General features: G+C 68.3%; 213 protein-coding genes, 3 tRNA genes and 1 other RNA gene (2 of these 217 cut by a window edge). 96 read left to right on the forward strand and 121 right to left on the reverse strand.

Features of this window, described 5'->3' with window-relative positions; translation table 11 throughout:
* The 4 genes in view from MC45_RS03785 to MC45_RS03800 are tightly spaced (at most 46 nt apart) and all read right to left on the reverse strand, a layout consistent with a single transcriptional unit that may run on beyond the window.
* On the reverse strand, window positions 1–993 hold the 5' portion of the coding sequence (locus tag MC45_RS03785) for a hypothetical protein (protein WP_245640902.1). 603 nt of this gene lie to the left of the window's left edge; the window shows 993 of its 1596 coding nt (coding positions 1–993); its start codon is at window positions 991–993; the stop codon falls past the left edge of the window.
* 5 nt (window positions 994–998) lie between these two features.
* Window positions 999–2021 carry an AAA family ATPase gene (locus MC45_RS03790; RefSeq protein ID WP_038666386.1) on the reverse strand — a complete coding sequence of 341 codons (1023 nt, stop codon included), beginning with the start codon at window positions 2019–2021 and terminating at the stop codon, window positions 999–1001.
* Window positions 2022–2044: 23 nt separating this feature from the next.
* A complete protein-coding gene (locus MC45_RS03795) occupies window positions 2045–3556 on the reverse strand; it encodes an XrtA system polysaccharide chain length determinant (protein ID WP_038659709.1) in 1512 nt (503 codons plus the stop codon).
* Window positions 3557–3602: 46 nt separating this feature from the next.
* A complete protein-coding gene (locus MC45_RS03800) occupies window positions 3603–4247 on the reverse strand; it encodes an XrtA/PEP-CTERM system exopolysaccharide export protein (protein WP_038659714.1) in 645 nt (214 codons plus the stop codon).
* Between the two features lie 165 nt (window positions 4248–4412).
* Between MC45_RS03800 and MC45_RS03805 the strand changes: the two genes are divergently transcribed.
* Window positions 4413–4847 (forward strand): DUF4879 domain-containing protein, encoded by a 435-nt coding sequence (locus MC45_RS03805; RefSeq protein WP_038659716.1) that lies wholly within the window; start codon window positions 4413–4415, stop codon window positions 4845–4847.
* 13 nt (window positions 4848–4860) lie between these two features.
* On the opposite strand, the gene MC45_RS03810 is transcribed toward MC45_RS03805, so the two are convergent.
* Together MC45_RS03810 and MC45_RS03815 are read right to left on the reverse strand one after the other, a co-directional pair.
* On the reverse strand, window positions 4861–6075 hold the full coding sequence (locus MC45_RS03810; RefSeq protein ID WP_038659720.1) for a pyridoxal-dependent decarboxylase, exosortase A system-associated: 1215 nt from the start codon (window positions 6073–6075) through the stop codon (window positions 4861–4863).
* Window positions 6072–7562 carry an AMP-binding protein gene (locus MC45_RS03815; RefSeq protein ID WP_179944558.1) on the reverse strand — a complete coding sequence of 497 codons (1491 nt, stop codon included), beginning with the start codon at window positions 7560–7562 and terminating at the stop codon, window positions 6072–6074. Before MC45_RS03815 ends, MC45_RS03810 begins: the two co-directional genes overlap by 4 nt.
* An 82-nt stretch (window positions 7563–7644) precedes the next feature.
* Between MC45_RS03815 and MC45_RS03820 the strand changes: the two genes are divergently transcribed.
* From MC45_RS03820 to MC45_RS03830, 3 genes are read left to right on the forward strand one after another with little or no spacing between them, the layout of a single operon-like run.
* Window positions 7645–7917 (forward strand): acyl carrier protein, encoded by a 273-nt coding sequence (locus tag MC45_RS03820; protein WP_038659723.1) that lies wholly within the window; start codon window positions 7645–7647, stop codon window positions 7915–7917.
* Window positions 7918–7928: 11 nt separating this feature from the next.
* Window positions 7929–8591: a hypothetical protein gene (locus MC45_RS03825; protein ID WP_038659726.1), complete on the forward strand. Its 663-nt coding sequence runs from the start codon at window positions 7929–7931 to the stop codon at window positions 8589–8591.
* Window positions 8579–9349, forward strand: a complete 771-nt coding sequence (locus MC45_RS03830; RefSeq protein ID WP_038659729.1) for a hydrolase 1, exosortase A system-associated — start codon at window positions 8579–8581, stop codon at window positions 9347–9349. Before MC45_RS03825 ends, MC45_RS03830 begins: the two co-directional genes overlap by 13 nt.
* A gap of 277 nt (window positions 9350–9626) precedes the next feature.
* On the opposite strand, the gene trxB is transcribed toward MC45_RS03830, so the two are convergent.
* Complete coding sequence (trxB, locus tag MC45_RS03835) at window positions 9627–10595, reverse strand: thioredoxin-disulfide reductase (RefSeq protein ID WP_038659732.1); 969 nt, start codon at window positions 10593–10595, stop codon at window positions 9627–9629.
* Window positions 10596–10746: 151 nt separating this feature from the next.
* Between trxB and MC45_RS03840 the strand changes: the two genes are divergently transcribed.
* The 4 genes from MC45_RS03840 to fdhD are packed head-to-tail and all read left to right on the forward strand — an operon-like array spanning window position 10747 to window position 14941.
* On the forward strand, window positions 10747–11310 hold the full coding sequence (locus MC45_RS03840) for a DUF922 domain-containing protein (protein ID WP_169742518.1): 564 nt from the start codon (window positions 10747–10749) through the stop codon (window positions 11308–11310).
* Between the two features lie 57 nt (window positions 11311–11367).
* A complete protein-coding gene (locus MC45_RS03845; RefSeq protein ID WP_179944559.1) occupies window positions 11368–13662 on the forward strand; it encodes an FdhF/YdeP family oxidoreductase in 2295 nt (764 codons plus the stop codon).
* 11 nt (window positions 13663–13673) lie between these two features.
* A complete protein-coding gene (locus MC45_RS03850; protein ID WP_156143889.1) occupies window positions 13674–14162 on the forward strand; it encodes a molybdenum cofactor guanylyltransferase in 489 nt (162 codons plus the stop codon).
* The gene (fdhD, locus tag MC45_RS03855) at window positions 14159–14941 is read left to right on the forward strand and encodes a formate dehydrogenase accessory sulfurtransferase FdhD (protein WP_038659737.1); all 783 of its coding nucleotides are present in this window, start codon (window positions 14159–14161) and stop codon (window positions 14939–14941) included. The genes MC45_RS03850 and fdhD overlap by 4 nt, the downstream gene beginning before the upstream one ends.
* On the opposite strand, the gene MC45_RS03860 is transcribed toward fdhD, so the two are convergent.
* The 5 genes from MC45_RS03860 to MC45_RS03880 all read right to left on the reverse strand — a co-directional run bounded on the left by MC45_RS03860 (window position 14935) and on the right by MC45_RS03880 (window position 18440).
* Complete coding sequence (locus MC45_RS03860; RefSeq protein WP_038659740.1) at window positions 14935–15231, reverse strand: hypothetical protein; 297 nt, start codon at window positions 15229–15231, stop codon at window positions 14935–14937. The genes fdhD and MC45_RS03860 overlap by 7 nt on opposite strands.
* 102 nt (window positions 15232–15333) lie before the next feature.
* Window positions 15334–15410 (reverse strand) — tRNA-Met (locus MC45_RS03865).
* Window positions 15411–15454: 44 nt separating this feature from the next.
* A complete protein-coding gene (locus tag MC45_RS03870; protein WP_038659743.1) occupies window positions 15455–15958 on the reverse strand; it encodes a 2'-5' RNA ligase family protein in 504 nt (167 codons plus the stop codon).
* Complete coding sequence (locus tag MC45_RS03875; protein ID WP_038659746.1) at window positions 15955–17874, reverse strand: potassium transporter Kup; 1920 nt, start codon at window positions 17872–17874, stop codon at window positions 15955–15957. The genes MC45_RS03870 and MC45_RS03875 overlap by 4 nt, the downstream gene beginning before the upstream one ends.
* Before the next feature lie 122 nt (window positions 17875–17996).
* The gene (locus tag MC45_RS03880) at window positions 17997–18440 is read right to left on the reverse strand and encodes an Lrp/AsnC family transcriptional regulator (RefSeq protein ID WP_038659749.1); all 444 of its coding nucleotides are present in this window, start codon (window positions 18438–18440) and stop codon (window positions 17997–17999) included.
* 123 nt (window positions 18441–18563) lie between these two features.
* Here MC45_RS03880 and ald point away from each other — a divergent pair, with 123 nt between their 5' ends.
* Both ald and MC45_RS03890 read left to right on the forward strand, forming a co-directional pair.
* A complete protein-coding gene (gene ald, locus MC45_RS03885; RefSeq protein ID WP_038666398.1) occupies window positions 18564–19670 on the forward strand; it encodes an alanine dehydrogenase in 1107 nt (368 codons plus the stop codon).
* A gap of 58 nt (window positions 19671–19728) precedes the next feature.
* Complete coding sequence (locus tag MC45_RS03890) at window positions 19729–19947, forward strand: DUF3072 domain-containing protein (protein ID WP_038659752.1); 219 nt, start codon at window positions 19729–19731, stop codon at window positions 19945–19947.
* 316 nt (window positions 19948–20263) lie between these two features.
* Here the strand turns inward: MC45_RS03890 and MC45_RS03895 are convergent, their stop codons facing one another.
* The 27 genes from MC45_RS03895 to MC45_RS04035 all read right to left on the reverse strand — a co-directional run bounded on the left by MC45_RS03895 (window position 20264) and on the right by MC45_RS04035 (window position 47065).
* Window positions 20264–20881, reverse strand: a complete 618-nt coding sequence (locus tag MC45_RS03895) for a tetratricopeptide repeat protein (RefSeq protein ID WP_245640832.1) — start codon at window positions 20879–20881, stop codon at window positions 20264–20266.
* Between the two features lie 11 nt (window positions 20882–20892).
* A complete protein-coding gene (locus MC45_RS03900) occupies window positions 20893–21297 on the reverse strand; it encodes a cytochrome c-type biogenesis protein (protein ID WP_038659758.1) in 405 nt (134 codons plus the stop codon).
* Window positions 21294–21821, reverse strand: coding sequence for a redoxin family protein (locus MC45_RS03905; protein WP_038659761.1), 528 nt, complete (start codon window positions 21819–21821; stop codon window positions 21294–21296). The genes MC45_RS03900 and MC45_RS03905 overlap by 4 nt, the downstream gene beginning before the upstream one ends.
* Window positions 21818–23734 carry a heme lyase CcmF/NrfE family subunit gene (locus tag MC45_RS03910; RefSeq protein WP_038659765.1) on the reverse strand — a complete coding sequence of 639 codons (1917 nt, stop codon included), beginning with the start codon at window positions 23732–23734 and terminating at the stop codon, window positions 21818–21820. The genes MC45_RS03905 and MC45_RS03910 overlap by 4 nt, the downstream gene beginning before the upstream one ends.
* Entirely contained in the window at window positions 23731–24165 is a 435-nt protein-coding gene (gene ccmE / locus MC45_RS03915) for a cytochrome c maturation protein CcmE (protein WP_038659768.1), read from the reverse strand. The genes MC45_RS03910 and ccmE overlap by 4 nt, the downstream gene beginning before the upstream one ends.
* Window positions 24166–24262: 97 nt before the next feature.
* Window positions 24263–25003, reverse strand: coding sequence for a heme ABC transporter permease CcmC (ccmC, locus tag MC45_RS03920; RefSeq protein ID WP_245640833.1), 741 nt, complete (start codon window positions 25001–25003; stop codon window positions 24263–24265).
* A gap of 605 nt (window positions 25004–25608) precedes the next feature.
* The gene (locus MC45_RS03925) at window positions 25609–26661 is read right to left on the reverse strand and encodes a Glu/Leu/Phe/Val dehydrogenase family protein (RefSeq protein ID WP_038659774.1); all 1053 of its coding nucleotides are present in this window, start codon (window positions 26659–26661) and stop codon (window positions 25609–25611) included.
* Window positions 26662–26775: 114 nt separating this feature from the next.
* Window positions 26776–26852 (reverse strand) — tRNA-His (locus MC45_RS03930).
* 49 nt (window positions 26853–26901) lie between these two features.
* Window positions 26902–27615: a type II secretion system protein N gene (gspN, locus tag MC45_RS03935; RefSeq protein ID WP_038659776.1), complete on the reverse strand. Its 714-nt coding sequence runs from the start codon at window positions 27613–27615 to the stop codon at window positions 26902–26904.
* Window positions 27612–28082: a type II secretion system protein GspM gene (gspM, locus tag MC45_RS03940; protein ID WP_038659778.1), complete on the reverse strand. Its 471-nt coding sequence runs from the start codon at window positions 28080–28082 to the stop codon at window positions 27612–27614. The genes gspN and gspM overlap by 4 nt, the downstream gene beginning before the upstream one ends.
* Complete coding sequence (gspL, locus tag MC45_RS03945) at window positions 28079–29155, reverse strand: type II secretion system protein GspL (RefSeq protein ID WP_038659781.1); 1077 nt, start codon at window positions 29153–29155, stop codon at window positions 28079–28081. Before gspL ends, gspM begins: the two co-directional genes overlap by 4 nt.
* Entirely contained in the window at window positions 29152–30132 is a 981-nt protein-coding gene (gene gspK, locus MC45_RS03950; protein ID WP_038659784.1) for a type II secretion system minor pseudopilin GspK, read from the reverse strand. Before gspK ends, gspL begins: the two co-directional genes overlap by 4 nt.
* Complete coding sequence (gene gspJ, locus MC45_RS03955) at window positions 30125–30778, reverse strand: type II secretion system minor pseudopilin GspJ (RefSeq protein ID WP_081974321.1); 654 nt, start codon at window positions 30776–30778, stop codon at window positions 30125–30127. Before gspJ ends, gspK begins: the two co-directional genes overlap by 8 nt.
* A 5-nt stretch (window positions 30779–30783) precedes the next feature.
* Complete coding sequence (gspI, locus tag MC45_RS03960) at window positions 30784–31149, reverse strand: type II secretion system minor pseudopilin GspI (protein ID WP_038659787.1); 366 nt, start codon at window positions 31147–31149, stop codon at window positions 30784–30786.
* On the reverse strand, window positions 31149–31598 hold the full coding sequence (locus MC45_RS03965; protein WP_038659790.1) for a GspH/FimT family pseudopilin: 450 nt from the start codon (window positions 31596–31598) through the stop codon (window positions 31149–31151). The genes gspI and MC45_RS03965 overlap by 1 nt, the downstream gene beginning before the upstream one ends.
* A gap of 2 nt (window positions 31599–31600) precedes the next feature.
* Complete coding sequence (gene gspG, locus MC45_RS03970; RefSeq protein ID WP_081974322.1) at window positions 31601–32074, reverse strand: type II secretion system major pseudopilin GspG; 474 nt, start codon at window positions 32072–32074, stop codon at window positions 31601–31603.
* A gap of 8 nt (window positions 32075–32082) precedes the next feature.
* Window positions 32083–33306: a type II secretion system inner membrane protein GspF gene (gene gspF, locus MC45_RS03975; protein WP_038659793.1), complete on the reverse strand. Its 1224-nt coding sequence runs from the start codon at window positions 33304–33306 to the stop codon at window positions 32083–32085.
* Window positions 33307–33569: 263 nt separating this feature from the next.
* Window positions 33570–35153, reverse strand: a complete 1584-nt coding sequence (locus MC45_RS03980) for a GspE/PulE family protein (protein WP_081974323.1) — start codon at window positions 35151–35153, stop codon at window positions 33570–33572.
* A gap of 631 nt (window positions 35154–35784) precedes the next feature.
* The gene (gene gspD / locus MC45_RS03995) at window positions 35785–38022 is read right to left on the reverse strand and encodes a type II secretion system secretin GspD (protein WP_425423994.1); all 2238 of its coding nucleotides are present in this window, start codon (window positions 38020–38022) and stop codon (window positions 35785–35787) included.
* A complete protein-coding gene (locus MC45_RS04000; protein WP_038659802.1) occupies window positions 38022–38864 on the reverse strand; it encodes a type II secretion system protein N in 843 nt (280 codons plus the stop codon). The genes gspD and MC45_RS04000 overlap by 1 nt, the downstream gene beginning before the upstream one ends.
* Window positions 38865–38929: 65 nt before the next feature.
* Window positions 38930–39532: an ATP-binding cassette domain-containing protein gene (locus MC45_RS04005; RefSeq protein ID WP_038659804.1), complete on the reverse strand. Its 603-nt coding sequence runs from the start codon at window positions 39530–39532 to the stop codon at window positions 38930–38932.
* Entirely contained in the window at window positions 39522–40211 is a 690-nt protein-coding gene (modB, locus tag MC45_RS04010) for a molybdate ABC transporter permease subunit (protein WP_038659807.1), read from the reverse strand. Before modB ends, MC45_RS04005 begins: the two co-directional genes overlap by 11 nt.
* The gene (gene modA, locus MC45_RS04015; RefSeq protein ID WP_038659810.1) at window positions 40211–40960 is read right to left on the reverse strand and encodes a molybdate ABC transporter substrate-binding protein; all 750 of its coding nucleotides are present in this window, start codon (window positions 40958–40960) and stop codon (window positions 40211–40213) included. The genes modB and modA overlap by 1 nt, the downstream gene beginning before the upstream one ends.
* Before the next feature lie 68 nt (window positions 40961–41028).
* Window positions 41029–41328: a hypothetical protein gene (locus MC45_RS04020; RefSeq protein WP_038659813.1), complete on the reverse strand. Its 300-nt coding sequence runs from the start codon at window positions 41326–41328 to the stop codon at window positions 41029–41031.
* A gap of 248 nt (window positions 41329–41576) precedes the next feature.
* The gene (locus MC45_RS04025) at window positions 41577–44945 is read right to left on the reverse strand and encodes a glycosyltransferase (RefSeq protein ID WP_038659815.1); all 3369 of its coding nucleotides are present in this window, start codon (window positions 44943–44945) and stop codon (window positions 41577–41579) included.
* A gap of 405 nt (window positions 44946–45350) precedes the next feature.
* A complete protein-coding gene (locus tag MC45_RS04030; RefSeq protein WP_038659818.1) occupies window positions 45351–46337 on the reverse strand; it encodes a quinone oxidoreductase family protein in 987 nt (328 codons plus the stop codon).
* Window positions 46338–46393: 56 nt separating this feature from the next.
* Window positions 46394–47065, reverse strand: a complete 672-nt coding sequence (locus MC45_RS04035) for a spermine/spermidine synthase domain-containing protein (protein ID WP_038659821.1) — start codon at window positions 47063–47065, stop codon at window positions 46394–46396.
* Between the two features lie 165 nt (window positions 47066–47230).
* On the opposite strand from MC45_RS04035, the gene MC45_RS04040 reads away from it, so the two are divergent.
* Entirely contained in the window at window positions 47231–47581 is a 351-nt protein-coding gene (locus MC45_RS04040; protein ID WP_038659824.1) for a DUF6481 family protein, read from the forward strand.
* A gap of 116 nt (window positions 47582–47697) precedes the next feature.
* Here the strand turns inward: MC45_RS04040 and MC45_RS04045 are convergent, their stop codons facing one another.
* The 3 genes from MC45_RS04045 to MC45_RS04055 all read right to left on the reverse strand — a co-directional run bounded on the left by MC45_RS04045 (window position 47698) and on the right by MC45_RS04055 (window position 57002).
* On the reverse strand, window positions 47698–50736 hold the full coding sequence (locus MC45_RS04045; RefSeq protein ID WP_245640835.1) for a TonB-dependent receptor domain-containing protein: 3039 nt from the start codon (window positions 50734–50736) through the stop codon (window positions 47698–47700).
* Window positions 50737–50955: 219 nt separating this feature from the next.
* Window positions 50956–55074: a translocation/assembly module TamB domain-containing protein gene (locus MC45_RS04050; protein ID WP_179944560.1), complete on the reverse strand. Its 4119-nt coding sequence runs from the start codon at window positions 55072–55074 to the stop codon at window positions 50956–50958.
* On the reverse strand, window positions 55071–57002 hold the full coding sequence (locus MC45_RS04055; protein WP_038659830.1) for an autotransporter assembly complex protein TamA: 1932 nt from the start codon (window positions 57000–57002) through the stop codon (window positions 55071–55073). The genes MC45_RS04050 and MC45_RS04055 overlap by 4 nt, the downstream gene beginning before the upstream one ends.
* A 188-nt stretch (window positions 57003–57190) precedes the next feature.
* Between MC45_RS04055 and MC45_RS04060 the strand changes: the two genes are divergently transcribed.
* Together MC45_RS04060 and MC45_RS19495 are read left to right on the forward strand one after the other, a co-directional pair.
* Complete coding sequence (locus MC45_RS04060; RefSeq protein WP_038659833.1) at window positions 57191–57952, forward strand: ThuA domain-containing protein; 762 nt, start codon at window positions 57191–57193, stop codon at window positions 57950–57952.
* Between the two features lie 97 nt (window positions 57953–58049).
* Window positions 58050–58220, forward strand: a complete 171-nt coding sequence (locus MC45_RS19495; RefSeq protein ID WP_169742519.1) for a hypothetical protein — start codon at window positions 58050–58052, stop codon at window positions 58218–58220.
* On the opposite strand, the gene MC45_RS04065 is transcribed toward MC45_RS19495, so the two are convergent.
* Window positions 58221–58838 (reverse strand): LexA family transcriptional regulator, encoded by a 618-nt coding sequence (locus tag MC45_RS04065; RefSeq protein ID WP_038659836.1) that lies wholly within the window; start codon window positions 58836–58838, stop codon window positions 58221–58223.
* Window positions 58839–58929: 91 nt separating this feature from the next.
* Here MC45_RS04065 and MC45_RS19500 point away from each other — a divergent pair, with 91 nt between their 5' ends.
* From MC45_RS19500 to MC45_RS04090, 6 genes are all read left to right on the forward strand, one after another.
* Window positions 58930–59106: a hypothetical protein gene (locus MC45_RS19500; RefSeq protein ID WP_169742520.1), complete on the forward strand. Its 177-nt coding sequence runs from the start codon at window positions 58930–58932 to the stop codon at window positions 59104–59106.
* A complete protein-coding gene (locus MC45_RS04070) occupies window positions 59103–59414 on the forward strand; it encodes a hypothetical protein (protein WP_038659839.1) in 312 nt (103 codons plus the stop codon). The genes MC45_RS19500 and MC45_RS04070 overlap by 4 nt, the downstream gene beginning before the upstream one ends.
* Before the next feature lie 9 nt (window positions 59415–59423).
* Complete coding sequence (locus tag MC45_RS04075) at window positions 59424–60206, forward strand: tryptophan 2,3-dioxygenase (RefSeq protein ID WP_038659842.1); 783 nt, start codon at window positions 59424–59426, stop codon at window positions 60204–60206.
* A 126-nt stretch (window positions 60207–60332) separates the two neighbouring features.
* The gene (locus MC45_RS04080) at window positions 60333–62447 is read left to right on the forward strand and encodes a TonB-dependent receptor (RefSeq protein WP_038659845.1); all 2115 of its coding nucleotides are present in this window, start codon (window positions 60333–60335) and stop codon (window positions 62445–62447) included.
* Between the two features lie 96 nt (window positions 62448–62543).
* Window positions 62544–63728: an acyl-CoA dehydrogenase gene (locus MC45_RS04085; RefSeq protein ID WP_038659848.1), complete on the forward strand. Its 1185-nt coding sequence runs from the start codon at window positions 62544–62546 to the stop codon at window positions 63726–63728.
* Window positions 63729–63755: 27 nt separating this feature from the next.
* Window positions 63756–64895: a CaiB/BaiF CoA transferase family protein gene (locus MC45_RS04090; RefSeq protein ID WP_052075503.1), complete on the forward strand. Its 1140-nt coding sequence runs from the start codon at window positions 63756–63758 to the stop codon at window positions 64893–64895.
* Here MC45_RS04090 and MC45_RS04095 read toward each other — a convergent pair.
* Window positions 64880–65680, reverse strand: a complete 801-nt coding sequence (locus MC45_RS04095) for a DODA-type extradiol aromatic ring-opening family dioxygenase (RefSeq protein ID WP_038659851.1) — start codon at window positions 65678–65680, stop codon at window positions 64880–64882. The genes MC45_RS04090 and MC45_RS04095 overlap by 16 nt on opposite strands.
* 75 nt (window positions 65681–65755) lie before the next feature.
* Here MC45_RS04095 and MC45_RS04100 point away from each other — a divergent pair, with 75 nt between their 5' ends.
* From MC45_RS04100 to MC45_RS04110, 3 genes are all read left to right on the forward strand, one after another.
* A complete protein-coding gene (locus MC45_RS04100; protein WP_038659855.1) occupies window positions 65756–66328 on the forward strand; it encodes a (2Fe-2S)-binding protein in 573 nt (190 codons plus the stop codon).
* 91 nt (window positions 66329–66419) lie between these two features.
* A complete protein-coding gene (locus tag MC45_RS04105; RefSeq protein WP_038659858.1) occupies window positions 66420–67217 on the forward strand; it encodes an RcnB family protein in 798 nt (265 codons plus the stop codon).
* 64 nt (window positions 67218–67281) lie between these two features.
* On the forward strand, window positions 67282–67965 hold the full coding sequence (locus MC45_RS04110) for a 2OG-Fe(II) oxygenase (RefSeq protein ID WP_038659861.1): 684 nt from the start codon (window positions 67282–67284) through the stop codon (window positions 67963–67965).
* 10 nt (window positions 67966–67975) lie between these two features.
* On the opposite strand, the gene ffs is transcribed toward MC45_RS04110, so the two are convergent.
* The 14 genes from ffs to rpsB all read right to left on the reverse strand — a co-directional run bounded on the left by ffs (window position 67976) and on the right by rpsB (window position 80273).
* An RNA gene (gene ffs / locus MC45_RS18830) (signal recognition particle sRNA small type) lies at window positions 67976–68073 on the reverse strand.
* A 46-nt stretch (window positions 68074–68119) separates the two neighbouring features.
* Entirely contained in the window at window positions 68120–68440 is a 321-nt protein-coding gene (locus MC45_RS04115; RefSeq protein WP_038659864.1) for a PilZ domain-containing protein, read from the reverse strand.
* Window positions 68441–68487: 47 nt separating this feature from the next.
* Window positions 68488–68721 (reverse strand): 50S ribosomal protein L31, encoded by a 234-nt coding sequence (rpmE, locus tag MC45_RS04120; RefSeq protein WP_037535430.1) that lies wholly within the window; start codon window positions 68719–68721, stop codon window positions 68488–68490.
* A 185-nt stretch (window positions 68722–68906) separates the two neighbouring features.
* Window positions 68907–69356 (reverse strand): 3-hydroxyacyl-ACP dehydratase FabZ, encoded by a 450-nt coding sequence (gene fabZ / locus MC45_RS04125; protein ID WP_038659868.1) that lies wholly within the window; start codon window positions 69354–69356, stop codon window positions 68907–68909.
* Between the two features lie 46 nt (window positions 69357–69402).
* Window positions 69403–70140 carry an OmpH family outer membrane protein gene (locus tag MC45_RS04130; protein ID WP_038659872.1) on the reverse strand — a complete coding sequence of 246 codons (738 nt, stop codon included), beginning with the start codon at window positions 70138–70140 and terminating at the stop codon, window positions 69403–69405.
* Window positions 70140–72980: an outer membrane protein assembly factor BamA gene (gene bamA / locus MC45_RS04135; RefSeq protein ID WP_038659875.1), complete on the reverse strand. Its 2841-nt coding sequence runs from the start codon at window positions 72978–72980 to the stop codon at window positions 70140–70142. Before bamA ends, MC45_RS04130 begins: the two co-directional genes overlap by 1 nt.
* Before the next feature lie 80 nt (window positions 72981–73060).
* Window positions 73061–74194 carry an RIP metalloprotease RseP gene (gene rseP / locus MC45_RS04140; RefSeq protein ID WP_038659878.1) on the reverse strand — a complete coding sequence of 378 codons (1134 nt, stop codon included), beginning with the start codon at window positions 74192–74194 and terminating at the stop codon, window positions 73061–73063.
* A gap of 13 nt (window positions 74195–74207) precedes the next feature.
* Window positions 74208–75383, reverse strand: coding sequence for a 1-deoxy-D-xylulose-5-phosphate reductoisomerase (locus MC45_RS04145; RefSeq protein ID WP_038659881.1), 1176 nt, complete (start codon window positions 75381–75383; stop codon window positions 74208–74210).
* A gap of 1 nt (window position 75384) precedes the next feature.
* Entirely contained in the window at window positions 75385–76176 is a 792-nt protein-coding gene (locus MC45_RS04150; RefSeq protein WP_038659884.1) for a phosphatidate cytidylyltransferase, read from the reverse strand.
* Window positions 76173–76922, reverse strand: a complete 750-nt coding sequence (locus tag MC45_RS04155; RefSeq protein WP_081974325.1) for an isoprenyl transferase — start codon at window positions 76920–76922, stop codon at window positions 76173–76175. The genes MC45_RS04150 and MC45_RS04155 overlap by 4 nt, the downstream gene beginning before the upstream one ends.
* Window positions 76919–77476, reverse strand: coding sequence for a ribosome recycling factor (frr, locus tag MC45_RS04160; RefSeq protein WP_038659886.1), 558 nt, complete (start codon window positions 77474–77476; stop codon window positions 76919–76921). The genes MC45_RS04155 and frr overlap by 4 nt, the downstream gene beginning before the upstream one ends.
* Before the next feature lie 3 nt (window positions 77477–77479).
* Window positions 77480–78211 (reverse strand): UMP kinase, encoded by a 732-nt coding sequence (pyrH, locus tag MC45_RS04165; RefSeq protein ID WP_038659889.1) that lies wholly within the window; start codon window positions 78209–78211, stop codon window positions 77480–77482.
* 207 nt (window positions 78212–78418) lie between these two features.
* Window positions 78419–79354: a translation elongation factor Ts gene (gene tsf / locus MC45_RS04170; RefSeq protein ID WP_038659892.1), complete on the reverse strand. Its 936-nt coding sequence runs from the start codon at window positions 79352–79354 to the stop codon at window positions 78419–78421.
* A gap of 85 nt (window positions 79355–79439) precedes the next feature.
* On the reverse strand, window positions 79440–80273 hold the full coding sequence (rpsB, locus tag MC45_RS04175) for a 30S ribosomal protein S2 (protein ID WP_038659894.1): 834 nt from the start codon (window positions 80271–80273) through the stop codon (window positions 79440–79442).
* A gap of 336 nt (window positions 80274–80609) precedes the next feature.
* Here rpsB and MC45_RS04180 point away from each other — a divergent pair, with 336 nt between their 5' ends.
* Window positions 80610–80846, forward strand: coding sequence for a hypothetical protein (locus MC45_RS04180; RefSeq protein WP_081974326.1), 237 nt, complete (start codon window positions 80610–80612; stop codon window positions 80844–80846).
* Here the strand turns inward: MC45_RS04180 and MC45_RS04185 are convergent.
* Together MC45_RS04185 and MC45_RS04190 are read right to left on the reverse strand one after the other, a co-directional pair.
* Window positions 80785–81621, reverse strand: coding sequence for a CDP-alcohol phosphatidyltransferase family protein (locus tag MC45_RS04185; protein WP_052075505.1), 837 nt, complete (start codon window positions 81619–81621; stop codon window positions 80785–80787). The two genes, MC45_RS04180 and MC45_RS04185, sit on opposite strands and share 62 nt — an antisense overlap.
* Before the next feature lie 11 nt (window positions 81622–81632).
* Window positions 81633–82364 (reverse strand): phosphatidylserine decarboxylase, encoded by a 732-nt coding sequence (locus MC45_RS04190; RefSeq protein ID WP_038659901.1) that lies wholly within the window; start codon window positions 82362–82364, stop codon window positions 81633–81635.
* A gap of 146 nt (window positions 82365–82510) precedes the next feature.
* Between MC45_RS04190 and MC45_RS04195 the strand changes: the two genes are divergently transcribed.
* Window positions 82511–83731, forward strand: coding sequence for an NADP-dependent isocitrate dehydrogenase (locus tag MC45_RS04195; protein ID WP_038659905.1), 1221 nt, complete (start codon window positions 82511–82513; stop codon window positions 83729–83731).
* A 35-nt stretch (window positions 83732–83766) separates the two neighbouring features.
* Here MC45_RS04195 and MC45_RS04200 read toward each other — a convergent pair whose 3' ends face one another.
* A complete protein-coding gene (locus tag MC45_RS04200; RefSeq protein WP_038659908.1) occupies window positions 83767–84339 on the reverse strand; it encodes a TetR/AcrR family transcriptional regulator in 573 nt (190 codons plus the stop codon).
* A 59-nt stretch (window positions 84340–84398) separates the two neighbouring features.
* On the opposite strand from MC45_RS04200, the gene MC45_RS04205 reads away from it, so the two are divergent.
* Window positions 84399–84896, forward strand: a complete 498-nt coding sequence (locus tag MC45_RS04205) for a monooxygenase family protein (protein ID WP_156143769.1) — start codon at window positions 84399–84401, stop codon at window positions 84894–84896.
* 47 nt (window positions 84897–84943) lie between these two features.
* On the opposite strand, the gene MC45_RS19210 is transcribed toward MC45_RS04205, so the two are convergent.
* Genes MC45_RS19210 through MC45_RS04215 form a run of 3 tightly spaced genes read right to left on the reverse strand, consistent with a single transcriptional unit; the run spans window position 84944 to window position 87689 of the window.
* Entirely contained in the window at window positions 84944–85093 is a 150-nt protein-coding gene (locus tag MC45_RS19210; protein WP_156143770.1) for a hypothetical protein, read from the reverse strand.
* 50 nt (window positions 85094–85143) lie between these two features.
* Window positions 85144–86562, reverse strand: coding sequence for a hypothetical protein (locus tag MC45_RS04210; RefSeq protein WP_052075506.1), 1419 nt, complete (start codon window positions 86560–86562; stop codon window positions 85144–85146).
* 47 nt (window positions 86563–86609) lie between these two features.
* The gene (locus MC45_RS04215; RefSeq protein ID WP_038659911.1) at window positions 86610–87689 is read right to left on the reverse strand and encodes a PA0069 family radical SAM protein; all 1080 of its coding nucleotides are present in this window, start codon (window positions 87687–87689) and stop codon (window positions 86610–86612) included.
* A 56-nt stretch (window positions 87690–87745) separates the two neighbouring features.
* On the opposite strand from MC45_RS04215, the gene MC45_RS04220 reads away from it, so the two are divergent.
* Window positions 87746–88087, forward strand: a complete 342-nt coding sequence (locus tag MC45_RS04220; protein ID WP_038659914.1) for a VOC family protein — start codon at window positions 87746–87748, stop codon at window positions 88085–88087.
* 184 nt (window positions 88088–88271) lie between these two features.
* Here the strand turns inward: MC45_RS04220 and moaB are convergent, their stop codons facing one another.
* A complete protein-coding gene (gene moaB, locus MC45_RS04225) occupies window positions 88272–88799 on the reverse strand; it encodes a molybdenum cofactor biosynthesis protein B (protein ID WP_038659916.1) in 528 nt (175 codons plus the stop codon).
* Between the two features lie 3 nt (window positions 88800–88802).
* The gene (dnaE, locus tag MC45_RS04230) at window positions 88803–92303 is read right to left on the reverse strand and encodes a DNA polymerase III subunit alpha (protein ID WP_038659919.1); all 3501 of its coding nucleotides are present in this window, start codon (window positions 92301–92303) and stop codon (window positions 88803–88805) included.
* A gap of 100 nt (window positions 92304–92403) precedes the next feature.
* Between dnaE and MC45_RS04235 the strand changes: the two genes are divergently transcribed.
* Window positions 92404–92982, forward strand: coding sequence for an HdeD family acid-resistance protein (locus MC45_RS04235; protein WP_038659922.1), 579 nt, complete (start codon window positions 92404–92406; stop codon window positions 92980–92982).
* 61 nt (window positions 92983–93043) lie between these two features.
* Here MC45_RS04235 and MC45_RS04240 read toward each other — a convergent pair whose 3' ends face one another.
* From MC45_RS04240 to MC45_RS04260, 5 genes are all read right to left on the reverse strand, one after another.
* Entirely contained in the window at window positions 93044–93523 is a 480-nt protein-coding gene (locus tag MC45_RS04240) for a glutathione peroxidase (RefSeq protein ID WP_038659925.1), read from the reverse strand.
* On the reverse strand, window positions 93520–94113 hold the full coding sequence (locus MC45_RS04245; protein ID WP_038659927.1) for a GNAT family N-acetyltransferase: 594 nt from the start codon (window positions 94111–94113) through the stop codon (window positions 93520–93522). The genes MC45_RS04240 and MC45_RS04245 overlap by 4 nt, the downstream gene beginning before the upstream one ends.
* Window positions 94110–94781: an ABC transporter ATP-binding protein gene (locus MC45_RS04250; RefSeq protein ID WP_038659931.1), complete on the reverse strand. Its 672-nt coding sequence runs from the start codon at window positions 94779–94781 to the stop codon at window positions 94110–94112. Before MC45_RS04250 ends, MC45_RS04245 begins: the two co-directional genes overlap by 4 nt.
* Window positions 94774–96018 carry a lipoprotein-releasing ABC transporter permease subunit gene (locus MC45_RS04255; protein WP_038659934.1) on the reverse strand — a complete coding sequence of 415 codons (1245 nt, stop codon included), beginning with the start codon at window positions 96016–96018 and terminating at the stop codon, window positions 94774–94776. Before MC45_RS04255 ends, MC45_RS04250 begins: the two co-directional genes overlap by 8 nt.
* Before the next feature lie 659 nt (window positions 96019–96677).
* Complete coding sequence (locus tag MC45_RS04260; RefSeq protein WP_038659937.1) at window positions 96678–99167, reverse strand: TonB-dependent receptor; 2490 nt, start codon at window positions 99165–99167, stop codon at window positions 96678–96680.
* A gap of 254 nt (window positions 99168–99421) precedes the next feature.
* Between MC45_RS04260 and MC45_RS04265 the strand changes: the two genes are divergently transcribed.
* Window positions 99422–99886, forward strand: a complete 465-nt coding sequence (locus MC45_RS04265) for an Hsp20 family protein (protein WP_038659940.1) — start codon at window positions 99422–99424, stop codon at window positions 99884–99886.
* 38 nt (window positions 99887–99924) lie between these two features.
* Here MC45_RS04265 and MC45_RS04270 read toward each other — a convergent pair whose 3' ends face one another.
* The 4 genes from MC45_RS04270 to secG form a co-directional block, all read right to left on the reverse strand.
* Entirely contained in the window at window positions 99925–100263 is a 339-nt protein-coding gene (locus tag MC45_RS04270; RefSeq protein ID WP_038659943.1) for a DUF6883 domain-containing protein, read from the reverse strand.
* Entirely contained in the window at window positions 100260–100484 is a 225-nt protein-coding gene (locus MC45_RS04275; RefSeq protein WP_052075507.1) for a DUF4926 domain-containing protein, read from the reverse strand. The genes MC45_RS04270 and MC45_RS04275 overlap by 4 nt, the downstream gene beginning before the upstream one ends.
* A gap of 52 nt (window positions 100485–100536) precedes the next feature.
* Window positions 100537–102171 carry a CTP synthase gene (locus MC45_RS04280; RefSeq protein WP_038659946.1) on the reverse strand — a complete coding sequence of 545 codons (1635 nt, stop codon included), beginning with the start codon at window positions 102169–102171 and terminating at the stop codon, window positions 100537–100539.
* 89 nt (window positions 102172–102260) lie between these two features.
* Window positions 102261–102608: a preprotein translocase subunit SecG gene (gene secG / locus MC45_RS04285; RefSeq protein WP_038659948.1), complete on the reverse strand. Its 348-nt coding sequence runs from the start codon at window positions 102606–102608 to the stop codon at window positions 102261–102263.
* On the opposite strand from secG, the gene MC45_RS19215 reads away from it, so the two are divergent.
* The 9 genes from MC45_RS19215 (at window position 102601) to eda (ending at window position 110574) form a co-directional block, all read left to right on the forward strand.
* Entirely contained in the window at window positions 102601–102843 is a 243-nt protein-coding gene (locus tag MC45_RS19215; RefSeq protein ID WP_156143771.1) for a hypothetical protein, read from the forward strand. The two genes, secG and MC45_RS19215, sit on opposite strands and share 8 nt — an antisense overlap.
* Before the next feature lie 35 nt (window positions 102844–102878).
* Window positions 102879–103199, forward strand: a complete 321-nt coding sequence (locus tag MC45_RS04290) for a MarR family transcriptional regulator (protein ID WP_038659952.1) — start codon at window positions 102879–102881, stop codon at window positions 103197–103199.
* Window positions 103156–103512 carry an SH3 domain-containing protein gene (locus MC45_RS19745; protein ID WP_245640836.1) on the forward strand — a complete coding sequence of 119 codons (357 nt, stop codon included), beginning with the start codon at window positions 103156–103158 and terminating at the stop codon, window positions 103510–103512. The genes MC45_RS04290 and MC45_RS19745 overlap by 44 nt, the downstream gene beginning before the upstream one ends.
* Window positions 103509–104438 carry an N-acetyl-gamma-glutamyl-phosphate reductase gene (argC, locus tag MC45_RS04300; protein WP_038659955.1) on the forward strand — a complete coding sequence of 310 codons (930 nt, stop codon included), beginning with the start codon at window positions 103509–103511 and terminating at the stop codon, window positions 104436–104438. Before MC45_RS19745 ends, argC begins: the two co-directional genes overlap by 4 nt.
* Window positions 104439–104451: 13 nt before the next feature.
* On the forward strand, window positions 104452–105915 hold the full coding sequence (zwf, locus tag MC45_RS04305; protein ID WP_038659959.1) for a glucose-6-phosphate dehydrogenase: 1464 nt from the start codon (window positions 104452–104454) through the stop codon (window positions 105913–105915).
* Window positions 105916–106145: 230 nt separating this feature from the next.
* A complete protein-coding gene (gene pgl, locus MC45_RS04310) occupies window positions 106146–106850 on the forward strand; it encodes a 6-phosphogluconolactonase (protein ID WP_038659963.1) in 705 nt (234 codons plus the stop codon).
* Window positions 106851–107045: 195 nt separating this feature from the next.
* The gene (gene edd, locus MC45_RS04315; protein ID WP_038659966.1) at window positions 107046–108857 is read left to right on the forward strand and encodes a phosphogluconate dehydratase; all 1812 of its coding nucleotides are present in this window, start codon (window positions 107046–107048) and stop codon (window positions 108855–108857) included.
* Window positions 108858–108988: 131 nt separating this feature from the next.
* The gene (glk, locus tag MC45_RS04320; RefSeq protein WP_038659969.1) at window positions 108989–109954 is read left to right on the forward strand and encodes a glucokinase; all 966 of its coding nucleotides are present in this window, start codon (window positions 108989–108991) and stop codon (window positions 109952–109954) included.
* 14 nt (window positions 109955–109968) lie between these two features.
* Window positions 109969–110574 (forward strand): bifunctional 4-hydroxy-2-oxoglutarate aldolase/2-dehydro-3-deoxy-phosphogluconate aldolase, encoded by a 606-nt coding sequence (eda, locus tag MC45_RS04325; protein WP_038659972.1) that lies wholly within the window; start codon window positions 109969–109971, stop codon window positions 110572–110574.
* Window positions 110575–110596: 22 nt separating this feature from the next.
* On the opposite strand, the gene MC45_RS04330 is transcribed toward eda, so the two are convergent.
* On the reverse strand, window positions 110597–111466 hold the full coding sequence (locus tag MC45_RS04330) for a LysR family transcriptional regulator (RefSeq protein ID WP_038659975.1): 870 nt from the start codon (window positions 111464–111466) through the stop codon (window positions 110597–110599).
* A 92-nt stretch (window positions 111467–111558) separates the two neighbouring features.
* Here MC45_RS04330 and bla point away from each other — a divergent pair, with 92 nt between their 5' ends.
* Entirely contained in the window at window positions 111559–112428 is an 870-nt protein-coding gene (gene bla / locus MC45_RS04335; RefSeq protein ID WP_038659978.1) for a subclass B3 metallo-beta-lactamase, read from the forward strand.
* A 6-nt stretch (window positions 112429–112434) separates the two neighbouring features.
* Here the strand turns inward: bla and mltG are convergent, their stop codons facing one another.
* From mltG to fabD, 6 genes are all read right to left on the reverse strand, one after another.
* Window positions 112435–113403, reverse strand: coding sequence for an endolytic transglycosylase MltG (gene mltG / locus MC45_RS04340; RefSeq protein ID WP_038659981.1), 969 nt, complete (start codon window positions 113401–113403; stop codon window positions 112435–112437).
* A gap of 4 nt (window positions 113404–113407) precedes the next feature.
* A complete protein-coding gene (gene fabF, locus MC45_RS04345; protein WP_038659984.1) occupies window positions 113408–114664 on the reverse strand; it encodes a beta-ketoacyl-ACP synthase II in 1257 nt (418 codons plus the stop codon).
* Between the two features lie 140 nt (window positions 114665–114804).
* Window positions 114805–115041: an acyl carrier protein gene (locus MC45_RS04350; RefSeq protein ID WP_019515010.1), complete on the reverse strand. Its 237-nt coding sequence runs from the start codon at window positions 115039–115041 to the stop codon at window positions 114805–114807.
* Between the two features lie 117 nt (window positions 115042–115158).
* Window positions 115159–115899 (reverse strand): 3-oxoacyl-[acyl-carrier-protein] reductase, encoded by a 741-nt coding sequence (fabG, locus tag MC45_RS04355; protein ID WP_038659990.1) that lies wholly within the window; start codon window positions 115897–115899, stop codon window positions 115159–115161.
* Window positions 115900–115920: 21 nt separating this feature from the next.
* Window positions 115921–116337 carry a GxxExxY protein gene (locus MC45_RS04360; RefSeq protein ID WP_038666435.1) on the reverse strand — a complete coding sequence of 139 codons (417 nt, stop codon included), beginning with the start codon at window positions 116335–116337 and terminating at the stop codon, window positions 115921–115923.
* Window positions 116338–116408: 71 nt separating this feature from the next.
* On the reverse strand, window positions 116409–117368 hold the full coding sequence (gene fabD / locus MC45_RS04365) for an ACP S-malonyltransferase (protein ID WP_038659994.1): 960 nt from the start codon (window positions 117366–117368) through the stop codon (window positions 116409–116411).
* Between the two features lie 194 nt (window positions 117369–117562).
* Between fabD and MC45_RS04370 the strand changes: the two genes are divergently transcribed.
* From MC45_RS04370 to MC45_RS04390, 5 genes are all read left to right on the forward strand, one after another.
* On the forward strand, window positions 117563–117925 hold the full coding sequence (locus tag MC45_RS04370) for an RcnB family protein (RefSeq protein WP_038659997.1): 363 nt from the start codon (window positions 117563–117565) through the stop codon (window positions 117923–117925).
* Between the two features lie 153 nt (window positions 117926–118078).
* Window positions 118079–118528 (forward strand): 30S ribosomal protein S6, encoded by a 450-nt coding sequence (rpsF, locus tag MC45_RS04375; protein WP_038660000.1) that lies wholly within the window; start codon window positions 118079–118081, stop codon window positions 118526–118528.
* Window positions 118528–118752 carry a 30S ribosomal protein S18 gene (gene rpsR / locus MC45_RS04380; protein WP_007403456.1) on the forward strand — a complete coding sequence of 75 codons (225 nt, stop codon included), beginning with the start codon at window positions 118528–118530 and terminating at the stop codon, window positions 118750–118752. Before rpsF ends, rpsR begins: the two co-directional genes overlap by 1 nt.
* An 11-nt stretch (window positions 118753–118763) precedes the next feature.
* A complete protein-coding gene (gene rplI / locus MC45_RS04385) occupies window positions 118764–119366 on the forward strand; it encodes a 50S ribosomal protein L9 (RefSeq protein ID WP_038660005.1) in 603 nt (200 codons plus the stop codon).
* A gap of 166 nt (window positions 119367–119532) precedes the next feature.
* Complete coding sequence (locus MC45_RS04390; RefSeq protein ID WP_038660008.1) at window positions 119533–120000, forward strand: hypothetical protein; 468 nt, start codon at window positions 119533–119535, stop codon at window positions 119998–120000.
* Here MC45_RS04390 and mutL read toward each other — a convergent pair.
* Window positions 119909–121753, reverse strand: coding sequence for a DNA mismatch repair endonuclease MutL (gene mutL / locus MC45_RS04395; protein ID WP_038660011.1), 1845 nt, complete (start codon window positions 121751–121753; stop codon window positions 119909–119911). The two genes, MC45_RS04390 and mutL, sit on opposite strands and share 92 nt — an antisense overlap.
* Before the next feature lie 130 nt (window positions 121754–121883).
* On the opposite strand from mutL, the gene MC45_RS04400 reads away from it, so the two are divergent.
* From MC45_RS04400 to cobA, 21 genes are all read left to right on the forward strand, one after another.
* A complete protein-coding gene (locus MC45_RS04400; RefSeq protein WP_038660014.1) occupies window positions 121884–122924 on the forward strand; it encodes a rod shape-determining protein in 1041 nt (346 codons plus the stop codon).
* 42 nt (window positions 122925–122966) lie between these two features.
* Window positions 122967–123878, forward strand: a complete 912-nt coding sequence (locus MC45_RS04405; protein WP_038660017.1) for a rod shape-determining protein MreC — start codon at window positions 122967–122969, stop codon at window positions 123876–123878.
* Between the two features lie 14 nt (window positions 123879–123892).
* Window positions 123893–124417, forward strand: coding sequence for a rod shape-determining protein MreD (gene mreD / locus MC45_RS04410; protein ID WP_038660022.1), 525 nt, complete (start codon window positions 123893–123895; stop codon window positions 124415–124417).
* Complete coding sequence (mrdA, locus tag MC45_RS04415; protein ID WP_179944561.1) at window positions 124414–126516, forward strand: penicillin-binding protein 2; 2103 nt, start codon at window positions 124414–124416, stop codon at window positions 126514–126516. The genes mreD and mrdA overlap by 4 nt, the downstream gene beginning before the upstream one ends.
* Window positions 126513–127622 (forward strand): rod shape-determining protein RodA, encoded by a 1110-nt coding sequence (gene rodA / locus MC45_RS04420; RefSeq protein ID WP_038660025.1) that lies wholly within the window; start codon window positions 126513–126515, stop codon window positions 127620–127622. Before mrdA ends, rodA begins: the two co-directional genes overlap by 4 nt.
* 115 nt (window positions 127623–127737) lie before the next feature.
* A tRNA-Lys gene (locus MC45_RS04425) sits at window positions 127738–127813 on the forward strand.
* 622 nt (window positions 127814–128435) lie between these two features.
* Window positions 128436–129011: a hypothetical protein gene (locus MC45_RS04430; RefSeq protein ID WP_038660028.1), complete on the forward strand. Its 576-nt coding sequence runs from the start codon at window positions 128436–128438 to the stop codon at window positions 129009–129011.
* 182 nt (window positions 129012–129193) lie between these two features.
* Entirely contained in the window at window positions 129194–129625 is a 432-nt protein-coding gene (locus MC45_RS04435) for a hypothetical protein (protein WP_038660031.1), read from the forward strand.
* Window positions 129626–129674: 49 nt separating this feature from the next.
* The gene (locus tag MC45_RS04440; protein WP_038660034.1) at window positions 129675–130166 is read left to right on the forward strand and encodes a DUF421 domain-containing protein; all 492 of its coding nucleotides are present in this window, start codon (window positions 129675–129677) and stop codon (window positions 130164–130166) included.
* 143 nt (window positions 130167–130309) lie between these two features.
* Window positions 130310–131224: a cytochrome c oxidase subunit II gene (coxB, locus tag MC45_RS04445; protein WP_245640837.1), complete on the forward strand. Its 915-nt coding sequence runs from the start codon at window positions 130310–130312 to the stop codon at window positions 131222–131224.
* A complete protein-coding gene (ctaD, locus tag MC45_RS04450; protein ID WP_038660039.1) occupies window positions 131221–133731 on the forward strand; it encodes a cytochrome c oxidase subunit I in 2511 nt (836 codons plus the stop codon). The genes coxB and ctaD overlap by 4 nt, the downstream gene beginning before the upstream one ends.
* Entirely contained in the window at window positions 133728–134105 is a 378-nt protein-coding gene (locus tag MC45_RS04455; RefSeq protein ID WP_038660042.1) for a hypothetical protein, read from the forward strand. The genes ctaD and MC45_RS04455 overlap by 4 nt, the downstream gene beginning before the upstream one ends.
* A complete protein-coding gene (locus MC45_RS04460) occupies window positions 134102–134680 on the forward strand; it encodes a cytochrome c oxidase assembly protein (protein ID WP_038660045.1) in 579 nt (192 codons plus the stop codon). The genes MC45_RS04455 and MC45_RS04460 overlap by 4 nt, the downstream gene beginning before the upstream one ends.
* Window positions 134677–135717, forward strand: coding sequence for a c-type cytochrome (locus MC45_RS04465; RefSeq protein ID WP_038660048.1), 1041 nt, complete (start codon window positions 134677–134679; stop codon window positions 135715–135717). Before MC45_RS04460 ends, MC45_RS04465 begins: the two co-directional genes overlap by 4 nt.
* Window positions 135718–135841: 124 nt before the next feature.
* Window positions 135842–136420, forward strand: coding sequence for an ANTAR domain-containing response regulator (locus tag MC45_RS04470; protein ID WP_038660051.1), 579 nt, complete (start codon window positions 135842–135844; stop codon window positions 136418–136420).
* Entirely contained in the window at window positions 136420–137634 is a 1215-nt protein-coding gene (locus MC45_RS04475) for a CmpA/NrtA family ABC transporter substrate-binding protein (RefSeq protein ID WP_038660053.1), read from the forward strand. Before MC45_RS04470 ends, MC45_RS04475 begins: the two co-directional genes overlap by 1 nt.
* Window positions 137635–137865: 231 nt before the next feature.
* Window positions 137866–139248, forward strand: a complete 1383-nt coding sequence (locus MC45_RS04480; protein WP_052075508.1) for an MFS transporter — start codon at window positions 137866–137868, stop codon at window positions 139246–139248.
* 73 nt (window positions 139249–139321) lie between these two features.
* The gene (gene nirB / locus MC45_RS04485; RefSeq protein ID WP_052075778.1) at window positions 139322–141820 is read left to right on the forward strand and encodes a nitrite reductase large subunit NirB; all 2499 of its coding nucleotides are present in this window, start codon (window positions 139322–139324) and stop codon (window positions 141818–141820) included.
* Entirely contained in the window at window positions 141817–142155 is a 339-nt protein-coding gene (nirD, locus tag MC45_RS04490; RefSeq protein WP_171009305.1) for a nitrite reductase small subunit NirD, read from the forward strand. Before nirB ends, nirD begins: the two co-directional genes overlap by 4 nt.
* A complete protein-coding gene (locus tag MC45_RS04495; protein ID WP_245640838.1) occupies window positions 142152–144794 on the forward strand; it encodes a nitrate reductase in 2643 nt (880 codons plus the stop codon). Before nirD ends, MC45_RS04495 begins: the two co-directional genes overlap by 4 nt.
* Window positions 144784–145584 (forward strand): uroporphyrinogen-III C-methyltransferase, encoded by an 801-nt coding sequence (gene cobA / locus MC45_RS04500; RefSeq protein ID WP_081974328.1) that lies wholly within the window; start codon window positions 144784–144786, stop codon window positions 145582–145584. The genes MC45_RS04495 and cobA overlap by 11 nt, the downstream gene beginning before the upstream one ends.
* On the opposite strand, the gene MC45_RS04505 is transcribed toward cobA, so the two are convergent.
* The 6 genes from MC45_RS04505 to MC45_RS04530 form a co-directional block, all read right to left on the reverse strand.
* Window positions 145518–147308, reverse strand: coding sequence for a family 43 glycosylhydrolase (locus MC45_RS04505; RefSeq protein ID WP_038660056.1), 1791 nt, complete (start codon window positions 147306–147308; stop codon window positions 145518–145520). The two genes, cobA and MC45_RS04505, sit on opposite strands and share 67 nt — an antisense overlap.
* Entirely contained in the window at window positions 147305–147979 is a 675-nt protein-coding gene (locus MC45_RS04510; RefSeq protein WP_038660059.1) for a DUF6445 family protein, read from the reverse strand. The genes MC45_RS04505 and MC45_RS04510 overlap by 4 nt, the downstream gene beginning before the upstream one ends.
* Window positions 147980–147990: 11 nt before the next feature.
* A complete protein-coding gene (locus tag MC45_RS04515) occupies window positions 147991–151026 on the reverse strand; it encodes a TonB-dependent receptor (protein WP_038660062.1) in 3036 nt (1011 codons plus the stop codon).
* 160 nt (window positions 151027–151186) lie between these two features.
* The gene (locus MC45_RS04520) at window positions 151187–152710 is read right to left on the reverse strand and encodes a tryptophan halogenase family protein (protein ID WP_038666457.1); all 1524 of its coding nucleotides are present in this window, start codon (window positions 152708–152710) and stop codon (window positions 151187–151189) included.
* A complete protein-coding gene (locus MC45_RS04525) occupies window positions 152698–154119 on the reverse strand; it encodes a glucoamylase family protein (protein WP_038660065.1) in 1422 nt (473 codons plus the stop codon). Before MC45_RS04525 ends, MC45_RS04520 begins: the two co-directional genes overlap by 13 nt.
* Window positions 154116–155117, reverse strand: a complete 1002-nt coding sequence (locus MC45_RS04530) for a LacI family DNA-binding transcriptional regulator (protein ID WP_038660068.1) — start codon at window positions 155115–155117, stop codon at window positions 154116–154118. The genes MC45_RS04525 and MC45_RS04530 overlap by 4 nt, the downstream gene beginning before the upstream one ends.
* A 168-nt stretch (window positions 155118–155285) precedes the next feature.
* Between MC45_RS04530 and bglX the strand changes: the two genes are divergently transcribed.
* Window positions 155286–157565: a beta-glucosidase BglX gene (bglX, locus tag MC45_RS04535; protein WP_038660071.1), complete on the forward strand. Its 2280-nt coding sequence runs from the start codon at window positions 155286–155288 to the stop codon at window positions 157563–157565.
* Window positions 157566–157593: 28 nt separating this feature from the next.
* Here bglX and MC45_RS04540 read toward each other — a convergent pair whose 3' ends face one another.
* Genes MC45_RS04540 through MC45_RS04550 form a run of 3 tightly spaced genes read right to left on the reverse strand, consistent with a single transcriptional unit; the run spans window position 157594 to window position 163696 of the window.
* Window positions 157594–158814 (reverse strand): dipeptidase, encoded by a 1221-nt coding sequence (locus MC45_RS04540; protein ID WP_038660074.1) that lies wholly within the window; start codon window positions 158812–158814, stop codon window positions 157594–157596.
* Window positions 158814–160907 carry a penicillin acylase family protein gene (locus MC45_RS04545; protein ID WP_038666460.1) on the reverse strand — a complete coding sequence of 698 codons (2094 nt, stop codon included), beginning with the start codon at window positions 160905–160907 and terminating at the stop codon, window positions 158814–158816. The genes MC45_RS04540 and MC45_RS04545 overlap by 1 nt, the downstream gene beginning before the upstream one ends.
* 14 nt (window positions 160908–160921) lie before the next feature.
* Entirely contained in the window at window positions 160922–163696 is a 2775-nt protein-coding gene (locus MC45_RS04550; protein ID WP_245640839.1) for a TonB-dependent receptor, read from the reverse strand.
* Here MC45_RS04550 and MC45_RS04555 point away from each other — a divergent pair.
* From MC45_RS04555 to MC45_RS04565, 3 genes are all read left to right on the forward strand, one after another.
* Window positions 163680–164531: an RNA polymerase sigma factor gene (locus MC45_RS04555; protein WP_245640840.1), complete on the forward strand. Its 852-nt coding sequence runs from the start codon at window positions 163680–163682 to the stop codon at window positions 164529–164531. The genes MC45_RS04550 and MC45_RS04555 overlap by 17 nt on opposite strands.
* Entirely contained in the window at window positions 164440–165447 is a 1008-nt protein-coding gene (locus MC45_RS04560; protein ID WP_038660077.1) for a FecR family protein, read from the forward strand. Before MC45_RS04555 ends, MC45_RS04560 begins: the two co-directional genes overlap by 92 nt.
* A gap of 109 nt (window positions 165448–165556) precedes the next feature.
* The gene (locus tag MC45_RS04565; protein WP_038660080.1) at window positions 165557–167110 is read left to right on the forward strand and encodes a CRTAC1 family protein; all 1554 of its coding nucleotides are present in this window, start codon (window positions 165557–165559) and stop codon (window positions 167108–167110) included.
* A gap of 52 nt (window positions 167111–167162) precedes the next feature.
* Here MC45_RS04565 and acs read toward each other — a convergent pair whose 3' ends face one another.
* Genes acs through madL form a run of 4 tightly spaced genes read right to left on the reverse strand, consistent with a single transcriptional unit; the run spans window position 167163 to window position 170973 of the window.
* Entirely contained in the window at window positions 167163–169070 is a 1908-nt protein-coding gene (acs, locus tag MC45_RS04570; RefSeq protein WP_038660083.1) for an acetate--CoA ligase, read from the reverse strand.
* A gap of 18 nt (window positions 169071–169088) precedes the next feature.
* Complete coding sequence (locus MC45_RS04575) at window positions 169089–169772, reverse strand: GntR family transcriptional regulator (protein WP_038660086.1); 684 nt, start codon at window positions 169770–169772, stop codon at window positions 169089–169091.
* Window positions 169773–169774: 2 nt separating this feature from the next.
* Window positions 169775–170542, reverse strand: coding sequence for a malonate transporter subunit MadM (gene madM / locus MC45_RS04580; RefSeq protein ID WP_038660089.1), 768 nt, complete (start codon window positions 170540–170542; stop codon window positions 169775–169777).
* Window positions 170539–170973 (reverse strand): malonate transporter subunit MadL, encoded by a 435-nt coding sequence (gene madL / locus MC45_RS04585; RefSeq protein WP_038660092.1) that lies wholly within the window; start codon window positions 170971–170973, stop codon window positions 170539–170541. Before madL ends, madM begins: the two co-directional genes overlap by 4 nt.
* Before the next feature lie 175 nt (window positions 170974–171148).
* Between madL and mdcA the strand changes: the two genes are divergently transcribed.
* From mdcA to MC45_RS04620, 7 genes are read left to right on the forward strand one after another with little or no spacing between them, the layout of a single operon-like run.
* On the forward strand, window positions 171149–172795 hold the full coding sequence (gene mdcA / locus MC45_RS04590) for a malonate decarboxylase subunit alpha (RefSeq protein ID WP_038660095.1): 1647 nt from the start codon (window positions 171149–171151) through the stop codon (window positions 172793–172795).
* 13 nt (window positions 172796–172808) lie between these two features.
* Complete coding sequence (gene mdcC / locus MC45_RS04595) at window positions 172809–173126, forward strand: malonate decarboxylase acyl carrier protein (protein ID WP_038660098.1); 318 nt, start codon at window positions 172809–172811, stop codon at window positions 173124–173126.
* Window positions 173123–174025: a biotin-independent malonate decarboxylase subunit beta gene (locus MC45_RS04600; protein WP_038660101.1), complete on the forward strand. Its 903-nt coding sequence runs from the start codon at window positions 173123–173125 to the stop codon at window positions 174023–174025. Before mdcC ends, MC45_RS04600 begins: the two co-directional genes overlap by 4 nt.
* Window positions 174012–174719: a biotin-independent malonate decarboxylase subunit gamma gene (locus MC45_RS04605; RefSeq protein WP_038660105.1), complete on the forward strand. Its 708-nt coding sequence runs from the start codon at window positions 174012–174014 to the stop codon at window positions 174717–174719. The genes MC45_RS04600 and MC45_RS04605 overlap by 14 nt, the downstream gene beginning before the upstream one ends.
* Window positions 174712–175329 carry a malonate decarboxylase holo-[acyl-carrier-protein] synthase gene (gene mdcG, locus MC45_RS04610; RefSeq protein ID WP_038660107.1) on the forward strand — a complete coding sequence of 206 codons (618 nt, stop codon included), beginning with the start codon at window positions 174712–174714 and terminating at the stop codon, window positions 175327–175329. Before MC45_RS04605 ends, mdcG begins: the two co-directional genes overlap by 8 nt.
* Complete coding sequence (gene mdcB / locus MC45_RS04615; RefSeq protein ID WP_038660110.1) at window positions 175326–176159, forward strand: triphosphoribosyl-dephospho-CoA synthase MdcB; 834 nt, start codon at window positions 175326–175328, stop codon at window positions 176157–176159. The genes mdcG and mdcB overlap by 4 nt, the downstream gene beginning before the upstream one ends.
* Entirely contained in the window at window positions 176156–177076 is a 921-nt protein-coding gene (locus MC45_RS04620; RefSeq protein ID WP_038660113.1) for an ACP S-malonyltransferase, read from the forward strand. The genes mdcB and MC45_RS04620 overlap by 4 nt, the downstream gene beginning before the upstream one ends.
* 92 nt (window positions 177077–177168) lie before the next feature.
* Here MC45_RS04620 and MC45_RS04625 read toward each other — a convergent pair whose 3' ends face one another.
* Window positions 177169–180006 (reverse strand): TonB-dependent receptor, encoded by a 2838-nt coding sequence (locus tag MC45_RS04625; RefSeq protein WP_038660116.1) that lies wholly within the window; start codon window positions 180004–180006, stop codon window positions 177169–177171.
* A gap of 281 nt (window positions 180007–180287) precedes the next feature.
* Here MC45_RS04625 and MC45_RS04630 point away from each other — a divergent pair, with 281 nt between their 5' ends.
* From MC45_RS04630 to MC45_RS04655, 5 genes are all read left to right on the forward strand, one after another.
* Window positions 180288–181181: a ferritin-like domain-containing protein gene (locus tag MC45_RS04630; RefSeq protein WP_038660118.1), complete on the forward strand. Its 894-nt coding sequence runs from the start codon at window positions 180288–180290 to the stop codon at window positions 181179–181181.
* A 31-nt stretch (window positions 181182–181212) separates the two neighbouring features.
* Window positions 181213–182250 (forward strand): ferritin-like domain-containing protein, encoded by a 1038-nt coding sequence (locus MC45_RS04635; RefSeq protein ID WP_038660121.1) that lies wholly within the window; start codon window positions 181213–181215, stop codon window positions 182248–182250.
* A 523-nt stretch (window positions 182251–182773) separates the two neighbouring features.
* Window positions 182774–182971: a hypothetical protein gene (locus MC45_RS04645; protein WP_038660127.1), complete on the forward strand. Its 198-nt coding sequence runs from the start codon at window positions 182774–182776 to the stop codon at window positions 182969–182971.
* 47 nt (window positions 182972–183018) lie between these two features.
* Window positions 183019–183435 carry a secondary thiamine-phosphate synthase enzyme YjbQ gene (locus MC45_RS04650; RefSeq protein ID WP_038660130.1) on the forward strand — a complete coding sequence of 139 codons (417 nt, stop codon included), beginning with the start codon at window positions 183019–183021 and terminating at the stop codon, window positions 183433–183435.
* A 112-nt stretch (window positions 183436–183547) separates the two neighbouring features.
* Window positions 183548–184144 carry a CC0125/CC1285 family lipoprotein gene (locus tag MC45_RS04655; protein ID WP_038660133.1) on the forward strand — a complete coding sequence of 199 codons (597 nt, stop codon included), beginning with the start codon at window positions 183548–183550 and terminating at the stop codon, window positions 184142–184144.
* A gap of 181 nt (window positions 184145–184325) precedes the next feature.
* Here MC45_RS04655 and secA read toward each other — a convergent pair whose 3' ends face one another.
* From secA to MC45_RS19220, 4 genes are all read right to left on the reverse strand, one after another.
* Window positions 184326–187073: a preprotein translocase subunit SecA gene (gene secA, locus MC45_RS04660; protein WP_038660136.1), complete on the reverse strand. Its 2748-nt coding sequence runs from the start codon at window positions 187071–187073 to the stop codon at window positions 184326–184328.
* Between the two features lie 100 nt (window positions 187074–187173).
* Complete coding sequence (locus MC45_RS04665) at window positions 187174–187431, reverse strand: hypothetical protein (protein WP_038660138.1); 258 nt, start codon at window positions 187429–187431, stop codon at window positions 187174–187176.
* Between the two features lie 55 nt (window positions 187432–187486).
* Entirely contained in the window at window positions 187487–187861 is a 375-nt protein-coding gene (locus MC45_RS04670) for a type II toxin-antitoxin system VapC family toxin (RefSeq protein WP_169742521.1), read from the reverse strand.
* Entirely contained in the window at window positions 187845–188126 is a 282-nt protein-coding gene (locus tag MC45_RS19220; RefSeq protein ID WP_052075511.1) for a type II toxin-antitoxin system Phd/YefM family antitoxin, read from the reverse strand. The genes MC45_RS04670 and MC45_RS19220 overlap by 17 nt, the downstream gene beginning before the upstream one ends.
* A gap of 98 nt (window positions 188127–188224) precedes the next feature.
* Between MC45_RS19220 and argJ the strand changes: the two genes are divergently transcribed.
* Together argJ and MC45_RS04680 are read left to right on the forward strand one after the other, a co-directional pair.
* A complete protein-coding gene (gene argJ, locus MC45_RS04675) occupies window positions 188225–189451 on the forward strand; it encodes a bifunctional glutamate N-acetyltransferase/amino-acid acetyltransferase ArgJ (protein ID WP_038666469.1) in 1227 nt (408 codons plus the stop codon).
* Between the two features lies 1 nt (window position 189452).
* On the forward strand, window positions 189453–190250 hold the full coding sequence (locus tag MC45_RS04680) for an inositol monophosphatase family protein (RefSeq protein ID WP_038660143.1): 798 nt from the start codon (window positions 189453–189455) through the stop codon (window positions 190248–190250).
* A gap of 106 nt (window positions 190251–190356) precedes the next feature.
* Here MC45_RS04680 and trxA read toward each other — a convergent pair whose 3' ends face one another.
* The 9 genes from trxA to MC45_RS04725 form a co-directional block, all read right to left on the reverse strand.
* Complete coding sequence (trxA, locus tag MC45_RS04685) at window positions 190357–190680, reverse strand: thioredoxin TrxA (protein ID WP_038660146.1); 324 nt, start codon at window positions 190678–190680, stop codon at window positions 190357–190359.
* Window positions 190681–190739: 59 nt separating this feature from the next.
* Window positions 190740–194162, reverse strand: coding sequence for a double-strand break repair helicase AddA (gene addA, locus MC45_RS04690; protein ID WP_038660149.1), 3423 nt, complete (start codon window positions 194160–194162; stop codon window positions 190740–190742).
* Complete coding sequence (gene addB / locus MC45_RS04695; RefSeq protein WP_038660152.1) at window positions 194149–197115, reverse strand: double-strand break repair protein AddB; 2967 nt, start codon at window positions 197113–197115, stop codon at window positions 194149–194151. Before addB ends, addA begins: the two co-directional genes overlap by 14 nt.
* Window positions 197108–197863: a nucleotidyltransferase family protein gene (locus tag MC45_RS04700; protein ID WP_038660155.1), complete on the reverse strand. Its 756-nt coding sequence runs from the start codon at window positions 197861–197863 to the stop codon at window positions 197108–197110. The genes addB and MC45_RS04700 overlap by 8 nt, the downstream gene beginning before the upstream one ends.
* A complete protein-coding gene (locus tag MC45_RS04705; protein ID WP_179944575.1) occupies window positions 197860–198825 on the reverse strand; it encodes an aminoglycoside phosphotransferase family protein in 966 nt (321 codons plus the stop codon). Before MC45_RS04705 ends, MC45_RS04700 begins: the two co-directional genes overlap by 4 nt.
* Window positions 198822–199268 (reverse strand): tRNA (adenosine(37)-N6)-threonylcarbamoyltransferase complex ATPase subunit type 1 TsaE, encoded by a 447-nt coding sequence (gene tsaE, locus MC45_RS04710; RefSeq protein WP_081974332.1) that lies wholly within the window; start codon window positions 199266–199268, stop codon window positions 198822–198824. Before tsaE ends, MC45_RS04705 begins: the two co-directional genes overlap by 4 nt.
* 217 nt (window positions 199269–199485) lie before the next feature.
* Window positions 199486–201837, reverse strand: coding sequence for a sensor histidine kinase (locus tag MC45_RS04715; protein ID WP_038660161.1), 2352 nt, complete (start codon window positions 201835–201837; stop codon window positions 199486–199488).
* Window positions 201838–202001: 164 nt separating this feature from the next.
* A complete protein-coding gene (gene ahcY, locus MC45_RS04720; protein WP_038660164.1) occupies window positions 202002–203423 on the reverse strand; it encodes an adenosylhomocysteinase in 1422 nt (473 codons plus the stop codon).
* Between the two features lie 100 nt (window positions 203424–203523).
* Entirely contained in the window at window positions 203524–204084 is a 561-nt protein-coding gene (locus MC45_RS04725; protein ID WP_038666475.1) for a YqgE/AlgH family protein, read from the reverse strand.
* Between the two features lie 121 nt (window positions 204085–204205).
* Between MC45_RS04725 and MC45_RS04730 the strand changes: the two genes are divergently transcribed.
* The 3 genes from MC45_RS04730 to MC45_RS04740 all read left to right on the forward strand — a co-directional run bounded on the left by MC45_RS04730 (window position 204206) and on the right by MC45_RS04740 (window position 206999).
* Window positions 204206–204685: a peroxiredoxin gene (locus MC45_RS04730; RefSeq protein ID WP_038660167.1), complete on the forward strand. Its 480-nt coding sequence runs from the start codon at window positions 204206–204208 to the stop codon at window positions 204683–204685.
* A 256-nt stretch (window positions 204686–204941) separates the two neighbouring features.
* Complete coding sequence (locus MC45_RS04735) at window positions 204942–206378, forward strand: AMP nucleosidase (RefSeq protein ID WP_038660170.1); 1437 nt, start codon at window positions 204942–204944, stop codon at window positions 206376–206378.
* Window positions 206379–206459: 81 nt separating this feature from the next.
* Window positions 206460–206999, forward strand: a complete 540-nt coding sequence (locus tag MC45_RS04740; protein ID WP_038660172.1) for a hypothetical protein — start codon at window positions 206460–206462, stop codon at window positions 206997–206999.
* Window positions 207000–207232: 233 nt separating this feature from the next.
* Here MC45_RS04740 and MC45_RS04745 read toward each other — a convergent pair whose 3' ends face one another.
* Both MC45_RS04745 and MC45_RS04750 read right to left on the reverse strand, forming a co-directional pair.
* Window positions 207233–209056 carry a M2 family metallopeptidase gene (locus MC45_RS04745; protein WP_038660175.1) on the reverse strand — a complete coding sequence of 608 codons (1824 nt, stop codon included), beginning with the start codon at window positions 209054–209056 and terminating at the stop codon, window positions 207233–207235.
* Window positions 209057–209129: 73 nt separating this feature from the next.
* Entirely contained in the window at window positions 209130–209891 is a 762-nt protein-coding gene (locus MC45_RS04750) for an alpha/beta fold hydrolase (protein WP_038660178.1), read from the reverse strand.
* Window positions 209892–210081: 190 nt separating this feature from the next.
* On the opposite strand from MC45_RS04750, the gene MC45_RS04755 reads away from it, so the two are divergent.
* Both MC45_RS04755 and MC45_RS04760 read left to right on the forward strand, forming a co-directional pair.
* Window positions 210082–210357, forward strand: a complete 276-nt coding sequence (locus MC45_RS04755) for a hypothetical protein (RefSeq protein ID WP_038660181.1) — start codon at window positions 210082–210084, stop codon at window positions 210355–210357.
* 99 nt (window positions 210358–210456) lie between these two features.
* On the forward strand, window positions 210457–211080 hold the full coding sequence (locus MC45_RS04760) for a YitT family protein (protein WP_052075512.1): 624 nt from the start codon (window positions 210457–210459) through the stop codon (window positions 211078–211080).
* A gap of 53 nt (window positions 211081–211133) precedes the next feature.
* Here MC45_RS04760 and MC45_RS04765 read toward each other — a convergent pair whose 3' ends face one another.
* From MC45_RS04765 to MC45_RS04785, 5 genes are all read right to left on the reverse strand, one after another.
* Window positions 211134–211496: a type II toxin-antitoxin system VapC family toxin gene (locus MC45_RS04765; protein ID WP_052075513.1), complete on the reverse strand. Its 363-nt coding sequence runs from the start codon at window positions 211494–211496 to the stop codon at window positions 211134–211136.
* Window positions 211493–211744: a FitA-like ribbon-helix-helix domain-containing protein gene (locus tag MC45_RS04770; protein WP_038660183.1), complete on the reverse strand. Its 252-nt coding sequence runs from the start codon at window positions 211742–211744 to the stop codon at window positions 211493–211495. Before MC45_RS04770 ends, MC45_RS04765 begins: the two co-directional genes overlap by 4 nt.
* A gap of 32 nt (window positions 211745–211776) precedes the next feature.
* Entirely contained in the window at window positions 211777–212805 is a 1029-nt protein-coding gene (locus tag MC45_RS04775) for an aspartate-semialdehyde dehydrogenase (RefSeq protein ID WP_038660187.1), read from the reverse strand.
* A 63-nt stretch (window positions 212806–212868) separates the two neighbouring features.
* Window positions 212869–213585, reverse strand: a complete 717-nt coding sequence (locus tag MC45_RS04780) for an MgtC/SapB family protein (RefSeq protein WP_038660192.1) — start codon at window positions 213583–213585, stop codon at window positions 212869–212871.
* A 167-nt stretch (window positions 213586–213752) separates the two neighbouring features.
* The gene (locus MC45_RS04785; RefSeq protein WP_052075780.1) at window positions 213753–215963 is read right to left on the reverse strand and encodes a S9 family peptidase; all 2211 of its coding nucleotides are present in this window, start codon (window positions 215961–215963) and stop codon (window positions 213753–213755) included.
* Window positions 215964–216194: 231 nt separating this feature from the next.
* On the opposite strand from MC45_RS04785, the gene MC45_RS04790 reads away from it, so the two are divergent.
* From MC45_RS04790 to MC45_RS04810, 5 genes are all read left to right on the forward strand, one after another.
* A complete protein-coding gene (locus MC45_RS04790; RefSeq protein ID WP_038660195.1) occupies window positions 216195–216854 on the forward strand; it encodes a DUF6975 family protein in 660 nt (219 codons plus the stop codon).
* A 77-nt stretch (window positions 216855–216931) separates the two neighbouring features.
* Window positions 216932–217777 carry an AAA family ATPase gene (locus tag MC45_RS04795; RefSeq protein WP_038660198.1) on the forward strand — a complete coding sequence of 282 codons (846 nt, stop codon included), beginning with the start codon at window positions 216932–216934 and terminating at the stop codon, window positions 217775–217777.
* Between the two features lie 119 nt (window positions 217778–217896).
* Window positions 217897–218460 carry a CHAP domain-containing protein gene (locus MC45_RS04800; protein ID WP_038660201.1) on the forward strand — a complete coding sequence of 188 codons (564 nt, stop codon included), beginning with the start codon at window positions 217897–217899 and terminating at the stop codon, window positions 218458–218460.
* Window positions 218461–218491: 31 nt separating this feature from the next.
* A complete protein-coding gene (locus MC45_RS04805) occupies window positions 218492–219670 on the forward strand; it encodes a vWA domain-containing protein (protein WP_038660204.1) in 1179 nt (392 codons plus the stop codon).
* Between the two features lie 47 nt (window positions 219671–219717).
* Window positions 219718–219954, forward strand: a complete 237-nt coding sequence (locus tag MC45_RS04810; RefSeq protein WP_038660207.1) for a hypothetical protein — start codon at window positions 219718–219720, stop codon at window positions 219952–219954.
* 218 nt (window positions 219955–220172) lie between these two features.
* Here the strand turns inward: MC45_RS04810 and MC45_RS04815 are convergent, their stop codons facing one another.
* The gene (locus MC45_RS04815; RefSeq protein ID WP_081974334.1) at window positions 220173–221258 is read right to left on the reverse strand and encodes an anhydro-N-acetylmuramic acid kinase; all 1086 of its coding nucleotides are present in this window, start codon (window positions 221256–221258) and stop codon (window positions 220173–220175) included.
* 120 nt (window positions 221259–221378) lie between these two features.
* Between MC45_RS04815 and rimO the strand changes: the two genes are divergently transcribed.
* Window positions 221379–222704, forward strand: a complete 1326-nt coding sequence (gene rimO, locus MC45_RS04820; RefSeq protein ID WP_038660213.1) for a 30S ribosomal protein S12 methylthiotransferase RimO — start codon at window positions 221379–221381, stop codon at window positions 222702–222704.
* Window positions 222705–222764: 60 nt separating this feature from the next.
* Here the strand turns inward: rimO and MC45_RS04825 are convergent, their stop codons facing one another.
* A complete protein-coding gene (locus MC45_RS04825) occupies window positions 222765–223256 on the reverse strand; it encodes a P-loop nucleotide/nucleoside kinase family protein (RefSeq protein WP_038660215.1) in 492 nt (163 codons plus the stop codon).
* 288 nt (window positions 223257–223544) lie between these two features.
* Between MC45_RS04825 and MC45_RS04830 the strand changes: the two genes are divergently transcribed.
* Genes MC45_RS04830 through MC45_RS04840 form a run of 3 tightly spaced genes read left to right on the forward strand, consistent with a single transcriptional unit; the run spans window position 223545 to window position 226826 of the window.
* On the forward strand, window positions 223545–224954 hold the full coding sequence (locus MC45_RS04830) for a serine hydrolase domain-containing protein (protein ID WP_081974335.1): 1410 nt from the start codon (window positions 223545–223547) through the stop codon (window positions 224952–224954).
* Window position 224955: 1 nt separating this feature from the next.
* Window positions 224956–226320 carry a leucyl aminopeptidase family protein gene (locus MC45_RS04835; protein WP_038660218.1) on the forward strand — a complete coding sequence of 455 codons (1365 nt, stop codon included), beginning with the start codon at window positions 224956–224958 and terminating at the stop codon, window positions 226318–226320.
* Window positions 226317–226826: a DUF2867 domain-containing protein gene (locus tag MC45_RS04840; RefSeq protein WP_038660221.1), complete on the forward strand. Its 510-nt coding sequence runs from the start codon at window positions 226317–226319 to the stop codon at window positions 226824–226826. The genes MC45_RS04835 and MC45_RS04840 overlap by 4 nt, the downstream gene beginning before the upstream one ends.
* A gap of 6 nt (window positions 226827–226832) precedes the next feature.
* On the opposite strand, the gene MC45_RS19905 is transcribed toward MC45_RS04840, so the two are convergent.
* On the reverse strand, window positions 226833–227573 hold the full coding sequence (locus MC45_RS19905; protein ID WP_281177482.1) for an energy transducer TonB: 741 nt from the start codon (window positions 227571–227573) through the stop codon (window positions 226833–226835).
* 68 nt (window positions 227574–227641) lie between these two features.
* Window positions 227642–227707 carry the 3' end of a triose-phosphate isomerase gene (gene tpiA / locus MC45_RS04850; protein ID WP_038660224.1) on the reverse strand. 681 nt of this gene lie beyond the right edge of the window, so the window shows 66 of its 747 coding nt (coding positions 682–747); its start codon lies beyond the right edge, outside the window — the gene reads right to left on this strand; the stop codon is at window positions 227642–227644.

Consider the following 227707-nt stretch of genomic DNA (forward strand, 5'->3'; position numbering starts at 1 on the left):
CTCCGACGCCTGATAGGTCAGCAGCCCGGTATAGCTCAGCGAGCCGTAACGCTTGCCGACATGCGCCTCCGCCGACAGCCGCCGGTTGGGCCGCCACACCACGCCGGCATCGTAATAGACGCCGTCGGTACGATAGGCGATCTGGCGCGGTGCCGCCGGATCGGTGACGAACCGTCCGTCGCGATCGACCACCGGCGCGCCCGCCGCATCGGTCAGCGCCGCGCGGTTGCTCGTCTCGACCCGCTCGTACCCGACCCCGCCGGTCAGCGCGACATAGGGCGAGACCGGCAGCAGCGCGTCGCCGCGTACCCGCCAGCTCTGGTAGCGGCCGTCGAGCTGACCGGCATCCTCGCGCTCCCAGCCGCCGCTTGCGGTCAGACCGACCGGCAGCACCTGCCCCGGCCGCACGCTGGCGCTGACCCCCGCCGCCTGGCCGAACGAATCGTCGTAATAATCGAGCCGCGGCTGTCCCGCCGCCACCGCGGTGAAGCTCGGGCTCTCGACCTTGGTATAGCCCGCCTGATAGCTTGTCGCGATCGCCACCGGCCCGGCCTGCGTCGCATAGCTTGGACCGCCATAGACCGCATAGACCTGGCTGATGTTGTCGACATTGCCGACCAGCACGCCCGGCGCCGCGCCGCGGATGTCGGAGCGGCTGCGCGTCGCGATGCCGCCCGCCTCCAGCGTCAGCCCGCGCGCGACCTGCGCCGACACCCGGGCGAGCCCGGTATGGATGTCGTCGTCGCCGATGCGGTCGTCCCAGGCGATCCGCCGTTCGTAGCGATAGGACAATTGTCCCGTGAGCCGCGCGCTGCTCGCGGCGACGTCGATCCCCGCGGCGATCGTCGAATAGGTCAGCACGTCGCCGGAATTGAGATCGGCGTCGAGCACCTGACCCAGCTCGATATAGGGCACGGCATTCAGCCGCCGGCTCTGCGCCTCGGCCTGACCGGCGACCGCCAGCGCGGCCAGCCCCACTCCCACCGACAGCATCCGGATCACTTGCCGGGCTCCTGCCCGTAATAGGTGCCGTAGCGATGGCCGCCGGGGACGAAGGACACGGCGTTGAGCACCAGCGCGATCTCGTCGCAGCCGTCGAGCCGCTGCACCGCCTCGCGTAACTCGTTCTCCGGCGTGCGGTCGGCGCGCACCACCAGCACCACCTGCCCGACCAGCATCGCCAGCACCGCCGCCGGCGACGCCGCCAGCGCCGGCGGCGAATCGAAGATCACGATGCGCCGCGGATTGGCTTCGAGCAGCCGCGCGAGCACCTCGCGCGTCCGCGCCGAGGCGAGCAGCTCGGTGTCGGTCGCGGTCTTGGTCCCCGCCGGCAGGATCGCCAGCCCGCCGACATCGGTACGGATCACCAGGCTCTCGACGTCGATCCGGCTGTCGGCGAGCGCGTCGAGCAGCCCCGGCTGTTCGGCGAGGCCGAGCCGGGCGAGCACGTCGGGCTTGGCGAAATCGGCATCGACCAGCAACACCTCGGTGTCGCGCTCCGCCGCCATCGACAGCGCCAGATTGACCGCGCAGAAGGTCTTGCCGTCCCCCGGCCGCGCCGAACAGACGAGCGCAGTACGCGCCCGGTCGCGCGCCGCGGGATCGTCGCGCCCGGCCCGCGCGACGCGCTCGCGGGTGATAAGCAATTGCCGCTTGATGAGCCGGAATTCCTCGGCGAGCGGGCCGACCGGCGCGCCCGGGACGATCATGCCCGCCTCGGCGAGCATGCCGCGGTCGATCCCGGCGATATCGGTCAGCTCGGGCGTCTCGTAGAAGGCGTCGGGGAGCTCGTGGCCAACGGGCGCACGCAATTCCGCCGGAATCGCGAGGAAGGTCGGGTCCGCACCGGGATCAGCGGCGGTCCAGGCGTCGACCGGCGGCGGTGGCGGCGGCGGTGCGGCGACCGCCTCCAGCACCGGCAGGTCGAGCGCCGGCGCCCGGCGACGCAGGTGCGTGCCGAAATCATAGACGCGCGCGGCGCGCTCGAGCAGCGATTCGCCACGATCCGGCGTCGGCGTCATCTCGTCGTCCCGTCGCAACCCGTTCATGCCGCCATCCCCCGTTGCAGCACTTCGACGCCGAGCAGCAGCACATAGGCCGCGACTAGGCCGGCGGTGCCGCCGAGGAACAGCTTGAGCCGTTTGGTACGCTGGTCTGCCTGCATCCGCGTCACCACCTCGCCGATCGAGCCGATCACCGGCATGCCGGTCGCCTTCTCCAGCCGCGGCCCGGTCGCAAAGGTCGCGCGCAACTGGCCGAGCGCGAACGCCGCACCGATCCCGGCGGCGAGCCCGGCGATCAACACGCCGGTCAGCAGCAGCATTCGGTTGGGCGCGGTCGGCGCGCGCGGCATCGTCGGCGGGTCGATCACCGAGAATTTGACGTTGTCGGTCTGCGTCTGTGCTTGGCCGCGCAGCGCGATCTGCTGGCGCTGGGTCAGCAACTGGTCGTATTGATCCTTGAGCACCTGATAGTCGCGGTCGATCTGGCCCTGCTCCGCCGCCACTTCGGGATCGCCCGACAATTTGGCGTTGAGCTGGTCGAGGTCGCCCTGCAATTGCGCCTTGCGCATCTTGAGCGCCGCCACCGCCGACTGTTTGTCCGCCATCATCGACTGCAGCGAGAGGTACAAGGGATTGGGCGTACCGCCGCCACCCGCGCCGACCGGCTCGCCGCGCGCCGCCGCCTGCGCGGCCGCGAGCTGCCGCTTGAGCGCCACCACATCGGGATGCTGGTCGGTATAGCCGCGCGCCCGCGCATCGGCGAGCTGGCCCTGGATCGCGTTGAGCGCCGCCCGCGCCGGCCCGGCGGCGACGCCGCCCGCACCCGGGATCGACGCCGGCGTCCCCGCCATCTGCCCCTGCACCGCCGCCAGGCTCGACTGCGCCGCGGCGAGATCGCCGTCGACCTGCGCCATCTGGCTGCGCGACGCACCGATGCGGTCGCCGACCGATCCGGTGCCCGGCAGGGAGCCGAGGTAGCGCGTCTGGAAGTCGGCGCGCTTGGCGTCCAAGTCGGCGAGCTGCTTCTGCAACTGGTCGAGCTGCTTGTTGAGGAAATCGAGGCTCTGCGTCGTCTGGCTGCGATCGCGGCCGAGGTTCTGCTCGACGAAGATGTCGATCAATTTCTGCGTGATCGCCCGCGCCAGCTTGGGGCTGGCGGCGGTCGTCGTGATCTGGAACAGATTGTCCTGCTGGCTCTCGACCTTGATCGCGCTGGCGAGGCCGGCGACGCGATCGGCGACGTCGCGATCGCTCGACACCGTCTGCGCCAGATCGGTGCCGCGCACCACCTTCTCGAGGTTGACCGCGCTGATCAGCGTCTGGCGGATCGTGTCGACGTCCTTCTGCTGCGTCTGCGCCGGCGCGTCCATCGACGCGGGCAGGATCGACTGCATCTGCACGAAGACGCGCGCGCGCGATTCGTAGCGGCTCGGCATCTGGCTGACTACGAACCAGCCGGCGACGCACACCCCCCACGCCACCGCCAGCGCGAGCCAGCGCCGCGTCCAGATCGCATGCAGCGCCAGCCGCACCTCGTCGTAGAGGCCGTTCATCGCGCGCCGATCCCGCCGGGCCGGTTCAGGACACCCACGCCCACGCTCAGAACATCGATTCGGGGATGATGATGACGTCGCCCGGTTGCAGGCTGACGTTGGCGCTCGAATCGCCCTTCTTGAGCAGATCGGCGATCTGCAGCTTATATTCCTGCTGCTCCCCGGTCTTGCGATCGTGGCGCACCAGCTTCGCCTTGTTGCCCGCGGCATATTGGTTGAGCCCGCCCACCGCGATCATCGCGTCGAGCAATGTCATATTGGCGCGATACGGGATGGACGCGGGCTTCTCGGTCGCGCCGATCACCCGCACCTGCTGGCTGTAGGTGCCCGAGAAATTCTCGACGATCACCGAGACGATCGGGTCCTTCACATATTGGCCCAGCGCCTGCTTCATGTCGGCGGCGAGCACCGACGGCGTCTTGCCGACCGCGGGCATGTCGTTGATCAGCGGCGTGGTGATGCGGCCGTCGGGGCGCACCTGCACCTTCGCCGACAATTCCGGATTGCGCCACACGAAGACGTTGAGCTGGTCGAGCGGGCCGATGACATATTCCTCGCCCGGCTGCTCCTTGCTCGCGACATAGGTCGCCGGCGGCAGCACGGGTCCGCTGGCACTGCTCGCACAGCCGCCGAGCACCGACGCCGCGGCACCGACGGCGAGCAGGACACGGACGGGAACACCGGAACGCATAATCTTCTCCTGACCCCCAGACGCAGGACCGCATTACGATGCGGGGCGCGTGCGGCACGTCATGGGGCGGGAGAGGTGAAGATAGCGTTAGGAACGCTAGGTCAACGATTTCGCCGACATGCCGACGCCCTCCCCAAGGCCGCCGGCCTTCGTTATCATGAAGCGATGATCCGTGCTCTTCTTTTGGTGACCGCGTCGTTCACCTTCGCCGATCCCGTTTCGGCACAGTCGCTGCCGCTGCTGACCGATCTCCAGATCACCGCGGTCAGTTCCGCCACCCAGTCGGAACGGATCGCCCCCGGCCAGCAGCAGACCGCCCGCCGTCACAGCGGCCCGGTCAGCGTGGTCGTGACGGAGAGGGGCATCGGCCGCGCCCGGCTGCTTCGCATCGACGGCGAGGTCGCGGCGGCGGAAGCGACCCAGCGCCCGCTCTGCGGCGCCGCGGTGACCGCCGGCGCCTGCCACCCCGGCGACCCCGCCACCGGCATCGAGATCACCTATCACCTCGGCCCGCTGCCGTCCGGGACGCGGATCGGCGTACAGGACACGTCCGCCGCGCTTCCCGCCCGGACGCTGGGCGCGGAGATCGTGCTGCGATAGCCGCCGCGGCCGGTCAGCCCGCGACGATCTCCACCGCCGGCGGATGGCCGAGGAACCCCGCCGGGCTCGCCGACGCACCATAGGCGCCGGCGAGGAACACCGCGATCACGTCCCCCGGTTCGGCATGCGGCAGGCCGACACGATCCCCGAGCCGGTCGAGCGGCGTGCAGAGCGGCCCGACCACCGACACCTCTTCCGCCGCCGCGCCGCCGATCTCCGACGCAAGCGCCAGCGGATAATTGCGCCGCACCACCGTTCCGAAATTGCCGCTCGCCGCGAGCTGATGGTTGAGCCCGCCGTCGGTGACGAGGAAGGTCTCGCTTTGGCTCTTCTTGCGGTCGATGATCCGCGTCAGATAGACGCCCGCCTCGGCGACCAGCCACCGCCCCAGTTCGATCGCGAACCGCGCGCTGCGCAGCACCTCGGCGCGCCGGTCGAGCACTTCTGCCAAAGCCGCCCCGACCCGCTCGACGTCGAGCGGCACGTCGCCCGCGAAATAGGGGACGCCGAACCCGCCGCCGAGATTGACCAGAGGCGGCGCCGCCCCCGCCTCCTCGCCCAGCCGCGCAGCGAGCGCCAGCGTCGCCGCCTGCGTCTCGATGATCGCGCCCGCGTCGAGCGCCTGGCTGCCCGCGTAGATATGGAAGCCGCGCCAGTCCGCGCCGGCGGCGACGATCCGCCGCACCAGCGCCGCGGCGCGCGCCGCATCGACGCCGAACGGCGACGGCCGCCCGCCCATCTTCATCCCCGATCCGCGCAGCTCGATATCCGGATTGACCCGCACCGCGAGCCGCGGCGTCACGCCCAGCTCGTCACCGAGCCGCAGCGCGCGTTCCGCCTCGCCCTCGGATTCGACATTGAGCGTCGCGCCGCTGCGGATCGCGCCGATCAGCTCGGCATCGCGCTTGCCCGGCCCGGCGAAACTGATCGCCGCCGCCGGCTTGACCGCCAGCGCCGTCTCCAGCTCGCCCCCCGAGGCGACGTCGAGCCCGTCGACCAGCGGCGCCACGCGGTCGAGCAGCGCCGGCAACGGATTGGCCTTGATCGCATAATGCAGGTCGATCCCGCGAAACGCCGCACGGAACCGCTCCACCCGCGCCGTCACGATCCCGACGTCATAGACGAACACCGGCGTCTCCACCGCCCAGTCGGCGGCCGACGTCCCGGCGATCGTCAGCATGCCGGATTGCGCGGCGAACTCCGCCGGCAGGGGTCCCATCGCCTTCATGACGTCACCTCGTTGCGGATCGCGGCGCGATCCAGTTTGCCATTGGCGTTGCGCGGCAATTCGTCCCGCCACACATATCGTGCCGGCTGCATGAAGCTCGGCAGCAGCGTGCGCAACCGCATCCGCAACGCCTCCTCCTGCGCGGCATCGCCGGCGACCATCACGACGATCCCTTGCCCCAGCCGCGCGTCCGGCACGCCGACCGCGACCGCCTCGCGCGCCTCGCCGCCGGCGAGCACCGCCTCCTCGATCTCGAGCGGGCTGATCCGGTTGCCCGCGCTCTTGATCATCTCGTCGTCGCGCCCGACGAAGCGGAACAGCCCGTCCGCCCCCTCGATCACTTTATCCCCCGACCAGACCGCCAGCCCGCCGCTCGCCGACCAATCCGGTGCCGGCCGGAAACGCTGCGCGCTCCGCTCGGGATCGCGCCAATAGCCCTGCGCGACCAGCGGCCCGGCATGGACCAGCTCGCCCGCCTCGCCGATCGCGCGCGCGCCATCCGCGCCCACCGCCATCACCTCGGCGAACGGGATCGCCCGCCCCATCGCATCGGGATGCGCATCGATCAGCGCCGGATCGAGCCACGTCGAGCGGAACGCCTCGGTCAGCCCGTACATCGCCACCAGCTCCGCCTGCGGGAATCGCGACCGCAGCCCCCGCACCAACCGCTCGGTCAGCGCCCCGCCCGAATTGGTCAGCCGCCGCAACCGCGCCGCGGTCGCCGCCGGCCAGTCGACATCGAGCAACTGCACCCACAGCGGCGGCACCCCGGCGAGCGTCGTCGCTCCGATTCGCTCGACCGCCTTCACCACGTCGCGCGCAGTCAGATAGTCGAGCGGCGCCACCGCCGCCCCCGCATACCAGCTCGAAAAAAGCTGGTTCTGCCCGTAATCGAACGACAGCGGCAGCACGCCGAGCACCCGGTCGTCCGGCGCGATGCGCAGATAATGCGCGACCGACACCGCCCCGAGCCACAGATTGGCATGGCTGAGCATCACCCCCTTCGGCCGCCCGGTCGATCCCGAGGTGTAGAGGATCGCCGCCAACGCCTGTGGGTCCGCGGCCGACCGGCCCGGCCCGTCGCGATCCAGCGGCAGATCCTCGACCACCCGGCATCCCGCCGGCACGTCGCCCGCCTCCAGCGTCGCCGCCCGCGCCGCCTGCGTCACCAGCAGCGCCGCGCCGCTGTCGGCGAGGATATGCGCGACCTGCGCGCGCCGCAGCGCCGGATTGACGGGCACATGCACCAGCCCCGCCCGCGCCGCCGCCAGCGGCATGACGCAGGCGAGCGCCGTCTTGGGCAGCCACGTCGCCACCCGCTCCCCCGCCGCCAGCCCGAGCCCGCCGAGCCACCCCGCCGCGCTCGCCACCGCCGCCTCCAGTTCCGCGAACGTCCATGACCGCTCGCGCTCGATCAGCGCCGGCGCGTGCGGCGCGCCGCGCAGCAGATGGTCGATCGAAAACGGCGTGGGATCGGGCGACAGCATGGCCCCTCATAGCGTCACCCCGTTGCCGAATGCAGCCCCAGCCTCTAACGGGCGTCGATCCGCAACCGGTAAGGGCGCCGCTTTGCTTCCCGAAGGCTATGATACCGTCGAAACCACCGTCCGCGCCGTGCTGCGCGATGTGCTCGGCCTCTCCGCGGACCGCGTCGCGGGCTTCACCGCGACGACGCCGCTGTTCGGCGCGTTGCCCGAACTCGATTCAATGGCCGTCGCCGGCGTCCTGACCGAGATCGAGGACCGGCTCGGCATCCTGATCGAGGACGACGAGGTCGACGGCGACATGCTCGAGACGTTCGGCGCGCTCGTCGAGTTTGCGGCGAACAAGGCGCTCGTCTAGCGTCGCGCGGCATGGCGCCGCGCATCGATCATTACGACTGGGCCGGCGGCCGCGAGGCGATGCTGCGCTTCGGCCCCGATACCGGCCCCCTGCTAGTCGCCGCGCTGCCGCTGTTCGAGGAAGCCAATCGCACGCGCACCTTCACCGTCACGCTGCTGCGCGCCCTTGCCGCGCGCGGCATCGCCAGCGTGCTGCCCGACGTGCCGGGTCAAGGCGAGAGCATCGCACCACTCGCGACGCTGCCGCGCATGGCCGAAGCGCTCGCCGCGATCCCGCCGGAGGGTCGCCCCACCTATGCGATCGGTATCCGCAGCGGCGCGCTCCTCGACACCGCCGCGCCCCGTATTGCGCGCTGGCATTTCGCGCCGCAGACCGGCGACGACCTCGCCCGCCTTTTGCTCCGCACATGGCGGGCGGCGGGGAACAGCGCGCCGCAGCCCGACCCGATCGAGATCGCCGGCAATCCGATTCCGCAGGCGCTGCTGGCATCGTTCGGCGCGGCGGAGCCGGCCCCGGCCGATCGTGTCGTCCGCCTGATGACCGACCCCGCCGAGGCCGATCGCAAGATCGACGCCGCGCCGCTCTGGCGGCGCAGCGAGCCGGGAAACGATCTCGCGCTGGTCGAGATACTCGCCGATGACATCGCGGCGTGGCTGACCCGATGCGCAGCCTGATCGCCTTCCCCTGTGCGGGAGAGACGTTGGTCGGCACGCTCGATGCCGCCCCCGGCCGGACCGGCCTGCTGATCGTCTCCGGCGGCAACGAGATCCGCTGCGGCGCGCACCGCGGCATGGCGCTGCTCGCCGCCCATGTCGCCGCAGCGGGATATCCCGCCTTCCGCTACGACCGCCGCGGCATCGGCGATTCGACCGGCGAGAACAATGGCTACGTTTCGGCCCGCGACGACCTCGTCGCTGCCGCGACGGCATTTCGGGCGCAGGCGCCGCAGCTCATGACGATCCTCGCCTACGGCAATTGCGATGCGGCGAGCACGCTTGCGCTTTACGGCCGCACCGCGGGCATCGACCGCCTCCTGCTCGCCAATCCGTGGACGATCGAGGACACGGACGACCTTCCCCCCGCCGCAGCGATCCGCGCAACCTATCGCCAGCGCCTGACCAGTCCCGCGGCATGGGCCAGACTGCTCGCCGGCAAGATAGATTTCACCAAAGCTATCGACGGCTTGCGCAAGGCTTCTCGCACCATGCCGCAACCGCTGGCAACGCAGATGGTCACCGCCATCGAGGGATGGGGCGACGCGGCGACGGTCATCCTCGCCACCGGCGACGCCACCGCGCAAGCCTATCGCGCCGCCGCCCGCCACCTTCCCGCGCAATCGATCGAGACCGCCTCCCACAGCTTCGCCCGCGAGGAGGACCAGCGCCAGCTCCGTGCCGCCGTTCTGGCGGCGCTGGCGGGTGCCGGGATTTGATTCACGCGAAGACGCGAAGACGCAAAGATGTTGCGTTCGGGAATGCTCGGCGCGCCGTCACGTCGCTCTCCGCCCCCCAATCGTCACCCCGGCGAAAGCCGGGGCCCATGGTAACGATGGTCCAGATGGCGTGCGCAACCCCAGGCGATTGCGTGTCCATGGGTTCCGACTTTCGTCGGAATGACGAAAAGGTAGGCCGGCCGCCTCCAACAATATCCGCGCAGGCGGCCACCCCACACGAACCATCTTCGCGTCTTCGCGTCTTCGTGCGAAAATCCTATTCCGCCGCCTCGGCCATTTCCTCGAACTCCGCCGCCGCGAGGAACCGCTCCGCGTCCAGCGCCGCCATGCACCCGGTCCCCGCCGCGGTCACCGCCTGACGATAGACCTTGTCCGCCACGTCGCCGCAGGCGAATACGCCCGGCACGCTGGTCCGCGTCGAGCCCGTCTCCACCGCGATATAGCCGTCGTCGTCGAGCGCGAGATGCCCGCGGAACAGCTCGGTCGCCGGATGATGGCCGATCGCCACGAACCCGCCCTCGACGTCGAGCCGCGACTGCTCGCCGGTGACCGTATCCTCCAGCGTCAGCGCCACCAGCCCGGCATTACCGCCGCCATCGACGAACTCGCGGACTTCCTTGTTCCACAGAACCTTGACGTTGGGATGCGCGTGCAGCCGCTCCTGCAAAATCCGCTCCGCGCGTAAGGAATCGCGGCGATGGATCAGCGTCACGTCGTCGCTGTGGTTGGTCAGGTACAGCGCCTCCTCGACCGCGGTATTGCCGCCGCCGATCACCGCCACCTTCTTGCCGCGATAGAAGAAGCCGTCGCAGGTTGCGCAGGCCGACACGCCCTTGCCCTTCATCGCCTCCTCGGACTCGAGCCCGAGCCACTTCGCCTGCGCGCCGGTGGCGATCACCAGCACCTCGCCCTCATAGACGTCGCCGCCGTCGCCGATCAGCCGAAACGGCCGCTGCGACAGATCGACCTCGACGATCGTGTCCCACATCAGCCGGGTGCCGACATGTTCGGCCTGTTTCTGCATTTGCTCCATCAGCCACGGCCCCTGGATGACGTCGGCGAAACCGGGATAATTCTCCACGTCGGTGGTGGTGGTGAGCTGCCCGCCGGGCTGGATGCCCTGCACCACGATCGGCGCCATCCCGGCCCGCGCGCCATAGATCGCCGCCGACAGCCCCGCCGGGCCGGAGCCGAGGATCAGCATACGCGTGGAATGAGTGGTCATGGAAACAACGCCTGTCGGGGAAGTGGAAGATTCGGACCCTGATCTAGGGGATCGCAACGCGAATTTGAATGCCGTCGGCAAATCGCCGCCGCCCGGCCACGGCGATGGCGCGAAACGTCTATCATGAGCCTGCTGGCCGGAGCGGATGACGATGACATGGCGCTTGATCCTGTTTGCGGCAACGACGCCGGTCGATCCGGCGGCACTGGAGCGCCTGCCCGCCGTCCGCATCGTCTATTACGACGTTCACGGAACGCGCTATCGGGAGATCGATGACGATCAGCGGCGGCGGGGTCCGGTCGATCCTGCGGACGGCCAGCGTTACGACGCGTTCACCCGCCTGCGCATCCGCTGGCGCTGGCCGATCGGCCGCGACGGCCGATGCGATGTGCGACATCCGCAGGTGACCTACCGGATCACGGTGACGCTGCCCCGCCTGCACGATCGCGACCACGATCGCGACGCGGTGTCGCCCCTGTTGCGACGGCGCTGGGATCGTCGGGTCATGCATTTGCGCGTGCACGAGGCGGGGCATGTCGGGCTCGATCTCGCTTACGTCCGACGCGTGACGCAGGCGCTGCGCCACTCGACCTGTACGCCCGCCGATCCCGTCGCCGCGGCGCTCGGCGAGCAGCTCAATGCCGCCACGCGCGCCTACGATCGGATCACCGACCACGGGCGGCGGCAGGAGCGCTGGCATGGTACGGATATCTGACGGTTTCCCCTGCATCCAACCCACGCCCCGCGCGTTCCCGTTCGCGAAGCGAGAGGGATGACCGAAGTGGCCGACGACAAGATCAGTACCGAACCCTATACCGGTCCGTCCGGCGGCTGGGGGTCGATGAAATCGGTCGCCCGGATCAATCTGCGCGAGAAGGTCAATCCCGAGACGGTCCGCGAGCTCGCGCGGCAGAACAAGCCCGAGGGCGTGATGTGCGTTTCATGCGCCTGGGGCAAACCTGCGCATCCGCATATCGCCGAATTCTGCGAGAATGGCGCCAAGGCGACGGCGTGGGAGCTGACCACCTATCGCACCACGCCCGAATTCTTCACCAAGCACAGCGTCACCGAATTGCGCGGCTGGAAGGACTTCGACCTCGAACAGGCCGGCCGCCTCACCCATCCGATGAAATACGACGCCGCCAGCGACCGCTATGTCGCGGTGAGCTGGGACGAGGCGTTCCAGGACATCGGCGCCCATCTCAAGACCTACGACCCGACCAAGGTCGTCTTCTACGCCTCGGGCCGCGCGAGCCTCGAGACGAGCTATATGTGGGCGTTGATGGCGCGGATGTACGGCAGCCAGAACCTGCCCGATTCGTCGAACATGTGCCACGAGACGACGTCGGTCGGGCTCAAGTCGGCCATCGGCTCGCCGGTCGGCACGATCCACCTGTCGGATTACGACAGTTGCGACATGATCCTCTATTTCGGCCAGAACCCGGGCGTGAACAGCCCGCGCGCGCTGCACCCCCTGCGCGCCTGCGCCAAGCGCGGCGTCGAGATCATCGTGTTCAACCCGCTCAAGGAACGCGGGCTCGAACGCTTCACCGACCCGCAGAACCCGATCGAGATGGTCACCGGCAAGTCGACGCCGATCGCCAGCCAATATCATCAGGTCAAGACCGGCGGCGACATCGCCGCGATGATGGGCATCTGCAAATACGTCATCGAGGCGGACGACCAATGTCAGCGGATCGGCGCGCCCGCGATCCTCGATCACGCCTTCATCGCCGACCATACCACGGGCTTCGAGGCGTTCGCCGAGATGGTCCGCGCGACCGACTGGGAGCGGATCGAGCATGAGAGCGGCCTCACCCGCACCGAGCTGGAAGGCGTCGGCGCCATCTACGCCAAGTCGAAGCGCGTGATCTGCGTCTACGGCATGGGCCTGACCCAGCACGTCCACGGCATCGACAATCTGCACACGCTGGTGAACCTGATGCTGCTGCGCGGCAACGTCGGCAAGCCCGGCGCCGGCTTCGGCCCGGTCCGCGGCCACAGCAACGTCCAGGGCCAGCGCACCGTCGGCATCACCGAAAAGCCGGAACTGGCGCCGCTCGACCGGCTGAAAGAGCTCTACGATTTCGAGCCGCCGCGCGAAAAGGGCTGGGACACGGTCGAGGCGTGCGAGCATATCATCGCCGGCACCGCGCAGGCGTTCATCGGCCTCGGCGGCAACCTCGCCCGCGCCGTCCCCGCCACCGCCGAGATCGAGCCGGCGTGGCAGGGCATGGACCTGACCGTCAGCATCGCCACCAAGCTCAACCGCACGCACCTGCTGCCCGGCAAGACCTGCTATCTGCTCCCCTGCCTCGGCCGGATCGAGACCGACGATCAGGCGAGCGGCCCGCAGGCGGTGACGATGGAGGACAGTTTCAGCCGCATCTACGGCTCGCGCGGCAAGGCGACGCCCGCGGCGGAGACCTTGCTGTCGGAGCCCGCGATCGTCGCCGGCATCGCCAAGGCGACGCTCGATGCCAATCCCAAGCTCGACTGGGACGCGTGGGTCGGCGACTATGCCCTCGTCCGCGACGCGATCGAGGCGACCTATCCGGACAAATTCACCCGCTTCAACGAGCGGATGTGGGTGCCGGGCGGCTTCTGGAAGGGCGTCGAGGCGGCGCATCGCCAGTGGCTCACCGAGAGCGGCCGCGCGGAATTCAACGTGCCGACGACGCTCAACGCCACCGGCTTCGAGGAGGCGCCCGGCCGCTTCCGCTTGATGACGCTGCGCTCGAACGACCAGTTCAACACCACCGTCTACGGCTATCACGACCGGTTCCGCGGCATCAAAGGCACGCGCGACATCGTCTTCATGAACCGCGCCGACATGGCGACGATGGGGCTGGCGGAGCACGACCTCGTCGATCTCGTCGGCGACGCGGGCAGCAACGGCGACCGGCGGGTCAACAAATTGCTCGTCGTGCCCTATGACATTCCACAGGGGTGCCTCGGCGCCTATTATCCGGAGTGCAACATCCTGATGCCGGTGACCCACAAGGCCGAGCAAAGCCATGTTCCGGCCGGCAAATCCGTGCCCGTCCGGGTGGAGCGCACCGCCTGATCCTCGCCGCGATCCTCGCCGGCGGCCGCTCCAGCCGATTCGGACGGGACAAGGCGGCCGCCCTGTTCGCCGGGCGGCCGCTGCTCGACCATATGCGCGACCTCGGCGCGGATCGCGCCGACGCGGTGGTCGTCGTCGGGCGCGACGGCGGCGTGCCCGACCTGCCCGGCCCCGATCTCGGCCCGCTCGGCGGCATCGCCGGCGCGCTCTCTCATGCCGCCGCGCATGGCTTCGAGACGGTGCTGACGCTCCCCTGCGACATGCCGCGGCTGCCCGAGGCGCTGCTCGACGCGCTGCTGCGACGCGCGCCGAGCTATTGCAGCGAGGCGCCAGTGATCGGCCATTGGCCTGCCAAGCTGGCGCCCGAGCTGCTCGCGCATCTCGCCATATCGGAGCGTCGCTCGGTGACCTGCTGGGCGCGGGCGATCGGCGCGCTGCCCATCGCCAGCCCAGCGCCGCTCGCCAACGTTAACACCCCTGCCGACCTCGCCGCGCTGTGAGTGCCGCGCGGGCGGAAGCGACGTTGATCCTGCGCCCCGACGGCTCGGTTACCCCCGGAACGCGCGCGATCGCGGTCGAGACGCCCGTCGCGATCGAGGTCGACGGACTCGGCTATGCGGTGATGATGATGACGCCGCAGGATCTGGAGGCGTTCGCGACCGGCTTCATGCTCACCGAGCGGCTCGCCGACACCCCGGCCGACATCCTCGACATCGACGCCTATCACGCCGAGGCGGGCTGGATCGTCCGCATCGCGCTCGCCGACCGCTGCCGCGGCCGCATCCATGACCGCGTCCGCCACCGCACCAGCGACACGAGCTGCGGCCTATGCGGCATCGCCAGCCTCGAACAGCTCGCCCGCCCGGTGGCGCGCCGCCCCGACCGACCGACGGCATCGCCCGCCGCGATCTTCGCCGCGCTGGCCGCCGTCCGCGACCACCAGCAGCTCAATCGCGAAACCGGCGCGGTCCACGCCGCCGCCGCCTGCGCCGCCGACGGCGCGATCCTCGCGCTGTGCGAGGACGTCGGCCGTCACAATGCACTCGACAAGCTGATCGGCCGCGGGATGCCGGGCGCATTCACGCTGGTGACCTCGCGGATCAGCTTCGAGATGGTCGACAAGGCGCTGGTTGCCGGCACGCCGCTGCTCGTCGGCATTTCCGCCCCGACCAGCCTCGGCATCGACCACGCGCGCGCCCATGGCCTGACGTTGGTGGCGCTGGCCCGGTCCGATGCGATGCTGGTGCTGAGCGATCCCTGGTCGCTGTTCGCTCAGTGACCCCAATCCCAGACGTGCGCCGACCAGTCGCGCACGCCGGCCGCGATCCCCGCGAACCAGTCGATCACCATGTGCCGGTAGGCGCCGTCCAGAAACGCACCGTCGGCGACGATCATCACCATCACCACCGCGGCCCACAAGACACCGCGGTGCATCGGCTCGGGCTTGCGGACCAGCTTCACCTCGCTCGCGCGGCGGTCGGCCAGCCGTCGCTCGGGCAGCGCCGGACGCGCGACCGGCGCGGCGCGCCGCTCGCTGCGGCGTCGTTCGGGGGGATGGTGATAGGACATGACCGGTCTCGCTGCGCAGCACCGCCCGGCGTCGCACACCGAACGTTTACAAAGCGTTATCGCTGTCCGTATCGCTCACACCGGCGGGCGCTACCGAAGAAATGGTAGCGGAGGAGGGACTTGAACCCCCGACCCCAGGATTATGATTCCCGTGCTCTAACCAGCTGAGCTACTCCGCCCCGCCGTGTGAGGTGGCGCCTATAAGTGTGCGATGCAGCAGCCGTCAAGCGAACATATGCCGGGAAAGCGCTTCCCATGGTCCGCCGCGATACCACCAGGTCGCAAGTCCCGCGATCTCGACCTCGCGCGGCCGGAAATCGCGGCTGAGCGCGGTCAGCAGCAGCTTGGCGATATTGGGCTGCACCTTGTTCTGGATGGTGACGTGCGGTCGCCAGCCGCCCGCGTCCTGCGGCGTCAGCATCCCGACGAAGGCGTCGGCGAGTTCGGCGCGGATCGCGACCAGCTCGGGCGATTCGATGCGATAGGCGACGCCGCGCCCCAGCGAGATCAACCCGCCGACGCGCGCCACCGGCGCCGTCACGCCGCGCGTCATGCCCGTGAGCCGATGCTTCAGCTCGGCCTCCGCCGACGGCGGCAGATGATGGAACATGGTGAGATGGGCGGAGAGCTGGTTGCGCTCGGGCGGAAAATGCGCGGCGCGCTGCGCGTCGAACCAGCCCTGATCCTGCCGACCGAAGAGCGCGGTCACGATGATCGGCGCGGTCAAATCTCCACCTGACTGCCGAGCTCGACGACCCGGTTCGTCGGCAGGCGGAAGAATTCCATCGCGCTTTCGGCGTTGCGCAGCATCCACGAGAACAGTTTCTCGCGCCACAGCATCATGCCGGGCCGCTCGGAGGGCAGCAACGTCTGGCGCGACAGGAAGAAGCTGGTGTCCATCATCTTGAAGTCGGTGCCGCAGCTATGGACGCGCTTGAGCGCCGCCGGCACGTCGACCTCTTCCATAAAGCCGTAGCGCAGGATCAGGCGGAAGAATCCGTCGCCCATCTCCTCGTTGCTCGCGCGCTCGGCCTCGGGCCAATAGGGCTGCTGGACGATCTTGACGGTGAGCAGGATGACGCGCTCGTGCAGCACCTTGTTGTGCTTGAGATTGTGCAGCAGCGCATGCGGCACGCCGTCCGACGACGAGGTCATGAACACGGCCGTCCCCGGCACCCGGCTCGCCGAGCTGGCGGCGGAGGTGATGAACACCTTGATCGGCATCGCCGCCTCGCGCAGCCGGTCCATCATCAGCTGCCGCCCCTTCGACCAGGTGGTGAGGAAGGTGAAGACGATGAAGCCGACCATCAGCGGGAACCAGCCGCCATCGGGTACCTTGGTGAGGTTCGCCGAGAAATAGGCGCCGTCGACGAGGAAGAAGACCGCGAGCAGCGGCGCGGCGGCATAGATCGGCCAGTTCCACAGCCGGGTCAGCGCGACGCCGAGCAGGCAGGTGTCGATGAACATCGCCCCCGTCACCGCGATGCCATAGGCCGAGGTAAGGTTGGACGAGGTGCGGAAGAACAGCACCAGCAGGATCACCATCACCATCAGCATCCAGTTGACGATCGGAATGTAGATCTGCCCGGCGGTCGCCGCGCTGGTATGTTCGATGCGCAGCCGCGGCATGAAGCCGAGCTGGATCGCCTGTTGCGTGACCGAGAAGGCGCCCGAGATCACCGCCTGGCTGGCGATGATCGCCGCCATCGTCGCGAGCAGCACCAGCGGCAGCTGCAGGCTGTCCGGCGCCAGCATATAGAAGGGGCTCTTCAGCGCCTCCTGCCCGTCGCGGAACAGCAGCGCGCCCTGCCCCAGATAATTGCACATCAGCGCGGGCAGCACGAATACCAGCCACGACAGGCCGATCGGCTTGCGCCCGAAATGCCCCATGTCGGCGTAGAGCGCCTCGGCGCCGGTCACCGCCAGCACCACCGAGCCGAGTGCGAGAAAGGCGCGCACCGGATCGGCGATAAAGAAATGCACCGCATGATGCGGCGAGAAGGCCCAGAGCACCTCGGGCGTCTGGACGACGCTGATGATGCCGAGCACCGCGATCACCGCAAAATAAACGAGCATGATCGGTCCGAAGACGAGGCCGATCCGCGCGGTGCCGCTCTTCTGCACCCAGAACAACGCGATCAGGATCGCGATGACGATCGGCAGCACGAGCCCGGCGAAGGCCGGCGCGGCGATCGCCAGACCTTCCACCGCGCCGAGCACGGTCACCGCCGGGGTGATCATCGAATCGCCGTAGAACAGCGACGTCGCGAAGACGCCGAGCAGGATGATCCCCGCCGACCAGCGCCGGCTCTTGGTCCGCCCCGAGACGAGCGCGAGCAATGCGAGACTGCCGCCCTCGCCCTTGTTGTCGGCGCGCATGATGATCGCGACATATTTGATCGTCACCACGATCATCATCGACCAGAACATCAGGCTGAGCACGCCCATGATGTGCAGCGGATCGAGCGTCAGCTGGTGATGGCCGGCGAAGGTCTCGCGAAAGGCGTAGAGCGGGCTGGTGCCGATATCGCCGAAGACGATGCCGATCGCCCCGACCGCCAGCTTGAGCAGGCCGTCGTGATGGCCATGATCGCCCGAATCGTCCCGCGCACTCGGGACGGCGGCCGGTACGGGGCCACTCACGAGCGGTACGACCGATCCGACGCGCTGCGGAGACCGGCGCTGTTCCCAACCTGTTCCATAGACGCGCGCCTTAGCATGGGCTGAACGATGCGGGCAACGGCGTCGCGGCGCCGCCGTATCGATCAGGGACGTCTAAACACCTCGCGAATCACGAAATGCGACGCGAGCCGGGTGACGCCGGGCAACCGCGCCAGCGTCTCGCGATGGATGCGCTCGAACGTGTCGTCGCGCCGCACCTCGACGTGGAGCATATAGTCGGCCTCGCCGCTCATCAGGAAACAGTCGCGGATTTCGGGTACGTCGCCGATCTCGCGCTCGAACGCCGCCATCGTCTCCTCGCGCTGGTCGCGCAGCGTGACGTTGACGAGGACGACGCTGGGGTTGCCACGCGCCGCCTTGCTGAGCACCGCGCGGAAGCCGGCGATATAGCCGCGTTCCTTGAGCGATCCGACGCGCCGGTGCGCGGCGCTCGGCGACAGGCCGACCGCCTCGCCGAGTTCGGCGCTGGTCAGGTCGGAATTGGCGAGCAGATGGGACAGAATTTTTCGGTCGAGGGTGTCGATCATGAATCTCCCGCTACACTGCCATTCTGCGCAAGAAAATCCCGCTAGCCGTGTCGCTGTCGCAAAACATTGCGACCTTCTCCCGCCCGGTCGCGGCTATGGGTAGTCCAGAAGAGGAGAACAATGATGCGCATCGGCGTCCCCAAGGAAATCAAGAACCACGAATATCGCGTCGGCCTGACCCCGCCGTCGGTCGCCGAGCTGGTCGCCGCGGGCCATGAGGTCGTCGTCGAGACCAAGGCGGGCGCCGGTATCGATTTCGAGGATCAGGACTATATCGACGCGGGCGCGACGATCCTCGCCGATCCCGCCGCGGTGTTCGCCGCCGCCGACATGATCGTGAAGGTCAAGGAGCCGCAGGCGAGCGAGATCGCGCTGCTCGAACCGCGCCACCTGCTCTTCACCTATCTCCACCTCGCCGCCGACAAGCCGCAGGCCGAGGGGCTGATCAGGTCGGGCGCGACCTGCATCGCCTATGAGACGGTGACCGCGGCGCGCGGCGGCCTGCCGCTGCTCAAGCCGATGTCGGAAGTCGCGGGCCGCATGTCGGTGCAGGTCGGCGCGCATTATCTCGAGAAGGAACAGGGCGGCCGCGGCGTGCTGCTCGGCGGCGTGCCGGGCGTCGCGCCGGCGAAGGTCGCGATCCTCGGCGGCGGCGTCTCGGGCGTCAATGCCGCGCAGATGGCAGTCGGCATGCGCGCCGACGTGACGATCTACGACATCTCGAACGATCGCCTCGCCGAACTCGACATGTTCTTCTCCAGCCAGATCAAGACCGCGTACGCCAGCAAGGCGGCGATCGCCGCGGCGGTAAAGAGCGCGCATCTCGTCATCGGCGCGGTGCTGGTGCCGGGTGCGGCCGCGCCCAAGCTGGTGACGCGCGAGATGGTCAAGACGATGAAGCGCGGCGCGGTGATGGTCGATATCGCGATCGACCAGGGCGGCTGTTTCGAAACCAGCCATGCGACCACGCACGAGGACCCGGTGTTCGAGGTTGACGGCGTCACCCATTATTGCGTCGCCAACATGCCGGGCGCGGTCGCGCGCACGTCGGCCTTCGCGCTCAACAATGCGACGCTTCCGTTCGCGCTCAAGCTCGCCAACCTCGGCGCCGAGGCGGCGATGGCGGCCGATCCGCATCTCGCCAACGGCCTCAACGTCTCGGGCGGCAAGATCCGCCATCAGGCGGTCGCCGAGGCGCTCGACCTGCCGTTCGAGGCGTGGAACGGCTAAGCGGAACGAACGTGGAACAGGGTGGTTGAAGCCTCCGATACCAAGAGAGGCTTCAACCATGTCCGAGACCGAAAACCCCAAGACCCACCCAACCTCGAACGCCGAAAAGGATCCGAGCGACTGGACCACCGGCGACGAGACGATGACCGGCGCGCAGGCGAGCTACCTCAAGACGCTGTCCGAGGAAGCCGGCGAGGAATTCGACGATTCGCTGACCAAGGCGGACGCATCGAAGCGCATCGACGAACTTCAGGGCAAGACCGGCCGCGGCAAGTAATCACGCCGCTGGCGGAAGACGGGCCTCGGCGCTCAGGTATGAACGGACGTTCGCCTGGCGCCGGGGCCCGTTTCGCATGATCCTGCCCGGCGACGCAGACGGGACGCGCACCCGACAGGATCGCATGTGTCTCAAGCGTCTACATCCACAGCGCAAATACGCCGCGCTGTCCTACGCCACACCCAAGATGCTAGGGATCGCCGTCATTCGGCGCTCTTTCTCATTGTGATCGATCAGCACAGAATTGGAAACGATGAGGCCGGATCGTTTCCGTTCAGGTGTCCATCTTGTCCACGTTGCCACGATTTCGCCGCAATTACTGCGGGGCTTGCGTAGCCAGCAAACGGTCGAGCAAGTCGAGACGGACCGCGATGTCGCGGCGATAGGATGCCCCCTCCGGACACAAGGCCAGCGCCTTTGCCCACGCCTGCCGCGCCGCCGGATAGTCGTTGGCGCGGACATAGGCGAGGCCCAGAAAGAACAGCGGCGCCGGATGCTCGGGTGCGATCCGGACCGCCTGACGGAAGGCGAACAGCGCCGGCGGCGACAGAATATTGCCGTCATGCGTCGCCAGCGCGGTACCAAGCCCGGTCCACAGCATCAGGCTGCGCGGATAGCGGTTGAGCCCGCCGAGGATCGCCCGCACCGCCGACCGTCGGTCCCCCGACCGCGCCATCGCATCCGACGCGATCAGATAGGCCGCATCGGCGGTGAACCGGCCGAGCATCCGCTCGCGCAGGTCGACCAGCGACGGATCGTCGGCAACGCGCAAGGCCTCGGGCCGTGCCGGATTGGCCGGCAGCGTCGGCGAGCCCTGCCACGCATAGCCGGCCGCGCCGAGCATCAGTGCCGCGCCGATCATCGACCACAACAGCCTGTCGACCCGCAGCAGCACGAGCGCGGCCATTGCCGCCGCCGCGATCAGAATGAGCATCAGCCAGCCCATCAGCGCCTCCGCCGCCGAAAACTCGACCGCGCGATCACGGCACCGAGCACCAGCAAGGCGATCGGCGCGAGCCACAAGGGCCAAGTCGCGGCGCTGAGCGGCGGATCGTAGCTGACGTAATCGCCGTAGCGTTCGATCAGCCACGCGCGGACCGAATCGGGCGTCTCGCCCGCGGCGATGCGGCCGCGCACGAGCGCGCGCATGTCGCCGGCCATGCTCGCGTCGCTGTCGGCGATCGACTGGCCCTGGCAGACGAGGCAGCGCAGCGTCGCCATCAGGTCGCGCGCCTTCGCCTCCTGTGCGGGGTCGCGCAATTGCGTGTTGGCGAGCGCTGCGGGCGGCGTCGACGGATCGGCCGCGACCGGCGCCGCGATCAGCGCCAGCAGGAGCAGGGCATGCTTCATCGCGCGCTCCGGACCGCGGCGGCGATGGCGTCAACGTCCTCGGCGCGGATATCGCCGATATGCTGGAGGACGATCCGCCCCTTGCCGTCGATCACGAAGCTCTCCGGCACGCCCGACGATCCCAGCGCGAGTTGCACCGCGCTCTGCGCGTCGGCGCCGATCCGCTCATAGGGGTCGCCATAGCGCGCGAGGAAGTCGCGCAGCGCCGGCGCGGTATCGCGGATCGCGATCGCGTCGACCGGGACCCCCATCGCCTCCAGCCGCAGCAGCTGCGGCGATTCGGCGGCGCAGGGGATGCACCAGCTCGCGAAGACGTTGAGCAAACGGGGCTTGCCCCGTCGGAAGTCGGCGGTGGACAGGCCGGGCTTGCCCGCGACGATCGGCGGCAGCGCGAAGTCCGGGAGCGGCTTGCCGATCAGCGCGGACCGCACGGCGCGATCGGCGGGAGCGAACAGGCCGCTCGCCACCACCACCACGATCGCGGCGAACACCGCAAAGGGTAACCAGAGCAGCCACCGCCTCATGCATAGGCCTCGCGCGCCGCCGCCCGGCGCTCGCGGCGCCAGCGACCGACCAGCGACAGCGCGCCGCCGAGCGCGATCAGCGCACCGCCGAACCAGATCAGGGTGACGAACGGCTTCCACCACAAGCGCAATTGCCAGCGCCCCTGCCCGTCCGGCTGACCGAGCACGGTGTAGAGCTGGCCGTCCCATTCAGTGGCGATCGCGCTCTCGCTGGTGGTCGTCACCGGATCGGAGAAGAAGCGCGATTGCGGGCGCAGCACGATCCGTTCGCCGTCGCGGGTGGCGCTGAGCCGCGCTTCGAGCGCCGACCAGTTTTCGCCCACCACCGGTTTGATGCCGTCGAGCCGGACCACATAGGGCCCGACGCGCACCGGCTGGCCGACGCGCGCAGCGATCAGCGTCTCGGCGGTATAGGCGCTGTCGCACGCCATGCCGGCAAGGCTGACCGCGATGCCGAGATGCGCGACGACCATCCCCCAGGTGAACAGGGGCGTGCGCCACGGGTTGCGGCCGATCAGCGGCAGCACGCTCGCGACCGCAAGCCCGGCGGCGAGCGACAGGCCGAGCAGCGGCATCACCCCGGGCGGCGCCAGTGCGATCAGTCCGGCGCCGGTGAAGCCCGCCGCGGCGATCGGCCAGATCAGCCGGTCGAGCAGCGCGCCCGCCTCGTCACGGCGCCAACGCAGCAGCGGACCGACCGCCATCGCCACGACCAAAGCGAGCGCGATCGGCCCCGCCGCGGCGTTGAAGAAGGGCGGGCCGACCGAGAGCTGGACGCCGAAGCTCGCGGCGACGAGCGGATAGAGCGTGCCGATCAGCACGACGCCGAGGATCACCGACAGTAGCAGGTTGTTGATGACCAGCCCGCCCTCGCGGCTGACGAATTCGAAGGTCGTGCCGGCGCGCACGGTGCCGATCCGCGCCGCGAACAGCGCCAACGCGCCGCCGATATAGAGCGCGAGCAGCAGGAGGATGAACGCGCCGCGCTCAGGATCGACCGCGAAGGCGTGGACGCTGGTCAGGATGCCGGAGCGGACGAGGAAGGTGCCGATCATCGACATCGAGAAGGCGACCACCGCGAGCATCACCGTCCACGCGCGCAGGCCGTCGCGGGTGGCGAGGACGGTCACCGAATGGAGCAGCGCGGTTGCCGCAAGCCACGGCATCAGCGAGGCATTCTCGACCGGGTCCCAGAACCACCAGCCGCCCCAGCCGAGCTCGTAATAGGCCCAATAGCTGCCCGCGGTGATGCCAAGCGTCAGGAAAATCCACGCGCCGAGCACCCAAGGGCGCATCGCCTTGGCGAAGACCGGGCCGACGTCGCGGGTGATTAGCGCACCGACCGCGAAGGAGAAGGCGACCGAGATGCCGACGTAGCCGATGTAGAGCGTCGGCGGGTGGAAGGCGAGGCCGGGGTCCTGCAGCAACGGGTTGAGGCCGAGGCCGTCGCCCGCCGCCGGGCTGATCCGCGCGAAGGGGTTGGAGGCGAAGAGCAGAAAGGCGTAGAAGCCGAGGGCGATTCCCGCCTGCGCCGCCAGCGTCGCGATGAGCGTGCGTTCGGGCAGACGCCGTTCGAGAATCGCCACCGCGCCGCCGGCAAGGCCGAGGATCGTCACCCAGAGCAGCATCGACCCTTCGTGATTGCCCCAGGCGCCGGCGAATTTGTAGAGCCACGGCTTGGCGGAATGGCTGTTCTCGACGACCAGCTTCACCGACATGTCCGAGCCGAGGAACAGCGCGATCAGCGCCGCCATGGCGATCGCGGCGAGCACGCCCTGGACGATCGCGATCGGCCGTACCGCGGCGACCAATGCCCGCTGGCCGCGCGTCAACCCGAGCGCCGCCATTGCCAGTTGCAGCGCGGCGAGCGCGGCGGCGAGCCACAAAGCGGCGAGACCGGCCTCGGCGATCACGGCTTCAACGTCCGCGTCTCGTGCATCTTGCCGGCAAGTTCGGGCGGCATGTATTTTTCGTCGTGCTTTGCGAGCAAATTGGTGGCGGTGAAACTGCCATCGGGGTTGAACTGCCCCTCGGCGACGACGCCCGAGCGCTCGCGGAACAGGTCCGGGGTGATGCCGGCGAAGGTGACGGGCGTGGTGGCGATGCCGTCGCCGACGACGAAATGGACGGTGACGCCGTCCGGTGCGCGCTTGATCGAGCCTGCCTGTACCATCCCGCCGAGCCGTACCGCCCGGCCGAGTGGCAAGCCCTGCCGCGCGACGTCGGAGGGCGCGTAGAAGAAGGACGCCTGATCCTTGAGCGCCGACATCGCCAGCAGCGCCGCAGCGACCACCGCCGCGAGCGCCAGCAGCGCCAGCGTCAGCCGTTGATGCTTGGCCTTCACTTCTCGAGGCGCTTCATCGCCAGCCAGCTCGCCAGCGTGAGGGCGGCGGCGGCGCCGAGCGCGACCGCATAGGCCGCGAAGACGAACGGCCAGGCGTTCACGGCCGGGCCATCCGCCGCAGCCGCGCCTCGGCCTTGAGCCGCGCGAGCGTGGCGCGCATCCGCATCAGCACGATCGCCGCGAACAGCAAGGTGAAGCCCGCCATGGTGAAGCCCAAAGGCCAGAGGATGCTGCCGGCGATGCTCGACCGGGTGAGGCCGATCGACGGCCCCTGATGGAGCGTGTTCCACCACACCACCGAATAGCGGATGATTGGCAGCAGCACGGTGCCGGCGATGCCGTAGAGCGCCGGGATACGGCCGTCGCCGCCGCGCTCGGCATCAGCGCGGGCGAGCGCCATATAGCCGCAATAGACGAAGAACAGCAGCAACATCGAGGTCAACCGGCCGTCCCATTGCCACCACGTCCCCCAGGTCGGCCGGCCCCAGATCGAGCCGGTGACGAGGCAGACCGCGGCGAAGACCGCGCCGGGCATGGCGATCGCACGCGCGGCGACATCGGCGAGCGGATGACGCCAGACGAGGAAGGCGATGCTGCTGATCGCCAGCCCGCTCCAGCCGCCCATGCCGAGCCAGGCGGAAGGGACGTGGATGTAGAGGATGCGGACGCTTTCGCCTTGCAGATAGTCGGGCGGCGTCTGCGTCAGTCCGGCCCAGCAGCCGATCGCCAGCAGCACGATTCCCGCCCACAGCAGCACCGGCGTCGCCGGACGCGCGAGGGCGACGAAACGCGCAGGATTGGCAAGGGCATGGAGGGTCGGCACGGCTGTGCGAGCCATAGGAAACTTTGCGGGCGGCGTCACCCGTTGTCGTCGGGTGTTGGACGACATGGACAACATGGACACCTTAACGGAAACGATCGAGCCTGATCGTTTCCGAAATTGCACCGATCGTCACGATGAGAAAGAGCGTGATGTCGGTGATAGCGATGTGGCGGGGTGTAGGACAGAGGCGGGGCGATGGCGGCGTGACGTATCGCAGCATGGCGCGTGCGAAAACGCCCCCTCCATCACTCGCCTACAGCGAGCGGTCCCCCTCCCCCGCTAAAGCAAGGGAGGACTTGATCTCATTCCTCCCCCGCCGTGGCAGGGCAATCGCATATGGACGCTCGTAGGCGTCTGTCGTCTTCCAAGCCCACCCCGTCACCCCGGACTTGTTCCGGGGTCCACCCTGCGGCGAGGGGAGAGGCTTGATTCGACACCGCTCCCTTGTGGCCCGGTGGACCCCGGAACGAGTCCGGGGTGACGAATCTCATGAGGAAAGCGATCGATCCTCATCCCTGCAGCCATATGCAATTGCCCTTCACGCCAGGGGGAAGTGGCGCGGCGAAGCCGTGACGGAAGGGGGGGGATACGCGCCAACGCGCCTTTGCCCCCCCCTCACCTCACCCCCGCCCGATCAGCCGTTGGGCAATCGTGTCCGCCACTTCAGCGGCGGGACGACCGGTGCGCTCGCTTTCGTCCCAGACCTCGTCGAGGCGGGCGGGGATCTTGGCGATGCGTGCCATCACCTCGGCCTCGTCGCCCTGACCGAGATATTCGAGGCCGACGTTGATGATGCCGCCGGCGTTGATGACGTAGTCGGGCGCGTAGAGGATGCCGCGATCGTGGAGGCGATCGTAATCCTCGCGCGTCGCAAGCTGGTTGTTGGCGCCGCCGGCAACGACCTTGGCAACCAGCGTGGGGATCGTCGCCTCGGTGAGGATCGCACCCAAAGCATTGGGGCTGAAGATGTCCGCCTCGACGCCGAGGATCGCGCCGGCTGCCACCGTCTCGGCGCCCAGTTCGGCGGCGAGCGCCTTGGCGCGCTGGGCATCGACATCGGCGAGCGTCAGGCGCGCGCCGTCCTTCGCGAGCAATTTGGCAAGCCCGCCGCCGACCGAGCCGACGCCCTGGATCGCGACGTGGACGCCCTTCATGTCGTCGGTGCCGAGGCCGCGCTTCGCGGCTGCCTTGACGCCAAGATAGACGCCATGCGCGGTGTACGGGCCGGGGTCGCCGCCCGCTGCGCCGCTCGCCACCGGCAGGCCGCTGACGAACTTCGTCTCGCCGGCGATGACCTTCATCCGCGCCTCGGACATGCCGACGTCTTCGGCGGTCACGTACTTGCCGCCGAGCGATTCGACCGCGCGGCCGAACGCCTTGAGCCGGTCTTCACTGATGACCGCACCGGGTGCATCGGCGAGGATGACGCCCTTGCCGCCGCCGAGCGCGAGGCCGGCCATGGCGTTCTTGAAGCTCATGCCGCGCGACAGGCGCAGCGCGTCGGTGACCGCCTGGTCGCCCGACGCATAATGCCAGAAGCGCGCGCCGCCGGCCGCCGGCCCGAGATGGGTGGAGTGGACCGCGATAATGGCGCGAAGACCGGACTCCCGATCGGTGAAGGCGTGGACGCCCTCATGCGAATCGAAATCGGGAAGATCCCACACCGAGGTCATAGCTCACTCCGCTGCCAGAAAATTGCCCCGCCAGAAAATTGCGGAAGGCCGTAATATTATTTCTCGACGCGCTTGGCTAGTCAGGATTTGACCAGATGCCGACAGGGCGGAGAATGGGGCGACCGACGGGACTTGAACCCGCAACTTCCGGCATCACAAGCCGACGCTCTAACCAATTGAACTACGGTCGCCGCGAACGCATGCGCCCCTAGCGGGGGCGAACGCCCCGCGTCAAGGCCGTCAGAAGCTTCCTTCGACGGAAAGTCGATATCCCCCCTGCCCGCCGACGAATCCGGCGGCGGCGAGACGCTGTGCCGCAGCGGGGTCGCCGGGGGCGATGCGCAGCGCCGCGGTGTAGCGGCCGGCGCCGGTGATGCGCAGCTCGATACTCTCGGTGCCGGCCTGGCTGGCGAGCGGCAGCAGCAGCGCGCCGGCGTCGCAGCGCGCGACGCCCGACACTTCGGTCGGCAGCGGCACGCCCGCCGCCTCGCCGATCAGCCGGGCGCGGACGCGACCCTCCGCCTTGTCGCAGACGGTATCGGTGAAATGGACGGTGACGCCTTCCAGCGACAATTGGTTGACCGGCAAGGGCGCGAAGGCGCCGCCGGTGGGGAGCGTCGCCGTCATGTCGTCGATGCCCTGGCCGTGACGGCTGAGCGTGATCGCACCGTGGATCAGACCGGGGGCGCCGTCGACGGCGACGCGGGCGCGACCGAGCAGCAGGGCGAAGGGCGAGAGGCTGGCGTCGAGCGAACCGAGTGCGAGATCGCCGAACCGCGCCTCGTTGAGCCGGCCGTCCCAGACGCTGCCGGTGACGGTGCGCGCGGAAAAGCCCTGTTCGCCGAGCCCGACCGCGCCGAGCACCAGCCGCAGCGGCAGGAAGACGAGCAGCGCGAGCAGCAGCAGCGCGCCGAACAGCGCGACCGGGCCGGTGCGGAGCCGGATGCGCCTCATGCCGCGCGCGCCCGGACGACGAGGTCGGCGGCGACGCTGCCGTCCTGATTGTCGCGCCACACCGCCGATTCGACGAGGATGCCGTTCGCCTCGAGCCCGCCGAGCCAGCGGCCGAGCGCGGCGGGCTTGGCCGCCTGGATCGTGGCATGGACGCGGCCGCCGCCGGTGTCGTCGACGGTGGCGAGCGCGAGGCCGGCGGCGTCGGCGCGCAACCGCAGCGTGTCGGCGAGCGAGCCGTTGAGCGGCACGCGCCGGCCGGCGGAACGGAGCAGGTCGACCTCGTCCTGCGTCGCGGCGAAGCGGACGACCGCATCGGCATAGCGTTCGCGGGCCCCCGACAGGCCGTCGCGGACGGGCAGGATGATCCCGCCCCAGATGATCGTCACGATGAGCAAAGCGAGCATGACGAGGATCATCCGCCGTTCGCGCAAAGATCGTCCCGCGAACCAGTTGCGCAAGGACCTCATCGCCGGCTCACCGTCATCTCGCCCGTCACCCTTCCATTGGCGGACTGGAACGTCCCCGCCTCGACGGTGAAGCCGGCCGCCTCGAGCGTCCGCTTGAGATCGGTCGGCAGCGATTCGCGCGCCGCGCCGACGCCGATACGGACGCTGCCGTTCGACTGGAAATCGAGCGATGTCAGCTCGGTACCGGGCGTCGCTCGCACCGCGTCGTAGATCGCCGCGACCGTCGTGGTGAAACCGAGGCCGGGGCCGCGCACCGCCGACAGGCGTTCGGCGAGTTGGCGGTCGACGTCGGTCACCGTTTCGCCGCGGGCGAGGCCCGTGCGGCCGAGCGCCTCGGCGCGGCTTTCCAGCGCATCGGCGCCGAAGCTGTATTTGGCGATCCGGACGAGATCGATGGCGAGCGTCACCAGCAGGATGGCGGCGCCGAGCACCGCCAGCCGGCGGACCAGCGCCCAGTCGATGCCGATGCGGCGACGACGGCGGGCGAAGGCCCCCTGACGCAGGTCGAGCACCGGCGCGGCGAGCGCAGCGGCGAGCGCGGCATCGATCCCGTCCCGGTCCAGCGTGTGTTGCGGCGTGTCACCGATGACCAGATCGGCGAGCGGCGCCTCGTCGGCGAAGCCGGTGGTGCGGCTGCGTACCAGCGCCGCGCCGGCGATCGTCGCGCGGACATAGCCTTCCTCGGGACGCGGCAGCAGCAGCGGTGCGGGCAGGATCGCCAGCGGGTCGATGCCATGCGCGGTGAGGTCGGTGAGCCATTGCGCCATCTGCGCGAGCGCGACGACGGCGATCGGGCGTTCGCCCTCGCCTTCGTCGCCGACCGCGACGTGGAGTTCGGTGAGCGGGGTGGCGCTCGCCTCGGCGACGAGCAAGCGCGCGGCGGCGACCGCCTGCGCGGGCGAACGGACGGGCAGTTCGGCCCAGTGCAACGCGACCGATTCGGCAGGCGCGATCGCGATGACGGGATCGTCGCTTGCCGGCGGCACGCCGTCGCTTTCGCGGATCGCGCCATCGGCAAGTCGGAGCCAGCGATAGCCGCGGTCGCCGGACGGGAGGAACAGGAGCGTCGTCATGATTCGTCGCCCCATTGCCGCGCAACGAGCCGCGCGGGAAGCCGGCTTGCGTCGATCAGCGCCCTTTCCTGCAATTGCACGCCGCCGGTGCTGACGTCGATCGCGAGCGCGAACCAGGTCGAGGTGACGGCGAGGCCGCCGCTGCCGCTGTCGGGCGTGGCACCGTTGCCGGCGAGGTTGAGGAAGGTGCTGGCGTCCTTGAACCCTTGCGGCGGGCGGCGGAGCAGCATGCCGCGGATCGCATCGGCCGACAGATTGCCGGGGAAGAGCATTGCGATCAGCGGCGCCTGTTCGGGGGTGAGCGTGTTGATGTTGATCGCCGCCGGCTTGGCATCGGGCAAGGTGCAGATCCACGGGCGAAGCTGCGCGTAGATGTCGGGCGTGACGCCGTCGACCGCGCGCAGCTCGCTGGGGTCGGCCATCAGCGTGCCGGCGGTGCGATACGGGGTGGCGCGGGCGAGATAGACCGGGTCCTCGGCGCCATTGCCCTGCTGATCCTGATCGCTGTCGATCCAGTCGGCGGTGGCGGCGGCAATCCGTTCGGCGGACTGCACGGGGACGTTGAGCGATCGCATGAGCCGGACGAACTGGATGCGCTGCGCGATCGCCTGTGTCGAAGTGTAGACACCGGGGCCGAGCTTCGTGACGAGGCCGTTGAGGTTGAAGCAATTGCCGCCGTCGCGCACCCGCGCCACCGCGAGGCCGCCGCCGGGCAGCGGCAGGCCGAACGGGCGGTTGCTCCAGCCGCCGGCCAGCGTGACGCGGTCGCGGCTGGTGCCGAGCATGTCGGTGACCTTGGTGGTGGCGAGCGCCTCGGCGGCGCGGGCATAGCCGCGCGCCTGTTCGCCCGCGAGCGCGTTGCCGGCGAGCCGCGTCGTCAACCGCAGCCGTTCGAGCGCGGTGCCGGCGAGCACGGCGATCATCGCGACGAGCAGCAGTACGGTGAGCAGCGCGGCGCCGCGCTCGCGGTCAGCCACCCGACGTCGCCGTCGGATTGGGGGTCGGCGATGCACCCGGGAGCGGGCTCGCGCTGCTGCCCGCGCCGACGAGCAGCATCAGGCGGAAGGCGGTGCCGTCGGTGCGGCGGACGGTGATCTCGGCTGCCTGCGGCAGCGCGGCGCCCTGCGTGCCGTCCCAGCGGTCGCTCCACGCGCCCCTGTAGCGATAGCGGGCGGCGACGCCGGCGACCTTGTCGAGCAGCGTCACCGCAGGCAGCGGCACGGCGCCATCGAGCATCGGATAGGCGACGCGTAACAGCATATTGCCGTCGAGCTGATAGGCGACCTTCTGCGCGCTGGCGCGCGGCGCGGCGTCGACATTGGCCCAGCCGGTGCGGACGAAGCGGATGCGGCCGTCGCTTTCGCCGGTGAAGGCGGGGAGCATGGTGCCGCCCTCGTCGCGTGCGGGCCGGTCGATCGCCTGGCCGAGGTCGCCGGCGAGCAGCGACGCAGTGCGGTTGAGCGCTGCGATATCGTCGAAGCGCTTGCCGGTGGCGGTCTGCGCGCGGACGCTGAAGGTGAGGATCGCGACGCCGGCGGCAGCGATCAGGCCGAAGATCATCAGCGCGATCATGACCTCTACGAGGGTGAAGCCGGCTTGCGCGGTCGGGCGGGACGGCGGCATGGCGATCACGACGGCTGGTCCGGCGGGCGGATGGCGGTGGTGCGGCCGACGATCTGGCCGGCGCGGTTGGTCACCGCGACGTCGATGCGGACGATCGCGGCATTGCCGGTGCCGCGCACCTGCCGCACCCAGGTCCACGTCCGGCCGCCATTGACCTCGCTGCCCGTCGTGCGGCCGGCGACGGGCGGCTGCGCCTCGGTGACCGCATCGTTGGCGACGTTGCGCGCGACGAGGCCGGCGACGAGGCTCTCGTCGAGCGTGCGGGCGCCGCGGATCGTTGCGGTCTCGAGCCGCAGCAGCGCGAGCACCGCGAGGCTGAACACCGCGAGCGCGACCATGATCTCGATGAGCGTGAAGCCGCGCGTCCGCATCAGCTCGCCACCCGGACCGAGCCGTCGGCGGCCATGTCGATCACCGCGCGCGCGCCGCTGCGGGTCAGCGTGATCTGCGCGGGGCGGTCGGCGAGGCCGGTGGGATCGAAGACGATGCGCAAGCGGCCGCTCGCCTCGCCGGTGGCGGCGACGGTGCCCTCGGTCCAGCGTTCGACGCGCAGCGGCTTCTCCGCCATCGCCACCCACTGGCCGGCGCCGCGCCGGTCGAAGCCGTAGCCGCCGGCGGTGACCCAGATGCTGACCGGCCGGGCGTCGACGATCGCGGCATCGTGCGCGGCGCGGGCGCGCAGGGCGAAGCGCGCGGCCTCGTCCGCCACCCGGCCGCGCGGATCGGGCATGTTCCACACCGCCACGGCCGCCGCGAGGCCGATGATGGTCACCACCACCATCAGCTCCACCAGCGTAAAACCGTTGCGGCGCGGGGCCATGGTTATTGCCAGCTGGTGATGTCGGCGTTGACGCCCTCGCCGCCGTCCTTGCCGTCGGCGCCGAGGCTCCAGACGTCGGCCTCGCCGTGCTGGCCGGGCGAGGCGTAGAGATAGGGGCGGCCCCAGGGATCGGGCGGCAGCTTCTTGATATAGCCGCCGCGCTGATATTCGGCGGCGTTGACGCCCGCGGGGGCGGTGACCAGCGCCTGCAGACCCTGCGACGTGGTCGGGTAGCTGTTCATCTGGAGCCGGTACATTTCCAGCGCGCCCTCGATCGTGCTAATGTCCGATTTGGCCTTGGTGATCTTGCCCTTGTCGCCGGCGGGCAGGACGTTGAACGTCACGATCGCGGCGAGCAGGCCGATGATGACGATGACGACCATCAGCTCGACGAGCGTGAAGCCGTGTTCGGCGGAACGCCTCACGGGCGTAAAGCCCTCTTCGCGGCGGTGCGGCTTCTTCTTGGGTGTACGCATGACTTGCCTCATTGTCCTGCCAGCGTGTTGAGCTGGAGGATGGGGAGCAGGATGGATAGCACGATCGTCGCGACGACGCCGCCCATCACGACGATGATCGCGGGTTCGAGCAGCGACAAGGCGGTGGCGGTGAAGCGGTCGAACTCGCGTTCGAGATAGTCGGCGGCGCGTTCCAGCATCTCGTCGAGCCGCCCCGCCGCCTCGCCCGACGCCGCCAGATAGGTGAGCAAAGGCGGGAAGACGTTGGCGCGGCGCATCGCCGCCGACAGGCTGCCGCCGCCGCGGATGGCGTCGACGATCTCGTCGGAGGCGGCGCGCAGGCGGCGGTTGTGGATCGTCGAGGCGGTGAGCGCGAGCCCTTCGAGCAGCGGCAGGCGGCTGGCGATCATCGTGCTCAAGGTGCGCGACATGCGCGCGGCGTGGAGGTCGCGGAACAGCCGGCCGAGCAGCGGCAGGCGCAGCAAAGCGGTGTCGAAGGCGAGGCGCAATGCGGGGTCGCGCAGCGCGTACCAGCTGCCTAACGCCACTAACGCCACGCATAGAGCGATCAGCCACCAATAGCCGACGAGGAAGTCGGACAGGCCGATGACGATCCGGGTGAGCAGCGGCAATTGCTGTCCAACCGTATCGAATTGCTCGACAACTTGCGGGACGACGAACATCATCAGCGCGGTGACGACACCCATCGCCACGACCGCGAGGATGGTCGGATAGGCGAGCGCGGTAATGAGCTTGGCGCGGATTTCCGCCTGGCGTTCGAGCAGCGCGGCGAGCCGGTCGAGGATCGTCGGCAGGCTGCCCGAGCTTTCGCCCGCCGAGACCATCGCGCGATAGAGCGGCGGGAAGCTCTTGCCCTCGCGCGCCATCGAATCGGCGAGGCGGCGCCCCTCGACGACGCCGGCGTGGACGTGGGCGACGATGGTGCGGACGCTGTCCTGTTCGGTCTGGCGGGTGATCGTGCGGAGCGATTCCTCGAGCGGCGAGACGCGGTTGAGCGTCGCGAGCTGGCGGGTGAAGAGGGTGAGCTGCTTGACGCTCATCTTCCTCGACCCGAATTTGATGCCGAACAGCGGGCGGCTGGTCGCCGCGGGCGGCGCGCCGGGGTCGAGGCGGACGACGTACAGCTTGCGGCGGTCGAGCTGCGCGCGCGCGGCGTCGAGCGACGGTGCGGCGACGTGGCCGCGCTGCTCCTGCCCGCGGGTGTCGATGGCGAGATAGTCGAAGTCAGCCATGCCATTTACGCCCGCGAGGAGAGAGCGATGGCTTATGGCGCGTGTTTGCGCGGGACATGTCCTCAATTCCATCGTCACCCCGGACTTGTTCCGGGGTCCACCGGGCCGCAGGGGTGCGGCAGGCTCCTCCAGCCGTTCTCCTCGCCGCGGGGTGGACCCCGGAACAAGTCCGGGGTGACGGAATATTGTGGACGAAGCGATCGAGCCTCATGGGCGCCGCCATAGCCAATGGCGATGCCCTGCCGGGAACGATGGTCGCGCAGTTACGCATCGTCCACCACCACGAGATCGGTCGCATCCCTGCGTGACACGCGCACCGCCTCTTCCGGCGTCGTCAGGCCGCGCCGGACCAGTGCCTCGGCCGCCTGGGCGAGGCTCGGCGTGCGGGCGAAGGCGTGGGCGGCGATCGCGGTCTCGTCGGTGCCGTCGTTGATCATGCGGCGGATCGTGTCGTCCACCCGCACCGCCTCGAACACGCCGATCCGGCCCTTGAAGCCGGTGTGGTTGCATTCGGGGCAGCCGACCGATTCGTAGACGGTCGCGTCGGGCTCGATGCCGAGCAGGCCGGCGACGCCATGCGATCCGGGCACCGCATGGCGGCAGACCGGGCAGAGCCGGCGCACCAGCCGCTGCGCGATCACCGCGCGCAAGGTCGAGGCGAGCAGGAACGGCTCGACCTTCATGTCGCGCATGCGGGTGATCGCGCCGATCGCGTCGTTGGTATGGACGGTCGAGAGCACGAGATGGCCGGTCAGCGACGCCTGCACCGCGATTTCGGCGGTCTCGCGGTCGCGGATTTCGCCGACCATGACGACGTCGGGGTCCTGGCGCAGGATCGCGCGCAGGCCGGCGGCGAAGGTCAGCCCGACCTTGGGATTGACCTGCGTCTGGCCGACGCCCTCGACGGCATATTCGACCGGGTCCTCGACGGTGAGGATGTTGCGGCTGCCGTCGTTGAGCAGGCGCAGCGCGCCGTAGAGCGTCGTCGTCTTGCCCGAACCGGTCGGCCCGGTGACGAGGATGATGCCATTGGGTTCGGCGAGCGCGCCGCGCAGCAGCGCGTACATCGCCGGATCGAGGCCCAGCGCCTCGAGATCGATGCCGGCATTGTCCTTGTCGAGGATACGCAGCACGACGCGCTCGCCGGCGCGGCTCGGCAAGGTCGAGACGCGGACGTCGAGCAGCTTGCCGCCGAGGGTGAGGCCCATGCGGCCGTCCTGCGGCACGCGCCGCTCGGCGATGTCGAGCCGGGCCATGACCTTGATGCGGCTGACGACGACGGGGGCGACGTGCGGCGGCATGCGCAGCGTCTCGCGCAGCACGCCGTCGATGCGCATGCGGACGATCAGGCCGGTCTCATAGGGCTCGATATGGATGTCGGAGACGCCGTTGCGCGCGGCGTCGGCGATGATGCCGTTGATCAGGCGGATCGCTGGCGCATCGTCGGCGGTGTCGAGCAGGTCCTCGGCGGTCGGCAGCCCCTCGGCGAGGCTGTCCAGCTCGTCGCCCATGCCGACCGCGGCGAGCGCATTGGCCTGACCGTCCATCGCATAATTGTCGGAGAGCAGGCGGTCGAACTGCGGCGCCTCGACGATCGATACATCGAACGGGCGGGCGAGATAGCGGCGGATCTCGATCAGCGCCTTGGGGTTAGCGCCGGCGCGCAGCGCGACGGTGAGATGCGTGTCGGTGTCGGTATGGGTGACGACGACGCCGTGCTTGCGGGCGAAGGCGTAGGGGATGGCGAGCATCGGGAGCGGCTCGGCCGCGGCGGGGGGCTCGGGCAGGACGAGGGTCTCGGGGGCGGTGTCGGGCGCGTCGAGGGCGTCGCCGGTGCGGATGATCATTGCTGGTGCCTAACCGGGTTCGTCATTCCCGTGGTGGAGTCGATGTCCCTGACGGCCGCCTCCCCCCCTTCGTCATCCCCGCGCAGGCGGGGATCCAGACGCGCGGGTGTCGCGATGGCGCCGCAAGGTCCGCGGGTATGGATCCCCGCCTGCGCGGGGATGACGGTGTTGGGGGTGAGAGGTGCGCCCTCTTCCTTCGTCATCCCGGCTGAGGCCGGGACCCATGGGTGCGGGTCGTTGATGGCGCGCGCCGACGCCGGTTGCGCCGCGTCCATGGGTCCCGGCTTTCGCCGGGATGACGATGGGGGGAGCGTCCTCCCCGATAGTCCCGTGGCGGTGGGGAGAATCGCGACGGGCGCCTCCCCCTTCTCGTCATCCCCGCGGAGGCGGGGATCCAGACGCGCAGGTGTTGCGATGGCGCCGTAAGGTCCGCGCGTATGGATCCCCGCCTGCGCGGGGATGACAGAGTTGGGGGTGAGGCGGGCGCCCTCCCCGTTCGTCATCCCGGCGGAGGCCGGGAGCCATGGGTGCGGGACGTTGATAGCGCGTGCCGACGCCGACCGCGCCGTGTCCATGGGTCCCGGCTTTCGCCGGGATGACGATGGGGGGGTATGCGCGGCGGGCGTGTTGCTCATCGGTCCCTCGGGCGGATGACCTTCGTCGTATTGTGCTGGATCGGCACCGCGATGCGCGGGTCCTCGATGTTGCCGGGGATCGGTGCCGAGGGGATCGGCGGTGCGGCGCCGAGATAGTCGCGGACCAGCTGGTCGATCGACGGCTCCTCATTGGGCGATTGCAGCCCCTGTTGCAGGCGGATGTAGCCGTAGCGCTGCTCGGCGACCCGGCGGCTGTCGGCGGCGCTGCGCAGGATCGTCGGGCGGATGAAGATCATGAGGTTGGTCTTGTTGCGCGACTTGGCCTTCGACTTGAACAGGTTGCCGAGCACCGGGATGTCGCCGAGCAGCGGGATCTTCTCGATCGTGCGGCGCTCCTCGTCGCTGAGCAGGCCGCCCATCACCGCGATCTGGCCCTCGTCGACGGTCAGCGTCGTCTCGATCTCACGCTTGTTGAGGATGAGGTCGCTGTTGTCGCTCGACACCGGGCCGGCGATCGAGCTGACCTCGAGGCGCAGGTTGAGCTTGACCGTGCCGGACGAATTGACTTGCGGCCGCGCGGTCAGCTCGATGCCGACATTCTCGCGCTGCGTGGTGCGGAAGGTGTTGTCGAAATTGTTCGACAGCGCCTGGCCGGTGGTGATCGGAATTTCCTGGCCGACGAGGCTGTGCGCTTCCTGATTGTCGACCGTCACCAGATGCGGGACCTGCAACAGGTTCGACGTCGTATCGCTCTTCACCGCGTTGATGATCGCGCCGAACAGGACGTCGCCGATCTTGCCGCCGAAGCCGCCGAAACCGCCGGTCGAGCTGAGGATCGAATTGAGCGCCGACTGGGTGAGCGTATCGGACGCGGTATTGTTGGTCACGGTGGTGACAACGCCGTTCGCGACCGTCGTCGTGGTGTTGTTCGACAGTTCGCGCGCGCCGATCGCGCCGGCGATCTGGAGGATGTTGGGCGCGCTGTTCGAGAAGGTCGAGGCCGCGAAGGCGCCGCCCGACGGGTTCGCGAGGACGAATTGCGCGCCGAGCTTGTTGACCGTCGAATCGGAGACTTCGGCGACGATCCCCTCGATCAGCACCTGTTCGCGGCGGGTGTCGAGCTGGCGGACGACGTCGGCCAATTGCCGCTGGATATCGGCGGGCGCGGCGATGACGATCGCGTTCGCGCCCTGGAACCGGGTGACGACCGCGGCGGTACGCCCGCCCTGGGTGGTGATCGCAGGCTGGTTGGGGCCGTTGGCGCTGCCGCCGCCGCTCGGCTGCTGGACCGGTGCCTGCGTCACCTGACGCTGCTGGCTCTGGCCGCCGCTGCCGCCGGTGCTGCTGCCGAAGCCGGTCTGGGTGCGCGAAAGCTGCGTCTCCTGCACCGCATCGGGGGTCTGGCCGACGAGCTGCTGGAGCACGGGGAGCAATTGCGCGGCGTCGGCATTCTCAAGGAAGACGACGCGGATCTCGGTGCCGTTCTTCGCTTTCTGGTCGAGGTCCTGCGCGACCTGGACGAGGCGCGCGACGCTGTTGGCGTCGCCGCGGATGATGACCGAATTGCTGCTGTCGACCGCGGTGACGCTGGTGCCGACGCCGCCCTGCGCACCGCCGCCGCCCTGCCCGCCGGGCGCGCCGGTGGCGAGGCCCTGCAGGGCGGCGGCGATCTCCTTCGCGCTGGCGTTCTTGAGCGCGACGACGCGGGTCGAGGCATTGTCGGCATCGACGCGGCGCAGCACCTCGCGGATACGGCGGATGTTGTCGCCGAAATCGACGACGACGAGGCTGTTCGAGCCGCGATTGGCGCTGACCGACCCTTGCGCGCTGACCAGCGGGCGCACCGTCTCGATCGCCTGCGTCGCGTCGATCGAGCGGAGGCGGACGATCTCGGTGACGAAGCTGTTGCGGTTGGCGCCGGCCGACCCGATGCGGCTCGGCTGCGAGGCGGCATTGTCGATCGGCTGGATGCGGAAGGCACCGTTGCCGGTCGGCACCGCGACGAGGCCGTTGGCGCGCAGCGTCGACAGGAAGGTCTCGAAATATTCGGAGCGGCTGAGCGGCCGGTCGGTGACCACCGTCACCTTGCCGTTGACGCGCGCGTCGATGATGAAGGTGCGGCCCGTCACCTTGGCGGCGTCGGCGATGAAGGCGCGGATGTCGGCGTCGCGGACGTTGAGCGTGGTCTGGGCCAGCGCCGTCGTCGGCAGCGCGAGCGCGGCGGTGGACAGCAGCAGGGCGGAGGCGAGCGTCTTCATGGGAACCGTCTTCATCAATTGGGCGCGATCGTGATGGCGAGCGCAAGCGTCTGCGACCCACGTTCGACGGTGATGGGGATGTTGCCGCCGCCGGCGAAATCGGCGGTGACGCGGTCGAGGTCCTGCGGGCCGCTGACCGGCCGGCCGCCGATCGCGGTGACGACGTCGCCGTCGCGCAGGCCGGCGTTGCGGAACAGCGCGCCCGACCCCTGCGAGCGGACGACGAGCCCGGAGATGCGGCCCGAATCGATGCGCGGGATGAAGCCGATCTCGTTGCGGATCTGATTGGCGCGGATCGCCGCGGGGGCGCCGGTGCCGGGCGACGGCGGCGCGGGCGGCGTGCCGGGGGCGCCGAGCGCGGCGGGCTGGGCGCCGGCGGGCGCGTCGGACTGGACGAGGAACAGATCCTCGGCGGTGCCGCCGCGATCGATGGTGATATGGTCGAAGGCGACCGCCTTCAATCGGACGCCGGGCTGGATCTCCTCGCCGACCGCGACGCTCTTCTGGACGTTGTCGGGACCGGCGAGGATCGCCGAGCCGCGGCCCGACGCCTCGTCGACGCGGATGCCGAACAGCGTCAGCTGGAGCGAGGTGACGGTCGCCGGCCCCTGTTGCGGCCCGCCGAGCCGGAAGAAGGGATCGAACCCGGCGAGCACGTCATAGGGGCGGCCGGGCACGGTGACCGCCGCCGGGCGCCAGTCGCCGAGCGGCGACACCGGCGTGACGAGCGTCCACACCAGTCGCGCGCTCTGCGTCGCCAGTCCTGCGATCAGGATCAGCTCGGCCAGCGAATAGACGTTCACGACGGGCAAGCGGCGCAAAAGGCGCCGCGTGCGCGCGTCGAGTTTCAAGCGCATGAAGTCATCCCGTCCCGCAGCGTCCGCCTACGCATGGCATGTTACGCTTTTGCGGCAAAGAGGGATCATACGGTGACGATGCGGGTGCCGAGCCGTTCGGCTTCCTCGGGATCGTGGGTGACCATCAGGATCGGCAGGCCGGCCTCGTCGCGGACGCGGAGCAGCGCGTCCATGATCTCGCCGCGGCGCGACCGGTCGAGCGACGACAAGGGCTCGTCGAGCAGCAGGAAGGCGGGGTCGCTGAGCAGCGCGCGGCCGATCGCGACGCGGCGCGCCTCGCCGCCCGACAGGGTGCGCGGCCAGCGGTCGAGCAGGTGGCCGATGCCGAGCATCGCGACGGTGGCGGCGAGGCCGCTGTCGTCCGCGGCGCCGTAGAGGAGGTTGGCGCGGACGCGGCGATGCGGGAACAGCCGCGGGTCCTGGAAGACGTAGCCGGCGCGGCGGTGCTCGGGGGCGACGTCGATCCCTTGCGCCGAATCGAACAGCGTGCGGCCGGCGACGACTATGCGGCCGGCATCGGGGCGGAGCAGGCCGGCGACCATGTTGAGCACGCTCGTCTTGCCGATCCCCGACGGGCCGAAGAGGACGGTGAGCCCCTCGCCCGCATGCAGGTCGAGCGCGACCGAGGCCTCGCCGAGCCGCTTCTCGACGCGGATCTCAAAGGACATGCAGGCCCCGGCGGACGCGGCGGGTGAGCAGTTCGGAGATCAGCAGCGCGGCGAGGCTGAGCGCGACCGACATGGCGGACAGGCGCCAGACGGTCGCCTCGGCACCGGGCTGCTGGAGCGCGGAATAGATGGCGAGCGGCAGCGTCTGCGTCTCGCCCGGCACGTTGGAGACGAAGGTGATCGTCGCGCCGAATTCGCCGATCGAGCGCGCGAAGCCGAGCACCGCGCCGGCGAGGATTCCGGGCAGGCTGAGCGGCAGGGTCAGCGTCCAGAACACCCGCCACGGCCCGGCGCCGAGCGTGCGCGCGGCGCTTTCGAGGCGGCGGTCGACCGCCTCGATCGACAGCCGCATCGCGCGCACCATCAGCGGCAGCGCCATGATCGCCGCAGCGATCGCCGCGCCGGTCCAGCGAAACAGGACGGTCACGCCGAACCAATGTTCGAGCAGGCTGCCGAGCGGGCCGTTGGGGCCGAAGGCGAGCAGCAGCAGCCAGCCAATCACGACCGGCGGCACCACCAACGGCAGATGGACGAGCGCGTCGAGCAGCAATTTGCCGGGAAAGCGCCCGCGCGCGAGCAGCCACGCCAGCGCGAAGGCGAGCGGCAGCACCGCCGCCATCGCGACGCCGCCGACCTTGAGCGACAGCGCGACGATCGTCCATTCGGCGGGCGACAGCATCAGCGCGGGGTGAATCCGTAGCCGGCGAAGATCGCCTTACCGGGGCGGCTGATCAGGAAGCGGCGGAAGCCCTCCCCTTCCGGATTGCGCGAGGCGGCGAGGCGAGCGACGGGATAGGTGATCGGCGGATGACTGCGCGCCGGGAAGACGCCGGCGATACGCACATTTGACGACGCCCTCGCATCGGTGGCGTAGACGATGCCGAGCGGCGCGGCGCCGCGCTCGACCAGCGTCAGGGCAGCGCGGACGCTGTCGCCGCGCACGATCTTGGGGGCGACCGCGCTCCACACGCCGAGGCTGCGCAGCGCCGCCTCGGCGTAGCGGCCGGCGGGGACCGGCGCGTCGGCCATCGCCAGCGGCCCGGCGGCGAGCACCCGTGCCAGCGCGGCGGGCGGGCGGACGGGGATACGGACCGGATTGCCCTTCGCCGCGACGACGACGAGGCGGTTGCCGAGGAAGGTGACGCGGCTGCTCGCGACGATCAGCCGCTTGGCGGCGAGCGCGTCCATCCACTCCTGATCGGCGGAGACGAACAGATCGGCGGCACCGCCCGCCTCGATTTGCCGCGCCAGCGCCGAGGAGGCGGCGAAGGAGACGACGGGGCGCGGATGGCCCTGTTTCGCCCAGGCGTCGGCGGCGGCGTTCATCGATTCCTGAAGGCTGGCGGCGGCGAGTACCAGCGGCGGCTTGCGCTGCGCCGCCGCGGGCGCGGCGATCGCGAGCGACAGGAGCAGCAGGGAACGGATCATCACGGCACCTCGAACCAACGAATATATACCGTCGTATACAAGGGTTTCGTCCGGCGCGACCGGCGTTTTCAGCGCACTTCGTCGAGGCTCATCATCTCGTATCGATAGGCGGCGAGCCGCGCGCCGAGGCAGGCCACCATCGGCGCGACGCGGTCGCCGGCCGAGGATGCGCCTGGCGGCAGAATGAATTGCGCCGACGGCAATGCGGACTGACGGTCGTGGCCGATCGTCCCGCTGACCGCATGACACGCGCGGGCGATGGCTTTCGCCGCCGACGCGGTCAGGACCGGCTTCTCGCCGCGCGTCGTCGTGCACGCAGCGAGTGCGACGACGCCGAGCGCCGCGACGGTGATGCGCTTCGTGGTCATTCGCTACCCCTTCCCCACAGTCATCCGTGACCTCCGACGTGTTCGAAACCGTTGCGGGAGCCCACCAGTGCTCCTGCGAAAGCAGGAGCCGAGGAGTCCGGAACACTATAGGCTGTTGTACTGCTTGGCCCTGGGTTCCGGCTTTCGCCGGAACACTGTACTACATCGGAAGGCGAGTGGACTTTCGCGGAGGATTCAAACACGTCGGGGTGGCATAGCCACAAGATAACCATTTCCCCGCGGTCGCATCACGTCGCGCTCACCCGGCCGGTGCGCTGGAGCTTGCCCCAGCCGACCATCGGGCCGCGCAGCGCCTGGGCTATCGCCTTCAGCACGACGTAATACATGATCTGGCGATAGCCGATCCGTTGCGGGATCAGCAGCCAGAGCAGGCGCCATTTCTCGCGGCGTTCGAGCGCGAAGGCGATCGTCGCGGCGAGCAGGTCGATCGCGGTGAACACCAGCCAGAAGCCGAGCATCGTATAGACGTCGTGGCTGGTCTGCGCCCAGCCGTGCGCCTGGATGTCGAGATAGGTGACGAAGAAGCTGACGAGCAGCGCCAGATCGATGATCGGGCTGATCGCGGCGAGCAGGATCTGGAAGACGATCGCCTGCGGCAGGCCGACCCAGCCGAGCCCGCGCGGGGCACTGCGGCCGATCGCCGAGCGATGCTTCCACAGGCATTGCAGCGTGCCGAACGCCCAGCGGAACCGCTGCTTGGCGAGCGCGCGGAACGTCTCGGGCGCCTCGGTCCAGGCGATCGCATATTGGTCATATTGCACGCGCCAGCCGGCGCGCTGGATCGCGATGGTGAGGTCCTGATCCTCCGCCAGCGTGTCGTGCGGATAGCCGCCCACCGCGCGGATCGCCGCCAGCCGCCACGCGCCGACCGCGCCGGGTACGACGGTGATCGCGTTCAGGCGGGCGAAGGCGCGGCGTTCGAGGTTCTGCGCGGTGATATATTCGAGCGCCTGCCATTTGGTGACGAGGTTGACCCGGTTGCCGACCTTGGCGTTGCCGGCGACCGCGCCAAGCTGCGGATCGTCGAACCAGCGCGCGAGGCGGGCGATCGTCGTCGGCTCGAACTGGGTGTCGGCGTCGAGCGCGATGACGATCTCGCCCTTGGCCAGCTCCAGTCCGGTGTTGAGCGCGCGCGCCTTGCCGCCATTCTCCAGCGTCAGCAGGCGGACGCGGGGATCGTCGGCGAAGGTGGCGGCGACGATCGCGGAGGTCGCATCCTTCGAACCGTCGTCGATCACGATCACCTCGATCCGCACGTCGGTGGAGGCGAGCACGCCGCGCACCGCGCGTTCGATGACGCGCTCCTCGTTATAGGCGGGGATGAGCACGGTGACGAAGCGGTCGGGGTCGATGCGCGGGAAGACGGTGCGCCCCTCGCGCCGCGCCTGGATCAGCGCCAGCGCGGAGAGCGCCAGTGCGCGCAGGATGCCGATCGCGATCGCGATCGCGAACAGCCAGCGCAGGCCGATCGCCATCGCGCCGAGCATGGTGAACAGGCCGAGATCGACATTGGCGGCGAGCTGGTCGCTGGCGCTGATCGGCGGCATCGCGGCATGGCGCGACAGGCCGGCGAGCGTCGACACCGGCACGAACTGATAGCCGAGCGCGCGCAGCCGATCGATGATCACCGGCAACGCCGCGACCGTCTCGGCGCGATTGCCGCCGGCGTCGTGGAGCAGGATGACGTTGCGGCTGCAATCCGCATCCGAATCCTCGTCGCAATGGTCGGGGCCGCTGGTCACCCGGGCGATGGTGGCGTCGATGATCTGCTGGACGCCCGGCCGCTTCCAGTCGCCGGGATCGACGTGCAGGCCGACCGAGACGTAGCCGCGTTCCTGCGCCTGCAGAGCCGGCTCGATCTCGTCCGCGGTGGAGGGTTCGGCGTCGCCGAAATAGGGCGCGCGGAAGAAGCGCAGCGAATGGCCGGTGAACGCCTGGAACAGGCGCTGCGTCGCGTTGAGCTCGAACCACACCTGCCCCGGCGAGACGGTGGCGAGGTTCGGGTGGGTATAGGTGTGGCTGCCGATCTCATGCCCCTCGGCGACCATCCGCTGGAGCAGCGAACGCTGCGTCAGCGCATTCTCGCCGACGATGAAGAAGGTGGCGGCGACGTGCTTCTGCTTGAGCACGTCGAGGATCTGCGGCGTCCAGGTGCGATCGGGACCGTCGTCGAAGGTCAGCGCGAGCTGGGTCTTGCGATAGCCGGTACGATCGACCTCATAGGCCTTGGGCAGGCGATCGAAGCGCACGTCGGTGATCGCGCCACCCGGCCCCGCCACCGCATGGCGCGCGCCGGGCACGGGGGTGGCGGCGATCTTGAGGATCTCGCCCGCGCCCTCGATGTCGACGTTGGTGCCGGCGGGGATGGCGTCGATCGCCGAGGGCGGCGGCAAGGTGCGGTGATCGCGGCCGAACAGCGACCACAGGCCCGGGTCCTCCGAGCCCAGCCGCCACAAAGCGACGCTGCCGACGCCGGCGCGGTGCAGCATCTCGATCTGGTTATAGGCGGAGGCGGCGTCGAGCAGCCAGACGACGTGGCGGGTGCCGCCCTCGCTATAGGCGAAGCTGCTGTTGCCGCTGGCGCGATCGAAGGCGGGCATCGTCCCCGAATCGCGCGCCGCCTGCCACGCCTCCTCGACGCCGAGCGGGTCGCCGCTGCCGTCGTGCCAGTCATAGGCGTAGGAGCCGATCGCGACGACGAGCTTGGCGGCGGGGATGCCGCGCGCCGCATTGGCGACGGTCTCGGCGAACCAATGCTGCGAGGCGATCGGACCGGCGGGGCCGCTCGTCTCGTGCTCGTCATAGGCCATCAGGAAGATCTTGTCGGTGACCCGGGCGTAGGCGGGCAGGTTCCAGTCGGGATTGGCGACCGGCGCGGCGATCGACACACTCCAGCCACGCGGCGCGAAGCGGCGCTGCGCCTCGCCGAGGAAGGTGCGATAATTCGCCTGCGCGCTTGCCGGCAGGTCCTCGAGATCGAAGAAGGCGCCGCCGGCGCCGTTCGCCGCCAGCCACGGAATCAGCCGGTCGAGAAAGGCCGCGCGCGCTTTCGGGTCGGCGAGCAGCGCGGCGGTGCCGGCGCCGTCCCAGGTGCCGTTGGTCGCATTCTGGATCATCGGGATGACGACCGGGCGATGCACGGCGCGGTTGAGGATGGCGCGGCCGGCGGTGTCGCGGAACACGGTGAGGTGATGATCGGCGCCGGTGACCGAGACCCAGCCGGGGATCACCCAGTCGAGCTGTTCGACATGGCGTTCGAGGCTGGCGGCGCTCGACGGGTCCCAGGGGGTGTGGAAGGCGATGGCGAGGTTGGGGTTGGCCGCCGCATCCTTGCCCCGGCCGGTGCCGAGCAGCTCGCCGGCGTAATAATTGAGGCCACGCTTGGCGCGACGGATGACGCCGTGCGGGGGGGCGAGCCGGCGCAGCACCGGGCGCTCGACGTCCACCGGCAGCAGCGGCGCCGCGGGGACGGCGCCGATCGACACCGCGAACACCGCGACCGCGAGGATGACCAGCACGACGAACGCGAGGACGCCGAGCGTGAAGCGCCGCTTGCGCCGCCCGCTGGCGTCATAGAACACGGGATGTTGAGACATGATACGGCACTTCCCCCCCGCCCCACATGCGCCAGACCGGGTGCCGCTATCAAGACGCGCCGATGACAAAGCCGTCACGGGCGGCGATCATGCGCGGTGCAGGGGTCGACGTTCGGTCAAACTCCTCCCCTCTGGCGAGCAGGGCTATTGCATGTGGCTATGTTGATGGGGCTCGATCGGTTTCCACATGAGATTCGTCACCCCGGACTGGTTCCGGGGTCCACCGGGCCGAAAGGGAATGTCGTCGAATACAGCCTTTCTCCTCGCCGCAGGGTGGACCCCGGAACCAGTCCGGGGTGACGGGGTGGGTTTGGAAAACGGCGGGCTCACACGAACCTTTATATGTGAGCGTCTTACCCCGCCGAGGGGAGCAATTCCGCTCGGATCCCCCTCGTCGATGCGGCGCTATCGGTGCGGCACGACCAGCACCGTGCTGCCGTGCGTGTCGCCGGCTTCGAGCGCGCGATGCGCGTCGGCGGCCTGTTCGAGCGCGAAGCGCTGGCCGATGTGCGGGCGGATCGCGCCGCGGCGCAGCATCGCGAAGACGCGGTCGACGCCGGCGCGGCGCTCCTCGGCGGTGACGTAATAGTCGAACAGCGTCGGGCGGGTGACGAACAGCGAGCCCTTGGCGGCGAGCGTGCCGAGCGCGACGCCGGTGACCGGCCCGCCGGCATTGCCGTAACTGACGATCAGCCCGCGCCGTGCGGTGGCGGCGAGCGTCGCGTCCCACGTCGCCTTGCCGACGCCGTCGAAGACCACCGCGACGCCATCGCCGTCGGTCAGCGCGCGGACCCGCGCGGCGACATCCTCGTCGCGGTGGAGGATGACGCGGTCGGCACCGGCGGCACGTGCGTGCTCGGCCTTGTCGGCACTGCCCGCGGTGCCGATCACCGTCGCGCCGATCGCCTTCAGCCAGCCGACCAGCAGCTGGCCGACGCCGCCGGCCGCCGCCCAGACCAGCACTGTCTGCCCGGGCTGCACCCGCGCGCAGCGATCGGCCAGGCATTCGGTGGTGCAGCCCTTGAGCAGCAACGCCGCCGCGGTCTCGTCGTCGACGTCGTCGGGCAGGTGGAGAAGCTGCTGCGCGGCGACGTTGCGCGCGGTGGCGTACGCGCCGCGCGCCGGTCCGAAGGTGCCGACGCGATCGCCGACCGCAAAGCCCTCGACGCCGTCGCCGACCGCCTCGACCACGCCCGCCGCCTCGCTGCCGAGGCCGGCGGGCAGCTCGACCGGATAGACGCCGCTGCGGTGATAGGTATCGATATAGTTGAGGCCGACCGCGTGGTGGCGCATCCGCACCTCGCCGGGGGCGGGCGGCGGCAGGTCGGCGTCGACCCATTCGATCACCTCGGGCCCGCCGGTGCGGGTGATGCGTGCTACGCGTTCGCTCATCTCATCCTCCTTCGTCCACGCCTTCCGAACCGTCCGGCCGGCGCGGGGTTGCACGCTCAGCGCGGCACGGCGAACCAGATCGTGTGCATCGCGCCCTTGCCGTTGCTGCGCGCGCGGACGGTGACCTCGTCGACGGCGAAGCCGCCCTCGCGCAGGCGGCGGGCGAAGGCGGCGTCCTTCGCGGCGGACCATATGGCGAGAACCCCGCCGGGGGTCAGCGCCGCGCGCGCCGCGGCGAGGCCGCGTGCCGCATACAGCCGGTCGTTGGCGGCGCGGACCAGCCCGTCGGGGCCGTTGTCGACGTCGAGCAGGATCGCGTCATAGGTCCGCGGCGTCGCGGCGATCACCTCGGCGACATCGGCGAAGGTGACGGCGACGCGCGGATCGTCGAGACAGCCGGCGGTCAGCGCCGCCATCGGCCCGCGCGCCCAGTCGACGATCTGCGGCACGAGTTCGGCGACGGTGACCCGCGCCTGCGGGCCGAGCGCGGCGAGCGCGGCGCGCAGCGTGAAGCCCATGCCATAGCCGCCGACGAGCAGATGCGGCGCGGCCCGGCCGGCGAGCCGGTCGATCGTCATCGTCGCCAGCGCCTCTTCGGAGCCGCTCATCCGGCTGTTCATCAGCTCGTTGCGGTCGAGCACGATCATATAGTCGCCGCCGCGGCGGAACAGGCGCAGCGGCTCGCCGCCGGGGACCGGGGCGGTGTCGATCAATTCGCGTGGCGTCATGCCGGCTCGCTCCTGCTGCGCACAAAGCGCGCCTCTACCGCGACGATCGGCGCACCGCGATGGGCGTTTTTGCAGAATCGGGCGTTTTGCTTTAACGGGCGTCGCCGAGACGGCGTGCCTGCTGCGCGCCGTCCATATCGAATCGACAGGATCATCACGCCCCACATGTCAGCCTACAAGCCCCAGACGTTCCAAGAGCGCGCCGCGCTGTCCGCCCAAGCCAAGCAGGCGGCGTTGGAGAAGCTGCGCGCCAAGCCGCCGCTCGACCCGGCCGTGGTGGCCGCCCGCGTCGCCGCCGCCGAAGCCAAGGAAGCCGCGCTCGCGAAGGCGCGCGCCGACAAGCAGGCCGCGCGCGAACAGGCGATCGCGGAGAAGAAGGCCGCTGCCGAAGCCGCCGCGCTCGCAGCCGCCGAGGCCGCCGCGAAGGCCAAGCCCAAGATGCCGACCGAGGCCGAGATGAAGGCAGCGCGCGACGCCCGCTACGCCGCCCGCAAGCAGCGCGCGGGGAAGAAGTAAGGTCGCTTCGACAACCAGCGCGTTCGACATACGAAAGGGGCCGGCGAAAAACCGCCGGCCCCTTTTTTGCATCCTATCGCAACATCGTCTCCGACGAGTGACCGACCACTACGGTCCTAGAATTTCACGTTCGCCGCGGCGCGGAAATAGCGCCCGAGAATGCCCGAGAAGTATTGGGTTGTCCCACCGCCAGCCGGTGACGGATAGGGCGGCGCGCGGTCGAAGACGTTGTCGACGATGAAGCGCAGACCAAACTGCTGGTTCACCTTCACACCCACCGTCGTGTTGAATACCGTCCAGGCCCCGACGCCGCGAATGTCGCGGGAATTGGCCGCCTCGTCGATATCGAAGGCACCCTTGCCGATATATCGGCCCTGGAAGAGCAGATTGAAATTATCGCTGTCGTAGGTGAGGTTCGCCGTACCCGAGTGACGCGGATAGCCGACTTCGCCAGCGGTGTGATCGATGTCGCCGGTGCCGACCTGCGTTTCCAGCTTGTCGCGGTAGAAATAATTGGTCGATAGACCGACGACGCCGCCGTTCGTCAGACCGATCCGTTCAAGCGGCAGGCGATAGGCTGCGGTCACGGTCAGGCCGGCCATCTTGTAGGACGCCGCATTGTAATAGCCTTCCCGGATCGTCGTCAGCTGGCCGTCAGCGTCACGATCGAACGTGCCGCAAAATTCGTTCGGATAGCCCGGCGAATCATAGCAGGCGTTGAGCAGTGACGCACCGTCGAGCGAGGTGATCGCGTTCTTCAGCTTGATGTCCACCCAATCGACCGCGAGCGAGAAGCCACGGACGAACTGCGGCTGGAAGATTGCACCGACGGTCCAACTGTCGGCGGTCTCGTTTTGCAACGCCGGATTGCCCGCGATCGTCACCGGAATGGTGAAGTTGCTGAAATTCGAGTCGAACGTCGCGGTATTGATCCCGGCCGCGGCGCAATTGGCGGCGCGTACCGACGGATTGGGGCCGCTACCGACATAGCGGGCATCGCAAGGATCGTTGCCCACATCGAACGCGCGTGACGTCGGATTGAACACCTCGGTGATCGCCGGCGAGCGGATCGACCGGGTAAAATTGCCCCGGAAAGTCAGATCGCGGAAGAAGCCGAGGCGGCCGCCCGCGGTCCAGGTGAGATCACCACCCGACAGCGAATTGTCGACGTACCGTGCCGCGCCGTCGAACTCGAGCGTCTTGAGCCACGACAAGGCATTCTTGCTCGAGACGAAGGGCACGACCAATTCGCCGAAGACTTCGTCGGTATTATATTTGCCGGCGATCGGGTCGATCGGAATGGTCCGGCCGAACTGCTGCTTGGTACCGTCGGCGAGCGTCTCGCCGGCGTAATAGGTACCCGGATCGAACCGCGTCTTCTCTTCGCGATGCTCGTAGCCCGCCGAGATGCTGACGTCGTTGCCGAACAACGTGAACACCGGACCATTGATATTGGCGTTAAACACATATTGTTCGTTGACCGAACGCGGCGTGGCGATCGCGAAGATATAGTCGCGTGCTGCCTGGCTCGCCTGCCCGACACCGAAGATGTTCAGCGGCGCGCAGGTGCTGTTGAGCGTCGCGATATTGGCGTTCACGGCGCCGGGGCGACAGGTGATATTACCCGAGGCGTCACGCACCGCGTCGATCGCATTGGCGAAATTCTGCTGGACGAGCTCATAGTTGCGGCCGGTGGTCTGCGAACGGCCGTAGACGCCCGAGACTTCCCACTTGAAATCGTGACCGCCAACGTCGAGTGCGCCGTCGAATCCGGCGACGAACCGATAGGTTTCGACCGTCGCCTGCGACCGTCCGGTGGTCAGATCCGAGAGCGCGCGACCCACGTAGAATTGCTGCTGGCCGGGCGCGAGATTGGCGGCGATCGTCGCGCGATCGGCCGTCGACAGATACGGGTTGTTGATGTTGACGAGCAGGTTGCCGTCGGGGGTGCCGGCATCGTCGAACAGCGCCGTATTATAGTTGGGCTGGTCGATCAGGTTGACGCCCTTGGCGTGGACATACCAACCCTCGCCGAAGAAGCGGATGTTGTCCGTCAGCTGATAGCTCGCCTGCACGCTGCCGATATAGCGTTCGGAGTTGGTGAGCAGATTCGACTGCGCGGGCAAATCGTAGCCGTTGCCGCCGCTGCTGATATAGCCCTGACGGAGCACGGTTCCGAGATCGAGCGGCACCAGCGTGCCATTCGGCCCGAACTGCTGTAGCTGACCCGCAGCATTTCGGATGCCCGAACTTGACGCGAGATAATCGTCCTCACTGAACGGCACGCCGCCGCTGGTGAAGGCGCTGTAACGCTGCGACGGATAGAGCAGACGGGCGAATTGCGAATTGGCGGAGGCGGGGGGCGTGCCGAAGAAATTGCCGGCGGCGGTAATCGCGCGATCGCTGGCAGTCAGACCGGTGACTTTGTTATACTCGCCCGAGATCGTGATATTGCCGCGTCCTCCCGCGAAGTTCTTGCCGGCGAGCAGGCTTAGGCGGTTGTCAGGGGCATCGTCGTGATCGGACAGGCCGGTCTGCGCCTCGAGGTTCAGGCCTTCGAAATTGCGCTTGAGGATGATGTTGACGGTGCCGGCGATCGCGTCGGACCCGTAGATCGGTGCGCCGCCGATCGCGACCGTCTCGATCCGCTCGACCAGGGTCGAGGGGATGTTGTTGAGGTCGACCTGCGTACCGGCGGATACTGGACCAAAAATGCTGGCGGTGTTCGACGAGACGAAACGGCGGCCATTGACCAGCACCAGCGTACGCTGCGTACCGAGACCGAAGAAGTCGACGAAGGTCTGCGCCGGGCCGAAGGACGATTGCGCGCCGACTCCGCTGTTGCCCGGTGGGCCGAAGGCGGGAAGCTCGGTCAGTGCCTGACCGACGTTGGTATAGCCGCGGTTCTGGATCTGCGCCGCGCCGATCACCTGCGTCGGCTGCAACGTGTCGAATTCGGGCCGCGCAATGCGCGAGCCGGTGACGACGATATCAGCGCCTCCGGCCTGATCCGGCGCTGCCGGCGCCCCCGTCGTCTGGGCGACGCCAGTCTGATCCTGGCCAGGGTCCTGCGCGGCGACGTCGGCGGGTTGGGTCGGCGCTGGCGTGGCCGTCTGCGCGGCAGCCGGGCTGGCAAATCCTGCGAGAGCGAGCACGCTTGCGCCCAACAGAGCATGCGACCGGGAAGCACGGAAGATCATCTAACAGCCCCTGAACAAAGAATTTTTTAGCTCAACGCCGCTGTTAGGTTCAGGACTCTCGATGGGTCAATCTGGCTGACCAACATAACTCAAAATGTTTCTGAATGTTGCGCAAATGCTACAGTTCGATGAATAGCCCGAGGCCCAGCGAGGAAGACCGCTGCCGCAACGAGCTCAATAATCCTTCGACACGCGGACGTTGGCGCTCTGTCGGCCGAGCGTCGAGATGCTCGACAGCAGCGAGAGCCAGCGGGTCACCTGGAATTCGACCTGCGTCGCCGAATAGCCCTGACCGTCGGTGACGATCTCCGCATAGAGGCGGCGGGTCACGTATTTGCCGGCGGCGATCGAGGTGCCCTGGCCGGTCTGCGGATCGGCGGGGAGGATGCGCAGCCGGTCGAGCCCGGCGGCGCGGCGTACCGCGTTGATCGGGTTGAGGCCGTTGCCGCCGTTCTGCAACGCCGCCACCGCCGCGGCGAGCTGCAACGCCTCCGGCGCGGACAATCGCGTGATCGAGGTGCCGAACAGCAGCCGCGAGAGCAGTTCGTCCTCGGGTAGCGCCGGGGTGCTGGTGAAGCCGATCTCGGGCTTGAGCGCGGTGCCGGTGACGCGGATCGTCGCATTGAGGCCGGTGCTGTCGGCGTTCGCCTCGATATCGAGCACCGGATTGGCGGGCACCTCGCCGGCGAAGCGGATGACGCCGCGCGACAGCTGGAACTTGCGGCCGGCGAATTCATAATCGCCGCGGATCATGTTCGCCTGGCCGGTGATCGCGGGGTTGCCGGGCTGGCCGGCGATGCCGAGCTCGGCGGACCATTCGCTCGACAGGCCGAGGCCGCTGACGATGACCTTGTCGGGGGCCTTCGCCTTGATCGCCAGCGTCCACGGCGCGGGCGGCGCCTCGTCCTCCTCGCCGCCCTCGAGCAGATTGATCTCGCGGATCTTGAGCTGCGGCAATGCGCTGGCGGCGCTCGCCTGGCCGAGCCGGTAGCGGCTGCGGTCGAGGACGACGTCTCCCGCGATCGTGCCGCCGGCGCCGTCGGAAGTGAAGGTGAGCGGCCCGGTGACGGTCGCGCCGATGTCGTCGCGGTTGATCATCACCGCGTGATCGGCGCGCAGCTTGAGGTCGAGGCCGATGCCGTGCGCCGCGGCGAAGTCGAAGCCGCCGCTGCCGGTGACGCGGCCGCCCTTGCCGGCGTCGGCGGCGAACCGGTCGATCTGCAGGCGCGAGCCGCCGAAACGGCCGGTCGCCTGGACGTTGGTGAGGATGGTGCCGGTATTGGCGCTCTCGATGCGTGCGCCATTGGCCTGCAGCACGCCGCGGATCACCGGCGCGCCGATCCGGCCGCTGACGTCGGCGCCGATCGCGACCGGGCCGGAGAGGTCGAACAGTTCGAGGCCGGTCAGCCGCCAGACGGTGTCCGCCGGACCCTGGTAGCGCAATTGCGCAAACAGCGGCGCGACGGCGATGCGGCTGGCGAGATCGCCCTCCCCCAACGGCCGCAGCAACGCCTGCGCGCGGCCGATCGTCCTGCCGCCCGAGGCCATCACCGCGCGCACGCCGAGCCGGTCGGCGGACAGTACGGCGGCGAGGCCGAGATCGATCGGTCGCGACGCCAGCACCAGCCCGGCGCGGCTGAGCCCACGTACGGTGAGATCGGCCTTGCCGGTCGGCGCGGCACCGGCGGCGGTCGCATAGCTGACGCTGCCCGAGGCGGTGCCGCTGAGGCCGAGGCGCGGATAGCCGATGTCGAGGATCGCCAGCGGCATGCGGGTGAGCGAGGCGTCGACGGCCAATGCGGCGTCGCTGAACCGGCCGCCGACCTGCGCCTCGCCGCCGGCGAAGCTGAGCCGGGTCGGCGCGAGTGTCCAGCCGTCGCCGTCGCGGGTGATCTCGGCGGGCGAGAGCAGGCGCAGCGGACGGCGATCGAGCGTGCCCTGCGCGGCGACCGAGAACCGATCGGGGGCGACCTGCGTCACCGTCTGGATGTCGAAGGCACGGCCGCGCGAGCCGGCGATCGAGGCGCGCACCTCGCCGACGCCGCCGCGCAGCTTCGCATTGGCGGCGAAGCGGGCGAGGCTGAGCCGGCCCTGCCGGACGCCGGCGCCGGTCGCGGTGAGGTCGAGAGCGGTGCCGGCGGGGTCGAGCAGCAGCGCGGCATCGACATGGCCGCGGCGCAGGGTGGCGGCGCCGAGCCGCGCGTTGGTGGCGTCGAGATGCGTCTCGATGCGCTGCACGGTGCCGACCGGGCGGAACAGCAGCTCCCCCGCCAGTCCGCCGCCGGTGACGGCGAGGCGACCGGTGAAGCCGCCATGGCCCATCGCCAGCCGGCCGGCGGCGGTGGTGCCGCTAACCGCTATGCGATCGACGACGAGGATGTCGTCGACGCCGGGCGGCAGCAGCAGGATCGATCCCGCCGCGGTGAACGGCCCGAGCCGCGACCCGCCTTCGCCGCGCCAGGTGAAGCCGGTCGGGGTGGGATCGAGATGCGCGCGCACCTGCGACAGGCCGAGTGCATCATTCGGGGCGGCGAACTGGAGATCGAGCGTCGGGCGATCGATCTTGCCGTCGAGGCGCAGCGTCACCGGACCGTAGGTGCCGTGGCGGCCGCTCGCCTCGATATGGAAGGTGTCGTCGACGCGGCGATAGCCATTGCCGCGCAGCGTGAGCAGCGGCGAGGTCAGCACCATGTTCGAGAAATGAAGCAGGCCGTCGGCGCTGCGTTCGAGGTTGGTGACGATGCGCGGCAGGCCGCCGGTGAGGCCGCGCAGGAAGCCGTTGTCGAGCCGCACCACCTGCGCGGTGCCGCGACCGACGATGCGCGTGCCCCGGCCGCCCGGCCCCGGCACGACGCGCAGATCGGAACGCAGGTCGACGACGCCGAGCCCCTTGATGAACAGGCGGTTGAGCGTGCCGTTGAGCCCGATTTCGTAGCGGCCGGTGGCGAGGTCGAGCGCGACCATCAGCCGGCCGGCCAGCTTGTCGGAGCGCAGCCGCAGCGCGTCGCCGGTCAGCAGCGACCCGTTGAGCACGAGCGGCCCGTCGAGGCTGAAGTTGCGCAGGATACCGCCGGCGACGGTGCCGATGCCGGTGACCTGCGCCGCGGTGAAGCGGGTCGGCAGCGTCAGCTTGCCCGGCCCGAGCCGGCCGCTGCCGGCGAGGCGGACGGTGTCGAGCCCGGTACGGTCGATCGCGAGCCGATCCGCCTTCAGGCGATAATCGAAACGGGCGGTGCGGAAGCCGCCGTCGAACACGGCACGCAGCTCGACGCCGGTTCCGGTCATCGTCGGGATCACCGCCGCCGGGCGGAGCAGCCGCGCGCGCACTCGCACGTTGCGCCAGGCGTTGGCGCCGAGATCGACCAGCCCGACCGCATCCAGCGCGAGCGCCGGGCTGCGCAGGTCGAGCCGGCCGTCGAGGCGGCGGTCGGCGAAGGTCGCGTCGCCGCGGACGCGCATCCGCGGGCCGGCGAGGCGCAGCGCGGCGCCGGTGACGATGCCGGCGGGGGCGATCTCGCCGGACAGCGTATACCGGCCGTCGGTCGCCGCCAGCGCGAGGTCGAGCGCGCGCGCGGCACCGACGCGGCCGGTCGCCCTGCCCCGCCAGCGCGACCAGCGGCCGTCGCCGTCGATGTCGAGCGCGACGCTGCGCTTCAGCCCGAGGCTGCGCGCGAGCACGCCGCCGGCGGCGCCCGCGGCGCGGACGTCGACGTCGAAGCGGTCGCGGTCGGGCTCGGCGTCGAGGCGCAGCGCGAGCCGGTCGGAGCCGGCGATGCGCGCGTCGAGCCGGACCAGCGCGCGACCGTGGCGGATGTCGGCGCGGCCGGCGACGCGGCCGACCCGCTCGCTGCCGAGCACGCGGCGGGCGAGCACCAACCGATCGACGCCCAGCGCCCCGATGCGGATATCGAAATCCGGCAGGATCGGCCCCGAGCGCGCCGACGGTCGGGTATGGGGAACGTGAAACAGCGTCGCCTGCGCGATCGCGAGCCGCTTGATGACGAGCTGGTGCCGCGCCCAGCGCCACGGCGCCCAGTCGAGGTCGACCGCGGGCGCCTGGACGAGCAGACCGTCGAGATCGTAGACGCGCACGTCCTTGAGCCGCGACCGGCCGTAGAGCGAACCGTCGATCCGGCCGATGGTGAAGCGCAGCCCGTTGGCGGTGCGGATCGCGCCGATCCGTTGCGCCACCCAGCGATGACCAACGTCGGTGTCGACGATCAGCAGCGCCAGCGCGGCGATCGCGGCGAGCGCGACCAGCGCAGTCGCAATGCGCCGCAGCCAGCGCCTCAAAACGCCTGCCCCAGCGACACGTAGACGGCGATGCGGCTGTCGCCCGGCTGCGGATTGAGCGGGGTGCCGACGTCGAAGCGGATCGGGCCGAAGTTGGAATAATAGCGAACGCCGACGCCGGCGCCGTATTGGAAGTCGCCGAGCTTCGGGATCGCGCTGGTGTAGATCGTGCCGCCGTCGAGGAAGGGGACGATGCCGAAATTGCCGAAGGTCTTGACCCGCGCCTCGATCGAGAATTCGGCGAGGCTGCGGCCGCCGATAGGATCGTTGTTGACGTCGCGCGGGCCGATCGCCTGATAGCCGTAGCCGCGTACCGAGGCGCCGCCGCCGGCATAGAAGCGCCGTGACGGCGCGATGCTGTCGCGCGATGCGCCGAGGATCGAGCCGAGCCGGATACGCTCGGCCAGCACGACGCCGCGGTGCGCCGGCTGGTAGGCGCTGGCGTCGATCTGCACGCGCGCATAACCGAAGGCGTCGTTCTCGAGCGAGAATTCCGGGCTGAACCGGCCACCGAGGCGGAAGCCGCGGGTCGGGTTGAGCAGATCGTCCGAGCCGTCGTAATTGAGGCTGGTCGGCGCGGCGGCGATGTAGAAGGTGCGGCGGCGCGGCTCGCCGGTCGCGGCGATGACGTCGCGTTCGTCGGAGCTGAGCACCTCGCCGCCGATCGACCAGGTCCAGGTCTTCTGGAAGAAGATCGTCGTCTGCCGCTCGATATTGGCGGCGACGGTATAGGTCTTGGCCTCATAGGCGTCGCGCTGGACGTGGCTGGCGGAGATCTGCGCGGTGAAGACGCGATCGCGGTCGCCGAAATTGTTGCGGCGGAAGACGACGCTGCCGAGCTGTTCGCGGGTGCCGAGCACGCTGCGCAGCGTCAGCGCGCCTTCCGGCGGGAACAGGTTGCGATGCGTCCAGCTCAATTCGGCGCGGGCGCCCTCGCCGGTGCCATAGCCCAGCTCGCCGGCGATGGTGTGCGGCGGCGCGGCGGCGAGCTTGACGCCGATGTCGACGGTGCCGGATGCGTCGCCAGGGATCGGCTTGACCTCGACCGAGGAGACGAGCCCGGTCTGGATCAACGCGCGGCGCAGATCGTCGAGCGTCGTCGCGTCGAACGTATCGCCGGGGGACAGGCGGGCGATCTCCTGCACGTGTTCGGCGTCGAACACGCGGTTGCCGGGCAGCGCGACGAACTTGCCGAAGCGGCTCTCGGCGCCGGGCGCGACCTGGAGGTCGAGCGTCGCGCTCTTGCTGGCGTGGTCGACGACGACCTGCGGCTCGCCGACGTCGGCAAAGGGGAAACCGGACTGGCCGATCTTCGCGGTGAGGCGCGCGGTGCCGGCGACGATCGCATCGGCATTGACCGGATCCTGCGGCTTTACACCGAACGCCTCGCGCAGCGGCTGCGCCTTGGCGCCCGCTGCGGCGATGCCGCCGAGCGTCACGTCCTTGAGCCGATAGAGCGTGCCGGGCTCGGCGGCGAGCACGACGAGCGGCTTGGCGCCGGCCTCGACCCGCGTCGTCACCCGCGCGTCATAATAGCCCTCGCCGCGCAACAGCGTCTGGAGCAGGTCGGCGTCCTCGCGCGCGCGGCGGTCGAGTTGCGCGGCATTGGCGACGCTGCCATCGTTGGCATCGAGCGTCGACAATTCCTCGAAGCGCTTGCGCAGCAGCGGCGTCGCGGCGGTGTCGATACCGTCGATCCGCCAGCTATAGCGCCGTTCGGCGGCCCCGTCGGTCGCCGCCGCGGCCGCCGCGCCGGCGGGGTCGGCGCCCAGCTCGGGCCAGGCGACACCGATGTCGGGCAGCGGCGCGAGCGGTGCATTGGGATCGAGCGGCGTCGCCTCCGCCGGCATGGTCTGCGCCGCGGTTTGTCCGGGAAGAAGGAGCACGGCAGTCGCGCCAAGCCCGAACCACCCCAAACGCAACAGCATAGCGCCGTCCTAGCGCGCGTCCGTGGCTCGCAACAGTCCCATTTCCGACGCTTTTGCGCTCGAACGACCGTGCATATCGCCCGGCCGGGCGCGGTATGGCCGCGACGGCGAGCCCGACGAAGGTTGCGGTTGCGCCGTCGCGCCCGGCGCGGGCATGCGAGCGAACGTTCGCCGATGAAAGGAACGCCATGAAGGCCCTGCCCCTGCTCGCCGCGCTGGCCGTGTCGCTCGTCCCCGCCGCCGCGGTGGCGGAGGACCAGTTCAAGCTGCTCGTTATCGCCGCGCCGAGCACCTATCATTATGAATACATCCCCGTCGCGCGGGAAAATCTGGAGCGGCTGGCGCGGCTGCACGGCTTCGCCGTGACCTGGACGAGCGACGGTACAGCGTTCGACGGCGATCTCGGCCAATATGCCACGGTGATGTTCCTCAACACGCCCGCCGAGACGCTGAGCGAACCGCGACGGCGGCGGTTCGAGGCCTATATGCGCGGCGGCGGCAATGCGCTGGTGGTGCATCGCGCCGCGATCATCCCGCCGGCGGCGTGGCCGTGGTACGAGCAACTGGTCGGCCGCTCCTTCGTCAACCACCCGATGCTGCAGACCGGCGTGGTGACGGTGACCGACAAAAGCTTTCCCGCGACCTTCGGCCTGCCCGATCGCTGGATCTGGAGCGACGAATATTACGTCACCGCCAACCCCTATAAGGTGACGATCCATCCGGTGCTGAATGCCGACGAGACGAGCTACGATCCGACGCGGATCTGGCCGGGGCAGATCGGCCGGCGGATGGGCAAGGACCATCCCGAGGCCTGGTATCATTCCTACGAGAAGGGGCGCGTCTTCGTCACCCTGCTCGGCCACAATGTCGAGATGTACCGCGACGACCGTTACCTGCAACACCTGCTGGGAGGCATCTACTGGACCGCGACCGGACGCGGGCAAGGGTGAGAGGCGGGGATCGGACCGTCGAGCCACCGCCGACCACCGCGGCGCCGGCATGGAGGGCGATCTGGCGTCTCGTCGCGGGACGTGGCAGGACCGCGGCATGGCCGAAACTCCTCCTTCCGCCGCCGGCGGCATTCTCGTGGCGATCTGCTCGATCGGCGGCGCGGTCGTCGGCCTGATCCAGGGTCAGGTGACGATCGGTTTCCTCGCTGGGCTGGCGATCGGCGCGGCAGGTGCGGTCGCGGTGTGGCTGCGCGGCAGCCGCCGCTGATCAGCGCGGCTCGCGCATCAGCCAGACGACCCGGCCGATCACCTCCACTTTGCCGTCCGGCACCGGCGGCGCGGCGGGATTGTCGCTGGCGATCGTCAGCCTCTCACGGCGCCGCGCGATACGCTTGACCATGACGGCGTCGTCGATGCGGATGACGAAGACCCGCCCCTGCGCATCCGGCGTGCGACGCGCCTGATCGACGACGATCAGGTCGCCGTCGACCAGCCCGGGCTCCATCGAATCGCCGCGCACGCGGACGATCGCCGCCATCCCCTCGCGCAACCCCAGCCGCATCGCCAGCGCCGGATCGATCGCCGCCGCGCCGAGCGTCACCTCGCCATCGACGAACGCGCCCGGCCCCGCCGAGGCGGCGACGTCGAGTCGCGGCAGCGTAAATGGGCGGCGGCCGGGATCCCCGCCGAGCTCGACCTCATCGACACCGAAATAATCGGCGAGCCGGCGGCGATCGTCGGGCGCGAGCCGGCGCGGCGAGCCGCGTGCGACGAATTGCTGGAGATAGGCGGCGTTGCGACCGAGCATCGCCGACAGCGCCGCGAGGCTGTCGCCCCGCGCCGCCGCCAGTGCCTTCAGCCGCAGCCCTGCCTCGCCTTGTGCCATGCCGACAGATGTAGCGTAGGAAATTTTCCTAGACAAGTTGGATCGACCGGAACAGATCAGGAACATCACCCCAGGGATTCGGGAGGGAACGATGTCATTGCTGCTCAAGATCGACCGCTATCTGCGGCGGACCAACATGTCGCGGACGCAGTTCGGCCGGCTCGCGGTCAACGACCCGAGGCTGGTCACCGACATGGTGCGCGGTCGCGTGATCGGTCCGGCGGTCGCGGCGCGGATCACGCGGTTCATCGACGGGACGGAGGCATGATCCGCCGTTCCGACGGACAGACCCGGCTGCATCGCGCGCTGGCGGCGAGTGCCGCCTGTCATGGGCTGACCGTGCACCCCGTCACGGTGCACGAGCGGCCGTGGTCGAGCGCCACCTTCACCGGCTGGCGGCTGACGCTCGACGTGGCGGTCGCCGGTGGCGATCCCGGCGACTGGCTCGCGGCGCTGCCCGAGGAGGATTTGCCGGTGCCCGGCCGGCTGGTCGCCGATCTGGTAGTGACGCACGCCGCCGGCGCGCGCGCGACGCTGGCGGTGCTGCTGCTGGAGAGCGGTGACGGCTTCGGCTAAGCTGCTGCAATGACGATCACTTATCGCAGCTACCTGCGCCTGCCGGAATTGCTCGACCTGCAAACGCCGCTGAGCGGCGTGCATGACGAATTGCTGTTCGTGACGATCCATCAGGCGTCGGAGCTGTGGATGAAGCTCTGCCTGCACGAACTCGGCGAAGCGCGGCGGCGGATCGCGGCGGACGATCTGCCGCCGGCGCTCAAGATGATGGCGCGGGTCAGCCGCATCCAGACGCAGCTCATCCAGTCGTGGGAGGTGCTGGCGACGATGACCCCGGCGGATTATGCCGCGATGCGTGGCAGCCTGGGGCAGAGTTCGGGCTTCCAGTCCGATCAATATCGCTGCCTCGAATTCATCATGGGCAATCGCAATGCGGCGATGCTCGCGCTGTTCGTGGAAGAGGCCGTGCGCGCGCGCCTGACGGCGGAGCTTGCGGTGCCGAGCCTGTACGACGAGGCGCTGCGGCTGCTCGCGCGCCGCGGCCTGCCGGTGCCCGCGGAACGGATCGAGCGCGACTTCGCGCAGATCGCGCCGCCGTCGCGCGAGGTGGAGGCTTGCTGGGCGATCGTCTACGGCCAGCCGCACGACCATTGGGATCTCTATGAGCTCGCCGAGAAACTGGTCGATCTGGAATATCACGTCCAGCTCTGGCGGTTCGGGCATCTCAAGACGGTCGAGCGGGTGATCGGCTTCAAGACCGGCACCGGCGGCACCGCCGGCGTGCCCTATCTCGCCAAGGTGGTGGAACAGCGTTTCTTTCCCGAATTGCTCGACGTGCGCACGAGTTTGTAGCGCGACGAAGCGAGATTTCGGCACGACGAACCGCGACCGAATGCGCTTGGATATAATGTAACATATCGCCTAGATGTTTCGCACCTGCACAATCGCGGGTTCTCTATCGTGCACCGCGGAGTTTCGATGCTGAAGTTTTCCCTGCTGGCTGGCGCCGCCCTGATTGCTGCCCCCGCCCTCGCCCAGACCGACCCGGCCGCCACCCCGGCGCCGCAGAGCCGCGACATCATCGTCACCGCGGCGGTGCCGCAGAGCGAGCGCGACGTGTTGCAGGGCACTTCGGTGATCTCGGGCGAGGAACTGACCCGCAACCTGCGCCCGACGATCGGCGAGACGCTGGCGCGCCAGCCCGGCGTGTCGGCGACCTCGTTCGGGCCGAGCGCGTCGCGGCCGATCCTGCGCGGCTTCCAAGGCGACCGCATCCGCGTGCTGACCGACGGCATCGGCTCGATCGACGTGTCGAACACCAGCGTCGATCATGCCGTCATCATCGATCCGCTGCTCGCCGAGCGGATCGAGGTGCTGCGCGGCCCCTCCGCGCTGCTGTTCGGCTCGTCGGCGGTCGGCGGCGTGGTCAACGTCATCGATACGCGCATCCCGCGGACCGTGCCCGAGAACGGCTATCGGTTGAACGGCATCGCCAATTACGGCTCCGCGGCGAACGAGCGGTCGGGCGGCGCGGCGGGCGACGTCGCGGTCGGCGAGCATCTCGTGCTGCATGCCGATGGCTCGTACCTCAAGGCGGACGATCTGCGCACCGGCCGCGGCTATCTGCTGTCGCCGAGCGCGCGGGCCGCGGCGCTGAGCCAGGTCGGCCTGCCACAGGATACCGACGAGCCGATCGACTTCGCTGCCTCCGCCGGCCTGCGCAACCGCCTGCCCAATTCGGCGGCGACGACGTGGACCGCGGGCGCGGGCGCGTCGATCATCACCGACACCGGCAATCTCGGCGTGTCGTACAGCCATTACGACAGCCTCTACGGCGTGCCGATCCGCTATGCGACTGCGGTCGGGCAGGAGCAGGAGGCGCCGCGGCTGTCGGTCGTGCAGAACCGCGTCGATTTGCGCGGCGAGATCAACACCGGCGGCGAGTGGCTCGACAAGATCCGCATCCGCGCTGGCCAAGCGAGCTATCGCCATTTCGAGCTGGAGGAAGACGGCAGCGTCGGCACCGCCTTCTACAACAAGGGGCTCGAAGGGCGACTCGAGGTCGTCCAGGCGAACCGCGGCGGCTGGCAGGGCGCGAGCGGCGTCCAGTATTTCAACCGCATCTTCAACGTCGTCGGCGACGAAGCCTTCCTGCCCAAGAACGAGACCAACCAGACCGGCTTCTTCACGCTGCAACAATATAGCGCGGGGCCGTTCCGCGCCGAGGGCGGGCTGCGCTACGAACTGACCGACGTCGCCGGCCGCGTGCCCTATGGCGAGGACCGCTTCTTCGGCGGCACGCGTCATTTCGAGGCGCTGTCGGGCTCGATCGGCGCCTCCTATGCGATCGGCGACGGCATCCGCATCGGCCTCAACGGCTCGCGGACCGAGCGGGCGCCGTCGGCGGAAGAATTGCTCGCCAACGGGCCGCATGCCGGCACGCAGGCCTATGAGCTGGGCGATCCCGATTTCCGGCTCGAGAAATCCTGGGGGCTGGAAGCGACGTTGCACGCGCATGGCGACGGCTACAGCTTCGACGCTTCGGCTTATTACAACTGGTTCACCAACTATATCTCGGAGAACCGCGTCGATCCCTCGGTCTGCCTGACGCGCACCGACGAACTCGATGGCCTGCCCTGCTTCCAGTACCAACAAGGCGACGCGCGCTATTACGGCTTCGAGGCGGATGCCTCGGTGCGGCTGGCGCGGATCGGCGACTATACGATCAACGCCGACCTGCTTGGCGATTACGTCCACGCCAATATCGTCGACCTCGGGCCGGCGCCGCGCATCCCGCCGGCGCGCGTGCTCGGCGGCATCGAGGCGCAGGGCGAACGGCTCGGCGGGCGCGTCGAGGTCGAGCATGTCTTCGAACAGAACCGCATCGCCGCGTTCGAGACGCCGACCAGCGACTATACGATGGTCAACGCCTCGGCCTCGATCAGCCCGTTCGGCAAGGACAGCAAGACCAGCCTGCTGCTGTCGGCGAACAACCTGTTCGACGTGGTCGCGCGGCGCCATTCGAGCTTCCTCAAGGACTTCGCGCCGCTTGCCGGGCGTGACATCCGCGTGACGCTGCGCTTCGGGTTGTAGGGCGTTCGTATTCCTCCCCCTGGCGGGGGAGGACTTTCTCGGGCCTTGCCCTCCTGCCCCATCCCCCGTACCGCACCTTCAAAAGGAGACGATGCGATGGCCGGCATGGGCAAGTTCGACTGGGCCGATCCCTTCCTGCTCGACGATCAGTTGAGCGAGGACGAGCGGATGATCCGCGATACCGCGCGCGGCTATGCGCAGGACAAGCTTGCGCCGCGGATCGTCGAGGCGTTCCGCACCGAGCACACCGATCCCGCGATCTTCCGCGAGATGGGCGAGCTCGGCCTGCTTGGGCCGACGCTGCCCGAGGACTATGGCGGCGTCGGCGCGGGTTACGTCGCTTATGGGCTGGTGGCGCGCGAGGTCGAGCGGATCGACTCGGGCTATCGCTCGATGATGAGCGTGCAGTCGAGCCTCGTGATGTATCCGATCTTCGCCTACGGCTCGGAGGAGCAGAAGCGCGCCTTCCTGCCCAAGCTCGCGAGCGGCGAATATATCGGCTGTTTCGGGCTGACCGAGCCCGATGCCGGTTCCGACCCCGGCGGGATGACGACGCGGGCGCGCAAGGTCGATGGCGGCTACGTCCTCTCCGGCGCCAAGACCTGGATTTCGAACAGTCCGATCGCCGACGTCTTCGTCGTCTGGGCCAAGTCGGACGCGCATGATGGCGCGATCCGCGGCTTCGTGCTCACCAAGGACATGAAGGGGCTGTCCGCGCCGAAGATCGAGGGCAAGCTGTCGTTGCGCGCCTCGATCACCGGCGGAATCGTGATGGAGGACGTCGAGGTCGGCGAGGATGCGCTGCTGCCCGGCGTCGAGGGATTGAAGGGGCCGTTCGGTTGCCTCAATCGCGCGCGTTACGGGATCAGCTGGGGCGCGCTCGGCGCGGCGGAATTCTGCTTCCATGCCGCGCGCCAATATGGCCTCGACCGCAAGCAGTTCGGCACGCCGCTCGCCGGACGGCAGCTCTACCAGAAGAAGCTCGCCGATATGGAGACCGAGATCGCGCTCGGGTTGCAGGCGTCGCTGCGCGTCGGGCGGCTGATGGACGAAGGCCGGTTCGCGCCGGAAATGGTCAGCCTCGTCAAGCGCAACAACGTCGGCAAGGCGCTGGAGATCGCGCGGATGAGCCGCGACATGCACGGCGGCAACGGCATCTCGGGCGAATATCAGGTGATGCGCCATATGATGAACCTCGAGACGGTGAACACCTATGAGGGCGCGCACGACGTCCACGCGCTGATCCTCGGCCGCGCGATCACCGGGATAGCGGCGTTTTGAACCTGCGGCTGGCGCAGGAGCAGCGCGGTGGCTGACCACCCGCTGGCCGGGCTCAAGGTGCTCGAACTCGCGCGTATCCTCGCCGGCCCGTGGGCGGGACAGGTGCTCGCCGATCTCGGTGCCGAGGTCACCAAGATCGAGAGTCCTGCGGGCGACGACACGCGGACGTGGGGGCCGCCGTTCGTCGACTATGACGACGGCACGCGCGACGCCGCCTATTTCCACGCCTGCAACCGCGGCAAGACCAGCCACGTCATCGACTTCACCACCGCCGAAGGGCAGCAGCGGGTCCGCGCGCTCGCCGCCGACGCCGATGTGCTGATCGAGAATTTCAAGGTCGGCGGGCTGGTCAAATACGGGCTCGATTATGCCAGCCTGTCGGCGCTCAACCCGCGCCTCGTCTATTGTTCGATCACCGGCTTCGGCCAGGACGGCCCCTATGCGCCGCGCGCCGGCTATGACTTCATCGTCCAGGGGATGAGCGGGATGATGGACCTGACCGGCGACCCCGACGGCGCGCCGCAGAAGATCGGCGTCGCGATGGCCGATATCACCACCGGCCTGTATGCGGTGATCGCGATCCAGGCGGCGCTGGCGATGCGCGAGCGGACCGGGCGCGGCCAGTGGATCGACATGGCACTGCTCGACACGATGACCGGGGTGCTCGCCAATCAGGCGGCGAATTACTTCGCCAGCGGCGTCACGCCGGCACGCGTCGGCAACGCTCATCTCAACGTCTGCCCCTATGCGGTGTTCGAGACCGCGGATGGCTGGTTCATCCTCGCGGTCGGCAACGACGGCCAGTTCCGCCGCTTCTGCGCCGTCGTCGGCCTGAACGCCGACGATCCGCGCTATGCGACCAACGCGTTGCGGCTGGAACATAAGGTGCCGCTATTCGCGGAGATCACCGCCGCGACGCGGACCTTCGCGCGCGATGGCCTGCTCGGCGGGCTGGAGGCGGCGGGCGTGCCGGCGGGGCCGATCAATACCGTCGAACAGGCGCTCACCGATCCGCAGGTGCTGGCGCGAGGCATGGTGCTCGACCAGCCGCCGATCCGCGGGCTGCGGACGCCGATCCACTTTTCCGACGCCGCGCTCGCCACCGACCGGCCGGCGCCGCGGCTGGGCGCGGGCGACCGCGCCGATGCGGCTCAGCCGAAGCGATAGGCCGTCACCGCCCAGCCGAGCACGACGTCGCGATAGTCGCATACCGCCGCCGCCTCGCCGCCTGCACCGAGCGCGACCATCAGCGGCAGCAGATGCTCGGCCTCGGGATGGGCGAAGCGGGCGTGCGGCAAGCTTTCCCAGTCGATCACCCGCGCCGCGCGGCGGGCGGAATCGGGATCGGTGACCGCGTCGGTGAGCGCCGCGTCCCATGCGGCGGCGACCAGCGTCAGCTGCGGCCCGCGGGCACGCAGATTGTGGAAGCTCATCCCCGATCCGACGATCAGCACGCCCTCGTCGCGGAGCGGCGCGAGCGCCCGCCCGATCGCGACATGCGCCGCCGGGTCGAGGTCGGCGCGCAGCGACAGTTGCGCCAGCGGGATGGTGGCGGCGGGATCGGCGACCATCATCGGGATGAACACGCCATGGTCCCAGCCGCGCGCCGCCTCCTCGCCGACCGCATGACCTGCACCGCGCAGCAGTGTCGCGGCGCGGCGGGCGACATCGGGCGCCCCCGGCGCATCCCAGCGCAGGCGGTAGGTGTGCGAGGGAAAGTTGTGATAGTCGAACAGCAACGACGGTCGCTCGCCGACATGGACGGTGAGCTCCGGCGTCTCCCAATGGCCCGAGACCATCAGGATCGCGCGTGGCCGCTCCGGCAGCGTGGCGAGCAGGCCGGCGAGATAGGCCTGCATCGGCCGCCACATCGGATCGGGCGGCCCACCGCCCGGGTCCATGAAGAAGCAGGGGCCGCCGCCATGCGGCACGAACAGCGTCGGAAGCGTCATGCCGGCAAGGTCGCGCCTCGCGGGTCGTACCGCAATCATCTGGATCGAAACGCGGCGTTTCGCTTAAGAGGCGCCATGTCGCGCCTCACGGTCAACAACCAGCCGGTCGAATACCGGCTCGATCCCGCCACGCCCCTGCTGTGGGCGTTGCGCGACGCATCGAACCTGACCGGGACGAAATATGGCTGTGGCACCGGCGATTGCGGCGCGTGCACGGTGGATGTCGACGGGCGCGCGGTGCTGTCGTGCCGGGTCGCGATCGGATCGGTCGAGGGCAGCTACGTCACCACGATCGAGGGCCTGTCGCGCGAGCGCAACCACCCGCTGCAACTCGCCTTCATTGCCGCCAACGTGCCGCAATGCGGCTTCTGCATCCCCGGCATCCTCATGGCCGCCGCAGTGCTGCTCAAGCGCAGTCCCGATCCCAGCGAGGCCGATATCCGCGGCGCGATCCGCAACCTGTGCCGCTGCGGCATCTATCCGCGGCTGATCGAGGCGATCCAGCGTGCCGGTCGCGCCGCCCGCGGCGAGGAGACGATCCCCGCCGGCGCGCGACCCGGTATCGATCCCGCCGACGCGGCGAGCGTCGTCCCGGCGCTCGTGCCCCCGCCGGCCGACGCCGCGCGCGACAAGCTGTCGGAACGCTGACGATCCAATTCAGCTTCGTCACATCGCGTCGTCGCTAGAAGGAGTCATCATCGGAGTCGGCTCGTGCGCCGGCGGGTTGAGGACGAACAGGATGAAGACCGTGATCAAGGCGTTGCTGGCGGCATCGATGCTGATGCCGGTGGCCGCGCAGGCGCAGGACGGACGCGGCGGCTGGGACCAGCGCGGGCCGGGGCCGGACCGCGGCCCACGCCCGGATGCCGGGCCGCGGCCGGAGCCCTCGGGCGATCGCGGCTGGCAGGGCCAGGGCCGCGCCGAGCGGCCGCAGCCGGGCAACTTCGGGCCGGATCGTGGTCCGCCGCCGCCGCGCGAGCGCCGCGACGATGGTCCGGGGCGCGGCCCCGGCGATGGGGGACCGGGCTTTCGCGACGACCGTCCCGATCGCGGGCCGCGGCCGGATCGCGACGACCCGCGTCCCGACCGCGGCCCCAACGTCGGCTGGGGCAACGTCGGCCGCGGCAACGTCGGCCGTGCCGACGACGGCCGCGGCTGGGACGAGCGCCGGTTCGACGATCGCGGCCCGGCGGCGCGCGACTGGCGCGCGGGGCAGCGGGGCGGCGCCTGGGACCGGCGCTGGCGCGACGACGACCGGTATGACTGGAACCGCTATCGCGCGGTGAACCGCGGCGCCTATCGCCTGCCGCGCTATTACGCGCCGTCGGGCTGGGGCCGCGGCTATCGCCGGTTCGGGGTCGGCGTGCCGCTGTCGCCGGTGTTGTTCAGCCGCGCCTATTGGATCGGCGATCCCTATGCCTATCGCCTGCCCGAGGCCTATGGTCCGTATCGCTGGGTGCGCTATTATGACGATGCGCTACTGGTCGACCTGCGCAGCGGGCTGGTGATCGATACGGTGTACGGCATCTTCTATTGATCGGGCGGGGCGTTACCCTGCTTTGACGGTTGTCTTTGAGGCGCGGCGACGGCATTTTCCCGCCATGTTCGCCCGTCGCAAAGCGCCCGCCCCTTCCCCGCTGCGCCAGCAGGCCGGTGCCCGCGTCGCGCAGCGGCTCGACGCCAATCCCGCCGTCGTCCGGGCCGAGGTGCCGGCGATCCAGATCTATTATCAGCTCGATTTCCTCGATGCGGCGCAATGCGCGACGCTGATCGCAATGATCGACGCCAACCGCCGGCCGTCGTCGCTGCTGTCGGATCGTGCCGACCCCGGCTTCCGCACCAGCGAGAGCTGCGACATGAACCGCTATGCGCCCGAGGTGCAGCCGATCGACGAGGCGATCGCCGCACTGCTCGGCCTGCCTGCCGACCATGGCGAGACGCTGCAGGGCCAGCGCTATGCCGCCGGACAGCAATTCCGCGCGCATCACGACTATTTCCACGAGACCGAGAGCTATTGGGAGCAGATGCAGGCGTCCGGCGGGCAGCGGACGTGGACGACGATGATCTATCTCAACGACGTCGCCGAGGGGGGCGCGACCTGGTTTCCGCAGGCCGGGTTCAAGATCGCACCGCGGCAAGGGCTGCTGCTCGCCTGGAACAACATGAACCCCGACGGCACGCCCAATACGGCGACGCTGCACGAGGGGACGGCGGTGGTGGAGGGGACGAAATATATCGTCACCAAGTGGTTCCGCGAGCGTTCCTGGCTCAAGCGATCCAATTGACCCGATGCTATAGGGTGGGAGCCGGGACGACCCGCGGCGAAATCGTTGCGGCTGCTTCCTTCCGGACCTGACCGGGTTGGCGACGACCACGTCCGCCCGACTCCCGCGCAAGCCTATGGCGACGTCGGGCCGCGGGATCAAGGGGTGAGTTGGATCAACGCCCTGCCCGATTCAACGCGACGAGCTTTTCGAACACGTCGAGATCGAGCGCCTGTTTGAAGCGGCAGCCGGCCGCGAAATCCTCCGCCCAGCGAACCTCGGCGGCGATCGGCGCTTCGCCGGGCAGCGTCAGCCAGATCATGCTGTGGCGGGTCAGCGGACAATAGGTCTGGAGGCGTGCGCCGTGGATCGAGATGTCCACGACCTTGCACAAGGCGCGGTTGGCCTTGCCGATATCGCCATCGAACGAAACCGGCGTGCGCGAGGCGCGACGCCGGCCGTAGGTCAGTGCAGGTTCGAACTCTGCCGCGAACATAGCCACGGTCTATCCAGACCATGGTTATGTTCGCGTTAACGCGCTGATCAGCTCTTGCGGAGCGTGAGCCCACCGCCGAAGCGCTTGTTGAAGCGGGCGACCTGGCCGCCGGCGTCGAGCATCGTGCCGCGACCACCGGTCCACGCCGGGTGCGCCAGCGGATCGATGTCGAGCTGCATCGTGTCGCCTTCCTTGCCCCAGGTGGAGCGGGTCTCGAACACGGTACCGTCGGTCATCTGGACCTTGATCATGTGGTAGTCGGGATGGGTATCTTTCTTCACGTCACGATGCTCCGGATGCGGCTGGTTCCGACCAGCCTGGAAGGGAAGCGGCGCCCGTAGAGGAGCGCCGCGGGAAAGTCAAAATGTCATGCCTTCCCCCGTTCGTGCTGAGCCTGTCGAAGCACAGGTGGATCTCACCAGCCCTTCGACAGGCTCAGGGCAAACGGAGGGGGCCGGTCCGATGCTCAGGCTTTGGGCGGGTCAGCGATCATCGCGGTGAAATTGGCCTCGGCGACGACCTGGCCGTCGATCTTCGCGACGCCGGCGAACTTGCACACCGAGCTGCGCTTCTGGACGAAGGTCGCCTCCAGCCGCAACAGCACGCCCGGTTCGACCGGCTTGCGAAACTTGGCGCCGTCGATCGCCATGAAATAGACGAGCTTGCCCGAGCCGGCGAGGCCGAGACTCTCGACCGCGAGGATTCCGGCGGCCTGCGCCAGCGCCTCGACGATCAGCACGCCCGGCATGATCGGCCGACCGGGGAAATGCCCCTGGAAGAAGCCTTCGTTGATCGTCACCGCCTTGATCGCCGCGATCGACCGGTCGAGGATGATCTCCTCGACCCGGTCGACCAGCAGCATCGGGTAGCGATGCGGCAGGGCCGCCATGACCCGCCCGATATCGAGCGGCCCCATGGTCGTGCCCTGCTGCTGGGGTGCGTCGTCGCTCACCCGTGCAGCCTTAGCGGCCCTGCGGCGTGGCGCGCGGCGCGGCGCCGGCGGCCGGTGCCGGGGTGCCGGCGGCGGGAGCGGGTGCGCCGGCCTGCTGACGACGGGCGGCGTTCGCATAGACGAGCTGGCGATATTGCTGCAGCAGCTCGACGGTCTGCTGCTGCGGCTGCCAGTTCGCCGGCGGGGTGATCGAGACGGTCGGCGTCGAGCGGTCGAGCTCGGCGATGATGTCGCGGGTCACGTCGGTCGCGGGGGGCGCGTACTGGATCGCGTTGGGCGCGAGCACGACGGTGATCTTCTTCGCGGCGACGACGGCGCGCAGCGCGGGATCGTATTTCGCGGTGATCTGCTCGAGCGCATAGGCCTGTGCCTTGATTGCCGGACCCTGCAGCGATTCGATGTTCGGCTGCGCCTTCTGCTGCGCGGCACGGACCTGGTTGCCGATCGCGCTGTTCTGCGCCTCGGCGGCGGCGGCTTCGGCCTGGCTGACCTGACCGTCCTTGTTGGTGTCGAGCAGCGTGCGCAGCTGCGTGTTCAGCGCGGTCTGCGCCGCCGCGGCCTGATCGAGCTGGGTCTTGTAGGTGGTCGAGATCTGCTGATTGGCAGCGTCGAACGCCTTGGCGCTGAAGATCGCCGCATCGGCCTGCGCCGTGGCGATCCCGGCCGTCTGCGCGGTCGCGGCGCCGGCCGCCAGCGCGATCGAGGCGCCGGCGAGTGCCGCCAGCGAGGTCTTGGTGATCGTCTTCATTAGAACTGAGTCCCCACGTTGAAGGTAATAAGCTTGGGATCGTCACCCTTCTGCGTGACGAGCGCCTTGGCAAGGTCGATCCGCAACGGACCGAATGGCGAAGTCCAGTTGACGCCGACGCCGATGCTGACGCGCGGCGTCGCACTGCTGGCGTAATAGGTTTCCTTGAACGGCGAAATCGGCGACTGATAGGCAATCGCGTTGGTCGAACTGCCCGAGCAGACGCCGCCGAGCGTCGCCGAATAGCCGATCGCGCAGGTCGTGAAATCGGTGGCGCCGGTCGCGGCACCGGTCGGCACCTGATACAGCTGCCGCCCCGACGAATCGAGCAGCAGGCGCTGGATCGGCAGCACGGTGACGTTGCCCGCCGCATCGGTGATCGTCGGGAAGTTTGCGGTCGGCAGCGGCCGGGTCAGGCCGAACAGGCTGCCCGCCTGGACGTAGATCGACGGACGCAGGCCGAGTTCGCGCGCACCGGCGCCCAAGGGGATCTCCAGCTCGGCGCGGGCGAGATAGTAAGCACGACCGCCGAGCGCGTCGTCGACGAGCTGGTCGCGGTCGGTGACGAGGATCTGCTTACCCGTCGTCGTATCGACCGTATATTGCTGGCGCTGGACGCGCGGACCGACGCCGCGGATGTCGAAGCCGCGGAACTGCGGTTCGCCGAGGTAGAAGCGATCGGTGATGCGGATGCGGTCGACGCCCTCGCCGCGGCTGCCTTCGAGCGACTTGATATAGCCCGCCTCGCCGACCAGCGAGCCGATGAAGCCCGAGCCGACGTTGACGAACTTCGAGCCTTCAAGCCGGGTGCGGATGTACTTCACGTCGCCGCCGAGACCGGCGAAATCCTGGCTGAAGCTGAGCCGCTGACCGGCGGTCGGGCGCAGGCGGCTGTTGAGGCTGTCGTAGATCAGCGAATAGCCGACCGACGAGGTCCAGCGGTTGCCGATCGCCTCGCAGAGATAGCGGCCGGCCTTGAGCGGGTCGCAGGCGCCGTCGGTGAAATAGGTCGACTGGTCGAGTCCGACCTCGTCGTAGGACAGGCCGTAACGGCCGGCGAGCGACCAATATTCGGTCAGCGGCACGCCCATGCGGACCTGGAAGCCGGTCGACACCTGCGAATAGGTCGTCTGGCGCTGCGTGCCGATATAGTTGAACGAATTATAGTCGCGGCGGAACACGTCGACGCCGACCGCGACGTTCTTGTCGAAAAGATAGGGCTCGGTGAAGCCCAGCTCGACCGACTTCGAATAGGTCGAGTAATTGACGCCGGCACGCAGCACCTGACCCTTGCCGCGGAAGTTGTTCTGCGTGATGTTGGCCTGGATGATGAAGCGTTCGAGGCTGGAATAGCCGACCGAGAGCTGGAGCTCACCGGTGCTCTTCTCTTCGAGCGTGGTGTCGAGGATGATGCGATCGGGGGTCGAGCCGGGGGTCTGCTTGATCTCCATCTTGTCCTGGAAGAAGCCCAGCGAGTTGATGCGATCCTGCGAGCGCTTGACCTGGAAGCTGTTGAACGCGTCGCCCTCGGCGAGACGGATCTCGCGACGGACGACCTTGTCCTGCGTCTGCGTGTTGCCGTTGATGTCGATCCGCTCGACATAGGTGCGCTGCGCCTGCGCGATGTGGAAGTTCAGCCCCATCGTCAGCGTGTCGGCGTCGCGCGCATAATCGGGCTGCACGTCGGTGAAGGCGTAGCCGAACAGGCCGGCCGCCTCGCTCAACTGGTCGATCGACGTCTCGACCAGCTTGGCGTTGTACCAGTCGCCCTTCTTGACCGGCAGCGACGCCGCCAGCTTCTTGTTGTCGAAGTCGCGGATCTCGCTGTCGACGGTGACGTCGCCGAATTTGTAGCGCTTACCCTCTTCGACCACATAAGTGATGATGAAGTCGCGCTTGTCCGGGGTCAGCTCGGCGACCGCCGAGGTGACGCGGAAATCGGCATAGCCTTCGGTCAGATAGAATTGCCGCAGCTTCTGCTGGTCGTAATTCAGGCGATCCTGATCGTAGGAGGTGTTGGACGAGAGCAGGCGGAACCAGCGCGATTCCTTGGTGACCATCTCGCCGCGCAGTTTGCCGTCGTTGAAGATCTCGTTGCCGATGATGTTGATCTGGCGGACCTTGGACTTCGGCCCCTCGGTGATCTCGAACACCACGTCGACGCGATTCTGGTCGAGGCTGACCATCTTCGGGCTGATCACCGCGGCGAAACGGCCCTGGCGGCGATACAGTTCGATGATCCGCGACACGTCCTGGCGGACCGCGGTGCGGGTGAAGATCTGCCGCGGCGCGAGCTTGATCTCCTTGGTGATCTTGTCGCTCTTGAGCGCCTTGTTGCCCTCGAGGATCACGCGGTTGATGATCGGATTCTCGCGGATGCGCAGCACGATGTCGCCGGTCTCGACGCCCGAGATCGAGAAGTCGACGAACAGGTCCGACGCCTGCAGATCCTTCAACGCCTGATCGAGCGTCTCGGCGGTATAAGGGATGCCGACGCGCAGCTTGGTATAGGACAGCACCGTCTCGGGCTCGATGCGCTGCGAACCCTCGACGCGCAGCGTCTTGATCGTGCGTGCCACGGCCGGAGTCGCAGCCTGCGCCGTCGCCGGGGCGGCCGGGGCGGCGGGCGTGCGGGCGGCGCGGGCCGGCGTGCGCCCGGTGGCGGGTGCGCGGGTGGGGGCCGGAGCCGGCGTCGGTGTCGCGGCGGGCGAGTCGGCGGCCGGCGCGGCGGGCTGCTGCGCCGCCGGTTCAGGCGCGGTCTGCGCCATCGCCGGCATGCCCGACAGCATCGTGCCGGCCAGCAACGCGGCGCTCACCGGCGCGAACTTGGTACTCTTCATCGCTGTCACTCAACCCACCCCAAATACGTCAGGATACCAATATCCGCCGGGACGCAGGCGCCTGCCCTGCCCCAAGCCGGTCAGCCGATCAAGCCGGCCAGCCGCTGCCACAGACCGACTGCACTCAAATCGTTGAAGGTCACGATCAGCATCAGCGCCAATACCGCGGCGAGTCCACCACGGAATGCCCATTCCTGCACCCTGGGTTCGAGGGGCCGGCGGCGGATCGCCTCGATCGCATAGAAGAAGAGGTGTCCGCCATCGAGCATCGGTACTGGCAGCAGATTGATGAACCCCAGATTGATCGACAGCATCGCCACCAGCCAGACGAACGCCGACACGCCGAGTGCCATCTGTTCGCCCGAGATCTTGGCGATGCGGATCGGTCCGCCGAGTTCGTCGATCGAGCGGCGGCCGCTGATGATCTGGCCGAGCGTCTCGAGCGTGCCCGAGATGATGTCGACGGTCATCCGCACGCCCGCCGCCGGCGCCTCGGCGAGGCCGACCGGCGCGAGCACGGGATCGCCGCTGCCGATGCCGATCCGCCCGATGCGATATTCGTTGCCGAAGCGGTCACGCTGGTGGACGACGCCGATCGCCAGCGGGCGGTCGAACGTCGTGCCGCCGCGCACGACGCGCAACGTCACCTGCTCGCCCGGCCGGATCAGCGCATAGCGCGCGACGTCGGTGAAGGTCTGAATGGCGCGGCCGTCGATCGACAGGATGCGATCCCCCGGTTGCAGGCCCGCCTTCGCGCCGGGCGCGCCGGCGATCACCGTGCCGACCACCGCCGGAGTCCGGTCGACGCCGTAATGATGCGCGAAACCGGCGAGGATCAGCACCGCGAGGATCAGGTTGATCGCCGGCCCGGCGGCGACGATGATCGCCCGCTGCCACAGGGGCTTGGCCTGGAAGGTCAGCGCGCGTTCGGCGGCGGGGAGCGCCAGCCACGCGGCATCGGGCTGGCTCGCCGGGTTCATGTCGCCGGCGAAGCGGACATAGCCGCCGAGCGGCAGCCAGCCGAACTTCCAGCGGGTGCCGCGCGAATCGGTGATCCCCGCGATCTCGCGCCCGAAGCCGATCGAAAAGGCCTCCGCCTTCACGCCGAACAGCCGGCCGGCGAGATAATGGCCCATCTCGTGGATGAAGACGAGCGGGCCGATCGCGCAGAGGAACGCGAGTACGGCCATCAGAACGCCGGGAGACTGGATCAAGCTAGGCAATCCTTCACGCGCGAACCCTTACACGCCCCTTAGCATGGTCCCGAATACGCTCGTCCGCCATTCGTCGCGCTTCGCCGTCGATGGCGAGGACCGCCTCCAGCGTTTCCGGAGCCGGCGGATCGTAATGATCCAGCGTATCAGCGACGATTGCGGCAATTTCGAGGAAGCCGATACGCCGGTCGAGAAACGCGGCGACGGCGATCTCGTTGGCGGCGTTGAGGATGGCGGGACGCGCGCCGCCCGCCTCCAGCGCGTCGCGCGCCAGCTTGATCGCCGGGAAGCGGACGGGATCGCACGCCTCGAAGTCGAGCCGGCCGATCGCGACGAGGTCGAGCGGCGCCATCGGCGTCGCCATCCGCTCGGGCCAGGCGAGCGTATGCGCGATCGGCACGCGCATGTCGGAGGGGCCGAGCTGCGCGAGCATCGAGCCGTCGACGTAATCGACCATCGAGTGGATCACCGACTGGCGATGCATCACCACCTCGATCCGCTCGTGCGGCACCGGGAAGAGGCGCGCCGCCTCGATCAGTTCGAGGCCCTTGTTCATCATCGTCGCGCTGTCGATGCTGATCTTGGCGCCCATCGACCAATTGGGATGCGCGACCGCCTGTTCGACGGTGACGTCCGCCATCTGCTCGCGCGACCAGTCGCGGAACGGGCCGCCGCTGGCGGTGAGGATGATGCGTCGCACCCCCTCGGGCCGGGCGAAGTCGAAACATTGGTAGATGGCGTTGTGTTCGCTGTCCGCGGGCAGCAGCGTCGCCCCCGAGCGCGCCGCGGCGGCGAGGATCACCTCGCCCGCCGACACCAAAGGCTCCTTGTTGGCGAGCACCACCGTGCCGCCGTGGCGGATCGCCGCCATGACGGGTTCGAGCCCGGCACAGCCGACGATCGCGCCCATCGTCCAGTCGGCGCCCGCCGCGGCGTCGCAGATTGCCTGCCGCCCCGCGGCGACCTGCGTGACCGTGCCGGCGAGCGCGTCGCGCAAAGCAGGCAGGCAGGATTCGTCGGCGACCACCGCGAGCTCCGCCCCAGTGCGGCGCGCAGCGGCGGCGAGCTTGCCGACGTCGCCGTTCGCGGTGAGCGCGCGGACCCTGAAACGGTCGGGTTCGCGCTCGACGAGATCGAGCGTGGAGGTGCCGACCGAGCCGGTCGCACCGAGGATGGAGACGGTTTTCATATCAGAAGGCGAGCGGCACGACGACGAGCAGCGCCGCGACCGGCATCACCGGGACGACGCCGTCGAGACGGTCGAGGAAGCCGCCATGGCCGGGGATGACGCTGCCCGAATCCTTGACGCCGGCGCGGCGCTTGAGGTGGCTTTCGTAGAGGTCGCCGGCCTGCGCGAGGATCGCGAGCAGCGGCGTCGCGATCACGAAGCGCAACGGGAGAAGGTAGACCTGGCCCATCACCGCGGCGACGACCGTCGCGAGCACGATGCCGCCGATCAGGCCGGCCCAGGTCTTGTTAGGACTGACCCGCGGCGCGAGCTTGGGGCCGCCGATGCTGCGCCCGGCGAAATAGGCACCGATGTCGGTCGCCCAGACGAGGCTCAGCGCCCATAAAGCGTTGCGCAGGCCGTCGGGCTCGTGGCGGATCAGCAGCAACGCGTAGATCGGCAGGCCGCAATAGAGCACGCCGGCGCCCAGTTGCGGGCGGCGGCTGATGATCGTCAGGAAGAAGAAGGCGCCGACCAGCAGCCCGAGCGCGAAGAAATCAGGGCCGGCGGCAAGCGGACACATGATCGCAAGCGGCACCGACAGGACATATTGGCCGAGCCGCTTGGTCTTCGAATCGGCGCCGTGAAGGTCGCTCCACTCCGCCATCATGAAGACGCCGAGCGTGACGGCAAGCAGCCAGAAGACGAAGCCGCCGAGTGCCAGCGCGACCAGCGCGAACGCGATCAGGGCCAGACCGGTAAGCGTACGGGTCGCAAGCTCCGAGGGGCGCTTGCCGGCGGGCGCGTCGCTCACAGGCCGCCGTAGCGCCGCTGGCGCTGCCCGAAGGCGGCGATGGCGTCGCCGAGCGTGTCGGCGGTGAAATCGGGCCAGAGCGTGTCGACGAACAGCAGCTCGGCATAGGCCGCCTGCCACAGCAGGAAATTGGACAGGCGCTGCTCGCCCGACGAACGGATGACGAGGTCGAGCGGCGGCAGGTCGGCGGTGTCTAGCTCCGCCTCGATATGCCCGGCGGTGATCGCGGCCGGGTCGATCTCGCCCGCGGCGGCGCGTGCGGCGAGCCGGCGGGTGGCGGCGACCAGTTCGGCCTGCGAGCCGTAGTTGAGCGCGATCACCAGGATCGGACCGGTGTTGGCCGCGGTCTTGGCCATCGCATCGTCGACCAGCGCGACCAGATCGGGTGCGAAGCGGCGATAGTCGCCGATGATGCGCAGCCGCACGTTCTCGGCGACCAGCTCGGCCAGGTCGCTGCGGATGAACAGTCGCAGCAGCCCCATCAGCGCGCCGACCTCATCCTCGGGGCGGCGCCAGTTCTCGCTGGAGAAAGCGTAGAGCGTCAGCGCCTCGACGCCCATCGCGCGCGCGGCGCGCGTGACGCGGCGCACCGCCTCGACCCCGGCCTTGTGACCGGCGACGCGCGGCAGGTGCCGCGCCTTCGCCCAGCGGCCGTTGCCGTCCATGATGATCGCGACGTGACGCGGCACCGGCCCCGTGTCCGGGACCGCCGCCAGCGACGCAACCGAGGCCGCGATTGGACTCACTTTCCGAGGATTTCCTTTTCCTTCGCCGCCGCCGCCGCGTCGAGCTCGGCGACCGTCGCGTCGGTGAGCTTCTGCACCTCGGTCTCGTGGCGCTTGCGCTCGTCCTCGCTGATGACGCCCTTCTTCTCGTCGGTCTTCAGCGCGTCCATGCCGTCGCGCCGCACGTTACGGACCGCGATGCGCGCACCCTCGGCATATTTGCCGGCGAGCTTGGCGAGTTCCTTGCGGCGATCCTCGGTGAGATCGGGGATCGGCAGGCGCAGCGTCTGGCCGTCGTTGATCGGATTGAGGCCGAGGCCGGCGGAGCGGATCGCCTTCTCGACCGGGCCGACGTTCGACTTGTCCCAGACCTGCACCGACAGCATGCGCGGCTCGGGTACCGAGACGGTGGCGACCTGCACCAGCGGCATGTGGCTGCCATAGACCTCGACCGTCACCGGATCGAGCAGGGCGGTGGAGGCGCGGCCGGTGCGCAGGCCGTTGAGGTCGTGCTTGAGCGCCTCGACGGCGCCGGCCATCCGGCGCTCGAGATCGGCCTTGTCATAGGCTGCCATGGTCTACTCCTGTTCGTTCTGGACGACCGTCGAGATGCCATCACCGTTGAGAACCGCGGCGAAATTGCCGTGTTCGCGAATGTTGAAGACGACGATCGGAATGTTATTGTCGCGGCACAGCGCGATCGCGCTGGCGTCCATGACCTTGAGGTCGTCGGACAGCACCTTCGAATAGCTGACCGTGGCGTAGCGGGTCGCGGTCGGCACCTTCTTGGGATCGGCATCATAGACGCCGTCGACCGAGGTGCCCTTGAACAAGGCATCGCACTTCATCTCGGCGGCGCGCAGCGCGGCACCGGAATCGGTGGTGAAGAACGGGCTGCCGACGCCCGCGGCGAAGATCACCACGCGCCCCTTTTCCAGGTGGCGTTCGGCGCGGCGACGGATGAACGGCTCGCACACCGACGCCATCGGGATTGCCGACTGGACGCGCGTTTCGACGCCGATCTGCTCGAGCGCATTCTGCACCGCGAGCGCATTCATCACCGTGGCGAGCATGCCCATGTAATCGCCGGTCGCGCGTTCCATGCCGCGCGCCGCGCCGGAGATGCCGCGGAAGATGTTGCCACCGCCGACGACGATGCAGAGCTCATAGCCCTGCGCCTTGACGTCGGCGATCTCCTCGGCGACGCGCGCGGTCACGGCGGGATCGATGGACAGGCCACCGCCCTCGCCCATCAGCACTTCGCCGGACAGTTTCAACAAGATGCGTTTGAAGCGCGGCGCGAACGTCATAAGTTCCTATCGCTGGTGGGAGAAAGCGGGTCGGACCTTAGGCCGACGCGCGCGCCGGGGCAACCTTCGCCTGATCGGATCCGGGGTTATGTGCGCCGGTGCAGGATGCCGATCCGCCCGACGGCCACGGCAACGACAAAGGGCGCCGCGCGGGATGCGCGACGCCCTTCGCTGGATGCCGTGGCGCGCCGCAGCGCGCCGGCCGGATCAGGCCTTCTGCGCGACGCCCGAGGCGGCGGCGACTTCGGCGGCGAAGTCGGACGTTTCCTTCTCGATGCCCTCGCCGAGCTGGAAGCGGACATAGTCCTTCAGCACGATCGACGCGCCGGCGTCCTTGGCCGCCTTGGCGACGACGTCGCTGATCTTGGTCTTGCCGTCCATGACGAACAGCTGGCTGACCAGCGCATGCTCCTTGCGGAACTTGGCGATGCCGCCCTCGACCATCTTGGCGATGATATCGGCGGGCTTGCCCGATTCGGCCGCCTTCTCGGTCGCGATCGCGCGCTCGCGCTCGATCTCGGCCTCGTCGAGGTCTTCCTCGTTGAGCGCCTTCGGGAACGCCGCGGCGATGTGCATCGCGATCTGCTTGCCGAGACCCTGCAGCACCTCGTCCGAGGCGTCCGATTCGAGCGCGACGAGCACGCCGATCTTGCCGAGACCCGGCGACGCCTGGTTGTGGACGTAGGACACGACCGCACCCTGCGACACTTCGAGGCGACGCGCGCGGCGCAGCGACTGGTTCTCGCCGATCGTGGCGATGTTGTTGGTCAGCACCTCGGCGACGGTGGTGCCCGACGGCATCGCCTCGGCCTTCAGCGCCTCGATGTCGCCGCCGGTGGCGAGCGCGATCTGGGTCACTTCACGGACGAACTGCTGGAACTGGTCGTTCTTGGCGACAAAGTCGGTTTCCGAATTGACCTCGACCGCGGCGCCCTTGGTGCCGGCGGTGGCGACGCCGACGAGACCCTCGGCAGCGGTGCGGCTCGACTTCTTCTGCGCGGCGGCGAGGCCCTTGGTGCGCAGCCAGTCCAGCGCGGCGTCCATGTCGCCCGAGGTCTCGTTAAGCGCCTTCTTGCAATCCATCATGCCCGCGCCGCTCTTCTCGCGCAGGTCCTTGACCATCGCTGCGGTGATATCAGCCATGTTGCATAATCCTTGTTCTGAATGTGTTTACGGGCGAGGCAGGGCGCCGCCCTACCCCGCCCGCATGACGGTTCGACGACGGCGGTTACGCGTCGATCTGACGCTCGGCCTCGGCGCCCGCACCCTCGACCGTGCCGGCAGCCTGTTGCTCGGGCTCGGGGGTCGGGACGGTCAGCGCTTCCTCGACCGGGGCGACATCCTGCGCACCGAGATCGACGCCGCGGCGCGACTGCTGCTCCTGGTTGCCACGCGTCGCCGCGATGGCGATCGCTTCGCAATACAGGCGGATGGCGCGGCTGGCGTCGTCGTTCGCCGGCACCGGGAAGGCGATGCCGTCGGGCGAGACGTTCGAATCGAGGATCGCGACGACCGGGATGCCGAGCGTGTTGGCTTCCTTGATCGCCAGCTCTTCCTTGTTCGCGTCGATCACGAACATGACGTCGGGCACGCCGCCCATGTCGCGGATGCCGCCGAGCGACATTTCGAGCTTGTCCTTCTCACGGGTAAGCTGGAGCACTTCCTTCTTGGTGAGGCCGTGCGTATCGCCCGAAAGCTGCTCTTCGAGCGTCTTCAAGCGCTTGATCGAGTTGCTGATCGTCTTCCAGTTGGTGAGCATGCCGCCCAGCCAGCGGTGGTTGACGAAATGCTGGCCCGAACGACGCGCCGCATCGGCGACGGCGTCCTGCGCCTGGCGCTTGGTGCCGACGAACAGCACCTTGCCGCCGCTGGCGACCGACGACGAGACGAACTCGAGCGCGCGGGCGAAGAGGGGAACGGTCTGCGACAGGTCGAGGATGTGGACGCCGTTACGGTCGCCGAAGATGTAGGGCTTCATCTTCGGGTTCCAGCGGTGGGTCTGGTGGCCGAAGTGCGCGCCGGTCTCGATGAGCTGCTGCATGGTGACGACGGGAGCCGCCATAGGATGAGTCCTTTCCGGTTAATGCCTCTGGGAAGCGGATGACGCGGGCCTTGCGGCCGCACGCACCGGGCTATGATGCTTCCCATGCGGGGTTAGAGGGCTGCGCCATTAGCCGCAGCGGACGCAGAACGCAAGTCGTTCCAACCCGCTTGACAGGTAGAACGTAGGTGGAACATAAAGCGTCCAGACAGTGGACACGGTGAGTCTAACCCAGTTTAGCGGCGCTGCGGCGAAGCGAAATCGGCGAAAATGGACCCAGCGCGGAACTCACTGATTAAACAATGGTTAAGCGAGTTATCCACAGGCTGCTCGCTCGCCTGCCAGGGAGTCGGTTCGATGGTTGCAGTCGTCAGTGTTCTCGTTTTTGCCGGTGCGTTCGCGGTTGCCGCGGGCGTGATCGCCGCGACGGTCGCGCCCCAGTGGCAGCGTATCGTCCGCCTCGCCGCCGGCAACGTCGAGCCCGCCTTCGCTCCGCTGTCGCAGCTCGCCTCGGCCGAACGCCGCATCGCCGTCAGGCGCTGGGCGTCGGCTCCGGTTCCCGCTGGCGTTCGCCGCCTGCGCGCTGCCGCCTGATCTTCGCATAACTGGCGACGCTGAACGGGATCGTGATCAGGTAACCGACACAGATCGCGCTCAGCGTATGCCATGGCGCCGAGACGAGCGCCGCGCCGAGCAGGACGACGCCAGCGATCGCCTCGAACCGGATCGTCCGGCGCAGGCGCAGCGAGCCCCACGAGAAGGTGGCGACGCTCGACACCATCAGCAGCGCGATGAACGCCACCCAGAGCGCGACGAGATACGGGTTGGCGAAGATCGGCTGATCGGTCCAGAACCAGAAATAGAGCGGCAGCATCGCGAGACCCGCCCCGGCTGGTGCCGGCACACCGGTGAGGAAGCCCGCCGATTTGTGCGGCTGGTCGTCGGCGTCGATCGCCGCGTTGAAGCGGGCGAGGCGAAGCGCGCAGAACACCGCGAGAATCAGCGCGCTGATCCAGCCGAGACGCGGCAGGGCGGCGAGCGACCAGAGATACATGATGAGCGCCGGCGCGACGCCGAAGGAGATCGCATCGGACAGCGAATCGAGTTCGGCGCCGAAGCGGCTCTCGCCGTGGAGCATGCGGGCGATGCGCCCGTCGAGCCCGTCGAGCACGCCGGCGATCATGATCATCGTCACCGCACTCTGCCATTCGCCGCCGATCGCGAAGCGCACGCCGCTGAGGCCCGAGCAGAGCGCGAGCGCGGTGACGGCATTGGGGGCGACGGCGCGCAGCGGCAGCCCGCGCGGACGGCGGGGCAGGCGACGCGGCAGGCGGCGGGCGGGATCGGGGGTGGAGTCGCGCGGTTCCATTTATTTGCCGATCATTGTGCGATGCCGGTGACGGACATGCCGCCGACACGGCCGACCACCGTCTCGCCGGCGATCGTGCGTTGGCCGAGCGTCACCTGCGGGATGATGTCGTCTGGAAGGAAGACGTCGACGCGGCTGCCGAAGCGGATCAGGCCGATCCGCTGGCCGGTCGCGACCATGTCGCCCGGCTTGACGAAGGGCACGATGCGGCGCGCGACCAGCCCGGCGATCTGGGTGAAGCCGATGCGGCGGCCGTCCCGCCCCTCGACGACGATATGCTGGCGCTCGTTCTCGTCGGACGCCTTGTCGAGATCGGCGTTGAGAAACTTGCCGCTGATATAGACGACCTGGCGGATCGTACCCGCGATAGGCGTCCGGTTGATGTGCACGTCGAACACCGACATGAAGATCGACACGCGCGTCAGCGGCACCTCGCCCAGTTCGCCGACCAATTCGCGGGGTACCGCCACCCGCTGGATCATCGTGACGAGCCCGTCGGCGGGGGCGATGACGAGGCCGTCGCCGACCGGCGTGGTGCGGATCGGATCGCGGAAGAAGGTCAGCACCCAGACGACGACGGCGAGCAGCGGCCAGAACAGCACCTTGGTGATGATCGTCGCGATCAGCGTGAGCCCAAGCGCGATGGCGGCGTATTTATGGCCTTCGGGGTGGACCGAAGGGAAGCGCCACTTCACCGTGGTCGTCGGCAGCGGGCTGGTCGGTGGCTTTTCGAGCGATGGCATAACCACGGGGTGTAACCGTGTCGTTCATGCAACACAACGTTTGCCGGCGACGACGTTCACCGCGCGGCCAATCCGCCCGAGATGGTTGATCCCCTGCCCGCTTGTGCCTAGACGACGGCGCAAATCCCCTCTTGCAGGAAGCGCATATGGCCAAGATTCAGGTGAAGAACCCGATCGTCGAGATCGACGGCGACGAGATGACGCGGATCATCTGGGAATGGATCCGCGAGCGCCTGATCAAGCCGTATCTCGACATCGAGCTCGACTATTACGATCTCGGCATCGAGAATCGCGACGCGACCGAGGACCGGGTGACGGTCGACGCCGCCAAGGCGACGCAGAAGCACGGCGTCGCGGTCAAGTGCGCGACGATCACCCCCGACGAACAGCGCGTCGAGGAATTCGGCCTCAAGAAGATGTGGAAGTCGCCCAACGGCACGATCCGCAACATCCTCGGCGGCACGATCTTCCGCGAGCCGATCGTGATCAAGAACGTCCCCCGCCTGATCCCGGGCTGGACGCATCCGATCGTCGTCGGCCGTCACGCCTTCGGCGACCAGTATCGCGCGACCGACTTCCTCGTCCCCGGCCCCGGCAAGTTGCGCCTCGTATTCGAGGGCGTCGACGGCCAGACGATCGACCGCGAAGTCTTCGATTTCCCGAGCTCGGGCGTCGCGATGGCGATGTACAATCTGGACGATTCGATCCGCGATTTCGCCCGTGCCTCGATGCATTACGGCCTCAACCTCAAGTGGCCGGTGTATCTCAGCACCAAGAACACGATCCTCAAGGCCTATGACGGCCGGTTCAAGGACCTGTTCGCCGAGGTGTTCGAAACCGAGTTCAAGGACAAGTTCAAGGAAGCGGGCATCGTCTACGAGCATCGCCTGATCGACGACATGGTCGCCTCGGCGCTGAAGTGGAACGGCGAGTTCGTCTGGGCCTGCAAGAACTATGACGGCGACGTCCAGTCGGACCAGGTCGCGCAGGGCTTCGGGTCGCTCGGCCTGATGACCTCGGTGCTGCTGACGCCGGACGGCAAGACGGTCGAGGCGGAGGCCGCGCACGGCACCGTCACCCGCCACTATCGCCAGCACGAGCAGGGCAAGGCGACCAGCACCAACCCGATCGCGTCGATCTTCGCCTGGACCGGCGGCCTGAAGTATCGCGGCAAGTTCGACGGCACCCCCGAGGTGACCAAGTTCGCCGAGACGCTGGAGCGCTGCTGCATCGAGTGCGTCGAGAACGGCCAGATGACCAAGGATCTCGCGATCCTGATTGGGCCGCACCAGCCGTGGATGACCACCGAGCAGTTCTTCGAGGCGGTGCGCGCCAACCTCGAGCAGAAGATGGCGAACTGGGGCTGATCCGCTTCGCCTGAGACGATCGGGGGCTCGGAGGCTTAGGCTTCCGGGCCCTTTTTCGTAAGGCCGGCGACGAACAAGGCGAGCGCTGCGCGGGCGGCCTCCGGATCGGGCGGCAGGCGGCGATCGAGCGCGAGCGTCGCGAAGCCGTGGACCAGCGCCCAGGCCGCCATCGTCGCGGTCGGCGCGGTGCCGGGACAGAGCGTCGCGACGCGCGCGGCGAGTACGCCATAGGCATCGCCCTCGGCGGCGTGATCCGGGCTGACGTGCGCGGCGGTGGCGATCGCATCGGTGAACATCAGCCGGAACAGCGCGGGATGCGCCTGTGCGAAGGCGACATAGGCCAGCCCCTGTTCGACCAGCGCCTGTTCGGCCGCGATGGCGTTCCCCTGCGCGTCGGCGACGACGAGCCGGCCGTGCAGCATCGCAAAGCCTTCCGCCGCCACCGCGCCGAGCAGCGCCGTCTTGTCGGGAAAGTGGCGATAGGGCGCCATCGCCGATACCCCTGCGGCACGTGCGACGGCGCGGAGCGAGGGGTCGTGATCGCCGGCATCGAGCAGACGCATCGCATGCTCGACAAGCGACTGGCGCAAAGAAGGCGTCGACGTCATTCGGTGTGTTTACACTGTAAGCAGCTAGTGGTAGCTTACGCTGTAAACAAAGGAGTCGGATGATGCAAATGGATGGGCGCGCCGCCACGGCCCGTGCGACGGTGGATCTGTCGGGCTATCCCGATCTGGTCATGGTGCTGCTCGGTTTCCGGGTCGGCAGCCTGCGCGGATTGCCCGCGCTGATGCGGATCGGTCGCGGCCTCGCCACCATCAGCCGTACGCCGCCCGACGGCTTGTTGGGCAATGACGGCATGATGTTCGCGTGGAACCACGTCGGCATCCGCCATTATTGGCGCGATCTCGACAGCCTCGGCCGCTTCACCCGGTCGGCGCCGCATAGCGGCTGGTGGCGGGACTTCCTCAGCGATCGCCACGGCTGCGGGTTCTGGCACGAGGCGTATAGCGCCAAGGGCGGGATCGAGGCGATCTATGTCGGGATCGACGCTCCCGTGGGGCTCGGCACGTTCGCACCGGCGCGGTGGCCGGAGGGACCGTTCCTGTCGAGCCGCGACCGGTTGATGGCGGATGCGCGCGAACGACGGAACGGGGCGGCCTGACCCCCGTCCGTCATCCCGGCAGGTGCCGGGACGACGGTGGAGGACGATCAGGCGTTGTCGTTGACGCCGCCCTGGCCCTCGCCGTGGTTGCCGTAGCCGGCGCCCGATCCCTCGGTGTCGGTGTTTTCCGTCGGGGCGAGCGGATCGATATTGTGGTCGTTCTTGTCCTGGTCGTCGGTGCGGTCGGGGTCGGTCATCGTCAGTCCTTTTGCAGCGCGGAGGTGGAAGACCAACCGACGGTCGGCCGCTACGTTCCGTGCGTGTTTCCGGGTCTCGCCGGCGGCGCGGCGGCCGGCATGCGGCGATAGACGGTCACGCCGAGGTCGCGCGCGACGGCGCGATAATGACGCGCGAGCGCGCGGTGGACGAGGATCACGCCGGGCCGCCGGCGGTTGCGGGGGATGTCGCCGACCGCGATCACCGGCGGGCGGGCGGCGAGGATGCGGGCGACCTCCTGCGTCGGGTCGATGCCGATCGCGCGGGCCTCGCTCGCCTCGACGAGGTGGAACGGAAATGGATAGCGCGTCGGCAGGCAGCTATCGGTCGCGTCGTAGAGCACCGGCGGTGCCTGGACGAGGAACAGACAGCCCTGCCCGCGCATCCGATCGATGACCCGGGCGAGCGTGGCGACGCGCTGGCGCATGTCGGCGGTATCGCCGCGATGCGGATAGCCGCTGAACAGCAGCAATGCGCCCCCCGCGACGGCGGCGAGCGCCTGCATCGCGCGGCGGTCGAGCGCGGCGGCGGCGCAGACCGCGATCGGGACGAGCAGCGGCAGCGCGTAATGGTTGAAATAGGGCGGGACGAGCAGCCAGCCGACCACCGCGACGGCGAGCCAACCGGTCAGGAATCGATCGGGGCGCACGATCAGCCCGCGAATCGCGAGTCCGGCGGGGACGAGCAGGACGACGGCGACGCCGGCCAGCCGTGCCGCGATCGGATCGCCGGGGGTCGCCTGGCGCAGGAAGATCGATTCGATCGTGGCGAACCACCAGGCGCCGCCGTGCCCCATGCCGGCATAAGCGGCGGCGGCAGCGATCGTCGGGAGCAGCGCGCTGGCGGCATAGAGCGCTGCCGCAGCGGCGAGCCGTGCCGGGTTGCGGTGGCGTTGCCATGTAGCGCCGAGCAGCGCGATGCCGAAGAAACAGCCTTCGAAGACCGCGGTCGGCTTGATTTGCAACGCCAGCCCGGCGAGCAGCATCGCCGGGATCGCGGCGCGGCGGCGACCGGCGATCGTGTCGCGGGTCAGCAGCGCCGCCGCGACGATGGCGAGATCGTAGAAGACCGGCGACTGGCCGCCGCGGCCGCCGAGCAGCTCCAGCCAGACGAGATAGAGCAGGCCCGCCGCCAGCGCGCCGGCGGCGCCGGCATGGCGTCGGGCCATCGTCGCGATCAGGCCGGCGGTGGCCGCTGCGGCGGCGAGCGCGAGCAGATGATAGGCGACGACGGGATCGCCGGGCAGGCCCCGTGCCGCCGCGGCGATCAGGAACAGGCCGATCGGCTTGCGGTCCCAGATGTCGACATAGGGGATCGCCCCCTCCCACATCCGCTGCCCGACGAGCAGGTACATCTGTTCGTCGACATCGATCAGCGGGTTGCCGATATCCGGCAGGCGCAACGCCACCGCGGCGAGGATCAGGATCAACCAGGAAAGCCGCTGCGTCATGCGCCATGCGTCATGGCGCAAAGAGGGTTAGCGGCGCGCTAACGCGATCAGAACAGCTCGCCCTGCGGCCCGGCGGGCGGGCGGAACAGATCGGTGCGCAGAGGGGCGCCGCGATTGCCGAGGCCGTGCTTGCGGCAGGCGATACGGAAGCGGGTGCGCATCAGCTCGGCCCAGGGGCCGGCGCCCTGCATGCGCGTGAAGAAATCGGGATCGTTGTCGCGGCCACCGCGCAACGACTGGATGATGGCCATCACCTTGCCGGCACGATCGGGGAAATGTGCGTCGAGCCACGCCCGGAATAGCGGCGCGACCTCGTGCGGCAGGCGGACGGGGATGAAAAAACAGGATTTCGCGCCAGCCTCCGCGGCGCGTTCGACCAGATGCTCGAGTTCGTGGTCGGTGATCGACGGGATCACCGGCGCGATCGAGACATAGACGGGGATCCCGGCATCGGCGAGCATCCGCACCGCGCGCAGCCGCCGTTCGGGATGCGGCGCACGCGGCTCGATCGTCGCGGCGATCGTCGGGTCGAGCGAGGTGATCGACATCGCGACGCCGGCCAGTCCCTCGGCCGCCATCGCCGAAAGCAGGTCGATATCGCGCGTCACCCGATCCGACTTGGTGGTGATGGTGAGTGGATGGCGCGTCTCGGCGAGCACTTCGATGATGGCGCGGGTGATCCGCCAGTCGCGCTCGATCGGCTGATAGGGATCGGTATTTGTGCCGAGCGCGATCGGCGCGACGACATAGCCGGGCTTGCGCAATTCGGCGCGGAGCAGCTCGGCGGCCTGCGGCTTGGCGAACAGCCGCGACTCGAAATCGAGACCGGGCGAGAGATCGTGATAGGCATGCGTCGGCCGCGCGAAGCAATAGATGCAGCCGTGTTCGCAGCCGCGATACGGGTTGATCGAGCGATCGAAGAAGACGTCGGGCGAGCTGTTGCGGGTGATGATCGTGCGCGGGGTTTCGACGGTGACGCTGGTCCGCAACGGTGCGGGCGCGCCATCGATCTCGCCCTGCGCATCGAGCCAGTCGCCATCCGCCTCACGCTCGGGCAGGTTGAAGCGGCGGCTGCCGGTGTTGACCGTGGCACCGCGGATGGCGCGTTTGACGAGCGGCTTGGCCATTGCGCGATGGTAGATGGCCAACTAGAACATAGCAAGAACATGATAGGAGATATGGTATGGCGCGGCTGAACTATCTCGAACTGCCGGTGGCCGACACGACGCGGGCCAAGGCGTTCTACGGCGAAGCGTTCGGCTGGGCGTTCAGCGATTTCGGGCCGAGCTATGCGGCGACGACCAGCGGCGATACCGATATCGGCTTCCAGGCCGATCCCGCGCAGCAGACCGCGGCAGCGCTGCCGGTGATCGAGGTGGCGGATGTCGACGCGGCACTCGCCGCGGTCGCGGCGGCCGGCGGGCGGGTGACGATGCCGGTGTTCGCCTTTCCCGGTGGGCGGCGGTTCCACTTCGCCGATCCGGATGGGCACGAGCTGGCGGTGATGCAGGTCGACGCGGGTTAGGTCCGTTCTTCGCGGGCCGGATGACTCTCACGTCCGTCATGCCGGACTCGTTCCGGCATCCACTGTTCCGCAGGAGCGAAAGCTGTTGGTCCTGCGGGCCGGTGGACCCCGGAACAAGTCCGGGGTGACGGGTAGTTTGGGGTGACGTCGCCCCCCCGGCTTGCCGCTTACGGTCGCGGACCGATTACCGTTCCGTCAGCCGCGGCATCAGTTCGACGAAATTGCAGGGGCGGTGGCGGCTGTCGAGCTGGTCCTGCAGGATGCCGTCCCAGCCGTCCTTCACCGCGCCGGTCGAGCCGGGCAGCGCGAAGATATAGGTGCCGCGCGCGACGCAGGCGCAGGCGCGCGACTGGACGGTGCTGGTGCCGATCTTGGCGTAGCTCAGATAGCGGAACAGCTCGCCGAAGCCGGGGATCATCTTGGTGGCGACGCGCTCGACCGCCTCCGGCGTGACGTCGCGGCCGGTGACGCCGGTGCCGCCGGTGGTGATGACGCAATCGACGCTTTCGTCATCGATCCAGCGATGCAATTGCGCGACGATCGCGTCGGCATCGTCGCGCAGGATGACGCGACCGGCGAGGATATGGCCCGCCGCTTCGAGCCGGCCGACCAGCGTATCGCCCGAGCGATCCTCGGCGAGCCCGCGCGTATCGGAAACGGTGAGCACCGCGATGTTGACCGGGCGGAAGGCGAGGCTGGTGTCGATCGGCATGGCTCAGCCCACCGAACGAAGCTGCGAGGCGACGCGGTCGAGCGCGACGTCGCTGATGCCGGGAATCGCCTGGATCGTCTCGACCAATTCCATGTCGAGCAGGAAGTCGCGACCGAGCAGCACCGTCGCCTCGCCCTCCCCGACCGGGATATGCGCACGCACCTCGCCGCGAGCGCCACGATGATGCGCGAGCAGCGCCGACAGCGCCTCGAAGGCGGTGACATGCGCCACCCTGGCGGCGATGGTGAAGCGCGCGATCGAGGCGAGCCCCTCGAACGGCTGGATGCGCTTCACCGAGACGCGCGGCGTCTCCTCGCCGGGCCGGCGGTCGAGCTCCACGGTGATGAGGCCGCAGCCGCCGCAACGCGCGGCATCCTCCAGCTCGGCGGCGACCGAATCGTCGAAACAGGTGGCGACGAACTGGCCGCTCGCGTCGGACAAGGTCGCCATCATGTACCGCTTGCCGCGCGCCGAGGTGCGCCAACGCGCATCCTCGACCAGCACCGCCATCGTCGCGCCGGCGCGGGTGCCGTCCTCGGGGATGTTGAGCTCGGTCAGCGCGACATATTGGCGCGCGCCATGCATCTTGGCGAGATGCGCGTGGCGGTCGACCGGGTGGGCGGAGAAATAGAAGCCGAACGCCTCCTTCTCCTGCTCCATCGCATCCGCCATCGACCAGCGCACGCTGGCGGGCAGCTTGATCGCATCGCCGGCGACATCCTCGGCGCCGAACAGGCCGTGCTGGCCGCTGGTCTTGCCCTCGTGGGTGCGGGCGGCGACGGCGAGGATCGTCTCGGCGACGGCGTGAATGCCGGCGCGGTTGGGATCGAAACAGTCGAACGTGCCGCTGGCGGCGAGCGTTTCGAGCTGGCGCTTGTTGATGAGGCGCGGATCGACGCGGGTGGCGAGATCGTCGATGCTCTTGAACGGACCGTTGGTGCTGCGCTCGACGACGAGCTTCTCCATCGCCCCCTCGCCGACCGACTTCAGCGCGGCGAGCGCGTAGCGGACGGCAAGGCCGCCATCCTCGGTCGCCTCGACGTCGAATTCGGCGTCGCTCTTGTTGATGTCGGGGCCGCAGATCGTCACCCCCAGCCGGCGCATGTCGTCGACGAAGATGCAGAGCTTGTCGGTCTGCGCCATGTCGTAGCACATCGACGCGGCGTAGAATTCCTCCGGGTGATGCGCCTTCAGCCACGCGGTCTGATAGGCGAGCAGCGCGTAGGCGGCGGCGTGGCTCTTGTTGAAGCCATAGCCGGCGAACTTGTCGATCAAGTCGAACAATTCGTTCGCCTTGTTCTTGGGTATGCCGTTCACCTTGGCGCAGCCCTCGACGAAGATCGCGCGCTGCGCGTCCATCTCCGCCTTGATCTTCTTGCCCATTGCGCGGCGCAGCAGATCGGCGCCGCCGAGCGAGAAGCCGGCGAGTATCTGCGCCGCCTGCATCACCTGTTCCTGGTAGACGAAGATGCCGTAGGTCTCGGACAGGATCGGTTCGAGCAGGTCGTGGGGATAGACGATCGGCTCGGTGCCCTGTTTGCGGCGGCCGAAGCTCGGAATATTGTCCATCGGGCCGGGGCGGTAGAGCGAGACGAGCGCGATGATGTCGCCGAAATTGGTCGGGCGCACGGCGCTGAGCGTGCGGCGCATGCCTTCCGATTCGAGCTGGAACACACCGACCGTGTCGCCCTTCTGAAGCAGTTTGTAGACCGCCTCGTCGTCCCATAGCAAAGCGTCGAGATCGACGCTGATGCCGCGCTTGGCGAGCAACTGCACCGCCTTCTTGAGCACCGACAGGGTCTTGAGGCCGAGGAAGTCGAACTTCACCAGGCCGGCGCCCTCGACGTACTTCATGTCGAACTGGGTGACCGGCATGTCCGAGCGTGGGTCGCGGTAGAGCGGCACCAGTTGCGCGAGCGGGCGGTCGCCGATCACCACGCCGGCGGCGTGCGTCGACGAGTGGCGCGGCAGGCCCTCCAGCTTCGTCGCCAGATCGAGCAGGCGGCGGACCTGATTGTCGTTCGAATATTCCTTGGCGAGCTCGGGTACGCCGTTGAGCGCGCGCTTGAGGTCCCACGGATCGGTCGGATGGTTGGGGACGAGCTTGGCGAGGCGATCGACCTGGCCGTAGCTCATCTGGAGGACGCGGCCGGTGTCCTTGAGCACCGCGCGCGCCTTCAGCTTACCGAAGGTGATGATCTGCGCGACCTGATCGCGCCCATATTTCTCCTGCACGTAGCGGATGACCTCGCCACGCCGCGTTTCGCAGAAGTCGATGTCGAAGTCGGGCATCGAGACGCGTTCCGGGTTGAGGAAGCGTTCGAACAGCAGGCCGAGCTTCATCGGATCGAGATCGGTGATCGTCAGCGCCCAGGCGACGACCGAGCCGGCGCCCGAGCCGCGCCCCGGCCCCACCGGAATGTCGTGATCCTTCGCCCATTTGATGAAGTCGCCGACGATCAGGAAATAGCCGGGGAAACCCATCTGGACGATGACGTCGACCTCGAACGCGAGCCGCTTGCGATACACGTCGCGCCAGTCGGGGTCGTCGGCGGGCTGGGTGCCGAGTGCCTCGATCCGGTCGAGCCTCTTTTCCAGCCCCGCCGCCGCCTCGGCGCGCAGCATCGCCGCCTCGCCCTCGCGATCGCCGGCGAGGCTGGGCAGGATCGGCTTGCGATAGGGCGCCATCACCGCGCAGCGCTGCGCGACGACCAAGGTGTTGTCGATCGCCTCGGGCAAGTCGGAGAAGAGTTCGCGCATCGTCTCGGCGGGCTTGAGCCATGCGTCGGGGCAGGAGCGGATGCGGTCCTCGCTCTCGACATAGGTCGAGTGCGCGATGCACAGCATCGCATCGTGCGCGTCGAGAAAGGCGCTGTCGGAGAAGCAGCAGGGATTGGTCGCGACCAGCGGCAGGTTGCGATCATAAGCGAAGTCGACCAGCGCCTGTTCGGCGGTCTCCTCGATCACGTCGCTGCGGCGGGCCAGTTCGATATAGAGGCGGTCGGGGAACAGCGCCTGCAACCGGTCGAGATAGGCGGCGGCGCGATCCGGCTGGTCCTCGTGGATCAATCGCGCCAGCGCGCCCTCGCCGCCCGCGGTCAGCGCGATCAGGCCGTCGGTGCGCCCCTCCAGCGCGGCGAAATCGACATGCGCGGGCAGTTCGATCGGCCGTTCGAGATGCGCGAGACTGACCAGCGCGCACAGATTGTCATAGCCCGTCGCATCCTGCGCATAGAGGGCGATCCAGTCGAGCGGGACGGCGACGCCGTCGGGCATGCCGGGCCGCGCGACGCACAGCATCGTGCCGATCACCGGCTGGACGCCGTCCTTCTTGGCGGCATCGGAAAAGGCCATCGCCGCATAGAGGCCGTTGCGATCGGTCAGGCCGGCGGCGGGGAAACGCATCGCCTTTGCCTGTTTGGCGATCGCCTTGGGCTCGATCGCCCCGTCGAGCATCGTGTAGGACGAGAAAATGCGGAGCGGTACGAAACCGGAATGAGCCATTGCGGAGACTTAGCCGCTCAACCCCGATTCGAACAGGGCGGGCCAAGGAACCTGCGGTGGATAACTCCGTTACGCGGGCATAACGGAGGAGGTTACGTCAATGTCGGACACTGTATTCACCGATCCGCTCGCGCCGCGTGCCGCCGGTGCCGGCTGGGGCTGGATCCTCGCTTATGGCGTGCTGTCGATCGTGCTCGGCGTGCTCGCCTTCCTCAATCCCTTCGCCGCGACCTATGCGGCGACGCTGGTGATCGGTGCGTTCTTGATCGCCGCCGGGCTGGTGTCGATCGCGGCCGGATTTGCCGGCAGGGATCACGAAGGGCGCGGCTATGCGATCGGCTTCGGCGTGCTGTCGCTGGTCATCGGGCTGCTGATGGCGTTCGCACCGGCGACCGCGGCGATCTCGCTGACCTTGCTGGTCGCGATCTGGCTCGGCATTCGCGGGGCGCTCGAGATCGGGCTCGGCGCGCGGTTCAAGCGCGGGCGCGCGCTGATGATCGTGCTCGGCGTGGTCAACATCCTGCTCGCGATCTACGTGCTCGCGACCCTGCCCTGGTCGGCACTGACGCTGCCGGGCTTCATCCTCGGGATCAGCTTCCTGCTCGGCGGCGTCGCCTCGGTGGCGGCGGCGCTGAACCACAAGACGGGCGCGAAGCCCTTCGCCGCACCGGAGGTGTGAGCGGCCCCCTCGCGCAAAACCAGTACCCCGGCGGAGGCCGGGGTACTGGAAGTTGCAAGCGTTACAGCAGCGCCTCGATATCGGCGGCGATCTCCTCGGGCTTGGTCGTCGGCGCGTAGCGATGGACCACCCTGCCCTCGCGGTTCACCAGAAACTTGGTGAAATTCCACTTGATCGCCTTCGAGCCGAGCAGGCCCGGCGCCTCGGTCTTCAACCGCGAGAACAACGGATCGGCCCCTGCCCCGTTGACCTCGACCTTGCCGAAGACCGGGAAAGTCACGTCATAGGTCAGTGAACAGAAATTGGCGATCTCGGCGGCGTCGCCGGGCTCCTGCGCGCCGAACTGATTGCACGGGAAGCCGAGCACCTCGAAGCCGCGCTCGGCAAAGCGGCGATGCAGCGCCTCCAGCCCCTCATATTGCGGGGTGAAGCCGCATTTCGACGCGGTGTTGACGATCAGCAGTACCTGCCCCGCCCAGCGATCGAGCGGGATCGGCGCGCCGTCGGCGCCGGTGACGGTGAAATCAGTGATCGCGGTCATGCGTGCCTCGCGAGCAGGAAGAGGAGGTTCTGCTTCACCCCCGGCCATTCGCGGTCGAGGATCGAATAGACGACACTGTCGCGCAGCCGGCCGTCCGCCATCTGCTGGTGACCGCGCAGCACACCGTCCTGCTTCGCGCCGAGCCGCTCGATCGCCGCCTGGCTGCGCTTGTTGAGCGAATCGGTACGGATCTGCACGCACTGGCAGTCCAGCGCCTCGAAGGCGTGGGTGAGCAGCATGAGCTTGGCCTCGGTGTTGACGCCGGTACGCTGCACCGCCTTGGCGTAGAAGGTGCCGCCCAGTTCGAGCCGGCGATGCGCCGGCGCCATGCGCATATAGCGGGTGGTGCCGACCACCTGCCCTGCCGGATCGCAGACCGCGAACAGGCGGGCACGGCCGAACGCCTGCTGCTCGAACGCCGCGTCGAGCCACCGGTCCGCATCCTTGAGCTGCGAGACGTTGGCGTAGAAAGTGTCCCACAGATCGTCCGCCGCGGCGACCGCGACCAGCGCGTCCCGGTCGGCGCGCTCCAGGGGCCGCAGCGTGACGTGACGGCCGACGAGCGTCGGCGTCTCGGCCCACGCGGTCACGTCAGCACGCCTTCGTGCAGGCGGACGACGCGATCCATCTTCTGCGCCAGCCGCTCGTTATGCGTCGCGATCAACGCCGCCGAGCCCTCGCCGCGCACCAGCCGCAGGAACTCGGCAAGCACCACGTCGGCGGTATGTTCGTCGAGATTGCCGGTCGGTTCGTCGGCGAGCACCAGCGCCGGCCGGTTGGCCAGCGCGCGCGCCACCGCGACGCGCTGCTGCTCGCCGCCGGAGAGCTGGCTCGGCCGGTGCGTCAGCCGGTGGCCGAGGCCGAGCGCCGTCAGCAGCGACACCGCGCGATCGTCGGCGGGCTTGCGCTCGGCACCGTGGACGAGCTGCGGCAGCACGACATTCTCGGTCGCGTTGAAGTCGGGCAGCAGATGGTGGAACTGGTAGACGAAGCCGAGCCGGTCGCGGCGCATGATCGTGCGGCCATGCGCGTCGAGCTTCGCGGCTTCCTCGCCGCCGATCATGATCGAGCCCTGAAAGCCACCCTCGAGCAGGCCGACTGCCTGTAGCAGCGTCGACTTGCCCGAACCCGACGGGCCGACCAGCGCGACGATCTCGCCCGGCGCGACGGAGAGGTCGACGCCGCGCAGGACGTGGATCGTCTCCTCGCCCTGACGGAAGCTGCGGGTCAGGCCGGTGGTGCGGAGGACGTCATTCATAGCGCAGCACCTGTACCGGATCGGTGCTCGCCGCCTTCCACGCCGGATAGAGCGTGGCGAGGAAGCTGAACACCAGCGCCATCAGCGCGATGATGACGATCTCGACCGGGTCGGGCTTGGAGGGAAGCTCGGTGAGATAGCGGATCGACGGATCCCACAGATTCTGCCCGGTGACGAGCTGGACGAGGTTCACCACGGCCTGGCGATAGAAGAGGAAGACGAAGCCGAGCACGAGGCCGGCGAGCGTGCCGAGCGCGCCGATCGTCGTGCCGACGACCATGAAGATGCGCATCAATCCGACCCGCGTCGCACCCATCGTCCGCAGGATCGCGATGTCGCGCGTCTTGGCACGGACAAGCATGATCAGCGACGACAGGATGTTGAACACCGCGACGAGGATGATGATCGACAGCACGGTGAACATCGCGACCCGCTCGACCTCGAGCGCCTGGAACAGCTGCGCGTTCATGCTGCGCCAGTCGGCGATGACCGCGCCGCCGCGCAGACGGTCGGCGAGCGGCGCGAGGATCGGCGCGACCTTGTCGGGGTCGACGGTCTGCAATTCGATCTGGCTGACGTTGTCGCCGAGCAGCAGCAGCGTCTGCGCATCCTCGATCGGCATGATGACATAGGCCTTGTCGTAATCGTACAGGCCGATCTCGAAGATGGCGCCGACCGTATAATTGACGATACGCGGCACGGTGCCGAACGGCGTCGCCTGCCCCTGCGGGTTGAATAGCGAGATCTCGCTGCCGACCTGCGCGCCGAGCGCCTCGGCGAGCCGCGATCCGATCGCGATCCGGCCGCTGCCCGGCGTGATGCCGGCGAGCGTGCCCATCACGAGCTTGTCGCCGATCACCGGCTTGACGTCGGCGAGGCGGACGCCGCGGACCAGCACCCCTTCGGCGCGGCCGTTATAGGTCGCGGCGAGCGGCTGTTCGACCATCGGCGTGGCGGAGGTGACGCCGGGCGTCTTGCGCGCCTCGGCGACGATCTCGCGCCAGTCGGGCAGACGGCCGCCGACGCCCTGGATCACGGCATGGCCGTTGAGCCCGACGATCTTGTCGAACAGCTCGGCACGGAAGCCGTTCATCACGCTCATCACGATGACGAGCGCGGCGACGCCGAGCATCACCGCGACGAGGCTGATCGAGGCGACCAGGAAGATGAACGCCTCGCCCTTGCCCGGGAGCAGGTAGCGCCGGGCGATCATCCGTTCGTAGCGTGAGAGGAGCATGGCCGGACCTCTAGGTGACGTGCGAGTCACAAGCAACAAATGTTGCGGATTCGACACAGGTTTCGGTCAATCGATTCCGCCGCTCCACATAGCCGGTGACAAAGCCGGCAGTGCTGCCTAGCAAAGACTTACTGAGACACAGGCAACGGCCGTGGTTCGGGGAAGAGCGGAACGACAGCGCAGCGAAATAACGCGCGATTGTCGGAAAGCGACCTAAGGGGGCTGACGGGTTTTCTCGTCACGCAGGCGCCCGGATCGGCAACGGTCCGGGCGTTTGCTTGTCCGCCGCAGATTTAGACCAGAGTAGCCGGGCAGAGGGTGGGAGCTTCCAGGTCGCGCCCCCTGTCCGGCGACCGTCTTTATTGCCGATCAATCCTGAACCGGGTCATAACGCGGACCGAAGTATCTGCGACTCCGAACCGTTTGGCACGCACAATGCGGGCGTGGCGTCATCCCTCCCCCGCTCCATCATCCCGGCGAAAGTCGGGACCCATGGATGCGACGGCGACAACGGTATGCGCTGCCTTTGACATCACCGAAACCATGGGCCCCGGCCTTCGCCGGGGTGACGAAACTGTGGGTAGCTCAGGCGGTTGGCAGACCGGCCGAACGTGTCGCGACATTGTCCGATCCCCGCCCTTCCTGAACGTATCGAACGCCTAGAACCGCTTCGACACCGTCAGGCCATAGGTGCGCGGATCACCCGGCTGGCCGACGATCAGGCCGGTGTTGCCCGACTGCGTTGACAGCAGTTCGAAGTAGTTCTGGTCGAACGCATTGCGCACCCAGCCGAAGACGTTGAAATCGTTCTTGCGATAGCCCGCGCGGACGTTCGACAGCGAATAGCCCTCGATCCAGGTATAGGCCGACGGCGACGGGTTGGACGAGAAGCGCGACCGGTAATTGCCGTCATAGCCGACATAGACTTCACCACCCGCGCCATCGACCGGGAGGTTATATTCGCCGCCGTAGGAGAAGGACCATTTCGAGATGCCCGGCAGGCGCTGGCCGGAGATGTCGCAAAAGGCCGGGCTACGCCCGCCGGGCGTCCCCGCCGGATCGGTCACGCCACCGGGCGCAGTCGCGGTGCCACCCGACAGTTCGGGCGGGCACGGCGCGTTCTTGAAGTCGACATATTTGGCGTCGGTGAAGGCACCGCTGACGTAGACGCTGAGCCGCTTGCTCGGGCGGAAGCTCGAATCGAACTCGACGCCACGTGACCGCACCTTGCCGGCATTGGCGAGATAGCCGCGGATCACGTTGATCGCATTGTTGTTCACCGTCGCCTGATAGTCGGACACGTCGGTCCAGAAGCCGGCGAGGTTGAGCGTCAGCCGCCGGTCGAGGAACTGCGTCTTGAGGCCGATCTCGTAATTGTTGACCTTCTCGGGCTTTACCGTCTGCGTCGTCAGATCGACGCCGGTGCTGGTCGAATTGAGCGGCAGGCCGGATAGATTGATCCCGCCCGATTTGAAGCTGCGCGCATAGGTGGCGTAGCCGTGAATCTCGGGCGCGAAATCATAAGAGACGGTGATATCGCCCGACGTATTCCAGGCGCTGAACCGCGGGCTGTAACGCTGCGGTGCGAGTGTATTGATCTGGTTCTGGAAGGTCGTGCGCGCCGCCGTGGTGGGCTGCGCGGCCAGCAGCGTCGCGACGTTATCCGCCGTGGCGGTAAAATTATACTGGCTGTTGGCGATGCTGACGACCGATTCGTAGAAACCCGACTTGCGGTCGTAATTGACGCGCAGCCCCGGCTGGATGTGGAGCGCATCGGTCAGCGCCCAGTTGAGCTTGCCGAACACCGCGAAGCTCGTGTTGTCGAAGCTGATCGTATTGGTCGAGGTCAGGCCGTTGAGGACGTTGGGATTGTTGGCGTCGGTGCCCGACAGCAGGAAGCGGCTCGCCGCCGATCCCTGCACCTGCGACCCCTGGGTATCGATCGTCTGGTGGAACAGGAAGGCGCCGACCGTGTAGTCGAGCCGGTTGGTGCCGTTCGAGGCGAAGCGGAATTCCTGCGACACCTGCTTCTGCTGCGACGGATTCTGCGAGACGGTGGTGATCGGCAGGCCGGTGAAATCGCGATCGTTCTGCGGCTGCCAGTCCCAGTAGCGCCACGCACTGACCGAGGTCAGCGTCGCCGGGCCGAGATCCCAATTGGCGACCAGCGAGGCGCCGCCGACCTCCTGCCGCGAATTGATCGCCGCATCGAGATCGGTGCGCCGATCGAACGGGTCCCTGCTGGGCGGCGTATAATTGAGCGCCGCCGCGAGCGCATTATATTGCCGTGCGAGCGGCCGCTGCGTGGTGCCGACGCGGGCATAATATTGCACGCAGCATTCCGGGTTCTGGACGTTGAAATCGCCCGACAGCGTGAAATTGAGCGACGGACTCGCGTTCCACAGCAATTGTCCGCGCACCCCCAGATTGCGCTGGCGATGCAGGTCCTCGCCCGAGGTGACGTCGCGGATCGTCCCCTTGCGCGTCGTTGCCGAACTCGACAGCCGCAGCGCCACCGTGTCGGACAGCGGCCCCGACACCGACGCCTTGGCCTGGACGAAATTGTAATTGCCGACGCTGACCTCGGCCCTCCCCTCCGGCGTGAAGCTCGGCGGGCGGGTGGTGACGTTGAGCGCGCCGGCGGTGGTGTTCTTGCCGTACAGCGTCCCCTGCGGGCCGCGCAGCACCTCGACCCGGTCGACGTCGACGAAATCGAAGGTCGAGGCGCCGATCCGGCCGATATAGACGCCGTCGACGTAGAAGCCGACACCCTGCTCGATGCCGTCGTTGGTCAGGCCGAATGGTGCGCCGAGGCCGCGGATATTGATCGCCGAATTGCGCGGGTTGCTGGAGAAGAATTGCAGCGAGGGCTGCTGCTGCTGGAGGCGATTGACGTTGAACGCGCCGGTCTTGTCGATGTCGGCGCCGCCGACCACCGACATGGCGATCGGCACGCGCTGCACCGATTCGGCGCGCCGGCGCGCGGTGACGAGGATGTCGCCGCCGCCCGGTGCCGAAGCCGCCGGACGGGCGTCTTCGCTTCCCCCGGCGGTCACCGGCGCGGGTGCGGCATCGTCCTGCGCTGCGGCGGGTGCGGTGGCGGCAGCGGCGGTCTGGCCGGCGAGAAGAATGGCGAGCGTCAGCGACATGCGGTTTCCCTGATGTTATTTTCGCCGCAAACTCCACTGGTTCGGGGGATGTTCAAAGATGGAGATGCTTCGCGGCGACAAAGCGGGGCTTCGGCGCCAACCCGAAAATTGCGGATCGGGCGAACAGAGGCCCTCTTGAACCGCGGCCGGAGCAATCCAAAATCGTGGCTGCACGGCGCCGATCACGGGCCGTGCACCGGCATCGCACGCTCGTGGATGCCGTCGTTCAACTCGCTTCTCGCGGAGGATTTGACATGCGACTCGACCTGACCCCCTATCGCCGCTCGACCATCGGTTTCGACCGCCTGTTCGACATGCTGGAAAGCAACGCGCGCGCCGCCACGGCGGAGAATTACCCGCCCTTCAACCTCGAACGCCTCGCCGAGGATCGCTATCGCATCACGCTCGCGGTCGCCGGCTTCTCGCGCGACGAGATCGAGATCACCGCGCAGCAGAACCTGCTGCTGGTCTCGGGCAAGAAGGACGACAAGGCCGGCAACGCCAACTTCCTGCACGTCGGCATCGCCAACCGCAGCTTCGAGCGCCGCTTCGAGCTCGCCGATTTCGTCTTCGTCGAGGACGCCCGTCTCAACGACGGCCTGCTCGTCATCGACCTGGTCCGCGAAGTACCCGAGGCGATGAAGCCGAAGACCATCGCGATCAAGACCGGCGCACCGCTCGCCGCGGTGGAGAACAAGGACGTGGCCGCGGCCGCGTAATCCTCGGGGCGTCCGGGCCGATCGGTCCGGGCGCTCTGTTAACGGTGATCGGCCGGATAGGCGGTAACCAGGCGGCAGCCTGCCTCGCCGTCCGGCTGGAGCCAGATCGTCACGATACAGGGGTTGCGCCCGTCAGGCGTTTCGAGGCTGCATCGCACCTCATGTTTTATACCGTAAGCGTTGCTCGACGTTCGCACGATCGGCCGTGTCGCCCCATGCCGATCCAGCGCCACCGCAAAGGCGATTGGGTCGGACGAATCATATCCGAAGCGTCCGAAGAACGTCGCCTTGGCACGCCCGGTCGGATGATCGCGATTGAGCAGATACGCCTCGACTTTCGCGATCTCGACGACGCGAATGCCGGGAAGGCCGATCATATCACGCGGGCAAGATCGCCATTGCGCAGGGTGACGACGATGGCGACCGGTTCGACGAACTCCACCTCATAGGCCTCGCCGCCATCGTGCCGGTGTACGATTGTCCCAATTGTTCCCGGCAACAAAATCCCTGCGTCGGTGCCGACGACAGAGCGCAGCCTCACCAACGCATAATCGTCGAACGTCGGATCCGCGGGCAGCCTTGGTGATGATGTCGCCATATCGATGCTCCACCGCCATCATGCCGCAGTCGCGCGGATCCGCGCAAGAGCGTCAGACCAAGCGGCTCTTCGTCAGCGCCGCCTGGATGAAGCTCGCGAACAGCGGGTGGGGATCGAACGGCTTGCTCTTCAGCTCCGGGTGGAACTGGACACCGACGAACCACGGATGATCCGGCCGCTCGACGATCTCGGGCAGGGTGCCGTCGGGCGACATGCCGCTGAACACCAGCCCGCCCTTCTCCAGCGCGTCCTTGTAATGCGTGTTGACCTCGTAGCGGTGGCGATGGCGCTCGTGGATCACCGTATCGCCGTAGATCGACGACACGACGCTATTGCCGTCGAGCGATGCCTCATAGGCGCCGAGCCGCATCGTGCCGCCGAGATCGCCCTGCTCCTCGCGCTTCTCGAGTCCGTCGCGACCCATCCATTCGGTGATGAGGCCGACGACCGGCTCGTCCGTCGGTCCGAATTCGGTCGACGAGGCATTGGCGATGCCGGCGAGGTCGCGGGCGCCCTCGACGCAGGCCATCTGCATGCCGAAGCAGATACCGAAATAGGGGATCTCGCGCTCGCGGGCGAATTTGACCGCCTTGATCTTGCCCTCGGCACCGCGCTCGCCGAACGCGCCGGGGACGAGGATCGCGTCGCACGGCTCGAGCTGGCTGACGATCTCGCCATTGTCGTTCTCGAAGATCTCGGCGTCGATCCAGCGGACGTTGACCTTGACCCGGTTGGCGATCCCGCCGTGGACGAGCGCCTCGTTGAGCGACTTGTACGCGTCCTGCAGGCCGACGTATTTGCCGACGACGCCGACGGTCACCTCGCCCTCCGGATTGGTGAGCCGATCCATGATGTCGGTCCAGCGGCTGAGGTCGGGCGCCGACGACGGCGTGATGCCGAAGGCGCGCAGCACCTCCGAATCGAGACCCTCGCCGTGATATTGCAGCGGCACCGCATAGATGCTCTTGGCGTCGAGCGCCGGAATGACCGCCGTCTCCGGCACGTTGCAGAACAGCGCGATCTTGGCGCGCTCCGACGGCGGCAGCGGATGCTCGCAGCGGCAGACCAGCACGTCGGGCTGCACGCCCAAGGCGGCGAGTTCGCGCACCGAATGCTGCGTCGGCTTGGTCTTCAGCTCGCCGGCGGCGGCTATATAGGGAACGAGCGTGACGTGGATGCTGATCGCATTGCCGCGACCGACCTCGTTCTTGAGCTGGCGGATCGCCTCGATGAACGGCAGCGACTCGATGTCGCCGACCGTGCCGCCGATCTCGCAGAGCACGAAATCGAGGTCATCGGTCTCGGCGCGGGCGAAGGCCTTGATCGCGTCGGTGACGTGCGGGATCACCTGCACGGTGGCGCCGAGATAGTCGCCGCGCCGCTCGCGCTCGATGATCGTCTTGTAGATGCGCCCCGAGGTGACGTTGTCCGACTGGCGCGAAGCGACGCCGGTGAACCGCTCGTAATGGCCGAGATCGAGGTCGGTCTCGGCACCGTCGTCGGTAACGTAGACCTCGCCGTGCTGATACGGGCTCATCGTGCCGGGATCGACGTTGAGATAGGGATCGAACTTGCGAATCCGGACGCGGTAGCCGCGCGCCTGGAGCAAAGCTGCGAGAGAGGCCGCCATGAGGCCTTTGCCGAGCGACGAAACCACGCCGCCGGTGATGAAGATGTACCGCGCCATGGGAGAAATCGCCTAGCGTGTTATGGGGTCGAACGACAAGAGCGCGCGGGTCGGCCCCGCGCGCGATTCACGATGAACGGATCAGCGGGTTAGCGCTGGAGCGGCACCGCGCCATTGTCGGCGGGAGCGTTGGGCACCGCATCCTGCGCGGGCGCAGGGGCGGGTGCGGCCGCCGGGGGCGTGCGGGCGAGCGAGGTGTCGATCGTCTGCGTCTGGCGATGCGCCGCGATGAAGGCGAGCGCGATCGACATGCCGACGAACACCGTCGCGAGGATCGACGTCATCCGCGTGAGGAAATCGGCCGCGCCGCGCGCCGACATCAGCCCCGACGGGCTGCCGCCCATGCCGAGGCCACCACCCTCCGACCGTTGCATCAGGATCACCGTCACGAGCGCCGCGGCGATGATGGCATGAACGACGAGGAGGAAGGTGAACATCTATGGTCCCGGAAACGCGTATGAAGGCGCGCACATAGGCGAGGGCTGCGAAACGATCAACCGTGCGGGTGCGCGCGACGATCACGGCATCGATGCCGGAGGCCACCCGCCGGTCCGCAACCGTACCCAGGCCACTTATTCACCCTACCCGTCCGTTTACCGGAAACCTGCACCGTGCGGGGGCGTTATGACCGCGAAACAAAGCCCCGAAAACGGCGCAGAAACGGATATTTGAACGTGGGAACTGCCGCGCAATCACTCGCGACGTGGATGACGGCCCTGGTGGATTACGTGCGCTCGGGCGAACCCGATCTCACCAACCGGCAGATGGCGCTGCTCCTCCTCGTCTACCTCAATCCCGGCCCGCATACGGTGCGGGGCCTGGCCCGGGCCCTCAACGTATCGAAGCCCGTCGTCACGCGCGCCTTGAACAGGCTGGGTGCGCTCGGCTATCTGCGCCGGCAACGCGACGACAGCGACAAGCGCAACATCTTCGTCGCGCGTACTTCCGAAGGGGCAGAGTTTCTTGAAGAGTTCGGGCAATTCCTTGGCGAAGGCGACGCCCGGTCGCGCCAGCCAGCCCTCGCGTAGGGCGTTCGCGCTCACCGGCCCGTCGGTCACGCTCGATCCCCGGACGCATGCGGTGCGCGGCGATCTCGCCGACGTCCGCCTCGCCGAACAGGTGTTCGCGCCGCATTATGCCGCGCCGATGGCCGCGGTGGCATTGGGCGACGCCGGCCTCTTCGCCGATCGCAATCTAAGCGAGCCGATCGCGACGCTCGCCACCGGTGACGTGTTCGAGGTGCTCGAACTCGCCGGGCGCCATGCCTGGGGCCGGGCGATCGGCCAGAATCTGGTCGGCTATGTCGACCGTTCCATCCTCGACAAGGCGAGCGCAGCATGAGCGTCACCGTGTTCATCGACGGCGCGGTCGGCACCACCGGCATCGACATCCGCGAGCGGTTGAGCGGCCGCACCGACATCGCTGTCGTGACGCTCGACGACTCGCGCCGCAAGGACGCTGATGCTCGCGCCGAGGCGCTCAACGACGCCGATATCGCCATCCTCTGCCTGCCCGACGAGGCGGCACGCGAGGCGGCCGCGCTGGTGCGCAGCGGCACGACGCGGCTGATCGACGCTTCGTCGGCGCATCGGGTCGCCGACGGCTGGACCTATGGCTTTCCCGAACTGACCGAGGGTCAGGCGGCGCGGATCGCCGCGGCGCGCTTCGTGTCCAACCCCGGCTGCTATCCCACCGCCTTTCTCGCGCTGGTTGCGCCGCTGGTGCGCGCGGGACTGATCCCCGCCGACTGGCCGCTGACCTATAATGCGGTGTCGGGCTATTCGGGTGGCGGCAAGGCGATGATCGCGGAATTCGAGGGCGGCGGGGTCGATACGGCGCTGCGCGCCTATGCATTGACGCTGTCGCACAAGCATCTGCCCGAGATGCGCGCGCATGCCGGCCTCGCCCATCCGCCGGTGTTCGCGCCCGCGGTGGCGCGGCTCAACCGCGGCATGCTCGGCGAGGTGCCGCTGGCGCTCGCGCAGCTACCCGGCCGGCCGAGCCTCGCCGCGGTCGAGGACACGCTCGCCGCGGCCTATGCCGACAGCGCGCTGATCTCGGTCGCGAGCGGCGACGTCGCCGCGGTGACGATCGAGGAGAATAGCGGCACCGACCGGATGACCTTGCGCGTCTGCGGCAATGCCGACAGCGGCCAGGTGCGGCTGATCGCCACGCTCGACAATCTCGGCAAGGGCGCCGGTGGCGCCGCCGTACAGAATCTCAACATCATGGCCGGGCTCGATCCCCTGGCCGGCCTGATCGTTTAACAGAAGGACCGTCATGCAGCGCAATCCCGTCGGCAAGCTGCTCCTGTTCGGAGCGACCGGTGACCTCGCCCAGCGCATGCTGTGGCCGTCGCTCTACGGATTGCACGCCGACGGGCTGCTGCCCGAGGCGTTGACGATCGTCGGCTCGGCGCGAGGCGAGCAGAATGACGACGCCTTCCGCGCCTTCGTGCAGAAGGCGCTCGGCCAGTTCCTCGCCGCCGACCGCAAGGACGACGACAAGATCGCCAGCTTCCTCGAACGGTTGTTCTTCCAGCCCGCCGACCTGTCCGATCCGGCGAGCTTCGCCGGCCTCGCCGAAAAGATCGGCGACGTGTCGGGCGGGCTCGCCATCTATCTGTCGACCGCGCCGTCGCTGTTCGAGCCGGCGGTCAAGGGCCTCGAAAGCGTCGGCCTCGCCGGCGAGACGGTGCGGATCGGGCTGGAGAAGCCGCTCGGCTACGATCTCGCCTCCAGCCGCGAGATCAACGACACCGTCGCCTCCGCCTTTCCCGAGGAGCGGACCTTCCGCATCGACCATTATCTCGGCAAGGAAACCGTCCAGAACATCCTCGCGCTGCGCTTCGGCAATTCGTTCTTCGAGCCGGTGTGGAACGCGCAAGGGATCGACAACGTCCAGATCACGATCGCCGAGACGGTCGGGCTGGAGGATCGCGCCGGCTATTACGAGGGCGCGGGCGCGTTGCGCGACATGGTCGCCAACCATATGCTCCAGCTCGTCGCGCTGATCGCGATGGAGCCCCCCGCCCTCTACGACGGCGCCGCGATCCGCGACGAAAAGGCGAAGGTGTTCCGGTCGCTGCGCAAGATCGCGCCCGAGGACGTGCCGATCTGCACCGTCACCGGCCAGTATGAGGAGGGCGCGGTCGGCGGCAAGGTCGTCAAGGGCTATGACGACGAGCTGGGCTATGACAGCAACGTCGAGACCTTCGTCGCGATCAAGGCGCATATCGACAATTGGCGCTGGCAGGGCGTGCCCTTCTATCTGCGCACCGGCAAGCGGATGGCGAAGCGGCGCAGCGAGATCGCGATCCAGTTCAAGCCGGTGCCGCATTCGATGTTCTCGGGCCGCGGCGGCATCCTCCAGCCGAACACGCTGGTGATCCGGTTGCAGCCGGAGGAATATGTCCAGCTGCTGGTGATGGCGAAGGAGCCGGGGCTCGACCGCGAGGGCATCCGCCTGCGCGAGGTGCCGCTCAACCTCAGCATGGACGCCGAATTCGCCGGCTCGCGGCGGCGCATCGCCTATGAGCGGCTGCTGCTCGACCTGATCGAGGGCGACCAGACGCTGTTCGTCCGCCGCGACGAGGTCGAGGCGCAATGGACGTGGATCGACGCGATCCGCGCCGGCTGGGATGCCAACCAGACCAAGCCCAAACATTATGCCGCCGGCACCTGGGGCCCTGCCGGCGCGATCGCGCTGACCGAGCGCGACGGCGTGACCTGGCAGGACGATTGAGGCTTCAGGCCGAGCCGTTCACCCCCGTCACCCCGGGCCTGACCCGGGCTCCCGCTTCTCCCGCGGTCGGCCAATAGCGGGACCCCGGGTCAAGCCCGGGGTGACGGGATATGGGGTGCGTTTTGGGTCACCGACCTGTCGATTCCACCGCTCATACGTATGCGCGGCCTCTTACCTTGCGCGTCCGCCCGGTCTATCGGGCAGGACGCCGACCGAACGAAAGCAAAGACATGACCGAGATCGAATGGTGGGAATATGACGACGCCGCCGAGATGGCCCAGGCGGTCGCCGGCGACATCCAGTTCATCATCGAGGCGGCGATCGACGCACGCGGCGCGGCGGTGATCGCGCTGTCGGGCGGCAAGACGCCGATCCCGATCTACGACACGCTGTCCAAGGCGAAGCTCGACTGGAAGCGGGTGACGATCGTCCCCACCGACGAGCGTATCGTGCCGCTCGGCGACGCTTTGTCGAACGTGACGATGATCGCCAAGACCTTCCTGCCCAAGGGCGCGCGGGTGATGCCGATCGTGCCGCAGGCGACCGCCGACTATAAGTCCGCCGGCCGCTCGGCGGATGCGCTGATGCAGGACCTGCACTGGCCGCTCGACCTGTGCCTGCTCGGCGTCGGCGGCGACGGCCATACCGCGTCGATCTTCCCCGGCCCCGATTTCGACGAGGCGCTGTCCGGCCCCAAGGAACGCCGCGCGCTCGGCGTGATGCCCGAACCGCTGCCGCCCGAAGCGCCCGTTGCCCGCGTGACGCTGTCGCGCGAGGGCATCGTCACGGCGCGCGCGCTGATGATCGCGGTCACCGGCCAGGCCAAGCGCGACGTCATCGAACAGTCGATCAAGCAGGGGCCGTCGTCGCCCTATCCGATCGGCCGCGTGCTCGCCGACGCCGAATTGCCCGTCGATATCCACTGGGCGCCGTAACGCCGGTGACGGAGCGGGAATGAGACCCACCGTGCTTCGACAGGCTCAGCACGAATGGTGAAGGGGAATCGCTCCCGCCCCGTTTGCCCTGAGCCTGTCGAAGGGCCTGTGTCCCGATCCGCTTCCGTCGTTCGTCCCGATATGGTTTATGGTGACACCTCAGGCACCTAACGCCCCCTCCCCAGGATCCGCGTCATGAACCCCGAAGTCTCCGCCGTCACCGACCGCATCATCGAACGATCGCGGGAGCGCCGTGCCGCCTATCTCGCGCTGATCGAGCGCGAGCGGGAGAGCGGCGCGCGCCGGCCGCAGCTCGGCTGCGCCAACCTCGCGCATGCCTATGCCGGCACCGAGGAGGATCGCGACACGCTGCGCGCCGATACCGGCATGAACATCGGCATCGTCACCGCCTATAACGACATGCTGTCGGCGCATGCGGTCTATTACCGTTATCCCGAACTGATGAAGGTCTGGGCGCGCGAGGCCGGCGCGACCGCGCAGGTCGCCGGCGGCGTCCCGGCGATGTGCGACGGCGTGACGCAGGGCTATGCCGGCATGGAGCTGTCGCTGTTCAGCCGCGACACGATCGCGCTCGCCACGGCAGTGGCGCTCAGCCACGGCACGTTCGAGGGCGCGGCGCTGCTCGGCATCTGCGACAAGATCGTGCCGGGCCTGCTGATGGGCGCCTTACGCTTCGGCCATCTGCCGATGGTGCTGATCCCCGGCGGGCCGATGCCCTCGGGCCTGCCCAACAAGGCCAAGGCGGCGGTGCGCGAGGCCTATGCCGAGGGCAAGGCGGGGCGCGAGGAGCTTCTCGACGCCGAGATCCAGGCCTATCATTCCAAGGGCACCTGCACCTTCTACGGCACCGCCAACACCAACCAGATGATGATGGAGGTGATGGGCCTGCACATGCCCGGCGCGGCCTTCGTCAATCCCGGCACCAAGCTGCGTCAGGAGTTGACCCGCGCCGCGGTGCATCGCCTTGCCGGCATGGGCTGGCGCGGCAACGACTATCGCCCGCTCGGCCATTGCGTCGATGAACGCGCGATCGTCAACGCGGCGGTCGGGCTGCTCGCCACCGGCGGCTCGACCAACCATCTGCTTCACGTGCCCGCGATCGCGCGCGCGGCGGGGATCGTGATCGACTGGGAGGATTTCGATCGGCTCAGCCGCGCGGTGCCGCTGATCGCGCGCGTCTATCCCAATGGTGCCGCCGACGTGAACGCGTTCGAGGCGGCGGGCGGCATGCCCTTCGTCATCCGCGAATTGCTGTCGGCCGGGCTGCTGCACGGCGATATCACGACGGTCAGCGGCGACAGCCTCGCCGCTTATGCCGACAAGCCGGCGATCGTCGACGATCGGCTCACGTGGCAGCCGGTCGGCGACAGCGGCGACACCAGCATCCTGCGTCCCGTCGGCGAGGCCTTCTCGCCCGATGGCGGCATGCGCATCCTCGCCGGCAACATCGGCCGCGCCTGTATCAAGGTGTCCGCGGTCGACAAGGAGCGCTGGGTGGTCGAGGCGCCGGCGCGCGTCTTCCACGACCAGCTCGACGTGCTAGAGGCGTTCAAGCGCGGCGAGCTGGAGCAGGACATGGTCGTCGTCGTCCGCTTCCAGGGGCCGCGCGCCAACGGCATGCCCGAACTGCACAAGCTGACCCCGCCGCTCGGCGTGCTGCAGAACCGCGGCTTCAAGGTCGCGCTGGTCACCGACGGCCGCATGTCGGGCGCGAGCGGCAAGGTGCCGTGCGCGATCCACTGCTCGCCCGAGGCCCTCGGCCATGGCGCGATCGGCAAGATCCGCGACGGCGACATCATCCGCGTCGATGCGGTCAACGGCACGCTCGACGCTTTGGTCGACGCGGCGGAATGGCTGGCACGGCCGCTGTGCGACGCCCCCGGCGCGGCGAGCGGCACCGGCCGCGAGCTGTTCGCGATGTTCCGCGGCCTTGCCGACGAGGCCGAGAAGGGCGCATCGGGCATGCTCGCGGCGGCGGGTCTATAGCAACACCAACCACCCTCACCCTTCCCACCGCCTGCGGCGGCGGGCCCCTTCCCTCTCCCGCCGGGAGAGGGAGAGACGGCGAAGCCGGCGATGGGGTGGGGGTGAGAGCGGAACGTCAGGAGAGAACAGAAATGCAGCTCGTCAGCGTCGATATCGGCGGCACCCATGCCCGCTTCGCCATCGCGGAGGTGGAGGACGGCCATGTCGTCGCGCTCGGCGAACCGGTGACGCTCAAGACCGCCGAACACGCCAGTCTGCAGACCGCGTGGCAGGCGTTCGCCGCCCGCCACGGCGCGCCGCTCCCCAAGGCGGCGGCGATCTCGGTCGCCTCGCCGATCACCGGCGACATCATCCGCCTGACCAACAATCCCTGGGTGATCCGCCCGTCGCTGATCCCCGAGCGGCTCGGCGCGGACATCTATACCGTCATCAACGATTTCGGCGCGGTCGGTCACGCCGTCGCGCAATTGCCGCACGACGATTTCGAGCACCTTTGCGGCCCCGACATCGCGCTGCCGACCGAGGGGGTGACGACGGTCTGCGGCCCCGGCACCGGCCTCGGCGTCGCGCAGGTGTTCAAGACCAAGGGCCGCTATCACGTGCTGCCTACCGAGGGCGGCCACGTCGACTATGCGCCGCTCGACGGCATCGAGGACGCCTTCGTCAAGCGCCTGCGTCGCACCTATACGCGTGTCTCGGCGGAGCGAATCTGCTCCGGCCCCGGCATCGTTGCGCTGTACGAGACGCTCGCCGAACTCGAAGGCCGCGCCGTTCCCAGCCGCGACGACAAGACGATCTGGACCGAGGCGCTCGACGGCACCGATTCGATCGCGCTCGCCGCGCTCGACCGCTTCTGCCTCGCGCTCGGCGCGGTGGCGGGCGACCTCGCGCTGGCACATGGCGCCAAGGCGGTGGTGATCGCCGGCGGGCTCGGCCTGCGCATCAAGGACAAATTGATCCGGTCGGGCTTCGACCAGCGCTTCGTCGCCAAGGGCCGGTTCCAGAACATGATGGCGGGCATCCCCGTCAAGCTCATCACCCATCCGCAGCCGGGCCTGTTCGGCGCCGCCGCGGCCTTCGCCCAAGAACACGCATAAGAGGCTCCTGCGTCATGACCGACATCGCCACCATCATGCAGACCAGCGCCGTCATCCCGGTGCTGGTGATCGACGACGCCGCCACCGCGCGGCCGCTGGCCGAGGCGCTCGTCGCCGGCGGGCTCAAGGTGCTCGAGGTGACGCTGCGCACCGGCGCGGCGATGGAGGCGATCGCCGAGATGAAGACGGTTCCCGGCGCGATCGTCGGCGCCGGCACCGTGGTGAACGAGAGCCAGGCACGGCAGGTGATCGACGCCGGCGTCGAATTCATCGTCTCGCCGGGGCTCACCGAGCGGCTCGCCACGCCGATCCTCGACGCGGGCGTCGCCTATCTGCCCGGCACCGCGACCGCGGGCGACATCATGCGCGGGCTCGACCTCGGCCTCACCCATTTCAAGTTCTTCCCGGCCGAGACGTCGGGCGGGCTGAAGGCGCTGAAGGCGCTGGCGGCGCCCTTCTATCAGTGCCGCTTCTGTCCGACCGGCGGCATCACCGAAGCGAGCGCGCCCGACTGGCTGGCGTTCGCACCGGTGCTGTGCGTCGGCGGCAGCTGGGTGACGGGCGGCTCGATGGCCGAGGTCGAGGCCAAGGCCCGCGCGGCGAGCGGCCTGCGCCGCTGACGGCAGGGCGGAGGCGGGGGGATCAGTCCCCCGCCTCCGTCACCAGCCAGTCCCGGAACGCGCGCATCGCCGGCGACGGCTTGCGCGACAGCAGATGCGTCAGCCAGTAGCGGCCGGCATCGATCTCGATCGCAAACGGCTGGACGAGCTGCTCCGCGGCGAGTTCACGCAGGAACATCGCGCGCGGCGCCAGCGCGACGCCCAGCCCCGCCATCGCCGCGCTCGCCATGACCGCCGAACTGTCGAACAGCGGCCCACGCAGCGCCGGCGGCGACAGCCCCGCATCGGCGAACCACCCTTCCCACTCGCTGGTCCGGTACGACCGCAGCAGAGATTCGCGCAGCAGATCGGCCGGCTCACGCAACCGCGCGGCGATGCGCGGCGCGCAAAGCGGTGTCAGCGGCGCGGCGAGCAACGGCTCGGCCTGCGTGCCGTGCCACGCGCCGTCGCCGAAGCGGATCGCGCCGTCGAGCCCCTCGCCCGCCAGATCGACGCGGTTGTTGTTGATCGACAGGCGGACATCGACGTGCGGATGACAAGTAGCGAAGCGATCGAGCCGCGGCAGCAGCCAGCCGGTGGCGAACGTGCCCACCACGCCGAGCGCGAGGGGATGTTGCAGGCGTCCGCCCTCGAACCGGTCGAGCGTGGCGCCGATCCGGTCGAACGTCTCGGCGAGGACCGGGACCAGCGCCTGCCCCTCGTCGGTCAGCGCCAGTCCGCGCGGCAGGCGCCGGAACAGCTTCGTACCCAGCCTCTCTTCCAGCGCAGCGACCTGATGGCTCACCGCCCCCTGGCTGACGAACAACTCGCTCGCGGCGCGGGTGAAATTGAGATGCCGTGCCGCCGCCTCGAAGGCGCGCAAAGCGTTGAGCGGGAGCTGGGCGCGATCCATCGGCCATGAGTAAACCTCATGGCTAAGACGAGGGAAGATGGTTTGTATGGCATTGCCGTGACGGGCATTCCGGGAACGAAGGAGACCCGTCCATGATCGCCAGCCTCGTTGCCGCCATGCTCGCCGCGCAGACCACGCCCGCCGCAACAGTGCAGCGGGATGATCCCCTCACCCGGCCGATCGTCGGCGAGCATGTCGCCGAATGGCTGGCGCCGCGGCCGCCGGTGCGGGTGTTCGGCGACAGCTATCTGGTGGGCTTCGGCGGCCTCAACGTCGCACTGATCGACACGGGCAAGGGGCTGATCCTGATCGACGGCGCCCTGCCGCAAGCCGCGCCGGCGATCCTCGCCAATGTCAGAAAGCTTGGCTTCCGGCCGCGCGACATTCGCTACATCCTTAGCACCGAGCCGCATTTCGATCATGCCGGCGGCATCGCCGCGCTCGCCCGCGCCACCGGCGCGACGGTGATCGCCAGCGCCCGTGCTGCCGAAGGGCTGCGATCCGGCCGCCTCGCCGCAGACGATCCGCAGCGCGGTTACGACAGCCGCTTTCCCGCCGTTTCCGCGGTGCGGGTGATCGGGGACGGCGAGCGGCTGACGCTGGGGCGCACCACGGTGACCGCGCATGCGACGCCCGGCCACACGATGGGCAGCACAAGCTGGAGCTGGCGGTCCTGCGCGCGCCAAGGGTGCAGGACGATCGTCTTCGCCGCCAGCCTCAATCCCGTCTCGAGCGAAGGCTATCGCTACACCGCCACTACGAGCCGCCCGATCGTCGCCGGGTTTCGCAAGAGCTATGGGGTGATGCAGGGCCTGCCGTGCGATCTGCTGATCACCGCGCATGCCGATCAGGACGGCGCCACCGATCGCTTCCGCACGACACCCGGCGCCTGCCGTGCCTATGCCGCCTCGTCACGTCGCAAGCTCGACGCGCGCCTGCGCGAGGATCGGGCGACGCGCTGACCCGCGCTACATCTCGCCGCGCTGGCGCCGGATCGCATACCATTTCTGCACATTGGCGTTGTGCTGCGCCAAGGTGTCCGCGAACACGTGCCCGCCGGTGCCGTCGGCGACGAAATATAGCGCCTTCGACGATGCCGGGTCGAGCACCGCATCGATCGAGGCACGCCCGGGATTGGCGATCGGCCCGGCGGGCAGACCCGCTTCGGCATAGGTGTTATAACCGTTCTTCGCATGCAGCTCCGAGCGCAGGATGCGCCGGCCGAGCGGCCGACCCTTGGTGATCGGATAGATCACCGTCGGATCCGCCTGCAACGGCATCCCCTGCCGCAACCGGTTGCCATAGACCGCCGCCACCGTGCGCCGCTCGGCGGGCTTGCCGGTCTCCTTCTCGACGATCGAGGCGAGGATGATCGCCTGTTCGGGCGTCGTCACCGCGATCCCCGGCTTGCGCTTCGCCCAGGCGGCGGCGAGATAGTCGCGCATCGCCGTCTGCATCCGCGCCACCACGCTCGCGCGGGTATCGCCGCGCTGGAAGGCATAGCTGTCGGGCAGCACCGAGCCCTCGGCAGGCACCGGCACGTCGCCGGTCAATCCGTCAGCCTTCATCAGCGCGTCGTGGACGAGCACGGACGGATAGCCCTCCGGCACCACCACCAGCCGCTGCAACACCTTGCCGCCCTGCAGCATCTTGAGGATGTCGGCCGGGCTGGTGTGCGCCGGGATGCGATATTCGCCCGCCTTGATCGGCTCGCCCGAACCGAACACGCGGGCGAGCAGGCGGAAGCGCCCGGCCGAGCGGATCGCCCCCGCCTTCTCGAGTTCGCGCGCGGCGGAGGCGAGACTGCTGCCCTCCGCGACCTGCACGGTCAGCGTCCGCGGCGCCGGACCGCTGCCACCCCAGCCCTGCACCACCAGAAACGCCGCGACGATCGCGACGAGGCCGATCAGCAGACCGAGGCAACCGACCTTGCGCATGGAATCAGATCGCCTTCATCACCAGCGAGGCGTTGGTGCCGCCGAAACCGAACGAATTGTTGAGCACCGCGCGCACCTCGCGCTTGCGCGCGACGTGCGGGACGAGGTCGACGCCCTCCGCACCTTCCGACGGATTGTCGAGGTTGAGCGTCGGCGGCACGATCTGGTCGCGCATCGCCAGGATACAGAAGATGCTCTCCACCGCGCCGGCACCGCCGAGCAGATGGCCGATCGCCGATTTGGTCGAGCTCATCGACAGGCCGCCGATCGCATCGCCGAACAGGCGCTTGACCGCGCCCAGCTCGATCATGTCGGCCATCGTCGAGGTGCCGTGCGCGTTGATATAGTCGATGTCGCCGAGCACGAGGCCCGAGCGCTTCATCGCCATTTCCATCGAGCGGAACGCGCCCGATCCCTCGGGTTCCGGTGCGGTGACGTGATAGGCGTCGCCCGACAGGCCGTAACCGACGACCTCGCAATAGATTTTCGCGCCACGCGCCTTGGCGTGCTCATATTCCTCGAGCACGACGACACCCGCGCCCTCGCCCATGACGAAGCCGTCGCGGTCGCGGTCATAGGGGCGGCTGGCCTGTTCGGGCCGGTCGTTGAAGCTGGTGTTGAGCGCGCGCGCCGCGGCGAAACCGGCGATGCCGATCGGACAGATCGTGCTTTCCGCGCCGCCCGCGAGCATCACGTCGGCATCGTCGAGCGCGATCATCCGCGCCGCGTCGCCGATCGAATGCGCGCCGGTCGAACAGGCGGTGACCACCGCATGGTTCGGCCCCATCAGACCGTATTTGATCGAAACCTGACCCGAGATCAGGTTGATGAGCCGGCCGTGGACGAAATGCGGGCTGACGCGCTTCGGCCCCTTTTCGGCGAGGACGAGCGATTCGCTCTCGATCCCCGGCAGGCCGCCGATGCCCGATCCGATCGAACAGCCGGTGCGGAACCGCTCCGCCTCGCTCATTTCGGTGAGGCCGGCGTCCTCGAGCGCTTGGCCGGCGGCATCGATGCCATAGACGATGAACGGATCGACCTGACGCTGGACCTTGTGGTCGACGCGCTTGTCGGGGTCGAAGCCGTAAGGATGATCCGCCGGCTTGACCTCGCAGGCGATGAGGCATTTCTGGTCCGACGCGTCGAAGCGCGTGATCGGGCCGGCGCCCGACTTGCCCGCGATCAGGTTCGCCCAGGCGGTTTCGACGTCCGCGCCAAGCGGGGTCACCAGACCCAAACCGGTTACGACAACGCGCCGCATACCCTTACTCCATCCAGTCCAAACAGGTCGCCGACCGACGGAAGCGGGCGGCTGTTACGAAAAACGGCCCCCCGCCCTCACAATCGGGGACGGGGAGCCGTTCAGATCCGGCCCTTAGCGGGCGCGGGCAAGCCGAAGGCTCAGCCCTTGTGCTCATCGATATAGGTGATCGCGTCCTTGACGGTCGTGATCTTCTCGGCGGCATCGTCAGGGATTTCCACCCCGAACTCTTCCTCGAACGCCATGACGAGCTCGACGATGTCGAGGCTGTCGGCACCCAGGTCGTCGATGAAGCTCGCGTCCTCGGTCACCTTGTCGGCTTCGACGCCGAGATGCTCGACGACGATCTTCTTCACGCGGTCGGCGGTCTCGCTCATGGTATAGTCCCTCTTCGCTTTGGGGGGTGTTTGTCAGTTACCAAACGCCCGTAGAACGGGGCGGTTCGGGTGGCAAGCGTCTGTTAAGGTCGATCGTTGTGATCAGCCCCAACCCGCCTAGATCATGGCCATGCCGCCGTTGACGTGCAAGGTCTGGCCGGTGACATATCCGGCTTCGCGGCTGGCGAGGTACACGACGGCGGCACCGATATCCTCGCCGGTGCCCAGATCGCCGGCCGGAATCCGCCCCAGCAGCGCGGTTTTCTGCGCCTCGGGCAGCACGTCGGTCATCGCCGAGCGGATGAAGCCCGGCGCGACGCAATTGACCGTGATGTTGCGGCTGGCCAGCTCCTGCGCCAGCGCCTTCGACATGCCGACGAGGCCGGCTTTCGATGCGGCATAATTCGCCTGGCCCGGATTGCCGGTCTGCCCGACCACCGAGGTGATCGACACGACGCGGCCGAAGCGCTGCTTCATCATCGGCTTGGCGGCGGCGCGGACGAGGCGGAACGCGGCTTCCAGATTGACGCGGATCACCTGATCCCATTCGTCGTCCTTCATCCGCATCGCCAGATTGTCGCGCGTCACGCCGGCGTTGTTGACGAGGATGTCGAGCCGCCCGCCGAGCGCCTGCACCGCCTGCGGCACCAGCGCGTCGACCGCGGCGGCATCCGACAGGTCGCACGGCACCGCGACATGCGCGCCGCCAAGCCCGGCGCGAAACGCCTCGAGCTTCTCCGCATTGGACCCCGACACCGCCAGCGTCGCCCCCTGCCCCGCCAGCGCCTTCGCGATGGCGGACCCGATACCCCCCGAAGCGCCGGTAACCAGCGCAGTCATGCCTGTGAGATCGAACATTCTAGTCTCCAAAACAGCTAATTATTTTTCGCGCAGAGGCGCAGAGGGCGCAGAGGGGCGGTGGTTGTTTACGAGACGCCGCACGCCTTCCTTGAGCGTCTCGCCACCAAAATTGATCAGCAGCCCGACGGGCCGTTTGGTTAACCGCAGATAGGTGAGCAATTGTTTGGCATGAACCGGCAGCAGCCGTTCGACGGACTTGACTTCAACGATCAATCGCCCGTCGACCAACAGATCCATCTTGAAAGCCCCGCCTATGCGGACGCCTTCGAACTCGATGTCAACGGGCTGCTGCCGGACCACAGCGTAGCCCATCTGGCCCAGCCGCACGGCAAGCACGGCTTCGTAAACGCTCTCAAGCAGTCCAGGCCCCAGATCGCGATGCAAACGAAGTGCGACGTCGACGACATCTCCGCTGATAGCATCGATATCCCGCACGTCTTCTTCCTCTGCGTCCTCTGCGCCTCTGCGCGCAAAAAAACTGTTTTCGCGAACCGCTCCCGCGATCATCACACCTTCTTTAGCAAATCCTCGATGTCGTCCATCGTGACGACGCTGATCGCCTCGACGTCGGGGGCGATGCGCTTGACCATCGGGGCGAGGACCTTGCCGCCGAATTCGACGAAATGCGTCACCCCCGCTTCGGCCATCGCCAGGACCGATTCGCGCCAGCGCACCATGCCCGTCACCTGACGGACCAGAGCGGCGCGGATCGCATCGGGGTCGGCGATCGGCACGGCGTCGACATTGGCATATACCGGCACCAGCGGCGCGGCGATCCGTGCATCGGCGAGCGCGGCCTCCATCGCCTCGGCGGCGGGCTGCATCAGCGGACAGTGGAACGGCGCCGACACCGGCAGCAGCAGCGCGCGCTTGGCGCCATGATCCTTGGCAAGCGCCACCGCGCGCTCGATCGCGACGCGGTGGCCGGAGATCACCACCTGCGACGGATCGTTGTCGTTGGCGACGGTGCAGACGAGGTCGCCACCACCCTCCGCGGCGATCGCCGCGACGGCGGCGGAGGCGATCGCCTGCGCCTTGGCGAGATCGGCACCGAGCAGCGCCGCCATCGCCCCCTCGCCGACCGGCACCGCCGCCTGCATCGCCTCACCGCGCAGCCGCAGCAGCCGCGCGGTGGTGGCGAGGTCGAACGCGCCCGCCGCGCACAATGCGCCATATTCACCCAGCGAGTGGCCCGCGACGTAGTCGGCCTTGTCGGCGAGACGGAGGCCGCCCTCGCGCTCGGCGACGCGCAGCGTGGCGATCGCATTGGCCATGATCGCCGGCTGCGCATTGGCGGTGAGCTGCAGGTCCTCGCCCGGCCCCTCGGCCATCAGCCGGAACAGATGCTGGCCGAGCGCCTCGTCGACCTCGCCGAACACCTCGCGCGCGACCGGGCTCGCCTCGGCCAGCGCCTTGCCCATGCCGACCGCCTGGCTGCCCTGGCCGGGAAAGATGAATGCCCGCATCGCGCGTCTCCTCTGAACAACAGGAGCGCGCCACTAGGACCGCTGCGGCCCTCACGCAACCTGAACGAACCTCCCGGAGTTGCGACACCTTGCGACCGTTTTCCGGGATCGACGAGAGAGGTGTGCGACAAGTCGCCCCTATCTCTCGTATCGACGCCGGACACGGCGCCGGTATGCAAATGGGAGTGATTACAATGAAGAAGCTGATCCTGAGCGCGATCGCCGCGACCCTCGTCGCCAGCCCGCTGGCGGTCGCCGCCGCCGACGCCGCCCCCGTGCAGCGCGAGCGCACCGTCACCACCGTCAAGGAGCGTCCGAACGGCCGCACCGTCGTCACCCAGCGCACCACCGTCCGCAACAACGGGCCGCGCGCCTGGCGCGCCGGCCAGCGCTTCGATCGCCGCTATGCGACCAACTATCGCGTCGTCCGCGACTATCGCACCTATCGCCTCGCCGCCCCGCCGCGCGGCCAGTATTGGGCGCGCTCGGGTAACGACGCGGTGCTCGTCCGCGACAACGGCACCGTCGTGCGGGTGATCGAGCGCTCGTTCCGCTAAGCGCCAAGGCTTGCCTTTTCGCCCGCAAGGCGTATGAGCATCGATACCCGGGGTGGAGAGCCAGTCTCTCCGCCCCGGTTTTTATGTTTGAGACGACAGTCGGAGGGGCGTCGCATGGGGCGGCGTCAGCGATCGGCCAACGAAGGACAAGGCATGGCTCTGTACGAGCACACGTTCCTTGCGCGCCAGGATCTGGCACAGGCGCAGGTGGACGCGCTGGCGGAAACCGCCACCAAGATCATCGAAGACAATGGCGGCAAGGTCGTCAAGACCGAGACCTGGGGCCTGCGCAGCCTCGCGTATCGCATCGCCAAGAACCGCAAGGCGCATTACGTCATGCTCGAGATCGATGCCCCCGGCACCGTGATCGCCGAGCTGGAGCGCCAGACGCAGATCAACGAAGACGTCATCCGCTACATGACCGTCAAGGTCGATGCGCTGGAAGACGGTCCGACCGTGATGATGCGCAAGCAGGAGCGCGATCGTGAGCGTCGTGGCGACCGCGAAGGCGGCCGTGATGGCGGCCCGCGCGGCGACCGTGGTGATCGTGGCGATCGTCCGGACCGTGCCCCCCGTCGTGACCGTGAAGAGGAGGCCGCATAATGGCTCGCCCGTTTTTCCGCCGCCGCAAGTCGTGCCCGTTCAGCGCCAAGGATGCGCCGCGGATCGACTATAAGGACGTCCGTCTGCTCCAGGGCTTCGTGTCCGAGCGTGGCAAGATCGTGCCGTCGCGCATCACCTCGGTGAGCGCCAAGAAGCAGCGCGAGCTCGCCCAGGCGATCAAGCGCGCCCGCCACCTGGGCCTGCTGCCCTACGTCGTTAAGTAAGGAACGGACACATGGACGTCATTCTGCTTGAGCGCGTCGAGAAGCTCGGCGCCATCGGCGACGTGGTGAAGGTCAAGGACGGGTTCGCCCGCAACTTCCTGCTGCCGAACAAGAAGGCGCTGCGCGCCAACGAAGCCAACCGCAAGGTGTTCGAGGCGAACCGCGCCCGCATCGAGAGCGACAACGCCAACCGTCGCGGCGAGGCCGAGAAGGAAGCGGGTTCGTTCAAGGACGCGAGCGTCACCCTGATCCGTCAGGCGTCGAACACCGGCCAGCTCTACGGTTCGGTCGCGGTTCGCGATCTGATCGAGGCGCTCGTCGCCGACGGCCACAAGGTCACCAAGAGCCAGGTGGTGCTGGACAAGCCGATCAAGTCGATCGGCCTGTACACCGTGCGCGTCGCGCTGCACCCCGAGGTCACCGTGACCGTCAAGGTCAACGTCGCCCGCTCGCCGGAAGAGGCCGAGATGCAGGCATCGGGCGTCGACGTGATGTCGTCGATGTTCGAGCGCGACGAAGCCGGCTTCGTCGAGGATTACGATCCCAACGCCGAGCCGGGCGCGACTGCCGAAGTGCAGGCCGACACCGCGGAGGAGGCACCGGCGCAGGGCTGAGCCCCGCGTTTGCCTGCCCGAAGACAAAGAGGCCGTCCGGAGCGATCCGGGCGGCTTTTTTCATGGTATCGGACGCCGACGGCAGCATTCCCAGCCGCGGCAGAATGGTCAGTGCTAATCAACGCGTTAACACACGCGAAAGACCTAGACCATTATGGACTGATTCATGCCAGCCCGTTTCAGCATCGCCGTCGACCCCGTCCGGCATCTCGTTACCGTCACCTCGGCGGGGTTCTTCCTGGTGGAAGACGTCGCGGCGTTCCGCGAGTCCTATCGCGATGCGCTCGAGCTGCTGCATTGCGGTCCCAACCAGCATCTGACGCTGACCGATGCATCGGGAATGCGCATCCAGAGCCGCGAGGTCGTCGAGGCGTTCATGGCGATGACGCGCGATCCCACGCTGCGCTCGCGCCGCATGGCGTTCGTCGTCGGCATGTCGCTGTCGCGCCAGCAGATGCGCCGCCTGCCCGAGCCGGGCCGCGAAGGCGTCGGCTATTTCTCCGAGCGCGCCGCGGCGGAGGCCTGGCTGTTCGAGGACTCGCTCACCGGCGGCCGAACAGTTTTTCAATATCGCCATGCGCCAGCTTCACCCAGGTCGGACGACCATGGTTGCATTGGCCAGAGTGCGGCGTAGCCTCCATCTCGCGGAGCAGCGCGTTCATCTCGGTCACGCCGAGCACCCGGCCGGCGCGCACCGAGCCGTGGCAGGCCATCGTCCCCGCCACCGCGTCGAGCCGCTCGCGCAGCGATAGCGCCTGATCGAAGGCGGCGAGTTCGTCGGCGAGGTCGGTGACCAGCCCGGTCGGGTCGGCCTGACCGAGCAGCGCCGGCGTCGCGCGCACCAGCATCGCGGTCGGCCCGAACCGTTCGAGGTCGAGGCCGAGTTCGGCGAGTTCTGCGGCCCGCGCCTCGAGCCGGTCGCAGGCGGGCTCCTCCAGCTCGACCACCTCGGGAAGCAGCAGCGCCTGCGAAGCGACCCGCCCGCCGGCGAGCGCGGCGCGCATCCGCTCGAGCACCAGCCGTTCGTGCGCGGCATGCTGGTCGACCAGCACCAGCCCGTCCTCCGCTTCGGCGACGATATAGGTCTTGGCGACCTGCCCGCGCGCGACCCCGAGCGGATGCGACGCGGTTTGCGGCGGCGGCGCCCAGGCGGGTTCGGCCCGCGCGGCCGGCGGCGCGGTGAAGAAGGTCGGCCGATAGTCGCGCACACCCCCGTAAAGCCCCGTCCCGCGCGACGCGGCGTCGAGGGCCGCAGACACCTCACCGATACCGACCGTCTCCGGCAGCCCCCAAGCTCGCCCCTCCGCAGGAGGAGCGGGGCTTTCGGGCTGCCACATCGCCAGCGCATCCGCGCTCGGCCGCTGCACGCTGCGATGCCCGGCGGCATCCAGCGCCCGCCGCAGCCCCGACACGATCAGTCCGCGCACCATGGCGGGATCGCGAAAGCGCACCTCGGTCTTGGCGGGGTGGACGTTGACGTCGACCTCGCTCGCCGGCACGTCGAGGAACAGCGCCACCACCGCATGGCGGTCGCGCGGCAGCATCTCGGCATAGGCGCCGCGGATCGCGCCCATCAGCAGCCGGTCGCGCACCGGCCGGCCGTTGACGAACAGATATTGGTGATCGGCGACGCCGCGATTGTAGGTCGGGATGCTCGCCACCCCGCCGAGCACCAGCGGCCCGGCGTCCGTCGGCCGCTCGAGGTCGATCGCCACCGCATTGTCGGCGAGCGCGCGGTCGGTCAGCGCCGCGACGCGCTCCGGCCGCTCCTCCGCCTGCGTCACCGCCAGCGCGCGGCGGCCATCGTGTTCGAGCGTGAAGGCGATGTCGCAGCGGGCCATCGCCAGCCGCCGCACCGCATCGAGGCAGGCGGCATATTCCGCGCGCGGCGAGCGCAGGAACTTGCGCCGCGCCGGCACCCGGCCGAACAATGCCTCGACGATCACCCGCGTCCCCGGCGGCAACGCGGCCGGCCCCTCGCGGAGCAGCGCACCATTGTCGATCGTCCGCGCCCAGCCCTCGCCCCCCGCGACTCGGCTTTCGATCGTCAGCCGCGCGACGCTGGCGATCGACGGCAGCGCCTCGCCGCGGAAGCCGAGCGTGGCGACCATTTCGAGCGCGCCCTCGTCGCCGACCAGCGAATCCGGCAGTTTCGACGTCGCGTGCCGCTCCAGCGCCAGTGCCATGTCGGCGGGGGTCATGCCGCACCCGTCGTCGGCCACCTCGATCCGTGAAAGGCCGCCCTCCGAGAGGGTTATCGCGATCCGCCGGGCACCCGCATCGATCGCATTCTCGACCAGCTCCTTCAACGCGCTGGCGGGCCTTTCCACCACTTCACCGGCGGCGATACGGTTGACGAGATGTTCAGGCAGACGGCGTATTGACACCGCGCAAGCTCTATACCAAGCGAACGCATCCCGCGAGCCCCTCCGCCAGACGTGACGAACTTCGTGACCGACACGGTCTGCGGCGGGTCTCCTGGAACTCCCGCGTCCCGCATACGGAACCTAGCGCTCGATGGCATTTCCTCGCTTCTTCAAATTCATGTCCCATGACATGGCGATCGATCTCGGCACCGCGAACACGCTGGTCTACGTCCGCGGCCGCGGCATCGTGCTCAACGAGCCGTCGGTGGTCGCGGTCGAGACGATCAACGGCGTGCGCCGGGTGAAGGCGGTCGGCGACGACGCCAAGCTGATGATGGGCAAGACGCCGGGCTCGATCGAGGCGATCCGGCCGCTGCGCGACGGCGTCATCGCCGACATCGACGTGGCCGAAGAGATGATCAAGCATTTCATCCGCAAGGTGCACGGACCGCGCAAGTTCGCGCGCTGGCCCGAGATCGTGATCTGCGTGCCGTCGGGTTCGACCAAGGTCGAGCGTCGCGCGATCCGCGACGCCGCGTCGAACGCGGGCGCGAGCCAGGTCTATCTAATCGAGGAGCCGATGGCGGCGGCGATCGGCGCCGACATGCCCGTCACCGAGCCGATCGGCTCGATGGTCGTCGACATCGGCGGCGGCACCACCGAGGTCGCGGTGCTGTCGCTGCGCGGCCTCGCCTATACCACCTCGGTCCGCGTCGGCGGCGACAAGATGGACGAGGCGATCGTCAGCTACGTCCGCCGCAACCACAATCTGCTGATCGGCGAGGCCACCGCCGAGCGGATCAAGCAGGAGGTCGGCATCGCGCGACCGCCCGCCGACGGCATCGGCAAGATCATCTTCGTCAAGGGCCGCGATCTCGTCAACGGCGTGCCCAAGGAGATCCAGATCAACCAGGGCCAGATCGCCGAGGCGCTGAGCGAGCCGGTCGCGACGATCGTCGAGGGCGTCCGCGTCGCGCTCGAGAATACCGCACCCGAACTCGCCGCCGACATCGTCGACCAGGGCATCGTGCTCACCGGCGGCGGCGCGCTGCTCGAGGGGCTGGACGAGGTGCTGCGCGACGAGACCGGCCTGCCGGTCACCGTCGCCGAGGACCCGCTGACCTGCGTCGCGCTCGGCACCGGCCGCGCGCTCGAGGATCCGATGTTCCGCGGCGTGCTGCAGACCGGCTAAGCCGCGAACGTTCTTTCACACGAGACGGGGGGACATCGGCGCATGGCGCCTGCCCGCGACCGTCGCACGGGTTTCTCGCGGCGACGGCAGTATAGTACGTTCTTCGGCTACGTGCTCGCAGTGGCGGGCGCGGTGGTCGGTGCCGCGCTGCTCGCCGCCTCCATCTTCAATCCGCCCGCGTTCAGCGCGGCGCGGATGGCGGTGGCGAGCGTCACCGCGCCCGTCGCCAGCGTGCTCGACGCCGGCGTCGACGCGGTCGCGTCGGTGCCAGAGGCGATCGGCACCTGGTTCCACGTCCACGGCGAGAATGCCACGCTCCGCGCCGAGGCCAAGCGCCATCGCGCGCTGCTCACCAAGGCGCGGGTCATCGCCTATGACAACCGCCGCCTGCGCGCGCTGCTCAGGGTACGCGACCGCACGCCCGAACCGGTCGTCGCGGCGCGGCTCGTCGCCTCGACCGCATCGAGCGGCCGGCGCTTCGCCTTGCTCGACGCCGGGCGGGTGCAGGGCGTCACCCCGGGCATGCCCGTCCGCGGTCCCGAAGGGCTGGTCGGCCGCGTGCTTGAATCCGGGCCGTTCGCCGCGCGCGTGCTGCTGATCACCGATCCCGACAGCCTGGTGCCGGTACGCCGCACCCGCGACGGCATGCCGGCGATCGCCGCCGGCCGCGGCGACGGCCGCGTCGACATCCGCTCGGTCAACGCCGCCAACGTCCGCTTCGCCGCCGGCGACATGTTCGTCACCTCGGGCACCGGCGGCCTCTACGCGCCGGGCGTACCCGTCGCGCAGGTCGAGGCGACGGGGTCGGACAGCGTCCTCGCCATTCCGTTCGCCGCGCCGGACTCGCTCGATTTCGCGTTGGTCGAACGGCCGTTCATGCCGCTGCCGCCGCCCCCGCCGCCGCGTGCCGCCGCCCCTCCCGCGACGCCGTCCGCGCCCGCGCCAGCCCGTTGAGCGGGGTGACGCCCATGTCCCGCTCCACGATCGACTATCGGCCCTTCGAACCGCCGCTGCCGCCCGGCCGGGCGCGGGCGGTGCCGTGGATGAGCGTCCTCGGCGGCTCGGCGCTCACCGCGGTGCTGCCGGTCGTCGCCAGCCTCGCGCTGGTGCCGCCGCTGGGGCTGCTGATGCTGCTGACCTGGCGGCTGCTCGCGCGCTTCGCGCTGCGCCCCTGGGCCGCGGCGCCGCTCGGCCTGTTCGACGATCTCGTCAGCGGCCAGCCGCTCGGTTCTGCGGTGCTGCTCTGGTCGCTCTGCTTCATCGCCATCGATCTCATCGAGCAGCGACTGGTGTTCCGCGACTTCTGGCAGGACTGGCTGATCGCCAGCGGCGCGCTCGCCTTCTGCCTCACCGTCGGGCGCTGGATCGCGCTTCCGCTCGGCGCGCACGTCGATCCCGTGCTATTGGCGCAGATCATGATCGCGGTGATGCTCTTCCCCCTCTCGGTCCGCTTCGTCGCCTGGATCGACCGCAAGCGCGGACCGGCGGCATGATCCGCCGCTCGCCCCGCATCGTCACCGAGGCGATGCAGACGTACAGCTTCTCGCGCCGCGCCTGGCTGCTCGGCACCGCACAGGCGGGGGTCGGCGTGCTGCTCGCCGCGCGGATGGGCTGGCTCGCGATCGCGCAGAACGAGAAATACAACCTTCTCGCCGAGAGCAACCGCGTCAATCTGACGATGATCCCGCCGCGCCGCGGCTGGATCATCGACCGCCACGGCGCGCCGATCGCCAACAACCGCACCGACTTCCGGATCGACATCATCCCGGATCGCCTCGAAGGCGGCGACGCCGGTCGCGACCGCGTGCTCGGGCTGCTCACGCGGCTGCTCGATCTGACCCCGGACGACGTCGAGCGGATCAGGATCGACCTCAAGGGCGCGGCCGGCTTCCAGCCTGTCCAAGTCGCCGAGAACATCAGCTGGGACCGGTTCGCCGCGATCAGCCTGCGCCAGCCCGAATTGCCCGGCGTCGCGCCGACCCGCGGCTTCGCGCGCGCCTATCCCGCCGGTGCCGCGGTCGCGCATCTCACCGGCTATGTCGGTGCCGCCAACGCCGAACAGTTCAAGAAGACGCGCGACCCGCTGCTCGTCACCCCCGGCTTCAAGCTCGGCAAGGACGGGCTGGAAAAGCAGCTCGAGACGCAATTGCGCGGTACGCCGGGCGCCAAGCGCGTCGAGGTCACCGCGCGCGGCAAGGTCGTCGCGGAATTGCCGACCCGCGCCGACGTGCCGGGCAAGACGCAGCGGCTGACGATCGATGCCGGCTTGCAGGAATATGCCGCGCGCCGGCTCGGCACCAATTCGGGTTCGACGGTGGTGATGGACTGCCGCACCGGCGAGATGCTGGCGATGGTGTCGATGCCCGCCTACGACCCCAACAGCTTCTCCGACGGGATCAGCCATCTCGAATGGAAGATGCTGTCCGACGACGACCACGTGCCGCTGATGAACAAGGTGACGCAGGGTCTGTATCCGCCGGGGTCGACGGTGAAGCCGATGAACGGCCTCGCCTTGCTCGCCGCGGGCGTCGGCGCGCACGACCGCATCGTCTGCTCGGGCGCCTTGCGCGTCGGCACCGGCATCTTCCACTGCCACAAGAAGGGCGGCCATGGCCCGCTCGACCTCAAGGGCGCGATCGAGCAGAGCTGCGACATCTATTTCTACGAGATGATCCGCCGGCTCGGCTATGACAAGATCGCGCCCATCGCCCGGATGGTTGGGCTCGGCCAGAAGTTCGATCTGCCGATCGCCACGCAGCGCTATGGCACGGTGCCGGATTCCGAGTGGAAGCTGCGCAAGTACAAGCACAATTGGACCGTCGCCGACGGCCTCAACGCGTCGATCGGCCAGGGCTATGTGCTCGCCAACCCGCTCCAGCTCGCGGTGATGGCGGCGCGCATCGCCTCCGGGCGGACGTTGCAACCGAGTCTGCTCGCCAACCACGTCCACCTCGACGCGCCCGCCCTTCCCGTCGCCTCGGACCATCTCGCGATCGTCCGCGATGCGATGTACGGCGTGATCAATCAGGGCGGGACCGGTGCCGCCGCGCGGATGCTGGTGCCTGGCGTCGCCATCGCCGGCAAGACCGGCACCGCGCAGGTCCGCCGCATCACCATGGCGGAACGGCGCAGCACCGGCGTGATCAAGAACGGTCAATTGCCCTTCAAGATGCGCGACCACGCGCTGTTCGTCGGCTTCGCCCCCGCCGACAACCCGCGCTACGCGATCGCGGTGGTGCTCGAACACAATGGCCACACCGTCCGCAACCTCGATACGCCGATGATCGGCCGCGACATCATGACCTATCTGTTCGATCGCGACCGCGCGATGAAGAGCCTCGCCGACGTCGAGCCGACCTGGGGCGGCGACATCGGCACGCGCATGACGGCGCAGGCCGCCGCCTATCGCGCCGCACAATCGCCACCGCCCGCCGCCAACGCCACCAAGACCGACGCGACCGTGCCGAGCGATTCCGATGCGGTGGAGGCGGCGACCGATCTCGCCAACCAGACCCAGGCGGCGCTTGCCACGCCCGGTCCGGTCGGCAACACCGTCGCCGAAGACGGCACGACCGAACGAAGCGAACCATGACCCGCAGCCGTATCGTCCCCGATCCCATCGCCCGCCAGCCGTGGCGCGTCATCCTTCTGGTGGTGGCGATCGGTGCGTTCGGCCAGATCGTGCTCTATTCCGCCGCCGGCGGCTCGCTCCAGCCTTGGGCGCTCTCGCAGGGTATCCGCTTCTTCGTGCTGCTCGGCGCGGCGCTCGGCATCTCCTACGTCCCCGAGCGGATCTGGAAGGCGTCGGCGCTGCCCGCTTATGTCGTGATCGTCGTCGCGCTGGTGCTGGTCGAGCTGGTCGGCGCGGTGCGCGGCGGCAGCCAGCGCTGGCTCGACGTCGGCATCAAGCTACAACCTTCCGAATTCATGAAGCCAGTGATCGTGCTCGCCTGCGCGCGCTTTTACGACATGCTGCCGCCCAACGAGACGCGGCGGTTCGGCGCGATCTGGCCCGCCGCGCTGCTGGTCGGCATCCCCGCCGCGCTGATCGCCAAACAGCCCGATCTCGGCACCGCCTTGATGGTCTGCGGCGGCGGCGTCGTCGTCATGTTCCTGGCGGGCGTACCGATGCGGCTGTTCATCGGCGGCGCATTGGCCCTGGCGGTCGCCGCGCCGATCGCCTTCAACTACGTGCTGCACGATTATCAGCGCAACCGCGTGCTGATCTTCCTCGATCCCGAGAGCGACCCGTTGCGCACCGGCTATCACATCAGCCAGTCGAAGATCGCGATCGGCTCGGGCGGGATCTGGGGCAAGGGCTTCCTCAACGGGACGCAGAGCCATCTCGATTATCTCCCCGAAGGCCACACCGACTTTGTCTTCGCGACGATGGCGGAGGAATGGGGACTGGTCGGCGGCTGCCTGCTGATCCTCGCCTTCATCCTGGTGGTGCGCTGGGGGGTCAATGTCGGCCAGCACGCCACCACCCGCTTCGCGCGCCTCACCGCCGCCGGGCTGGCGACGACGATCTTCTTCTACGTCGCGATTAATCTCGCGATGGTGATGGGCCTCGCGCCGGTGGTCGGCATCCCCCTGCCCCTCGTCAGTTTCGGCAGTTCCGCGCAGATGACCGTCCTGCTCTGCATCGGCGTTCTGATGTCGATCGACCGGCAAAACCGGCGTGCGGTACGCTGGTGAGACAAAAAATGCCGCAGGTGCAAAAAAGGGTTTGCAACCTGCGGCACGACTGCTAATTGGCCGCCTCCCGACGGGGCCGGCGCCTCTCCAAAGCGCCAACAACAGGCCAAGTCATGGACGCATAGCTCAGTTGGTAGAGCAGCTGACTCTTAATCAGCGGGTCCTTGGTTCGAGCCCAAGTGCGTCCACCACCCCTTCCGCCGCAAATAACCGAAGTTTTCGACAGCGGCTGAGGCATGTCTATTCGACATGTTCCGATACGATTTCCGACAAATCTTCCCGATTTTGATGACGTGCGCGCGGCGCGCCGCGGCATTTTGTAAGCGTTGTCAGCGGTCGCCTTGCGGCCGATCCACGTGACGTCGAGCGTTGCGTCACTGGAGATCGGTAACACATCGGCGCTTACCGACCGGACCTTCGCGATCCTGCCGTGACGGAAGCCGGCGACGGTCATCTTCTTCGGCAGCCCTGCCTTGAAGCAGATCGCGCGGCGCATCGACTGGATGCAGAGCTTTTCATATCCTTGCCGCTACGCTCCTCCACGACAATGACGGCGGCGAGGCGCGACGTGCGCGCGAGCTTGTCCCCGACTGCTTCTGTCGGTTATTCTCTGATCCAGCGAGGTATGACACCCGAACTTAAGCGACCAACGGTAAGGGCCAGCAATAGTATCCTTGAAGTGCCTTTCAAGAGGCTGTTGCCGCATTGCAACACGCTCTCCGTGCCGTTTGCGGCGGTCGGATACGCATCGAAGGACGGCGGTTTCATCACCTGACAGGCTGTGTTTCGCCTGCCGCTTACAAGGTGATTGATATGAAGAAGCTGCTTCTCGCAGCGGCCAGTGCCGCGTTCCTGATCCCCGCCGCAGCCTTTGCCCAGGACACGACGTCCGACGGTTCGCGCGCCTTCGGGATCGATCCGTATGTCGGCGTGACCGGCGTGTACGAAGGTTTCGAGAGCAACCCGGGCCACGGCATTCCCTTCTCGGCGCCCGGCGATCGCCTGAAGGGCGGCCTCGTCGAAGGCGTCGCGGGCGTGAACGTGCCGCTCGGTTCCTTCTTCGTCGGTGTCGAAGGCAATGCCGCCAAAGGCTTCAGCGGCGACATCGACTGGGAATATGGCGTCCACGGCCGCGCCGGCGTGCGTGCAGGTGAAACCGGGCTGGTCTATGGCAAGGTCGGCTATCGCTGGGTGAACTTCGATCGCTACGGCAACAACAGCCCCGACTTCGGCCGCATCTCCTACGGCGTCGGCGGCGAGTTCGGGCCCAAGGCGATCGGGCTCGACGGTCTCGTGAAGAAGGAGGGCGTGCGCTTCCGCGCCGAAGTCGCCACGACCGGGAATTTCGAGACGGTCCGCCCCTCGTTGGGGATCATCGGCCACTTCTGATCCGTTTCAGACTGTTGCCTCACGGAGCCCCGGACCATGTGTCCGGGGCTCTTCGTGTCTCAGCATCCCAGCGACGTATCGCCTTCATATTGCGTGATAATTTTGAGCCCGCAGGGGCCGATGTCGCCGATGGACTGTTGAGGCCCCGCGCGTGATCTCGTCCGCCGCGCTGGAGCCAGGATATGTCGCTGAAAGATATCGTTGATAACACGGCCGCCGCGGTCGGTTCCGTTGCCGCGGCCGCCGCTGATCCGGTCGACGCCAAGGCGGAGCGATCGGCGTTGCTCACCGATCTGCGTCAGGCGCGAACCGCGTTTGACACGAACCCGTCCGCACCGGCCGGCGGGCGGTGGCTCGCCGCCGACGGCGCCGGACGCGTGGCGTTCACGCCGATGCGTCCCGACGGCCAGCCTATGGTCATCGGCGGGCAGTCGGTCACGTTCTGGCAGGCCGAAGCGCTTCCGGCGATGCTCGATGCGTTCGAAGCTGCGATCAACGCCGGCGAACTCGACCCGCAGCTGACCGGATCGACCCCGGCGGGACATTCGCTCCCGTTGGAGCGGCTCGCGAACACATCGCCCCAGCGTCCGACGCCGGATACGGCAACATATTGAAATAGAGCCTATGCGCTGCTCGGCGCGTTCACTCGACCGAGAGGTGCGCATGCCCGACTGGTCGTCGATGTTCAAACCCGAGCTGTCGCTATGGGAGGTGATCGCGCGCGGCACGATCATGTACCTCTTCCTGTTCCTGGTGATGCGCTTCCTGCTGAAGCGGGAGGGCGGACAGGTCAATATCGCCGACATCCTGGTCGTCGTGGCGGTCGTCGATGGCGCGCAGCCGGCATTCAGCGGCGACGCGCAGTCGATCACCGAGAGCGCCGTCTTCGTTCTGACGATCCTGTTCTGGAGCTGGGTCCTCAATTGGGCAAGCTACCACTTCAAGCCGCTCGCCTTCCTCACCGCCGCTCCCCCGATGGTGCTGGTCGAGGACGGGAAACTCAATCGTGCCAACATGCGCAAGGCCTTGATGAACCGAGAGGAGCTGATGCAGCAGCTGCGGGAAGAGGGCGTCGAGGATCTCGAGCTTGTCCATCACGTCATCATGGAAGGCGATGGCGAGATCAGCGTGATCAAGAAGGACGATGCGGCGTAACGAAATGAAGGCCCATCCGGACCGAGCAATCTTTCCTTACGATATCTGAACGAACCGAAACGGACCTGCCGCGTTGAGCGCGCATGCGGGGGGTAAAGTCAGGAGCTGCGATCGCCACGGCGATCGCGCTGGCCGGATGCAACATGCATCAATCGACGTTGGCGCCATTCGGTGCCGACGCCGTCGACATACGGCGGCTGTTCCTGTTGATGCTGGTCGGCGCCGTCGTCATCGCGACGGGGCTCGCGCTCCTGATGCGCCATGCGGTGCGGGCGCGGGAAGGCGCGCTGACGCATCAAAAGGGGATGCGCGTCGTCCTCTGGCTCGGCGGAGTGATCCCGACCGTCGTGCTGCTCGGCCTGCTGGTCTATTCGCTGCCTTATATGAAACCACGCCCGGTCGGCCCCGCCGACATGCGGATCGCGGTCGAGGGCGAGCAATTCTGGTGGCGCGTCACCTATCGCCCGCCCGGTGGCGGCGCGGTCGAGACCGCGAACGAGGTGCGCATCCCCGTCGGCCGCACCGTCGCCTTCCGCCTGACCGCCGCCGACGTCGTCCACAGCTTCTGGATTCCGGGGCTGGGCGGCAAGATGGACATGATCCCCGGCCGCACCAACACGCTCGTCGTCCGTGCCGACAAGGCCGGGCGCTATCGCGGCCAGTGCGCCGAATTCTGCGGGCTCAGCCACGCGCTGATGGCGCTCGACGTCGTCGCGATGGAGCCCGCGGCGTTCGACGCCTGGCTCGCCGCGCAGCGCCGCCCCGCCGCCGCTGTTGCCACCGCCGCAGATCCCGGCGCACGGCTGTTCGCCGCCAACGGTTGCACCGCCTGCCACGTCGTCGGCAGCGGCAGCGCGCGCGGCATCGGCCCCGACCTCACGCATTTCGGTGCGCGCGAGACGCTCGCCGCCGGCATCCTGCCGATGACGACCGCCAATGTCGCGCGCTTCATCCGCCATCCCGAAGCCACCAAGCCCGGCGTGCGCATGCCCGCCTTCCCGCAACTCTCGCACGGTGAGGCCATCGCCATCGCCCGCTATCTCCAGGGCCTGAAATGAGCCTCCACGCGCAAGACGATCCGCAGCTCCGCGCGGCCCAGGAAGAGCGGCTGCGCGCGGTGTGGAAGCCGCCCTCGGGCTGGTTCTTCCGCTGGACCGACGTCAACAACAACCGCATCGGCGTCTGGTACACGCTGACCGCCTTCGGCTTCATGCTGTTCGCCGGCGTGCTCGCGCTCGTCATGCGCACGCAGCTGGCGGTGCCGGACAACGATCTCGTCTCGGCGAACACGTTCAACCAGCTGTTCACGCTGCACGGCTCGATGATGATGTTCCTGTTCGCCGTACCGATGTTCGAGGCGGTGTCGATCATCCTGCTGCCGCAGCTGCTCGGCGCGCGCGACCTGCCCTTCCCGCGCCTGTCGGCGTTCGGCTATTGGAGCTTCCTGCTCGGCGGCGTCTTCGTCGGCGGCTCGATCTTCTTCAACGCCGCGCCCGACGGCGGCTGGTTCATGTACCCGCCGCTGACCACGCGGACCGATCTCAGCGGGCTCGGCGCCGACATCTGGATGCTCGGCCTCAGCTTCATCGAGGTGTCGTCGGTCGCCGCCGCGGTCGAGCTGATCGTCGGCGTGCTCAAATGCCGCCCGCCGGGCATGCGCCTCAACCTGATGCCGCTCTACGCCTGGTATATCCTCGTCGTCGCGGTGATGATCCTGTTCGCCTTCCCGCCGCTGATCGCCGGCGACCTGCTGTTCGAGATGGAGCGGCTGCTCGGCTGGCCGTTCTTCGACGCGGCCAAGGGCGGCGATCCGTTGCTGTGGCAACACCTGTTCTGGATCTTCGGCCATCCGGAGGTCTATATCGTCTTCCTGCCGTCGATCGCCCTGTTCGCGATGATGATCCCCACCTTCGCGCAGCGTCACCTGCTCGGCTATCCGTGGATCGTGCTCGCGGCGGTCGGCACCGCCTTCCTGTCGTTCGGCCTGTGGGTCCACCATATGTTCGCGACCGGCCTGCCCAAGATCAGCCTCGCCTTCTTCTCCGCCGCCTCCGAGGCGGTGGCGATCCCCACCGGCGTGCAGATCTTCGCCTTCATCGCGACGCTCTGGGCGGGCAAGGTCAAATGGTCGGTGCCTTTGCTCTATGCGAGTGGCAGCCTCGCGGTGTTCGTGATCGGCGGACTGACCGGCGTGATGGTCGCGATCGCGCCGTTCGACTGGCAGGCGCACGACACCTATTTCATCGTCGCGCACCTGCATTACGTGCTGATCGGCGGCACCCTGCTGCCGTTGTTCGGCGGCCTCTATTTTTACTGGCCGCTCATCACCGGCAAGAAACTGTCCGACCGGCTCGGCCGCATCGCCTTCTGGATCATGTTCGTCGGCGTGAACCTGTCCTTCTTCCCGATGCACCTGTCGGGGCTGGAAGGGATGCCACGACGCGTCTTCACCTATCCCGCCGACCTCAACATCGGCTGGCTCAACCTCGCCTCGACCGCGGGCGCCTATCTGTTCGCCACCGGTGTGCTGGTGCTGGTCGTCGACCTCGCGCTGTCGCCGACGCGGCAGAAGGCGCCGCGCAACCCGTGGAACGCTGGCACGCTCGAATGGCTCGCGCATCCCGACGACGAGGATTGGGGCATCCGCTCGGTACCGCTGATCGAGAGCCGCTATCCGATCTGGGACCAGAAGGATTTCGTCGCCAAGGTCGACGAAGGCCGCTTCTTCCTCCCCGACGCCGAAGAGGGCCGGCGCGAGACGATCATCACCTCGGTGCTCGACGCCAAGCCGGTGTCGGTGATCCGCCTCGGCACGCCGAGCGTCAAGCCGATGATGACCGCGGTCGCGCTCGGTGCGGTGTTCATCCTGACCACCTATCACCTGTATCTGCTGTCGGCGCTCAGCGGCGTCGTCACGCTCGCCTGCGTCTTGTGGTGGCTGTGGGACACCGCCGAAATCCCCGAAAAGCCCGAAAAGCCGATCGGCCATGGCATTACGCTGCCGCTTTACATCTCCGGCCCCGCCGCGCCGGGCTGGTGGGCGATGTTCATCACGATGATGGCCGACGCCACCGCCTTTTCCGGCCTCGTCTTCGGCTATTATTTCTACTGGACGATCCACCCCGATTTCGGCGCCGGCTTCGACGGGCCGGGGGCCTATTGGCCGATCGTCACGCTGCTGCTGTCGCTGGCGAGCTGGGCGGCGACCGTCGCCGCCCGCGGCATCCACGCGCGCGGCGCGGTGTTGCCGGCACGGGCGTTGCTCGTCGCCGGGGCGGTGGCGGCGATCGCCAGCCTGGCCACCGGCCTGCGCTGCCTCGACGGGCTCGATCCCAAGGCGAACGTCTATCCGGCGATCGTCTGGGTGCTGGTGATCTGGACGCTCGTCCACGCCGCGATCGGCACGATCATGCAGCTCTATACGCTCGCGCGCAGCCTTGCCGGGCGGATGACGCCGACGCATGACGCCGATCTGCGCAACATCACCGTCTACCAGCATTTCTTCGCGCTCACCGCGCTCGTCGCCTATCTGACGATCGGCCTGTTCCCGGAGGCGGGGCTGTGAGGCGCTGGCTGCGGCGCGCGCGCCGGCTCAACGTCACGCTGTGGACGCTGATCGTGCCGCCGACGACCTGGGCGGTGCATTTCCTCTTCTCCTACCTCTGGGCGGCGGTGTCCTGCGCCAAGCTCGGGATGTGGGCGCGTTTCCCGACGGCCTTCGCGATCGGCACGCTGGTGGCGCTGCTGGTGATCGCCGCGGCAGGCGTGATCGCATGGCAACAGGCGCGCACCCCCGGCGCGCCCGCACCGCATGACGAGGGTACCGACAGCGACCGCCTGCGCTTCCTCGCATATTCAACGCTGCTGCTGTCGGCGCTGAGCTTCGTCGCAGTGGTATTCACCGCGATGCCGGTCATCGTGCTGAGCGACTGCCGGTGAAGCGCGTCAGCCTCGCCGCCGGCCTCGCGCTGCTACCGCTCGGCTGGGCGCTGAGCGGCCGGGGCATGACCGGCCATATGGCGGCGCATATGATCGCCGTCGCGATCGCCGCGCCGCTCGTCGCATTCGGCGTGCAGCATGGCCGCTGGGCCCCGGCGACGCGCTGGCCGCGGCTCGCCGCACCGCTGCCCGCCGCGCTGATCGAGGCGGTGATCGTCTGGGGATGGCATGTCCCCGCGCTGCGCCGCCTCGCCGATCACCAGCCGGCGTGGCTGATCCTCGAACAGGCGAGCTTCCTCGCCGCCGGGCTGTTGCTCTGGTCAGCGGTGCTCGCTCCCCGCCATCGTGCCGCCGGGGTCGGCGCGCTGCTCGTCACCTCGATGCACATGACGCTGCTCGGTGCGCTGATCGGCCTCGCGCCCCGCCCCCTCTACACCCACCACGGCGCCGATGCGCTGATCGACCAGCAGATCGCCGGCGTCGTCATGCTGCTCGTCGGCGGCGTCGCCTATCTGCTCGGCGGGCTGGCGATGCTCGGCCGGCTGCTCCAGACCCGCAACGAGGCCATCGCATGACGATCCGCATCACCTGGGCGCGCGCGGTCGCGACGCTGGTCGGCCTCGCCGTCGCCGGGCTGCTCTTCGCCTGGTCGGGCGTGTTCAACATCGCCGCATCGAGCGGCCACTGGCCGATCACCGACTGGTTCCTGCACTGGACGATGCGCAATTCAGTGCGCACCCACGCCGCCTTCACCAGCCCCGACGATCCCGCCGACCGCAGCGGCCTCGTCAGCGCCGCCGGCCATTTCGCCAATGCCTGCGCGGTCTGTCACGGCGCCCCCGGCATCAAGCCCGCCCCGGTCATGCAGGCGGCGACCCCGCCCGCCCCCGACCTCGCCGTCAACGCGAGGCAATGGACCGACAAGCAGCTCTTCTGGATCCTCCAGCACGGCGTCAAATATACCGGTATGCCCGCCTGGGCGGTGCAGGACCGGCAGGACGAGGTGCGCCGCATGGTCGCCTTCGTCCGCCGCCTGCCCGGCATGACGCCGGCGCAATATGACGCTCTCGTCGCCGAGGCGAACCCCGGCGCCGATCTCGCCACCTGCACCGGCTGCCACGGCACCGACGGCCGCGGCCGCGGCGCGCCCGACATTCCGGTGCTCGGCGGACAGGACCCCGCCTATCTGCTCGCCGCGCTGCAGGGCTATGCGGATGGCAGCCGCTCCAGTGCGGTGATGCAGCAGGTCGCGATGCGGATGCAGCCCGAAGCGATGCGCGATGCCGCGCGCCGCTTCGCCGCGATGCCCGGCCTCGGCGCAGCGCCCGCGGGCGATGCCGCCGCCGCGCGGATCGTGACGCAGGGCCTGCCCCGGCTCCAGCTTCCGGCCTGCGCCAGCTGCCACGCGCCCGGCAAGCCCTATCCCGTGCTCGCCGGTCAGCGCCCCGCCTATATCGCACAGCGCCTGCGCCACTGGCGCGGCGACGAGACGGTGGTCGACGCGCGCAAGAGCCATGCGACGATGCCGGTCATCGCCCGCCGCATCCCGGAGGAGATGATCGACCCGCTCGCCCGCTATCTCGCCGGAGACGCGGTCGATCGCAGCAAATAATCCGAGGGGCGCCGTCGAAGAATTGGACCACAACCGCCGAGGGCAATGAGCCGCTAATCCCTGCAATCGCAGGACTCGATCAACCGGCTTCGCGAATCGGGGGGGTGGGGGGTATGGCTTGAGCATGCGTATCGCGATCATCGACACGAGCACAACGCGTGCCGCGATCATCTCCGACGGATTGCGCGAGGCGGGCCTCCACGATCTCGTCCTGATCGACGGCACGCGCGGCATGGTCGCCGCGCTGGAGAAAGCGGCGCCCGACGTCGTCCTGATCAACCTCGAAAATCCCAGCCGCGACGTGCTCGAGGAATTCTTCGCGGTGTCGCGCGCACTCGCCCGGCCGATCGCGATGTTCGTCGACCAGAGCGATGCGGAAACCACCGCCGCCGCGGTCGACGCCGGCGTGTCCGCCTATATCGTCGACGGCCTCGCCAAGCAGCGGATCAAGCCCGTCATCGACCTCGCGATCCGCCGGTTCCAGGCGTTCGCCCGGCTGCAGGACGAATTGCACGAAGCCCGAAGCGCGCTCGCCGACCGCACCACCATCGATCGCGCCAAAGTGATCCTGATGAAGCGCCGCGGCATCGACGAGCCGACCGCTTACGGCCTGCTCCGCGCGCAGGCGATGCGATCCAACCGCCGGATCGCCGAGATCGCCGATGCGATCATCACCAGCGACGCGCTCATGGGAGATTTGTGATGGCGCTCGACCGGATCCGCATCGGGTTCCTGCCGCTGGTCGATGCCGCGCTGCCGATCCTCGCGCGCGAACAGGGATTCGCCGAAGCCGAGGGGCTGGAGATCGAGCTCGTCCGCGACATGACCTGGGCGACGGTGCGCGATCGGTTGCTCTATGGCCATACCGATGCCGCCCACATGGTCGCGCCGCTGGCGATCGCGACCGCGCTGGGCCGCGGGCGGCCCGCGGTGCCGATGGCCGTGCCGTTCGTGCTGGGGCTGAACGGCAATGCGATCACGCTGTCGCTGCCGCTCGCCGCGCTGGTGATGGACTGCGATGCGCTCGGCGATCCGGCCGTGCTCGGCGCGCGACTGAAGGCGGTCGCGACCGAGCGTCTCGCCGCGGGGCGGCGGTTGCGGTTCGGCGTGGTGCATCGTTATTCGAGCCACAATTACATGCTGCGCTATTGGTTGGCGGCAACAGGCATCCGGCCCGATACCGATGTCGAGATCGTCACGACCAGCCCGACCTTCGCCGCCGACGCCTTGGCGGCGGGGGAAGTCGACGGCATCTGCGTCGGCGAACCGTGGAACGGCGTCGCGGTCGATCGCGGCGTCGGACGGATCGCGCTGGTTACCGCGCAGGTCTGGCGGCGCGGCGTCGAGAAGGTGCTGGCGATGCGCGCGGCGACGCTGGACGAGCGCCGCGACGTCGTCCACCGTCTGATCCGCGCGCTGCATGCCGCGGCCGCGCATTTCGTCGATCCCGGCACGCGCGAGGCGAGCGCGGCCATCCTCGCGCGACCCGCCTATCTCGACGCGCCGATCGATGCCGTGACGCGGGCGATCAGCGACCGGGTACGGCTCGTCAAGGATGCCACGCCGATCCATGTCCCCGACTTCATGTTCCAGTATCGCGAGGCGGCGAACTTCCCGTGGCGCAGCCAGGCGGCCTGGCTGTATTCGCAGATGCTGCGCTGGGACGGCACGCCGTTTTCGGCCGGGGAGGCAGCCACCGCGCAGGGCGTGTTCCGTCCCGACGTCTACCGCGCGGCGCTGGCCGGATCGGGCGCGCCGCTGCCCAATGCGAGTTCGAAACTGGAGGGCGCGATCGCCGCGAACAGTATCGGCGCGGGATCGACCCAGGGGCGGCTGATCCTGGGCAATGACGCCTTTTTCGATCGGCGCGCCTTCGATCCGGACGATATCACGGGATATTTGAGCAGCTTACCGTAAAGTTGCTGCATCTGCGAAACGGCGCTTGCACGAGCGCGCCACTTCGATCATCCTGACAGCGTTCGGCAAGGGAGTCGGACACGACATCATCGCGAGACCGGTTCCAACGACGGGGCCGGACCGCGCAAGGCGATCCACCGATCGTCGAGAGGCAACGAAGCCGTCCAGATGCGTCCGCAAGGTCGCCGTCTGGGCGGCTTTTTCTTTGTCCAACGCAGATGGGGAAACATCATGCTGTTCGCATCGCCGGGGATCGAAGTCACCGGATCGAAGGCCACGAGGATCGACCTGTTCAGCGCCGCCACGCCGCAGATGCGCGCGTTCCACGTCACCTGGCTGGCGTTCTTCGTGTGCTTCTTCGCCTGGTTCGCGGCGGCGCCGATGATGCCGCTCATCAAGGCCGAGTTCGGCCTCAGCAAGGACCAGATCGCCAATATCAACATCGCCGCGGTGGCCGTCACGATCCTCGTGCGGCTGGTGGTCGGGCCATTGTGCGACCGGTTCGGACCGCGTCGCGCCTATACGTGGCTGCTGCTGCTCGGCGCGATCCCGGTCTTCGGACTCGCCTTCGCCCGGACGCACGAGACGTTCCTGTTCTTCCGCCTGGCGATCGGAGCGATCGGCGCGTCGTTCGTGATCACCCAATATCACACGAGCGTGATGTTCGCGCCCAACGTCGTCGGCACCGCCAATGCGACGGTCGGCGGCTGGGGCAATGCAGGCGGTGGCGCGGCACAGAGCCTGATGCCGCTGGTGGTCGCGGCGATGATCGGGCTTGGCGTCGAGCACGCCTGGGGATGGCGCGCGGCGATGTTCGTGCCGGGTGTGGCGATGGTCGCGATGGCGTTCGTCTACGCGCGCTATACTCAGGACACGCCGCAAGGCGACATCGTCGACCTCCGCGCGGCCGGCATCGCGCTCGACGGCGGCAAGGCGACCGGCATGGCGATCTTCCGCCGCGCCGCGGCCAATTACCGGACGTGGATGCTCGCCGCGACGTACGGCGCCTGTTTCGGCGTCGAGATCTTCATCCACAACATTGCCGCCAGCTATTACGTCGACCGGTTCGGACTGTCGCTCACTAGCGCGGGGCTCGCCGCCGGGATCTTCGGCGGCCTCGCGCTGTTCGCCCGCGCGCTCGGCGGCATCGCCAGCGACCGGATCGCGCTCGTCAAGGGGCTCGACGGTCGCGCGTTGCTGCTGTTCGGGCTGATGCTCGGCGAGGGTGTCGGGCTGGTGCTGTTCGGCAATGCCGGCAGCGTCATGCCTGCCATCCTCGCGATGACGATGTTCGGGCTGTTCACGCACATGGCGTGCGGCGCGACCTATGCACTGGTGCCGTTCGTCGACCGCAAGGCGCTGGGCGGGGTCGCGGGGCTGATCGGCGCGGGCGGCAATATCGGCGCGGTCGCGGCGGGATTCCTCAACAAGGCGTCGGCGACGCCGCAGCAATGCCTGATCGTGCTCGGCTACGTCGTTGTCGGCACTGCGGTGTGCGCGCTGGCGGTGCGCTTCTCCGCCGCGCACAAGTCGCAGGAGCAGGCGCTGTTCGATGCGGCGCTCGACGCGCGGCGCGATCGCGGCCTGCCCGGCGGCGGCGCGGTGGCGGCATGACCCGCTGCCCGACGCCGCGCCGCGACCCGCTCGCCGCCACCACCCGCAAATTCTCGCTGCAACTGGATTGGACATGCTGATGGAACATCGGGTCATCACCCCCGGGTCGGACGCCCGCGAGCATCTCGTCGTGATCGGCAACGGCATGGCCGGCTGCCGCGCGGTCGAGGAGCTGATCGCGCGCGATCCCGCCCGCTACCGCGTCACGATCTTCGGCGCCGAACCGCATGTGAACTACAATCGCATCATGCTCTCGCCGGTGCTCGCGGGCGAGAAGACCTTCGAGCAGATCGTCATCAACGACGCGGCCTGGTATGCGGCCAATGCGATCACGCTGGTGACCAGCGATCCGGTGCAGGTGATCGACCGCGCGGCGAAGACCGTCACCGCGCGATCGGGGCTGACCGTCGCGTACGACCGGCTGCTGATCGCGACCGGCTCCGATCCGTTCATCATCCCGGTGCCGGGCAAGGATCTGCCCGGCGTCATCTCGTTCCGCGACATGGCCGACGTCGATCACATGCTGGCGGCGGCCGGCCGGGGCGGCGCGGCGGTGGTCATCGGCGGCGGGCTGTTGGGGCTGGAAGCGGCGCACGGCCTGACGCTGCGGGGCATGAAGGTGACGGTGATCCACCTGATGCCGACGCTGATGGAACGCCAGCTCGACGAGGCCGCGGGATGGCTGCTCAAGTCGGCGCTGGAGGCACGCGGCCAGGTGATCCTGACCGAGGCCAACACCGCCGAAATCGTCGGCGACACGCACGTCGAAGGCGTCCTGTTGAAGGACGGGACGCTGATCCCGGCGAGCCTCGTCGTCATGGCGGTCGGCATCCGCCCGTCGGTGGCGCTCGCGCGCGACGCCGGGCTGGAGATCGGCCGCGGCATCAAGGTCGACGACCATATGGTCACCAGCGATCCGTCGATCCTCGCGGTCGGCGAGTGCGTCGAGCATGACGGCAACGTCTACGGCCTCGTCGCGCCGCTCTGGGACATGTGCCGGGCGCTGGCCGATGGCCTCGTCGGGCGGCATAGCGGCTATCGCGGATCGGTGACGTCGACCAAGCTCAAGGTCGCCGGGCTCGACGTATTCTCGGCGGGCGATTTCTCGGGTGGTGCCGGCGCGGAGGACATCGTGTTGCGCGACGCGTCGCGCGGCATCTACAAGCGCGTGGTGGTCAAGGACGACCGCATCGTCGGCGCGGTGCTGTACGGCGACACCGCTGACGGCGGCTGGTATTTCGACCTGCTCAGGCGCGGCGAGAACATCGCCCCCATCCGCGACATGCTGATCTTCGGCCAGTCCTTCGCCTCGGGAGGGGCGCAGGCGGACCCTAAGGCGGCCGTTGCGGCGCTCTCCGACGATGCGGAGGTCTGCGGCTGCAACGGCGTCACCAAGAGCAAGGTCGTGGCGTGCATCGGCGCCGGCAACACGACGCTGGATGCGGTCCGCGCGACCTGTAAGGCATCGGCGTCGTGCGGATCGTGCACCGGCGTCGTCGAAACGCTGCTCGCGGTGACGCTGGGCGACGACTATTCGGGCGAACGCACGGTGAAGACGATGTGCAAATGCACCAGCTTCGGCCACGACGACGTCCGCCGCGAGATCGTCGCGCAGGGCATGCGATCGATCCCCGAAGTGATGCAGAAGATGAGCTGGTCGACGCCCGACGGATGTTCGTCGTGCCGACCCGCGCTCAATTACTACCTGCTCTGCGCGTTGCCCGGCGCGTATAAGGACGACCAGCAGAGCCGGTTCGTCAACGAACGGCTGCACGCCAACATCCAGAAGGACGGCACCTATTCGGTCGTGCCGCGGATGTGGGGCGGCGTGACCAACCCGCGCGAGCTGCGTGCGATCGCCGATGTCGTCGAGAAATACGACGCGCCGCTGGTCAAGGTGACGGGCGGCCAGCGGCTCGACATCTTCGGGATCAGGAAGGAGGACCTGCCCGCGGTCTGGGCAGATCTCAACGCCGCGGGGATGGTCAGCGGCCATGCGTACGGCAAGTCGCTGCGCACCGTGAAGACCTGCGTCGGCTCCGACTGGTGCCGGTTCGGCACGCAGGATTCGACCGGGCTCGGCGTCAGGATCGAGCAAATGACCTGGGGCTCCTGGATGCCGCACAAGTTCAAGATCGCGGTCAGCGGTTGTCCGCGCAACTGCGCCGAGGCGACGATCAAGGATTTCGGCGTGGTCTGCGTTGACAGCGGCTACGAATTGTCGGTCGGCGGCAACGGCGGGATCAAGGTCCGCGCGACCGACTTCCTCTGCAAGGTCGCGACCGAGGAGGAGGCGATGCATCATTGCGCCGCCTTCATCCAATTGTACCGGGAGGAAGCGCGCTATCTGGAGCGCACCGCGCCGTGGATCGAGCGGGTCGGCATCGACTATATCCGCACACGCATCGCCGACGATGCCGCGGGCCGCGATGCGCTGGCGGCGCGGTTCCTGTTCTCACAGACCTTCATGCAGGACGATCCCTGGACCGCGCGCGTCGCGGGCGCGCACGGCGAACAGCATGCGCCGATGGCGCGCTTCACCCCCATCGACGCTACGAGGGAAATGGCATGATCGGCGAATGGCTCGATATCGGCTGGGTCGACGAGATTCCGGTCCGTGGCAGCCGCACGGTGCAGGTTGCCGGCGGCGACGACATCGCGGTGTTCCGCACCGGCGAGGGCAAGGTGTTCGCGCTCGCCGATCGCTGCCCGCACAAGGGCGGCCGGTTGTCGCAGGGCATCGTCCATGGCGGCGCCGTGGCGTGTCCGCTGCACAATTGGCGGATCGCGCTCGATACCGGCGAGGCGCTGGGCGAGGACAAGGGGTGCACGCCGGTGATCCCGGTGAAGGTGTCGGGCGGGCGCGTCCTGATCTGCCGGACGTCGACCATCAAGGCCGCGGCGTGACCGGGGCGCCGCTTTCTCCCCCCGGCGGAAAGACGGCGGGGACGAGCGCGCCCATCCGCACCACCTGCGCCTATTGCGGGGTCGGCTGCGGCATCCTCGCGACCCCGACCGGCGAGCGGAGCGCCGATATCAAGGGCGACCCCGACCACCCCGCCAACGCCGGCAAACTGTGTTCGAAGGGCACGCATCTCGGCGAAACGATCGGCCTCGAGGGTCGCCTGCTCACCCCGATGATCGGCAGGCGTACGGCCTCGTGGGATGCGGCGCTCGGCCTCGTCGCCAAGCGCTTCCGCGAGACGATCGCGCAGCACGGCCCGAACAGCGTCGCCTTCTACGTGTCCGGCCAGTTGCTGACCGAGGATTATTACGTCGCCAACAAGCTGATGAAGGGGTTCATCGGCGCGGCGAACATCGACACCAATTCGCGGCTCTGCATGGCGAGCGCGGTGGCCGGGCACATCCGCGCGTTCGGCGAGGATATCGTGCCGGCGTCCTACAACGATCTCGATGCCGCCGACCTGATCGTGCTGGTCGGATCGAACGCCGCCTGGTGCCATCCGATCGTCTATCAGCGCATCCGCGCACGCTGCGACGCGGGCGCGAAACTCGTCGTGATCGATCCCCGCCGGACCGAGACCGCGGACGAGGCCGACCTTCATCTCTCGATCCGGCCCGGCACCGACGTCGCGCTGATGAACGGTCTGCTGGCGTGGTGTCGCGACGCGGGGGTGGTCGACCAAGCCTATCTCGCGCGCCACGTCGCGACGCCCGACGACTTCTGGGACCGGTGCGAAGGGGGGAGCGACCTGTGGTCGGTGGCGCGCGTCTGCGACGTGCCGCCGCAGGAGCTCAGGCGGTTCTTCGAACTGTTCGCCGCCACGCCGAAGACCGTGACGATGTTCAGCCAGGGGGTGAACCAGTCGCTGGCGGGGACCGACCAGGTCAATGCGATCATCAACCTCCACCTTGCCACCGGGCGGATCGGCAAGCCCGGCGCGGCGCCCTTCTCGATCACCGGCCAGCCCAATGCGATGGGTGGCCGCGAGGTCGGCGGGCTCGCCTCGAGCCTTGCCGCGCACATGGATTTCACGCCCGCGAACGTCGCGCGGGTCGGCCGCTTCTGGGCCGCGCCCAACATGGCGACCAGGCCCGGGCTGAAGGCGGTCGACCTGTTCCGCGAGCTGGGACAGGGGCGGATCAAGGCGATCTGGATCATGGCGACCAACCCCGCGGTCTCGATGCCCGACGCCGGACGGGTGCGCGAGGCGCTCGCCGATTGCCCCTTCGTCGTCGTCTCCGACGTGGTCGACACCACCGACACGTCGGTCCACGCGCACGTCCGCCTGCCCGCCGCGGCCTGGGGCGAGAAGGACGGCACCGTGACCAACTCCGACCGCACGGTCAGCCGCCAGCGCGCCTTCATGGCCGCGCCGGGCGAGGCCAGGCCGGACTGGTGGATCGTGACGCAGGTCGCGCGCCGGATGGGGTGGAAGACCGCCTTCCCCTATGATCGCCCCGCCGAGATCTGGCGCGAGCATTGCCGCCTGTCCGCCTATGAGAACGACGGCGCCCGGCTGTTTGCGCTGCCCAGTCATGCCGCCAAGGGCAATGCCGAATATGACGCGATGGCGCCGTTCCGCTGGGGCGGCACGCCCTTCTCCGACGGGCGCTTCCCGACACCGGACGGCCGGGCGCGGCTGATCCCCGTCGCGCAGAAGCCGGTGGCGGCGCCGCTCGGCAAATGGCCGATGACGCTCAACACCGGGCGCTACCGCGATCACTGGCACACGATGACCCGCACCGGCCTGTCGCCCAAACTCGCGCGGCATCGCGAGGAGCCGCTGGTCGAGATCCATCCCGACGACGCCTCCGCATGCGGGATCGTCGACGGCAATCTGGCCCGGGTGACGACCCCGCAAGGCAGCAGCCTGTTCCGCGCGACGGTCGTCACGTCGCAGCGGGCGGGCGAGGTGTTCGTGCCGATCCACTGGACCGATCGCACCGCGACGGGTGGCCGCGCCGGCCGCCTCCCCCGCCCGCTCGCCGATCCGGTGTCCGGACAGCCCGGCTTCAAGTCGACGCCGGCCAGGATCGATCGCGTCGAAACGGCGTGGCGCGGCTTCATCATCGTCCGCGGCCAACTCGCGGCCCCGCCCGACTGCCTGTGGGCGACACGGGTTGCGGTGCCACACGGCAGCGCATGGGATATGGCAGGCACTGGCGACGCCGACGCGCTCGACGCATCGCTGCCCAAGGGCCAGCGGATCGAGGCGATCGACGCGGCACGCGGCAGCCGCCGGGTCGCGATCCTCGACGGCGGCCGGCTTCGGGCGGTGCTGTTCGTCACGCGCGACGGCAGCCTCCCCCCGCGCGACTGGCTCGTCGCGCAACTGGGTGAGGCGATCGCCGCCCCGACGCTGCTCGCCGGGCGGGCGGCGGGTGTGCAGGTCGACCGCGGGCCGATCGTCTGCGCCTGTTTCGACGTCGGCCTCAAGACCATCCTGGCGGCGATCGCCGACCAGCATCTCGCCGACGTGCCCGCGATCGGGGCGGCACTCGGCGCGGGGACGAATTGCGGGTCGTGCCGCCCTGCCCTCGCCAAACTCCTCGCCACCGAAGGATCGACGCATGCCGCATGATTTCCCACCCGGTTCGGTCTGGCTGGTCGGTGCCGGCCCCGGCGACCCCGATCTGTTGACCCGGAAAGCGGAGCGACTGCTCGCCGCCGCCGACATCGTCTTCTACGATGCGCTGGTCGGCCCGGACATCCTCGCGCGCATCCCGCGCCACGTCGAACAGGTCGGCGTCGGCAAGCGATCGGGTCGCCATTCGAAGGACCAGCCCGCGATCAACACGCTGCTCGCCGAGGCGGCGCTGGCCGGCAAGCGCGTCGTCCGCCTGAAGGGCGGCGACCCGTCGATCTTCGGCCGGTCGACCGAGGAGATCGATCATCTCGCCGCGCAGCACATTGCGGTGCGGATCTGCCCCGGCATCACCGCGGCGAGCGCCGCCGCCGCATCGGGCGGCGCCTCGCTGACGCTGCGCGGCCTCGCCCGCAAACTCACGTTCGTCACGGCGCACGCCCGCGCCGGCGAAGCGCTCGACCTCGACTGGCATGCGCTCGCCGATCCCGATGCGACGCTCGCGGTCTATATGGGCCGCGCCGCCGCCGCCGAAGTGTCGCGCAAGCTGATCGCCGCCGGCCGCGCCGGCGACACGCCGGTCATGGTCGCGGTCAACGTGTCGCTGCCGAGCGAGCGTATCGTGCGCGGCAAATTGTCGGCGCTGGCGTTTCTGGTCGAGACGATCAGCGATAGCGACCCGTCGCTGCTGCTGATCGGCGAAGCCGTCGCCAAGACGCGCTACATCGCCGCTACCCGGCTGAGCGGCGAGACGCCATTCTCGTCGAACGCCTCGACCGCGACGTAATAGCCCTGCCCCTTGGTCAGCGCGCGCAACGGCAGTACCGCCGCCGGTCCATCCGCGACGCGGTCGGCGAAGACCTGATAGGTCAGCGCGAGCCGGTCGGGGCGTATCCCCCAACGCACGTTATAGCCGACGGCGCCGGCGATCCGCCGCCAGCGGATCGTCGCGTCGCGCGTATCGGCGGCGCGCGTCGCCTCGACCAGTTCGGGTGCGACGGGGGCCGCCCCGCCAGCGCTGCCGAAGACGCGCAGGTCGGCGATCGCGAGATGCGCGCCGCCGATTTGGCCGTGGACGTAGCGGACGAAGCGGGCGGCCGTCGGTCGCGGCAGTTCGAAATAGGCGTTGGGGCGGTCGCGCCGTGGCGCTTCGGTGCGCGCGAGCGGCCGCCATTCCCGCCCGTCGCGCGAGGATTGCAGCTGGAATTCGGTATAGATGTCGGGCGCGTCGCCGAACCGCCCGGCCTGATAGTCGGCGAAGTCGACCTGCACCGCGCGTATAGTCTTCACCGCCCCGAGATCGATCGTCAGCGTCGCGCCGGGCGCCTTGTCCGGCGACAACCAGAAGCTGCGCGGATTTTCGTCGGTGGCGTCGCCCGGTCCATGCCCCGCGACGCTGCCGCTCGCCTGCGCGCGCTTCCGGTAGGAGAGCAGCATCCAGCCGGTGAACAGCATATCGGGATCAGTGACGCGCCCGGTCGGCAGCCGCTGCGGGAAGTCGCCGAAGCGGGTCGATACCCGCATCTGCCCATCGGCATCGAACACGGTCGGCCACAGTCCGACGCGCCGCTCGAACGTCCAGTTATAACCGATCCACGGCGTCCCGGTGTTCCACCAATTGCCGTGCAGATCTTGGAACGTATTGCCATGCCCGGCGCCCTGCACGAAGCCGCCGGGCTTGTAGCCGATGGGATTATAGGCGGCGTAGGTGAATGGCCCCATCGGCGAGGTGCCGACGTAGGTGCCGGTTGCATACGCATTATATTCGGTGCCCGGAGCGCCATATTGCAGATAGTAGCGGCCACGGACCTTGGTCATCCACGCGCCCTCCATATACGGCTTGACCGGCGTGCCGTCGGGGGTGGTGCCGCTGTGATCCTGACCGAAACGCTCCCAGCCGTGACGGTCGGGATCGAGCAGGATGAAGGATTTGCGCGGGCTGCCGTACGTCAACTTGCCGTCAGCGAAGCCGACGGGCGCGCCGTAGATCGGGAAGACGTTCGACGAATTCCAATAGAGGTACCAGCGCATGTCGTCGTCCCGGAACAGGTCCGGGTCCCATGGTCCGGGCGGCACCTCGCCGGGCTTGATCGTCTCCTCGAAGCCCGATCGTACCGCGCCCGGCAGCGGCGGCATGCGGCGGACGAACAGGTCGATGCGCCCGCTCGCCGGATCGCCGCTGCTGTAGATCGTCCCCTGCGTCGTCATCGACGGCATGATCAACAGCCGCTCGCCGTCCGAGGACACGGCGGGTGCGACGATCCCCTCCGCCGGCCAGCGGCTGGGTTTGACGAAGCGCCAAGTGACGAGGTCGGTCGAACGCCAATATCCGTCCGCCAGCGTGAGGAAGAGATAATAGGCGCCCTTGAACGGCACGATCACCGGGTCGGCGCCGGTGCGATACGACACGCCCTCGTTGACCTGCTCGAAATTGTAGCGGTAGTCGAGGTCGACCGGATTGGCATAGGTCTGCGCCGGCACGGCGGCAGCGAGCGCGAGCCAGGCGATCATCGCTGCGCCTGGACGAACAGGTTGGCGGTCAGCCGCCCCCGCCGCGGGTCGGCGCTGAGCGGCAGATCGTCCGGGATGATCCCCGAATGGAGCAGGCAACCCTGATAGATGACGACGCGATCACGCCGCGCGTCGACCCGGCCGATCTGTTCGAACGCGGCGGTGCTCGCATTGATATAGCCGTCGAGCGCCGGACCGTCCCGACGCGCGGCAGCAAGGAAGGCGGCGCGATTGCCGTCATCGACGCGCTCGATCCCGGTGGCGCGCTGCCGGTAGAAGGCGGTCCCGGCCGGCTGGTCGGACAGATAGTGCAGCACGGCGATATAGCCTTCGTCCGTCGCGTCGAAATGCGGCGCGCGTTGCACCGGCGTGAGCGTCTGCGGCGCGGTGGTGACGATCGAGAAACTCGCCTCGATCCAGTCGAAGCCGTCGATCGCAAAGGCGCCGCCGACGAACGGCGCGACGCGGTCGAGAAGCGCGGTGGCATAATCGTAGGCCGCACCGTCGCCGGCAGCGAGGACGCGGCGAACCCCGGGGTAATGGCCGCCCGCCGCGGGGTAAGGCGCCAGCGCCGCCGCGAGATCGACGATCCGGTCGACCGCGCCGCTCGCATCGTCGACGACGACGACCGGGCTCTCGCCGTGCCCGATGCGGAGCAGGCTCGGCGTCATCGTGCCGGTCCTCAGAACTTGTAGCGCGCGCCCACCTGGAACGAGCGCGGCACGCCCTGCGTGTCGTTCTCGCGCTTGGTGGGATTGACGCCCGACCCGGCGCCCCAGGCGGTGTAGGTGCGGTTGACCGAGTCGAACAAGTTGAACGCGGCGAAATTGACCTCGAGATCGGTCCCCCACGGCATCCGGAACGTCTTCGAGATCCGCGCGTCGACCGAGGCGTAGCCGACGATCTGGTCGGGCCAGAAGACGCCGCCGAAATTGCCGTATGTGCCGGTCGTGCCTAGGAACTCGGCCGGTGCCGGACGCGTGATGACTTGCCCGAACGACGGTCCCGAACTGAACGTGCCGGTGAGCGACAGCTTGGTGTCCCATGGTCCGCGCGCAATGCCGGTGCCGACGAAACGCCATTTCTCGACGCCGGCGACATAGTTCCAGCCATAGGCATCGACGCGCGGACCGTTGTAGAATTCGTCGCTCTGCAACTCCTGCGCGACGTTGCTCTTCGCCTGCTGCAAGGTGAGCGTCGCGGTGAAGCCCCATTTCGACCCGGTGACGAACGGCTTCTCCGCGGTGAAATAGACCGCGTTATATTCCGCCTTGCCGTCGTTCGAACCGATGTTGAGCTTGCCGCTATAGCCCGGCAGGATACCGGAAGCGGGGAAGTTGTCCTCGATCCACTGATCGCCCTGGCTGGTGTACTGGCCGCTCGGCAGGCGGTTGCCGCGCACATATTTGAAGATGTTGTGGCTGCGGATGTGGCTGAAGGTGATCGACGTCTGCACCACGCCCAGCCGCTTGCGCACGCCGAAGTTGAACTGATCCGAATAAGGCAGCTTCGTATCGTTGTTGAGCAGCCAGACGTCGCCGCCGACGCCGGTCGCCGTCGCCGCGGCGCGCAGATTGTCGACGTTCTTGTAGCTGTCGTTCCACACCAGGGTCGTCGCCGGCAGGATGCCGCCATTGCCCTGGCGGAAGCTGGCGCAGGTCGGCTGCCCCGGCCCGTCGCAGAAGCTGAGCGTGACGGTGCGCTGGTACAGCGCCTTGACCGTCTCGATCCCCGCGGTGATGAACAGCGGCCGGTCGTAATATCGCCCGGCGCCGGCGAACAGCACCGTGTCGCGGTCGCCGTTGATATCGTACGAAATGCCCAGCCGCGGCTGGAACGCCTTCCAATACGGCTTCCGGTTGCTGCCGTTCGAGATATAGTCTTCCGGGTTGATCCCGGCCGCCTGCCAGGGCTGATAGTTGCGCAGCGCGGTGGCGATCGCGTCCGGCGTGACGAACTTGTCGTTCTTGGCGTTGGTCTCATAGTCCCAGCGGATGCCGGCGTTGACCGTGATGTGATCGTTGACCGTCCAATCGTCCTGGATGAACAGGCCGATCTGCGTATCCTTGACCTTCGCCGCCTGGACCGGGACGACCGACACCGCCGCCTGCTGCGGCGTCGACGCATCGAAGGTCGTGTAGGTCGAGGGGGTGAAATAATAGGAGCCGTTGCCGAGATTGTCTTCGGCGCGCGACAGGTCGTTGAGCGATACCTTGACGCCGGCCTTGATGACGTGCGCGTTGCTGAAGAAGGTGACGTTGTTCTTGAACGTCCAGGTCTTCTGATTGTCCGACTGTTCGAAGCCGTTGGTGCCGAGCGCCGCGGCCACCGCACCCGGCTGGCCAAGGATGATCTCCGGACCGCTGCCGGTGCGCGGCGTGCCGTTGAAGACGGTGTTATAGGCGATCGTCGCCTCGTTCAGCCAATTGTCGCCCCGGTGATTCCACTCGAGCTGATAGAGGTCGATCTTCGATTGCAACAGATGGCCGTGCGACGGCACCGACGTGCCGCCGAAATCGGCGAGATTGCTCTCGCGACGGAAGAAGCCGCTGAAATTGACCGTGTCGGCGTTGCTGACGAAGGCGGTGAGCTTGCCGAAATACAGCTTCTGGTGGAAGTCCTGCGCGTAGCTGCCGTTATATTGATCGGCGATCGCCTGCGGCACGACCTGCGACGGCTGATCGGTGTTGGTGGTGCCGAGCAGCACCGCGGCGGAAGGCGCCTTCTGGTCGGTCGCCTCGAACGCGCCGTAGAAATGCAGCACGTCCTTGATGATCGGTCCGCCGAAGTCGCCGCCATATTGCTTGCGGTCGTAATCGGGCTGCTTGAGCGAACCGTCGCGGTTGTTGGCCTTGCCCGGCCGGTCGAAATATTTGGTGCCGTAGAAGCCCTTGGGCTGCCATTCGCCGAAGATCGTACCGTGGAAATCGGTGCCGCCCGACTTGGTCACCGCGGTGATGATCGCCGACCCCGCCTGCTCGTACTCGGCCTTGAAATTCTGCGTATCGACCTTGAACTCCTGCACCGCGAGCTGCGGGAACGGGTTGCCCTGACTGAAGTTCTGGCCGGCGACGCCGCCGTGATTGACCTGGTTCTTGAGGCTCAGGCCGTCGATGAAGACGTTGACGTTGTCGGCGCTGATGCCGCCCGCCTGCACCTGCCGGTTGCTGCGCCCCGGCGTCACCGAGACGCCCGGTGCGAGCGCGGCGAAGTTGAGGAAGTTCCGGTCGCTTTGCGGCAGGCTCTCGATCTGCTGTTGCGAGACGTTGGTGGAGATTTCGGCGGTGCGCACCTCCTGCGTGCGGCGGCCGGTGACGACGATGTCGCTGCCCGTGCCACTGCCCGCGTCGGCGGAGGTCGTCGTCTCGGTCGCGCCGGCCTCGGTCGCCGCGGCGGGGGTGTTGATGTCGAGCGTGATCGTCTGGCCGACCGGCACGACGACCTGCTGCGGCTGCTGACCGTCGACGGCGACGCGATAGGTGCTCGGGCGAATGCCGGGAATGGTATAGGTGCCCGCATCTTCGGTGCGACCGCGGATGACCTGCCCGGTGGTGAGATCGGTGATGACGACGGCGGTACCGGGCGCGGCGCCCGCGACCTTGCCGCGCAGCGTCGACGTCGACTGGGCCAGCGCCGGCGCGCCGACGGCGAGCGCCATGGCAAGCGCCGCGGCCGAAATGCCGCGACGGAACCGTGCGGCCTGATACCCTGCTGCCATTGCAAACCCCTCCGTCTGTCACCCGATCTTTGCTTGCACCGGCGCGTCGACGAGCGACGGCAGCGGATCGCGCTGGGCATATGAAACCGGTTACTCGCCTCCGTAACCGGTTACAACACGGCTCGCGCTAAAGACTTGGACCGTTGCGCTCCGGCAACAGTCAGGCCTGGCAGTGGCGGGCGATGAACGCTTCGTGCGTCGGCATCCCGGCGGCGACCTCGGCGATCACCTCCTCGACATCGCCGAGAAAGGCGGCGGCCTGTGCGGCGGGGATCATGTCGACCATCGGATCATAGGCCGCGCGCAGGCGCTGGCCGAGCAGGACCTGCACCCAGCTTTCCTCGCGGAACAGCTCGGCCTTGCCGTGCATGAAGAACCGCGCCGACGCCGCGAACAGCGCAAGCCGTTCGGTGAGGCTGTCGGGCACGTCCATATGCTTGACGTAGCGCCAAAATTCCGTGTCTTCGCGGTCGGTGACCTTGTAATGCGCAATGATGAAATCGCGCACGTCGCGATATTCGAAGTCGGTCTGGCGATTGTATTCGGCGATGTCGGCATCCTGAAAGCCGCGCCCGGGGAACAATGCGATCAGTCGGAGGATGCCGGTCTGGATCAGATGGATGCTGGTCGATTCGAGCGGTTCGAGAAAACCGCCGGCAAGTCCGAGCGCGACGACATTCTTCTCCCATGCGCGCTGCCGCTTGCCGGGGCGGAAGCGCACCGGCCGCGGATCGCCGATCGCCGGGGAGTCGAGATGGGCGAGCAACGTCTGCGCGGCCGCCTCGTCCGAGACGAAGCGACTGGCATAGACATGGCCGTTGCCGGTGCGATGCTGCAGCGGGATCCGCCATTGCCAGCCGGCATCATGCGCGATCGAGCGGGTATAGGGCGTCAGCGGCCCCTGCCGTGCGCTCGGCACCGCCAGGGCGCGGTCGCAGAGCAGCCAATGGTCCCAATCCTCGTAGCCGACCCCCATTGCATCGCCGATCAGCAGCCCGCGCATGCCCGAACAGTCGACGAACAGGTCGCCGTCGACCGTCCGTCCGTCGGCGAGCACGACATGATCGAGGAAACCGTCCTGCCCGCGCCGGTTGGCGGCGACGATCCGCCCCTCGATCCGCTGGACGCCCGCCGCCTCGGCGCGGCCGCGCAGGAAGGCGGCGTAAAGCGCGGCGTCGAAATGATAGGCGTAATCGAGGTCGGCGATCGGCGAATTCGGGTGCGCCGGATCGGGCAAGGCGAAGCGGTTCATCCGTGCCGCCAGCGTGTTGAGCGCATAATGATCGAGCGGTCGGCCCTCCCCCATCGACCGCGCCTTGAGCCAGAATTGGTGGCAGTGCAGCCAATAGAGGTCCTGACCGATCTTGCCGAACCCGTGGATGTAGCTGTCGCCGACGCCGCCCCAGTTGCGGAACTCGATGCCGAGCTTGAACGTCGCCTGCGTCGCGCGGACGAACTCGAACTCGTCTATGCCGGCGAGGCCGTTGAAGGTCCGGATAGCGGGGATCGTCGCTTCGCCGACGCCGATCGTGCCGATCTCCGCCGATTCGATCAGCCGGATCGTATAGGCGCCGAGCAAGAGCCGCGACAGCAGCGCCGCGGTCATCCAGCCGGCGGTGCCCCCGCCGACGATCGTGATCGTCTTGAGCGGCGGATTGGGATGGCTCCCGCTCACCCCAGCCATCCGCCGGCGAACCCTGCCCGCGTCAGCCCGCGCCGGATCGTCGGCGAGCGGCGCATCGCCCGCCACACGCCCTCGTCGCGCATATTGGCGATCGCGCCGAGGATCGCGCCCTGATCGATGCCCAGATAATCCCCGTCGACCCAGCCGCTCGTGGCATCCACCGACCCCGCCTCCAGCTTGACGTCGGTATAGCGGAACGACGGGTTGAAGCTGTCGAGGAAGCCATATTTGCCGTAGAGTCCGGGCCATGCCTTCATCGCATTGGCGGCGGGGACGACGATCTCCGGCGCGAAGGCGAGGCTGCCCAGCGCGGCGGTCGGCGCCAGCGTCCCATCGTCACGCTCGTCCGGCTGGCCGAGCGGGCCCCGCGCCGAATAGCCAAAGAATTCCGCGGTCCGTTCCTTGAACGGCAAGCGGAAATTGCCCGGTCCGTCGCAGGCGGTCAGTCCCCAGATATCGCGGCCATAGCCGTCCCAGCGCATGGGATTGGCGATGCAATAGGCGCGATTGGCGTAGGTCGCGCGGCGGCTGTTCTCAAAATAGTCGAAGCCAGCCTGCCGCATCGTCGCATCGCGGACGCCGCGGAAGTCGATCCACATCTGGCTGTACTGATGGCCGAACAGCGGCGCGAAGGCGAGGTGCCGCGTCGTCCCCCGGCCGCGCCAGAAGCCCGGATAGGTTTTGGTCCACGCATCCCACGCCCCGTCGGCGAGCGGCTTGCCCCGGCTGCCGAGGCCGACGATGTAGACCATCATACCCTCGTTATACCCCTCCCACGGCCGCTCGATGAAGCCCTGCCCCGGGTGCCAGCCCATCGATACGCTGCCACGCGCGTTGGTGAACCACGGCCAGTCGGCGCGATCGGTGATTTGCTGCGCCAGCCGCCGGATCTCCGCCTCTGCCGGATCGGCGCGATCGTACCAGGCGCCGGCGAACAGGATGCCGAGGAAGAGAAGCGTGGTGTCGACGCTCGACAGCTCGGTATCGCGGAAGCGCTGGCCGGTCTTCATGTCGAGGAAGTGATAGAAGAAGCCCTTGTGCCCGCTCATTCCCGCCGGCGCGTCGCCCTGCGGCGCGGCAGCGAAGAAGCGCAGCGTGGCGAGCGTCAGGTCGCGCGCGGCTTCGCGCCTGATCCAGCCGCGCGCCACCCCGACGGGATAGGCGGTCAGCGCGAAGCCGACCGCGGCGATGCTGGCGAAAGACGGGGTCGGCCAGCGATCCGGCACCAGCCCGTTGTCGCGATTGGCGAGATCCCAGAAGAAGCGGAAGGTCCGCTGCTCCAGGTCATCGAACCAGCCGGGCAGCGCGGCGCGCGGCGCCGCCCCGGCCAGAGCGGGCAGGCAGGCGGCGGCGGTGGCGAGCGGGGCGCGAGCCAGCAGTTCGCGGCGGTCGATCGGGGCAAAAATCATGTCGACAAGGGTCCGGTGGTGGAGCGGATGACGAGCTCGGTCGCGACGATTTCCGTGTCCGGCGACAGCGCACCGCCGTCGAGCGCATCGATCAGCCGCGCGGTGGCGCTCGCCCCCATTTCGGCGAGGTTGATCCGCACCGTCGTCAGGCCGAGATAGCGGGCGAGCGGAACGTCGTCGAAACCGGTGACCGCGATGTCGCCGGGGACCGCCGCCCCCGCCTCGCGCAGCGCGCTCATCGCCCCCAAAGCCATCATGTCGTTGGCGGCGACGATGCCGTCGCACGCCTCGCCCGTGGCGATCAGCCGGCGCACCGCCGCGACGCCCGATTCCTCGCGGAAATCGCCTTCGATGACGATCGGGTCGCTATCGGGTGCGTGCACCGCCATCGCGGCGAGGAAGGCGTCGCGGCGTTCGCGTCCATCGATATTGCCGTCCGGGCCGCTGATGTGCAGGAGCCGGCGGCGGCCGGTCGCGGCGAGGTGCGCGACCGCTGCCCTGATCCCGGCGGCATTGTCGATCCGATAGGCGGCGCGGCCGGTCGTCTCGCGGCAATTGACCAGCACCGCGGGTACGTCGCGTGGCAGCGCCTCGTCGAGCTCGGCGACATCGAGCTGCGGCGCCATCACGATCAGCCCGTCGACGCGGCCGCGCATCGATCGCATCGCCTGCGCCGCCAGCGCCGCATCGGCGTGCATGTTCGACAGCAGAAGGTGATAGCCGCGCGCCGTGACCTCGCGATCCATGCCGCGGACGATCTCCGAGAAGAATTCGCCGTAGAGGTCGGGCAGGACGACACCGATCGCATGGCTGCGGGCCAGCGACAGACTGCGCGCGCCGGCGTGCGGCACATAGCCGAGCGCCTTCGCCGCCGCGAGCACGCGCGCGCGCATGTCGGGGCGGACGCTGCTATGCCCGTTGAGCGCGCGCGATACCGACGCGACCGATACCTCGGCGACGCGCGCGACGTCGCGGACCGTGGCGGATGCCTGTTTCATGCCCTCCCCTTGCGTGCCATCCCCGACCTTCTATCGTTGCGACACATCTTGTGCGACGCCGGTGAGCTGTGTAACCGGTTACAGGATAGCGTCAACGCGAAAAGCACCGGGTCCTTCGCGGGCTACCCCGGGCACGCGCGACGACGGCGATGAGGGGACGACCTGGATATGACCGACATCACCATCTCGCGGCGTGCGGCGCTGCTCGGCGCCGGGACGATCGCCGCCTGGGCCGCCAGTCCGGCGCGTGCGCTGCTCTCCGCGGCGGCGGACGCCGCCTTGCCCGCCGGGATCGAGGCGATCCTCGCCCGGATGACGCTGGAGGAGAAGGCGGGCCAGTTGCAGCTCAACGCCGCGGCGTGGAGCGGCGGCATCGCCACCGGGCTCAACCCGCCGACGACCGGCGGCCCGAGCTTCGAAGGTCAGCTCGCCGATGCGGTCGCGGGCAAGCTCACCGGCGTGTTCAACGGCAATGGCGCGGTGATGGCGCGGCGGATGCAGCAGGCGGTGATGCGGGAATCGCGGCTGAAGATCCCATTGCTCTTCGCCGCCGACGTGATCCACGGCCACCGCACCATCTTCCCGGTGCCGGTGGCCGAGGCGGCGAGTTTCGATCCCGATCTGGCGATGCGCACCGCACGCATGGCCGCCTATGAAGCCGCGGCGGCGGGGATCGACTGGACCTTCTTCCCGATGGTCGACATCGCCCGCGACCAGCGCTGGGGCCGGACGATGGAAGGCGCGGGCGAGGACACGCTGCTCGGCCAGATGTTCGCCACGGCGCGCGTCCGCGGCTTCCAGGGCAAGCAGCTCGGCGACATCGACGCGGTGATGGCCTGCATCAAGCATTTCGCCGCTTATGGCGCGGCCGAGAGCGGGCTCGATTACAACAGCGTCGACCTGTCGGAGCGGACGCTGCGCGAAGTCTATCTGCCGCCGTACAAGGCCGGGTTCGACGCCGGTGCGATGAGCGGCATGGCTTCGTTCAACGAGATCAACGGCGTCCCCGCGACCGGCAATGCCTGGCTGATGCAGCAGGTGCTGCGCGACGAATGGAAATTCCCCGGCATCATCGTCTCCGATTACACCGGCGACGAGGAGATGATCGCCGCCGGCTTCGCCAAGGACGGCAAGGATGCCGCGCGCCTCGCCTTTCTGGCCGGGGTCGACATGAGCATGCAGTCGAATCTCTATGCGCTGCACCTTGCCGAGCTCGTCCGCGAAGGCGCGGTGCCGCAGGCGACGCTCGACCGGTCGGTGCGGCGCGTGCTGATGGTCAAGCACCGGCTCGGCCTGTTCGACGATCCGTTCCGCCGCATCGATGCCAAGCGCGAGACGGCGCGGTCGCGCACCAAGGCGGCGCTCGCGCTGTCGCGCGAGGCGGCGCAGAAATCGATCGTGCTGCTCAGGAACGACGGCGACCTGCTGCCGCTCGATCCGGCGCAGCGCATCGCGCTGATCGGTCCGTTCGCGAGCGGCCAGCACGACCTCAACGGGCCATGGGTGGTCTATGGCGACAACAACCAGGCGATCGATCTGGCCACCGGCGTCAAGGCGGCGGGCGCGCGTACCGTCAGCGTGACGCCCGGTTCGGGTGTCGAGGAGCCCATCGCAGGCGGGATCGACGCGGCCGTCGCGGCGGCGCGTGCCGCGGATGTCGTCGTGCTCGCGATCGGCGAGAGCGAGACGATGTCGGGCGAGGCGCAGTCGCGCACGTCGATCACCGTGCCCGCGCCGCAGATGGCGCTGGCCGAGGCGGTCGCCGCGACGGGCAAGCCGATCGTCGTGCTGCTCAAGAACGGTCGCGGTCTCGCGCTGGACGGCGCGGTCAAGGCGGCACCGGCGATCGTCGTCACCTGGTTCCTCGGGTCGGAGACCGGCCATGCCATCGCCGACGTGTTGTTCGGCAAGGTCGGCCCGTCCGGACGCCTGCCGCTGAGCTTCCCGCACGAAAGCGGGCAGGAACCCTATTATTACGCGCACAAGGCGACCGGGCGCCCCGCGCCCGACGGCCCGCGCCAGCCGTACAAGGCGCAGTGGCGCACGTCGCCCAATGCCGCGCTCTATCCGTTCGGCCATGGCCTCACCTACGGCAAGGTCGGCTATGCCGCCGCGAACGTGCCGGCGACGCTGGCGTGGGACGGGCGGATCGAGGTATCGGCGACGATCAGCAACACCGGCACGCGCGCCTGCGAGGAGCTGGTCCAGCTCTACATCCGCGACCGCGTCGCCAGCATCACCCGGCCGGTGCGCGAGCTCAAGGCGTTCCGCAGACTCGCGCTGGCGCCGGGCGCGAGCGAGACGGTGCGCTTCACGCTGACCCGCGCGCAGCTCGAATTCCTCGGCGGCGACCTGCGGCCCACGGTCGAACCCGGCACGTTCGACGTATGGATCGCGCCCTCGGCACAGGCGGATGGCGTGCACGGCACGTTCGAGCTGGTGCGCTGATCCCGTTGGCGCATGAACCGTATGCGGCTCATGCGGTGACGGGAATGGTCGGGCGCGCGGCCGGATCGCCCGCGGCCTGCGCCGCATCGAGCACGCGCAGCGCGTTGCCGCCCCACACCTTGGCGACGTCCGCCGCGCTATAGCCGCGTGCGAGCAGCGCCGCGGTGATCTTCGGAAAGGCGGTGATGTCGTCGAACCCCTCGACCCCGCCGCCGCCGTCGAAATCGCCGCTGATGCCGACATGATCGATCCCGGCCACCGCGATCGCATGCAGCAGATGCTTCATCACGTCGTCGAAGGTCGCACGCGGCACCGGCCAACGGGCGTCGATCGCCTTGCGCTCTGCCAGAAACGCTTTGCGATCCGCCTCGGTCATCGTCGCGCGCGGCGGCAGCTTCGCCATCAGCGCCGCCAACGCCGTCTCGCGCGCCGGAATTTTCGGCTGTGCGATCATATAGCCGTCGAAGGCGTTGATCTGCACCACGCCGCCCTTGGCCGCCAGCGCGCGCAGATCGGCGTCGGTGACGTTGCGCGGATGATCAAACATCGCACGCACGCCCGAATGCGACAGGATGATCGGCGCCTTCGACAAGGCGATCGTCTGACGAAGCACGTCGTCGGAAGCGTGACTGCAGTCGATGAGGATGCCGAGCCGATTGGCCTCCGCGACGAACATCCTGCCTTTGGGACTGAGCCCGTGCCATTCGGGCGTGTCGGTCGCGCTGTCGGCGAGGTCGTCGTTCCTGAAGTGGACCGGGCTCATCATCGTGACGCCCAGCCGCTGGAAGCCGCGCATCAGCGACAGGTCGCCCTCGAACGGATAGCCGTTCTCCATACTCATGAAGACGAACCGCTTCTTGGCGGCAACGGCAGCGCGGGCTTCCGCCGAGGTGGTTACCAGCCGGAAGGCGTCGGAATGCCGCGCGACCATCTCGCGGATCTGCACCGCACGCACCAGCGCCGCATCGCGCGCATCGCGATCTCCTTCCGGCGTGCGGGGCCCTTGCGCGGTGAAGATCGCGAAGAACCCGCCGTCGATCCCGCCCTCGACCATCCGCGGGTAATCGACCTGATCGCCGGTGTCGGCCCGGCTGTGGCGGTCCATGATGCTCCAGCCGGGGCGGCCGAGATTGGCGGGGGTGTCGAAATGCGTGTCGAGCACGATCGCCGCCTCATGCACCTGCCGTGCGTCCTGCGCAGAGGCGGCGAGCGCGAACAGCGCCAGCGGCGCAAGCCATGCGGCGCGCATCAGAACGCCGTCCTCTCTTCGACGTGACGTTCCACCTCGGCGCGGTCCCGCCATAAGGTGCGGAAGGTCTTGGTCGTCAGGAAGCGCAGCTGGTCGCTGTTGTGCTTCGATCCGGGCTGGCTCGCATTGCCATAGCTCATCATGCCCACCGCCTTCATCGGTGTGGAGAATTCAATCATCGACACCCAGGTCTCGCCATGGACCGGCGTGCGTTCGCCGTTCTTCATCGGTCCCCAGGTGATCGTCCGGAACACGCCGGTATTGCCGAAGCCGCCGTTGCCCGGCACGCTGACGTCGCCGAGATGGAAGCGCGAGGCTTCGCCGAACGGGCGGTCGAGTGAGCCGTACAATTGCCGGGTCTTCGCCGCCGCCGCCTTCAGCATCGCGACCGCCGCGGCCGGGTCCTTCAGCCCGCGCGGCGTGGCGAGCGGATCGTCGAGCGTCCACTTCACCGCGTAATTGCTTTGGTCGACGAAATTGCGCGGGGCGAACAGCGCCGCCCAGGTCTCGAACAGCAGCGCGCCGCGGGCATCGCCCTCGAATCTGTGGTCCCAGCTCGCGAGCAATGCCGATGCCGCGACGATGTCCGGATCCTTATTGCCTTTCGCCGCGGCGAGCAGATCGGGCAGCAGCCGGTCCGCCATCAGGGACCGGGTTTCCAGCTTGCGCGTGACGAAATCGTCGAACGACAGCTTCGGCGTCGCGGTCATCAGCATGACCGAATGCTGCGCGCGCTGGCTGACCGGGCCGACCGGCGCGACATAGGCAGGGAACGCCTTGGGATCGAGCTGGCGCGGCCAGGTCGCCAGCCAAGGCGGATCGTTGGCGTTCTGGACGAAGCCGCTCGCCGGGTCGACCACCTTGGGCAGGTCGTCATAGCCATGCACGTCGCGCCACACGGTCGCCGGCGTGTCGCCCGCCACCGGCTTCGACCAGGTCGGTACGTCGCCGTCCGCGTGGCGCGGCAGGATGCCGTTGTCGATGTACATGATATGCCCGGCGCGATCGGCATAGACGATGTTGAACATGGGCACCTGCATCCGCCCAAGCGCTCGCTGGAATGCCGCGAAGTCGTGCGCCTTGCCCATGTCGAGATATTGCTGGAGCACGCCCGGGCGATCAAGACCGGCGACCTTCAGCGCGATCGTACCGGTGTTGTTGGGCAGGTCGAACACCGGCCCCTGGGTCGCATAGCGCTGCGTAAAGGCGACCGTCTTCAACCTCCCGTCGGACTGGCGCACCTTGTAGCTCTTCTGCGCGGTGGTGAAGGGCAACACCTTGCCGTCGTAGCGATAACCGCCATCCGCCAGCGTCAGCTTGTAACTGGAATAGCCGAGCATCGTGTTGACGGTATTGGTGAAGCCGAGATCGTCGTTGAACGCGAAACGAAGCACCGGCAGCCCGACCTGCGTCGCGCCATAGACGCTGTAACCGGGCGCGGTCAGATGCGCCTCGTAGTAAGTGAGCATGCTCGGTGCCCAGGGGAGATGCGGGTTGGCGAGCAGCATCGCCTTGCCGCTCGCCGAGCGTGACGGCGCCACCGCCCAGGCGTTGGACCCGCCCGCCTCGTTCGTGGTCGGATCGGCGAGCACCTTGCGATCCGACGCGATGTAGACGTAGTTCATCAGCCGGTGGGCGTGCGCCATCACATCGGTGCCGCTGACCGGCAGCACGCGCCGCATCGCCGGCGCGATCGCATCGGGATGCGCGGCGGCATAGGCGTTGATCCCCGCGGCGAACGCGTCGAGATCCGCCCGCATCTGCGGCGTCTGCTGGCGGAACCACGTCACCGCGCGGGTCGGCACGTCGTTGGCGACGAGCCAGCGGTCCTGCGTCTCGTTGTCCGCGCCGCCCCAATATTCCGCAGCGCGTCCCCGCGCCTCACCGAATAGCTTGAGCAGCAGATTGCCGTGGCTCTGCGCCTGCGCATAGCCGAAGCCCCAGAAGGCGCCTGCCTCGGTCTTGGCATAGACGTGCGGCACGCCGAACGTGTCCCACAGGATCTCGCCGCCTCCGGCATTGCCCTTCGGCGTCGCGGCCGGCGCCGCTGCTGCCAGCCCGAGGGCCGCAGCCCAGATGATCGTCGCGCGCATCGCCCTGTTCCCCATCAGAAATTGACCGCGACGCGGCCGTAATAATAACCGCCGGTGAAGCCGTAGGCGCCGCTGGTCGCGTAGAAGCCCGCCCCGGTGTTGACGTTGGTCAGCGTGTCGTTGCGATCCGGGTAGACGTTGAACAGGTTGTTCGCACCGACCGCCACCGTCAGGCTGTCGGTCGTCCTCCACGACAGCTCGAGATCGGTGATCCACTTCGCGCCGAAGGTACGGTCGTTGATCACGGCATTGCCGAACGATTTGAAGCTGCCATAGCGGACGACACGGGTCGACAGAGTGAAAGCGTCGATCGTCGCGACGTTACCGATGAACAGCTTGGTGCGCGGCAGGTTGACTGTCAGGTTGCTGCGCGACAGCCGGTCGAACAGCACGTAATCCGCGCCCAATGCGGCCAGCTGCGGCGGATTCGCCTTCACGCCGGTGATGATCGTCTTGTTGTAATTATAGCCGAGGTTCCACGCGAGGTTGGCGATCGTGCCGACCGGATGACGATAGGTTGCGACGACGTCGACGCCGCGCGTGCGGGTATCGATCGCATTGGTGTAATATTGCGCGCTGATATCGGGCGACTGGCCATTGGCGACCAAGATCGCCGACACGGCATTGCCGGTGAGCGTCGAGGTGATCGCGATGCGATCCTCGACCTTGATCTGATAGCCGTCGACCGTGACGCTGAGCCGCGGCAACGGCGTCAGCACCAGTCCGGCGCTGAAATTGGTCGATTTCTCCGGTGTCAGCGGTTGTGCCCCCAGCGCCAGGGCGGCGGGCGATCCGACCGGCAGCGTCTTGATCTGCAACAGGTTGAGCGTCGGCGGCGTGCCGATCGTACGGAATTGTCCGGTGGTCGACGCATAGATTTGCTGCGCCAGCGCCGGCGCGCGGAAGCCCGTGCTCGCCGCGCCACGCAGGGCGATCCAGGGCGCGACGGCATAGCGCGCGTTGACCTTGCCGATCAGCGTGTCGCCGCTGTCGTCGTCATAATGTTCATAGCGCAACGCGCCGCCGATCGTCACGTCGCGCGACGGGTCCCAGGCGATATCGGCATAGGCCGCGAGGTTGTTGCGCTTGACGAAGCCGGCGTCGGACGGCTGGAAACCGGCTGCGCCCGAGGCGCCCGGCGTCGGCCGGCCGAGGCTGGACGTATAGGTCCCGGCCGCATAGCTCGCCGGCTCGCCCTGCACGACCTGGTAGCTTTCGATGCGGTGCTGGAGGCCGCCCGACACCTGCAACGTTCCCGCCCCGACCGGGTAGGAGCGGGTAAGGTCGAGCGAGTTCACCGCCTCTTTCGAGATCAGCGACCCGACATAGAATTCCGTCGGACTGGTCGGTCCCAGCGAGGCGTTGATCGTGCGGTCCGCGCGCTGGCGCGAGCGGTTGCGCCCGAGCGTCGAGCTGAAATCCCACTTCCATCCGGCAATGACGCCCCGTGCGCCCACCGCGACCTCGTAATCCTCCTCGCTGATGACAACACGGGGATAGAAGCCGTTGGGATAGACCTGCGGCAGCGAATTGGCGTTGGTCGCGGGACGATAGGTGTAATTGAGGTCCGACTTGCGCTGCCCATAGGTGCCGAACGCATAGAGTTCGACGGTGCCGATATCATAGCCGGCGTTCAACGCCGTGGTGATGCTTTCCTGCGGCATTGATCCGTAATTGGACGTGACCAGCCGGTCGATCGTCGCCTCGCGCGGGTCGAGCGCGCCGTTCACCAGCGGATACAGCCGGATGTTCGAGGCGATCGGTTCGGCGCGGTTCGACGCCTGCTGCTTTTTCGCGCCGGCCGAAAGGTTGACGAACCCATGCTCGCCCAGCGGCAGCCCGAGGTTCAGATCGGCCTGAAACAGCTCGCCGTCGCTACGATCCATGTTCTGGCCCGCGGTCAGCGCGCCAAAGCCGCCCTTCGCATCGTCCTTCAGGATCACGTTGATGACGCCGGCGATCGCGTCCGAGCCATATTGGGCGGCGGCACCGTCGCGCAGCACCTCGATGTGATCGACCGCAGCGGTGGGGATCATGTCGAGGTCGGCCGGGACCGAACCGTTATAGTAATTGGAAACGGCGTTGATGAGCGAGGTTTTGTGCCGACGCTTGCCGTTGACCAGGATCAGCGTCTGGTCCGGATTGAGGCCGCGCAAGCCGCCGGTCGCGATCACGGTCGATGTGCCGCCCCCCGCCCGTGTCGGCAGGTTGAACGAGGGCACCAAGGTGTTGAGCGCGGCGAACACACCGGACTTGCCGGTCCGCTGGAGCTCGGCACCGCTGATGACGTCGATCGGCGTCGGGCTGTCGACGACGGTACGCGGCTGGCCACGGCTGCCGGTGACGACGATGTCGCTCGCCGGCTCGTCGACCTGGTCTGCGGTCGGGGCGGTCGGATCCTGCGCATCGCTGACCTGCGCCTGCTGGAACGCCGGGGTGAGTGCGACCGTGCGCAGCGCGGCGGTACGCATCGGTTGCGGCGGCTTCGCCGACGCCGGCAGCGACAATGCGATCACGCCACCGCCGCTGCGGTTGACGCGCAGACCGGTGCCGGAGAGCAGACGCCCGAGTGCGGCCTCTGCCGACATGCGCCCCTTCACGCCGCCGGTACGCAGACCGGCGACGCGGTCGTAGGGAAAGAGGATCTGCACCCCCGATTGTTCGGCGAAACGGGCGAGCGCGCTCTGCACCGATTGCGCCTCGATCGCGAAGGTGATCGTCGCCGGGGCGGTCGTCGCCGACTGCGCCGCGGCGGCAGGCGCCAACGGCATCATGGCAGTGCCGGTCAACAGCGCGCCGAATATCAAAGCTCTGGTCATCGTCAGCCCCCCGGCAATGGTGTCTCGTTGGGGAAGACGTTCGCCGCGACACAATCTGCTAATCATCATGGCATTTTTATTTCATGATGGCTGGACAGCCGGGGCAAAGGCTGGTCGTATCGTCGCAACATCAAGTCCGCGGGAGAGGAACGCCTTCGTCACGTTCGGGGAGGTTCCGGTGGATTCAAGCACGGGCAACGGGTCGGTCAGGGCCAGGCTCGAATGGTACAAACAGGCCATTCTGCCGCATGAGGGCGCGCTCCGGTCGCGCCTGCGCCGGGTGCTGCCCGATGGCGCCGACGTCGATGACGTCGTGGCAGAGGCGATGACGCGGGCCTATGCGACCGGCGACATCGAACGCGTGCAGTCCGGCCGCGCCTATCTGTACCAGATCGCCCGCAATCTCGTCATCGACGCGGCCCGACGCAGCAAGATCGTGTCGTTCGATCTCATTTCCGATCTCGACCTGATCGGCGTCGACGACAGCGCGCAGGCCCGGCTGGAGGCACGCGATGAATTGCGGCATCTTCAGTCGATCCTCGACACCCTTCCCCCGCAATGCCGGCGCGCTTTCGTCTTGCGGCGGGTGTATGATTGGCCGACGGGTGCGATAGCAGACGAGATGGGCCTGTCCGTTTCTACCGTAGACAAGCATTTAGCACGTGCCGCGCTGAAGATCATGCAGGCGATCGGCGAGTACGAGGGTTCGGGTTTTGGATGGTCCCTGCACAAGCGCAACGATAAGACAGGCGATCGACGCGGAAGCCACGCGACTGTTCCTGGCGGCCCGCGCCAGCGAGGCTGACGCCGATTGGGACGCCGCCTATCGCTGGATCGAGCAGGACCCCGCGCACGGCTATGCCTTCGCCAAGGTCGAGGCGGGTTGGGCGCTTGCCGCCCGGTTGCGCGACTCCCCGCCCGAGCAGTCGATCCTGGCGACGCCCCCGGCCCCGGTGTCGATCGCTACAGCGCGGCAGGATCCGGCACCTACGGTCAGCCGGCGCCGCGCGATGGGCGGGATCGCCGCCGCCCTGATCGCGGCGATCGGCGCGATCGCCTGGCGTCGCGGCGATCGGGACGGCCATTATACGACCGGAATCGGCGAACGGCGCGCCGTGACGCTCGCCGACGGCAGCCTGATGCGGCTCAACACCGATACCGCGGTCATCGTCGATCTGGCACTCGAACGCCGTTCGATCCGGCTGTTGCGCGGCGAAGCGAGCTTCGACGTCGCGCACGACACAAGCCGTCCGTTCGTCGTCGCGGCCGACGAGGCGCGCGTCCGTGCGGTCGGCACCGCCTTCACGGTGCGGCTGCGCCCCGATCTTACCGAGGTGACCGTGAGCGAGGGTGTCGTCGGCGTGCGCGACGGCGGCCGGACCGAGCGCCCGGTCGCGGCGGGCAATGCCGCGGCGATGCGACGCGGGACGATCGCGGTGACGCCGCTGGCGCACGGCGATATCCAGCGACGTCTCGCGTGGCAGGACGGGCGGCTGAGCTTCGACGGCGATACGCTGGAACAGGCGGTCGACGAGTTCAATCGCTATCGCACCGTGCCGATCGTGATCGGCGATCCGACGCTGGCCGGCATCCGGATCGGCGGTACCTTCCGGTCCGATCGATCGGGTGATTTCGCCCGCGCGCTCGAACAGAGCTTCGGCATCCGCGCAATCGAAGGAGCCGACGGTTCCCTGCTTCTGGTTCCGGCAGGCGACGGATAGCAGAAACGCGCGGCCCACCCGTTTGGCACGGAGAGAGGCGGGCGTCGAACGTCCCGACGCGGACCCGGAGTCCGATCAACCCGCTCCGCCCATACAACAGGGGAAGCTTATGTTCCGTCGTCCGATCGTCCGATTGCTCCCCCTCGCGCTCCTCGTTGCCGCCGCGCCGCAGGCGGCGGTGGAGACGGACGGCGAAGGGGGCCACGGCGTGCCGCTACCCGCGACCGGCCTTACCCCGCCGGCCTTCAAGCCGATCCAATCGGACCTGTTCGGGGTCGCTGGCTCGCTGTCCAACGCATGGGCCGACATGGACAATGACGGCGATCTCGACTTTGCGGTGTCGCTGAAGAGCGGCGAGCTGCGCCTCTATCGCAACGACGGCGGCACCTTCGTCAGCGTCGGCGCGGCGATGGGCCTGCCGACGACGGGACACGAATTGCGCGGGCTCAGCTGGGGCGATTACGACGGCGACGGCTGGCTCGACCTGCTCGGCGGCGCGACCGATCCGAAACAGCCGACGCTCGTCTTTCACAACCGCAAGGGCAAGGGGTTCGAGGAGGTCGGCGCGGCGATCGGGCTCGGCTTCTCCGGACGCTCGGCGCGGCAGACCAGCTGGGTCGACTATGACAACGACGGCGATGTCGATCTCTATGCGGCCGACCGGATCGGTGCCAACCGGCTGATGCGGAACGATGGCGGTCGCTTCACACAGGTGTTTGCCGGAACGGGCGTCTCCGATCCGCGTCCCACCGTCGGCGCCTGCTGGTTCGACTATGACGAGGACGGCGACCTCGATCTGTTCCTTGCCAATCAATCCGGTGCCGCCGACGCTTTGTGGCGCAACGACGGCGCGCGTTTCGTCGACGTCGCCGTCGCGGCCGGCGTCGCCGGACCGAAGCGGACCAAGGACGAGGGCGGCGTCGGCTGCGCGATCGGCGACTACGACAATGACGGGCGGCTCGACCTGTTCGTGCCCAATTACGGGCCGAACGCACTCTATCGCAATCGCGGCGATGGCACGTTCGACAATGTGTCGGTCGCCGCCGGGGTCGGCTTCGACAATCACGGCGTCGGCGCCGCTTGGGGCGATTACGACAATGACGGTTGGCTCGATCTGTCGATCATGGCCTATGAGGGGCCGGTCGGAAATCAGCAGCCGACCAACGCGCTGCTTCACAACGAACCCGATGGCAAGGGCGGCCGGCGGTTCGTCAACGTCCTGCCCCGCGACAGCGTGATGAACGCCGGCGACCATGGCGTGCAATGGGTCGACTATGATCGCGACGGCGCGCTCGATCTGTCGGTGACCGATGGATACGGCCCGGTCGGCGGTCACTTCCTGTTCCGCAACGGGCTGGCGAAGAGCGCCGCCGCCCGCAGCCTGTCGGTGCTGGTGCTCGACGCGAAGGGGCATTTTACGCGACCCGGTGCCGAAGTGCGGCTGCGCGGCGGCGACGGACGCATCCTCGCGACGCGCCAGGTCGGCACCGGCGATGGCTATAACACGCAAAGCGCGCAGCCGGTGCACTTCGGCGTTGCCGAGGCGCGTGCCGTGACGGTCGAGGTGACGTATTTGCGCCATGGAAAACGGGTCGTTCAGCGTCGCGCGAACGTTCGCATCGCCGATTATGGTGGCCGTGCGCTCGTCGTTCGCGAGAAATAGCGACGGGCGAAAGGCGGGGCCTGCGATCGACGCCGATGATCCGAACGCGGCTCTAGCCGGGCACTCTGGCCTGCGATTCGGAGAGGAGGGCCTTCACCACGCCGGGATCAGCGAGCGTCGAAGTATCGCCGAGGCTTGCCGTATCCCCCTCGGCGATCTTGCGCAGGATGCGGCGCATGATCTTGCCCGAGCGGGTCTTGGGCAGGCCGGGGGCGAACTGGATCGCGTCGGGGGTCGCGATCGGGCCGATCTCGCGCCGCACCCAGTCGCGCAAGGCCGCGCGCAGCGTCTCGTCGGCGGCGACGCCGGCGTTCAGCGTGACATAGGCATAGATCCCCTGCCCCTTCACGTCGTGCGGAAAGCCGACCACCGCCGCCTCGGCGACATCGGCGTGGAGGACGAGCGCGCTCTCCACCTCGGCGGTGCCCATGCGATGACCGCTGACGTTGATCACGTCGTCGACGCGGCCGGTGATCCACCAATAGCCGTCCGCGTCGCGTCGCGCGCCATCGCCGGTGGTGTAGACGCCCGGATAGAGGCTGAAATAGGCGTCGAAGAAGCGCGCGGGATCGCCCCACAGGCCGCGCATCTGCCCGGGCCAGGAAGCGGCGATGACCAGATTGCCCTCCGCCGCGCCATCCAGTTCGCGGCCCTCGGCATCGAGCAGGCGCGGATCGACGCCGTGGAAGGGCAGGCTCGCCGAGCCGGGCTTGGCCGGCGTGCCGGGCAGCGGCGTGATCATATGGCCGCCGGTCTCGGTCTGCCACCAGGTGTCCATCACCGGACAGCGGCCGCCGCCGACGACGTCGTGATACCAGCGCCATGCCTCGGGATTGATCGGCTCGCCGACCGATCCCAGCAGCTTGAGCGAGGCGCGGCTGGTGCCGGTGACATAAGCGTCCCCCTCCTTCATCAGCGCGCGCAGCGCGGTCGGCGCGGTATAGAGCGTCGTCACGCGATGCCGGTCGACCACCTCCCATATCCGCGCCGGGGTCGGCCAGTTGGGAACGCCCTCGTACATCAGCGTCGTCGCGCCATTGGCGAGCGGGCCGTAGACGATATAGCTGTGGCCGGTGACCCAGCCGATATCGGCGGCGCACCAATAGACGTCGGGCGCGGTGTAATCGAACACCGTCGCGTGCGTCATCGCCGCCCACAGCAGATAGCCGCCGGTGCTGTGGACGACGCCCTTGGGCTTGCCGGTCGAACCGCTGGTGTAGAGGATGAACAAGGGGTCCTCCGCCGCCATCGGCTCGGGCGGGCAGTCGGCGGCGACGTTCAGCGCGGCCTCGTGATACCAGATGTCGCGGCCCGCGGTCATCGGCACCTCGGCGCCGGTCGCGCGGACGACGAGGACGTGGTCGACGGCGCGCGCGATCGCCAGCGCCTCGTCGACGCAAGCCTTGAGCGCGATCGTGCGGCCGCCGCGGCGGCCCTGGTCGGCGGTGATGACGATCCGGCTGTCGCAATCGGCGATCCGGCCGGCGAGCGCCTCGGCGGAAAAGCCGGCGAACACCACCGAATGGACCGCGCCGATCCGCGCGCAGGCGAGCATCGCGAACGCCGCCTCGGGGATCATCGGCATATAGAGGGTGATCCGGTCGCCCTTCCCCGCGCCGAGCCCTTTGAGCACGTTGGCGAAGCGCGACACCTCACGGTGCAGTTCGGCATAAGTGATGTGGCGCGGCGCGGTGGTGGGATCGTCGCCCTCCCACAGGATCGCGACCTGATCGCCGCGCGTGGCGAGATGGCGGTCGATGCAATTGGCGGCGACGTTGAGCACGCCGTCCTCGAACCAGCGGATATGGAAATCGTCGCGATCGAACGACCAGTCGCCCGCGCGCGACGGCGCCGTCATCCAGTCGAGCCGGGTCGCCGCCTCCAGCCAGAAGCCATCGGGATCGGCGAGCGAACGGGCGTGGACGGCCTGACGGTCGGCGAGCGGGGTGGCGTTCGACATGGCATCTCTCCTTGGCGTTCAGCCGATCGCGTCGTGATCGGCGATATAGCGGTCGAGCGCGCTCGCCGCGTTGAGCATATGCGCGCGCATCCGGCGCGCCGCAGTCTCGCCATCGCCCTCGGCGATCGCCGCCATCACGCCGTCATGCTCCTCGCGCGAGCGGAGGATGCGGCGGCCCTGGCGCAATTGCGTGCGGCGGAAGGCGTTGAGACGGGTGCGCGTCGCGATCGCCTGTTCGGCGAGGAAGGCGTTGTGCGTCGCGTGATAGAGCGTCTCGTGAAAGGCCCGGTTGAACGCGTCATAGGCGTCGACATCGTCCGCCTCGACCATCGCCAGCGACGAATCATGGAGCTGGATCAGCCGGCTGCGCTCAAGCGGCGTCATGCGGTTGGTGGCGAGCCGCACGCACATCGCCTCGATCTCCGCCATCGCCTCGAACATGTCCATGATCCGCTCGGGGGTCAGCCGGGTGACGACGACGCCGCGACGCGGGCGCATCTCGGCTAGGCCGCTGACCGCGAGCTGGCGCAGCGCCTCGCGCACCGGCGTCCGCGACGCGCCGAACCGGTCGGCGAGCTGCTGCTCGTCGAGCTGCGTGCCGGCACGCAGCGCTCCGCTGGCGATCTCGTCGGTCAGCGCGTTGCGGATCCGGTCGGACAGCAATGTCCGCTCCTCGCCCAGCTCGTCCACGTCACTCGCCATCGTCAGCCCCCCACGATCCCGCGCACCGCCAGATAGAGGATCGACGGCGCGACCAGACAGCCAAGACCGGTGTGGAAGGTCGCGGTCAAGGCGCCATAAGGCACGAGCCGCCGGTCGGTGGCGGCAAGCCCGCCCGAAACGCCGCTGACGGTGCCCATCAGCCCGCCGAACACCATCGCGCTGCGCGGATTGTTTAGACCAATGAAGCGCGCCACCAGCGGCGTGCCGATCATCACCAGCACGGCCTTCAGCACGCCGGTGGCGATCGACAGCGCGATCACCGCCGAACTGGCGCCCAGCGCGGCGCCGGTGACCGGACCGACGATATAGGTGACCGCGCCCGCGCCGATCGTCGTCATCGACACCGCATCGGTATAGCCGAACGCCGCGGCGACCAGCGCGCCGAACACGAAGGGGATCACCGTGCCGAGCCCCAGGGCGACCGCGCCGATCAGCCCGGCCTTCTTCGCCTGCACGACATCGACCTCGAACGCGGTGGCGACGATCGCGAAGTCGCGCAGCATCGCGCCGCCCATCAGGCCGATGCCGGCGAGGATCGGGATGTCGGCGACACCCTTCTCGCCGCCGGTCCACAGTCCGGCGGCGAAGGCGGCGGCCAGCCCGATGATGATCGCGATCGCCGAGCCGTGGACCCGACCACGGGTCAGATGTTTCGACAGTGCATTGGACAGCCACATGACCAGCCCGACCACCGCGAAGGCGGTGAGCAGCGCATTGGCGGCGAAGACATGGGTGAGCATCGCGGTCATGCGGGGTCTCCCGCGGCGACGCGCGCCGCCTCGCGCGCGGCGGCGCTCCTCGCCTCGATCTCGTCCATCGTCTCGTTGGCGCCGCCCAGCCGGCTGAGGATCGCGACCATGCCGAAGCAGAGCAGCAGCGCGCCGACCGCGGCGATCACCACCACCGGGCCGCCCTCGGCAGCGGCGACGACATTCTGCTGCGCGGCCATGGCGACGACGATCGGAATGTAGAGCGCACCCCAGAATTCGACGCCGAGCTTGAGGCCATGGCTCATCAGCCCGCGCGCGCCGAGCCACAGCCGCGCCGCGATCAACAGGATCATCGCGATGCCGACCCCGCCGACATTGGCCTTCACGCCGAGTGCGACCCCGAGCAGGTCGCCGAGGAACACGCCGATCAGTGTGCAGATGGCGAGCAGCGCCACGCCGGAGATCGTCATGCCGGCACCTGCGGGAACGCGCAGATCGGCCCATGCGTATGCATCGTCACGCTTCGCATCCTTCCATGTACGCCGATCTGTCGTCGGCACATTGCATTGTATGCAAACTCTTGCATTCGACGCAATAGGCAATACAAAGAGGGCATTCGGAGCAATGTTTGGATACGGACGGGCGATGCGCGACTGGCACAGCAAACAAGCGGCGCGTACGGCGCGGATCGAAGCGGGCAGCCGTTTCGCCACGGGCAAGCTGGTCACCCCCGCCGACCTGACGCCGTTCCTCGAGACGGTGCTGCGTCCCGGCGACCGCGTCTGCCTGGAGGGCGACAACCAGAAACAGGCCGATGTCATCGCCCGCGCGCTCGCCGCGGTCGATCCGGCGCGGATCCACGATCTGCACATGGTCCAGTCGGGCGTGGTGCTGCCCGAGCATCTCGACCTGTTCGACAGCGGCATCGCGCGGCGGCTCGACTTCTCCTATTCGGGGCCGCAATCGGCACGGATCGCGAAGATGCTGTTCGGCGGCACGATCGAGCTGGGCGCGGTCCACACCTATCTCGAGCTGTTCGCCCGCTATTTCATCGACCTGACGCCGCAGGTCGCGCTGATCGCCGCGGTCAGCGCCGATCGCGACGGCAATCTCTACACCGGCCCCAATACCGAGGACACGCCGACCGTGGTGGAGGCGACGACCTTCGGCAACGGGCTGGTGATCGCGCAGGTCGGCGAGATCGTCGACAAGGTGCCACGTGTCGACATTCCGGGCGACCAGGTCCATTTCATCGTCGACGCCGCCAAGCCCTTCTATGTCGAGCCGCTCTTCACCCGCGACCCGGCGGCGATCACCGAGACGCAGATCCTCACCGCGATGCTGGCGATCAAGGGGCTGTACGAACCTTATGGCATCCGCCGGCTCAACCACGGCATCGGCTTCAACACCGCCGCGATCGAACTGCTGCTCCCGACCTATGGTGAGCGGCTCGGCCTCAAGGGCAAGGTGTGCACCCATTGGGCGCTCAATCCGCATCCCACGCTGATCCCGGCGATCGAGGCGGGCTGGGTCGAGCAGGTCCATTGCTTCGGCTCGGAGGTCGGGATGGAGGACTACCTTCGCGCCCGGCCCGATATCTTCTTCACCGGCCCGGACGGCTCGCTGCGTTCGAACCGCGCCTTCTGCCAGACTGCTGGCCTCTATGCCTGCGACATGTTCATCGGCTCGACGCTGCAGATCGACCTGTCGGGGCATAGCTCGACCGTCACCGCCAACCGCATCGCCGGTTTCGGTGGCGCGCCCAACATGGGATCGGACGCGCGCGGGCGGCGGCATCCGAGCAAACCCTGGCTGCGCGCCGGCGCCGAGGCCGATCCCGACGGCCCCGCCCCGCTCCGCCGCGGCCGCAAGCTCGTCGTCCAGATCGGCGAGACGTTCGGCGACGGCAACACGCCGATGTTCGTCGAACGCCTTTCCGCGCTCGACCTCGCCGAGAAGCTCGATCTCGATCTGGCGCCGGTGATGGTCTATGCCGACGACGTCACGCATATCGTCACCGAGGAGGGCATCGCCAACCTGCTGCTGTGCCGGACGAAGGACGAGCGCGAACAGGCGATCCGCGGCGTCGCGGGCTATACCGACATCGGTCGCGGCCGCGACAAGGCGATGGTCGAGCGGCTGCGCGAACGGCGGATCATCCAGCGGCCGCAGGATCTCGGCATCGATCCGCTCGACGCCGACCGCAGCCTGCTCGCCGCACATTCGATCAAGGACCTGATGCTCGCCTCGGGCGGGCTCTACCGGCCGCCGAGCCGGTTCCGGAACTGGTAAGGGGACGCGGGACATGGAAACGCTTCGCTACGATATCGCCGCGCCGCGCGCCGCCGGCGGCGACCGGCAGACCGCGCTGGTCGGCGTCGTCGCCTCGGGCAATCTCGAGGTGCTACTCGAACGCGGTGGCGCCCCCGATCGCTGCACGATCGAGATCGCGACCGCGGCGCACGGCTTTGCCGAGCTCTGGGCGGCGGTGACCGCCGACGTGGTCGCGGCACGCGGCGGTGGCGGCCTGCGCATCGCGATCAACGACGGCGGTGCGCGGCCCGATACCGTCGCGCTGCGGCTGGCACAGGGCATCCGCCTGATCGAGGAGCCGGTCGCATGAGCCATCTCCGGCAAAGCTGGTACGAGGCGAGCGCGCGAGCGCGCCTCGACGCGCTGGTCGACCCCGGCAGTTTCGCCGAGTTCGTCGGTCCCGAGCGGCGCGAGACGAGCCCGCATCTGCCGATCTTCGATCTGCCGCGCCAGTTCGACGACGGCATCGCGGTCGGCGCGGCGACGATCGACCGCACGCCGGTGCTGGTCGCCGCGCAGGAGGGCCGCTTCATGGGTGGCGCGTTCGGCGAGGTGCACGGCGCCAAGCTCACCGGCCTGCTCCGCGCCGCCGCGACGCTGCGCCGCGACGTGGTGATCGCCTTCGACACCGGCGGCGTGCGGTTGCAGGAGGCCAATGCCGGCGAACTTGCGATCGCCGAGATCATGCGCGCGGTGCTCGACGCACGGCTGGCGGGCGTGCGCGTCGTCGGGCTGATCGGCGGTCGCGCCGGTTGCTATGGCGGCGGCAGCCTGATCGCCGGCTGCTGTTCGGCACTGGTGATCTCCGAACAGGGGCGGCTCAGCGTGTCGGGACCCGAGGTGATCGAGACCAATCGCGGCGTCGAGGAATTCGACTCGCGCGACCGCGCGCTGGTGTGGCGGACGATGGGCGGCAAGCATCGCTATCTGATCGGTGGGGTCGACCTCTACGTCGACGACGATGCCGCCGCCTTTCGCACCGCGACGCTCGACGCGCTGCATCGCCCCGCGACGCTGGACGCCGCCGTACTCGCGGCCGAACAGGCGCGGCTCGAACGCCGGCTGGCGCGCTTCGGCGACGCGCCCGACGGCCGTGACCTGTGGGCAGCGCTCGGCGTTGCCGATGCGGCGACCGTCCCCGATCTGGCGACCACCGATTTCCTCGCCGCTGCCGCCGGCCACCGGGAGAGTGCCGATGACGCCCGCTGATATCCTCGCCTCGCTCTTCCCCGCCGGCCATGACGTCACGGCGACCGGCGCGCTGCTGCGCGGCACGGGTGATGGCATCCACGTCCTCGGCATCGTCGACGGCGCCTTTCCCGGCGTCGACGAGGCGGTCGCGCTCGCCGGTGACGTCCTCGCGATCGCCGCGCACGACGACGGCGCGCCGATCCTGTTCCTGCTCGATTCGGGCAGCCAGCGGATGAGCCGCCGCGACGAGCTGCTCGGGCTCAGCGAGACGCTGGCACATCTCGCCAAGGCGCTGCGGCTGGCGGCGGCGCGCGGCCATCGCACGATCGGGCTGCTCTATGGCGGCACCGCGGCGGGCGCGTTCATCGCCACCGCGCTCGCCTGCGACACGCTGGTCGCGCTGCCCGGCGCGCATCCGGCGGTGATGGACCTGCCGTCGATGGCGCGCGTCACCAAGCTGCCGCTCGCGGTGCTGGAGGAGAAGGCGGCGGCGACCCCGGTCTTCGCGCCGGGGCTCGACAATATCGTCGCGACCGGCGGCATCGCCGCGGTCTGGGACCCGAACCGGCCGCTGTCGGAGCAGCTCGCCGCCTTGCTCGCCGAACCGCCGGCCGGCGACGCGCGCGCCAGGCTCGGCGCCGCGCGTGGCGGTCGGCCCAAGGCCGCAGCGATCGCGGCGGAGGTGGAGCGGCTGGCGCTGGCGCATGGCTGAGCTGGCGCGCCATATGCTCGCTTATGTCGCGCCCGACGCCTGGGCGACGATGATCGGCGCCGACGAGCCGGCGGCACTGCGCGACTGGGCCGCGGCGGGTCGGCCGGCGATCGTCCGGCGCACGCTGTGCGACGATGGCGACGCGGTGCCGCTCGGCGTGCCGCTGCCCCCCGCGCTCGGCAAGCGGCGCGTGGCGCTGCGCTGCCCGCCGCACGCGATCCTGCGCACCGCGCCGCCGCCGCTGCTCCGCGACGCGGCCGCCGCCGCTCCGCGCGAATGGCAGGTGACGATCGCCGCGCTGCTGCTGTGCGATCCGGCAATGCGCTGTTTCGGCAGCCTCGCGTGGCAGCATCTGACCGGGCTAGCCTATCTCAGCGAAAGCTCGGACATCGACCTCATCCTCGCCTGCGCCGGCGCTGCGGAGGCGGACGCCCGCGCGGCGCAACTCGCGGTGATCGCCGCCGACGCACCGATGCGCGTCGACGCCGAACTGGTCGCGGCCGACGGCGCCGCCGTGCAATGGCGCGAATGGCGGTCCGGCGCGCCCGACGTGCTCGCGAAATCGCCCGACGCGGCGCGCCTCGTCGATCGTGCGGCGGTCTTCCCGTGATTGCCCTCGCCCGCCACGGCGAGGAGCGCAGCGCCACGGCGATCGGCGACACCGCCGCAGACTGCCTGATTCGCGAGGTCGAGACCTGGCCCAAGCCCGGACTGGTCAGCCACGTCGACCAGGGCGCGCACGACGACATGGACGCCGACCTGCTCCGCCGCAGCGCCCGCATGCTCGCGCCCTATTTCACCGATCTCGCCGCCGCCGGGGCGGCCGGGGCCGATATGGACCGGCTGCGCGCGATCGGCATGGCGGCGGAGGCGGCGATGCTGGCCGCGACCGCCGGGGTGAACACGCATCGCGGCGCGATCTTCGGGCTCGGCCTGCTCGCGGCAGCGGCAGGATTCCGCACCCGGTACGGCGTCGCGGCGCCGCTCGGACGGATCGTCGCAGCGCGCTGGGCTACGGGCATCCTCGACGGCCCCGTCGATCTGCACAGCCATGGCAGCGTCGTCGCGCGCCGCTATCGCGCGGGCGGCGCGCGCGCCGAAGCGGCGGCCGGCTTCCCCGCCGTCTATGACGTCGCACTGCCCGCGCTCGCCGACGCGCGCCGGATCGCCGACGGAGACGAAGCCGAACGCGTGCAGGCGTGTATGGCGCTGATCGCCGGGGTCGCGGACAGCAACCTCCTCTATCGCGGCGGCCCCGCCGGCCTCGCCTTCGCACAGCGGCAGGCAAAAGCCTTTCTCGCCGATGGCGGAGTCGGCGCCGCCGGCTGGCGCCCTCGCGCCGCGGCGATCCATGCGGCGTTCGTCGCGCGCCGGCTGAGCCCCGGCGGCTGCGCCGATCTGCTCGCGATGGCGCTGTTCGTCGCGGCGGTCGAGCGATGAGCCTCGCCTTGCTCTGTTCGGGTCAGGGACGGCAGCATCGCGCGATGTTCGACCGCGTCGCCGATCATGCGACCCCGGTTCTGGCCGCCGCATCGGCGACGCTGGGGAGCGACGTTCGCGATTTCGTGCGGACCGCGTCGGATGCAGATCTGCACGCCAATCGCGCCGGCCAGATCGTCTGCGTCGCCGGCGCGATGGCGGTGGCGGAGGCGCTGTTTCCGGATGGCGCACCGCCGGCTACGATCGTCGTGGGGTATAGCGTCGGGGAGATCGCGGCATGGGGCATCGCGCGCGTTTGGTCGCCGGCCGATACCTTCGCCGTCGTCGATGCGCGCGCCGTCGCGATGGACGCCGCGAGCGGGCCGGATGACGGGCTCGGCTATATCCGCGGCCTGCCGCATGACGATGTCGCCGCACTGGCCGACCGGTTCGGCTGCGCCGTCGCGATCGTCAACCCCGGCCGCCTGTTCGTCTGCGGCGGCACGCGCGACGCTATCGCCGCGTTATGCACGGCGGCACTGGCCGATGGTGCGGTGAACGCCGCCCCGCTGGCGGTTCACGTCGCCTCGCACACGCCGCGTCTCGCCGCCGCCGTCGCGCCGCTCGCGCAAAAGCTGGGTTCCATCGCGATGGCCCGGCCGACGCTCCGCCTGATGACCGCGACGGACCAAAGCCTCGTCAGCCTGCCCGCCCACGCCGCTGCGGGCCTCGCCAGACAGGTCATGACGACGATCGACTGGGCCGCGCTGCTCGACGCTTTGGCCGAGCGCGGCGTCGATCAGGTCCTCGACCTCGGCCCGGGCTCCGCCCTCGCGGAGATGGCATCCGCCGCGATGCCCGACGCGCGCGTCCGCGCCGTCGATCAGTTCCGAACCCTGCAAGGGGTGCGAGACTGGCTCGTTCGTCATGACCGGTGAGCGTTACGTGGCGCCCATACCGGTGACCTGCCGATATCACCGCGGCGGTAGGCCCGGTAAAAGACGCCTGCCATCGTCTGCCGGGCCGCATCTCAAAACCGCGAGCGGACCGAGAAGCTGAAGTTGCGGGAGTAATAATGTACGTCGCGTGGCATGGCGTAGGATCCCCAATAGTCCTGATTGCCCGCCCGCGTCAGATTGGCCGCCTCGAGCGCCAGCGTCAGATGCTTGTTCACGTCATAGTTGATCGAGGCGTCCAGTCGCTCGACGGGATCGAGGAACAGATTGTTGTACGGGTTCTTGGCATCGACCCAGAGCTGCTGACGCGAGCGCCAATTGTAGGCGACGCGCAGGTTCAACCCGTCGCGCTCGAAAAACCCGACGAGGTTGTAGACGTATTTCGAGACATACAGATACGGCCCGTAAACAAAGACGGTGTCACCCGACTTGTCGATAGACGGAAACGCCTGACGGGTGATGTTCATCGTCCCGTTAACCGACGCGCCGAACGACTTGAGTATCCCAGGCAAGAAGGTGAAGAAGGTAGTCGCCTGCCCTTCGATGCCACGGAAGCGGCCTTTGCCGAGATTCTGGGGCCGGGTCACCAGCGTCGGTACGTCGGGCGTCTCGGGCAGATATTCGATACCCTGCTTGTTACCGACGAAGCCATCCTGATTCCATTGCCAGACCGCGAGAGACATCGATCCGGTATTGCCGAAATACCATTCGAGCGAGGCATCGTATTTATAGGTCGTGACCGGGCCGAGCTTGGGATTGCCGCCAGCCGCGACGGGCCGTGCATCGTTCTCTAGGTTGAGCGTCAATTGCGGGTTCAATTGTCCCGCATTGGGCCGCCCGACCTCCCGCGTCCATGACCCACGCAACTGCAGCTTTGGCGTGAAATGCACGATCGCGCTGAAGCTCGGCAGCAGATCGAGGCCATTGCCCTTCGCCACCGCCACGCTGTCGGTGGTAACTTTGGTCTTCAGCTCATCGATCATCTCAAACTTGGTAGTTTGCTGGGTCGAGATCAGATTGACCAGCGAATTGACGATGCGAGTACCAAATATTCCTTCGATGGGAAACAACAACTTCACATTATAATGAGCCATTGCATAGAAGGCATAGGTCCCTTCCGAGCCGTCAAACCGGGCAAGTGGATCATATGTCGGGTAATAGCCCTTGAAATCAGGCAGAACCTGATTGACGCGGTTGACGATCGCCGGCCAGCTCTTCCGGATCGAACCGGTATCGCCAATCAGCCATTCGGCCTTCGAGCCCGGAAACGTCTGGCCGTTGCTCGTCAAGGTGTAATCGGGCAGCTCGCTCATCGGCAGGCGCAGATTGCTGATGCTGCGCCGGCCATATCCACGCTCATAAGCCCGTCGCTGACGACGGAACCCGATCTTGAACCAATCAACCGCTTTGAAGAACGTATTGAATTTAAGATCCGCCTTGATTTCCAACTCCGGGCTGTGGGTATGCTGACGCACCTGATCGAACCCGTCGATGTACAGATAGTTTTTTCTGTCCATCAGATCGAGGTTCTTGAACGTGATTTCGGACCCTCCCTTCGGATTGTTCGGCGTATTGAAGACGACGTCGAACTGCGGTTGCTGGCTGAAGCGAAGGTAATGAAAAATGTCATTCGAATCATTATCTGACCGGCGATAATTGATCCACGAGGTGAATTCGATGCGTTCATTGGTGTAATCAAGTTGCAGCCGGCCGTTATAGTCGCTGGTTTCATGCAGATAGGAATGGCGTCCGGGCCCGAACGGATCGATCGAATCGACCGTCAGCGATTTCACGAGGCGCCCATCGTCGGACATCACGATGTTGGACAAGCGCGGCGGCGGCGCGTCGGATTGCGAGGCGGTGATCGGAACGACGAAATAATTATCCGACCACAGCATCTTCTGATTGGCATAGCCGCCTTCCAGCGTGACGCTCCAATGATCGTCGGGTTTCCACTGTGTCGAGACCTGGAACGCGGCGCGCTCGGACCAGCCGGTGGTGCCGGCAAAGCCGACGGTGCGCGGCAGGTACATGTTGCCGAGCGTCGTGCTCGGCGCCACGATCTGGCGCTGGTCCCATGACCAGTCGGGCAGCGCGTTGAAGCGAACGCCTTCGTTATAAGTCAGGTGGTTGTAGTTGCCGTTGACCGAGAAACCGAGCCGCCCGATCGGCGTCTCCGCATTGTAGGCGATCAGCGCGCTGTAGTAGGGATTCACCTTCTTGACCTGGTCGGCATAGTCGGCGCGCGCGCTCAGCGCATAGGTCGCGCCGGCCTTGAAGTCGGTCGGTCGGCGTAGCGAGATGTTGATGACGCCGGACTGGCTTCCCTCGACCTGATCGGGCGTGCGCGTCTTGTAGACCTCGATGCTCGATACGAGATCGGAGGAGATATCCTGGACGAAGGTGGTTCGCTTGTCTGCCGAGAAGCTGGGTGAGCCGTTGATCGTCGTCATGACGTTGTTCAGGCCACGGATTCGGATGCCGCCACCCTCGGCGAACGACCCGCCCTCGCCCCGGTCACGATCAATCTGGACGCCGGGGACGCGCGCGAGCGCCTCCGGCACGTTCTTGTCGGGCAGCTTGCCAATATCCTGGGCGACGACGACGTCGACGATCTGTTGCGCGTGGCGCTTGGCGTTGCGCGCGGATTTCACGTTCTCGCGCAGACCGGTGACGATGATGTCGCCCTCCAGCCGCCCCGATTCATCCCTGAGCTGCGGCTGATATTCTTCCGGCTCGGCCGTCTTCTTGGCAGTTGCGACGGCCTTTGCAGCCTTCTTCGCAGATTTGCCCGACTTCGCCTTGCCTTCCCCCTGTACGGCGGTCTTGCCATTTGCTGCCGGCAGCGACTGAGCGACCGCGCCCGACGCACCCAACCCTGCCCCCATCGCGACATAGGCGACGCCCGCCACCAATTTCCATTTCGACGTCATACGTCGACCCTCCCCCTGTTGTTGGGAGTACGTGGCCCCTCCACGCCTCCTCACGGACAAAATATGGTATACGTTTTTCATCTTGTCCAACATTTAGTTTCAGGCAATAAATGTTGCGTCAGCTAGACGCCGACCACGGCTACGATGCCGCCGCACTTGGGATGATGCGGCGCACTTTGATCGTGAGCAGACAAGGAGGGGGACAGGGTATAATGAACGGTATATTATTGATCAGTGATTCCGATACCGGACAATCACTTATGCTGCGCAGAACGGCATTGGCGACATTGTTCGGCGGTGTGGCACTGGCCGGCTTCATCGGCACCGCACAGGCAGAGGGGCTGGTTGCCGGCGAAATCGCCGCATTGCAGTTTGCACTTAACCTACAGTATCTTACGACGAACTTTCTGCAGGCGGCGATCTATGGCGACGGACGCCAGTTGCAGGCCGACAACATTCGCGGCGGAGAGTTGAGCGGCGAGCCGGGCGTAGTGGTAACTACCGCAAAACAGGTCCGTTTTCCGGCGGCGACTCGTGACATCCAGGCGCGGGTGCAGGAAATCGGCGACGAGCATTGGTATCGCAACCTGCTGCTGCGCGCGCTGCTGCGCGCGGACGTCGTCGCGCAGAAAACGATCGACCTGTCGCCGGCCACCTTCACCGCCATGTTCCGGCTCGCCGGCGTGATCGATGCCGGTGCGACGTTCGATCCATATAGCTCGCCGCTCAACCTGCTGCTCGCCACCGAGACGCTGATCTCGGTGCAGGCCAGCGTGATCAGCGCGATGCTGCCGAGCTTCGACAACGACATCCTCCGCGCCACCATGGCCTCCTTCGCCGCCAGCGTCGGCGGCGACGCAGCGACGATCCGGTCGATGCTCTACGCGCAGGGACAGGCCGCGGCGATCGACAAGCTCGCGGCGTGGCGCGATCGCGTGGATGGCACCGCGGTGACCGATCGCGGCCTGTCGGCGACGACGACGAACGGCAATGCGATGACGCGGATCGCGTTCACCGATGCCGATGGATTGCTGATCGGCCGCACGCCGGCCCGGGCGTTGAACGTGCTGTTCATGACGTCGGGCGCGGTCACCACCGGCGGTTTCTTTCCGACCGGGATCAACGGCGCGATCACGCGCAGCGCCGCCAACTGACCGGCGCGATCACTTTAGGGGGGATGATAGCATGACAATCGAACCGACTGCCGGCCCGCGCGACGCGACCCGCCGGGGATTTCTGCGGCTATGCGGCCAGGCGTCGGCCACCGCCGGCGGCCTGACCTTGCTGGCGGCGTGCAACGACGATGTCGTCGGAGCCGAGCACGTGCCCGCGCCGCAGGCGTCGGCAACGGCACCGGCAACGACGCCCGCGGCCTATTCCGCGTCCGACGCCGACCGGCTCAACTTCGGCCTGCAACTCCAGTATCTGCTCGCCGCCTATCTGCAGCGATCGCTGGACGGGACGACGCTCGACGGGACGGCGCTGACCGCCGGCACCGGCACGCGGGGGACGGTGTCCGGCGGGCGGGCCGTCTCCTTCTCGGATGCGACGTTGAAGGCATCCGTGCGCGAGGTGACCACCGCCACGGTGGCGCGGATCGGCTTCCTGCGGCGGACGCTGGGCAGCGCCGCCACCGCGCAGCCGGCGATCAACATCGCGGGTGGCCAAGGCAGCCCGTTCCAGGCAATCACGCTGGTCACGGGGCCGCAGGACCAGCCGCCCACCACCTATTTCGATCCCTATGCGTCGGAAGAGGATTTCCTGCTCGGTGCGACGGCATTGTTTGCGGTGGCTTCGACCGCCACCACCGACCTGACATGGGCGGTCGGCGCGACGCTGCGGGCTGGGATGGGGGCCTTCGTCGCCGGTGTCGTGGCGGGCGACTCGATCCTGCGCAATGCGCTGTTCGCACGGGCCAATCTGCAACCGACCAAATTGCCGGACAACAGCCCGACGCTGTTCGCCCGCGCCGCGCAGATGAGCGACACGCGCAACTATTTCGACGGGCCGCGCAGCCTCGACCAGTATCTCGGCCGCTTCGTCAACAAGGATGGGATCGCGTCGAACATCATGTTCAAGGATAGCAACTGGATCATGATCCGCCGCACGCCCGAACAGGCGTTGAACGTCCTGTATGCGTCACAAACCTCGGTTGCGTCGGGGGCCTTCTTCCCGGCCAGCGTCAACGGCACCATCCGCAGCAGCGGCGCCAACAGCTACTGACGCGGGAGACCGACCGGGTCTCGGGTATGGAGAGGTCGGCTGACGCGGCATGATCTCTCCCCCTCCGGCGATGTGCGAACGACCGGACAGGTCGACATCGACGTCAGCATCGGGCGCCGAGTGGATGAAGATCGTCCACGTCAAGGAACAGGCGGCGCAGGACCTGTCGCTCAGAGCGATGGCCTGATCTTTCGACACAAGCAACTATATTGCAGTGCAACACGCGTGACAGCAATAATAGCGCTTGCACCTCCATTACGAAGGCGACATCATCCAGCTCAACAAGGAACGACACGTTCCCGCCGGAGAGAGATGCATGATGATCTTCCTGGAAGTCGCGATCGGCGCCCTCGGTCTCGCGCTGCTGACCACGCCTGTCTTCATCGCGCTGGCCGACAAGCGTAAGATGACCAGACCGGAATAAACGCCGCCCCGCGGCGGCGGGGTCACCAGCGTTAATGCATGCGTCGCGAATTGGGTCTAGGATGGTCGCTACCGCACCACCCTGGCACAGGACCTCATCGTGGATTCGCCCTGCCCCGTTACCGCCCAGCTCGTCGCCTCGATTCACCAGCCCTGGCGCGCATCGGTGCGCGAATGCCTCGACCGCTGGCTGCGCCTCGACTCGACGGCACGCGAGTCGGCCTATCTCGTGCTCGAGGGGCCCGAGCCCAACCTCCGCCGCACGCTCAACGCCGCCGAGATCGCCAAGCTTGCCTGAGCGGGCGGCGGCCGGGCCGCGTGGCCCGAACCGGAACGGGAGCTGACATGCGGCAAGCCACGACTACCTTGAGCGTCGAGACGCGGCGGCAGGGCCTGCTGGAGGTGACCGGCGAGGTCATCCGCTGGGTGGCGGCGCAGGACATCGATACCGGGCTGCTCACGGTTTTCTGCCGGCATACGTCGGCGTCGCTCGTGATCCAGGAAAATGCCGCGCCGGCGGTGCGCCGCGACATGGAGGCCTATTTCGCCCGCCTCGCGCCGGAAAGCCGCGATTATGAACATGACGACGAGGGGCCGGACGACATGCCCGCGCATCTCCGCACCGCACTGACCGGCGTGCAGCTGTCGATCCCGGTCATCGAGGGCGCGCCTGCGCTGGGGACGTGGCAGGGCATCTATCTGTTCGAACATCGCACCAGTCCGCATCGGCGCAGCCTGGCGCTGCACCTGATCGGCGCGTGAACCGCGGCGAAGCGTTGCAGACGGGAGCCAAGTCGTTCATCGCTCGTTCCACTCGGACGATGTATAGGCGGCACGGTTCGCCGCATCCGCGAGCGAATGGAGTATTGGAGTCATGAGTCATCTGGGCCGCAAGGCCGTGGTCGCGGCACTCGCCGCCTCCACGCTGATGGTCGCCGGCTGCGCGACCGAGACCACCTATCGCCCCGCCACCGGGCAGGGCTTCAACCGCACCGGCTACAGCGATCGCCGGATCGAACCCGACCGCTATCTCGTCAGCTTCGCCGGCAACAGCGTCACCTCGCGCGATACGGTGGAACGCTATCTGCTGTTCCGCGCCGCCGAACTGACGCTGCAGAACGGCTATGATTATTTCGTCATGGCCAATCGCGACACCGATTTGCAGTCGCGCACGTACAGCACGCCCGGAGTCGGCGGCGGCTGGGGCTATGGCGGCTTCGGCGGCTATTGGGGTCCGTCGTGGCGCTATTACGGCCGCGGTTTCGGCTGGCGCAGCTGGGACCCGTGGTTCGGCGGCGGCTTCGGCGGCGGCCCGTGGGGCAACGATTTCGACATCCGCACGATCGACCGCTACGAGGCAACCGCGGAGATCGTGATGCGCAAGGGACCGATCCCGCGCGACAATCTGCGCGCGTTCAACGCCCGCGCGGTGGTCGACAGCATCGGCCCGACGGTGGTTCTGCCGAAGTAACGTGCCGTTCGCGTAACGACAAAAGGCCGGGTCACCTTGCGGTGATCCGGCCTTTTTCGTGAGATGGTGACAGCGACGGCTGCCGTGCGCTCCGGCATCCGGCTTCGTCAGCCGTCGCGGAGACGAAGCGGGACCCCGGCGCAAGGCCGGGGTGACGGGGGGTGGGAATGCCGCCGGAGCGTCAGGCGGTGACGGCACCGTGGCAATGCTTATATTTTCGGCCCGAGCCGCACGGGCATGGCGCGTTGCGGTTGACGCGGCCTTCCCAATGTTCCGGATTGTCGCCGAGGATCGCCTCCGCATCCGGCTGCATCATCTGCAGCGGCGGGATCTGCGTCGTGATCCGGCCCAGCGTCCCGGCATCGATATCGTTCGAATTGTCCTCGCCGGTGAACGGGTCGAAGTGCGTCGTAATGAAATCGGGCAGCTCGGGCAGGTCGGGTGCTTCCTGCATCTGGAATTGTGCGTGCGCGATCGTCTTGGTGACGTCCTCGCGGATCGAGTCGAGCATGCGCTGGAACAGCGAGAACGCCTCCTGCTTATACTCGTTGATCGGCGTCTTCTGCGCATAGGCGCGCAGGTGGACGACCTGACGCAGCGCGTCGAGCGTCGCGAGATGCTCCTTCCAGTGATGGTCGAGGTTCTGGAGCAGGATCGACTTCTCGACCTGTGTCCAGGTCTCCGGCTCGAGCTCGGCGGCCTTGGTGGCGATCGCCGCATCGGCGGCCTCGCGGACGCGCTCCTCGACGATCTCGGGATCGATCGCCTCTTCGGTCAGCCAGTCGTCGACCGGCAGGTCGAGATTGAGGATCTCGGTCAGCCCCGCCTTCATCCCCGCGATATCCCATTGCTCGGGATAGGAGTTGGGCGGGCAGGCACCGCCGACGATGACGTTGACCGTCTCGGTACGCATGTCGCTGACCACGTCGCCGACCGCATCGGCATCCATGATGTCGGCGCGCTGCTCGTAGATGACCTTGCGCTGGTCGTTCATCACGTCGTCATATTCGACGACCTGCTTGCGGATGTCGTAGTTGCGCGCCTCGACCTTCTTCTGCGCGGTCTCGATCGCCTTCGACAGCCACTTGCTGCCGATCGCCTCGCCGTCCTCGATATTGTTGCGCATCATCTTGGCGAAGAGCGTGTCCGGGCCGAAGATGCGGAGCAGATCGTCGTCGAGGCTGAGGTAGAAGCGCGACAGGCCGGGATCGCCCTGACGGCCCGAACGGCCGCGGAGCTGGTTGTCGATGCGGCGGCTCTCGTGCCGCTCGGTGCCGAGCACGAACAGACCGCCGGCGGCGAGCACCTCCTGCTTCTCCACCTCAATCTCGGCACGGATCCGTGCCGCCTCCGTCTCATATTCGGGCGTGCCCTCGACGAGATCGGGATGCTCGTCGAGCATGCGGAATTCGAGGTTGCCGCCGAGTTTGATGTCGGTGCCGCGGCCCGCCATGTTGGTGGCGATCGTCACCGCCGCCTTGCGCCCGGCCTGCGCGACGATATGCGCCTCCATCTCGTGGTAGCGCGCGTTGAGCACCTTGTGATCGACGCCCTCCTGCGTGAGGAATTCGCTGAGCAGCTCGGACTTCTCGATCGACACGGTGCCGACCAGCACCGGCTGGCCGAGCGCGGCATGTTCGCGGATCTTCTTGGCGATCGCACGGAACTTGTCGGTGGTGTCCTTGTAGAATTCGTCCTCCTCGTCGACGCGGCGGACGCCGACGTTGGTCGGGATGGTGACGACGTTCATCTTGTAGATGTCGTAGAATTCCGCCGCCTCGGTCGCCGCGGTGCCGGTCATGCCCGACAGCTTCGGGTACATGCGGAAATAATTCTGGAAGGTGATCGACGCCATCGTCTGGTTCTCGGGCTCGATCGTCACGCCCTCCTTCGCCTCGACTGCCTGGTGCAGGCCGTCGGACCAGCGGCGCCCGTCCATCATGCGGCCGGTGAATTCGTCGATGATGATGACCTTGCCATCCTTGACGATGTAATCGGTGTCCGCCTTGAACATCATGTTCGCGCGCAGCGACTGGTTGACGTGGTGGACGACCTGCGTGTTCTCGAAATCGTAGAGATTGGCGCCCTCCAGCAGGCCCGCCGCCTCGAGCATCCGCTCGATCCGCTCGGTGCCGCTCTCGGTCAGGATGATCGACTTCTGCTTCTCGTCCTTCTCGTAATCGTCCGCCTCGAGCTGCTTCACGATCGCGTCGACGCTCATGTACAGCTCCGACTTGTCGTCGGTCGGGCCGGAGATGATGAGCGGCGTGCGCGCCTCGTCGATCAGCACCGAATCGACCTCGTCGACGATCGCCATGCTGAAGGCGCGCTGCACCATCGAGCTGCGCTCATACTTCATGTTGTCGCGCAGATAGTCGAAGCCGAATTCGTTATTCGTGCCGTAGGTGATGTCGCTGTTGTAGGCGGCGCGGCGCTGTTCGTCGGTAAGGTTGGGGATGATCGTCCCGACGGTGAGGCCGAGGAAGCGATAGACCTGGCCCATCCATTCGGCGTCGCGCGCGGCGAGATAGTCGTTGACGGTGATGACGTGGACGCCATCGCCGGGCAGCGCGTTGAGATAGGTCGCCAGCGTCGCGACGAGCGTCTTGCCCTCGCCGGTGCGCATCTCGGCGATCTCGCCGCGGTGGAGGACGATGCCGCCGATCATCTGCACGTCGAAATGGCGCATGCCGAGCACGCGTATCGCCGATTCGCGCACCGTCGCGAACGCCTCGGGCAGCAGGTCGTCGAGCTTGGCGCCATTGGCGAGCTGCTCGCGGAACTTGGCGGTCTGCGCGGCGAGTTGCTCGTCGGAGAGCGCCTGGAGCGTCGGCTCGAACGCGGCGATCTTCTGGACGATCGGGTTGAGCGATTTGACGTAGCGGTCGTTGGACGAGCCGAAGAGCGATTTAGCGAAGCCGCCGAACATAGAGATGGTTCCTGGATAAGCGCGCGCGGCCCCAGGGATGCGGGGGCGCGCAGCGTCGTTGGTCACGAAGATGTGGGTCGCAGCCGGACTGCGACGGGCGCTATTCGCGCCGGCGGCGGGCGTAGAGCGGTTCGCCCGGCGCTACGGCCGGAGCGGTGGCGGCGAGGCCCCAGGCCGCGGACGCGACCAGCGTCGGCAGCGCCTGCTGCGGCCGGCTGGCGACGGCCGCGGGGCGCACCTGCGCTTCGACCACGGCCGCCGCACTCGCGACCGCATGCGCTGCCGCCGGCGTACGCATCGCCGATCCACCGCCGGTAAGGGCGGACAGCAGCGCGGACAGGAGCAGCAGCAAATTCATCGCAGCCTCGCCATAAGGACAAGGTCCGCGGGCGTCCACATGCGAAGCGGCTGTATTACCACAAGCAACGTACCGGATAGCGACGCATCGTGACGTCCGCGGTGACCAACGTCGCATCGAGATGCAGCGCATGGGCGATCAGCATGCGATCCACCGGATCGCGATGGAGGTCAGGCAGCGTATCGACGATCCGCCACGCGGATGCCGGATATTCGAGTATCTCGGCATCGAGCCGGGCGACGAGCAAATCCAACGGAAGATCAGCGCCGAACCTGCCGCGGCGGTTCAGATCGACAAACTCATATGCGGTTACCGCACTGATCCACAGCGGCGTCGCACCATCGGTGATCGCAGTCGTCGCCGCCACACTGAGCCGCGGACTACGGGTAGCGATCCAGACGAGCGCCTGCGTATCAATCAGGATCGCCAAATTTGCGCCCGTAATGTTCATCCCAACGATCGTCCGCCTTTAGAGCGCGGATGTCGATGTCACGGTCCCCGACGAGATCAGCAAACATCCCGATCGCGGACCGCCGCTTTGCGGCACGTTGCTCCACATCGGAAGGCGGGACCATCACAAGGCGAACCTGGGGTGCGTCGACACTATCGAGCACGACATCCTCACCACGCATGGCCGCCGCGACCAACTCCGAAAGCCGCGCCTTCGCCTCACCGATAGGGACGTGCATCGCCATGACCTATAGGTGGCGCGGCACGTGCCGGTGGTCAAGCATGCGAGGGTTCGTCGATCATCCGTCTTTGCCCTGTCTTGGAAGCAGCCTATGGCAGCGCCATGTCTTCGTCCATCTCCCCGCTCGCCACCCCCTTCCCCGCCCTGCCCGTGATCGCCGGCGTGGTGCCGCACGTCGCTCGCGCGCAGTACAAGACGTGGGACCGCTGCGATCTCACCTTCGTCACGCTCGCCGAGGGGACCAGCGTCGCCGGCGTCGTCACGCAGAGCAAATGCCCCTCGCCCGAGGTCGAATGGTGCCGCAAGGCGCTGACCCTCGGCACGGCGCGCGCGCTGGTGGTCAACGCGGGCAATTCCAATGCCTTCACCGGGCATCGCGGCCGCGCCGCGGTCGAGGCGATCGCCGCGCGCACCGCGCAGCATCTCGGTTGCCAGCCGTCGGACGTGTTCGTCGCCTCGACCGGGGTGATCGGCGTGCCGCTGCCGATCGACAAGGCGGAGGCCGGGCTCGACGCCGCCTTCGCCGCGACGCCGTGCGACTGGCGCGCCGCGGCGGAGACGATCGGCACTACCGACACCTACCCCAAGGGCGCGACGACGACCGCCATCGTCGATGGTCGCACGGTGACTTTGGTCGGCATCATCAAGGGTTCGGGGATGATCGCGCCGGACATGGCGACGATGCTCGGCTTCGTCTTCACCGATGCGGCGGTGACGCCGGGCTTCCTGCAGGCCGCGCTCAACGCCGCCAACCGCAACACCTTCTCGTGCATCACCGTCGACGGCGACACCTCGACCAGCGACACGGTGCTCGCCTTCGCCACCGGCGCGGCGGGCAATGCGCCGCTCGGCGACGCCCACAGCGATGGGGCGGACGCCTTCGCCGCGGCGCTCGCCGACCTCTGCGCGCAGCTCGCGTTGCTCGTCGTGCGCGACGGCGAGGGCGCCACCAAGCTGATCGAGATCGCGGTCACCGGCGCGGAAAGCGACGCCTCTGCGCATCGCATCGCCATGTCGATCGCCAATTCGCCGCTGGTGAAAACCGCGATCGCGGGCGAGGATGCCAATTGGGGTCGCGTCGTCATGGCGGTCGGCAAGGCCGGCGAGCCCGCCGAGCGCGACAAATTGTCGATCCGCTTCGGCGAGACGCAGGTCGCGCGCGAAGGCCTCGCGGTCGAGGGGTATGACGAGGCGCCGGTCGCCGCGCATCTCAAGGGGCAGGAGATCGAGGTCGGCGTCGACCTCGGTCTCGGCGACGGCGTGGCGACGGTTTGGACCTGCGACCTCACCCACGGCTATATCTCGATCAACGCCGACTATCGGAGCTGACATGCACCATCCGCACCACGACGCGGTCGTCACGCTGATGCGCCGGGTGGCGGCGGAGATCGTCCTGCCGCGCTTCCGCAACCTCGCTGCCGACGAGATCGAGGAGAAGGCCGCCGACGATATGGTGACCGTCGCCGATCGCGAGAGCGAGGCGGCGCTGACCGCGGGGCTGGCGGCGCTCGATCCCGGCATCCGCGTCGTCGGCGAGGAGGCGGTGGCTGCGGATGCGTCGCTGGTCGACGGCATCGAGCACGGCCGGGTGTGGATCATCGACCCGATCGACGGCACCAATAATTACGCGAGCGGCATCGCCACCTTCGGGATCATGATCGCGCTGGTCGAGGATGGCGAGACGCAGGCGGGGTGGATCCTCGATCCGGTCGCCGACCGGCTCTGCCACGCCGTGCGCGGCGGCGGCGCCTATATCGATGGCGTACGCGTGCAGGCGCGGCCAAGCGGCGGCGAGCGCCCGTCGGCGGTGCTCGCGACCTATTATATGAGCGAGGTGGAGATAGCGGCACTCTACGCCCGGGCCGAGCGCGCGTTCACCGTCGCACCGATGCCGCGCTGCGCGGCGGAGCAATATCCGCGGCTGGTGCTGGGGACGAACGACGTCGCCTTGTTCCAGAAGACGCTGCCCTGGGATCATGCGCCCGGCTCGCTGTTCCTGCGCGAGGCGGGCGGCGTGGTGCGCTGGCCGGACGGCGAAGACTATCACGTCGGCGATCAGCGCCGCGGCATGCTCGCCGCCGCATCGCCCGCCTTGTGGGACCAAGCGGCGAAGCTGCTGTTCGGATAGCAAAAGCCCCTCCTCTTCAGAGGAGGGGTTGGGGTGGAGGACACTAAGAACAGGCCTCCGTGATACAAACCCTACCCCTCCCCCAAAGGGGAGGGACTTGCATCGCTTACGCCAGCGCGCCTTCCAGCCAGGCCTTCAGCCGGCCCTTGGGCTCGGCACCGACCTTGGTCGCCGCCGGGGCGCCGCCCTTGAACAGGATCATCGTCGGGATGCCGCGCACGCCATATTTGCCCGGCGCATCCGGATTCTCGTCGATGTTGAGCTTGGCGATCGTCACCTGCTCACCGAGCTCTTCCGACAGTTCCTCGAGGCTCGGCCCGATCATCTTGCACGGCCCGCACCATTCCGCCCAGAAGTCGACCAGCACCGGTCCGTCGGCCTTGAGCACGTCGGTGTCGAAGCTCGCGTCGGTAATCGCCTTGGTAGCCATTTTAATCTCCTTTGCAGCCCATCTAGGATGGCGCGGACCCCGGCTCAACCGTCGGCGCCCTAGCTTTGCTCCCGGAGGCGAAAGCGCGGCTTGTGCGCGTCGAGCAGCGCCGGCTCGAGCGCGAACAGCCGCGGGCCGCTCGTATAGAGCAACGCCGCCTCGATCCGACGTTCGGGGAAGATGGTGGCGAGCGCCGCGGCATAGGCCGCCATCTGATCGAGGTGATAAAGCGGGATGTCCGCGACAGCGTCCGGCACGCGCCGGCCGGTCTTGAAGTCGACGACGCGGATATGATCCGGCGCGATCAGCAGCCGGTCGACCGTTCCCGACACGACTAAGCCGTTCGGGAGCGTCGCGGCGATCGGAGCCTCCGTCAGCGCGTCGCCGCCGAACAGATCGGCGAAACGCGCATCGTCGAGCACCGCGAGCACGCCCGCGGCGATCTCCGCGCGTACCGCAGGGTCGGTGACGCCGCCCGCGGTGGCGAGCCAGCGTTCGGCACTGGCGGCGCGTGCGTCGGGCGCGACCGCCGGGAGGCGCTCGAACAAAGCGTGGAACAGCCGCCCGCGCTCCGCAGCGGCGCGCAGCGCCGGGCCGGGCGGCGGATCACTCACCTCGTCCTCGCCGATCGCCGACGGCGCGAGCGGCCGCGACGGCCGGCTCTCGATCGGCGCGGGACGTTGCGCCCATTCGGGCAGGACGACCATCTCGACGCGCTGCGCCTTTGCCGCGGGACGCGTCTTCACCGGCGGCTGCGCAACGCGGCCGGTGAAGACGCGCGGCCCCTCCCCCGCGACGCCCAGCGCATCGAAGGCGCGCGACGCGGCGGCATACCAGCTCGCCACCGGCGGCTCGCCCTTGGCGCGCGGGCCGAGCGCGCCGCCGATCACCAGCCGTTCCTCGGCACGGGTCGCGGCGACGTAGAACAGCCGCCAATGCTCCTCCAGCTCGCGCCGCTCGACCTCGCCGATCGCCACGTCGAGCGGCCCGCCGCGCTCGGCGGAGCGCGGGCGGAAGATCGGGATCGGCTGCGCGCCGGGCTCGGGCGACCAGCGCACCAGCGCGCGAGGCGCGGCGGTCGGATCGACCGTCGCGTCGGCGAGGATCACCAAAGGCGCCTGCAAGCCCTTGGCGCCATGCGCAGTCATCACCCGCACCGCGTCGAGCGGCGCGGAAGGATCGCGGACGATCTCAACATCGCCGCGATCGAACCAGTCGAGGAAACGCTGCATCGACGGCGTCGAGGTCGTTTCGAACGCCAATGCCGCGTTGAGCAGTTCCTCGATCGGATCGCGCGCCTCGGCACCCAGCCGGCGCAGCAGCTTGCGCCGTCCGTCGAGCGGACCGGACAACAGCTCTTCGAGGAACTGATAGGGCGTGGCGATATCGGCACGCAGCAGCATCGACCGCAACGGCGCCAGCCGTTCGTCCGACTGGGTGAGCGTCAGATGCCGCCACAGGCTGCCGTGATCGCGCGGCGCGGCGTGCATCAATTCGTCCTGCGTCCAGCCGATCAGCGGCGACACCAGCAGCGACGCCAGCGACAGATCGTCCTCCGGCTGCAAGGCGAAGCGCACCGCGGCGAGCAAATCCTGCACCGCCAGCGGCGAATTGAGCCGCAGCCGGTCGACGCCCGCCACCGGCACGCCCTCGGCATAGAGGCGCGCGACGATCAGCGAGGCGAGATCGCCGCGCCGCTTGACGAGGATCATCACATCCTCGGGGCGCAGCGGCCGACCCTTGCTCTCCAGCATCAGCCCGCCGTCGATCCAGTCGCGCACCGCGCGGGCGATCCACACCGCCTGTTCGCGGACGGCGTCGTCGATCCACGCTTCCTCGTCCTCGTCGCTGCCACCCGCCACCACCGGCGGCCACAGCTCGACCGTGCCGGGGCCGGGCACCTCGCTGGCATGATCCTCCAGCGCGCCGATCGCGCCGAGGCCGGGCTCGCCCGCCGCGGCGACCGCGGCATCGACGAATTCGAGAATCGGGCGCGTCGAACGGAACGAATGGGTCAGCGACAGGCGCTGAAACGGCAGGCCGCGTTCCGATTCGGGCCAGTCCTCGGCCCCCTCGACCTCGGCGGCGCGGGTGGCGAAATGGCCCTCCGCCCAGCGGAAGTTGATCGGGTCGGTCCCCTGGAAGCCGAAGATCGCCTGTTTGAAATCGCCGACGGTGAATAGCGTGCGCGTCGAGGGCGCATGGACGCCGCGACCGACGAAGAACTCGCCCGCCAGCGCGGTCACGATCCGCCACTGGTTGAGGTTGGTGTCCTGCGCCTCGTCGATCAGCACATGCTCGGTCGCCTGATCCAGCTTGTAGCGTACCCATTCGCCGATGCCGGGCTGTTCGAGCAGCCGCACCGTAACGCCGATCAGATCGTCGAAATCGACCGCGCCGCTGCGCCGCTTCGCTGCGGCATAGGCGCGCGCATAATCGCGACCGACGTCGAGCGCGTCGGCGAGCAGATCGGCATAGGCCGCGCGTTGCGTCAGCGACAGCAGGTCGAGGCAATGGTCGCCGAGCGCCGCGGCAAGCTCGGGATAATCGGGTTCGGCATCGACCAGCTTCTTCGACGCCTTGCGCGGCTCGTTCTTGCCGGTGAGCACGACGCCGGCCAGCTCCTGCAAGGTCGCGGCACGCGCCTCGGGCGCGGCGGCGAGCCAGCGGTCGAGCGTCTCGGCATGGCCGAGGCCCGTCGCCGCGCCCCACGCCTTGTTCGCCGCCGCCAGCCGCTCGACCAGATCGACGTCGATCGCGTCGCAGCCGGACGCCAGCGCCTCGCCGATATCGCCCTGCGGCAGGTCGAGCGTGCGGCGCAGCCACGGCTGGATGCCGCTCGGCAGCGCCTCCAGCGCGATCAGCGAGCGCGCGCAGGCGAGCAGGAAGCTCTCCGCCCCGCCCTCGCCTAGGCGCAACGACAGCGCGCCGATCGTCTCGATCGGTCGGACGCGGCCGTCGCGCTCCGCCTCGACCAGCAGCGCCGCCAGCGTCTCGCGCGCGAGCACCGCCTCCTCGCGCGCTTCGAGCGGACGGAAGCCGGGGGTCAGCCCCGCCTCGACCGGAAAGGCGGCGAGCAGGCTCTGGCAGAAGCCGTGGATCGTCTGGATGCGCAGGCCGCCGCCCGGCGCGTCGAGCACGCCGGCGAACAGCGTGCGCGCGCGCGCCTGCAAGTCGGGCGTCGCGCGCTCGCCGAGCGCTTCGAGATCGGCGGCGAGTTGCGGCCCCGGCATCCGCACCCAGGCGGCGAGCCGGTTGCTGATCCGCTGCGCCATCTCCGCCGCGCCCGCCTTGGTGAAGGTCAGGCACAGGATCGCGGCCGGCTGGGTGCCGCCCAGCAGCAGCCGGAACACACGCGCGGCGAGCACCTGCGTCTTGCCGGTGCCGGCGGAGGCGGACAGCCAGACGTGCGCGTGCGGATCGCTCGCCGCCGCCTGCGCGCCCTTCAGCCGCGGCAAAGTGGCGAGGTCAGTCCCGGCCATACCATTCGTCCCGGCGCATCAGTTGGTCATATTCGGCATAAGGCGCATATTCCGGCACGAGCTTGGCGGTGAACGGCGCATTGCCGGTCAGCCAATGGCCTGCCGCCTCGATGAAGTTGCTTATCGCGATCGTGGTGAAGTCGGTGGTGACGATCCGGTCGCGCTTGCCCTCGGCGTCGACCGGGGATTCGATATAGCCGAACTGATCGCGCTTCTTGCCGAGCGACCAATATTCGAAACCGCCCGCACGGCCCGAGACGTCGTCGAACCCGCCGCGTTCGGCGATCGCACCGAGCAGGCCGAGCTGGAGGCTGTAGCCGGCCTTGACCGCGGCGGCGGACGGCGGCTTGCCAGTCTTATAGTCGACGATCGCGAGGCTGCCGTCGGGCAGGCGATCGACGCGGTCGTAGCGGCCGGACAGCTTCACCCCCGCCACCTCGATATGCCCCTTGCCCTCGGCGGAGGCGACCTTGCGCCCCTCCGCGTCCTGCACGGCAACCGTCTTTGCGATCCAGTCGATCGCCTCGACCAGCCGCGGCCGCCAGAGCGCACGCATCATCGGATGCGTCCGCTCGTCGTCGAGCATCGCGGTGGCGCGCGGCAGCAGCGCGTCGGCGGCGCAACGGTCGCGCTTCCACCATTGTTCGAGGATGTCGTGCACCGCGGTGCCGCGCCACGCCGCGCTCGGATCGGCGTCGACCGGATCGAGCGGCATCAGCCCGAGCACCCGCCGCGCGTAAAAGGCGTAAGGATCGGCTTTCAGCCGGTCGATCTCGGTGACCGAAATCGCCTTGGGGCGGCGCGCCGGATCGGGCAGCGGCGCCGGCCGGTCGGCGGGGAGATGCTCGCGCGGATCGTCGAGCGCGTGCGCCCAGCGCTCGAGATCGTGCGCACGGACGAACCGCTCGCCCGCCATCGCCTGCAGGCGTAGCCACAGCCGCGACGCCAGCGCCGGCGAGGCGGCATCGCGCCGCGCCCGCGTCACGATCGCCTGCGGCGCGCCGAGCGCCTGGCCGAATTCATGCGCCGCGACGCCGACCGCGCGCTCAAGCCCCGGCAGCCCCAATGTCGCACGGATACGCGGCGCCAGCCACGGGTCGGGCGCCGGCCGCCCCGGCCATACGCCCTCGTTGAGCCCGCCCAGCACCATCAGATCGGCGGTCTGCAATCGCGCCTCGATCAGGCCGTAGATCGCGATGCGCGGGTGGCCGACACCCGACCCCGGCCGCACCGCGACCTCGTCGAGCAACCCGCGCAGCAGTGGCGCCAGTCCATCGGGCGCGATCCGCGGCGGCCCGGCGGGCGCATCGGCTTCGAGCGCGTCGAGAAACTCCGCGGCAGCACGCCCCGCCGGCCCCGACCACAGGTCGTCGCCGCACAGCGCCTGCGCCGTCTCGCGCAGCACCGCGAGCAAGGCCGGCAGCGGCTGCATACCCTGTTCGAACACCAATTCGATCTGCTTGAGCAACCCGACCGGTTCGGCGAACCACGCCGCGGCGCGATCGCGTTTGTTGGTCAGCAGATGGCCCATGATCCCGTCGAGCCCCGCCGCCGGCCGCGGGCCGCGCAGGCCGCGATCGAGCCCGCGCACGCCGTCGAGCCATGCGCCGCGGATGGCGCGGTCGCCCGGCACGTTGCGGACCAGCGGATGTTTGAGAAGCGCGAGCAACGCCATCGGCGCGAAGCGCTGCGCCGCCGCCTCGGCGAGCGCTAGCAGCAGCGTCCCCGGCGGCAGGATCGAAAGCGGCCGCCCGGCCGAATCGTTGGCCTCGATCCCCCAGCGGCGCAGATGCACCGCCACCCGCCGCGCCAGCGCGCGATCGGGCGTGACCAAGGCCGCGGTCCGCCCCTCTTCCTCCAGCGCGCCGCGCAGCGCGAGCGCGATCGTCTGTGCCTCCTCGGCCGGCGTCGCCAGCTCGGCCGCGGCGACGCCGGTCAGCCGGCGGTCCTCCGCCTTCAGCTCGGTCCATTTGCCGGTGAAGGCGGCGGGCGCGAGTGCGTTGGCGATCGCCCGCCCGCGCACCGCGCCGGCATCCGGCCCCGCGGTGCCGGGCCAATTGGCCACCTCGCCGCGGCCGACGCTCATCCGCTCCAGCATCAGCTTGAGGTGATATTGCGGATGCGTCTCGAGCGAGCGGCGGATGTGGCCGGTGACGGGATCGGGCCGGTGCGGCCCGAGCGCATCCCATTCCTCCTGCGGCATCGCCAGGTCGAGCCCCGCGAACACCGTCATGCCCTGCGGCGCCTCGGCGACGCAGCGCAGCAGCCGCGCCACCGCCGGCGCCGGATCAGTGACGCCCGCCGCGCAGACGATCCCCTGCGGCGGTTGCTGGCGCCACCGCTCGGCGACCCGGTCGAGCAGCATCCGCCGCCGCGTCGCTGCGTCGATCAGCCCGAGCCGCGCCAGTTCCGCGGGCCAGCGTTCGAGCACGATCGTGAAGGTCGACAATGCGCGCTGCCAATGTTCGGTCAGTTCGGGGGCGAGGTCGATATCGCGCAGCGCCGTCGGCGGCACCTCCTCGACCAGCAACTGGTCGAGCGTATGGCAGAGCTCGCCCGCGAGGCGCACCGCCTCCGCCGCGTCGATCGCCGCACCGGCGCGCGCGCGCTCCTCGAAGACGAGCCGGGCGAGGATCATCCGCCGCTGCATCGGCGCGACCGCGGGCGGCGGCGGTGCGCCTTCGTCCGCCGGATCAAGCGCCGCGCCGACCGCCTCGCCGAGATCGGGGCTGCCGAGCGTCACCAGCCGCGGCAGCAGCAACCCGCCACCGCTCGCGCGGACGAAGGCGCTCGTCACCGCGCGCACCGCACGATTGTTGGGCAGCAGCACCAGCCCGCGGGCCAATGTCATCGCATCGCCCCCCGCCCGCCGCAGCAACCCGGCGACGAGCGTGTCGGCGAACGCCTTGTGCGAGGGAATCGAATAGAGCTGCGGCCTGCGCGCCTCAGCCATTGGCGATCAGCGCTTCGGTCTTCGGGATCGCCGCGGGCGTGCCGACGTCGAACCACAGCCCCTGATGGACCTGCGCATAGGCGCGCCCCGCCTCGATCGCGCGGTTCCAGAACAGGTTGGTGGAGAACGGCCCCTCCGGCCAGTCGCGCAACAGGCGCGGATGGAGGATCTGGATGCCGGTATAGACGAAGGGCGCGACCGTCGCCGCCTTGCGTCGCGCGATGATCCGGCCATCCGCGCCGATGCGGAAATCGCCCTGCCCCCGATGGTTGTTGGCGCGCGCATAGGGCACCACCAGCAGCAAGGCGTCCATCGTCGCATCGTCCCAGCGCGACGCGAGCAATTTCAGCGTGTCGACCGGTCCGTCGAACCACAGATTGTCGCTGTTGATCACCAGCACCGGATCGTCGCCGAGCAGGCCGCGCGCCTGCACCAATCCGCCGCCGGTCTCCATCAATTGCGCGCGCTCGTCGCTGATCGCCACCGCGATGCCGTCGTCGCGGTTGGTGACATGCGCCTCGAGCGTATCGGCGAGATAATGGACGTTGACCACGGCGCGTTGCACCCCGGCGGCGGCGAGCCGGTCGAAGACGTGATCGATCAGCGGCTTGCCTGCGACCTCGACCAACGGCTTGGGCCGCGTCGCGGTCAGCGGCCGCATCCGCTTGCCGAGCCCCGCGGCCATCACCATCGCCGTGGCCGGCACGACGCCGCCGGGATCGGGACGCAGGATGCGCTGCCGCGTCATGCGCTCAACGCCGCCGGATCGCCGCGCAAGGCAGGTGGCACGTTGGCATCGAACCAGCGCGCCACCGGTGCCAGCGCCGGTTGCGCCAGGTCGCGCTCCAGATAGCGCCAGACGCGCGGGCATAAGGTCGGATAGCGCGGCTTGCCGTCGCGCTTCCACAGCCGGGTGAAGATGCCGATGATCTTGGCGTTCCGCTGCGCGCCGAGCACGTGATAGGCGGCGAGGAAATCGTCGCCCGCCCCCGTCGCGCTCCGGTAGCGCGCCAGCATCGCCGCCTCCAGCATCGGATCGACGTCGCGCCGCGCGTCCTGCAGCAGCGACACGAGGTCATAAGCGGGATGCCCGGCGAGCGCGTCCTGGAAGTCGAGCAGCCCGAGCCGCCGCTCCGCGCCGACCAGCATCAGATTCTCGGCATGATAATCGCGCAGCACGGTGACCGGCGACTCGGTCAGCGCGTGGTCGAACACCGCGTCCCAGGCGGCGCGATAGCCCGGCTCGTCGACGGTGAGCCCGACCGCGGGGCAATACCAGTCGACGAACAGCCCCGCCTCGCGATGCAGCACCGCGCGGTCATAGGGCGGCAGGTCGCCGGCGGGATGCGCGCGCAGCGCCACCAGCAGGTCGATCGCCGCGGCATAATGCGGCAACGCCGCCGCTTCATCGGCATCGGCGGTCTCGCGCAGCCGCACGTCGCCGAAATCCTCGAGCAGGACGAGGCCCTGCGAAAGGTCGGCGGCGTGGATCGCGGGCGCGGCGAAGCCGTGGTCGGTCAGCCATTGCGCGATGCGGATGAACGGCCGCGGGTCCTCGTGCGGCGGCGGCGCGTCCATCAGGATCGCGCTGCGCCCGGCGCTGGCGACGCGGAAATAGCGGCGGAACGAGGCGTCGCCGGCGACGGGGGAGATGTCCCCCGACCAGCCATGCGTAGCGAGGAACGCCGGCGCGCCGGCGGGCGGGGTCATATCGGCCATCGCGGCTTCCATGACGCCGGGACGTCGGCTGTCAAGATTCGTCCGCCGTCCGGCCCCGGCTGCAAGGTGAGTGCCAGCGCCTGCGGCCAATAGCCCGGCGCCCGCTCGGGCCATTCGACCAGCAGCAGCGTATCGGTCAGCGCCTCGGCGAGGCCGAGTTCCTCCAGTTCCTCCGCATCCTCGATCCGGTAGAGATCGACGTGCAGCACCGGCAGATTGACCTCGGGCGGCTCATAGGGCTGGACGATCGCGAAGCTGGGGCTCGGCGCCTCGCCGGCGAGGCCGAGCGCGGCGAGCAGGCCGCGCGCGACGCTCGTCTTGCCCATGCCGAGATCGCCTTGCAACGTGATGACGTCCCCGGGACGGACGCGCGCGGCGAGCGAGGCGCCGAACGCCTCAGTAGCGGCGGGATCGGGAAGCCGGATGCCGGTCATGCCGACCTCCGGAATGCACCGCGGCGGGTCGCACGCCACTCCACCGTGCTCCTGCGAACGCAGGAGCCCAGGAGTCCCGATACCCGCCGTCCGTCGCTCTGCTTGGCCCTGAGTTCCTGCGTCCGCAGGAACACGGTAGCTGCAAATGACGCCTCGAACGCCTCCGTCGCGGCCGGATCGGCAAGCCGGATGCCGGTCGTGCTTACGCCCAGCCCCCTCATCGCCGCGGCAATTCCACCGTCACCAGCGTGCCCTCGCCGGGCTGCGAGACCAGCTCGATCCGCCCGCCATGCGCCTCGACGAACTGGCGCGCGAGCGGCAGGCCCAGCCCCAGCGCACGCTCGCCGGTCGGTTGCATGCCGGGCTCGCCGAACCGGTCGAACGCACGCGCGATACTCTCCGCATCCATGCCGAACCCATTGTCGGAGACGACGATCCGCGCGCCCGTCGCGCTGCCGTCGGCGTGCAGCAGGATGCGCCCGCCTTCCGGCGTCGAGGCGACCGCATGGCGCAGCAGATGCTCGACCACTTCCTTCAGCCGCTTGGGATCGCCGCGCACCCGGCCGGTCGAGCGCGCCAGCTCCACCGCGAAGTCGAGCTTGCGCCGCTTCGCCGCCGGCCGGATCGTCTCCGCCGCGGCGCGCGCGGTGGCGGCGAGGTCGACGTCGACCCGCTCGATTTCGGCATCGTCGCCGCCCTGCGTCAGATCGAGCACATCGTCGATCAGCAGCCCGAGCCGCTCGACCGATTGCAGGATCGCCTCGACATAGCCGTCCGCGTCTGCGGTCAGCTTGCCGGCGAATCCCGCGTGCAGCATCTCGGCGAAGCCGCTGATCGAGGTCAGCGGCGTGCGCAATTCGTAGCTCATATTGGCGACGAACTGCGTCTTGACGCGATCCGCCGCCTCCAGCGCATTGGCGCGGTCGCGCAACGCCTGCTCGGCGCGCCGGCTGTCGGTGATGTCGAGCATCGTCAGCAACGCATTGCCGTCGGGCAGCGGTACCGCGGCGAAGGCGAAATGCCGTCCGTCGGCGAAGGCGACGCGGCCGCCGCGCTGCTGGCGTTCGGTGGTGGCGGAGCGGACCAGCTCGGGGATCAGCGCGGCGCGATTGGGCGTCGCGAGCTTCGACGCCGCCGCGGCCGCGAAGGCATCGACGCGCGGATGACCGGCGAGGAATTCCTCCTCGAACCCCCAGACCGCGCGCAAGCGGTTGTTCCAAAGCTGCAACTTGCCGTCGGCGGCGAACACCGCCAACGCCTCGAACAGATTGTCGAAGGTGGCGGTGCGCACGCGCAGCAGCGTGTCGCGCGCGCTGGCGAGCTGCACCTCCTCGGTACGGTCCTCGAAGATCGTCAGCAGGCCGCCGTCGGGCAGCGGCTGCGCGACGACGCGCAGATGGGTGCCGCCGGGCAGATGCCAATTCTCTTCGCTCGCCGTCTCGCCGGGGACGAACCAGCCGCGCCGTTCCGCCTTCCAGCTCGGGAAGTCGCGCACCTCGGGCACGCGGCTCGCCTCGCGCATCCGTTCGAGCACGCGGTCGAATTCGGGCCGGTCGGCGAGCCATTCGGCGCGCATCGCGAACATCCGCCGGAACGGCTGGTTGCAGAAGACAAGGCCGCGGTCGGGGCCGAATTGCGCGACACCGGCCGAGAGGCGGTCGAGCAGCGCGCGTTGCGCGTCGGCGAAGCGCTTGGCCCCTGCGCGCGACTGTTCGAGATCCTCGATGTCGACCGCGAAGCTCGCCACCCCGCCAGTCGGCAACGGCACGTCGTGCACTTCGAGCGAGCGGCGCTCGCCGCCGATGGTCGCGGGCAGGACCTCGCGTTGCGGCGCTCCCGACGCCCGCGCGGCATGGGCGCCGGCGCGCGGTCCGCCGCGCCCCGATCCCTCGACCAGTTCGAGCTGGCGACCGATGACGTCGGCGGCGTCGACGCCGTCGACCGCGCGGACATAGGCGCTGTTGACCATCGCCAACCGCATGTCGCCGCTGCGATACCACATCGGCAACGGCGCCGCCTCGATCAGCCCGGTCAGCGCCTCGAAGGCGATCGACAATTGCTCGACCTGATCGCGCAAATGCGTGATCTCCGCCTCGCTGTCGGTGGCGTCGAGCGTCCAGATGACCACCGCCCCGGTGGCGCCGAGCTCGCCCGGCGCACGGCTGCCGCGAATCGTGATCGCCCGGCCCGAGCCGATCGGATGCAGCGCCCGGACGAAGCCGCGTCCCGCGCGCTGCGCCGCCTGCACGTCGGTGGCGAGCGCCTCGGCCTCCTCGGCGGGCAGCCCCGCCCCTTCCGCGGCAAGATCGCCTAGGAAGCGCGGCGCGACGGACAGTCCCAGCCATTCGACCAGTCGCGGCGGCATCTCGATTCGCCCATCGGCGCGTACAAGCATAGCCATCGCCGGCGAAACGCTCCGCAACACCTCGGCCTCGCGGCTGCGCGCGATCACCGCGGCGGCCTCGCCGCGCAGCCGCCAGCCGACGAACAGCGCGAAGCCGCCGGCGGCGACCAGCGCCGCCAGCACCGCGCCACACAGGACTGCCGCCATCACCGAAAGCTGGATCAACGCTTACCCCTCGTCACGCCCGACACGGCGTGCACGGCCCGAGTGTAGAACGCAACCTACGGCAGCAGCAATGAGAGTTGGTGGCACCGTCTCCGCCGGGGCGCGTGCAAAGAAAAAGGGCGGCGCCTTTCGGCACCGCCCCTTCCCACCACGATCGCGGACGATCAGTAGCGATAATGATCCGGCTTGAACGGCCCTTCGACCGGCACGCCGATGTAGCTCGCCTGCTTCTCGGACAGCTTCGACAGCTTGACGCCGAGCTTCTCGAGGTGGAGCGCGGCCACCTTCTCGTCGAGATGCTTGGGCAGGACGTACACTTCGTTCTTGTACTTCTCGCCCGCGGTCCACAGCTCGATCTGCGCGAGCGTCTGGTTGGTGAAGCTCGCGCTCATCACGAACGACGGGTGGCCGGTCGCACAGCCGAGGTTGACCAGACGGCCCTTGGCGAGGACGATGATCTGCTTGCCGTCGGGGAACTCGACCAGGTCGGTGCCCGGCTTCACTTCGCTCCACTTGTAGTTCGACAGCGCGGCGATCTGGATCTCGCTGTCGAAGTGGCCGATGTTGCAGACGATCGACATCGGCTTCATCGCCTTCATGTGATCGGCGGTGATGACGTCGGCGTTGCCGGTCGCGGTGACGAAGATGTCGGCGCGCTTGACCGCCTCGTCCATCGTCACGACCTCGAAGCCCTCCATCGCCGCCTGCAGCGCGCAGATCGGGTCGATTTCGGTGACCATCACGCGGGCGCCGCCGTTGCGCAGCGACTGGGCCGAGCCCTTGCCGACGTCACCGAAACCGGCGACGGCGGCGACCTTGCCGGCGAGCATCACGTCGGTGGCGCGACGGATAGCGTCGACCAGCGATTCCTTGCAGCCGTAGAGGTTGTCGAACTTCGACTTGGTGACGCTGTCGTTGACGTTGATCGCCGGGAACGGCAGCTCGCCCTTCTTGGCGATCTCGTACAGGCGGTGGACACCGGTCGTCGTCTCTTCGGACACGCCCTTCAGGTTCTTGACCGTCTCGGTCAGATAGCCCGGCTTCTTGGCGATGAACGCCTTGAGCGCGCGCTGGAACTCGACCTCTTCTTCATTCTCGGGCTCGCCGAGCGTCGCGCCGGCCTCGAGCTTCGCACCCCAGAGCGCGAACATCGTGGCGTCGCCGCCGTCGTCGAGGATGATGTTGGCGGTCTGGCCCTCGACGTCACGATCCCACGAGAAGATGTCGCCGACATAATCCCAATATTCGGCCAGGCTCTCGCCCTTCACCGCGAACACCGGCACGCCGGTCGCGGCGATCGCGGCGGCGGCATGGTCCTGCGTCGAGAAGATGTTGCAGGTCGCCCAGCGCACGTCGGCGCCGAGCGCGGTCAGCGTCTCGATCAGCACCGCGGTCTGGATGGTCATGTGCAGCGAACCGGTGATGCGCGCGCCCTTGAGCGGCTGGCTCGCGCCGAACTCGTCGCGCAGCGCCATCAGGCCGGGCATCTCGGTCTCGGCGATGCGGATCTCGGCGCGGCCGAAATCGGCGAGGCCGATGTCCTTGATGACGTAATCGTTCTGTTCGACCGCGAGCGCAGTAGCCACGTGTCATGCTCCTGAAGAAGATGGATGCCGGCCCCTTAGCCGCTCCGGCCGCGCGGATCAAATATAAAGATATCTTTATATGTCGTCGGCCGCGGCGCGGTCAGGCGGTGCCGGCGTCGGGGACGAGCAGTCGCGCGTCGATCCCCGCCTTGCCGAAGGCCGCGGTCCAGCGCCGCCCGGCAGGGGTATCGAACAGCAGATCCTCGTCGCCGGCGACATGGAACCAGCCCGGCCGGGTCAGCTCGCCTTCGAGCTGGCCGTCGCCCCAGCCGGCATAGCCGAGCGCGACGAGATAGCGCGTCGGACCGCTGCCCTCGGCGATCGCGCGCAGCACGTCGACGGTGCTCGACAGCGACCAGCGGCCGGCGACGTCGATCGTATCCTGTCCGCTCCAGTCGCTCGAATGGACGACGAAGCCGCGCCGCGGATCGACCGGGCCGCCGAAATGCACCGGCGCGTCGGGCGCGACGCCGTGCGGGATCTCGAACTGGTCGAGCAGATCGTGCAGGCTCAGCCCCTCGATCGTCGCGCCGACGCCGATGCCGATCGCGCCATCGGCGTCGTGCGCGCACATCGCGATCACCGCATGGTCGAAGCTGGGGTCGCGCATACCCGGCATCGCGAGAAGGAACTGGCCGGCAAGGAAGGGTCGATAGTGCATCGCGGCGAACATAAGCTGCGCCACGGCTTCTGCCATGCTTGAAATCAACGCCGTCATGCCCGACCTCCCGCGGCGTGGCGCCGTCCGGCGACCACCCGCAATCCAGCATCGGAGACCCAAGATGACGATCACCGTCGGCGACAAGATACCGGCCGCCACCCTGACCAAGGTCACCTCCGATGGCCCGGACCAGATCACGACCAATGCGTTGTTCGACGGCCGCACCGTCGCGCTGTTCGCCGTGCCCGGCGCCTTTACCCCGACCTGTTCGGCCAAGCACCTGCCCGGCTTCGTCGACAAGCGCGAGGAACTGGCCGCCAAGGGCATCGACGAGATTGCCTGTATCTCGGTCAACGATCCCTTCGTGATGGGTGCGTGGGCCAAGTCGGCCAACGCGGAGGGCATCACGATGCTCGCCGACGGCAATGCCGATTTCGCCGAGGCGATCGGCCTGACGATGGACGGCAGCAAGTTCGCGATGGGCAAGCGCAGCCAGCGCTACACGATGCTGGTCGAGGACGGCGTCGTGAAGCAGCTCCACGTCGAGGCCCCCGGCGAGTTCAAGGTCAGCAGCGCGGAATATCTGCTCGGCGAGCTCTGATCCCGTCGTCCTCCCGGGCAGCGAGGGTGTCGCACCTGCCCTGATATCTCCGTCATGCCGGACCTGATCCGGCATCCCGCTTCTCCGCACCGTCCGAAGAAGCGGGACCCCGGATCAAGTCCGGGGTGACGGATCGGGTTTGGAATGCATCCGAACCACTCTGACGCTCATAGGCGACTGCCTGCCCGCAAGGGGGGAGGGCCTGCGGGCATGCCATTGTCTTGCCAGCGTCACCACCGCCGCGTAACCATCCGGGATGACACTCGCATCCCGGATCGTCGCCGACCTCGACACCCTCTATCGCGCCTCCGTCGAACGGTTGCAGACCGCACTCAACGCCTATCTGACCGACGGTACGCCGCCCTCGCCCGAAAGCCGGGTCGACGGGTCGTTCGCCTATCCCGTCATCCATTTGCGCTACGCCAGCGTCGGCGACCGCCCGGCGCCGCTGCGCTCGTTCGGCCGGCTCGTCTCGCCCGGCGACTATACGATCAGCGTCACCAAGCCGGCGCTGTTCGCCGACTATCTCACCGAACAGCTGACGCTGCTGCTTGAGGATTATGACGTCGAGGTCGAGGCGGTGCCGGGCCGGCAGGAAATCCCCTTCCCCTATGTCCTAGATCCGGGTCATGCGCTGAGCCTCGACACCGTCTCGGCGACCGAATTGTCGCGTCACTTCCCCGCCACCGAGCTCGCGCATATCGGCGACGAGATCGCCGACGGCCTCTGGATCTCGGACGGCGGCACGCGCCCGCTCGCGCTGTTCGACGCCTTGCGCACCGACTTCAGCCTCGCGCGGCTGCGCCATTATATGGGGACGCCGTCGGAACATACGCAGCGCTTCGTGCTGTTCACCAACTATCACCGCTACGTCGACGAATTCGTCCGCTGGGGCGCGTCGCAGCTCGGGCCGGAAAGCCGCTTCACCGCGCTGTCCGGCGCCGGCAATATCGTCATCGATCATCCCGGCGACGTCGACAAACTGGTCAACGACAGCGCGTGGCGGCGGCACCAGATGCCCGCCTATCACCTCATGGCCGACGATCGCACCGGCATCACGCTCGTCAACATCGGCGTCGGCCCGTCCAACGCCAAGACGATCTGCGACCATCTCGCGGTGATGCGCCCCGAGGCGTGGCTGATGATCGGCCATTGCGGCGGCCTGCGTCCCTCCCAGCGGATCGGCGATTATGTCCTCGCCCATGCCTATCTGCGCGACGACCACGTCCTCGACGACGTGCTGCCGCCTGAAATCCCCGTCCCCGCGATCGCCGAGGTGCAGCAGGCGCTCGCCCGCGCATCGGAGATCGTCAGCGGCCAGTCGGGCGAGGAACTCAAGCGCCGGCTGCGCACCGGTACGATCGTCACCACCGACGATCGCAACTGGGAGTTGCGCTATTCCGCCTCGGCGCTGCGCTTCTCACTGTCGCGCGCGGTCGGCATCGACATGGAATCGGCGACGATCGCGGCGCAGGGCTATCGCTTCCGCGTGCCCTACGGCACGTTGCTCTGCGTTTCGGACAAGCCGCTGCACGGCGAACTCAAGCTGCCCGGCCAGGCCAACCGCTTCTACGAGCGCGCGATCAGCGAGCATATGCGGATCGGCATCGAGACCTGCGAGCAATTGCGGCTGGAGGGCGCCAAGCTGCACAGCCGCAAGCTGCGCGCCTTCGACGAGCCGCCGTTCCGCTGAGTCGAGCGGGGTCGTCACCGGACTCGGAAACCAACCCGGGCTAATGCGTTACGCTTGCGAACCAATCAGGGAGTTGCTGCCGTGGCCGATGAAACCGACGACACGCCGAAGTCCGACACGCCCGCGGTGACGCCGCGCCGCCGTTCGCCGCGCAAGACGACCACGACGCGCGCGGCGGCGACCAAGGCTCCAGCAAAGCCGCGCGGACCGCGCGCCAAGCCCGCCGAACCCTCGACGGTCGAGAAGGTCGAGACCGCGGTGAGCGACGCCGCCGCCAAGACGACGCGCCGCGCCAAGGCCGCGGTGACCAAGGCCGAAGGCGCGGTCTCCGCCGCCGCCAAGACGGTGAAGCCCCGTTCGACCAAGCGCGCCACGCCGCGCGCCGCGACGAAGAAGCCCGCCGCCAAGAAGCGCGACTCCGACGGTACCAACAAATGGGGTATCGCCGCGATCGGTGCAGGCGTCGCGACGGTCGGCGCGGTGGCGGCGGCGGCGCTGCTATCGCTGCGCGGCAGCACGCCCAAGGACGGCAAGAAGGCGCACGGCCCGACCGGCGAAGACGCCTCCAAGTCGTTCGAAGCCGGCATCGCCGACGAGAATACGATCCCGGACAAGACTTGATCCGATTCCTCCCCTTTGCGGGGGAGGGCTATCGCGAACGAGGGTCCAAGCATGCGGGTGGCCAACCCCGCTCCGTCACCCCGGCCTTGCGCCGGGGTCCCGCTTCTTCGGACGGCGAGAAGAAGCGGGATGCCGGATCAAGTCCGGCATGACGGAGATGTCGGCACCGTCGCAACATCCCGATCGATCCTATGCAATAGCCCCGCCCTCGCGGGGAGGACAATGCTCGCCCCTCACCAGCCCGACGGCTTGCCCCTGTTCTGCTGGTCGAGCCACGTCTTGAGCGGCGCGAAATAGGCGACCAGCGCCTTGCCCGACATCTGCCGCGATCCGGTCATCACCTGCAGCGCATCGGGCCAGGGCTTGGACTGGCCCATCGCCAGCATCGCGTTGAGCTTCGTCCCCACCGCCTTGTTGTCGTAGAAGGAACAGCGGTGCAGCGGTCCCTTCCAGCCGGCCTGATCGCACGCCGCCTTGTAGAACTGGAACTGGAGCACCCGCGCGAGGAAGTAGCGCGTATAGGGCACCGTCGCCGGGATATGATATTTTGCGCCGGCATCGAACTTGGTCTCGTCGCGCGCCACCGGCGGCGTGATACCCTGATATTGCAGGCGCAGCGCGTCCCAGCCCTTCTGGTAATCACCGCTGCCGATCCTGCCCGAAAAGACGTTCCAGCGCCATTTGTCGACCAGCAGGCCGAACGGCAGGAACGCCACCTTGTCCATCGCCTGACGCAGCAGCAGGCCGATGTCCTTATCCGCGCTCGGCACCTGCGCCGGCGCGAGCAGGCCGATCTTGACGAGGTAATCGGGCGTGATCGACAGCGCGACGGTATCGCCGATCGCCTCATGGAAGCCGTCGTTGGCGCCGTTCTTGTAGAGATAGGGCTGCGCCTTGTACGCGCGCTGATAGTAATTGTGGCCGAGTTCGTGGTGGATGGTGACGAAATCGTCGCCGTTCACCTTAGTGCACATCTTGATGCGGATATCGTCCGCATTGTCGATATCCCAGGCGGAGGCGTGGCAGATCACCTCGCGGTCGGCCGGCTTGACGATCTGCGACCGCTCCCAGAAGGTCTTGGGCAAAGGCGCGAAGCCGAGCGACGAATAGAAGGCCTCGCCCTGTTTCACCATCCGCACGGGATCATAGCCCTTGGCGGTAAGCAGCTCGCCGGTGTCGTAGCCGACGTCGCCCGCCCCCTTCGGCGCGACGATGTCGTAGATATTGCCCCATTCCTGCGCCCACATATTGCCGAGCAGGTCGCTCCGGATCGGCCCCGTCTTCGGCTGCACCGCATCGCCGTATTTCGCGTTGAGCTTCCAGCGGACATAGGTGTGCAGCGACAAATAGAGCGGCTCGACCTCCTTCCAGATCTGGTCGGTCAGCGCCTCGAACTGCGCGGGCGTCATGTCATAGCCCGAACGCCACATCGCGCCGACGTCGCCGAAACCCAGCTCCTTGGCGCCGGCGTTGGAGATCGCGGTCATCCGCGTATAGTCCTTGCGCATCGGCGCACCGACATTGTCGTTCCAGCTGACCCACATTTCCTTGAGCTTGGCGGGATCGCGCGACGTGCCCATCGCCGCCTCGATGTCCGAGCCGTTGATCGGCTTGCCGTCGAGCGTGCCCTTGCCCTTGCCGTAGCTCGACGACATCCGCGTGGTCAGCGTCGCCAGTTCGGTGGCGGCGCCCGGCGTGGTCGGCGCGGGCAGGCCGACGCCGTTCTTGAGCAGGTCGAGCTTGCGACGCGTGTCGAACGACACGCCGGACACGCCGTTAAACCGCGCCGCCCCCTTCGCCCATTGCACCGCCTTCTCGGTCAGTTCGGCACCGGACTTAGCGGCGAGCGCGTCGGTGTCGTCGGTGATATAGGTGGCGTTGACCCAGGCGGTCTGCTGCGCCGGCACCGAGAGGTCGGCGGCCTCCTTCTCGACCGCGGCGACATAGGCGTCGGCCTCCGCCGCGGTCGGCCTGGCGCCAGTGTTGGCGCCGGTCTGGGCGGCGGCGGGCATGACGAACAGGGCCGCGGCGAGCGCGGTGGTGGAAACGAGACGCATGGATGAAACCCCCTGACGATCCTGTGATTGTCGTCAGGATGGCCGCGTCATCGTCCGCGGGTCAAGCCATCGCTCAGCCGGCGAGATAGTCGGCGATCGCCTGCCCGAGTTCGGGCTTGGCGACCGCGCTCATATGGCCGCCGGGGATCTCGCGAAAGACCGCCTGCGGGATCGCATCGGCCAGTGCCGCACCCGAACCGTTGTCGTCGTCCTCCGCGCCGGTGATGACCGCGACCGGCACGGCGATCGCCTCGACCGCGTCCAGCGGCGTATCCACGAACGTCTCGAGCACGTTGAGCAGCGCGACGGGATCGCCCTTGGTCGTCTTGAGGAAGGCCTCGGTCATCCATTCGTTGCTGCCGCGCTCGAAACTGCCGAGGTTGGTCAGCACCTTGCGGAAATAGTCGCCGCGGCCCGAGGTGGTGAGGATGCCGGTTAGTCCCATTCCGGCCATCACCGCCCGCCGCGGCGTCGCGCCATTGACCAGCATCCGCATCGTCGTCCGCCCGCCGAGCGAATAGCCGCCGAGATCGTAATCGGTGAGGCCGAGATGCGCGATCAGTGCCATGCCGTCGCGCATCAGCGCGTCCGGCGGATAGGCGGCGACGTCATGCGGCCGGTCGCTGAGGCCGTGGCCACGCAGATCGGGCATGATGACCCGGAAGCCGCGCGCGGCGAGCTTGGCGGCATGACCGTATTTCAGCCAATTGACCTCGGCGGTCGAGAAATAGCCGTGGATCAGTACGGCGGGCCGCCCCTCGCCCAGCTCGCGCCAGGCGATGCGGGTGCCGTCGAAGCTTTTGAAATACTGCGGGTCGGTCGGCGAGTCGGCCACGATCTAGGGTCCTGCTGCTGCGGATACGGAATGGCGATACCCGTTGGGTTGCGAGCGGCGCGATGTCCAGCCTCGATCGCCGCCGGTGCGGTCGAAGGGGACCCGGATCTGCCGGACGAGACCGTCCAAAATCGAACTTTCCAAAGGGGTGAAACAGGCATACTCTGCCTTCAAAGCTTGTAGGAGAGCGATGATGGACAATGGTCTGCAAACCCACGGCATGACGCCGGCGGGCGACGAGAGCCTGGTGATCCTCCAGAGCCTGTTGTGCCTGTTGCGCGAGAAGAACGTGCTCAGCCGCGCCGATATCGAGGAACTGACCGACCGCGTCGCGATGCGCGCGGCGCAGGCGGAGCGCGACCCCCTGCCCTGCTGTTCCGAAGCGACGCAGGGCGCGGCGCGCGAGATGGCGCGGATCGGCGATTACGTCGGCCATCGCTATGGCGGCAAGCACCGCCGGATCTGACCGTCTTCCGTTCACCGCCCGAGACTGTATAGCGCACGATACCGCCCCCGAGAGCGGTATCGCCGGGAGAGGCGCCTGACCCATCACGCATGAGGTCCGATGCAGTCCCGCGACATTGCTTTCTCCCACGGCCGCCCGCACAGCGTCGCCGAAGACGCCTATGCCCTGCTGATCGGGTGTATCCTGATCGTCGTCGGGCTGATCTTCCTGAAGGCCGCCGGTCTCGTCACCGGCGGTGTCGCCGGTATCGCGCTGTTGATCTCCTACAAGGTGCCGTTGCCCGCGGGCGTGCTGTTCACGCTGATCAACATCCCGTTCTTCGCCTTCGCGCACAAGGTGATGGGCGCGCGCTTCGCGGTGAAGTCGGTGCTGGTCAATCTCGGTATCGCCGGTCTGTCCGCCCTCGCGCGCGCGTCGATCCACGTCGTCGACATCCACCCCGCCTTCGCCGCGGTCGTCGGCGGCACGGTGATCGGTATGGGGATATTGTCGCTCGCCCGGCATCAGGCCGGCGTCGGCGGCACCGGCGTGCTCACCTTATGGCTGCAACGCACCCGCGGCTGGAACGCCGGCCGCTCGCAGATCGCGATCGACGTGGTGATCCTCGCCGTCTCCGCACCTGTCATCACCGGCACGCAGCTCGCCTGGTCGGCGCTCAGCGCCGCCGCGATGAGCCTGATCCTGATCGCCTGGCACCGACCGGGGCGCTATATCGGGCATTAGCCCGCGGCGCTGGCCTCCTCCAACGATACCAGCCATTTGCCGTAGGGCGTACCCTAACAATTGACGATCAGCTTGCGGTCGGCCGTCAGGATTCGCATGCCGGTGGATTCCGCCAGCGCCAGATACAGGCAATCATACACCGGGTGGGCGATCGCCAGCGCGATATCCAGCGCGCGGGCGGCAAGCCGATCGGTCGCTAGAAATGTCAGCGCATCCTCGATCGCCGCGAATCCGGCCACCGCCTGCAATGCATCGATTTCGTTGCGCCGCACCTTTTTCCAGAGCGCGTTGGCAAGTTCGCTCCGCAACAGATCCGGTGCCACCACATCGCCACCGAGGAACGACGCGGCGAGGTCCGCGCCCTCCTCGGCGACCGCCCATTCGACGGCGACGCTGGTGTCGACGATCCAGGTCAAGCCTCGCGAAAGCCCTCGCGATCCTCGCGGACGAGCCGCTCGGCCGGTGTCTGCGGCACATCCGGGGTCATTGCGCGGATCGCGGCGAGCCTCGCCCGCACGTCACGATGTCCCTCGCCGGCATCGGGCCGCAACCGCTGCAACGCCGCGCGCAACTCCGCCTCGAGCGAGCGACCGTTGCCATCAGCGGCCCGCTGATAGTCGCGAAGCAGGGCGTCATCGAGGTTCCGGATCAGCACCTGTGCCATAGGGGCGATGCTATCATCGCCACGTCAGCCCCTCAACCGTCCTTCTTGAGGTGCCGCCGGCCAAGCAGCTCGGCGATCTGCACCGCATTCAACGCCGCGCCCTTGCGCAGATTGTCGCTGACGCACCACAGGTTGAGGCCGTTCTCGATCGTCGGATCCTCGCGGACGCGGCTGACATAGGTGGCATCGTCGCCCGCCGCCTCGATCGGGGTGATATAGCCGCCGTCCTCATGCTTATCGATCAGCATGACGCCCGGCGCCTCGCGCAGGATGCGCTTGGCGTCGTCGGCGGACAGCTCGTTGGCGAATTCGATGTTGATCGATTCCGAATGGCCGACGAACACCGGCACGCGCACGCAGGTCGCGGTCACCTTGATCTTCGAATCGAGGATCTTCTTGGTCTCGACCACCATCTTCCACTCTTCCTTGGTCGACCCGTCGTCGAGGAAGCTGTCGATGTGGGGGATGACGTTGAAAGCGATCTGCTTGGTGAACTTCTTCGCCTCGGCACTGTCGCCGACGAAGATGTTGCGGCTCTGCTCGAACAGTTCGTCCATGCCGACCTTGCCGGCGCCCGAGACCGATTGATAGGTCGAGACGACGACGCGGGTGATCGTCGCGGCATCGTGCAGCGGCTTGAGCGCCACCACCATCTGCGCGGTCGAGCAGTTCGGGTTGGCGATGATGTTCCTGGCCTTGTAGCCGTCGATCGCCGCGGCATTCACCTCGGGCACGATCAGCGGCACGTCGGGATCCATCCGGTAGAGCGACGAATTGTCGATCACCGTACAGCCGGCGGCGGCGAACTTGGGCGCATAGACCTTGGTCGCCTCGCTGCCGATCGCGAACAGCGCCATGTCCCAGCCGGCGGGATCGAAATGCTCGATATTCTGCACCTTGAGCATCTTGCCGGTGTCGCCATATTCGATCTGCTCGCCCTGGCTGCGGCTCGACGCCAGCACGGCGATCTCGTCGAGGGGGAATTCGCGCTCGGCGAGGATGTTCACCATCTCGCGCCCGACATTGCCCGTCGCCCCCGCGACCACCACCCGATAACCCATGAAACCCTCCGCTGCGTTGCAGCGCCGCCTAATACGGTTGCGTGGCCACGTCCATCGGCTTTGCTAATCGTGCGTGCTGAGCTGCCACGTCGCGTGGCCGATGCCGTGGACGCGGGCGAGGTGGTCGACCAGCGCGTCCAGCTCCTTGTCCGGCACATTGGTGCTGACCAGCGTCGCCGTCACCTCGACCAAATCGTCGCCGCGCGCCTCGCTGTCCAGCTCGGCGACGGGCAGTTGCGCATTTTCGAGATGCGCGACGAGCATGTCGCCCATCGGCCCCGCCTGCGCCGGATCGACGGTGATCGTCACGGTATAGGTCGCCTCGACCGAATGGCCGACGAGCGGGATGCGGTTGATCGCATCGACCAGCGGCCGCAGCAGCGTGTTGGCGGCGAGCACAACGACGGTGAGCAGCACCGCCTCGGCGACCATGTCCGATCCCGCGATCGCACCGACCGCCGCCGAACACCACAAAGTCGCCGCGGTGTTGAGCCCGCGGACGTTCATCCCCTCCTTCATGATGACGCCGGCGCCGAGGAAGCCGATCCCCGAGACGACATAGGCGATGATCCGGATCGACTCGACATCGCCGCCCAGCCGCTGGCCGAGGTCGACGAACGCCGCAGCGCCGATCGCGACCAGCGCATTGGTGCGCAGCCCCGCGGTGCGCTGGCGATATTGCCGCTCGGCGCCGATTGCGGTGCCGAGCACGAAGGCGGTGACGTAGCTGACGAGCGTGTCGAGGAACGGCCAGAGATGGAAGAGGGTCAGGAAACGCATCGGCGGCGTGTAGCGGCGCTGCGCGACGAAATCATGTCAGCGCTGGCCTGCCCCGTCATGCCGGACTCGATCCGGCATCCCGCTTCTTCCAACCGATGGAAAGAAGCGGGACCCCGGCTTAAGGCCAGGGTGACGAAGGCATACGCACCGGAGAAAGGGGCCCGCCCCTATTTCTTGTTCTTCACGGTCCGGTCGAGGAATTCGAGGATCGTTCCCCACAGATGCTGGCTGACCCCCGGCCCCGCCACGCGGTGCGTATAGCCGGGGTAGAACATCATCTCGAACGGCGTCGCGGTCGCCTGCATCCGCGCCGCCACCTTGGTCGAATTGTCGAGGAAGACGTTGTCGTCCGCCATGCCGTGGATCAGCAGCAGCGGATCGCGGATCTTCGACGCCTCCTCGACCGCCGCCGAACCCGCATAGCTCTGCGGGTCCTTCGCCGGATCGCCGAGATAGCGTTCGGTGTAATGCGTGTCGTACAGCTGCCAGTCGGTCACCGGCGCGCCCGATACCGCCGCGGCATAAACGCCCGACGTCTTCTCGAGCATCTTGAGCGACATATAGCCGCCATACGACCAGCCATAAGTGGCGATCCTGCCGCCGTCGACGAACGGCAGCGACTTCAGGTAATTCGCCCCGGCGAGCTGATCCTCGACCTCGACCGTGCCCATCGCATGATAGATCTGATCCTCGAACGCCTTGCCGCGATTGTACGAGCCGCGATTGTCGATCTTGAAATAGACCCAGCCCTGGCTGACCAGATATTGCGGCAAGGCTCCCTGCCAGCCGCGCGTCACCTGCTGGCCGGTGCCCGGGCCGCCATAATGTTCGAAAAATACCGGGTACGTCTTTCCGGCGACGAGCGGCGGCGTAATCATCTCCCAATAGAGCGTCGTGCCGTCGGCGGCCTTGATCGTCCCGAACTTGGTCGGCTGATGCTGCGCGAGGAACGGGAAATAGGGATGGCCCGCAACCACCGCATTCTCGTTGATCCACGCGATCCGCTTGCCGCTGGTGTCGGCCATATAGACCTGCGTCGGCTGTGCGGAATTGGACCGCGACACGATGAAGCGGCTCGCCGCCTTGTCCATCGTCGCATTGTTGGTCCAGCCGCGCTCGGTCAGCCGTTCGATCGCATTGGGTTTGGCGATGTCGACCGCATAGAGATGCTGTTCGAGCACGTCGTCCTTCAGCCCGGTGAAATACAGCCGCCCCTTCTGCTCGTCGACGCCGACCAGCCCGGTGACCACCCACGGCCCCTTGGTCAGCTGCGTCCACTTGCCGCCCGGCGTCCAGCGGTAGAGATGGCCGTAGCCGTCGCGCTCGGAACGCCAGATCAGGCTGCCGTCCTTCATCGGCTGGTAGTCGTCCGACAAATTGAGCCAGCTCTTCGCGCCCGACTTTTCGGTGAACAGCACGCTCGCCTTGCCCGTCTCCGGGTCGACTCGCAGCATGTCGAGCGTCTTCTGGTCGCGGCTCTGCCGCTGCACCAGCAGGGTCTTGCCGTCTGGCGTCCAATCGACCCGCGCCAGATAGATGTCGGGGTTGCTGCCGAGATCGACCTTGACCTGCCCCGATCCGTCCGGCCGCATCACGTACAGCTCGACCAGCACGTTGGGCGTTCCCGCCGCGGGATAGCGCTGCTCATAGGTCTTGGTCCCCGCCGCGCCGATCGATGCGCGGGTAAAGACGTGGACCGGCGCTTCGTCGAACTTCTCGACCGCGATGAACCGCTCGTCGGGCGACCACCAATAGCCGGTGGTGCGATGCATTTCCTCCTGCGCGACGAACTCCGCCTCGCCGAAGTGGATCGTGCCGCCGCCGCCCTGCGTCACCGCGCCTGCCGCGCCACCGGCGAGCGGCTGCGCGAACAGATTCTGGTCGCGCACGAAGCTGACATAGCCGCCCTTCGGCGACACGACCGGGTTGAGTTCACCGCCCGGCGTCTGCGTCAGCCGCCGTACCTGCCCGTCGAGCGACGCCAGATACAGATCGCCGTCGAGCGGCACGAGGATCGCCTTGCCGTCGGGCGAGAAATCATAGGCGACGATGCCCTTCGACCCGCCGATCCGCGCGCGTTCGCGCTGCATCTTCTCCGCCTCGCTCAGCTCGGCGCCGCTGCCGACCTTCTTGCTGTCGACCAGCATCCGCTCGGCGCCGGTGCGCGTGTCGCGCGCCCACAGATCGGTGCGCTCCTTCTCGTCGGCGCGCGGACGCAGGAAGGTGAGCAGGGTCCCGTCGGGCGACAGCCGCACGCCGCGCGGCTGCGAGCCCGACAGATCGGGGCTGCCGAACACCCGCGCCAGCGTCAGTGCGCCGCCTTCGGGGGCCACCGCGGGCCGAGTCGCGCCGGTCTGCGCCCCCGCCTCAACGGTCATCGCCACGCTCCCCACCGACGCGAGCGCCAAGGCCACGATCCATCCCCGCATCCACCTTCTCCAAAAACAACGAGTTGGCGTTCTTACGGCACGGCCCGCCCGCGTAAAGACGGAATGAGACAGGGTTACCGACGCATAAACCGTCTCTTTACTCGCTTCGGTATAGTTAGTGGGTAGACAAGGGACCAAGTCGGACCGGCTTGGCGGCACGATATCGATTAGCGGGACAGCATGTTGGACACGGCACAGAAGGGTGGGCAAGCGAGCGCTTGGGACGTGGTGACCGAGCTCGGCGAGGCCGACGGCAGCGTGGCGCATCCGCATCTCAGCCTGCTCATCTCGCCCGCCGCCGCCTCGCGCGACCTGTCCGACGCGGTCCACGCGCTCTGCGCCGTCCACGGTGACCCGCCCGGCCTCGCGGTGGAGGCGCGCACCTTCTGCGTCCAGCCCGACGCCTGCGACTGGCTGACCGCGGTCGCTGACGCCTTTGTCGGGGAGCGCAGCTATATCGCCCGCCTCGCCGCCGCCGCCGGCCCCACTCCCTCGACGCCGGGCCAGGCCGAGACCGAGGCGGCGCTGATCGCCAGCCGCCACGCACTCGAAACGCTCGCCCGCTCCGAACGCCGCGGCTGCGCGACGGGCGCGGTCGCCGCTTTGGTGAATGACTGGACGACGATCCGCCTGCTGCTCGATCACGCCGCCGAACGGTTCGGGGTCGAGCCGGTCCCCGCCGGCTTCCCGTCGCTCGCCGAAACCGCGTCGAGCGTCACGATGCTCGGCGCGACACTGGCCACCGAACGGGCGGTCCGCTTCGGCGCGCAGCAGTTGCTCGCGCAGCATCGCGCGTTGTGGGACCTGCTCGAAGCCCGCGCCAGCGCGCGCAACGGCTGAGCCGGCCCTCGCGTCGCTTGCGCGGCGCGACGCGATGCGCCAACCAGATTCCCGACACTCCACCGTCGGGAACGGCCATGAAGCGCTTCGAAGGCACGCAAAGCTATGTCGCGACCGACGACCTGAAGGTCGCGGTCAACGCCGCGGTGACGCTTCGCCGCCCCTTGCTGGTCAAAGGCGAACCGGGCACCGGCAAGACCGTCCTCGCCTATGAGATCGCCAAGGCGACCGGTGCCGAGCTGATCGAGTGGAACGTCAAGTCGACCACCAAGGCGCAGCAGGGCTTGTACGAATATGACGCGGTCGCCCGGCTGCGCGACGGCCAGCTCGGCGACGAACGCGTCCACGACATCGCCAATTACATCCGCCGCGGCAAATTGTGGGAGGCGTTCACCCGGCCGACCCCGCCGGTGCTGCTGATCGACGAGATCGACAAGGCGGATATCGAATTCCCCAACGACCTGTTGCAGGAACTCGATCGGATGGAATTCCACGTCTACGAGACGAAGGAGACGGTGCGCGCCGTCGAACGGCCGATCGTCGTCATCACCAGCAACAACGAGAAGGAGCTGCCCGACGCCTTCCTGCGCCGCTGCTTCTTCCATTACATCAAATTCCCCGATCGCGAGACGATGCAGGCGATCGTCGACGTCCACTTCCCGGGCATCCAGAAGATCCTGGTGAGCAAGGCGATGGACGTCTTCTACGAGGTCCGCGACGTGCCGGGCCTCAAGAAGAAGCCGAGTACCAGCGAATTGCTCGACTGGCTCAAGCTACTGCTCCACGAGGACATGCCGCTCGACATCCTCCAGAACCGCGACCCGACCAAGGCGATCCCGCCGCTGCACGGCGCGCTGCTGAAGAACGAACAGGACATCATGCTGTTCGAACGGCTGGCGTTCATGGCCAAGCGGCAGCGCTGAGCCGCATACCACCACCCATCGTTCCGCCCCTGCAACGACCGGCAACTTTTTGCCGCTTTATTGCGCGTTAACCATGACTGCCAATCTGCCAGTCATCCGCAATGACGTAACTCGCCCCAATGCGGGGCTTATTTCCCAGGTGCGGCCTGCTGGTCGCTGCCGCACAGGCGGCAATGCTTGCCGCCCCTCTCGGCGCGTCGGCCGGGCTGCTCGACTATGTCGGGCAGTGCGTGCCGTTCGCGCGTGCCGCATCGGGGATCGAGATCTACGGTGATGCCTGGACGTGGTGGAACCAGGCCGAGGGTCGCTACAACCGCGGCCATCGTCCGCGCCAGGGGTCGGTGATCGTCTTCGCCAAGACCGGCCGCCTGCCGCTCGGTCATGTCGCGGTGGTCAGCCGGGTCGTCGAGCGTCGCGTGCTGATGCTCACCCACGCCAATTGGTCGCGCCAGAACGGCAAGCGCGGCCATGCCGAACAGGACGTCACGCTGTACGACGTATCGCCGGGCAACGACTGGAGCGAGGTCAAGGTCTGGTATCGCGATGTCGAGGGGCTCGGCGGCGGCATCTACCCGGTCAAGGGCTTCATCTACGGCGGCCACCCCTCGCCGCAACTCACCAGCCGCAACCCCGATTACGTCGGCGCGCTGATCGACGCCTACGTCCCCGGCGCCGGCCGGTAGACACGCGCCGCGGCACCCCTAAGATGCCGCCATGTTCCTCGCCTTCCTCGACGAGCTTCGCGCCGCCGGCATCCCGGCCAGCCTCAAGGAGCATCTCGTCCTGCTCGAGGCGCTCGACGCCGAGGTGATCGACCGCACGCCGGAGGCCTTCTACTATCTCGCCCGCGCCACCTATGTGAAGGACGAGGGGCTGCTCGACCGCTTCGACCAGGTCTTCGCCAAGGTCTTCCGCGGCATCGCCACCAGCTACGGCGCCGAGACGGCGGATCTGCCCGAAGACTGGCTGAAGGCGGTCGCCGAGCAATATCTCACCCCCGAGGAGATGGCGCGGATCGAATCGCTGGGCTCGTGGGACGAGATCATGGCGACGCTCAAACAGCGGCTCGCCGAACAGGAAGGGCGCCATCAGGGCGGCAGCAAATGGATCGGCACCGGCGGCACCAGCCCGTTCGGCAACGGCGGCTACAATCCGGAAGGCGTCCGCATCGGCGGCGAGAGCCGCCATCATCGCGCGATCAAGGTCTGGGACCAGCGCGAATTCCGCAATCTCGATTCGACGCGCGAGCTCGGCACGCGCAACATCAAGGTCGCGCTGCGCCGCCTGCGCCGCTTCGCACGCGAGGGCGCGGCGGACGAACTCGATATCGACGGTACGATCGACGGCACCGCGCGCCAGGGCTGGCTCGACGTGCGGATGCGGCCCGAACGGCGCAATGCGGTCAAGCTGCTGCTGTTCCTCGACGTCGGCGGCTCGATGGACCCGTGGGTGACGCTGTGCGAGGAATTGTTCAGCGCCGCCACCGCCGAGTTCAAGAATCTCGAATTCTTCTACTTTCACAATTGCCCGTATGAAGGCGTGTGGAAGGACAATCGCCGGCGCTTCTCCGAACGCACGCCGCTGTGGGACGTGCTTCATAAATTCGGCCACGATTACAAGCTCGTCCTCGTCGGCGACGCATCGATGAGCCCATACGAGATCAGCCATCCGGGCGGCTCGGTCGAGCATAACAACGAAGAGGCGGGCGCGACGTGGATGCAGCGGCTGACCAACACCTATCCGGCCGCGGTGTGGCTCAATCCCCTCCCATCACCGCAATGGGGCTACAGCCCGTCGATCCGCATGATCCGCGAGCTGATGAGCGAGCGCATGTACCCGCTGACGCTCGCCGGACTCGACGACGCGATGCGCGAACTGACCCGCAAACGGTAGCGCACGGTCGGCGAGTCTGATAGAATAGGTCCATATCGGGGAGACTCATGATGCGTTGCCTGCCGTTGCTCATCGCACTCGTTCCCACGCTTGCCGCGGCACAGCCGACGAAGCCGAAGCCGCCGCTCGTCGACAGATGCGAACGGCCGAGCACCCGCCAGGTGTCGGGCGCGGTCAAGCCCGGCCTCCACAAGCTCGGCGAACTGCCGCCGGCCAAGCCGATCTACACCGTGGTCCGGGAGATCGACGGCTGCCCGACCCCGGTCAGCGTTCGCCCACGCTGAAATCTCGGAACGCTTCGCGACCACATGCTCCGCGAAGGGCGATACCCTATCAGTGCTCCCGCGAAAGCGGGAGCCCGGGAGTCACGAACGGCATCAGGCGTTGCTCTGCTTAACCGTGGGTTCCCGCTGTCGCGGGGACACTGGAGGTGGCGTCAAGCAGAGCATCGCTGAGCCGATCGCTGCCATTGCAGCGTCCATGTCGTCCAACGCGGCACGCGCTACGGCCGGCTCACCACCCCACCGGGCAGCGGTGCCGCCACCCCGGTTGTCCCCGGAAAGCTGATCGGCAGACCGCGCAGCGTCCGCACCGCCATATAGGCGAAGCCCTCCGCCTCCATCGCATCGCCGTTCCAGCCCAGCGCATCGCTCGGCTCGGGCGTCAGCCCGGTCCGCTCGCCGATCATCCGCAGCAAGGTCGGGTTATGCCGGCCGCCGCCCGCGACGATCAGCCGCCGCGGCCGCGCCGGCAGGCGGTCGATCGCCTCGTTGACGCTCGCCGCGGTGAAGGCGGTCAGCGTCGCGGCACCGTCCGCCGCCGCCAGCCCGCGCGCCGGCTGAACGGTGAAATCGTTGCGATCGAGGCTCTTCGGCGGTGCCAGTTCGAAGAACGGATGGTCGAGCATCCCGGTCAGCACCGCCTCGTCGACCTGCCCCGCCGCCGCCAGCGCACCGTCCGCGTCGAAGCGCGCGCCGGTCTCCGCCTCGACCCAGCTATCGATCAGCCCGTTCGCCGGCCCGGTATCGAAGGCGACGAGCGTCCCGTCCGCGCCGACGAAGGTGATGTTCCCCACCCCGCCGAGGTTGAGCACCGCCACCGGCTTGTCCAGCCCCGCGACCAGCGCGGCATGATAGACCGGTAGCAGCGGCGCCCCCTGCCCGCCCGCGGCGACGTCGGCGCTGCGGAAGTCGCTGACCACGGTGATGCCCGTCGCCCGCGCCAGCACCGCGCCGTCGCCGATCTGCCACGTCCAGCCGCGATCGGGGCGATGCGCGACGGTCTGGCCGTGATAGCCGATCACCCCGACGTCCGCCGCCTCGACGCCCGCCTCGCGCAGCAATTTGTGGACGGCGAAGGCATGCGTCCGGTCGATCAGCTCGCCCGCCGCGACCAGATCGGGGCTCGCGCGCGGCCGGTCGAAGGTCAGCGCCAGCGTCGTCGCCGCGGCGAGCTGCGCGCGCGCCGCATCCGAATAGGCCTCGCCGCGAAACGCCAGGGCGCGCACCTGTCCCTCGCCATCGGTCTCGAGCAGCGCCGCATCGATCCCGTCGAGCGACGTTCCGGACATCAACCCTATTGCCAGCATCAAACGTCACTCCCCTGCCGCCGCTGTGCCGCCTGCCCCCGCCGGTGTCGAGCGACGAACGACGCCGGACACGGCACCATCTGGCAAAAGCGCGGCGAAACGCCTATGTGCGCCTCTCTCATGGCAACTCGTCTCCCCTCCCCGCCGCGCGTCGGCATGGTGTCGCTCGGCTGTCCCAAGAATCTGGTCGACAGCGAACGCATCCTCACGCAGCTGCGCGCCGACGGCTATCAGATGTCCGCCGATTACGCCGGCGCCGACGTCGTGCTGGTCAACACCTGCGGCTTCCTCGATTCGGCGAAGGAGGAAAGCCTCGAGGCGATCGGCGAGGCGATCGCCGAGAACGGCCGCGTCATCGTCACCGGCTGCATGGGCAAGGAGGCCGAGGTGATCCGCGCCCGCTTCCCGCAGGTGCTCGCGGTCACCGGCGCGCATCAGTACGAACAGGTCGTCGAGGCGGTGCACGAGGCGGCGCCCGCCCACCTCTCGCCCTATATCGACCTGATCCCCGACGCCGGGCTCAAGCTGACGCCGCGTCATTACAGCTATCTGAAGATCTCGGAGGGCTGCAATCACCGCTGTTCGTTCTGCATCATCCCGAGCCTGCGCGGCGATCTCGTCAGCCGCCGCCCCGACGCGATCCTGCGCGAGGCGGAGAAGCTCGTCGCCGCCGGCACGCGCGAACTGCTCGTCATCAGCCAGGACACCAGCGCCTACGGCATCGATATCCGCAAGGAGCCGCGGCTGTGGAAGGGGCAGGAGGTCGTGCCGCACATGACCGACCTCGCCCGCGAGCTTGGCAGGATCGCCCCCTGGGTCCGCCTCCACTACGTCTATCCCTACCCCCATGTCGATCAGGTCATCCCGCTGATGGCCGAGGGGCTGGTGCTCCCCTATCTCGACATTCCGTTCCAGCATGCCGCGCCGTCGGTGCTCAAGCGCATGAAGCGCCCCGGCAACGACGCCAAGGTCCTGAGCCGCATCCATCAGTGGCGCGAGATCTGCCCGGACATCGCGATCCGCTCGACCTTCGTCGTCGGCTTCCCCGGCGAGACCGAGGCGGACTTCGAATACCTGCTCGACTGGCTCGACGAGGCGCAGCTCGACCGCGTCGGCGCATTCCGCTTCGAGCCGGTCGAGGGCGCCGCCGCCAACCTCCTGCCCGATCACGTGCCGGAGGAGGTGAAGGAGGAGCGCTACCAGCGGATCATGGCGAAGACCGCCGCGATCAGCGCCGCCAAGCTCGCCGCGAAGATTGGCCGCACCCTCCCCGTCATCATCGACGAAGTGGGTGAAGAAGGCGCCACCGGCCGCAGCCAGGCCGACGCCCCCGAGATCGACGGCCAGGTCTTCCTGCGCGATGCCGCGCACCTCGCGGTCGGCGACATCGTCCCGGTGGCGATCGAGGACGCCGACGAACACGATCTGTACGGCGTACCGGTTTGACGCAGTGCGGTCCGGGTCCTCTCCCGTTGCGCGGTGAACGTCGCGGGAGAGGACGGAGGGCTAGGGTCGATGCAGAACGACGTCGAATCCTTCCTCGGATGCTGGCGGAACGAAATGCTTCGTTATTTGCGCGAAATCGTCGTCGCTCACGGTAAATTCGTGCGTGCCGTCGTCATTTCGCCGGCGTAACCGGGATTTGCAGACGTCATCCGGAACGTCGAGGTAATGGAGCTGGTGAGCACAGCCCGCCTCTTCGAACACGGTGCGCATCCATGCCCGGCTTGCCGGTGTATTCGCCGGAAAGTCCAACACCACGGATAATCCCGCCCGCAACAGATCGACCAGATGCGCGCGCATCGCATCGCGCAGCCGCGCTGCGTTGCGAACATAGTCGGCAAGACTGTTCTGCTCGCCCGGATACAGGCGTGCCAGCCAGTAATCTTCCCTCACCACGACCGTGTGGGGCTGTTTTCCTAGAGCACCGGTAAGCGTGGATTTCCCGGCAGCGATCTTGCCGCACACGAGGTGCAGCGTCGGTTGTTCCAAAGACATGGTTCGATACCCTTCGCAGATGCACGCAGCATCATGATAGTCACAAGCGGATAGACCCGGCCCGACGCATCAGGCCGGGTGGTTAATTCGTCCGCTGTTCGCAATCGCGATGGGAATGACGAAAGGCATGGCACGAAGATGCCACCCCTCCTTTCGTTAGTCCAGCGTGAGATGGCATCGAAGGCCGGTGTTCGAACCACGACGGTGCCGCTTCCTGATATCACCGTAGGACACCGCCAGCCGCGCTCGACGCCCGCGCGCCGATTTCACTTTCGCCAGACCACCCGGATGTGGCAGCCTTCCGCGATGCTGCACAAGACGCTCGCGACGCTCGCTCTCCTTCTCACCGCCAGCCCCCTCGCCGCCCAGACGCTCACCCCCGCCGAACAGACCGCGGTCGACAAGGTCGTCGCCGATGCGCTCGCCACCACCGGCACGCCCTCGGCGCAGGTCGCGATCGTGCGCGGCGGGCGGATCGTGCTGACCAAGGCCTATGGCAAGCAATCGGACCGCGACGCCGCACGCCCCGACGCGCCCTATCAGATCGCCTCGATCTCGAAGCAGTTCACCGCCGCGGCGCTGCTGCTGCTCGAGGACGACGGCAAAGTGTCGCTGGACGACACCGTCGCCAAATGGCTGCCGGGGATCAGCGGCGGCGACCGGATCACCATCCGCCAGTTGCTCAGCCACACCTCGGGCCTGCAGGATTACTGGCCGCAGGACTACAGCTTCAAGGCGATGGAGACGCCGACCACGCCGCAGGCGATCGTCGACCGCTGGGCGAAGAAGCCGCTCGACTTCGCCCCCGGCACGCAATGGCAATATTCCAACACCGGCTATGTCGTCGCCGGCCTGATCGCCGAAAAGGCCGCGGGCGAGCCGTTGCTGACCCTCCTCGAACGCCGCGTCTTCAAGCCGCTCGGCATCACCGCGATCGATCAGGACAAAGCGATCGGCGCCCGTTTCCCCTCGGGTTATCACCGCAATGCGCTCGGCCCGGTCCGCGTCGCGCGTCCCGCCGCCGACGGCTGGCTCTATGCCGCGGGCGAATTGTCGATGAGCGCCGGCGACCTCGCCAAATGGGACGTGGCGCGTCTGAACCGCAGCCTGCTCCCCGCCGACGACTGGGCAGCGCAGGAGAAGCCGGTGCTGCTCGCCGACGGCAGCACGACCAATTACGGCCTCGGCGTCAGCCTCGGCAAACGCGCCGGCCAGCCCTATGTCGAACATAGCGGCGAGGCGGTCGGCTTCCTGTCAGAGAATATCGTCTATCCCGAACAGAAAGCGGCGATCGTCGTCCTCACCAACGCCGATTTCGGCAACGCCTTCGTCAGCATCGCGCAGGGCATCGCCAAGGTCGTCCTTCCCGCCGATGCCGACGCCACCGAGGCGGCGAAGACGAAGGCGGCGCGCGCGATGTTCGACGCGCTGCGCGGCGGCACGCTCGACCGCACGCTGCTCACCGCCAACGCCTCTTATTATTTCACGCCGCAGGTGCTCGCGGATTATCGCACCAGCCTGTCGGCGCTCGGCGCGCCGACCAGCTTCGAGAAAGCGGGACAGACGCAATTACGCGGCGGCTTCGTGCAGCGCCGCTACACCGTGACCTATCCCGACCGGAAGCTGTCGATCGGCACCTTCGCCGAGCCCGACGGCACCGAGCGCTACGAGCAATTCCTCGTCAGCCCGGCGACCTGATATGCCCGACACCCTGCTCCAGCCCGACCGCGGCCAGCCCGCCCGCTCCATCGCGCTGATCGCGCCCGACGCCTATGACGCATGGCTCGCCGCCCAGCCGCCACGCGTCCGCACCGCGCTCGCCGCGCAACGCTTCACCGGCAAGTCCGGCAGCCACGCCATCTACGCCGACGAGGACGTGCAGGCGATCGTCGTCGCCGCCGCACCCGACGTCTGGACGTTGGCGAAGCTCGCCGAGGCGCTCCCCGCCGGCACCTATCGCGTCGGCGGTGCGATCGGCCCCGCCGCGCTCGGCTGGCTGCTCGGCCAATATCGCTTCGATCGCTATCGCAGGGCGGACGACACCGGCGCGCGCATCCTCCTGACGCAGGACGCCGCAGGTATCGAGGAGACCTTGCGCCTCGCCGCCGCGACCGGCTGGGTGCGCGATCTCGTCAATACCGGCGCGGGCGACCTCGGCCCCGCCGAGCTGGAAGCCGCCGCCGAACGGCTGGCGCGCGATCATCAAGCGAGCGTCACCATCACCCGCGGCGACGCGCTTGCCACCGGCTATCCGCTGATCCACGCGGTTGGACAGGCGGCGGTCAAGGAGCGCGCGCCACGGCTGATCGAGCTCGAATGGGGCGACCCCGCGCATCCGCGCATCGCCTTGGTCGGCAAGGGCGTGGTGTTCGATACCGGCGGGCTCGACATCAAGCCATCGGCCGGCATGCGGCTGATGAAGAAGGATATGGGCGGTGCGGCGCATGCGCTTGCGCTCGCCAGCCTCGTCATGGCGGCGCGGCTGCCGGTGCGCCTGCACCTGCTGATCCCGGCGGTGGAGAATGCGATCGCCGGCAATGCCTTCCGTCCCGGCGACGTGCTGCGCAGCCGCCTCGGCCCGACGATCGAGAACACCAACACCGATGCCGAAGGACGGCTGATCCTCGCCGACGCGCTCACCCGCGCCGGGGAGGCGCATCCCGAGCTGATCCTCGACTTCGCGACGCTGACCGGCGCGGCGCGCGTCGCGCTCGGCCCCGATTTGCCGCCGCTGTTCACCGACGACGAGACCCTCGCGGCGGACCTGCTCGCCGCCGGCACCGCGCTCGACGACCCCCTGTGGCGATTGCCGCTGTGGGACGGCTATGACGAGATGCTCAAGTCGGACATCGCCGACATGGTCAACGCCCCTGACGGCGGCTTCGCCGGCGCGATCACCGCCGCGCTGTTCCTGCGCCGCTTCGTGCCGAAGGACACGATCTGGGCGCATATGGACGTCTTCGCCTGGCGCCCCTCCGCCAAACCGGGTCGTCCGAAGGGCGGCGACGCCTATGCGCTGCGCGCCTGCTACGCGCTGCTCAAGCGGCGCTATGGCACGCGGTGAGCGTCACCCGCCGCGATCCGCCCCACTCGAGCCGTATCGCCGACTGGTATGACGGCGCGGACCTGCTCGATTGCTATGCCGCGCCGCTGCCGCCCGGGCATGATGGCGATATCCTTACGATCGCGCGGGCGATCCTCGACCGCCCGAGCTGGTGGTTCCGCGCGCTGCTGGGGATACGCGACGGTTTCGCGCGCAGTGCCGGCCTGCAGACGACGGGGGATATCCGCAACGCGGTCCGCGCAGACGCGCGCGTCGCCTTCTTCCCGATCCGCGCGCAATCGGCGGACGAGATCATCCTCGGCGAAGACGACCGGCACCTCGATTTCCGCCTCTCGCTGCTCGTCGACCGCAGCGCCCACCGCACCGGCACCGTGTTCGCGACGACGGTGGTGCGCTGCCGCAACCGGCTCGGCCACGCCTATCTCACGGCGATCACGCCGTTCCACCATCTCGTCGTCCGATCCAGCCTCGCGCGCGCAGAGGCCGCCGGCTTCATCGCGGACTAACGAAGGTCAGCGATCGATCGTCGGCGGATCGATGTCCCATTGCTGGTCGCGCAGCACCGTCGATCGCACCGGCCGCCCGGCCGCATCGCGCCACGGATCGTAGCGGAAGCGCTTCTCGATCGCCGCACAGGTCACCTGATCCATCAGCGCACTGCCGCTCGACCGCGCGATCGTGCAGCCGGTGACGCGGCCGTTGGTTTCGACGCGATAGCGGACGCCGACGACGCCGCGAAAACCGGTGTCGAGGATCGCGTCGGGGATGTCCGATCCCTTGATCCGGCCGCTGACCAGCCGCGGCACCTTTTCCCAGCCGCTGCCGTCGCCATCGCCGTCGCCGCCCGCGCCATTGCCGTCGCCGATCCCGCCGGCGCCGGTGCCCGGCCCCGCCCGGTCGGATGCGCCGGAGGTCGCCTGCGCGCCGATATTGGGCAGCGGCGCGACGACGATCGGCGGCGGTGGCGCGATCTGGACGATCGGCACCGGCGCGGTGACCTCGGTCGCCTTGGAGCGGAGATTGGGCGGCGCCGCCCGGCCGCTCGGCCGGTTGATCCGCTTGGGCGGCGGTATGACGCGCTCCGGCGGCGGCGGCTCGGGCGCGACGGTGAAGGTGGCCAGCGCGCTCTGCATCGGGGTGACGCCGCCCCGGAAAGCGAGCCCGAGCCACAAGGCATAGCCGAGCGCCGCGACGATGACGGCGGTCAAAGCGGCGGCGCCGAGCCGTTCGCGTAGGGGAGCAGGCGCGATCACGATGGCAAGATGATGCCGCACCCCGCCTTTCGCAACGCTGACCGGGGTTCGGCGACCGCTCGCGCGTGCTACACCCCGGCCGCCGCCTCGATGATCGGCACGAACTTCGCGGCGGTCAGGCTCGCCCCGCCGAC

Source organism: Sphingomonas taxi, from assembly GCF_000764535.1.
GTDB lineage: Bacteria > Pseudomonadota > Alphaproteobacteria > Sphingomonadales > Sphingomonadaceae > Sphingomonas > Sphingomonas taxi.

Excerpts from the sequence above, each read along its gene's own strand:
- MC45_RS04215 (WP_038659911.1), bottom strand. The coding sequence starts at position 87,689 with ATGGCCAAGCCGCTCGTCAAACGCGCCATCCGCGGTGCCACGGTCAAC.
- ctaD (WP_038660039.1), top strand. The coding sequence starts at position 131,221 with ATGAGCCTCCACGCGCAAGACGATCCGCAGCTCCGCGCGGCCCAGGAA.
- gspL (WP_038659781.1), bottom strand. The coding sequence starts at position 29,155 with ATGACGACGCTCCTGTTCCTCCCGTCCGGCGACCGCGGCTATCGCTGG.
- mdcG (WP_038660107.1), top strand. The coding sequence starts at position 174,712 with ATGGCTGAGCTGGCGCGCCATATGCTCGCTTATGTCGCGCCCGACGCC.
- fabF (WP_038659984.1), bottom strand. The coding sequence starts at position 114,664 with ATGCGGCGCGTTGTCGTAACCGGTTTGGGTCTGGTGACCCCGCTTGGC.
- MC45_RS04510 (WP_038660059.1), bottom strand. The coding sequence starts at position 147,979 with ATGACGCCGAGCCTGCTCCGCATCGGGCACGGCGAGAGCCCGGTCGTC.
- MC45_RS04110 (WP_038659861.1), top strand. The coding sequence starts at position 67,282 with ATGTTCGCCCGTCGCAAAGCGCCCGCCCCTTCCCCGCTGCGCCAGCAG.
- MC45_RS04400 (WP_038660014.1), top strand. The coding sequence starts at position 121,884 with ATGGCATTTCCTCGCTTCTTCAAATTCATGTCCCATGACATGGCGATC.
- frr (WP_038659886.1), bottom strand. The coding sequence starts at position 77,476 with ATGGCAGCCTATGACAAGGCCGATCTCGAGCGCCGGATGGCCGGCGCC.
- MC45_RS04440 (WP_038660034.1), top strand. The coding sequence starts at position 129,675 with ATGCCCGACTGGTCGTCGATGTTCAAACCCGAGCTGTCGCTATGGGAG.
- nirD (WP_171009305.1), top strand. The coding sequence starts at position 141,817 with ATGATCGGCGAATGGCTCGATATCGGCTGGGTCGACGAGATTCCGGTC.
- MC45_RS04065 (WP_038659836.1), bottom strand. The coding sequence starts at position 58,838 with ATGGCACAAGGCGAGGCAGGGCTGCGGCTGAAGGCACTGGCGGCGGCG.
- ccmC (WP_245640833.1), bottom strand. The coding sequence starts at position 25,003 with ATGGCTCGCACAGCCGTGCCGACCCTCCATGCCCTTGCCAATCCTGCG.
- MC45_RS04600 (WP_038660101.1), top strand. The coding sequence starts at position 173,123 with ATGAGCCATCTCCGGCAAAGCTGGTACGAGGCGAGCGCGCGAGCGCGC.
- MC45_RS04040 (WP_038659824.1), top strand. The coding sequence starts at position 47,231 with ATGTCAGCCTACAAGCCCCAGACGTTCCAAGAGCGCGCCGCGCTGTCC.
- MC45_RS04655 (WP_038660133.1), top strand. The coding sequence starts at position 183,548 with ATGAGTCATCTGGGCCGCAAGGCCGTGGTCGCGGCACTCGCCGCCTCC.
- MC45_RS03845 (WP_179944559.1), top strand. The coding sequence starts at position 11,368 with ATGACCGAAGTGGCCGACGACAAGATCAGTACCGAACCCTATACCGGT.
- MC45_RS04745 (WP_038660175.1), bottom strand. The coding sequence starts at position 209,056 with ATGCGTCTCGTTTCCACCACCGCGCTCGCCGCGGCCCTGTTCGTCATG.
- MC45_RS04105 (WP_038659858.1), top strand. The coding sequence starts at position 66,420 with ATGAAGACCGTGATCAAGGCGTTGCTGGCGGCATCGATGCTGATGCCG.
- MC45_RS04800 (WP_038660201.1), top strand. The coding sequence starts at position 217,897 with ATGCGGGGCTTATTTCCCAGGTGCGGCCTGCTGGTCGCTGCCGCACAG.
- MC45_RS04210 (WP_052075506.1), bottom strand. The coding sequence starts at position 86,562 with ATGACGCAGCGGCTTTCCTGGTTGATCCTGATCCTCGCCGCGGTGGCG.
- bla (WP_038659978.1), top strand. The coding sequence starts at position 111,559 with ATGATCGCCAGCCTCGTTGCCGCCATGCTCGCCGCGCAGACCACGCCC.
- MC45_RS04805 (WP_038660204.1), top strand. The coding sequence starts at position 218,492 with ATGTTCCTCGCCTTCCTCGACGAGCTTCGCGCCGCCGGCATCCCGGCC.
- MC45_RS03810 (WP_038659720.1), bottom strand. The coding sequence starts at position 6,075 with ATGAAGGCGATGGGACCCCTGCCGGCGGAGTTCGCCGCGCAATCCGGC.
- MC45_RS04815 (WP_081974334.1), bottom strand. The coding sequence starts at position 221,258 with ATGCTGGCAATAGGGTTGATGTCCGGAACGTCGCTCGACGGGATCGAT.
- MC45_RS04480 (WP_052075508.1), top strand. The coding sequence starts at position 137,866 with ATGCTGTTCGCATCGCCGGGGATCGAAGTCACCGGATCGAAGGCCACG.
- MC45_RS04605 (WP_038660105.1), top strand. The coding sequence starts at position 174,012 with ATGACGCCCGCTGATATCCTCGCCTCGCTCTTCCCCGCCGGCCATGAC.
- fabZ (WP_038659868.1), bottom strand. The coding sequence starts at position 69,356 with ATGGGGCCGCTCGATATCGGGCGGGTCATGGCGGCCCTGCCGCATCGC.
- rplI (WP_038660005.1), top strand. The coding sequence starts at position 118,764 with ATGGACGTCATTCTGCTTGAGCGCGTCGAGAAGCTCGGCGCCATCGGC.
- MC45_RS04185 (WP_052075505.1), bottom strand. The coding sequence starts at position 81,621 with ATGGAACCGCGCGACTCCACCCCCGATCCCGCCCGCCGCCTGCCGCGT.
- MC45_RS04795 (WP_038660198.1), top strand. The coding sequence starts at position 216,932 with ATGAAGCGCTTCGAAGGCACGCAAAGCTATGTCGCGACCGACGACCTG.
- MC45_RS03965 (WP_038659790.1), bottom strand. The coding sequence starts at position 31,598 with ATGGCCCCGCGCCGCAACGGTTTTACGCTGGTGGAGCTGATGGTGGTG.
- MC45_RS04665 (WP_038660138.1), bottom strand. The coding sequence starts at position 187,431 with ATGAATTTGCTGCTGCTCCTGTCCGCGCTGCTGTCCGCCCTTACCGGC.
- gspD (WP_425423994.1), bottom strand. The coding sequence starts at position 38,022 with ATGAAGACGGTTCCCATGAAGACGCTCGCCTCCGCCCTGCTGCTGTCC.
- MC45_RS04265 (WP_038659940.1), top strand. The coding sequence starts at position 99,422 with ATGCGACTCGACCTGACCCCCTATCGCCGCTCGACCATCGGTTTCGAC.
- trxA (WP_038660146.1), bottom strand. The coding sequence starts at position 190,680 with ATGGCTACCAAGGCGATTACCGACGCGAGCTTCGACACCGACGTGCTC.
- tsaE (WP_081974332.1), bottom strand. The coding sequence starts at position 199,268 with ATGACCGGCATCCGGCTTCCCGATCCCGCCGCTACTGAGGCGTTCGGC.
- MC45_RS03840 (WP_169742518.1), top strand. The coding sequence starts at position 10,747 with ATGACATGGCGCTTGATCCTGTTTGCGGCAACGACGCCGGTCGATCCG.
- mrdA (WP_179944561.1), top strand. The coding sequence starts at position 124,414 with ATGATCCGCCGCTCGCCCCGCATCGTCACCGAGGCGATGCAGACGTAC.
- rodA (WP_038660025.1), top strand. The coding sequence starts at position 126,513 with ATGACCCGCAGCCGTATCGTCCCCGATCCCATCGCCCGCCAGCCGTGG.
- MC45_RS04005 (WP_038659804.1), bottom strand. The coding sequence starts at position 39,532 with ATGTCCTTTGAGATCCGCGTCGAGAAGCGGCTCGGCGAGGCCTCGGTC.
- moaB (WP_038659916.1), bottom strand. The coding sequence starts at position 88,799 with ATGCCGATCGACACCAGCCTCGCCTTCCGCCCGGTCAACATCGCGGTG.
- madM (WP_038660089.1), bottom strand. The coding sequence starts at position 170,542 with ATGACCGCGATGCTCACCCATGTCTTCGCCGCCAATGCGCTGCTCACC.
- MC45_RS04190 (WP_038659901.1), bottom strand. The coding sequence starts at position 82,364 with ATGCCATCGCTCGAAAAGCCACCGACCAGCCCGCTGCCGACGACCACG.
- MC45_RS04115 (WP_038659864.1), bottom strand. The coding sequence starts at position 68,440 with ATGTTCGCGGCAGAGTTCGAACCTGCACTGACCTACGGCCGGCGTCGC.
- MC45_RS04825 (WP_038660215.1), bottom strand. The coding sequence starts at position 223,256 with ATGTCTTTGGAACAACCGACGCTGCACCTCGTGTGCGGCAAGATCGCT.
- MC45_RS04430 (WP_038660028.1), top strand. The coding sequence starts at position 128,436 with ATGAAGAAGCTGCTTCTCGCAGCGGCCAGTGCCGCGTTCCTGATCCCC.
- MC45_RS04180 (WP_081974326.1), top strand. The coding sequence starts at position 80,610 with ATGGTTGCAGTCGTCAGTGTTCTCGTTTTTGCCGGTGCGTTCGCGGTT.
- MC45_RS04145 (WP_038659881.1), bottom strand. The coding sequence starts at position 75,383 with ATGAAAACCGTCTCCATCCTCGGTGCGACCGGCTCGGTCGGCACCTCC.
- modA (WP_038659810.1), bottom strand. The coding sequence starts at position 40,960 with ATGATCCGTTCCCTGCTGCTCCTGTCGCTCGCGATCGCCGCGCCCGCG.
- MC45_RS04790 (WP_038660195.1), top strand. The coding sequence starts at position 216,195 with ATGTTGGACACGGCACAGAAGGGTGGGCAAGCGAGCGCTTGGGACGTG.
- MC45_RS04055 (WP_038659830.1), bottom strand. The coding sequence starts at position 57,002 with ATGCTGTTGCGTTTGGGGTGGTTCGGGCTTGGCGCGACTGCCGTGCTC.
- MC45_RS04565 (WP_038660080.1), top strand. The coding sequence starts at position 165,557 with ATGTTCCGTCGTCCGATCGTCCGATTGCTCCCCCTCGCGCTCCTCGTT.
- fabD (WP_038659994.1), bottom strand. The coding sequence starts at position 117,368 with ATGCGGGCATTCATCTTTCCCGGCCAGGGCAGCCAGGCGGTCGGCATG.
- MC45_RS03900 (WP_038659758.1), bottom strand. The coding sequence starts at position 21,297 with ATGAAGCATGCCCTGCTCCTGCTGGCGCTGATCGCGGCGCCGGTCGCG.
- ald (WP_038666398.1), top strand. The coding sequence starts at position 18,564 with ATGCGCATCGGCGTCCCCAAGGAAATCAAGAACCACGAATATCGCGTC.
- MC45_RS04635 (WP_038660121.1), top strand. The coding sequence starts at position 181,213 with ATGACAATCGAACCGACTGCCGGCCCGCGCGACGCGACCCGCCGGGGA.
- MC45_RS03830 (WP_038659729.1), top strand. The coding sequence starts at position 8,579 with ATGCGCAGCCTGATCGCCTTCCCCTGTGCGGGAGAGACGTTGGTCGGC.
- MC45_RS04020 (WP_038659813.1), bottom strand. The coding sequence starts at position 41,328 with ATGACCACGAAGCGCATCACCGTCGCGGCGCTCGGCGTCGTCGCACTC.
- gspN (WP_038659776.1), bottom strand. The coding sequence starts at position 27,615 with ATGAGGCGCATCCGGCTCCGCACCGGCCCGGTCGCGCTGTTCGGCGCG.
- gspI (WP_038659787.1), bottom strand. The coding sequence starts at position 31,149 with ATGCGGACGCGCGGCTTCACGCTCATCGAGATCATGGTCGCGCTCGCG.
- MC45_RS04620 (WP_038660113.1), top strand. The coding sequence starts at position 176,156 with ATGAGCCTCGCCTTGCTCTGTTCGGGTCAGGGACGGCAGCATCGCGCG.
- mdcA (WP_038660095.1), top strand. The coding sequence starts at position 171,149 with ATGCGCGACTGGCACAGCAAACAAGCGGCGCGTACGGCGCGGATCGAA.
- MC45_RS03825 (WP_038659726.1), top strand. The coding sequence starts at position 7,929 with ATGGCGCCGCGCATCGATCATTACGACTGGGCCGGCGGCCGCGAGGCG.
- MC45_RS04085 (WP_038659848.1), top strand. The coding sequence starts at position 62,544 with ATGGCCGGCATGGGCAAGTTCGACTGGGCCGATCCCTTCCTGCTCGAC.
- MC45_RS19210 (WP_156143770.1), bottom strand. The coding sequence starts at position 85,093 with ATGACCGACCCCGACCGCACCGACGACCAGGACAAGAACGACCACAAT.
- MC45_RS04390 (WP_038660008.1), top strand. The coding sequence starts at position 119,533 with ATGCCAGCCCGTTTCAGCATCGCCGTCGACCCCGTCCGGCATCTCGTT.
- rpsR (WP_007403456.1), top strand. The coding sequence starts at position 118,528 with ATGGCTCGCCCGTTTTTCCGCCGCCGCAAGTCGTGCCCGTTCAGCGCC.
- MC45_RS03890 (WP_038659752.1), top strand. The coding sequence starts at position 19,729 with ATGTCCGAGACCGAAAACCCCAAGACCCACCCAACCTCGAACGCCGAA.
- MC45_RS04370 (WP_038659997.1), top strand. The coding sequence starts at position 117,563 with ATGAAGAAGCTGATCCTGAGCGCGATCGCCGCGACCCTCGTCGCCAGC.
- modB (WP_038659807.1), bottom strand. The coding sequence starts at position 40,211 with ATGCTGTCGCCCGCCGAATGGACGATCGTCGCGCTGTCGCTCAAGGTC.
- argJ (WP_038666469.1), top strand. The coding sequence starts at position 188,225 with ATGTCTTCGTCCATCTCCCCGCTCGCCACCCCCTTCCCCGCCCTGCCC.
- MC45_RS04070 (WP_038659839.1), top strand. The coding sequence starts at position 59,103 with ATGATCCGCCGTTCCGACGGACAGACCCGGCTGCATCGCGCGCTGGCG.
- MC45_RS04030 (WP_038659818.1), bottom strand. The coding sequence starts at position 46,337 with ATGAGCGAACGCGTAGCACGCATCACCCGCACCGGCGGGCCCGAGGTG.
- MC45_RS04000 (WP_038659802.1), bottom strand. The coding sequence starts at position 38,864 with ATGCGCTTGAAACTCGACGCGCGCACGCGGCGCCTTTTGCGCCGCTTG.
- MC45_RS04525 (WP_038660065.1), bottom strand. The coding sequence starts at position 154,119 with ATGATTTTTGCCCCGATCGACCGCCGCGAACTGCTGGCTCGCGCCCCG.
- MC45_RS04100 (WP_038659855.1), top strand. The coding sequence starts at position 65,756 with ATGTCGCGCCTCACGGTCAACAACCAGCCGGTCGAATACCGGCTCGAT.
- MC45_RS03880 (WP_038659749.1), bottom strand. The coding sequence starts at position 18,440 with ATGATCGACACCCTCGACCGAAAAATTCTGTCCCATCTGCTCGCCAAT.
- MC45_RS04730 (WP_038660167.1), top strand. The coding sequence starts at position 204,206 with ATGACGATCACCGTCGGCGACAAGATACCGGCCGCCACCCTGACCAAG.
- MC45_RS19220 (WP_052075511.1), bottom strand. The coding sequence starts at position 188,126 with ATGGCGATGCACGTCCCTATCGGTGAGGCGAAGGCGCGGCTTTCGGAG.
- gspM (WP_038659778.1), bottom strand. The coding sequence starts at position 28,082 with ATGAGGTCCTTGCGCAACTGGTTCGCGGGACGATCTTTGCGCGAACGG.
- MC45_RS04735 (WP_038660170.1), top strand. The coding sequence starts at position 204,942 with ATGACACTCGCATCCCGGATCGTCGCCGACCTCGACACCCTCTATCGC.
- rimO (WP_038660213.1), top strand. The coding sequence starts at position 221,379 with ATGGCAACTCGTCTCCCCTCCCCGCCGCGCGTCGGCATGGTGTCGCTC.
- madL (WP_038660092.1), bottom strand. The coding sequence starts at position 170,973 with ATGACGATCTCCGGCGTGGCGCTGCTCGCCATCTGCACACTGATCGGC.
- MC45_RS04270 (WP_038659943.1), bottom strand. The coding sequence starts at position 100,263 with ATGATCGGCCTTCCCGGCATTCGCGTCGTCGAGATCGCGAAAGTCGAG.
- MC45_RS04095 (WP_038659851.1), bottom strand. The coding sequence starts at position 65,680 with ATGACGCTTCCGACGCTGTTCGTGCCGCATGGCGGCGGCCCCTGCTTC.
- nirB (WP_052075778.1), top strand. The coding sequence starts at position 139,322 with ATGCTGATGGAACATCGGGTCATCACCCCCGGGTCGGACGCCCGCGAG.
- MC45_RS04260 (WP_038659937.1), bottom strand. The coding sequence starts at position 99,167 with ATGTCGCTGACGCTCGCCATTCTTCTCGCCGGCCAGACCGCCGCTGCC.
- mdcC (WP_038660098.1), top strand. The coding sequence starts at position 172,809 with ATGGAAACGCTTCGCTACGATATCGCCGCGCCGCGCGCCGCCGGCGGC.
- MC45_RS04350 (WP_019515010.1), bottom strand. The coding sequence starts at position 115,041 with ATGAGCGAGACCGCCGACCGCGTGAAGAAGATCGTCGTCGAGCATCTC.
- MC45_RS04755 (WP_038660181.1), top strand. The coding sequence starts at position 210,082 with ATGATGGACAATGGTCTGCAAACCCACGGCATGACGCCGGCGGGCGAC.
- MC45_RS03980 (WP_081974323.1), bottom strand. The coding sequence starts at position 35,153 with ATGATCATCCGCACCGGCGACGCCCTCGACGCGCCCGACACCGCCCCC.
- fabG (WP_038659990.1), bottom strand. The coding sequence starts at position 115,899 with ATGTTCGATCTCACAGGCATGACTGCGCTGGTTACCGGCGCTTCGGGG.
- bamA (WP_038659875.1), bottom strand. The coding sequence starts at position 72,980 with ATGAAGAGTACCAAGTTCGCGCCGGTGAGCGCCGCGTTGCTGGCCGGC.
- MC45_RS04080 (WP_038659845.1), top strand. The coding sequence starts at position 60,333 with ATGCTGAAGTTTTCCCTGCTGGCTGGCGCCGCCCTGATTGCTGCCCCC.
- MC45_RS03895 (WP_245640832.1), bottom strand. The coding sequence starts at position 20,881 with ATGCTCATTCTGATCGCGGCGGCGGCAATGGCCGCGCTCGTGCTGCTG.
- pgl (WP_038659963.1), top strand. The coding sequence starts at position 106,146 with ATGACCGAGATCGAATGGTGGGAATATGACGACGCCGCCGAGATGGCC.
- MC45_RS03800 (WP_038659714.1), bottom strand. The coding sequence starts at position 4,247 with ATGCGTTCCGGTGTTCCCGTCCGTGTCCTGCTCGCCGTCGGTGCCGCG.
- MC45_RS04205 (WP_156143769.1), top strand. The coding sequence starts at position 84,399 with ATGATGCAAATGGATGGGCGCGCCGCCACGGCCCGTGCGACGGTGGAT.
- MC45_RS04705 (WP_179944575.1), bottom strand. The coding sequence starts at position 198,825 with ATGACCCCGCCCGCCGGCGCGCCGGCGTTCCTCGCTACGCATGGCTGG.
- secG (WP_038659948.1), bottom strand. The coding sequence starts at position 102,608 with ATGTTCACCTTCCTCCTCGTCGTTCATGCCATCATCGCCGCGGCGCTC.
- MC45_RS03805 (WP_038659716.1), top strand. The coding sequence starts at position 4,413 with ATGATCCGTGCTCTTCTTTTGGTGACCGCGTCGTTCACCTTCGCCGAT.
- MC45_RS04405 (WP_038660017.1), top strand. The coding sequence starts at position 122,967 with ATGGCGCCTGCCCGCGACCGTCGCACGGGTTTCTCGCGGCGACGGCAG.
- glk (WP_038659969.1), top strand. The coding sequence starts at position 108,989 with ATGCAGCTCGTCAGCGTCGATATCGGCGGCACCCATGCCCGCTTCGCC.
- MC45_RS04130 (WP_038659872.1), bottom strand. The coding sequence starts at position 70,140 with ATGAAGACGATCACCAAGACCTCGCTGGCGGCACTCGCCGGCGCCTCG.
- edd (WP_038659966.1), top strand. The coding sequence starts at position 107,046 with ATGAACCCCGAAGTCTCCGCCGTCACCGACCGCATCATCGAACGATCG.
- eda (WP_038659972.1), top strand. The coding sequence starts at position 109,969 with ATGACCGACATCGCCACCATCATGCAGACCAGCGCCGTCATCCCGGTG.
- MC45_RS03860 (WP_038659740.1), bottom strand. The coding sequence starts at position 15,231 with ATGTCCTATCACCATCCCCCCGAACGACGCCGCAGCGAGCGGCGCGCC.
- gspF (WP_038659793.1), bottom strand. The coding sequence starts at position 33,306 with ATGGCTGACTTCGACTATCTCGCCATCGACACCCGCGGGCAGGAGCAG.
- MC45_RS03815 (WP_179944558.1), bottom strand. The coding sequence starts at position 7,562 with ATGCTGTCGCCCGATCCCACGCCGTTTTCGATCGACCATCTGCTGCGC.
- MC45_RS04200 (WP_038659908.1), bottom strand. The coding sequence starts at position 84,339 with ATGACGTCGACGCCTTCTTTGCGCCAGTCGCTTGTCGAGCATGCGATG.
- MC45_RS04275 (WP_052075507.1), bottom strand. The coding sequence starts at position 100,484 with ATGGCGACATCATCACCAAGGCTGCCCGCGGATCCGACGTTCGACGAT.
- MC45_RS04435 (WP_038660031.1), top strand. The coding sequence starts at position 129,194 with ATGTCGCTGAAAGATATCGTTGATAACACGGCCGCCGCGGTCGGTTCC.
- coxB (WP_245640837.1), top strand. The coding sequence starts at position 130,310 with ATGCATCAATCGACGTTGGCGCCATTCGGTGCCGACGCCGTCGACATA.
- MC45_RS19500 (WP_169742520.1), top strand. The coding sequence starts at position 58,930 with ATGTCATTGCTGCTCAAGATCGACCGCTATCTGCGGCGGACCAACATG.
- MC45_RS04700 (WP_038660155.1), bottom strand. The coding sequence starts at position 197,863 with ATGACGCGGCAGCGCATCCTGCGTCCCGATCCCGGCGGCGTCGTGCCG.
- mreD (WP_038660022.1), top strand. The coding sequence starts at position 123,893 with ATGTCCCGCTCCACGATCGACTATCGGCCCTTCGAACCGCCGCTGCCG.
- MC45_RS04545 (WP_038666460.1), bottom strand. The coding sequence starts at position 160,907 with ATGCGCGCGACGATCATCTGGGCTGCGGCCCTCGGGCTGGCAGCAGCG.
- MC45_RS04220 (WP_038659914.1), top strand. The coding sequence starts at position 87,746 with ATGGCGCGGCTGAACTATCTCGAACTGCCGGTGGCCGACACGACGCGG.
- argC (WP_038659955.1), top strand. The coding sequence starts at position 103,509 with ATGAGCGTCACCGTGTTCATCGACGGCGCGGTCGGCACCACCGGCATC.
- MC45_RS04240 (WP_038659925.1), bottom strand. The coding sequence starts at position 93,523 with ATGACCGCGATCACTGATTTCACCGTCACCGGCGCCGACGGCGCGCCG.
- MC45_RS04250 (WP_038659931.1), bottom strand. The coding sequence starts at position 94,781 with ATGAATGACGTCCTCCGCACCACCGGCCTGACCCGCAGCTTCCGTCAG.
- secA (WP_038660136.1), bottom strand. The coding sequence starts at position 187,073 with ATGTTCGGCGGCTTCGCTAAATCGCTCTTCGGCTCGTCCAACGACCGC.
- MC45_RS04830 (WP_081974335.1), top strand. The coding sequence starts at position 223,545 with ATGTGGCAGCCTTCCGCGATGCTGCACAAGACGCTCGCGACGCTCGCT.
- MC45_RS04475 (WP_038660053.1), top strand. The coding sequence starts at position 136,420 with ATGGCGCTCGACCGGATCCGCATCGGGTTCCTGCCGCTGGTCGATGCC.
- MC45_RS04810 (WP_038660207.1), top strand. The coding sequence starts at position 219,718 with ATGATGCGTTGCCTGCCGTTGCTCATCGCACTCGTTCCCACGCTTGCC.
- rpsB (WP_038659894.1), bottom strand. The coding sequence starts at position 80,273 with ATGGCGGCTCCCGTCGTCACCATGCAGCAGCTCATCGAGACCGGCGCG.
- MC45_RS04785 (WP_052075780.1), bottom strand. The coding sequence starts at position 215,963 with ATGACCGTTGAGGCGGGGGCGCAGACCGGCGCGACTCGGCCCGCGGTG.
- MC45_RS04075 (WP_038659842.1), top strand. The coding sequence starts at position 59,424 with ATGACGATCACTTATCGCAGCTACCTGCGCCTGCCGGAATTGCTCGAC.
- trxB (WP_038659732.1), bottom strand. The coding sequence starts at position 10,595 with ATGACCACTCATTCCACGCGTATGCTGATCCTCGGCTCCGGCCCGGCG.
- MC45_RS04770 (WP_038660183.1), bottom strand. The coding sequence starts at position 211,744 with ATGGCACAGGTGCTGATCCGGAACCTCGATGACGCCCTGCTTCGCGAC.
- mltG (WP_038659981.1), bottom strand. The coding sequence starts at position 113,403 with ATGCGCAAGGTCGGTTGCCTCGGTCTGCTGATCGGCCTCGTCGCGATC.
- pyrH (WP_038659889.1), bottom strand. The coding sequence starts at position 78,211 with ATGACGTTCGCGCCGCGCTTCAAACGCATCTTGTTGAAACTGTCCGGC.
- MC45_RS03905 (WP_038659761.1), bottom strand. The coding sequence starts at position 21,821 with ATGAGGCGGTGGCTGCTCTGGTTACCCTTTGCGGTGTTCGCCGCGATC.
- MC45_RS03925 (WP_038659774.1), bottom strand. The coding sequence starts at position 26,661 with ATGACCTCGGTGTGGGATCTTCCCGATTTCGATTCGCATGAGGGCGTC.
- dnaE (WP_038659919.1), bottom strand. The coding sequence starts at position 92,303 with ATGGCTCATTCCGGTTTCGTACCGCTCCGCATTTTCTCGTCCTACACG.
- cobA (WP_081974328.1), top strand. The coding sequence starts at position 144,784 with ATGCCGCATGATTTCCCACCCGGTTCGGTCTGGCTGGTCGGTGCCGGC.
- MC45_RS04025 (WP_038659815.1), bottom strand. The coding sequence starts at position 44,945 with ATGTCTCAACATCCCGTGTTCTATGACGCCAGCGGGCGGCGCAAGCGG.
- MC45_RS04255 (WP_038659934.1), bottom strand. The coding sequence starts at position 96,018 with ATGCTCCTCTCACGCTACGAACGGATGATCGCCCGGCGCTACCTGCTC.
- MC45_RS04725 (WP_038666475.1), bottom strand. The coding sequence starts at position 204,084 with ATGCACTATCGACCCTTCCTTGCCGGCCAGTTCCTTCTCGCGATGCCG.
- MC45_RS04235 (WP_038659922.1), top strand. The coding sequence starts at position 92,404 with ATGTCGGACACTGTATTCACCGATCCGCTCGCGCCGCGTGCCGCCGGT.
- gspG (WP_081974322.1), bottom strand. The coding sequence starts at position 32,074 with ATGCGTACACCCAAGAAGAAGCCGCACCGCCGCGAAGAGGGCTTTACG.
- MC45_RS04505 (WP_038660056.1), bottom strand. The coding sequence starts at position 147,308 with ATGATCGCCTGGCTCGCGCTCGCTGCCGCCGTGCCGGCGCAGACCTAT.
- zwf (WP_038659959.1), top strand. The coding sequence starts at position 104,452 with ATGCAGCGCAATCCCGTCGGCAAGCTGCTCCTGTTCGGAGCGACCGGT.
- MC45_RS04520 (WP_038666457.1), bottom strand. The coding sequence starts at position 152,710 with ATGGCTGGGGTGAGCGGGAGCCATCCCAATCCGCCGCTCAAGACGATC.
- MC45_RS04530 (WP_038660068.1), bottom strand. The coding sequence starts at position 155,117 with ATGAAACAGGCATCCGCCACGGTCCGCGACGTCGCGCGCGTCGCCGAG.
- MC45_RS19495 (WP_169742519.1), top strand. The coding sequence starts at position 58,050 with ATGGCCGAAACTCCTCCTTCCGCCGCCGGCGGCATTCTCGTGGCGATC.
- MC45_RS04280 (WP_038659946.1), bottom strand. The coding sequence starts at position 102,171 with ATGGCGCGGTACATCTTCATCACCGGCGGCGTGGTTTCGTCGCTCGGC.
- bglX (WP_038660071.1), top strand. The coding sequence starts at position 155,286 with ATGACCGACATCACCATCTCGCGGCGTGCGGCGCTGCTCGGCGCCGGG.
- gspJ (WP_081974321.1), bottom strand. The coding sequence starts at position 30,778 with ATGCCGCCGTCCCGCCCGACCGCGCAAGCCGGCTTCACCCTCGTAGAG.
- MC45_RS04330 (WP_038659975.1), bottom strand. The coding sequence starts at position 111,466 with ATGGATCGCGCCCAGCTCCCGCTCAACGCTTTGCGCGCCTTCGAGGCG.
- addA (WP_038660149.1), bottom strand. The coding sequence starts at position 194,162 with ATGGCCGGGACTGACCTCGCCACTTTGCCGCGGCTGAAGGGCGCGCAG.
- MC45_RS03790 (WP_038666386.1), bottom strand. The coding sequence starts at position 2,021 with ATGACGCCGACGCCGGATCGTGGCGAATCGCTGCTCGAGCGCGCCGCG.
- tsf (WP_038659892.1), bottom strand. The coding sequence starts at position 79,354 with ATGGCTGATATCACCGCAGCGATGGTCAAGGACCTGCGCGAGAAGAGC.
- MC45_RS04575 (WP_038660086.1), bottom strand. The coding sequence starts at position 169,772 with ATGGCGAGTGACGTGGACGAGCTGGGCGAGGAGCGGACATTGCTGTCC.
- MC45_RS04780 (WP_038660192.1), bottom strand. The coding sequence starts at position 213,585 with ATGCGTTTCCTGACCCTCTTCCATCTCTGGCCGTTCCTCGACACGCTC.
- MC45_RS03795 (WP_038659709.1), bottom strand. The coding sequence starts at position 3,556 with ATGAACGGCCTCTACGACGAGGTGCGGCTGGCGCTGCATGCGATCTGG.
- MC45_RS04465 (WP_038660048.1), top strand. The coding sequence starts at position 134,677 with ATGACGATCCGCATCACCTGGGCGCGCGCGGTCGCGACGCTGGTCGGC.
- MC45_RS04195 (WP_038659905.1), top strand. The coding sequence starts at position 82,511 with ATGGCCAAGATTCAGGTGAAGAACCCGATCGTCGAGATCGACGGCGAC.
- MC45_RS04060 (WP_038659833.1), top strand. The coding sequence starts at position 57,191 with ATGAAGGCCCTGCCCCTGCTCGCCGCGCTGGCCGTGTCGCTCGTCCCC.
- MC45_RS04630 (WP_038660118.1), top strand. The coding sequence starts at position 180,288 with ATGCTGCGCAGAACGGCATTGGCGACATTGTTCGGCGGTGTGGCACTG.
- addB (WP_038660152.1), bottom strand. The coding sequence starts at position 197,115 with ATGGCTGAGGCGCGCAGGCCGCAGCTCTATTCGATTCCCTCGCACAAG.
- acs (WP_038660083.1), bottom strand. The coding sequence starts at position 169,070 with ATGTCGAACGCCACCCCGCTCGCCGACCGTCAGGCCGTCCACGCCCGT.
- MC45_RS04470 (WP_038660051.1), top strand. The coding sequence starts at position 135,842 with ATGCGTATCGCGATCATCGACACGAGCACAACGCGTGCCGCGATCATC.
- MC45_RS04760 (WP_052075512.1), top strand. The coding sequence starts at position 210,457 with ATGCAGTCCCGCGACATTGCTTTCTCCCACGGCCGCCCGCACAGCGTC.
- MC45_RS04540 (WP_038660074.1), bottom strand. The coding sequence starts at position 158,814 with ATGCGCGCCGCATGGCTTGCGCCGCTGGCGCTGTTCGCGCTCGCCGCC.
- MC45_RS04680 (WP_038660143.1), top strand. The coding sequence starts at position 189,453 with ATGCACCATCCGCACCACGACGCGGTCGTCACGCTGATGCGCCGGGTG.
- MC45_RS04515 (WP_038660062.1), bottom strand. The coding sequence starts at position 151,026 with ATGGCAGCAGGGTATCAGGCCGCACGGTTCCGTCGCGGCATTTCGGCC.
- MC45_RS04775 (WP_038660187.1), bottom strand. The coding sequence starts at position 212,805 with ATGGGTTATCGGGTGGTGGTCGCGGGGGCGACGGGCAATGTCGGGCGC.
- MC45_RS04290 (WP_038659952.1), top strand. The coding sequence starts at position 102,879 with ATGACGGCCCTGGTGGATTACGTGCGCTCGGGCGAACCCGATCTCACC.
- MC45_RS04555 (WP_245640840.1), top strand. The coding sequence starts at position 163,680 with ATGGCAGTGCCGGTCAACAGCGCGCCGAATATCAAAGCTCTGGTCATC.
- rpsF (WP_038660000.1), top strand. The coding sequence starts at position 118,079 with ATGGCTCTGTACGAGCACACGTTCCTTGCGCGCCAGGATCTGGCACAG.
- MC45_RS04035 (WP_038659821.1), bottom strand. The coding sequence starts at position 47,065 with ATGACGCCACGCGAATTGATCGACACCGCCCCGGTCCCCGGCGGCGAG.
- MC45_RS04835 (WP_038660218.1), top strand. The coding sequence starts at position 224,956 with ATGCCCGACACCCTGCTCCAGCCCGACCGCGGCCAGCCCGCCCGCTCC.
- MC45_RS04650 (WP_038660130.1), top strand. The coding sequence starts at position 183,019 with ATGCGGCAAGCCACGACTACCTTGAGCGTCGAGACGCGGCGGCAGGGC.